We start from the raw sequence: 230,686 nt of genomic DNA, 5'->3' as shown, positions 1-230,686 counted from the left end.
TTTCGAGATCAGCTTGGTGGCCCGTGGCGGACTGGCCCTTCTCCGTGAGCGAATAGCTGAAATAGCCGAGCCCGGCCGCACGGATGCCGTTCCAGTCATCGGGGAAGCCTTTGAAGACCTCGGCCAGCGCGGCCTCATAGGCTCCGGCATTCGAACCGTCGGCGGCAGGCGTCACGCGGTCGCGTGCGTTATTCAGGAGCTTGTCGTAAAGGGCGCGCCCCTTGGGCGTCAGCGCGACGCCCCGTTGTTCGATTTCGCCGAAACGGGCCGTGTGCGAGCCAGGCTTCCATTCGCCGCTTTTGCCAAGGAAGGAGACCGGCTCGTCCAGCGCTTTGAAGGACGTCTGGCGCAACAGGATCGGGCACCGGCGCGTCGGCGGGCCTTCGACCACGGCTTTCGGTGCGATGCTTTCCTCCGGCATCAGCACCTGGACCTTGTCGATGTCGAGCGTGCGCGGCGTCAGGTGGTTGATGTGCGGCCCTTTGAACGAAACGACGTCGGCGACCAGCCGATGCGCGTCATGCAGGCGCTCGTAAAGTTCGGCGCTGACGATCGCCTTGTCATGCCAGCGGAAGGTTTCGAGGACTTCGTTGACGAAACGGCCCGCATCGGCGGCATTGAGGCCGCCGTTCCGCTCGGCCTTTTCCACGAGGGCGATGGCGCCGTCCGTGAAGATCCGGCGCGTGGCGAGCACCTTGGCAGCTTCCTCCCGCAATGCGGCATCGGGGATGAGGTCGAGGCGGAGCAGGGAGGTGAAGACACGGAACGGATTGCGTCTGAGGCTCGCCGCGCCAACGGGCCGGAAAGCTGTCGAATGCACCGGAACGCCGGCGGTGGAAAGATCATAATAGCCGACCGGAGACATGCCCATGACAGCGAAGACCCGCCGCATCATGGCGAGTTCGGCCGCCGTGCCGAGGCGGATCGCGCCGTGCCGTTCCTCGGAAATGCGCTCGAGGGAATCCGTGGCTTCGAGGCGTGCCTTCAATCCCGGATCGGCGGCAAGCGCAGCGGCGTTGACCTTGGCGACCAGCCCTATCAGCGTGCCGTAAGCGGGGACTTCGTCGCGATACATTGCGGACATTGCCGCAGAAAAATCCGAACGGATGACATCGCTCGAAACGAATGCACTCTCGGTCATCACGCCATCCTTCACAGGGTCATTTCGGTGGGAGATCATTTGTAATTTTCATCATATCGCGTTAGATCGTTTCGATGTTGCGACTTTTATGACTATGTTCATGCGAGTATGGAATGAACTTAGGTAGGAGCCTCATACCGGATTTTGCCGTCCTGCAGGCGTTCGAATGTGCCGCGCGGCATGGCAGTTTCACCCGCGCGGCGGCCGAGCTGAACCTGACGCAAAGCGCCATCAGCCGGCAGATCCGGACGCTGGAGGCACAACTTGGGGTCAATCTGTTCGAGCGGGTGCGCAAGCGCGTTGTCCTCTCGGCGAGCGGCCGGGCGCTCCTGCCGGATGTGTCGCGCATGCTCGGCCAGATGGAAGAGGTGGTTTTGCGCGCGATGGCATCTTCGGACGGCACGAGCGTGCTCTCCGTCGCCGCGCTTCCGACTTTCGCCAGCCGGTGGCTGTTGCCGCGCCTGCCGGATTTCGCGCGGCGACATCCGCGCGTCACTTTGAACATCGCGTCCCGTTCCGAGCCCTTCGACATGGCCGCCGATGCGTTCGATGTCGCGATCCATTATGGCCAGCCGATCTGGGCGCATGCGACATGCACCTATCTTTGCGGCGAGATCATCGTGCCGGTCGCGAGCCCCGCTTTGATCGCCTCCCATGCGATCCACGCGCCGCAAGACCTTGCGCATCGCCCGCTGCTGCATCTCGCGACGAGGCCGAAACTTTGGGCCGAATGGTTCGAGATGAATGGCGGCGGGTGGACGCAGGCCTATCACGGCCATCGCTTCGATCAGTTCAACATGATCATCGAAGCGGCGGTGGCGGGTCTCGGCTTTGCCCTGCTGCCTAAATATCTGATCGAACAGGAACTGGCGTCGGCCACGTTGCGAATTGTGCTCGATCAGCCGATGTCGACTGACAACAGCTATTATGTCGTGCTGCCCGAAGGGCGGCAGGAAACCCCGATGGCCCTCGAATTCCAGGACTGGCTCTTGGGTCAGGTACCGACGCAGCCATGACAGGCGGAGGGTTGGCTCGACGTCGCGAATGCGGCGCTTCTTGGCCTCTGGAACGGTGAGTGCGGGGAAAAACCCATTGTCAGTTGCGACGGTCGTGTCCTAATTAATGAGTAAACTCCTAATTTAGGACATGCAGGAGCCACTATGCCCCGCGTTGCACTTGTTCTCTCACCCGGATTTCAGATGATGTGCTTCGCGGCAATCTCGGCGTTCGAGATCGCGAATGTCGCCGCCGGCGAGCGGCACTATGATATTTCCATCCTGTCGGAAGAGGGTGGGCCGGTGAAGAGCACCCTCGGCGCGGCCCTCGAGACCGAACGGTTCGGCGATCCCGGCGATTTCGATACGGTTATCGCTGGCGGGCTGATGAAGCCGGCGCCTGTGTCGGACGGCCTGATCGCCTTTCTTCGCGCAGCCAGCGTTCGGTGTCGGCGCGTCGCGTCGATCTGCACCGGCGCCTTCATGCTTGCCGAGGCCGGACTTTTGGACGGACGGCGGGCGACCACCCATTGGCACTTCGCGCGCGACCTTCAGGCGCGTTTCCCCAAGGTCAAGATGGAGGAGGATCGCATCTTCATCGTCGATGGTCCGATCTGGACGTCGGCCGGCATGACCTCGGGCATCGACCTCGCCCTGGGCATGATCGAGAAGGATTATGGCGCCGACCTCGCCCGTGTCGTGGCGCAGAATCTCGTCGTCTATCACCGCCGCGCGGGCGGGCAGTCGCAGCATTCGAACCTGCTGAAGATGAATCCCAAGTCCGACCGGATCCAGAATGCGCTGACCTTCGCACAGCAGAATCTTCGCGCCGCGCTCGGCGTCGAGCAGTTGGCGCGAGCCGCCAATCTCAGCCCGCGTCAGTTCAGCCGGGCCTTCCGTGCGGAAACCGGCAAGACGCCGGCAAGGGCCATTGAGAATCTGCGCGTGGAAGCCGCGCGGCTGATGCTGGAGCAGAGCCGCCATTCGCTCGACGAGATCGCTGTCGAGAATGGCTTTACCGATCGCGAGCGCATGCGCCGCGCGTTCCTTCGAACGTTCGGGCTCCCGCCGCAGACGATCCGCCGTGCCACGCGCTTCGGGGCCGAAGGTTAGCCGATGGCACGTGTTTAGCCCGCCGGCTCCCAGTGGAGGCGCTTGATGTCGATCGAGACGAGGATCGGCTCGGCGATCTTGTTGTTGTCCGGACCGAGCGGATAAACGCGCCGCCGATGCGGCACCAGAATCCCGTCGTGATCATGGTAATCGTGGACGTAATGAGCACCCTGGCTGCCGCCGAGCACGTCGACGGCGTAATCGTGCCGCCGTAAAATTCCGTCCGGCCCGAAATAGCTCACCTGCTCGCGCGTGTGGCTCGCGATATTTGCAGGAAAAGTCACCTTGAGCCTGCGCCATGTCTCGCCATCTTCCTGCCAGGGCGCAATTTCCTCCGTCGCAAAACCCGGATAGGTGTAGAGAAACGGCAGGGTCACATATGTCCACAACGCGTAGGCGCAGAAATACGCGGCATGGAATCCATCCCAAGGCGTCTCGTTGACGTGCCCCGCAAAAGCTGCCCGCGGATTGTCGCGAACGGCCAATATCGATCCTTCGGTGGTTTCGAGCGATAGTTTCTCGGGCGAAAAACGCATCCGTCGTTTCGCATCCCCAAAATGCCCGAAGGTTGCCCGTTGCGCGCGTAAGTCAGAGTCAAAGGTGCTGGCGGCAAAGAGCCCCGTCTGACCTTTGAGATCCCATAACCCGCCGCCAATCGACAGGTCGATCGAGACGGATGCGTGGCGATTCCAAGCATCGAGACCGCCATGCGCCTTCACGGCGACATCGAGAAGGTCGCTCATGTGCATGTCCCTCCGCCTCTAACCTGGGAAGCTGTCACCAAACATGGGCAAGCCGCTCTTGGACTGCTCCTTGGTCGCTTCATCCTGCAACACGTCCCAATGCTCGGCGAGGATTCCGTTTTCCATCCGCAAGATATCTGCGGCAATCAGATTGGCGGGTGCTCCGGTTCCAGTGAATCGGCCGTGCAACATCACGACATCGCCATCGGCAAAAATCAGCGAATTTTCATAGTGAAGCGTATCCGGGAAGGACTTCACGAGATTGAACAGCCCTTCGCGGCCGGGCGGGATATGGGCGCTGTGCTGAATGTAGTTGGGCGACCAGAATGTCGCGGCCTTCGCATAGTCGCGCTTGTTGAAAAGCGTGTCGAAAGCCTCAAGGACGATCGCTTTGTTCTCGGCAGGGGTCGCCATGCCCATCTCCTCATTTCGGGTCAAATCTACCTCTGGACGCGGCAGACACAGCTATCGTTGACGCGTGCCGCATCAAGCTTGTGTCTCCACTCTATGGGGAGTGGCGGACCCGGCAAATGACGGAAATACCGATGTTTCGGGACGTCATCCCGGACTTTCGCCAAGCGTGTCGTATCGCGAATGACCAGAATTCACAGTGTTTTCGTCATTTGCGACGCTGAAGCCACTCACTATCGATATCGAATATTGATCGAGCCATGGGGAGGGCAGGCGAGCATCAGAGCATCTCGTCACGGCCGGGTGCGAACAACTCGCCTGAACGCCGCTAGATCGCTCGCAACCAGTATGCCTGACCACAACGCATCCCAGATCGGAGGAAAGAAATGGCGCAGACACATTACAGGGCCTATCAGGCGGTTGGGGAAGGTAAGCTTGAGCTGGTCGACCGCGCGGTCGAGGATCCCCGTCCGGGCATGGTGCGCGTCGTGGTCGAAGCGTGCGGCGTCTGCCATACCGACGCGCTGACGGTCGAAGGCGGGTTTCCGGGTCTCAGCTACCCGCGTGTGCCGGGGCACGAAGCCGTCGGCCGTATCGACGCGATCGGCGAGGGCGTTTCCCGTTGGGCGATCGGCCAGCGCGTGGGTGTCGGCTTCCTGACGGGACGTTGCGGGGACTGCGCATCCTGCCGCCGCGGCGATTTCGTCAATTGCTCGAACCAGGCGATTACCGGGCTTCATGTCGACGGCGGCTATGCCGAGATGATGACCGCGAGCGAGCATGCGCTCGTCTCCATTCCCGACACCATGACGTCGGCCGATGCCGCGCCGTTGCTGTGCGCGGGCGTGACGACGTTCAATGCGCTCAGAAAGTCCGTTGCGCGGGCTGGTGATCTCGTCGCGGTCCAGGGGATCGGCGGCCTGGGACATCTCGCCGTGCAGTTCGCGCGGCACATGGGTTTCCGCACGGCTGCGATCGCGCGCGGAGAGGGCAAGAAGGATCTTGCACTCGCGCTTGGCGCCCATCTCTATATCGACAGCGCGGCAAAGGACCCTGCGGAGGCGCTGTTGGAATTGGGAGGCGCCAGCGCCATTGTCGCAACGGCCTCCAGCCCCGCGACCTTCGGGCCGCTGATCCGTGGCCTGAGACCCAAAGGCCAGTTGATCCTGGTCGGCGCGGGCTTCGAGCCCATGTCGGTGAACGTCTCCGACATGCTTTTCGGCGAACGGATCGTCGTCGGGACCAATACGGGCGCGCCGATCGATATCGAGGACGCCCTCAATTTCAGCCTGCTCCAGGATGTTCGGGCGACGATCGAGAAGGTGCCGTTCCAACAGGCGCCAAAGGCCTATGCGAAGATGCTCGCCAATGAAGCGCGCTTCCGGATGGTCCTCGAGATGCAGGGCGCAGCCTGAGCCCAGGACCTGGGAGTCCAAGGCAATCGCGTTGGGACGTATCGACATGTCCGGCACACGACCACAAGGCAAAATCGACGAAAGCTACGACCGATGAGACGGCCACATTGTCATCGCGGCGCGAAGCCCGGGATGACAGTCGCTGATGTGCCAAGAGTCCGAGACAAGGTTCAGGGGATGAGAAATCAACCTTTTCACCGCTTCGCTGTCTGAACCGGCGCCGGTGTCACTTTCAGAAGACGACTGCACAGAATGTCAGAAGTCGCCCGCATTGTGGGCGCAAGTTGGTTGGCCTCAGCCGCTCCGATGCGGTCGCAAAAGTCCCCCTTCGAAGGCCGACTTTTGCGGCTGACATATGCAACAGGAAAAGATGTAGGCTTTCAGGCTACGGGTTGGAGCGTCAAAAAGTCAGCATTTCCGCGACAGCGATGTTCGGAGAGCTGACTCCGGTTGTCGCTCACAGAAGATTCTCGCCTCGATAAAGGGCTTCGCCAGCCTCAGCGCTTTTCGAGAACGAGCAGTGCGACGGCAGAATTAATCGATTGCGTCATACCAGCGAGCCGCCGCTTCAACCCAGACTCAAGCTGATCGAGAAAGGAGCGACCTTCGTCGAGCTCATCGCTTCGGCGGAGCGCCGACGCCAGCGTCGGACCAAACGTTGCGCGAAAGAACCCCGCGCGCCGAGCCGCGAGGGCCGCCGCGTCGCCTGACACCTGATATTCCTGATGCGCGCCGTCTCCGAACTTCTCGATTAAAGCGGCCACCGCGTGCAGTTCGTGTGCCGCGAGCGGAGCAAGCAGCTCGTCCAGGGTGCGAATATGTATGGGCAAGACCATAGCCTCGCGTTCTGCGCCCTCCAACGTCCCGTCGTGCACCATGTCGGCAAGCACGTCATTGGCTGCGTTGTACAACGGCATCAGCGTTGATGCGCCTTTCTGGAACGGAGCCGGTACGACAATGACAAGACGACCGCCCGCGCACAGCTCTCGGCTCCGCAATGTCAGAAACATCTCCCAGTCGGCACGCGCCTGTTCTGCAAACGCCTCGCGTTCGTGAGGTTGCCCGCATCCGGAAAAGAAATGGCCTGTGACAGGCGACGGGGGTCTGCTCAGCCAATGCACCGCATATGAACTCCAACCGAGGTGAACATAGTTTCGCGGCAGAACAGACTCGTAAAATGATCGGCCGACCGCAGACGCAAAGATACCGTCGACGCCGGCATAGCCGCCTTTGTCGTATGCAGCGAGGTCGAACAGCGTGCTGAAGTCGTTTGTGGGCACGTCTGTGTGCGTAACAAGGATAGGCCGTGCAGACCGTGCGCGCAAATGCGGTAGCACCGCCTTGAACACGGCAATTGAATTGCGTCCTTCCGAAGAACCGTAATCTGCGACCACGATGGGGCTGCTGGACCCGTCGAGAGGAATCGCATTTGCGGCTTCGATGAGCAAAGGAAGCGCGAACGCTGCGCCCGACGCCTGCAAGCCCGAGTTGGCATTATAGGCGCCGTGGCCTTCCATGGCCGCGCCCAGGGTCTTACCGCCAGTCACCATGGTTCTTGCCCTAATGTCCTGGTTGTATTTTGTCGGTATCAGGATTTTCGCGACAACCATCCTGTGCTTGATCGCTGAGCTGGCCTAACTTCGACGCTCCTCACATCCTCGCCGCCGCCGCTTTCGCGCCCTCGAGCCGACCCGGCAGAAGTTTCGAGTAGCGCGCCCGGGACATTGCCAACGCGTCCGGTGGCGCGGTTTCCGGCCGACCTGAGTCGAATGGCGGCGCGGGAGCGTATTCAATGTTGAGCTGCAGGGACTGCGCGAACGTCTCGCCGGAAAGCTCCGCCGCGACGACCAGGGCGAAGTCGATGCCTGCTGTGACACCTCCGCCCGTGATCACGTTGCCGTCGCGCACGACCCGTCCCGCGTCCGGGATTGCACCGAACAACGGCAGCATATCGCGCCAAGCCCAGTGGCAGGCGGCACGTTTACCTTTCAAAAGCCCCGTCGCCCCCAGAACTAGCGAGCCGGTGCAGACAGAGGTGAGATAACGCGCGCCCATAGCCAGCCGCTTGAACTCGGCCATGAATGCGAGATCGTTGATCACGTCGGTCGAAGCGAGGCCGCCGGGGACGAACAGCAGGTCGCAGCGCGCGATATCGCACATCCTCTTCGTTCCTGCGAAGGTGAGCCGATCGTCGCTCTCGATTGGTCCGCCGGGCTCAGAGGCGACGATGACATCAACACCCGGAATCCGCGAGAAAATTGTATGCGGCCCGGTGAAGTCGAGTTGCGTAAGGCCGGGATAGAGAACTTCGACGATGAGGATAGGGGACTCTACCACGGTAGCTCTCCTCTCAATCTAACGCCGGCTGCTTTCTAGCCGGCGAACCCATGCGTCTGCAGCTGACCATAGGCTTCGTCGCGAAAATCCCGATTAAAGTTTGCCTTTTGCGACCGACTTTTGCAACGATCTATGTTCCTGACATTAACAGCGGGAATTTGACAAATCCCGACAAAGAACATATAGTGAACATTTTGTTTATCAGGGAATTGCAAATGCATCAGCCAGCGGCCCGACGCGCACGAGGCGCGTGGCAAGTGGATGCCCTACAGGCCGGGTTGAAGACGTTCAAGGACGGGATCGATCGCACGAGGGAGCAAAAAGGGAGCCGTCTATTTCGATTGCAAACCATCGCATATCGGTTGACGGGCCCTACGTGTGAACGATTGGTAAGTACGTGAACAGTTTTTGGGAACGAACTGAAAGGATGAATATATGTTATTATTCAATATATTATGCTATATTTCACGGATTTTTTGAGTGGAATGTGGCGTTTCAAGGGAGCGTAAGGCGGTCCGCAATCGAGCCTCGTTCTTAAGAAATGGCCTCGCGCCGACCGCCGACTTTGGATCGCCCCGTTTTCCAGGCGACTGCCCTGCCTGGGCGCCACCTCCATCCGGTCGCGTCGGCTGTTCATGCCGCGTTCACGTGGAGGGGTTAGCCTATGGGTACGGTCGATTGGGGCGTTAGACCGCAATTGGGTCAATAGCCCCGAATTAGGTCGCTACGACAACGCTCCAAAGTGCCGCGGATTTATTAAGGAGAGTAAATCATGCATCGCACATTGCTAGCCAAAACGTTGTTCACGGCCATTGTGTCGGCTTCCATCCTGACGGTATCGGGTGCCGGCGCCGCGCCGGGATCATCGCTCTTGATGGCCCAAGCGCAGCCTGCGCCGGACGCCGCAGGGCAGAATTTGACCCCCGAACAGCAACAAGAGATGCGCCGCCGCCAGCAGATGCGTCGCCAACAGGGCGGACAGCAGCAGCAGCAACAGCCTGGAATGCAGCGGCAGCCGGGAATGCAGCCGCAACAAGGTAACATGCAACAGCAGCCGGGTATGTACCGGCAGCAGCCAGGCCAGCCAGGCGTTGCCGTGGAGCCGCCTCAGCCGGGCGTCACGGTGCGCGTGCCAGGTGTCTCGGTGCAGATGGGCGCTCCGATGGAGCGACCCATGCCCGCGCCGCGTGTCGAAATGATGCCGGCCGTCCGCCCAGGCATGGCCTGGCTGCCGGGTCGTTGGGTCTGGCGTGGCGGCAACTGGTTCTGGATGCGTGGCCATTTCGTGCGCGGCGATGTGCCGCCGATGCCCGCCCCCCTTGCCGAGGAGCGCCCCATGCCGCCTGGACCGCGCTTTGTCTGGGTGCAGGGGCATTATGACTGGGATCGCGGCCAGTGGGTCTGGCGCCAGGGCATGTGGGCGCGCCGCTAAAATTGGCTTAAGTCCGAGACGCCGGTGAAAGCCTTGACGTTGGGTCACGGCAATATGGCGTTGACTTGTGTACGGTTTGTGTCACGCTTTGGGAGCTGATGCGAATCAGCTTCTCCCCTCTTATGGCCCCTAAGCCCGGTCGCTCCCCCGCGACCGGGCCTTTTTATGTGTGGCGCATGTTGGGGGAAACCGCAGCAGCCGCAATTCGCGCGTCGCCATGTTCCGCGCGTTCGGCGAAGAGTCCGGCTCGCTCAAATGATGCTGTTTCGCCCGTCCGCCCGTGCTTCAGACATTCCGTCCCGCGCACATACCTTCGTAGACGGCTTCTTCCGCCGTGCGCGGGGCGAGGACGTCGCCGATCATCTGAAAGGGAATATTCAAGTCCTTCAAGGTCACCGCGAGGTCCGCACGCGGCTGATGTCCGGTCGAGAGCACCAGCGTGTCGACATCTTCGAATAGGATCGGCTCGTTCGACGTGGTGTGCTGGAAATAGGCGATGCGCTGGTCCGCGCCAAATAGCCGCGCATAGAGCGTGATGGCTATTTGCATTTTGTGCATTGTCGCCGCCAGTGTGTCGCGCACGTACAGCGGGAGCGCCTCGCCGAATGTGGGCGCGTTCACGGCGATGCGCACGCAATGTCCTTCCTGCGCGAGCTTTTGCGCGATGCCGGGGCCGATCCAATCCGATTTCCAATCGGCCACCACCACATTGCCGCGCGCCTTGACCTGCTTCGTCAAAATGTCCCAGGGCGTGAGGATCTGCACGGAGTCATCGGCTTCGAACGTGGGAACGTAAGGGATTGCGCCGGTCGCCAAGATGACGGCATCGGGGCGAAGGGCGTCGAGCAAGTGCCGGTCGACTGGTGTCTTGAGCTTGATCTTGACGCCCGCCGCGTCGCACTCCCGCGCGAGATTGGTGATGATGCCGCCGAACTCGGCGCGCGCGGGCAGAAGCTGCGCGAGAAGTGCCTGTCCACCCAGCTGGGCGGAGGCCTCATAGACGGTGACGTCATGACCGCGTGTTGCGGCGATAGCCGCCGCCTTCATGCCGCCAGGGCCGCCGCCGATCACCATGACGGTCTTTTTCGTCTCCGTTCTGATATGGGTGCCGAATTCAAGTTCGCGCCCGGTTTCGGGATGCTGGATGCAGGAGATCGACAGTCCCTTATGGAAATGGCCGATGCAGGCTTGATTGCAGGCGATGCAGGCACGAATGTCATCGGTGCGTCCGTCTTGCGCCTTGGCGGGCATGTCGGGGTCGCAGATCAATGCGCGCGTCATGCCGCACAGATCCGCTTCGCCCTTCGCGATGAGCATGTCCGCTTCATGCGGCTGATTGATCCGGCCGGTCACGAAAACGGGAACATGCGTATGCTGTTTCAGGCGCGCGGAATAAGGCGCGACATAGGCGGCTTTGTAAGCCATCGGCGCCGTAATATGCACGGCCGCGCCGAGGCTCGCCGATGTGCCGCAGGTCACCGAATAATAATCGACCAATCCGTCCAGCAGCGGAACGGCCTGCAACCAGTCATTCGGCTCGATGCCGACGAGATCGTCATTTTCATCGAGTGAAAGCCGCATCCCGATGATGAAATCCTCGCCGGTAGCGTCGCGCATGGCTTGCAAACATTCCTGCAAGAAGCGCGCGCGGTTTTCGACCGAGCCGCCATAGGCGTCCGTGCGCTTGTTTGTCTTCGGAGAAAGGAATTGGGATGGCAGATAACCGTGGGAGGCGACGAATTCGACGCCGTCGAGACCGGCCTTTTGCATGCGTTTGGCGCCGGCCGCATAGCCGTCGACGATTTGCCGGATCATCGCCGGATCGAGCGCGCGCGGCATCACGTGAAAGCGTTCGTTCGGAACGGCGGAGGGCGCGTAGGCGACGGCCAGCAAGCCGTTGGCGCTCTCGATGATTTCACGGCCGGGATGGAAGAGCTGCGAGACGACCGTCGCTCCATGACGATGACAGGCGTCCGCTAAGCGCCGGTACCCTGGGATGCAGGTATCGCTGGTCGCCATGATCAGATGGGACGTATAGCGCGCGGTGTCGTGAATGCCGGCGACCTGCGTCACGATCAGACCGGTGCCGCCGCGCGCACGCGCCTCCTGATAGGCGATATAGGCATCCGACACGAGGCCATGTTGAGGCAGATACGTGTCGTGGCCCGACGACATGATGCGGTTCTTGATGCGCGTGCCGCGGATCGTCAGCGGTTGAAAGAGGTTTGGAAAAAGCTTCGATTGAATTTCAGGAACCGCCGCCACGTTTGCCTCGCCTTTTCCCTATGCGCGCGAAATGCGCGGGGCGGACAGCGGCAACTTTGCATGGAACGACATCGGCTGGAAGCCGCATGCTCATGCCTGGTCGCCCGACTTGTTCCCGCCCTTATGATTCTCCAATCCTCGAAAAGGCGAACCAGGTCAAGCGCGGGGATCGGGGCAATAACGAGCTACTATTTGGGCGGCAGCGTCCGCACAAAGGCCAAAGCCGCGCTGATGAGTCTTCGGGCGAGCGCTTCGTCGGCAAAGGTTTCGGGGGCGACCCGAACCCAGCCCGACATGGCCCGGCCGCGTGAGATCATCGGGACGATGCGATCGATCGCCAAGGCCCATTGATCGTTGCCTTTGCCGAGCCGGATCAGCACCCCGTCGTCGCGGGCGCCGCACAGGAGATTGCCGTCGAGCAGCCACGCATAGCCGCCGAACATCGTCCGCTCACTAAGCAGCAATTCCGGGGCGAGATGGTCGCGCACCAGTTCCTCGAGTCCCGCGTCCCTTGCCATTCGGTCTGTCCCTATGCGGTAAGTCCGGGTTTGGTCTTAGGGCATGACGCGTTTTGTCGCCAGGCCTTGTGACGGCGATCTCACGGTTTCGGCATTGCGCAGACCGTCGACCGGGTGAGGAAGCGTTTTTCGCGGCCATTGTCGAGCGAGAACATGCCGCCGCGCCCGGGCACGCAGTCGATGATCAGATCGGTATGTTTCCATGCTTCGTATTGCGATGCACTGATGAAGACCGGCGTCTCGCCGATTTCGCCCAGGAGGACGTCGTGATCGCCCACAATGAAATCACCGCGCGGATAGCACATGGGCGAGGAGCCGTCGCAGCAGCCGCCCGATTGATGGAAGAGCACCGGCCCGTGTTCGGCGATGATTTCGTCGAGGAGGGCGACAGCCTCCGGCGTCGCGGTGACCTTTCCCAAGGATATTTTCTCAGCCATGGCAGGTAGTCTCGTGCGCAGGCATTCGGAATGGGGAAGCGGATTTCGAATCCGCAAAACCCTTCTCCCGCACTGAACTCGGGCCTGCCCGAGTTCAGCATCAAGAATGCACAAACCGGGTATACCCGGTTTGTGTTACGAGAGAAGGGTTTTGGTTTGGCAAGCCGATCAGAAGAAGCCGAGCTTCTTCGGCGAATAGCTTACCAGCATATTCTTCGTCTGCTGGTAATGATCGAGCATCATCTTGTGGGTCTCGCGGCCAATGCCCGATTGCTTATAACCGCCGAACGCCGCGTGCGCCGGATAGGCGTGATAGCAATTGGTCCACACGCGTCCCGCCTGGATAGCGCGGCCGAAGCGATAGCAGCGGTTGGCATCGCGGCTCCAGATGCCCGCGCCGAGGCCGTAGAGCGTGTCGTTCGCGATGGCGAGCGCTTCGTCGTCATCCTTGAAGGTCGTCACCGAAACGACCGGGCCGAAGATCTCTTCCTGGAAGATGCGCATCTTGTTGTGGCCCTTGAACACCGTCGGCTTGACGTAATAGCCGCCGGCGAGGTCGCCGGGCAGATGATTGCGCTCGCCGCCAATCAGGAGGTCGGCCCCTTCCTTGCGGCCGATGTCGAAGTAGCTCAGGATTTTCTCGAGCTGTTCGGACGAAGCCTGGGCACCGATCATGGTGGCGGGATCGAGCGGATCACCCTGCACGATGGCCTCAACGCGTTTCAGCGCGCGTTCCATGAACTTGTCGTAGATCTTCTCATGCACCAGCGCGCGGCTCGGGCAGGTGCAGACTTCGCCCTGGTTGAGCGCGAACATGACAAAGCCTTCGATCGCTTTGTCGAAATAGTCGTCGTCTTCCGCGGTGACGTCCTGGAAGAAGATATTGGGGCTCTTGCCGCCGAGCTCCAGCGTCACGGGAATGAGATTCTGCGACGCATATTGCATGATGAGCCGGCCGGTCGTCGTTTCGCCGGTAAAGGCGATTTTGGCGATCCGCGGGCTGGACGCGAGCGGCTTACCGGCCTCAAGGCCAAAGCCCGTGACGATGTTGAGCACGCCTTCGGGCAGAAGGTCGCCGATGAGGCTCGCCCACAGCAGGATGGTCGCGGGGGTCTGTTCGGCCGGCTTGATGATGACGCAATTGCCGGCGGCAAGCGCGGGAGCAAGTTTCCAGCACGCCATCAGCAGCGGGAAGTTCCAGGGAATGATCTGACCGACGACGCCCAGCGGCTCATGGAAATGGTAGGCGATCGTGTCGTGGTCGATCTCGGAGATGCTACCTTCCTGGCTGCGCAGGACGCCGGCAAAATAGCGGAAGTGGTCGATGGCCAGCGGCAGGTCGGCGGCGGTCGTCTCGCGGATCGGCTTGCCGTTGTCCCAGGTTTCGGCAAGCGCCAGAAGATCGAGATTCTCTTCCATCCGGTCGGCGATGCGGTTGAGGATCAGGGCGCGCTCCGCTGGGGAGGTCTTCCCCCAGGCGTCCTTGGCCTTATGGGCGGCATCGAGGGCCGCTTCGACGTCAGCGGCATCGGACCGGGCGATCTCGCCGAGCGGTCGTCCCGTGACGGGGGAGATATTCTCGAAATATTTCCCCGATTTCGGCGCGGCCCATTTGCCGCCGATAAAATTATCGTAGCGCTCCGCGAAGGGGATTTTCGTCGCGCGTGAAAATTCGACTTTGTTCATGCCATTTCCTCCCATGTAACGACGCCGCGAAATGGTGGCGCTGTTGGCAAAGAGGATGGCTTGCATGCCGGAAACCGGCCAGGGGGGCGAGATATCCAGGAGGCCGGAAGTGTCGCAGATGTGCGACACATCGGCCGTCGATATGGTCAGTGAATGCGCTTGACGCCCGAGCGGTTGAGCTTGCGATGCAAGGTGGCACGGGAAATGCCGAGGCGTTGCGCCGCAGCGGAAACATTGCCGCCGGCTTGGGCGAGCGCACGCTGCAGGGCGGCGCGTTCGGCTTGCAGGAGATCTGTGCGGCTGGATTCATCGAACAAATCAGCCGCCGCGATGCCCGCTGCCAGCGTCTCAGGCGAGAGATTGAGCGCCGCACGGGCGGCGCGCGTCGCCCCGACGACCATGTCGTCACTGTTCACCGCGATCAGCGCCGTGGCGGCCCGGTCCGCCTTGGGCGCCATCAGGATGCGCGCTTTCGAGAAGGCGAGACGGAAATTCTCTGCCTCGATGCGGCGCGCCGCGTCTGCCACGGCCGTGGCGATCAGGTTGGCAAAGCCCTCCGTCAGATCGGCTCGGCAGGAGGATACGTCGAGTGCCGCGGCGAGCCGGCCCTGGTGATCGTAGATCGGCGCGGTGGTACACGAGAGGGCCGTGTTGCGTGTGAAGAAATGCTGGTCTCGATGGATCGTCAGCAAACGCTCTTCGACGAGGCAGGTGCCAATGCCGTTGGTGCCTTCTGCGTCCTCGCTCCAGACCGAGCCGGTCCACAGGCCCCAGTTCCGGAACGTCTCGTCGTCGACAGGGGCGCCACGCCGCTCCACCGGAATGCCGCCGCGATCGGCCAGAAGCACACAGCAGCCGACGCCGCCGACCGCCAGATAGAGCCGATCGAGGGTCTCCCGCGCCGCGCCGACCAAGGGTTCGATGGCTTGCCGCGCGGCATTGAGTTCCGCGTCGCTCAGCCGCTTCGGCAAGGTCCGTGCCGCCGGATCGAGATGATGCAGATCGACGGATCTTTGCCAGGAGGCGACGAGGGCAGAGCGCGCCGCGCCATGCGACGTGATCGCGGCTTGCACAAGATCCTGGTGTCGACGAACGGGTGTGTTCATCGCTTCTCCCAAAACGGCTCGGATAATACCGAGATCATTGCTTTTGCCAAAATATAAATAATTGACCGCGGTTCGTACAGACCTCCTTTTGCGGAGCGCTTGTCCTCCGGAGTGCCAGGCCAGCCGCGTGAATGGCTATTCCCCGAGCGATGTGGCAGCATGCGTGGGGTGGGAGGGGTCATTCCTGCGGGAGATGGGCATGGACAGAATGGCGGCGATGGAGGCCTTCGTGCTGGTCGTTGAGACGGGATCCTTCTCGGCTGCGGCACGCCGCCTGAACGTCGGGCAGCCCGCCGTCTCAAAGTCCATCGCGCAGCTCGAGGCCTGGCTTGGGGTGACGCTGCTCGTCCGCTCGACGCGGGGGCTGACAACGACGGAAGCGGGCCTGAGCTTTTATGAACGGGCCCGGCGGTCGATCGAAGAGGCGGACGAGGCGGAGTTGAGCGCGCGCGGCGCCGGCGCGGGGCCGATCGGCAAGCTGCGGGTTTGCGCGGCCGTGACCTTCGCGCGCATCCACGTGATGCCGCATCTTCCCGAATTTCTCGCGCGGCATCCTGGCCTCGACATGGAGGTCGTTCTCGACGATCGGAATATCGATCTCGTTCAGGAGGGTATCGATGTCGCTCTGCGCATGGGGGAGCTTCCGGACTCAGCGCTAACCGCGCGGCGCATCCTGACGGGGCGACGGGTGGTGCTCGGCACCGCCGCCTATTTCGAAAAGTTCGGAACGCCGAATGCTCCGGAGGACCTGATTGCCCATGAGGTCATCATTTACACGCAGGGCGGCGGCGGTGCCCTTTGGACCTTTCGGCGCGATGGGGCGGAGGTCGCGGTGACGGTCCGCGGTCGGTTGCACGTGACCGCAGCCGAAGGGGTCCGCGCCGCTGTCCTGGCGGATGCGGGCCTTGCGATTGGATCCGAGTGGATGTTCGCGCCTGAGATCGCCGCCGGAACGGTCCGAACGGTGCTCGACGATTGGCATCTGCCGAGCATCGATTTGTGGGCCGTCTTTCCCGCCGGGCGTACCGCGACCACGAAGGCTCGTACCTTCGTTGGCTTTGTCGATGAAGTCTTGCATCGGGGGCCGCACCCCTGAACGAACGGGCGCGGCCCCGGGGTCGGTTAAGCGGTCACGGTCGCAGCCTTGTCGAGCGCGGGCAGCACGTCTTCAGGCTCGGGCCGGATCGTATAGTCCGGGTTGACGTCGGCATAGAGGATCGTGCCGTTGGGCGCGATCACGTAACGGGCCGGCATCGGCAGGGTCCAGCTCGAGTCGCCGTTGAAGCTCGTCAGGTCATTTTTCAGGCTCTTGTAGAGATCGACCAGATAGTCCTGAAGCTCGAACCGCAAGCCGAAGGCCGCCGCGACGTCATTGTGCGGGTCCGAGAGAATGGGAAAAGTCAGCCCATTTTGCCGCTGCGACTTCCGGCTGTTCGGCGCCGTCTGCGGCGAGATCGCCACCAGATTGGCGCCGCGCCGCTCAAATTCCGACAGCGCCTCCTGCAGGGCCTTGAGGTCCATATTGCAATAGGGGCACCAGACGCCGCGATAGAAGCTCACGATCAGCGGTCCGTGCTTGAGCAGGTCGACGGAGGATACGTCATTGCCCTCGGAGTCCTTGAGGGTGAAGGCGGGGGCTTTGTCTCCAACCTTGAGGGCGCGCTTGGCGGCGCCCGAGGCTTCGAGGTCGGCCGTTGCGCGGTGCATCGTTTCGACGACGGACCGGGGCACGTTGTAGGGCGGCTTGCCGGCCTCGAAGTCGGCTTTGAACGCATCGAGTTTGGCTTGCAGCGACATTTTCATCTCCTGGGTGGTGTGCGTCGATGAGATGAAAGTGCCGCGCGCGCGCGTTGTCCGGTAGCGGCGGCGCCGGACTAGCATTCATTCCCGCCGGGAATGAGGTCGGCGATAGCGATCCTCACCGGCACGGCGAGGATGATCGTATCGTCCCGATTGACGACAGCACACTTCGCCATCAAACTGCTCAACACTGGTGGACAGAAAACTGACCCTGGCTATCTTCGGGGCCTCACTACGTTCCACGCCGGCATCTCCGGCGTGAACCTTTGAGCCTTCGTCAAGGGTTGATCTGAGGCTCGCGAACAGCAGATAGATAAGGCGGCATTGTCGTGGAACAGCGCCGCCGAGGCGTTGTGGTGCGGCATCGAATGGGGGGCGCATGATGGTGCAGATTCACGTTATCCTGAGCCTGATCGGACTCGTCTCGGGGTTTGTCGTTTTATACGGATGGCTCAGCGATGGGCGGTCGAGCGGATGGACGGGATTGTTTCTCGTGACGACGATTCTGACGAGTGTGACGGGCTTCTTCATCCCCCCATTCGATTTTGACCCTCCTCGCGTCGTTGGTCTTTTGTCGCTTGTTCTTCTCGCATTTGCGTGCGTGGCGCTCTACGTCCTTGGCCTCGCCGGTGTTTGGCGGCGCATTTATGTCTGCACGGCGCTTGCCGCGCTCTACTTGAACGCTTTCGTCGCGGTGGTGCAATCATTCCAGAAAATTGGGTTTCTCCATGACCTGGCGCCGACTCAAACGGAGCCATCTTTCATTGTCGCGCAAGTCGCGCTGCTCGTCGCAGCGATCGTGGCCGGGGTCCTCTGTTTCAAGCGTTTTGGCTCGCGAATGGCGTAGAGCTAAGGGTGTGGCTTCGCATGGATAAAGCTCCCGCCGTTCGGACGTGATCTTTCGTCATCTGCCGGCAGTATTGGATGAATAAGGAATACGGAGCCTCGTGATTTTCGGGGACATGACGAGGTCCCGCCTGCCGCCCAGCACAAGCCATCGGCTTTTGACAAAATCCGGAAAGCACATATCGTAACGAATTCGGCCATTCAGCACCGAGGGTAACGCCGCCATGAGACAATGGTACGCCTTAATACTTGCTGCGAATTTGGGCCTGCTGACGGCCTGCAATCAGGAGCAAAAGCCTGCCGCGCCGACCGCACTCGCCGCCGTCGGCGTTCAATCGGTCGAGACCAAGGGCGTTTCGAATTCCTACAATTTTGTCGGCAGGATCAAGGCGATCAATACGGTGCAGTTGCGGGCCCGTGTTGAAGGCTATCTCGAAAACGTCCTGTTCACGGAAGGGCAAGACGTGAAGAGCGGCGATCTGCTCTATCAAATCGAAAAGACGCAATATCAGGCGAGCGTGGATCAGGCCTCGGCCAATGTCGCTGCGGCGCAGGCCCAGGAGGTGAACGCGCAACTGCAATATGATCGCAGCGTTCAACTCGTCAAAACGCAAGCGGGCCCACAAGCGACGGTCGATACGAACCAGGCTAGTCTCGACAGCGCCAAGGCAAGCGTTCTGCAGAACAAGGCCGCGCTGACGATCGCTCAGGAAAATTTGGGCTATACGGACATCCGAGCGCCGATCGACGGCCGGATCGGGCTGACGGCCTTGACGAAGGGGAACCTCGTCAACGCCGTCAGCGGCGTTTTGGCGACGATCGTGAGCCAGGATCCGATTTACGTTCAATTCCCCGTCAGCGTCAGCCAGCTCGCGAACATAAGGGCCGCACGCCAGCAGGAAAGCGGCTCGCTCATAAAGATCGAAGTCTTGGTTCGTCTCTCGAACGGGCAGGAATATAGCCATCCGGGCGTCTGGAACTATACGGACCCGCAGGTCGACCAGCAGACCGATACTGTGCTGATGCGGGCGACCCTGCCCAACCCCGACCGGCAATTGATCGACGGAACATTCGTGACGGTTGAGGTGAAGGAGCGGGAGCAGCAGCCGCGATTGGTTGTTGCCCAGGCGGCCGTACAGATCGATCAGGCCGGCAGCTACGTCTTGATCGTCAATGGTGAGCACAAGGTCGAAATACGGCGCGTCACGACGGGAGCGACCACCGGCCCGGATGTGGTCGTGAATTCGGGATTGAAGCAAGGAGAGGCCGTGATCGTCGATGGCGTGCAAAAGGTTCGACCCGGCCAAGAGGTCGATGCAACGCCCATCGCCGCGCGCAACGGGGGCTGAGCGATGATCTCAGCCATCTTCGTCGACCGCCCGCGGCTCGCCTTTGTCATCTCGATCGTCATCACATTGGCGGGGTTGATCGCGATCACGTCGATCCCCGTGGCGCAATTTCCCGACATCGTTCCGCCCCAGGTGACGCTGACCGGAACCTACCCGGGTGCCGATGCCGAGACGGTCGAGACAACGGTCGCCCAACCGATCGAGCAGCAGATCAACGGGGTCGACAACGCGCTTTATTATCAATCGACCAGCGGCGCCGACGGCAGCTATACGTTGAACGTCACCTTCGCGCTCGGCACCAACCCTGATATCAATACGGTCAATGTGCAAAATCGCGCGGCCCTGGCGCAACCGCAACTGCCGTCCGAGGTCACGCGGCAAGGCCTGACGATCCGCAAGAAATCCGCGGCCTTGCTGCAAGTCTTGCAGATTTATTCGCCGAATCGGACCTACGATTCCCTTTACCTGAGCAATTATGCGACGATCAACGTGCTCGACACGTTGTCGCGCATCAAAGGCGTCGGTCAGGCGAGCCTGTTCGGTCCGCTCGACTATTCGTTGCGGGTTTGGCTGGACCCCGATCGGCTCACCGCGCTGAGCCTCACGCCCAACGATGTCATTGACGCGATCAACGGGCAGAATGTTCAGGCAGCGCTCGGGCGCGTTGGCGCCGCGCCGGTTTCGAAAGATCAGCAGCTTCAGCTGACCATCAAGACGCAAGGACGCCTCGCCAAGCCGGAGGAATTTGCGAACATTGTGCTGCGCACGAATCCCGGCGGATCGGTTGTGCGGATCAAAGACGTGGCGCGGGTCGAGATCGGCGCAGCGTCATCGGATCGATACACGCGGTTCAACGGCGCACCGACGGCTGCGATCGGCATCTATCAGTCGCCAGGCGCCAATGCGGTCGAGGTCACCAAGGCCGTGAAGCAGGCGATGGATACGCTCGCGAAACGCTTTCCCGACGATCTCACCTACGGTGTCTTCTTCGATACGACCGTGTTCGTGACGGCGACGATCGATGAGGTGATCCGCACGCTCGGCGAGGCGTTTGCGCTTGTGGGCGTCGTGGTGTTTCTGTTCCTGGGTAAACTCAGGACGACACTCATTCCGCTGGTAGCCGTACCCGTCTCGATCATTGGCACCTTTGCCGTGATGTTTATGATCGGCTACACGGCCAATACGGTTTCGCTGCTGGCCCTCGTGCTTGCCATCGGCATCGTTGTGGACGATGCGATCGTCGTGATCGAGAATGTCGAGCGGGTGGTGGAGGAGGAGCCGCATCTCACAATCGCCGAGGCGACAAAGAAGGCGATGGGAGAGATCACCGCGCCGATCATCGCGATCACGCTGGTGCTTTTGTCTGTGTTCGTGCCGGTTGCGTTCATACCAGGTATCAGCGGTCAATTGTTCCGGCAATTCGCTGTTGCGGTTTCGGTGTCGATGCTCATCTCGGCGCTCAATGCTCTGACACTCAGTCCGGCGCTGTGTTCGGTGCTCATCAAGCGCGGGACGATCAGCCGCGGCCCGATGAAACTCGTGATGGGCGTCATCGACCGGACGCGCGACGGCTACGCGTGGATTGTGACTCGCCTGGTACGCGTCGCGATTCTCGGTGTTGTTCTCGTGATCGGTGTGGGCGCGGCCTCGGGCTTTCTCTTCACCAAGACACCCCAGAGCTTTCTGCCTGAGGAAGATCAAGGCGCGTTTTTCGCCGCCATGAAGCTGCCGGAAGGCGCATCGGTCAATCGCACGCAGGCCGTGGTCGAGCAGGTCGAGAATATTATCCGTCCGATACCGGGAGTCGATGGCGTGGTATCGGTGGTTGGCTATGATTTCATTGATGGCCTTGCCACGTCGAACCAGGCCTTTTTTGTCGTCAGCCTAAAGCCCTACGCGCAACGCACTGATCCATCGCAGAGCGCGGCGGCGATCATTCAAAAATTGCGGCCGCAATTGGCAAGCATTCAACAGGCGACCGTCTTTCCCTTCAATCTGCCACCGATCCTCGGTCTTGGCAGCACCGGCGGCTTCCAATACGTGATGGAGGGTCTGCAAGGTCAGCCTCCAAGCGATATTGCCTCGACCATGCGGGGCTTGGTGGTGGCTGCCAACCAACAGTCCGAACTTGCCGGCGTGTTCAGTACGTTCGCGGCGGATACGCCGCAGGTCTATCTCAATATCGATCGCGACAAGGCGCAAGTCCTGGGAGTGAAGATCGCCGATATCTTCAGTGCCTTGCAATCGACGCTTGGCAGCTATTACGTGAACGAGTTCAATACGTTTGGCCGCGTCTGGCAAGTCAACGTGCAGGCCGACACGCCGTTCCGGAAATCGGTCGACCAGATATCGAATATATACGTCCGCAACGCCGCAGGCGCGATGGTGCCCATGCACGCGCTTGCACAGCCGAAACTCGTCCAGGGGCCGCAGCTCTTGATTCGTTACAACGGCTACCGATCCACCATCATCAATGGCGCAGCCAAACCTGGCTCCAGCTCCGGTCAGGCCCTCGGTGCGATGGAACGTATCTCAAGCACGACGCTTCCATCCGGCTATAGTTTTGAATGGACGGGAACGGCATTGCAGGAAAAAGCGGCAAGCGGCGGTACAACGGTCGTTCTTGGGCTTGCGCTCCTGTTCGCCTATCTCTTTCTCGTCGCGCTTTATGAAAGCTGGAATATTCCCATTCCCGTGTTGTTGTCGGTGAGCGTCGGCATTTTGGGCGGCATCGTGGCCGTTGTGCTGACGGGGCGCAGTTTCGACGTCTACTCACAGATCGGACTTGTCGTTCTGATCGCGCTTGCGGCCAAGAACGGCATCCTCATCGTGGAATTCGCGGTCGAGCAAAGACTCCATGGCAAGTCCATTCATGACGCGGCGATCGCCGGCGCACGCCTCCGCTTCCGCCCGGTGATGATGACGAGCTTCGCCTTCATTCTCGGATTGCTGCCGCTCGTCATCGCCGCCGGCGCGGGATCGGCGAGCCGCCGCGACGTCGGTACACCTGTGTTTGGTGGGATGCTGGCGGCGTCGATCATCGGAATCTTCGTTATTCCGATGCTTTACGTTGTCTTTCAGCAAATGCGCGAACGCGTCAAGAAAGGGGTTGGTGGCCCCACGGCCACCCCCTCGACGCCCGATCAACATTCTTCCTAAACAATCGTGGCTGTCACTTGAGAGCGATGGAGCGGTGCAGTTATAAGCTGCACCGCTCGGTCCGAAGGTTCGATCAGGCGAATGCGCTCGTGGACAATTTTTGGATCCAGTCGCGCGCGATGTCGAGATCGGTGTGCGTGAGCTGATGGCTCGCCGGCAAGACCTCGTGCGTAACCGTGGCACCGGCCTCGCGCAGCGTTTCGGCCAGTCCCGCCGCGTTGGACGGCGGCGCAATCGGATCGACCCGGCCCGAGGTGATGAGCACCGGGCGCCCCGCAAGGTTCGCGTGCGGCGGATCGGACAGCGGTGCCATGGCGCGGAACAGAATCGCGCCCGCAAGCGTGTCGGGGCGCAGCAGCATCACGGCTGCCGCGATATTTGCCCCGTTGGAATAGCCCAGCGCGACAGGCCGGTTGAGGCCGTGACGCTGCCGCGCCTCGTCGACGAAATCCGCCAGTTCGTTGGCCCGCCGCCGCACATCCTCTTCGTCGAACACGCCTTCGGCGAGACGACGGAAGAAGCGCGGCATGCCGTGTTCCAGCACCCGTCCACGCGGCGAAAGCAGCGCGGATCCCGGCGACACATTGGCGCCGAGACCCAGCAGGTCGTTCTCGTCCCCGCCGGTGCCGTGCAGCAGGAGAAGAGGCGGCGCGCCGCTCTCTTTTCCAGCCTCGAACCGGTAGACGAAATTGGTTTCCTGGTTCATGACACCGTTTCTCCTAAGGAAGGCAGAACCTTCTCGATTTCCTTGCGATGCGGCTCGAGGAACGCCGGCAACTTCAGCGCCTGTCCCAAGGTTGCCACCGGTTCGTCGACGGCAAAGCCCGGATCGTCGGTCGCGATCTCGAACAGGACGCCGCCAGGTTCACGGAAGTAGATCGAGCGGAAATAGTTGCGGTCCTTTTGTTCCGTCGGATGCATCCGATGGGTATTGATGAGCTTGCGCGCCATTTCGGCCTGTTCGGCGTCATCCGCCGCGCGGAAGGCGATGTGGTGCACCGACCCGCGGCCCTGGCGCCCGCGCAGGAAGCCCTTGGCCTCGTAGATGTCGACGATGCCGCCAAGCGCGTCGCCCGGAGTCTTGAAGCGAATGACCGAGCCTTCGCGCGCAATCTCCTGCAGGCCAAACACGTCGGTCAGGATCGCGCCGGTCTTCGCGGCATCTTCGAGCAGCAACGTCACGCCGTGGAAGCCACGGATCGCGTGCTCGGCCGGTACGTCGCCGTTGCTCCAGCCCGGCTCGTTCTCGGCACCAGCAACGCCCACAAGCGCAAGCGCCATTCCATCCGGATCGGTGAACGACAAGACCTGTTCGCCGAAGCGCTTCTCGATCGCGTCATGGGCAATGCCTTTTTCGACCAACCGCTGGGTCCAATAGCCAAGCGAGCTCAACGGCACGCGGAACGCGGTCTGGTGGGTTTCGCCGACGCCGCGGCGTCCGGCCGGAGCGCCTTCCCAGGGGAAGAAGGTCAGGATCGTGCCGGGTTGGCCGGTCTCGTCGCCGTAATAGAAATGGTAGGTCGCGGGATCATCGAAATTGACCGTCCGCTTGACGAAGCGCAGGCCGAGATCGCGCGTGTAGAAGTTGAAGTTTTTCAGCGAGTTGCCGGCGATTGCCGTCACGTGGTGGATGCTGGACATAGTGTGCCTCCTTGATGTTTCGGCCTTGCCGGGCCGTCTGCGCTGAATATTGGACGACTATGATTCAATAACAATCCATGGTTATGTGCCTTCTCTGTCTACGAATTGGCGACAATAGCGAGTCGGAGCTGAATCGGCATGGACAAGGTCAATAGCCTGCGGGCCTTCGTAAAAGTCGTCGAAACGGGCAGTTTTTCGGAAGCGGCGCGCCAGCTTCGATTGTCGCGCTCCGCCGTCAGCAAATATGTGGCGGAGCTTGAGGAGAGCCTCGGTGTCCGGCTGCTCAACCGCACCACGCGCCATGCGAGCCCGAACGAAAACGGCCAGACGTATTTTGAACGGGCGCTCGCGATTTTGTCGGAGCTCGATGCCGCGGATGCGGCGGTGTCTCAGGCGCAAGCCGTTCCGCGCGGACTTCTGCGCGTGAATGCGCCGATGTCCTTCGGGACTCTCAAGCTCGGCCCGGTGATTGCGAAATTCATGGAACTTTATCCGCAGATTCAGCTCCATCTTGTGCTGGCCGACGAATTGGTCGACCCCGTTCAGGACGGCTTCGACGTCACATTACGGATTGCGGAACTGGAATCCTCCAGCCTGATCGCGCGCAAGATTCTGCCCATCGATCGTGTCATCTGCGCCTCGCCTGATTATCTCGCGCGGCATGGAACGCCCGCCCATCCGCGCGATCTGCGCGAGCATGCCGCTCTCACCTATGGCCTTCTGCTGACCGGCAACCAATGGAAACTCACCGGCGCAGACGGGGATCATTGGATCCATCCCGTCTGGTCGTTGTGCGTGAACAATGCGGAAGTGCTGCGCGATGCGGCGATCGGCGGACGCGGCATCGCGCTCATTCCGACATTCATTGGCGAAGCCGCCCTGAAAAGCGGCGCGCTGCAGACCGTTCTAAACGATTATCATGCACCGCCGCTGACCCTCTACGCCATTTATCCGTCCACGAGGCATCTGTCGGTCAAAGTGCGCCTGTTCATCGACTTTCTGGTCGAACGGTTTGGCGCGCGTGCCCGATAGCCGCGTATTTGCGATTCTATCGGGCGATCCGAGTCATTATCGGAGCATCTTAGGCGTCGGCGACGCGCAATTGTTCAAGGTCGGTGATCAACCCCGGCCCGGCCGGCTCCCATCCCAGCTTTTGCCGCGTCTGTGCGCTCGAGGCGGGCATGTCGTGCCCCGCAAACATGGCGAGCCAGCCGAAAATGGTTTGCGCCTCGTCTGGCGCGATGGACCTGACCGGCAGCTTCAAGCGCTGACCAATGGCTTCGGCAATCTCGCGCATCGGCACGCCTTCTTCCGCGACCGCATGATACTTTGCGTTTGGCTCAGCCTTTTCGATCGCCAGCCTGTAGAGGCGGGCGACGTCGAGAACATGCGCCGCAGGCCAGCGATTGAGTCCGTCGCCGATGTACGCGCACACGCCCTTTTCGCGATACATCTTGATCGCCGGCGTGATGAGCCCCTGCGTGACCGGGTCGTGAACTTGCGGGAGGCGCACCATCGACACATTCACGCCGTTCGCGGCGACTGCAGCGGCGGCCTCCTCCGAGATTGCGCGGGGATGCGTGTCGCTGCCGACGGTCGCATTGTCTTCCTTGGCCGGTTGACCCGGGACAGTGTTGGCGATCGGGGTCCCGGAGGTCACGATCAAGGGCCGATCGGAGCCGGCAAGAGCCGCGCCGAGCGCCTTGATCACGCGGCGATCATCCTCGCAATTCGCGACGAATCGCGAGAAATCGTGGTTGAAGGCGAGGTGAATGACGCCGTCCGCTTGGGCCGCTCCCACCTTGAGGCTGTCCAGGTCTTCGATTGATCCATGATAGACTTCGGCGCCGGTAGCTGCCAGTGCCGCGGCCTTGTCGGTCGAACGGCAGAGGCCGAGAACCTGATGGCCGGCCGCAATCAATTCCTTCACGACGTTCGAGCCGATATTTCCCGTCGCGCCGGTAACAAATACACGCATGGGCAAAGTCTCCTTCATTTCCTGGGAGACAAATGTCGATCTTTACGATATCCTGGTAAAGTAGTGACATTATCATATTATAATTGCTAATACGATGAACGAGCCTTTCAGCCACGACAACCTGCTCGGGACCTATCTGAAGGACCGTCGGGCAAAGCTCGATCCGGCGGCGCTTGGCTTTTCGCAAGAGCGCCGCCGGACCCCTGGCCTGCGCCGCGAAGAGGTGGCGCAGCGGGCCAATATCAGCGCGACGTGGTACACGTGGCTCGAGCAAGGCCGCGGCGGGGCGCCTTCGGCCGATGTGCTCGACCGGATCGCCCGGGCGCTGATGCTGACGGATGTCGAGCGCGAGCATCTTTACCTGCTCGGCCTGGGGCATCCGCCGGAGGCACGCTACAGAAGAGACGAAGGCGTGACACCCCGGCTGCAACGGGTGCTCGACGCGCTCGACCCAAGCCCCGCCCTCATCCGGACCGCCATATGGGATGTCGTCGCCTGGAACCGGGCGGCGACCGTGATGCTGACCGATTACGGCGCGCTGCCGCCGGAGCAGCGCAATGTCCTGCGCTTCATCTTCCTCGATCCGCGTGTCCGCGCCGCGCAATACGATTGGGAGAGCGTGGCGCGCTTCGTGGTCGGTGCGTTCCGGGTCGACGCGGCCCGCGCCGGAGCCGCGGCGGAGGTGGAGCCGCTCGTCGCCGAACTTTGCCGGCTCAGCCCAGAGTTCAAGGCGATGTGGGGCGACAATGACGTGCGCAGCCATGGCGAGGGTGTCAAGCACATCCGGCACCCGGTTCTCGGCCCGCTCGCCTTCGAATATTCGGCCTTCGCCGTCGATGGCCGGCCCGATCTGACGATGGTGGTCCATAATCCAGTGGCGCCGGACGACGCCGATCGAATCAGATCGCTCATGGCCACGCGGGAAACTGCGTCCGCGTAAGTGGAGTGAAACTTTTGGAGCGACGTATGACGACAGTTCCGACGACAAAGCTGCCTGACGGTTCGACCATGCCGGTCTTCGGCCTCGGCACTTGGAACATGGGCGAGGCGGCCTCGGCAGCGGCAGCGGAAGTCGCGGCCTTGCGGGCTGGCCTCGATCTTGGCGTCACGCTCATCGACACCGCCGAAATGTACGGCAGCGGCGGCGCCGAGCGGGTGGTGGGAGAGGCGATCGCGGGGCGCCGCGATCAGGCCTATCTCGTCAGCAAGGTGTTGCCGTCGAATGCGGGCCATCGGCAGACCATCCGCGCCTGTGAGGGCAGTTTGAAGCGGCTCGGGACGGACCGGCTCGATCTCTATCTGCTGCATTGGCGCGGCGGGACGCCTTTGGCCGAGACCATCGCCGCATTCGAGGATCTGCAGCGGGATGGCAAGATTCTGCGCTGGGGCGTCTCCAATTTCGATGTCGACGATCTGCGGGAGATGGAAACACTCAGCGCCGGATGCCAGGCCAATCAAGTGCTCTACAATCTTGCGCGGCGCGGCATCGAATATGATCTCATCGGCATGTGCCAGGAGCGCTCCATGCCCATCATGGCCTATTCGCCGATCGAACAAGGCGCGCTGACGCGCGACAAGGTGCTTGAGGCCATCGCCCGCGACCATGACGCGACGCCGGCGCAGATCGCGCTGGCGTGGGTGCTGGAAAGGCCCGGTGTCATCGCGATCCCAAAGACCAGCCATCCCGCACGTGTGGCGGAGAATCTGGGGGCCTTGGCTGTCCGACTCACTGATGCTGACAAAGCCAAGCTGGACGCAGCCTTCCCGCCGCCACGCCGCAAACGGGGGTTGGAGATGATCTGAACGGCGTGTGCCGCGTGGACGCGACAGCTCAGTCGACGGCGGCCGTTTCGGGCGCCCATCGCGCACAAAAGGCTTCGATATTCGTCGATTGGAAATCCGGTAATCGCGCGAGGATCGTTTCGAACGGCCAATCCCACCACGCGATACGCGCGAGCTGTGCCGCCACATCACGGGGGAATCTTTCGCGGATCTGTCGTGCCGGGACGCCGCCGACGATCGTGTAAGGCTCGACGTCGCGGCTGACCACCGCGCCTGCCGCCAGAATGGCGCCATGCCCCACCGTTACGCCGGGCAGCACGATCACGCCGTGACCGATCCAGACATCGTGGCCGATGATCACGCGATCCTCGCGCCGGTTGTGAAAAAAGCTGTGATCGCGCTGCGCCGTCGCCGAATAATATTCGGGACAATAGGTGAAGCGGTGCAGCGACGGGCGATCGATGGGATGGTTCGGTGCGCCGATGCGGACCTGTGCGGCGATCGCGCAGAACCGCCCGATCTGCGCATCGGCGATCATGCAGCGTGGGCCGAGATAGGAAAAATCGCCGAGCTCCGAATATTCGATCGCCGTGTCGTCGAGAATCTCGCAGCAACGGCCGATCTGCGTGTCGCGAAGCTGAACGCTCGGCGCAATGATTGTTTCGCTGATTTTCGGCCGCGCCTGCCGCGTTTCGCCCATTTGATGATCCTTTCGCACTTCGGTGTTTTCGAGAGAAAAGACGCAATCTATCACTGCGTGTATGACGGCCATATCACGCCGAAGCCTCCGGCAATTCGCCGCCTTGATTAGGAAACGATCATTTCCTATAGTGCGGCATGGCGAAGCCGGCACGACAAACTGCATCTTTATCCCGAAGCCCTGGGCGGCCGCGCGAATTCGATGTTGCGAAGGCGCTCGACAAGGCCACGAAGGTCTTTTCCGAGCGCGGCTTTCACGGCACTTCGATCGCCGACCTCACGCACGCGATGAATCTTGCACAGGGAAGCATTTACAAGGCGTTCGAGGATAAACGTGGATTGTTTCTCGCGGCCTTGCAGCGCTACCGGGCGACGCGGGCCGAGAAGTTGCGCAAAGTCATCGGTGCCGAAGGCTCCGGTCTTGCACAATTGCGGCGGGCGCTCGGCTTTTACGTCCAATCATCGCACGGCGAAGAAGGGCGGCGGGGATGTCTCGTCGTGACGGGAGCGACAGAACTATCGGCTTTCTCCCGCGACATGGCTCGGGATGTTGCGGCGGCATTCGATCGGAACGAAGCGTTGCTTATGGAACTCGTCCGCCGCGGCCAGAAAGACGGGTCAATCGCCGCCCATATCGACGCACGCGCCGCCGCACGCATGATGCTTTGCCTGACGCAGGGCATGCGCGTCGTGGGTAAGACCGGCCGGACTCGCGCTGACATGCAGGCGGTGGTGGATCTCGCTCTCACGGCGATCATGTAATTCTGTTCCTAATTCGGAACTGATCATTTCCAAAAATACGGAGTGTTATCATGTTGAACGTTGGATTTTTGGGTCTCGGCACGATGGGTAAGCCGATGGCCATGAATCTGCTCAAAGCGGGCTATCGATTGCAGGTGTGGAACCGGTCGCAAGATCCGGTCGCCGCGCTCCGCGCTGCGGGTGCGCAGGCCGCGGCGTCCGCGCGGGAGGCCGCGGAAAACGCGGACATCCTGATCTCCATGCTTGCCGACGATGCAGCGACGCGCATCGCGGTCCTTGATGGCGGCGTGCTGGACGCTTTGAAGCCCGGTGCGATCCACATCAATATGGCAACGGTTTCTGTCACCTTCGCCGACGAATGCGAACGCCTGCATCGAGAAAAAGGGATCGGCTATATCGCCGCTCCGGTGCTGGGGCGGGTCAATGTGGCCGAAGCCGGCCAGCTCAACATTCTCGCCGCTGGGGCGCCTGTGGATCTCGCGCGCGTGCAAGCATTGTTCGATGTGCTCGGCCAGAAAACCTGGCGCATCGGCGAGCGGCCAAGCCAGGCCAATGCGGTCAAGCTGGCGGTGAATTTCATGATCGGCAGCGCCATCGGCACGATGGCCGAGGCGGCTACGCTTGCGCGCGGTTTCGGCGTCGCCAAGGCCGATTTCATCGATCTCGTCACATCCACGGCTTTCGCCATGCCGGTCTATAAGGGCTATGGCGGTGCCATGGCGGCGGAACGGTTCGAGCCGGCCGGTTTCAAACTGTCGCTCGGCGCCAAGGACATCAAGCTCGCGCTCGAAGCGGCCGAAACGGTAAACGTTCCGCTGCCGCTCGCCAGCGTGCTGCGCGACAATCACCTCGACGCTCTGGCCCATGGCGAGGGCCATCTCGATTGGGCTGCTGTCTCGCGGGTTGCCGGTCGGCGGGCCGCGCAAGAGTCCTGATTTACTTCGCTATTCAATGCGCCCCTTTTCGGCGAGGAAATCGAGAAGGGCCCTGACGCGCGAGGGCAGCAAGCCGCCTTGGCCGACATGAATGGCGTGAAAAGCTTCGCGATCGCCGGGGTTCAAATCTTCCAGCACTGGCACGAGACGCCCTGCGGCAATGTCGTCGCGAATGGTGAACGCGGCCAGCCGCGCCAGGCCGCAACCGCTGAGGGCGAGGTGGCGCAGAGCCTCGCCATCGCTCGCCTGCATCCGGCCCGTGGCCGGGACAAGGATTGCTTCATCGCCCTGTCGCAGCGGCCAGCCGTCTACGATGCGGGTGTAGCCGAAGCCCAGGCGATTGTGCGTTTCGAGATCGTCGATTGTTTTCGGTTCGCCGAAGCGCGCGAGATAGGCCGGCGCGGCGACGATTGTCAGCGCCGTTTCGCCGAGTTTGCGCGCAACCAGGCTTGAGCTTTTCAACGGTCCGGCGCGGATGGCCACATCCGTCCGTGCGGCGAGCAGATCGACAACCATGTCCGTCTGAACGAGATCGAGCGTGATCCTCGGATAACGCGCCAAAAACTCCGGCAGGATCGGCGCGAGAATATGTGTCGCATAGGACGCGCTGGTGTTGACCCGGATGCGTCCGACCGGCCGCTCGCCCGCTCCTGCGCCGCGCTCGGCATCCTCGATATCGGCCAAAATGCGCGTCGCCCGTTCGTAGAAGGCGCTGCCCTCGGCGGTGAGTTGGAAGGCGCGGGTCGAGCGATTGACGAGCCGCGCGCCGAGCCGGGTCTCCAGTCGCGCGACGAGCTTGCTCACGGCGGATGGCGTCATGTGCGAGCGTCTCGCCGCGGCCGAAAAACCGCCTTGCTCGACCACCCGGACGAAGATTTCCATCTCGCCGGAGCGATTGATCTCGATGCGCGCCATTCGATAGTTCAATTCATATGTGATGTTCTAATCGGCATACTACATCACATAGATGGCGCGGTCTATCTCCTGCCCAGACATCACAACTATGGATTTTGACCATGCCGCTGGCTCTTTATGCCCTGACGGCCGGGGCCTTTGGCATCGGCGTCACTGAATTCGTCATCATGGGATTGCTGCTTGGGGTCAGCGCCGATTTCGGCGTCTCGATCGCCATGGCCGGCCTGCTGATCTCCGGCTATGCACTCGGCGTCGTCATCGGCGCGCCGGTGCTGACCGTGCTCACGGCGCGGTGGCCGCGCAAGACCGTGCTGATCGGGTTGATGGCGGTATTCACCCTGGGCAATGCGACCTGCGCACTGGCGCCGACCTATGGATTGCTGATGGCGGCGCGGGTCCTGACCGCGCTCGCGCATGGCACGTTCTTCGGAGTCGGTTCCGTGGTGGCGACAAGCCTTGTGCCTGAAGACCGCAAGGCCTCGGCGATTGCGATCATGTTCACCGGATTGACGGTCGCCAACATCCTTGGCGTGCCGCTCGGCACCTGGATCGGTTTGTCTTTGGGCTGGCGCGCGACTTTCTGGGCCGTATCGCTTGTCGGACTCGTTGCGCTCGCCATCATCGCAGCATTGGTGCCGAAGGAGGAGGCGCCGTCCGATGCCGGCGATTGGCGCGCGGACATCGCCGCGATCCTGCGTCCATCCGTGCTGCTGGGCCTTTTGACCACCGTGCTCGGCTATGCCGGTGTCTTCGCAGTCTTCACCTATATCGCGCCGATGCTGACACGAATGAGTGGCTTCAGCGAAGCGGCCGTGTCGCCAATCCTGCTCGTCTTCGGCGGCGGCCTTATGATCGGAAATCTGGTCGGCGGCAAGCTGGCCGACCGCAGCCTTCTTCCCACGGTGTTCGGCACATTGGCCACGCTTGCTTTGGTGCTCGCCTTGATGATGCCCGGCATGCGCTTGGCCGCCACGGCGATCGCGCTCACAGGGCTTCTCGGCGCAGCGGGTTTTGCGACAGTCGCTCCGTTGCAAATATGGGTGCTGTCCAAGGCCGAAGGCGCTGGCCAAAGCCTTGCGTCGAGTTTCAACATCGCCGCCTTCAATCTTGGCAATGCCATCGGCGCTTGGGCCGGCGGAATGGCGATAGACCATGGTCCCGGCCTCGCCGCTGTACCGTTGGTGGCCGCTCTCTTTCCGGCTGCGGCCATCGTTGTCGCCTTTATCGCGATGAATGCCGACCGACGCGCGATCGCGCCGCAACCTGCTGACCAATTCAATTCATAATCCGCGAAAGGACATCCGATGGAATATCGTTCTCTTGGCCGCTCCGGCCTCAAAGTGCCAGTCTTGAGCTTCGGTGCGGGCACGTTTGCAGGCTCCGGGCCTTTGTTTGGCGCCTGGGGCAACACCGATGCTGATGAGGCGCGCCGCCTCGTCGATATCTGCCTCGAGGCGGGCGTCAATCTGTTCGATACGGCCGACGTCTATTCGATGGGTGCGTCCGAACAGGTGCTTGGCGCGGCCGTCAAAGGGCGCCGCGACGCGGTCCTCCTGTCGACCAAGACTGGCCTGCCGATGGGGGATGGCGCGAACGATGCCGGCACCTCGCGGCTCCGATTGATCCGGGCGGTTGAGGAGGCGCTGACGCGGCTTGGGACTGATTATATCGACCTTCTTCAGCTGCACGCCTTCGATGCCGGAACGCCGGTTGAGGAGGTCCTCGCGACGCTCGATACGCTCGTGCGGGCCGGCAAGGTCCGCTATGTCGGCGTGTCGAATTTCTCGGGCTGGCAGATCATGAAATCGCTGGCGGTCGCCGAGCGATACGGCTGGCCGCGTTATGTCGCCAATCAGGTCTACTACTCGCTGGTCGGCCGCGATTTTGAGTGGGATTTGATGCCGCTTGGCGCCGATCAAGGGTTGGGCGCGCTTGTCTATAGCCCGTTGGGTTGGGGCCGTCTCACCGGCAAGATCCGGCGCGGTGCGCCCTTGCCGCCGCAAAGCCGGCTGCATGAAACGGCGCAGTTTGGGCCTCCGGTTCATGACGATCTGCTCTATCGCGTTATTAACGTGCTGGAAGACATATCCAAGGAAACCGGCAAGACGGTACCGCAAATCGCGCTGAATTGGCTCACGCAGCGCCCGACCGTCTCGTCGATCATCATCGGCGCGCGCAACGAAGCGCAATTGCGCGACAACCTCGGTGCGGTTGGCTGGGCGCTGTCCTCGGATCAGGTGGCAAGGCTCGACGCGGCAAGCAAAGCCCCTGCGCCGTATCCCCATTATCCCTACCGGATTCTGGAGGGCTTCGCGCGTCTCAATCCGCCGATCGCAGGATAAAGAGGGCAGCTTGCAGCTTCGCGTCATCGCGAGGCTGCATTGCAAGTCAGTGGGCGGCGTGATGATTGTGCTTGTCGGTAGCAAAGGCGATGAGCCCGGCAAGGCCTAAGGCTGCGCCGGTGGCGGCTGTGACGATCCATCCGCCGGCGTGATAGGTCAGCGTCCCCAACACCGAGCCCGTCGCCCCGCCGATGAACACCGTGGTCATGTAGAGGGCGTTGACGCGCGCCCGGACCGCTGGCGGGGTCGAAAAGATGGCGCGCTGGCTGACGATTTGATTGGTCTGAACCGCGGCGTCGATGACCAGCGTCGCGACAATTAGGATGGCGAGCGACAATGCCGCTGTCGCCCAACCCGTACAGAGGAAGGCGAGGGCCAGCGAGCCCATCGCGCCGAAGGTTGCGGCCCGGCCGAAGCCGTGATCGGCCAGCCGTCCCGCAAGCGGCGCGGCGAAAGCCCCGCCGGCCCCCGCCAGCGCGAACAATCCGATTTGGTAATCCGACAGGCCGAAACGTTCCGCCAGCATCAGCGGCGCGGCCGTCCAGAAGAGATTGAAAGCGCAGAACAGCAGCGTTTGATAGGTCGCGCGGCGGCGTAGGACGGGCGTGTGCCGCACCAGTCCGGGCAGCGAGGACAGCACGGCTTTGTAGTGGTTTGTGCCCGCCGGCTGATAGGCGGGCATGATGCGCCAAAGAACGAGGCCGATCACCAACATGAGCGCCGCGGAGGCAAAGAAGACGGCACGCCAATTCAACTCGGCCGCGATGAAAAGGGACGCCGGGCGCGCCAGCATGATGCCGGTCAGCAATCCCGCCATCACCAGGCCGACCGTGCGGCCGCGGCGATGCACCGGCACGAAATGCGTGACGAAGGGAACGAGGATCTGCGCCCCGGCGGAAAAGACCCCCGTGGCGAGCGACGCGAAAAGGAAGAGCCAAACGCCGTGGGCCATGGCTGCGGTCAGGAGGCTGACGACCACGCAGGCGAGCGTCGTCAGCGTCAAAATGCGATTTTCGATGAGATCGGCGAGCGGCACGAGCAGAATCAGGCCGAGCCCATAGCCGATCTGCGTCAGGCTGACGATCAGCCCGGCCAAATTGGGGCCGATGCCGATTTCAGGCGCAATTTTCGCGACCAGGGGCTGGGCATAATAAAGATTGGCGACAATCGCGCCGGTCGCGATCGCCAACGTGCCGATGAGCGTTGAGATCGAGTCCACATTTTGCTGCGGAACAGCACCGGCGGTGCTGCTCTGTTCGGGTTGCGACATTTTGGTCAGCCCTTTAATGATACGATCCGTATCGTTTCTATTGAAACTAGCGAGCTGTCTGATAAAGTCAATGGTGGAGGTAGCGATATGGCAATAGTGGCCGCCGCGCCGCGCCGCACGTCGATCGGCGCACGGCGCAATCCGGAAACCGAGACGGCGATCATTGAAGCCGCAAGACAGCTCCTGGCCGAGCGGGGCTATGCCGGATTTTCCATCGAGGAAGCGGCCCGACGGGCGGGCGCGGGCAAGGCGACCGTCTATCGCTGGTGGCCGACCAAGGCAGACTTGTTCATGACGGTCTACGGCATGGAAAAGGCGCGCTCTATTGTCCTGCCCGACACCGGCATCCTGATCGATGATCTGGTGGCGCATACAGCCGATCTGTGGCGTTTTTGGCATACCCATCCGGCAGGCGGTGCTTTCCGGGCCTTGATCGCCGAGGCGCAATCGAGCGAAGCAGCCGGCCAGCGGCTGCGCAACGAATTTCTTCCCGTTCTCTTCCGGCCGGCCCGTCATCTGTTCGAGCGGGCGGCCGCGCGGGGTGAGTTGCCAGCCAGCCGGATCGACGAGCGTCTGGAACTGTGGGCCGGGTTCAACTGGTATCGCCTGCTAACGTGGCAGACCGAAGTCGACACGGACCTGCTACGCCGCATCGAGGCCATCATCGCAACGCCATGACGCGCGTGTGATCATGGTTCCGGTGCCACGCGCCCGCGACCTCGTGCCTTGTCCGCTTTTTTCCGCGGCTCGTCAGGTGTCACTTGCGCGACCGGCAAAAAATGCTTGAGGGTCCGCGGCAAGAGCGATGACATGATCGTCTCCAGCGAACCGCCGCCGCGCTGAGGCTTTCCGAGTTCTCCGCCGAGCGCGAGATGCGAAAAGCCGTGCGCCATCGACCAGACCGCGGTCAACATGCCTTGCGCGTCCGGTCCGAGGCTCTCCCTCGGCGGCGTCCGTGTGGCAGCCCGGATAGCGTTCTCCAAAATCTGAAAGGATTGTTCGGCGACCTCGACAAATTCGCGGTTCGAATGGTCGTGTTTGTCGACGCGAAACATCAGCTCAAATCGCGCCGGATACTGAATTGCGAATCGCACATAGGCGACGCATTGCTCATAGAGCCGTTGCGCCGGATCGGCTCCGCCGCGTGCATCCGCTTCATTGAGTGCCGTCGCAAAATCGCGAAAGCCGAGGAGCGCAACTTCCGTGAGCAGTCCGAGCGCGTGACCGAAATGATGCGCCGGCGCACCCGGCGATACGCCGGCCCGCCGCGCGGCCTCGCGCAGCGTAAAACCGTCGACGCCGCGTTCCTGAATGATTTCCTCGGCCACCACCAGCAACTGGCGATGCAGATCGCCGTGATGATAGGACCCGGGATTCTTTCGGTTGGACTTGCTGCGCGCGCGCTTCATCTTGACACTGTTCAAATGTGTGTTACGTTGATCTATACAGTGTATAGATAGCGGAGTCTTGTGACCATGCCAAGGCAATATGTTGCCAATGGCGCGCGCGCAGCCATGGCGATTCTGGCGACATTGATCGCGTCTCACGCGCTGCGCTATTACGGCGTGCTTGGTCATGTTTGGCTCGGCATCGACCCGAAGCTTCGCGCCGTCATCGAGCATGCGCCCGTCCAGGCCCTCACCCATATGCTCATCGCGCCGATCGCCTTGCTCGTCGGGCCGTTTCAATTTTATCCGCAATTGCGTGCGCGCTATCCAACACTTCACCGCGTGGCAGGGCGCCTCTATGTTGCCGCCTGTCTGATCGCGGGCGTTGGCGCGCTTGCTACTGCGCCATACGCATCCGGAGGGCCGGTCGCAGGATTTGGTTTTGGCCTTCTTGCCATTTGCTGGATCGCGACGACATGTGCCGCTTGGCGGGCAGCGGTGCGCCGCGACTTCGCACGTCATCGTCTCTTGATGCGTTTCAGCTACGCGATGACGTTTGCGGCGGCTACCTTGCGCTTGCAGATTCCGATCGGGCTGGCCTTGGGCGCCTCAAGCTATTCCGCCATGTCGCCCTGGCTCGCCTATACATCATGGATTCCGAATGTGATCCTCGTCGCGTTGTATTCGACCGCCGAAAAACGCCGACGCCTTGCCATAGCGGCGGAATAAAATTGCACCTTTCGAAATCAGTGTCTCGCGTCATCTGGCTGCTCACCCGATATCAGGGCCAATAAGCTTTGTTCACACGGTGGGTTTCGCCTCATGCATCCATGGCGCAAAAGAAATGCCGATGATCACGCCGTCAGGCGTTTGCATCCTGGCAACGGTCTGTCCCCATGGCTCGGTTTTAGCTCCGTGCAGCAAGGTGTAGCCTTTCGACTGCAGTTCCTCCGCCGCCGAACTCACGCTGTCGAGGTCGGCAACCTCGAATTCGAAACAAGCGTGTGGAACAGGTCGGTCGGCAGGCCAGTCTGGACCGCCGAAGCATGCTTCCGCCGCCTGCCGCAATGGCCAGACGCCAAAATGTTTGCTGCCGCCAATGCTTTCGCTGAAATAGTAATCATCACCTTCGTGCCGTTTGAGCGGAAGTTTGAGCGTATCGATGAAGAGTTTGCGGCTCTCGGGCGGGTCGGCAGTGACGATCGCGACGCTAGCAAGATACAAGATTTCCATCCGGTCTCTCCTATCAATCGTGATGAGCGGAAGACGCCGAGCTGGTCGTGGGCACCGATGAAACCAAGGCGGCCTTCCCGAAGAAACGATCAACGACAGTCTTCGTGCGACATTGGAATGCGATGAACTACCCCTCTCTGCCTCCAACGCGGCCTTTGTATGGTGGACCGTGCGCGCATGCCAAAGTGATCTGTTTTGCCCGTCCGGATGTCAGCAGGCCCTAAGGGATCGCTTGCGCCAAGGCTGGCGCTTCCTCCGCAATGAACTGCCATAATCGATTGGCGATCGGGCCGTGCGACGCTTGACGCCGGCGCGCAGCCACGATCTCGACTCGACCGCCTCGCAAATGGTCGCCCGCAATGCTGATGAGCCGGTGCGAAGCAAGATCTTGTTCGATCAAATAGCGCGGCATATGCCCCCAGCCCATGCCCTGCAGGATGAGCTCGCGTTTCATGAGCTGATCGCTGACCGTCCAGTTCCGCGCGCCCTCAATCAGGTAATAGTCGCGCGCTGGCGAATGACGGGCGCTGTCGCGGATGATGCATTGCGCATAGTCCCGCATGTTTTCGGGTGTGATCGATTGGGAAATCGGAAACCGCAGGAAACCGGGCGCGACCACCGGCAGGAGCGTGATCGGAAACAGGTCCAGGAATTCGTAACGCGGATCGGTCTTGTCGATGTGATGCAGGATCAGATCGGCTTCGCCATCGAGCAGCCGTTCCCACGGCCCGGAGAGCGCCTCGAAATGGAGGTTGAGCCTTGTGCCTGGACAGCCGCCGAAGAAGCGGTGCAGCAGCGCGAGGGTCTGGGGTAAGGGGCACAGATCGCCGATGATCACATCGAGTTCCGTCTCTTCGCCAATAGCCAGTTGCTTGGCGTGATCCTTGAGCGCGCCGAGTTCCCGCAGCAGAGCCTGCGCATGGGCGTGAAAGGAGCGTCCCTCCGCCGTCAGCACGACCCGGTAGCCGCTCCGGTCGAGCAAGGCCAGGCCGAGCTGCGCCTCGAGATTCTTCACGGCGGCCGAAACGGAGGGCTGGGTTCGACCAATCTTCTCCGCGCCGGCTTGAAAGCCGCCCTCGGTGACGATGGCGTCGAAGCAAAGGAGCTGATGGATCGTCATGTCCATCATAGAGAAATCCTATCATGATTATTAAAACTTCCATCTATTTATCAATAATTGATGGAGATATCTAGCGAGGCACCAGCAATCGGGAGCCGAAACATGCGCGCTATCGTGATCACCCAGTACGACCGACCGGAAGTCCTCGCGATCGAGGAACGGCCTGATCCTGTTCCACAGCCCGGCCAGGTCCTCATTGAGGTGAAGGCTTTTGGGCTGAACCATGCCGAAGTCTATTTTCGCAAAGGGGCCTGGGGCGATGTCGCCGAAATTTCCGGAATTGAGTGCGTCGGCCTCGTCCGGTTCGATCCGGAAGGTCAATTCGCTTCAGGCGAGAAAGTGATGGCTCTCGTCGGGGGAATGGGTCGGAGCCTTAGCGGTAGCTATGCCGAGCTCACCTCCGTTCCGCGTAGCAATGTCGTCGCCATCAAGAGCGATCTATCCTGGGAGGACCTCGCCGCCATCCCCGAATCCTATGCGACGGCATGGACGAGCGTGATGGGAATCCTCGAACTTGCCGAAGGTCAGACGATTTTGGTGCGCGGCGCGAGCTCCTCGCTTGGCCAAGCGGCGATCAACATTGCGCGCCATGCCGGAGCGCACGTGATCGCGACGACCCGCAAGGCAGCCCGCATCAAATTATTGGAAGGGGTGGGCGCGCATGAGGTGTTGCTCGACTCGCCGCAGCTTTCCGACAAGGTCCGTCTGCGCCATCCAAAGGGCATCGACGCAGCCCTCGACATTGTCGGCAACACAACAATTTTGGATACGCTCACGGCGTTGCGCCGTGGCGGGCGGGCTTGTCTCGTCGGTTTCCTTGGGGGTGGCGGTGCGCTCACTCTGGAGCCCGTGTTTCAAATGCCGAGTGGCGTGCACATGAGTGTTTTCGCGAGTGCCTTGGTCACCGGCACACCTGTATTTCCGCTGTCGCAAATTCCATTTCAGGCCATCGCGGATCGCGTTGCCGATGGCCGCTACCGCGCCAGACCCGCTCAAGTCTTTCGCTTCGAGGACATTGTCGCCGCGCACCGCCTCCTCGAATCGGGCGAGGCCGGAGGCAAGGTGATCATGACATTCGCATAACGCAAGCATCACTGCGATTGCAAGGCGCTCTGAATTCGGCTTTGTCACTGCGGGATGCGTCGGACCGCGAACGGTCCGACGCATCCCGCGGGGAGAGCGATGTGCCTTATATTTCGCCGACGCTTTCTTCGGCGAGCGTGATGGTGGCCTGGCGCTGTTCCACTTCGACACCGATTGGCGGGCCCTTGAAACGGCGATTCTCAAAGGCGAACCAGATGATGATCGTCAGGACGAGGAAGCCGACCGTGATATAGAGCGCCCAATCGTTGGGAGGCTGCACGCCGATGATGAAAATCAGCACCATCGACAGGATCGAAAGTGCGCAGACGAGCTTGAACAAACCGCCGCCCAGATCCCATGTGCCCTTGCGATCCCATTTCTTTGTGCCATAGGCGAGCATGCCGAGTGTGATCGGAATGGTGAAGGATAGGAACAGGAAGATCACGGTGCAGGACACGACGATCGTATAGGCCGACGTGTTGCCGATATTGACCAGCGACGCGAACCAAACGAACAGGACCGACGAAATTGCGGCGGTCCAGATCGCGGCAACCGGCGAGCGGGTTGTCGAGCTGACTTTCGACAATACCGACGATCCCGGTAGGCCGCCATCGCGCGAGAAGGCGAAGATCATGCGCGATGCCGATGTCACGGTAGCAAGGCCGCAGAGCCATTGCGAGATGAAGATCGCGATATAGAGGATCATCACCACCGCCGGATGGAGCCGCGCGCTCAAAGCCCAGAAGAAAACATTGCCGCCTTGTTTGGCCGCATCGTCAAGATTGGGAATGAGGAACAGAAACGCGATCAACATCGCCCAGCCAAACAGGCTCGACCACAAGACCGAGCCGATCATCGCGCGCGGCACGCTGTCGCTGGCCTTCAAGGTCTCTTCCGACGTGTGGGCGGAGGCATCGTAGCCGGTGATCGTGTAGATCGGCAGAAGCAAACCGAGCAGGAAGGCCCATATCGGACTGGCCGTCGGCCATGTCGGATCGGCCTTCAGTTCGTTATTTCCGTCAAGCGTTGGCTGACCCGTGTAGTTCGCGCTGTGCCAGAGCCGGGAAATGTCCCAGTGCTCGGCGCCGGCCAGGAACGCGACGATCAAAACGATCGTTGCCGCGAAGATCAAATAGCCGGAGAAGTCGGTCAGGAGTGCCGTCAGTCGGATGCCGAAATGATTGACGAGTGCCTGCACGGCCGTGATGACCGCGACAAAAATCGTCTGCTGGGTCACGCTTGTCGCATCCAACCCCAATTGCGCGCCGAAAGCGCCGGCAAAAAAGTTCCATGTGCCGACGTTGATGGCGCCAAGCACGGTGATGAGGCCGATCAAATTGAACCATGCGGTCAGCCACCCGGTGAAGCGGTTGCCGAGAATCGAGCCCCAATGATAAAGGCCGCCGGCGGTGGGATAGGCCGATGAGATCTGCGCCATGGCGATGGCGAAGACACCGGAGATCAGGCAGCCGACCGGCCAGCCGAGACCGATGCCGATGCCGCCGATGCCATCGGTGACCTGGTTGAGCGAATTGATGCCGCCCGACAGAATGCAGATGATGGAGAAGGAAATCGCAAAATTGGAGAAACGGCTCATCCGCCGCTCCAACTCCTGCGCATAGCCCATACTATGCAAGATATTTACGTCTTCCGCGTGATCGGAGTCCGTATAAGACTTGTCGTTCATCTCAATCCCCCGTGTGATCACTCCATGAGTGCCTGCCCACAAGGGAGAAGCTTAAGCCTACGTTTGTGCTTTAACAAAGCAGTTTTCTTGAAACTGTCACAGACCTGCGTGGCACTGCCTGCGGCATGATCGAATTGCCCGACGGTTATGACGTGTTGCTATGCGCGTGTGCAGCAAGTGGATCAATGATGATCAGCTTCGGATCGGGATGACGTCGACGCCGACTTTCAGTTTCTGTCCGCCCGACGAGATGATCATGCCTTCGGACGGCGCCACGTCGGCATAGTCGCGTCCGATCGCGAGAATGATGTGATCCTCCGACGCGGCAATTGCATTGGTCGGGTCAAGGCCGCGCCAGCCGTCCTCCGGGCCGCACCAGACCGAGACCCAGGCGTGAGTTGCGTCGGCGCCTTCCAGCCGCTTTTGGCCGGGCGGCGGTACGGTGCGCAGATAGCCGCTCACATAGGCGGCCGGCAATCCGAGCGAGCGCAGGCCGACGATCATCACATGGGCAAAGTCCTGACAGACGCCGCGCTTCAGGTGGAATGCTTCGGCCGGGGGCGTGGACACGTCGGTAACGCCGGGCTCATAGGTAAAGTCGCGTTTGATCCGCTGCATCAGATCGAGCGCGCCGGCGAGAATGGGGCGACCGGCAGGAAAACTCTCTTCGGCATAGGCTGCAATATCGTCGTCGAGAGGCAGCAGATAAGAGGGAAACAGGAAATGCACCGGCGATGAGGGGTCGAGCGAGTCGCTGGCGCTTGCCATGTCGCGGATCTTTTCGAAGGGCAATGTCGTGTCGGCATCGAGGGGCGGGGCCGGTTCGACCTGCACGCGCGACAGCGTGCTGATGACGAAGGCTTCGTGCGGTTTATCGATTTCCACATGCGTGACGCGATTACCAAAGAAGTCGGTGAAGGCGCGCATCTCGGTTGGAGTCGGATCGATCTCCAGCCAGGCATCGAGCACATCCTGGCCGACCCGGTTGACCGGTGTCATGCGCAGAATGTGCTTTGCCACGGGCACGGGGGTCGCGTATTCGCATTCGGTGGTCTGTTGAATATCATAAATCATGCCATCGACTCATTGGGCGCGACCGGCCGTTCGCGATGAGTGAAATAATTCAGCGAGATTTCGCTCGAAACGCGCAGAAGCGCCTGCTCGATATCATAGACCTGCTTAATGGATACTTTCTCCGCCTCGGTCACGGTCAGGTCGGCAGCGAGCCGCACGATCACCCGTTCCGCCGCGGTCGGCAAGCCATCATGCGCCACATGGGGCAGGCGCGCCAAATGTTTTTCGATATTCGCGACCTGGAATGCGGCCGAACGCGGATTGTTCGTATCGAGCATCAGCAGATCGATCACCGGTGCGCGCGCCGCCACCATCACATAACGCAGCCGATAGGTGATCTGGCTGTCGCCGAGTTCGAGCAATGTGTCGAGGGCTTCGACCGGCGCGTCGGGCGCGGCGAATTGCCGGACGAAGCGACAGGTCGCGATCGCGCGTTCCATCCGCCGGCCGATATCGAGAAAACGCCAGCCGTTGAGACGATTCATATTCTCCTGCGCGAGACCGGCGAACGCGGCGATGATTTGCAATGCCTGATTGATCCGCTCAAAAGCTTCGGCGCCGGATGCTTCGGCAAGTGCCGGATTGTCGAGCAGCGCGACGAGGTTGTTGAGCGAACGCCACGCTTCCGGCGAGAAACGATCGCGGATCACGGACGCGGCGCCCCGGGCTGCGCGTAGCAGCATGGGCAGCGATCCCGTTCCTTCGGCCTTGTGCAGGCACACGCCGGCGATCAGCGCCGGCGATTGGGTTGCCGTTTCGGCTGACATCGAGTCCCAGTCGATCAGGAGATCGACGAGCCGTTTGATCACATCGGCGCCGGAGCCGGTCGATTCGGTCATGCGCGCGAGGAGCGCGCGCAGCAGTCGCAAGACGGCCTCCGCGCGCTCGACATAGCGCCCGAGCCAGAAGAGATTGTCGGCGGTGCGGCTCGGCAGCGCGCCGGGCTGGCGACGGATCTGCACGCCCTCGGGCGAGGGCAAAAGCGTCGTTTCCGGCACTGGCTTATCGGACAGGACCCACACGTCCGCCGATTTGCCGCCGGTTTGCATCGACACGGCGCTTGTGTTCGTGCTGTCCGAGACGCGGCAGAAGCCGCCCGGCATGACCTGCCACCCGGTTTCGGTGCGCGCGACGAAAAGGCGCAAGAGGAAGGGTCGCGGTTCGAGCTGGCCGTTGACCCAGACCGGCAGGGTCGAGAGCTTCACGGCCTCCTGCGCGACGAAATCGATGCCGCGCTTGGCGATCGCTTCGAGCAAAGTCTTGCGCTCCGGCGCGGTGAGGTCGGAGACAAGGCGGGCGCCTTGGCCCAAGATGCCCGGCAAAGCGCGCGCGAAGGCGGGGGCGATGGCGAGATTGTCGAGATTGGCGAGCACATAATCGCGCTCGCGTTTCTGACCGCACCACCAGGTGGCGATGTTGGGCAGGTCGAGATTTTTGCCGAGGAGACGCTGCGAGATCGCCGGCATGAAACTCATCAAACTGCGCGATTCGGCGAGACCCGCGCCCAGCGCATTGGCAAGCAGCACCGAACCGCTGCGTAGCGCTGCGACAAGACCTGGAACGCCGAGCCGGGACTGCGCATTGAGTTCCAAAGGATCGCTAAAATCCGCGTCGAGCCGTCGCCAGATCACTTCGGCCGGCTTCAGCCCGGCGACCGTGCGCACGAACACCTCGTCGCCCCGTACGGTAAGATCCTCGCCTTCAACCAGCAGGAAGCCGAGATAACGGGCGAGATAGGCATGTTCGAAATAGGTTTCGTTCATCTGGCCCGGCGAAAGGACGCAGATGCGCGCCTCGCTGCTCCGGCTGTGCGACGCCAGCGCACCGCGAAAGGCCTGGAAAAACCCCGCGAGTCGTTCGACACGCAAACCACGGTAGATGTCGGGGAGGGCGCGCGACATGGCGAGGCGATTTTCCAGGGCGTAACCCGCTCCCGAAGGCGCTTGCGTGCGGTCGTTCAAGACCCACCAGCGCCCATCCGGCCCGCGGCCGATATCGACCGCATAGAGATGAAGATGCGAGCCGCTCACCGGCGTCACGCCGACCATCGGATGCAGGAATTCCGGGCTGCCGGCAATGACGGCGGCGGGAACCACGCCGTCGTGCACCAGATGCGAGGGGCCATAGGCGTCGCTGAGCAAGGATTCGATCAGCGCGGCGCGCTGAACGAGGCCGCGTTCGAGCGCGTGCCACTCCTGTTCGCCCAGCAGCAGCGGAATATGCGACAAGGGCCAGACACGTTCCGCGCCGGCCGGGTCGTCATAGACACGATAGAAGACGCCTGAATCGCGCAAGTTGCGATCCGCAGCGCCAAAGCGGCGGCCGACTTCGTCTGGCCCCATGGCGGCGAGCGAGGCAAGAAACGCCTGCCAATGCGGTCGGACCGCGCCGTGGGCATCGAGCATTTCGTCGTAAATGCCCGACAATGGCGCATAATTTTGAATCAGTCCGTCGATTCCGTCCGTATCGGCAGGAGGTAGAGAGGTTGCGACACTCTGACTGTTTTGCATTTTTTCGCCGGAGCTAACTCATGACAGGCCGGCAGGCCGGCGCAAATCGAGAGTAGAGGGGAAATCGGCATTTATTTCCAGAGGGGGCGCATGAATTATCCCCGGCGTATGGCCGTAGTCTTGGAAGCGCGCCAGGCGCCGCGCTTCAGCCTCGTAGGAATTGACCGGGAAAGTGTCGTAATTGCGCCCGCCCGGATGCGCCACATGATACACGCAGCCGCCTAGCGACCGATTGTTCCAAGTATCGACAATATCGAAAGTTAATGGCGCATGGGTCGGAATCGTGGGGTGCAGGCCGGACGCCGGCTGCCACGCCTTGAAGCGCACGCCTGCGACATATTCGCCGCGGCGGCCCGTCGAGGTTAATGGGACGCGCCGCCCATTGCACAAAATCACGTGGCGGTTTTCGGTCACGCCGGACGCCCGGATCTGCAGCCGCTCGACCGAAGAATCCACGTAGCGGACGGTGCCGCCGATCGCGCCCGTCTCGCCCAGCACGTTCCAAGGCTCGAGCGCCTGGCGGATTTCGAGCGCGACGCCGGAGCGTTCGACCTCGCCATAGAAGGGGAAGCGGAATTCGCGCTGGGCCTCGAACCAGGTCGGGTCGAACGCATAGCCAGCCTGATTGAGATCGCTGAGCACGTCGAGAAAATCGGTCCAGACGAAATGGGGCAGCATATAGCGGTCATGCAGCGACGTCCCCCAGCGGGTCAGGTGGCCGCTTTGCGGCTCCTTCCAGAACCAGGCAATCAAGGCGCGCACCAGCAATTGCTGCGCGAGCGACATCCTTGCGTGCGGCGGCATCTCAAAGCAGCGGAACTCGACGAGTCCGAGCCGCCCCGTGGGCCCATCGGGCGAATAGAGCTTGTCGATGCACAGTTCGACGCGATGGGTATTCCCCGTAACATCGGTCAGCAGGTTGCGGAACAGGCGGTCGACGAGCCACGGCGGAGGCGAATAGCCCTGGCCCGGCAGCGGCACATGGCTGAGGGCGATTTCGAGTTCGTAGAGCGCGTCGTGCCGCGCCTCGTCAATGCGCGGCGCCTGGCTGGTCGGGCCGATGAACAGGCCCGAAAAGAGGTACGAGAGCGAGGGGTGCCGCTGCCAATAGAGGACGAGGCTCTTGAGCAGGTCAGGCCGGCGCAAAAATGGGCTATCGGGCGGTGTCGAGCCGCCGACCACCACGTGATTGCCGCCGCCGGTTCCAGTGTGGCGGCCGTCGGTCATGAACTTTTCCGCGCCCAACCGCGACAGGCGCGCCTGTTCGTAGAGTTCGTTCGTGGTCGTAACGCAGGCATTCCAATCCTTGGCCGGATGGATATTCACCTCGATGACGCCAGGGTCGGGCGTGACCTTGATCACGTCGACGCGCGGATCGTAAGGCGGCGCATAGCCCTCGATATGCAAGGGGAGGCCGAGATCGTCGGCCGTCGCTTCGATCGCCGCGATCAATTCGAGATAATCGGCGAGGCGGCTGACCGGCGGCATGAACACGCACAGCCGCCCGTCGCGCGGTTCGACCGACAGGGCGGTGCGCACTTCGCCGCTGCCCGAAATGAACTGCTCGACCTGTTCGGCCTGTTCGGCGCCATCCGTCCCGACCCGGCGGAACGCTTGCGCCAGAAACTCGGGATCGGGCAGGGCATCGAAATCGCCGAACGGGTCCGCCGGCACGACATAGGGATAGGACGACGGCGGGACGTAGGGCAGGGAGCTCAGCGGCAGGCGATAGCCCACCGGGGAATCCCCGGGCACGAGGAAGAGCTTGCCCCGGCGGAGCGGCCATTTCTGGCTCATCCACCGGGACTTGCTGACCTGTGCATTCCATCGTTGGACCGGCAACACGTAGCCCGCAGGCTTGTCGAGCCCACGCTCGAAAACGCGGGCAAAGCGAGCGCGCTCTTCGGGATCGTCGAGCTTCGTGTCGAAGGGCGTGACATTGTCGGGCAGATCCGCCTCTTTCAGGATCCATTTTGCCGGATCTTCGTAAGCAGCCTGGACATAGTCCTGGGCCAGACCGAGGCGCTTGGCAATTCCCTCGGTCAGGTCCTGCGCCGCCTCGATCGTATCGACCGGCTTTGAAGCTTCGGTCGCGATCAGTTTTTCGTTGCGCCACAGCGGCTTTCCGTCCTTGCGCCAATAGAGCGCAAAGGTCCAGCGCGGCAGACTTTCGCCCGGATACCACTTGCCTTGGCCGTAATGCAGGAAGCCGCCGGGGGCGAACGTGTCGCGCAAGCGGCGGACGAGATCGTCGGCGCGAATGCGTTTCGTCGGGCCGACCGCGTCCGTGTTCCATTCGGCCGACTGAAAATCATCGATCGAAACGAAAGTGGGCTCGCCGCCCATGGTGAGGCGCACGTCATTCGCTTGCAATTCCGCATCGACCTTCTGGCCAAGCAGGTCGAGCGCCTCCCACGCCTCGTCCGAAAACGGCATCGAGATGCGCGGCTTCTCGTCGATGCGGGTGACCCGCATATCGAAGCTGAATTTGGTCTCGGCATAGTCCGCCATGCCGCTGATCGGCGCCGCCGATTGGAAATGCGGCGTCGCGGCGAGCGGCAGGTGCCCCTCGCCGCACAGCATGCCGGAGGTCGCGTCAAACCCGATCCAGCCGGCGCCCGGCACATAGGCTTCCGCCCAGGCATGCAGGTCGACGATGTCGTGCGGCGCGCCGGCCGGCCCGTCGAGCGCCTTGACGTCCGGCTTGAGCTGGATCGAATAGCCGGAGACGAAGCGGGCGGCGATCCCAAGATTGCGCAGGACCTGCACGAGCAGCCAGGCCGAATCGCGGCATGAGCCGGAGGCCAGGGTGAGGGTCTCCTCCGGCGCCTGCACGCCGGATTCCATGCGGATGACGTAATTCACCACCTCGCGCAGTCGATGGTTGACATCCACCAGCATGTCGACCGTGCGGTGCTCACCTTGCGGCAAAGTGCTCAAAAATGCGGCAAGTTTCGGCCCGACCGGATCGGGAACGAGATAGGCACTCAAGTCCTGTGCCAGCTCGGGGGCATAAGCAAAAGGATATTCGACCGCATAGTCCTCGACGAAGAAGTCGAAGGGATTGATCACCGCAAGATCGGCGGTGAGGTCGACGGTGATCGAGAATTCCGTGGTTTTCTCGGGGAAAACGAAGCGGGCCAGCCAATTGCCGTGCGGGTCCTGCTGCCAGTTCACGAAATGGTTGGCCGGCTCCACCTTGAGCGCATAGCTCGGGATCCGCGTCCGGCAATGCGGGGCTGGCCGCAAGCGGATGATTTGCGGGCTCAGGCTGACTGGCCTGTCGTAAGTGTAGCGCGTGGAATGGTGCAGTGCCGTCAGAATTGCCATGAGCGTGCCATTTGCCCCGATGAATCAATATGTCGCATCCCTTTGTAGGCAACTTTCGTGCCGCCGAACAGGCAAGATCGAACCGGGTATTTGTGACGAATCTATTGTCAGTGTTGCCAAAGTCGCACAGTACGTCGGAGAAAATCCTATAGGATGAACCACTGATCTTTTTGCTCCTTTCATAGCCGATGCCTGTCACGCCCGCCAAATCGCCCCTTTCTTATGCCGACGATCCGGCGGCCGATGCCGCCGCGCTGCTGATTCGTGTGGCTTTGATCGCGCTCGCCATTCTGCTGCCGATCGCTTCGATCCTCTCGCGGCGCAGCATTTTTACGCTGATGCCGCTCGGCGCGGGTTTGGTTCTGCTGGCTGCGTTCATCGCCCCGAGAGGCGAAGATTGGCGGCGGCTGGGGCGGAATCTCGCCTCGATCAATGCCCTGATCGCATTCACTTTTCTGATTTGGGCCGCGCTTTCCTTAGCGTGGACGCCGGCCTATCTCTCGGGTCTCGATCGCATTCTGAAGTCGGGCGGCACGGGCATTCTGGCGCTTTTAGCCATTGCCTTCCTGCCCGAGCGCACGCGGATCGCCAATCTCTATCTCGTCCCCATTGGCTTGACGCTGGCCGCTGCCATTGCGCTGCCGCTGGGGTATTTCCACCGGGATGCCATTACCCAGGACCGGGCCGCGGTGATGCTGGTTCTGCTGCTCTGGCCGGCCCTAGCGGTGCTCGCCTCGCGCGAAAGATGGTGGCTCGCCGGGGTGCTTGCGGTGCTGACGGCCGGTGCGATCTTTACCTTGCAGACTCCGATCACGATGATCGCGTTGGCGGCCGGTGCGCTCACCGTCGCCGTGGCGTTTTCGCATCCGCGCCCAGCCGCGTTGCTGCTCGGCTGCGCCGCTTTTCTGCTGTTCGCGCTCGCGCCCGCCGTTGCCTATTTCGCGCACCCGCTTGCATCGGATCATTATGCGCTTCTCGCCACGCTCGGCGTCTGGGGCGATCTGCTGCATCAGGACTGGCCGCGTCTGATCACCGGCCATGGCATCGAGGCGGCGCAGGCGGGGATCAACGCCGGTTACATCTCGCCTGGCGTGCCCAAAAGCCTGCTGTTCCGCTTCTGGTACGATCTGGGCGCGATCGGCGTGCTGAGCTTCGCGTTCATCGTCATGCAATCGTTCTTCTTCGCCGCACAGGTTCCGTTACGCATCGCGCCCTTCATGCTGGCCGGATTGGTGGCGGGACTGACGATCGCGATTTTCACGGAAAGCGCCTCGCAGATCTGGTGGGTCTCGCTGATCTCCGGCATTGCGATTCTGTCGGCCTGCGTGCTGCGCGGCCATTACAAGACCGAACGCCCGTCGGCCAAGCTCACGAGCGAACCGCCGAAGGCTCCGTCCGCGGCGCGTCCAACTTTGTGACCATACGGACATTGTCGCCGAACTGCGCCGAGAAGAACGCATAATATGAGCCGTGCTTCTCGAGCAATTCGTCATGCGTACCTTGCTCGACGCAGTGACCTTTCTCGATCACGCAGATCCGGTCGGCATTGACGATGGTCTGCAGGCGATGGGCGACCACAAGCGTGGTGCGCCCGATGCGCAAATCGTCCAAAGCCTTCTGGACTTCGCGCTCGGATTCGGAATCGAGCGCGGCGGTCGGTTCATCGAGCAGGATGATGGGCGCGTTCTTCAGAATGGCGCGCGCAATGGCGATGCGCTGACGCTGGCCGCCCGACAATTGCGCGCCTTGTTCGCCGACCGGCGTGTCGTAACCCGAGGCAAAGCCCGTGATGAAATCATGCGCGTGAGCGTGCTTGGCCGCTGCGATGATATCCTCTTCGGACGCGCCGGCCCGGCCGAGCGCGATGTTCTCGCGGATCGTGCCCTGAAACAGAAAAACGTCCTGCGAGACAAAGGCAATCTTCTCGCGCAGGGAATGGATGCCGACATTCTGCACGTCCTCGCCGTCGACGGTGATCATGCCTGCTTGCGGGTCGTAGAAACGCTGGATCAGACTGATGATCGTCGATTTGCCGCCGCCCGAAGGACCGACGAGCGCGGTCGTGGTGCTGGGTTCGGCGGTGAACGACAGGCCGTTGAGGACATTCTCCGTTGCGCGATAGCCGAAGGCTACGTCGTGGAAGGTGATGCGACCTTCGGTCACCTGCAATCGCGGCTTCTGATTGTCGTCGACCTCAACCGGCGCCTTATCCAGAATTTCGTAAATCAGGCGCGCGCCCATCAAGCCATTTTGCATGTCGAGCCGCAATTTGCCGAGACGCTTGCCCGGCTCGTAAGCGAGCATCATGGCGCCAAGAAAGGCGACGAACTGCCCGAGTTCGCCGCCCCGCACTTCCACATCCCAACCGGCATAGACAAGTACAGCCGCGATCACCACGCCGCCCAGAGTCTCGGAGACCGGGCTCGTTACCGCGCTGCCGAGCGCGATACGGTTCATCGCCTTTTCGACGTCGCGCACCGAATTCTGCATGCGCACGCGCATGATGTTTTCGAGATTGAACGACTTCACGATGCGAATGCCGATCACCGTTTCCTGCATGGTCGCGAGAATACGCGCCGTGCCGTCGTAAGAGCGCCGGGCGAAGTGCCGGACGCGACGAATGACCCGGCTCATGAGCAGCGCGCCGATGGGGCCGCCAGAAATCGCGATCATTGTCATGACCGGCTCGTGATAAAACATCACGGCGACATAGCCGATGACCGAGCACAGATCGCGACCAACGGAAGTAACAATCAATTGCATCGTGTCGCGCAGGCCGTTCGACGCGGTCACGAGCCTCGTCATGAAATCGGTCGATTGGCGTGCCTGGAAAAAGCCGACATTCTGGCCGAGCAGATGATTGTAGATTTGCGCCTGCGCGCGAGCAACAATGCGATTGCCAATGCGCGACATGATCAGCATCTGACCGAAGGTCGTAAAGCCGCGCAGGCAATAGAGTATGGCGACAGTGAAGGCGATCTGTCGGATTTCGTGCATGCCGCCCGTGATCTGCGCGACGCGGCCTTCCTGGCCCAGTCTCACATTGTTAATGAACGGGCTCAGCAAACTGACCGCGTAGGCACCCGCCGCCGCGGCGGTCACCATGCACAGAAGCGCCATCACATAGCGCCAGCGGTACGTGCGGCCGAAATCCATATAAATGCGGCGGACCAATTGTAGATTGGACCAGTTCAGCGCGAGGGTGCGGTCTGTTTGCGACATGTGCCGGTTTTAGGTGGGCTGGGGATTAAGAGCAAGTCGGGGTTGGACCTAGGCGTTTGTCGCGCCATCGGCTTTCACGAAGTCGATAAAGGCCCGGAGCGGTGCCGGCATGTGGTCGCGGCTTGGATAATAAAGATAGGGGCCGGAAAAACTCGGCGACCAATCGTCCAGAACCGCGACGAGCTCGCCCGCCGCCAGTGCCGGGGCGAGCGACTCGGCGAAAGTGTGGATCAAGCCCAGCCCCTGCCGGGCCGCGTGCACCTCCAGCCGCATCTCATTGGAGATCAAGGGCCCTTGCGGCACGATCCGGATCACGTCCTGGCCTTGCTCGAATTCCCAGGCGGGCGAGACGCCGCTGGCAAAACGGTGGCGGATGCAATCGTGCCGAAGCAGGTCGTTGGGATGTTCGGGACGGCCTCGTTTCGCGAGATAGGCGGGCGAGGCGGCGGTGCAAAATCGCTGGCGCCGCGGGCCGATCGGGATGCGGACCATGTCGCGCTCGAGGCTTTCGTCATAGCGGATGCCGGCATCGAAGCCGGCGGCGAGGATATCGATAAACGTATCGTTGGCGATGACCTCGAGCGTGATGCCGGGAAAAGCCAGGAGAAAACGGTCGATCATGCCGGGGAGGACGTGCTTGGCGACGACGGTCGGCACGTTCAGCCGCAAAGTGCCTGTCGGTGTGTCACGAAAATCATTGATCGTGTCGAGGGCGGCCGCCACTTCGCCAAGCACCGGCTGCAACCGTTCCAACAGGCGTGCGCCCGCCTCGGTCGGCGTCACCGAGCGGGTGGTTCGGTTGAGCAGGCGCACCCCCAGCCGTTCTTCCAGGCGGCGAATGGTTTCGCTGAGCGAGGAGGCCGAAACATTGCGCAGCGCCGCGGCGCCGCGAAAGCTACGCTGCTGCGCGACCGCGACGAAAGCAGCGAGGTCGCCAAGATCCGGAGTAGCCATTGTGCGAAAATCCAAACAAGCTGTTTCGATTGTACATAGTTATCACATAGTCGCTTCAGGCGCATAGTCACCCCATCGCAATGGGACCGCGCGGCGGTCCTTTCAGGAGAAACGACATGCAAATCCGCCAATTGGGCAAAACCGGCCCGCAATCTTCCGGCCTCGGCCTCGGCTGCATGGGGATGTCGGGCATGTATGGGCCCGCCGACCGGGCCGAAAGCATCGCCACCATCCACGCGGCCCTCGACGTCGGCATCAATCTGCTCGACACCGGCGATTTTTACGGCATGGGCCACAATGAAATGCTGATCGGCGAGGCCCTGAAAGGCCGCAAGCGCGATCAACCGATCCTCAGCGTGAAATTCGGCGCCTTGCGCGATCCGTCCAGCGGCTGGATCGGGTTTGATGGGCGTCCGGCAGCGGTCAAGACCTTCCTCGCCTATACGCTGCAGCGGCTCGGCGTCGATTATATTGACATTTACCGGCCAGCCCGGCTCGATCCCAACGTGCCGATCGAGGACACTGTCGGTGCGATCGCCGACATGGTCAAGGCCGGCTACGTGCGCCACATCGGCTTGTCGGAAGTCGGCGCCGAAACGATCCGCCGCGCGGCAAAAGTGCATCCGATCGTCGATCTGCAGATCGAATATTCGCTGATTTCCCGCGGGATCGAGGATTGCATCCTGCCGGTCTGCCGCGAACTTGGCATCGGCATCACGGGTTACGGCGTCCTGTCGCGCGGCCTCATTTCCGGTCATTGGCAGCAGGGCTCCGCAGGCGCCGGCGATTTCCGCGCCCATAGCCCGCGTTTCCAGGGTGGCAATGTCGAGAAGAATCTTGCGCTGGTGGAGACGCTGCGCCAGGTCGCCGCCGCCAAGGGCGCCAGCGTCGCGCAGATCGCAATCGCCTGGGTTGCGGCGCAAGACAAGAGTATCGTGCCGGTCGTCGGCTCGCGCCGCCGCGATCAGTTGCAGGAGGCGCTGGGCGCCCTCGATGTCACGCTGACGCCCGCCGATCTTGCGGCCATCGAGCAGGCGATTCCGAAGGGCGCCGCTGCCGGCGAGCGCTACCAGACCGCGCAAATGGCGCATCTCGACAGCGAGAAAGCCTGAGGCATTTGGGGCGATTCTGCGCAGTCGGGGCAAGATCCCGGCCCGGACGTTCGATGATCCCGTCATTCGTCAAGGCAGGCTCCGGCCTGCCTTTTTCTTGCCGCAATCTCGGATTCCGCCAATCCTTGCAAGCGTTTAACTCCGCCTTAACCATGATGCTGGCTTAACACGTATCAGGATGGGCGTGTTTGCGCGGAAAAATACGGCAAAGCCCCAGAAATGACCGATTTTGCGGTGAGGTAGGCGTTTCATCGCGCGCTTGAAGGATCATGTTTTATGGATCACGTAACCGACCTCTCGCTTTGGGGCATGTTCTTAGAGGCCTCGATCGTCGTGAAACTCGTGATGATCGGCCTTTTGTTCGCCTCCATCTGGTGCTGGTCGATCATCGTGAACAAGATGCTGTTGTTCTCCCGCACCGAAAAATCCATGGATCGGTTCGAGGAGGTCTTCTGGTCGGGCCAATCGCTGGAAGATCTCTACAAGAACCTCTCCAGCCGACCGACCATCGCCATGGGCACGTTGTTCGTCGCGGCGATGCGCGAGTGGAAGCGCTCGTTCGAATCGGCAAGTTCGGCGTTCATGGGGTTGCACGCCCGTATCGAAAAGGTGCTCGACGTCTCGATCGCGCGCGAGGTCGAAAAGCTCGAGAGCAATCTCCTGGTCCTGGCCTCGGTCGCGTCGGCCGGGCCGTTCGTCGGCCTGTTCGGCACGGTCTGGGGCATCATGACCGCCTTCACATCTATCGCCTCGTCCGGCAATACGTCGCTGAATACGGTGGCGCCGGGCATTGCGGAAGCCTTGTTCGCGACCGCGATCGGCCTCTTCGCCGCCATTCCGGCGCTCGTTTCCTACAACGTCCTGCAGGGCCGCGTCGCGCGGGCGCAAGCACGTATGGAAAGTTTCGCCGACGAATTTTCGTCCATCCTGTCGCGCCAGATCGACCACCACGTCGCCTCGGGCCGCGACCGCGCCGCCTGATCGGGCAGCACGATAGAGAAGGACATTTCGCATGGGTATGGCTGTTGGAGCAGGCAAAAAGAAGGGGCGGCGCACGCGCGGCGTGCCGCGCTATGGCGCCATGGCCGATATCAACATGACGCCGTTCATCGACGTGATGCTGGTGCTGCTGATCATCTTCATGGTGGCGGCGCCGCTGATGGCGACCGGCGTGCCGATCGACGTGCCGAAAACTTCGGCCGGCGCGCTCAATGTCGATCAAAAGCCGATTGCGGTGGCGATCAACGAACGCGGCGAAATCTACCTGCAGGATCAGCCGGTCGCGGAGCAGGATCTGATTGGCAGGCTGCAATCGCTCGCAACGGCCGGTCCGGACGAGCGCATCTATGTGCGCGGATCGAAGGACATCAATTACGGCCGCGTCGCGCAAGTGATGTCGATGATCACGTCCGCCGGCTACAAGAAGGTTGCGCTCGTCACCGAGCAGACGAAGTGAGCGTAGGTTGAGATTTTCGAGCTCAGAGCCAGGGATTTTTGTCTCGGGGGGCGTGCATGCCGCCCTTTTGGTGTTGCTGGTTTTTGGCTTCTTGAATCCGGCAAAAATGGACGGCTCGCCGGAATCGATTTCGGCGGAAGTCATCACGTCCGATCAGTTCGATCAGCTCATGAAGGGCGATAAGAACGAGAAAGAGGTCAAGCCGGATCCGCAACAAAAGGCGGATAAGCAGGCCGATATCACCAACACCAAGCCGACGCCCGCAACGCCCGATGCGACCCGCGACGTGCCGACGCCGCCACCCCCGCTGCCGCGCCAGGACGATCCCGGCCAGGATCAAACAGACGTGCCGCAGCCGCAAACCGTGACGGCGGTGCCGCCCCCGCGCCCGCCGGATCCGACCCCTGCGACACCGGCGCCTCCGACGCCGCCCGTGCCGCCGGAACGCCCGCCCGAGCCCAAGCCCGAACCGCCGAAACCTGAGGCGGAGGTGATGAAGCCTGCGCCGACGCCGCCCCCACCGCAGAAGCCGGTGCCAACACCGCCGACACCTCCGACCCCGCCCAAACAGCCGGTGCAAAAGCAGCCGGACAAGGCGGACCAGCAGCAATTGGCAAAGATGATGAACGTGCCGCAGCCGCAGGAGCCGCCCGCGAAAGCGAAATCAGGCGCTGCGACCGACCAGAAGCAATATGCGTACAACGCGAACAACATCAACAGCGTGCTGTCGAAGGACGCCCCGCAATCGACCGGGTCGACCGCCCATACCGTGAGCCCGGCTTCTTCGGCCGGATCGCCGACGGCGAACGCGCCGAAAATGTCGATCACGATGCTGGGGCAATTCGAAGCGGACTTGATCAGTCAATATAAGCGCTGCTGGACCTATTACGGCGCGACTGATACGAGCTTCACGCCGGAAATTCACGTGGAATTCAACCCCAACGGCGCCTTGATCGGAATGCCGACCCTGATGCATCAGGCTGGCAACTCGACGGATCGCAGCTTGGCGGACAGCGCGGTACGGGCGGTACGCATGTGCAACCCGCTTCGCATTCCGGACAAATACAAGCCTTATTACAACGACTGGAAGAGCTACATCTTGCGCTTCCATGCGGATGAAATGGCGAACTGAGATGGTTGAGGTTGGCGCAAAGCACGGGTGGCGATCAAAACCCGAAAGCGGCCTTGCCGCGAGGACGCGAGTCCTCGCGGGCGTGCTGTTTGCTGGCGTGCCTCTGATCCTTTTCAGCGTTGCGGCTGAGGCGCAATCGTCTCCACATATGTCGAAAGAGATGCGGGCCAGATTTCAAGACACGCTGCTGCGGCAATATCGGCGTTGCTGGTCTGCGGCAATTGTCGGCGGCAGCACCTTCAGGCCGGTGGTTCATGTGCATTTCGCGCCGGATGGGTCGCTTATCGGGGCGCCCGAACTCAAGAATCGTCCAACCGACGAAAAAGATCTTGCGCGCGCAGATGCCGCGTTGCGGGCGGTTCGAGTATGCAATCCCTTGCGTATTCCTGATGAATTCAAACCGTTTTACGAAGATTGGCAGAATTACATTCTTCGATTTAACGAAAACGATATGACGAGTTGAAAGGTCCCCTGGTGAAACACACACTCCCTTTTATAGCTATTGCGGCGCTCGCCGGTTCAACGTCTTTGTGCCTCGCGCAAACCGGCGCTCCGGCCGCGCATATGTCGGGCGAACTTATCGCCGAGCTCGATGAAAGCATTCTTGCGCAATACCAGGCCTGCTGGAATCAGGTCAGCCCGAGCGATTTCAACCCCGACGACAATCCCGTCCATTACAAGCCGAAGCTCAAAATGTCCTATGCGCCGGACGGCTCGTTGCGGGATAAACCCGTTCTGCTGAACGTGCCCACTGATCCGCACGAGAAGAAGATTGCCGCAACGGCCTTGCAGGTCGCCAAATCGCCCGCCTGCAATCCGTTGAAGATTCCGGCGAAATTCGCGCCCTATTACGACGATTGGAAAGTTTCGATTCTGTCCTTTGCGCCCGATGACGTTTCGGATGCGTCGGCCGAGCCAAGCGGCTTTTTCCCAAGCCTCGGCGCCTCGATTGAGAACCTGCTCAATTCCATAAAAAAAGCGCTTTGATAGTGTCATAGGCACTATGAAACGCGCCCCTCCTTTTGACTGTAACGAACGGTTTAAGCTCATGACCTTGCTCATCAAACGCCGCACCTTGATTAAGGGATTGGCCAGCGCTGGCGCCGGCTTGGCTCTCGGGTCCTCGCTGCGCGGCGCGCTGGCGCAGGAGCGCACGCTCGACATTCACGGCGGCGGCAATTTCACGCCTGTCAATATCGCCATTACGAATTTTGCCGGCGATGCGGGCGGGCCGAACGGCATCACCAGCGTGATGACCAACAATTTTAAGCGTTCGGTGTTCATCGCGCCGATCGATTCGAAAAGCTTCCCCGAGCAGATCGCCAATCCCGACCAGGCGCCCAACGCCGACGCGTGGAAGACGGTGAATGCGCAATTCGTCGTGACGGGCAGCACCGGACGCGGCGGGGACGGCCGGCTGAAGTCGCAGTTCCGCCTGTGGGACATTTCCTCGGGCCAGCAGGTTGCCGGTCAGCAATATACGACCGACCCGACCAATGCGCGCCGAGTCGCGCATATTATTTCGGATGCGATCTTCACCCACATCACCGGTGAAAAGGGCTGGTTCGATTCCCGTGTCGTCTTTGTTGACGAAACGGGCCCTAAGGACAAGCGCGTCAAGCGCCTGGCGATCATGGATCAGGACGGCGCCAATGTGAAATATCTGACCACGGGCGACAATCTCGTTGTCACGCCGCGCTTTTCGCCCTCCGCACAGGAGGTCACCTATATGTCGTTCGCCGGCGGCGATCCGCGCGTCTACATCATGAATATCGAGACGGGCCAGCGCGAACCGGTCGGCAATTTCCCGGGCATGACCTTCAGCCCGCGCTTCTCGCCGGACGGGCAAAGCGTGGTGATGTCGCTGGCCGAAGGCGCGAATACCAATCTCTATGCCATGGATCTGCGCACGCGCGCGACGACGCGCCTCACCAACACCCAGGCGATCGATACGTCGCCGTGCTATTCGCCCGACGGGTCGAAAATCACCTTCGAATCGGATCGCGGCGGCCAGCCGCAAATTTATGTGATGGGTTCGAATGGCGGTGGCGCGCAGCGCATTTCGTTCGGCGAGGGCCGCTATTCGACGCCGGTCTGGTCGCCGAAGGGCGATTATATCGCCTTCACCAAACAGCGGGGCGGCTCGTTCGCCATTGGCGTGATGAAGCCGGACGGCTCGGGCGAGCGCATCCTCACGGAAGGCTTCCACAATGAAGGACCGACCTGGGCGCCGAACGGACTTTATCTGATGTTCTTCCGCGATCTGGGCGGCGCGGGCGGCGCCCGCACGTTCCTGATCGACATCATGGGCCGCGGCGAATTCCAGATCCCGACGCCAAGCTATGCTTCCGATCCTTCGTGGGGGCCGCTGCTCGGTTAGGCCTCATTCCCGCCATTAAATCGTCGTTAACCATGCGCGCAAAGTTACTTAGAAGGCACAACACGCAAAAAGCTTTTCGTACGGTTGACGGAACCTTACGTTAACCATCCGGCGATTAGCTCTTTGGTCAAGGGATTTTGCGCGCTTCTGCGCGCCGCGAAGGAGTTTGATGATGAAGCTGTTCTCAGGCGGCCATAGCTTGAAGCTGGCGTTGGCTTTGATTGTGGCCTTGGGCGTGAGTGCCTGCTCCAAGGATCCGAATGCGGATATGGCCAATGGCGCCAATGGTGCTTATGGCGCGGGCGCTGCGGTGCCGGGCAGCGTGAAAGATTTCGAAGTGAATGTCGGCGACCGCGTCTTCTTCGACACCGACCAAACCGAACTCTCGAGCACGGCACAGGCGACGCTCGACAAGCAGGCGTCCTGGCTGACCAAATACGGCCGTTATACGTTCACGGTCGAAGGCCATGCGGACGAGCGCGGTACGCGCGAATACAATTTCGGCCTTGGCCAGCGGCGCGCCGAGAACACCCGGGATTATCTCGTTTCGCGCGGCATCGATGCGTCGCGCATCAAGATCATCTCCTATGGCAAGGAGCGCCCGGTCGCCACCTGCGACGACATTTCCTGCTGGTCGCAGAACCGCCGCGCCGTCACCGTGTTGAACGGCGGCAATTCGTAAGCGTTACGCACGAATGTATTCAACGGCCCCTCTCAGGGGCCGTTTTTTTGTCTTTCGGCTCGCTTCTCGTTGATAAAGATCGCTCAACTTGCCCGCTGAAATCGTGCGTCGGTGAAGATATAGTCCTACCCATGCCCGCGGCCGGGAGCCCGGCACGTTTATTTGCGGCTTGCAAAAGCCGCGGTCAGGCCAAGCCCGACGAAGGATGTGCCGGCGAACCAGCGTTGGAAGCGCAAGAACCGCTTGTTGCGCCGTAAAAAGTCGCCGGCAGCACCCGCGACAAGAGCAAACATGCCGTCGCTCATGATGCCAAGTCCCATGAAGGTGAAGCCGAGAACGAGAATTTGCCAGTGGACTGGGCCGCGCGTCGGATCGACGAATTGCGGCAGGAAGGCGAGAAAGAAAATCGCCGTCTTCGGATTGAAGAGATTGACGACGAATCCGTCGCGGAAAATGCGGCGCAACGGTTCGCGGTGGACGGCTGGCGTTGTTGTGCTCGGGTCTCGTGCCATGAACGTGCGCATGCCGATCCAAATGAGATAGGCCGCACCGAGATATTTCACCACGGCAAACGCGAGCGCCGACGAGACGATCAGCGCCGACAGCCCGACCGCGGCAGCCGTGATGTGGACGATCGTGCCGAGATGGATGCCGAGCACCGAGACCAAGCCAGCCCTTCGTCCCTGTTCGACCGAGCGAGCGACAATGTAAAGGACCGCCGGGCCGGGCGTCAGCAACAGCACGGCGGAAGCCAATATGAAGAGACCCCAAAGGGTTGGGCTTGGCATCGCTTATGCCCTCCGTTTCGCGTGTCCGGAAGCAAAGCACATTGCCAGTATCGTGACAACGAGAAGGATTATAGCAAAGGAGGGCACCAATGACGCTTCCCCGTCATTGCGAGCGAAGCGAAGCAATCCTGTATGTTTGTAGAGCGTCACGCGTTGGTGTGACGTGAGGCGGGTGTGGCGCGGAAGCAATCCAGGCAACACCGTGATGATGGCGAGCGCATGCCCGCCTCCTGTTGTGACCGAACAGTCGATTGGGCGGCGTGTTTGACCGCGCTGGTCCGGATACAGGAGAGGCTTCATGATCGTCTTGTCGAACGCCGCCGGGATTGATGCCGGGCGGGATTTTCTGGATGTTGCGGTTGAACCGTGCGGCCATGTTCGCCGGGTCGCCAACGCACCTGCCGGCATCAAGGCCTTGCTGGCCTGGCTGACGCGCCGACAGGTGCGGCGCGTCGTGCTGGAGGCGATCGGCCCCTATGCGGCGCGCCTCGTGCGGGCCCTTGCCGATACCGGTTTCGAGGTCGGCCTCGTGGATCCGCGCCGCATCCGGGCCTGGCGGACCGCCGAAGGACGTCGGGCCAAAACGGATCGGCTGGACGCCAAGCTCATTGCGCGCTTTGCTCTGCGCATGGAAAATATCATCCGCCCCGTGCCCACGCCCCAGGCCCAGCGCATCAAGGCGCTGTCGACACGCCGTCGGCAGATCGTCGAGATGATTGCGATGGAAAAGACCCGTCTGAAGCAGGCTTTTGACGCGGACATCGCCCAGAACCATCGAGAGACGATCGCTTTCCTGACGAGCCAGCGCGCGGCGCTCGAGGCGGAGTTGACCGCATGCCTGACGGCCGACGATGGCGGCGCCCGCCTAGCCCTACTGCAGACTGCGCCAGGGGTCGGGCCGGCGGTGGCCATCACGCTCCTGGCGGACCTGCCGGAACTCGGAACGCTGGATCGGCGGGCCGTGGCTAGCCTCGCCGGCCTCGCGCCCCAGATCACCCAGAGCGGTCTCGACAAGGGGCAAGCGCACATTGCGGGCGGACGCCCCTGTCTGCGCAATGCGCTCTATATGGCGGCCCTTGCGGCAACCCGATCCAAATCCGGAATGCGCAGTGAGTATGAAGCCATGCGCAACGCCGGAAAACCACCCAAGGTCGCTCTCATCGCCATCGCACGAAAACTCCTGGTCATCCTCAACCATATGATGCGCGAGCGCCGACCCTGGACACCAAATCCCTCACAAAAAACTTGACGCAAAACACAGTCGCCATCTCCTAACCTATGGACCGTGACAGATCCCCTTGACCCATCGCTACCGCAGCTTTGCGCCCGATCGCAGCGGAGCCGATTGCAGCATAACTTACGGGAAAGTGGATGGATTGCTTCGCTTACGCTCGCAATGACGGCATATAGGTCAGCGCTTAGGCCCGTGATGTTAGACGGGTGGATCTATTGCCCTTCTGTCGGCAGTTTGGACGCGTTCCATCCGCCGCCAAGCGCGACGATCAGCGACACGCTCGCGAGATAGCGTTGTTCGCGCGTCGTCAGCGCCGATTCTTCGTCCGACAGGGCCGTGGTTTCCGCCGTCACGACGGTCGTGAAATTTTGCGTTCCGGCCTGATATTCGTTGAGCGCGATCTGCACCGCTTGCCGCGCCGCCGTCACCGCCTCGATCTGGACTTTTTCCTGGGCGGCGAGGATGCGCATGGCGGCGAGTTCGTCTTCCACCTGTTGGAAGGCGGTCAGCACGGTCTGCCGGTAGGTGGCGACGCTCGCTTCATACGTCGCTTTCGCCCCCGCAACTTGCGCCTCGGTCAAACCGCCGTTGAAAATCGTCTGCGCCATGGAGAGGCCGATCGACCAGGCCGGATTGGCCGGGGAGGCCTTGGCCGTCGTGCCGGTCACGCCAAGTGCGCCGGAGAGCGAGATATCCGGATAATAGGCCGCCATCGCGACGCCGATCAAAGCGTTCTCTTCCTTCATCGCCCGCTCTGCCGCGACGATGTCGGGACGGCGTTCGAGCAAGGTGGAGGGCAAGCGTGGCGGCACATTCGGGATATTGTGCGCGAGCGCTCCATGAGGAATCGACAATTCCGCCGGCGGCTTGCCGGTCAGAACAGCGATCGCATGTTCGAACTGTCGGCGCGCCACCTCGGTGTTGATCTCCTGCGCCTGGGCGGACAGCAATTGCGCTTGCGCCGTGATCACGTCCGAGCGCGCCGTGGTGCCGGCCTTGTATTGGTTCTGCGTGATGTCGAGTGAATGCTGATATTGTTTGACCGTATCGGCCAGAAGATCGTGCAGCGAATCCGTCTCGCGCAATTCGAAATAGGCGGTGGCCAGCGAGGACTGCGCCGAGAGGCGCGCATTGGCGAGATCGGCGGCGCTGACTTCGGCGCCGGCTTCCTTGCTCTCGATGGTCCGCCGCACGGAGCCCCATACGTCGAGGTCCCAGGAGGCATTGGCCGTGAGCGACCCGGTGCTCGTGGCGGTGCTTTTGCCGCCGCCCGTGCCGGTGCCGCTGCGCGTGGCCGACCCGTCGAGCGTCAGGTCCGGAAAGAGCGAGGCACGGGCTTGGGCGATCAGCGATTGCGCCTCGCGGTAATTGGCTTCGTCAGCTTTGATTGTCTGGTTGCTGATCGCGACCTGCGGTTCGAGCCGGTTGAGTTCGGCGTCGCCGAAAACGGTCCACCAATCGCCTTTGTCGAGATAATCGTGCGGCTCGCCGAGCTTCCAACCCTTGATTTCCTTGTACTGGGCCGGGACGGGGGCATTCGGTTTGGCGTAATCCGGCCCAACTGGAGCGCAGCTCCCCAAGCTCAGCCCGGCGATAATCAGTCCCGAGCCATAGCTCGCCCATACGCAACGCATTAATGAACTCCCTCCGTGCCGTCGTCGGGCAGCCCCAAATAGCCGCGCCGCCATAGCACACGCAACCACAGACTGAAACGATCCAAATAGAGATAGATGACAGGCGTTGTATAGAGCGTCAGCACCTGGCTGACGATCAATCCGCCGACAATCGAAATTCCGAGCGGATGGCGCAGCTCCGATCCTTCACCCGTACCGAAGGCAAGCGGCAAAGCGCCGAGCATAGCCGCGCACGTGGTCATCAAAATCGGGCGGAAGCGCAGCAGGCAGGCCTGGGTGATCGCGTCGAACGTGTTGAGGCCGGCATGCTTCGCCTGGATCGCGAAGTCGATCATCATGATCGCGTTTTTCTTCACGATGCCAATGAGCAGAATGATACCGATGAAGGCGATGAGCGTGAGCTCGGTGTTGAACATTTTCAGCGCCAGAAGCGCGCCGACCCCGGCCGAGGGGAGGGTGGAGAGAATGGTGATCGGATGAATATAGCTCTCGTAGAGGATGCCGAGCACGATATAGACGGCAACGAGCGCCGCCAGAATGAGCCAGCCGAGCTGGCCCATGAATTGGGCCGAACTGGCCGCGGTTCCGGCAAATGAGCCGCGGATGGTCGACGGCATCTGAATATCGAGAATCGCGTTTTGAATTTCCTGCTGCGCCTCGCTGATGGTATGGCCAGGCGCCAGATTGAACGAAATGGTCGAGGCGACGAACGAGCCTTGATGGTTGACGGCCAGCGGCGTCAGCCCCGGTCCGAAATGCGCGACGGCGGCGAGCGGGATCATCGTCTCTTTGCTCGTCGAAACCGAGGCGCCGGCGGAAGCGGCGGACTTGCCGGCCGCCGCCAAGGAATTGGTTGCAAGATTGCGGGCCGAGTCAGACGCGATGGTCGCGGCCTCGGTTGCCGAGCCGGTCGCGGTGGAACTTTCCTTGCTGTATGTGCCGGCGGTCGCATTCGTGCTTTGCGTGCCGGAGGGGTTGGCACCCGATTTCGAGACCCAGATATCGCGTAGCGTCTGCGGATCCTGCCAGTATTTCGGCGCGACCTCCATCACCACATGATATTGGTTGAGAGCGCTATAGATCACCGACACTTGCCGTTGGCCGAACGCATCATAGAGGGTGTTGTCGATCGCGCTGATCGTCAGGCCGAGGCGATTGACCGTGTCGCGGTCGATCTGCACATCCTGTTCCAAGCCCTTTTGCTGCTGATCGGAATTCACATCCGTCAAGATTTTCGACTTCTGCAGCGCTGCCAGCAAACGCGGACCCCATGTGTAAAGCGTGGTGGTGTCGTCGGATTGGAGCGTATACTGATAAAGCGCATTGCTCTGCCGGCCGCCGACCCGAAGGTCCGCCGCCGGCTGCAGAAAGAGCCGTGCGCCCGCGACTTGCGAGAGCTTCGGCCGAAGCCGCGCGGCGACCTGGTCGCTGGTCAATTTGCGCTCCGACACGGGCTTCAGCGAAATGAACATGAAGCCGGAATTGGTCTGCCGCCCGCCCGTGAATCCCACCACGTGATTGACAGCCTGATCGGCGGCGACGATGTCCTGCATCTGCTTGAGCTTATCGCGCATGAGCTGGAACGAGATGCTCTGGTCGGCCTGAATCGAGCCGATCATCAGGCCATTGTCCTGCACCGGGAAGAGACTGGAAGGAATATGCGTGAAGAGATAGAAGTTGAGGCCGACGGTTGCAGCCAGGACGATGACGACGATTCTCGAATGGATGAGCGCGCCGGCCAATGTCACGCGATAAAAGTTCTGCATCGCCTCAAAGCCGCGCTCGCTCAAACGGTAGAGCCGTCCGTGCCGCATGGCGCTGACATTGGGCAGAAAGCGCGAGCACAGCATGGGCGTCGTGGTGAGCGAAATGCCGAGCGAAATCAGCACTGCCATCGACAATGTCACGGAGAATTCGCGCAGCAGGCGGCCCGGCAAGCCGCCCATCAGCAGCAGCGGCACAAAGACGGCGATGAGCGAGATGCTGATGGAAATCACGGTGAAACCGACTTCCCGTGCGCCCAGCAGAGCCGCTTCCATGCGGCTTTTGCCCTCTTCCATATGCCGCGCGATATTTTCGAGAACGACGATTGCGTCATCGACGACGAAGCCGGTCGAAATGGTCAAGGCCATCAGCGACAAATTGTCGAGGCTGAAGCCGAGAAGATACATGGCCGCGAATGTGCCGATGATCGAGACCGGCACCGCGATGCTGGGAATGCTCGAAGCCTGCACGTTGCGCAGGAAAATGAAGACGACGAGAACGACGAGAGCGACCGATATGACCAGCGTGCGCAACGTATCGGAGAGCGATGTGCGGATCGTCTGGGATCGATCCATCGCAATGGCGACGGAGACGTCACCGGGCAATGCCGATGTCAGATAGGGCAGTTGCGCACGGACATCGTCGATTGCCTTGATAATATTGGCGCCCGGCTGCCGGTAAAGGATGACGAGAACCGCCGGCTGACCGTTGGAAAGCCCGGCATTGCGCAGATCCTCCACCGAATCGAGCACCTCGCCGACATCCGCCAGCTTCACCGGGGCGTTGTTGCGATAGGCGATCACCAGGTCGCGATATTGCTCCGCCTTGCTCGCCTGGTCGTTGGTGTAGATCTGATAATGGTTGACGTCGTCCTCGATCGCGCCTTTGGGGGCATTCGCATTCGCCGACGCGAGTGCGGCGCGGACATCCTCGAGGCCGATGCCGTATTTGAAGAGTACGCTCGGGTTGAGTTCGATGCGTACCGCCGGCAGCGCGCTGCCGTTCACATCGACTTCGCCGATGCCCGGCATTTGCGACAGGCGCTGCTGCAGGATATTGGAGGCCGCGTCATAAAGCTGGCCTTGCGTGCGTGTCGGCGACGTCAAGGCGAGCACCATGATCGGACTGTCGGCCGGGTTGACCTTGTGATAGGTCGGATTGGCGCGCAGGCTCGTCGGCAAATCCGCGCGCGCGGCATTGATCGCCGCCTGCACGTCGCGGGCGGCGCCGTTGATGTCGCGATCGAGGCCGAATTGCAAGGTCACGCGCGTGTTGTTGACCGCGCTTTGCGAGGTCATTTCGGTGACGTCGGCGATCTGGCCGAGATGCTTTTCCAAAGGCGCCGCGACGCTTGCAGCCATCGTATCCGGATTGGCGCCGGGCATGTTCGCCTGAACCGAGATCGTGGGAAAGTCGATCTGCGGCAGCGGCGAGACCGGCAATTTGCCGAAAGCGAAAAGTCCGGCAAGCGCAACGCCGATCGTCAGCAGCGTCGTTGCGACGGGCCGCTTGATGAAAAGCGCGGATATGCCGGACTGAATGCCGCTCATGCGCGTACCGCTCCAGGGGAGCTCGATGCGCCGAGACGCGCACCGATGCGTTCGAACATCAGATAGATGACCGGTGTCGTGAACAGCGTGAGGACCTGGCTGACCGCGAGGCCGCCGACAATTGCGAGGCCGAGCGGATGGCGCAGTTCCGACCCGACACCGGTGCCGAGCATCAACGGCAGGCCGCCGAACATCGCGGCCATGGTGGTCATCAAAATCGGACGCAGGCGTAGGAGGCAGGCCTGATAGATCGCGTCGCGTGGCGCCAATCCGTCAACGCGCTGCGCGTCGAGCGCAAAGTCGATCATCATGATGGCGTTCTTCTTCACGATGCCGATGAGCAGCACGATGCCGATAATGCCGATCACGTCGAGATCGGAGCCCATGGCCATCAGGGCTAGCAGCGCGCCGATGCCTGCCGAAGGCAAAGTGGAGAGAATGGTCAGCGGGTGGATGAAGCTCTCATAGAGCACGCCCAGCACGATATACATCGTCGCGACGGCGGCGAGCAGCAAATAAAGCTCGTTGCTGAGCGACGATTGGAAGGCCGCCGCCGCGCCCTGGAAGCTGGTGATGAAACTGCTTGGCAGCTGAATGTCGTCTTCGGCCGCGCGGATCGCATCGACCGCGCCGCCGAGCGATGCGCTGGGAGCGAGGTTGAACGAGATCGTGGTCGAGGGGAACTGGCTGATATGGGAGATCTGCAGCGGCGATTTACGCACCTCCGTCGTCGTGATGCTTTGCAGCGGGACCTGTCCGGTGGAGGAGGCCGAAGACGGCAGATAGATCGCATCCATCGAGTCGATCGATGTCTTCAAAGTGGGCAAGACGTCGAGAATGACGCGGTACTGGTTGGCTTGCGTGAAGATGGTCGAGATGATGCGCTGGCCGAACGCATCGTAGAGCGCATTGTCGACCGTCGCGGGCGTGATCCCGAAGCGCGCGGCCGTCGGCCGGTCGATGGTCATGAAAGCGGAGAGGCCGCTTTGCTGCAAATCGCTCGCGACGTCGGTGATGTCGGGGATCTTCTGCAGGCGCGCCAGCAATTTGGGCGTCCAATCCTGTAGATCCTGCAAGTTGGCGCTCTGCAACGTGAATTGATATTGGGTGGCGCTCACGCTCGTGTCGATGGTGAGATCCTGCACCGGCTGCATATAGAGCTGAATCCCGGAGACGCTTGCCGCCTCTTGTTCAAGGCGCCGGATGATCTGGCTCGCGCTCAAGGTCCGCTCATTGTGTGGCTTGAGGTTGATGAGAAAACGCCCGGAGTTCAGCGTGATATTGGAGCCGTCGACGCCGATAAAGGACGACAGGCTCACCACATCCGGATCTTTGAGAATGACATCGGCCAGAGCCTGCTGGTGTTCCGACATCGCCGTGAACGATGAAGATTGCGCGGCCTGCGTGATGCCCTGAATGACGCCCGTGTCCTGCACGGGGAAGAAGCCTTTGGGAATATAGGCGTAGAGATAGGCCGTGACGACGAAGGTGGCGAGCGCCAGCAGCAACGTCACGCCTTGAAAATCGAGCACGAGATTCAGCAGGCGGCCATAGATGCCCACGATGAACTGGAAGAAGCGTCCGCCCGCTGCCTTCTCCTCGACTGGCGATTTTGGCGCCGTCGCTTCGCCAACCGGCGGATGATGCGGCTTGAGCAATTTGGCGCAGAGCATCGGCACCAGCGTCAGCGAGACGATGGCGGAGATGACGATGGTGACCGCCAGGGTGATCGCAAATTCGTGGAACAGGCGCCCGACGACATCGCCCATGAACAGCAGCGGAATCAGCACCGCGATGAGCGAGATGGTGAGCGAAATGATGGTAAAGCCGATCTGCTCCGAACCTTTGAGCGCGGCCTCCAGGGGCGAATGGCCCATTTCGAGATAGCGGGCGATATTCTCGATCACGACGATCGCATCGTCGACGACGAAACCGGTCGCAATCGTCAAGGCCATCAGCGAGAGGTTGTCGAGACTGAAACCGACCTCGTACATCAGCGCCAATGTGCCGATGAGCGACAAGGGCACGGAAAGACTCGGAATAATTGTCGCCGGTATATTGCGCAAGAAGAGGAAGATCACGAGCACGACGAGCCCGACCGCCAGTGCCAATTCGAACTCGACGTCCTGCACCGAGGCGCGGATGGTGATCGTGCGGTCGGTCAGCGGCGTGACGGTCAAATCCGCGGGGAGGCTTGCGGTGAGTTGCGGCAGGAGCTTCTTGATGCTGTCGACGGTTTGAATGACATTGGCGCCAGGTTGACGCTGAATATTGACGATGATCGCGCCGGTCCGATTCATCCAGGCGGCAAGCTTGTCGTTCTCCGGCCCGCGTTCGATGGTTGCCACATCGGACAAGCGTATCGGTGCGCCGTTGCGATAGGCGACGATCGATGCCGTATAGGCGCTCGGGTCACGGATCTGGTCGTTGGCGTTGATCGAGAAGGATTGCGACGGCCCGTCGAAATTGCCCTTGGGCGTATTGACGTTCATGTTCGAAATCGTGGTGCGCAGATCGTCGAGATTCAGCCCATAAGCAGCCAGTTTGCGCGGATCGGCATGAATGCGGATCGCCGGACGTTGACCGCCCGAGAGGGAAACGAGGCCGACCCCTGGCACCTGCGACAATTTTTGCACGAGGCGCGTTTCGATCAGGTCCTCGATATCGATGAGCTTCGTCGTTTTCGATGTGACGCCGAGGGTCAGGATCGGCGCGTCGGCCGGATTCACCTTGGCGTAAATGGGCGGCGCCGGCAGATCGGAGGGCAAAACATTGTTGGCTGCGTTGATCGCCGCTTGCACCTCCTGCTCGGCGACATCGATGTCGATATCGAGGCCAAAGCGCAAGGTGATGACCGACGCGCCGGCCGAGCTTTGCGATGCCATCTGATCGAGATTCGGCATCTGGCCGAATTGCCGCTCCAGCGGCGCGGTCACCGAGGATGTCATCACCTCCGGGCTGGCGCCGGGATAGAAGGTCTGGACCTGGATGGTCGGATAGTCGACCTCAGGCAGGGCCGACAGGGGCAGGAAGCGATAGGCGACGATGCCGACCAGCAGGATCGCCGCCATCAACAGGGATGTCGTGACCGGACGCTCGATGAATAGGCGCGATGGGTTCAAGATCCGTCCTCTGTCTCAAAACCCGCGACGCAAGCCCGCGCGGATTTCAACCTGATTATGCCAAAGGTCGCGAGAAGCGACCTTTGGACCGCTCTTCATTTTTCGCTCCCGCCTTGAAAAGGCGAAAAATGAAGAAAGGAACCAACGGTCACTTTTCGTGACAGTTGGTATTATTGTGCGGCAGGGGCTGAATCGGGCGTGCTGCCAGCCTCTTTCTTATCGCGCTTCTTGTGGCCTGATGGGCTCGTGCCGCTCGCGTCCGGTGCGCTCGCGTCGCCGGTGCCGGTCTTGTCATGTTTGCCGTTGCTGCCCGTTTGTTGGCCGGTATTCGTATCGGTTGCGGAAGTTGCCGCGGCGTCGTTGCGCACCAGCACTTTGGCGCCTTCTTTCAAGCGGTCGGCACCGTCGATGACGACATGCTCGCCCGCCTTCAGCCCGGAAAGGATTGCGGTGCGCTCGCCATCGACCGGGCCGGTCTTCACGTTGCGAACGCTGACCGTGCTGTCATCGTTCACGACATAAACGAAGCTGCCCTGTACGCCCTGCTGAATGGCAGCATTGGGCGTGACGATGGCGCCCGTCATCGTATCGACCAGCAATTGCACGTTCACGAATTGCTGCGGAAACAGGATGTCATCCTTGTTGTCGAAAATGGCACGCAATTTGACGGTGCCGGTCGTTGTATCGATCTGGCTGTCGACTGCGGCGAGCTTGCCGGTCGAGAGCTTCGTCACATTGGCGCGGTCATACGCCGTTGCCGTCAGCTCCGCCCCGGCACGCATGCGCGTCATCACCTGCGGCAGGCTGTCCTCGGGAATCGAAAAAACGACGCTGATCGGTTCGATCTCCGTGACGACGACAAGGCCGGTCGTACTCGACGAGGTCACATAATTGCCTTGGTCCACCTGGCGCAGACCGACGCGGCCGGTGACCGGCGAAACGATATGACAATAATTGATATTCAGTTTGGCCGAATCGATCTGAGCCTGATCGGCGGCCATCGCGGCGGCGTCCTGCTGCACGAGGAAGACCTGGTCGGTCACCTGCTGCCGTGCGATCGAATCCTGCCGGTTCAAAGTCTCGTACCGGGTCAGATCCGATTGCGCCTGTTCGTGCAGCGCGGTGTCCTTGGCAAGCTGTGCCTGGGCTTGCGCCAGCGTCGCCTGGTAGGGACGGTCATCGATCTGGGCCAGGAAGTCGCCGGCCTTGACCATCTGGCCCTCGACAAAACCGATCTTTTGCAATTGCCCTGAGATCTGCGTCTGGATCGTCACGGTCGCCAAAGGGGTGACCGCGCCGAGGGCGTTCAAAGTGATCGGCACGTCGCTGGTGACGATTTCGGCGTCGCGAATGGTCTGTGGTTCATTGCCGCCGGCAGATCCTCGGCCGCCGCCTGCGGGCGCTGACGGACTATCGGTCCCACCCTTATAGTGCTGCCACGCGAGATAGCCGCCGAAGGCCAAACCCAGGACAACGAGCCATCTGACAAGCCTGCGCCCGCCGCGGCCGGGCGCCGTTTGAACTCGCACTGGTCCCGACGGATTGGGTGGTGCCGTCTCAGTCATTCTGGGTCCTCACAAAGTCTGTTCGCTTTGACACGCAAAGACGCAGATTTCAATATTTCAGGCGCTCAAGAACCGCGAAACCGCGTTAAACTTTCTTAAGGATCAAGCGTTTACGCCGGTTTCCCCAGGGGGCAACTCGCCCCTGCTGCCCACCCGCGGAACGAGGGGGCGGTAGGAATATGCAGCAACAATTGCGCCTTCTCGAGGCCTGCGGAGCGGACCTCTCCGTCGCCCGGCCCGACGCAGTTTTAGGTCCTGTGTCTCATTCCGGGCGGGGGATAACATATTGGAATTTTTGATCCTTTTGTGAGGCGGGGCCATCTGGGAAGGGGGTCCTCTCGTTTATAATGTGTCCGCTGCGGCCTTCGTTTTGGCCGCAGCCGACCTTCCCCACCATGTCATATTCGCTTTATGAAAAATCGGTCACAATTCGAAAGGTTGTCGCCTTCTTGTGCGGCGCGATATAGAACCTTCTATCCTCTGTCCGGCGTTTTCACTCCGGCCGTTTCTTTGGAGATACTGCATGACGCTCAAGTCCCGTACTGCCGTTGTGACCGGTTCCACCTCCGGCATTGGTCTTGCCATCGCGCGCGCATTTGCTGCAGAAGGCGCAAATATCGTGATCAATGGCCTTGGCGATGCCGACGCGATCGAGACCGAGCGCGCCAAGATCGAAAAGGACTTCGGCGTCCTTTGCTCCTATTCCGCGGCCAATATGCTAAAAGCCGACGAAATTCACGGCATGATCACGGATGCGGAGGCCAAATTCGGCTCGGTCGACGTGCTGGTCAACAATGCCGGCATTCAGTTCGTTTCGCCGATTGAAAGTTTCCCGGCTGACAAGTGGGACCAGATCATCGCGATCAACCTCACCGCCGCGTTCCATGCTATTCAGGCCGCCGTGCCGGGCATGCGCAGCCGCAAGTGGGGCCGGATTATCAATACCGCATCGGCCCATTCGAAAGTCGCCTCGCCGTTCAAATCCGCCTATGTGTCGGCCAAGCACGGGCTTGACGGTCTGACCAAGACCGTGGCGCTCGAAGTCGCCAAGGACGGCGTGACCGCCAATTGCATCTCGCCCGGCTATGTTTGGACGCCGCTGGTGGAAAAGCAGATTCCCGAGACGATGGAAGCGCGCCACATGACCAAGGAGCAGGTCATGAATGATGTGCTGCTCGCCGCCCAGCCGACCAAGCAATTCGTCACCGTCGAGCAGGTCGCTGGCCTGTGCGTGTTTTTGTGCTCGGATGCCGCCGCCAACATCACCGGCGCCAATCTGTCGATCGACGGCGGCTGGACGGCTGAGTGATGGCCAAGGCACCGCAGAACACGCCGAGCGAGCCGGGCGTGAAGCATGTCAACGTTGCTCTGCAAGGGGGAGGCGCCCACGGCGCCTTCACCTGGGGCGTGCTCGATGCGCTGCTCGCCGACGGGCGAATCAAATTCGAAGGGATCAGCGGTACCAGTGCGGGCGCGATGAATGCCGTTTGCTTGGCGGACGGCATGCGCGAGGGCACGCAGGCGGCCCGCGATCAGCTCAAGCGCTTCTGGCGGGCGATCAGCACGGACGGCGCCTTCTCGCGGCGCCAACGGACATATCTCGATGCCTGGATGTCAATGTTCGGCGGGCCGATGACGGGGATCAATTGGTTCGGCAATCTGACCAATTATTTTTCGCCCTATCAGCTCAATCCGTTCGACCTCAATCCGCTGCGCGACGTGGTGGAACGCGAAATCGACTTTGAGGCGGTGCGCAAGACCGATCATCTCAAGCTCTTCATCGCCGCCACCAATGTCTATACCGGCAAGGTGCGCGTTTTTCGGCGCGAAGAATTGACCCTCGACATGGTGATGGCCTCCGCCTGTCTGCCGACTGTCTATAAATCCGTGATGATCGATGGCGAGCCCTATTGGGACGGTGGCTTCGGTGGCAATCCGGTGCTTTATCCGTTCTTTGCCGAGACCGAGACGCTCGATATCATTCTCATTCAGGTCAATCCGGTCGAGCGTCACCAGCTTCCCGAATCGTCACACGACATCATGGAGCGGATGAACGAAATCACGTTCAATGCGCCGCTTCTGCTAGAGCTTCGCGCGATCGACTTCGTCGGCCGCCTGATCGATGAGGGGCGCCTGACCGGCACGCATTACAAGAAAATTCGGATGCATCGGATCGAGGCGCATGACGAATTGAACAAATTCGGTGCCGATACGAAGATGAATGCCGAATATGATTTTCTACGACGGCTGCGCGATATCGGCCGTGCGGCGGGCGAGCGCTTCTTGAGCGATCATTATCAGGATGTCGGCGTCCGCGGGACGTTCAATATTCGGAAAGAATTCGCGTGATGCTTTGAAGATTCTAGAGCAATTTTGCGTTCTTTCAGAATCGCAAAATTGCTCTATTTCCCTGTTTGGTCGCATTTTCGCTGCGCGGACCGCCGGTTCTTGACCGAAAAGTTGCGCAACTTTTCTGGAAAATGCTCTGACCCATTCCGCTCAGGATGCGTTATTTCTGGCGCGCGCGTTTCGGCGAGCTTTATTGCGCCCGATCCTCCAAAGTTTTTTGCACCCAGAGCGCCAGGAGCGTCCACAACGCACCTGAAAGCAAATAGCCACCTGCGGCCGGCAGGCCGAGCTTATCCGTGAGCACCAGCGCAACAACGGGCGCAAATCCGGCGCCAAACATCCAGGCAAGGTCCGCTGTCAAAGCGGAGCCGGTGTAGCGGTAATTGATCGGAAAGGCAGAGGCCACCGCACCCGACGATTGGCCGAAGGAGATACCAAGCAGGACGAAGCCGACGGCCATGTAAACGATCTGGCCGATCTCGCCGCGATCGAGAAACTGCGGTGCATAGCCGCTGTAGAAGCCAATCGCGATGGCGCTGACCACGAGCAGCATGCGCCGCCCGATCCGGTTGGCGATCGGGCCCGAGGCGATGATTGCGATCACACCCAATAACGCCGTGATCATCTCGATCACGAGAAAGCGCACCGGTTCCTGCTTGGTGAAGATGAACACCCATGACAAGGGAAACAACGTCACCATATGGAACAGAGCGAAGCTGGCGAGCGGCGCGAACGCCCCCAGCCAGATGGTGAAGCCTTGCTGGCGGATGGTTTCGCCAATCGGTGAGGGTTGCAGCTCCTGACTGGCGAAAAGCTCCTCGTATTCCGGCGTTGCGACGATGCGCAGGCGCGAGAACAGCGCCACCACATTGATGGCGAAGGCGACGAAGAACGGGTAGCGCCACCCCCAGTCAAGGAAATCCGATAGTCCGAGACTCCCAAGGAAATAGGCGAAAAGTCCACTTGCGACGATCAGTCCGAGAGGCGCGCCAAGCTGCGGAATCATCGCGTAGGATCCGCGCTTTTCGACTGGGGCGCTGAGATTCAGCAATGAGGGCAGGCCATCCCAACTGCCGCCGAGCGCGAGGCCTTGGCCGACGCGCAGGATCGAAAGAAGGATGGCCGACCAATTGCCGATCTGCTCATAACCCGGCAGGAAGGCGATCGCCGCGGTCGAGCCGCCCAGCATGAAGAGCGCGATGGTCAGTTTGGACGTGCGGCCGAATTGGCGATCGATTGCGGTGAAGATGATCGACCCGAACGGGCGTGCGATGAAGGCGAGCGCGAAAATCGCGAAGGAATAGATCGTTCCGTGCAACGCATCGAGATTGGTGAAAATCAGTTTTGGGAACACCAGAACCGAGGCAATAGCATAGACAAAAAAGTCGAAATATTCCGACGTGCGACCAATGATCACACCGATCGCAATTTCTCCCGGTGTAACCGTGTGGCGGTGCGACCGCTTTTGGTGTACGTCTTCGTGCAGGGTCACTGGCGTTGAGGGGGTCATGTTCGGGGCGCGCTCCAGACCGGGTCCAGACAATCAATTAAGACGCCTTTTGCCCTCTTTGTCTACTTTATGTCATTGGACAAAATGTCCAATGTCGCGGGTAGGGAGGCAAAAGTATTCTGGCATGATGGGAACACGATCACTCTCCTTTGTGCGCCGGACGCCTTGGCGTCTCCTGGCTCTCGCTCCGCTGCTGCCTTTGCTCGCGGGCTGCAACACAGTCGTTTTGAAGCCGTCGGGCGATGTCGCGGCGCAACAGCGCGACCTGCTGATCGAGTCGACCGGTTTGATGTTGCTGGTCATCATTCCCGTCATGGTGCTGACCGTCTTCTTTGCTTGGAAGTATCGGGAATCGAATAAGAACGCGCGTTACGAGCCGGATTGGGATCATTCGACCCAGCTCGAACTCGTCGTCTGGGCCGGTCCGCTACTCGTCATCATCTGGCTCGGCGCAATCACGTGGATGGGCACGCATATTCTTGACCCTTATCGCCAGATTGCGCGGATCGCGCCGGACCAGCCGGTCTTCAGTAGCAAGCCGCCGTTGCAGGTCGAGGTCGTGGCGCTCGATTGGAAATGGCTGTTCATCTATCCGCAATATGGCGTCGCCTCGGTCAACGAGCTTGCCGCGCCGGTCGACCGGCCGATCGATTTCAATATCACCTCGTCCTCGGTGATGAATTCCTTCTATATTCCCGCGCTCGCCGGGCAGATCTACGCGATGCCCGGCATGGTCACGCAATTGCACGCGGTGATCAATGCGCCCGGCAATTACGACGGCTTTTCGGCGAATTATTCGGGCGCGGGCTTTTCCGGGATGCAATTCCGCTTCCATGGCCAGAGCGCGAGCGATTTCGATCAATGGACGCAGAAGCTGAAGAGCGCCGGCAATACGCTTGATCGCGATGCCTATAAGCAGCTCGAAAAGCCCAGCGAGAACGTGCCCGTGAGCTATTACGGCTCGGTCGCCCCCGATCTCTATCATGCGATCGTGAATCTTTGCGTCGACACCGGCAAGATGTGCCAGGACGAGATGATGCGAATTGATGCCAAAGGGGGCCTCGGGCTCGAAGGCGTCAACAATCTGGTGCCGCTCACCTACGACAAGTTTGCCCGCCGCGGCAGTGTGTTCGGGCCTGAGCCGTCCTATGTGGCTTCGCTCTGCGAGCGGCCCAAGAATAGTGAGTTGAGTTTCTGGAACCAGGATACGCTGCAGCTCAGGGACATGTCGCCGTTGCGCGGTGCCGGCTTGCCCGCGCCCGGAACTTCGCCCGAGCCCACCTCCTCCTTGTCTCCTCTTTAATTGGTTGTTGCGATGTCTGCTGATCCCGTGGCGGTGAGTCCTATTTTTGGCCGGTTAACTCTGGATGCCATTCCCTATCAGGAGCCCATCCTGGTCGCCACGTTCGCCGGGGTGGCGATCGGCGGCATCGCGGTGCTCGGGGCCATCACCTATTTTCGCCTGTGGGGCTATCTGTGGCGCGAATGGTTCACGACGGTCGATCACAAGCGCATCGGCGTCATGTATGTGATCCTCGGGCTCATCATGCTGCTGCGCGGCTTTGCCGACGCGATCATGATGCGCGCGCAGCAGGCGGTTTCCTTTGGTGACAACCAAGGCTTCTTGCCGGCGCACCATTATGACCAGGTCTTCTCCGCACATGGCGTCATCATGATCTTCTTCGTGGCCATGCCGCTGGTCACCGGCATGATGAACTATGTCGTGCCGCTGCAGATCGGCGCGCGCGACGTTTCGTTCCCGTTCCTCAACAATTTCAGCTTCTGGATGACGGTTGCCGGAGCGGTGCTCGTGATGATGTCGCTCTTCATCGGCGAGTTTGCGCGCACCGGCTGGCTCGCCTATCCGCCTTTATCGGGCCTCGCCTATAGCCCCGACTCCGGCGTCGACTATTACATTTGGTCGTTGCAGGTCGCCGGCGTCGGAACGTTGCTCTCCGGCGTCAATCTGGTCGCGACGATCGTTAAATTGCGCGCCCCCGGCATGACGATGATGCGCATGCCGGTGTTCACCTGGACCGCACTCTGCACCAACATTCTCATCGTCGCCGCGTTTCCGGTTCTGACCGCAGTTCTGACGCTTCTTGCGCTCGACCGCTACGTCGGCACCAATTTCTTCACCAATGATTTTGGCGGCAATCCGATGATGTATGTCAACATCATCTGGATTTGGGGCCATCCCGAGGTCTACATTCTCGTCTTGCCGGTGTTCGGCATTTTCTCGGAAGTCACGTCGACATTTTCGGGCAAAAGGCTGTTCGGCTACACGTCGATGGTCTACGCCACGATGGTGATCACCATCCTGTCCTACATCGTGTGGCTGCATCACTTTTTCACCATGGGCTCGGGCGCCAGCGTCAATTCTTTCTTCGGCATCACCACAATGGTGATTTCGATTCCGACCGGCGCGAAGATCTTCAACTGGCTGTTCACCATGTATCGCGGCCGTATCCGCTTCGAATTGCCGATGATGTGGACCATCGCCTTCATGCTGACCTTCGTCATCGGCGGCATGACAGGCGTGATGCTGGCGGTGCCGCCGGCGGATTTCGTGCTGCACAACAGCCTCTTCCTGATCGCCCATTTCCACAATGTGATTATCGGCGGCGTGCTCTTCGGCCTTTTCGCCGGGATCAATTTCTGGTTTCCCAAGGCCTTCGGCTTCAAGCTCGATCCGTTCTGGGGCAAGTTGTCCTTCTGGTTCTGGGTTGTCGGCTTCTATTTCGCCTTCATGCCGCTCTATGTGCTCGGCCTCATGGGCGTGACAAGGCGTCTGCGCCATTTCGACGACCCGAGCTTGCAGATCTGGTTCGTCGTCGCCGCCTTCGGCGCGGCTTTGATCGCGCTTGGCATCGCCTGCACGCTGATGCAGTTCTTCGTCAGCTTCATGAAGCGCGAGGCGTTGCGCGATACGACGGGCGACCCGTGGAACGGCCGCACACTCGAATGGTCGACATCCTCGCCGCCGCCGGAATACAATTTCGCGTTCACGCCTATCGTCCATGACCTCGATGCCTGGGCCGATATGAAAGCGCACGGCTATGTGCGGCCGCTGTCCGGCTTCAAGCCGATCCATATGCCGAAGAATACCGGAACCGGCGTCATTCTTGCCGGCTTGAGCGGGGCCTTCGGCTTTGCCATGATCTGGTATATCTGGTGGCTTGCGGCGTTGAGCATCATCGGCGTGCTCGTCGTCGCGATCGGCCACACGTTCAATTACAACCGCGACTTCCATATTCCGGTCGAGGAGGTGATCGCGACGGAAAATGCGCGTACGCAAGCGCTTGCGGCGGGAGAGTGACCATGTCTGACGTTGCAATCGCCCCCGCAAAAGCGCCCGCCTTTTACGTCGTCGACGAACACGATCATGCCGAAGGCCACAGCACGATGCTGGGCTTTTGGATCTATATCATGAGCGACTGCCTCATCTTCGCGATCCTGTTTGCGACCTATGGCGTGCTTGGCGGCAATTACGCCGCAGGGCCGTCGCCGAAGACTTTGTTCGATCTGCCGACGGTTGCGCTCAATACCACGATGCTGCTCATGTCCTCGATCACCTATGGCTTCGCCATGCTGACGATGGTGGAAAACAAGGTGCGGGCGACGCAATTCTGGCTCTTGGTCACGGGCCTGTTCGGCCTCGCGTTCCTCACCATCGAATTGCGCGAATTCGCGCATATGATCAGCGAGGGCGCGACGCCGCAGCGCAGCGCGTTTCTGTCCTCCTTTTTCACGCTGGTCGGTACGCACGGCTTTCACGTGACCTGCGGCCTCATTTGGCTGACCACACTGATGGTGCAGGTCGGCAAACATGGCCTGATCGTCGCCAACAGGCGCCGGCTGATGTGCCTCAGCCTGTTCTGGCACTTTCTCGACGTCGTTTGGATCGGCGTTTTCACTTTCGTCTATCTGATGGGGATTTTGCGATGAGCGCCGATGTGCATCACGACGATGGCCATGCGCATGGCACGCTGAAATCCTATCTGATCGGCTTCGGTCTCTCGGTTGTTCTGACCGCGATTCCGTTCTGGCTGGTGATGGCGCATGTCTTCGACAGCAACGCATTGACGACGGTCGCCGTTCTCGCCTGCGCGGTCACGCAGATGATCGTCCATATGATTTTCTTCCTGCATATGAATGGCAAGGCGGAAGGCGGCTGGACGATGATGTCGGCCATGTTCACCATTCTCCTGGTGGTGATCACTCTCAGTGGCTCGATCTGGGTCATGTATAATATGACCCGCAATATGATGCCGGCCTCCGCACAAGAAATACGGCAGATGCCGTGACGCAAATTGGAGACGATGCGCGATCGAAGCAATCTTCGCGCATCGCTTTCTCTGCTCTCTGCGTGATCGCCTTCGTCGTTTTCACGTCTCTCGGCATATGGCAAATTCAGCGCCGGGCGTGGAAGCTCGATTTGATCGCGGCGATCGACAGCCGCATCCACGCAAGTGCGACCGACGCGCCCGGACCTCAAAGCTGGCCGCAACTGAGCGCGGAGCATGACGCTTACAGGCATGTGCGGATCGAAGGCGCTTTTCTCGGCACGCCCCCCGTGCTCGTCCAAGCGGTGACGGAACTCGGGCCGGGATATTGGGTGATGTCACCGCTGCACGCCGCGCGCGGTTTCACCATTCTGATCAACCGCGGCTTTGTGGCGCAGGATGACAAGGACCGCGTTGCGCCGCCGCCCACTGACGCGACCGTGACGGGTCTTTTGCGCATGACGGAGCCGGGAGGCGGTTTCCTGCGCAAGAACGATCCCGATGCCGGCCGGTGGTATTCGCGCGACGTTGCCGCGATCGCTAAAGTGATGAATGTGCCGGATGCGGCGCCCTATTTCGTCGACGCCGATACCGCGCTGAGCGGGCCCGGCCAACCGTTCGGCGGTTTGACCGTGGTCAACCTTCCCAACAATCATCTCGTCTATGTGATCACGTGGTTTGCGCTTGCGGCCATGGCCGCCGCGGCGTGGGTAAAAGTCATGCGGAATAAAGCGTAATATCAGCGCCCCTTGGCTCGGACGCACGTGAAATTCGCGTGTCTCAGCGCACCGGCCGCTTTTCCAATTTGCGGGCCAGCGTGCGCCGATGCATGCCGAGGCGGCGCGCCGTTTCCGAAATATTGAAATCGGTCGCGACCAGGGTCTCGTGAATGCGCTCCCATTCGAGCGTTTTGATCGTGGTGGGCGTGCTGGTCGGCGATACGGATGTGTCGCCATCCGTGCGCGCGAACGCTGCCTCGATTTCCTCGGCGTTGGCGGGCTTGGGCAGATAATGGCATGCCCCCAGCTTGATCGCTTCGACGGCGGTGGCGATGCTGGCAAATCCGGTGAGCACGACGGTTCTGATCGCTGGATCATGCTCATGCAACAGCTTGACGCATGTGAGGCCCGATCCGCTTGCGAGCTTGAGGTCGACCACGGCAAAATTCGGCGCGTGCGCCGACAAGATTTCTTTCGCTTCATCGAGACTGCTGGCAGTCTGAACGTCATAGGCGCGGCGCTCGAAAGATCGGCGGAGCGCAACCGTCAAAGGCTCGTCGTCTTCTATGATCAGAAGCGAGCGCTTGTCTTGCATCTTTGCCTCTTAAATCCGCTGCGAAGCGGCTTTGGCCTCGATCAAAAAAGCAAAACGCGCCGTGGCCAGAACATGGCAAGCGGCGCGTTTCGATCCCAAAAGAAGCTTTAGCGAATTTTGCTTTCTTTCAGAAACGCAAAATTGCTCTACATCCTTGTTTTATCGCATTTTCGCTACGCGGACCTTCGGTTCTTAACCGAAAAGTCGTGCAACTTTTCTGGAAAATGCTCTAATTGTCCAGGAAGCTGCGCAATTTGCGCGACCGGGAGGGGTGCTTCAGCTTGCGCAAGGCTTTTGCCTCGATCTGGCGGATACGCTCGCGCGTCACCGAGAATTGCTGGCCGACTTCTTCCAGCGTGTGGTCGGTGTTCATGCCGATGCCGAAGCGCATGCGCAGCACGCGTTCTTCGCGCGGCGTCAAGCTGGCGAGAACGCGCGTCGTCGTTTCGCGCAGGTTCGACTGAATGGCCGCGTCGATCGGCAGAATCGCATTCTTGTCCTCGATGAAATCGCCGAGGTGCGAATCTTCTTCATCGCCGATCGGCGTCTCGAGGCTCACCGGTTCCTTGGCGATCTTGAGCACCTTGCGCACTTTTTCGAGTGGCATGGCGAGCTTTTCGGCGAGCTCCTCCGGGGTCGGCTCGCGGCCGATTTCATGCAGCATCTGGCGCGAGGTCCGCACGATCTTATTGATCGTCTCGATCATGTGGACCGGAATGCGGATCGTCCGCGCTTGGTCGGCTATCGAGCGGGTGATCGCTTGGCGGATCCACCAGGTGGCATAGGTCGAGAACTTGTAGCCGCGGCGGTATTCAAACTTATCGACCGCCTTCATCAGGCCGATATTGCCTTCCTGGATGAGATCAAGGAACTGCAGGCCGCGATTGGTGTATTTCTTGGCGATCGAGATGACGAGGCGCAGGTTGGCCTCGACCATTTCCTTCTTTGCCTGGCGGGCTTCACGCTCGCCCTTCTGCACCATATGGACGATCTTGCGGAATTCCTGGATTTCCAGGCCCGTTTCGGTCGCGAGGGAGTGGATGTCGGTCCGCAATTCGCGAATGCCGTCCTTGCCGGAGGCGACGAATTCCTTCCAGCCGCGGCCGCCGAGCTTCGAGACGCGCAAGAGCCACTTCGGATCGAGCTCGGAATTCTGATAGTTCTTGAGGAAGTCCTCGCGCGACACGCCGTAGCTCTCGGCGAGGCGCATCAGCTTGGTTTCGAGGCCAACGAGCCGCTTGTTGATGTCGTAGAGCTGCTCGACCAGCGCATCGATGCGGTTCTGGTTGAGCGACAGCGACTTCACGTCGGTGACGATTTCCTTCTTGAGCGCCTTGTACTTGCGCTCCTGACTGGGGGTCAGGGTCTCGTTCTTCAGCTTGTTTTCGACATTCTGGTCTTGCAGACGGCGCAGCTTCTTATAGGTCGAGGCGATGCGGTCGAAGGTTTCGAGCACCTTCGGCTTCAATTCCGCTTCCATGGCCGACAGCGAGACCGAATTTTCCATATCGTCTTCGTCGTCGAAATTCTCGTCCGCCGGGCGCGGTTCGCCGTCTTCGCCAAGGCCGGCGGGCGGGGTGCGCGGCGCGGTCGGGGCGGAGCGGCTTGCGGCCTCCGCTTCGTTGCGGGCCGCGAGCAGGGCTTCGGCGCCGGGCGCCGTCATATCGATCTTGGGCGTATTCTTGCCGTCCGGGCCGGCATAGGTCGCCTCGAGGTCGATAATGTCGCGCAGCAGGATCTTGCCTTCGACAAGTTCGTCGCGCCAGATGATAATGGCCTGGAAGGTCAGGGGATTTTCACACAGGCCGGCGATCATGGCCTCGCGGCCGGCTTCGATCCGCTTGGCGATGGCGATTTCGCCCTCGCGCGAGAGAAGCTCGACCGAGCCCATCTCGCGCAAATACATGCGGACTGGGTCGTCGGTCCGGTCTGCCGGCTCCGAGCTGCGGGTCGCGACGGCGGTCGATCGAGCGGTTTCGACGAGATCGCCACCCTCGGGCTCTTCTTCCTCGCTCTCTTCCTTCTCGCCTTCTTCGGCTTCCTCATTCTCGACCACGTTGATGCCCATTTCGTTGAGCATCGAGAGAATGTCTTCGATCTGTTCGGAATTGACCTCTTCGGTCGACATGACCGAATTCAATTCACCATAGGTGACGAAGCCGCGCTTTTTGGCGAGCTTGATCATCCTTTTGACGGCGGCATCCGAGAGGTCGAGCAACGGGCTATCGGGCGTTGCTTCTACAATCGCTTCGCCTTCGGGCTTTTCGTCGTCTTTTTTCGCCATCTGTGGATAAACTCCGTCACCGCCACGGGTTTTAGCCCGCCAGCACTTACAACTCTCTAAATCCGCGCTGCCCAATTCGGCATTGGCGCGCCCGCAGGGCTTCCCCTGTGATTCGCCTCAACGCATAAATTGGCCGCCATGGTCCTAAGCCCGCGTTAACCACACCGGCCTTGGCCTTCGCAAAACCACACGCCGCGCAAACCTGAGCCCGCACGGACACAATTCTGGATAGTTCCATATGTAACGCAGCCAGAGCCAGTTACAAGGCCGAAGCAGGCGGGGCCTGACCGGAAAATGTGGTGTAAGTGAGGCGAAAACATCCTGTTGGGTGATTCTTCCATCTTGTCACCATGAGTCACAGAACAGAGTTTACGACCTCATGATTTTTTCGTCTGTGGCGCGCTTCTCACGCCGGCGGCGCCGCCGTGCGAGAAGGTGCCGCGCCCGCTCAAAGATTTGCCCGACGGGGCGATCTTTGCGGCAAGCCGGGCTTGCAATGCCGAGCGAAAGAACATATTTAGAACAACTAAAATTTGCGTTCGCGGCCAAAGGATTATTTGGGAGATGCGGGCACGTGCAGGATTATTTATGCCGCGATCCGTTATTGGCGGCAGAAAAGGGGGGCGGCATCCCGCATAGGGGTAACCGCTTTCTTTAGAAAATTTTTTGAGAACAGACTAATAGGCCGATTATCTCATATAAATCAGTTTGTTATGATATTTTTTCCGATGGTGCGCAAACAATTTTCGGGGCGGCGTCCGCTTTGAGCGCCCATTTGAGCGTTTGAGTGGTGCGCTGATCGACGAAATATACGTCTCAGGCGAAGCGCTCTTGCGCCCTTGCGCGGGCTTTTGCCGCTTCCGTCTCGCGATCGCGGGGCGGCTGGTTCGTGTGCAAGGCCTGCAACAGGCGGGTCGCCGCTTGCGTCACTTCCTCGACCGCCACGTCGAATGCGGCCTCATTGGCCTTCGACGGATGGGCGAAGCCGCTCAATTTCCGCACGAATTGCACGGCCGAGGCCCGGATTTCCTCCTCTGTTGCCGGGGGCTCGAAATTGAACAGCGTGCGGATGTTGCGGCACATAATGTCCTCCTTGGCACGAATGGTTGAGCGGCAATTAGGGCCTCGCCCCCGTGCAAAAAGCACGGCATACTGCCCGCAATCATAGGGTTGGAAACCTCACGTGGCCATTCTGAAATCCAGTATCGATCCGCATTCCGCCGAGTTTGCCACCAACCGCACCCAATGGGCAGCTCTGACCGCCGAGCTCAAAGCCCGCCGCGCGGCTGCGGCTGTCGGCGGGCCGGAAAAAGCGCGCGCCCGGCATTTGGCGCGCGGCAAGCTCCTGCCGCGCGATCGGGTGATGCAGCTTCTCGATCCGGCCAGCGCCTTTCTCGAGCTCGGCTCGCTCGCCGCCTTCGGCATGTATGACGACGACATCCACGGCGCCGGCCTGATCTGCGGCATCGGCCGGGTCGAAGGCAGGGAGGTGATGGTGGTCGCCAACGATTCCACCATCAAGGGCGGCACCTATTTTCCGATCACGGTGAAGAAGCATTTGCGCGCCCAGGAAATCGCCCGCGAAAATCGCCTGCCGTGCCTCTATCTTGTCGATTCCGGTGGGGCCAATCTGCCGCATCAGACCGAGGTGTTTCCCGATCGCGAGCATTTCGGCCGGATCTTCTACAATCAGGCCAATCTGTCGGCGGCCGGCATCGCGCAGATCGCCGTGGTGATGGGCTCTTGCACGGCGGGCGGCGCCTATGTCCCGGCGATGTCCGACGAGACGGTCATCGTCAAGAATCAAGGCACGATTTTCCTCGGCGGTCCGCCCTTGGTGAAGGCCGCGACGGGCGAGATCGTTTCGGCCGAGGATCTGGGCGGGGCGGATGTGCACACGCGCATTTCTGGCGTCGCCGATCACTTTGCCGGCAACGACGAGCATGCCTTGGCGATCGCGCGGCGCATCGTCGCCAATCTGAATTCGCGCAAACCCGTGGATCTCGCGCTGATCGAACCGCGCGAGCCGAAATATGATGCCAAGGACTTGGAAGGCATCGTCCCGACCGACCTCAAGAAGCAATATGACATCCGCGAAGTGATCGCGCGCCTGGTGGATGGCAGCGAGTTCGACGAGTTCAAGGCGCGCTACGGCACGACGCTGATCACCGGCTTTGCCCATCTGCACGGCATGCCGGTCGGCATTATCGCCAACAATGGCATTCTGTTTTCGGAAAGCGCGCTCAAGGGCGCGCATTTCATCGAGCTGTGCTGCCAGCGTCGCATCCCGCTGCTGTTCTTGCAAAATATCAGTGGCTTCATGGTCGGGCGGCAATATGAGGCCGGCGGCATCGCGAAGGACGGCGCGAAGCTGGTGACGGCGGTCGCGTCGGCGCGCGTACCGAAAATCACCCTGCTGGTCGGCGGCTCGTTCGGCGCCGGCAATTACGGCATGTGCGGGCGCGCCTATGGTCCGCGTTTCTTATTCACCTGGCCGAACTCGCGCATTTCGGTGATGGGCGGCGAACAGGCGTCAAGCGTGCTGGCAACGGTGCGCCGCGACAATATCGAGGCGGCGGGCAAGAGCTGGAGCGCCGAAGAAGAAGAGGCGTTCAAAGCGCCGATCCGCGCGCAATATGAGGCGGAAGGCTCGCCCTATTATGCCACGGCCCGGCTTTGGGATGATGGGATCATATTGCCCAGCGAGACCCGCCGCGTCCTGGCGCTGGCGTTCTCGGCCTGCCTGAACGCGCCCGTGGAAGAGACGCAGTTCGGGGTCTTCAGAATGTGAATATTGGGACGCTCGCGGTCCATTTAAGAGGCAATTTATGGCTACTTCGCTCCGTTCCGTCCTCATCGCCAATCGCGGCGAAATCGCGTGCCGCATCATGCGCACCGCCAAGAAGCTGGGCATGCACACGATTGCGGTTTATTCCGAGGCCGACGCCCATGCCCAGCATGTCAAACAGGCGGATGAGGCCTATCTGATCGGTCCGGCGCCGGCGCGCGAAAGCTATCTGGTCGCGGACAAGATCATTGCCGTTGCCAAGCAAGCGAAGGCGGATTGCATTCATCCCGGCTATGGGTTCCTCTCCGAGAATGTCGATTTTGCGCAAGCCTGCGCCGACGCCGGCATCGTCTTCGTCGGGCCGCCGCCTTCCGCCATCCGGGCCATGGGCCTCAAGGACGGCGCCAAGGCGCTGATGCAAAAGGCCGGCGTGCCGGTCGTGCCGGGCTATCACGGCGCCGAACAGGACGCACATTTCCTGGCCGCACAAGCCGAGGCGATCAGTTATCCCGTGCTGATCAAAGCTGTTGCCGGCGGCGGCGGCAAAGGCATGCGCCGTGTCGATGCGGCAGCGGATTTCGCGGCCGCGTTGGAAGGCGCGCAGCGCGAGGCGCAATCGGCCTTTGGCAACTCGCACGTGCTGATCGAGAAATACATTCTGGCGCCGCGCCACATCGAGATGCAGGTGTTCGGCGACGCGCATGGCAACGCGATCCATCTGTTCGAGCGCGATTGTTCTTTGCAGCGGCGCCATCAGAAGGTGATCGAGGAAGCGCCGGCGCCGGGCATGACGCCGGAGGTGCGCGCGGCCATGGGCAAGGCCGCGGTCGATGCCGCGCGCGCGGTCGGCTACCAGGGCGCCGGAACCATCGAATTCATTGTCGACGGCAGCAAAGGCTTACGCGCCGACGGCTTCTATTTCATGGAAATGAACACACGGCTTCAGGTCGAGCATCCGGTGACCGAGGCGATCACGGGCCTCGATCTCGTCGCGCTGCAGTTTCGCGTTGCGGCCGGTGAACCCCTGCCGGTCAAGCAAGAGGATATCCGCTGCACGGGCCACGCCTTCGAAGCACGTCTCTATGCGGAAGATCCGGAGAACGGCTTTCTGCCTCAAGCGGGCAAATTGTGGTCGCTGCATTTTCCGACCGCGCCGGGCCTTCGCGTGGACACGGGCGTCGCAATGGGCGACGAGGTGACGCCCTTCTACGATCCGATGATCGCAAAATTGATCACGCATGGGGCGACACGGCAGGAGGCCCTGACCCGCTTGGCGCAGGCCTTGAAGAAGACCACGGTCGCGGGACCCAAATGCAATGTGCGTTTCCTGCGCGCCCTCTGCGAAGCGCCGGCGTTTCGCGACGAGCAATTCGATACCGGCTTTATCGACCGGAATCTCACGGAACTCGGTGCCGTGACACGGGAGATCAATGCGGCATCGGTCGCGCGCGGCGCGGTCTTCGCGATGAAGCAGAAGGTGCATGATCTGCATAAAAAGTCGCCCTTCGGCCACGATCCTTGGAATGTTTCCGACGGTTTCGCGCTCACGGGGCCGCGGCGCTCGTCTCTCGCCGTCCTCGTCGAGGGCAAAAGGGTGGATGCTGTTTTAACCGGCAGCCTGGAGGGGGCGGGACAGAGCGTTACGATCCCCAGTCTGCACTACGACCACGTCACTTATCTTGGATTGCACAAGGCTCAGCCGGACATGATCGCCAGCGATTGCCACGTGATCGGCATTCCCGGCGGCGGCACGGTCTTCGTGCTCGACGACGGGCAGCAAACGACCGTCGTTCCATTCGATCCGCTCGGCGTCGATTACGAGCATGAGGGCGAGGGCGACGGGACCGTGACCTCGCCCATGCACGGGAAACTGGTCGCGCTCTTCGTCAAGCCCGGCGACAAGGTCGAAAAGGGCCAGCGCGTCGCCATCGTCGAGGCGATGAAGATGGAGCATACGCTCGTCGCGCCGTCCGCCGGCGTGGTGTCGGATGTCGCGGCGGCGGAAGGCCAGCAAGTGGCGCAAGATGCGCGGCTCATCACGATCCATACGGAGGAGGCGTCGTAGCTTTCGCATTCATCCGGCCATCTGCGAAAGTTCGCGCGAAGATTGGGCGCGTCCCCTCTCCTGCGAAGCGGGAGAGGGGAATGCACGTCACTCGTTCGTTGTTACTTCGACTCCGAGCGAGCGTAGTGCATCCCAGTAATCAGGGTAGGTCTTGGCGACGCAACCGGCGTCGTCGATCACGAGACCGCCGATCTTCAATCCGGCCAAGGCAAAGCTCATCGCCATGCGATGGTCGGCATGCGGATCGATGACCGCCTTGGTCGTCGTGCCGACCAAGGCAGGATCGGCAGCGACGATCAGGTCGTCGCCTTCCTGATGCGAGAGTCCCGGCTTGATGCGATTGAGGCCTTCATCGAGCGCCGCGATCCGATCGCATTCCTTCACACGCAGATTCGCGATGCCGGTGAAACGCACCGGCGTCGCGTTAAAGGCGGCAAGCACGGCAATGGTTGGAACCGCGTCCTGCATCTGCTCGCCGTCGATGACGCCCGGCAGATGGGGGAATTGTGCGATGATATCCTTCGCCTTGGCATCCGGCTGCGTCATCGGCGCGCTCGTACCGATATCGATGGCGCCGCCGGTCAGGGCCTCGGCGGCCCACAGATAGGTCGCCGCCGACGCGTCCGGCTCGATATGATAGTCGGCCGCGCGATAGCCCGTCGGCTGGACAATCCAGGTCACGGGATCGGTTTGGCTAAATTCCGCGCCAAAAGCACGCATCGCGGCGAGCGTCAGGTCGATATAGCCGCGGGCGCCGATCTCTTGCGTGGTGAGGGCGATCTCGATCGGCCCTGCGCCAAGCGCGCCCATCATCAGAAGCGCCGAAACATATTGGCTCGACAGGCCGCCGTCGACTTCCAGACGACCTGCAGGCAGACGTCCGCGGCCATGCACGGTCACGGGCGGGCATTTGTTGGTGCTGGCAATGTCGATGCCGAAGGCGCGCAGCGCCGCCACCAGCGGCTCGATCGGGCGTTTGCGCATGTGCGCGTCGCCGTCGACGATGACCATGCCGTTGACACTTGCCACGGCCGCGGTGAGAAAGCGCGTCGCGGTGCCGGCATTGCCGAGAAAAAGCGGCTTGGCCGGTGCGCGCAGAACGCCGCTGCCGGTGACTACGAAGGTCGTCTCATCGGGTTCGCTGATTTCCACCCCCATGTCGCGCAACGCCTGCGACATGTAGCGCGTGTCGTCGCTCTTCAGCGCGCCGGTCAGCCGGCTCGTGCCCCTGGCGAGGGCCGCAAGCAGCAGCGCGCGGTTGGTGATGGATTTCGAGCCGGGCGGCAGTACGCGGCCATGAAGAGGGCGGTCGGGAGGCGTGACGGTAGCGGTGAATGTGGCAGACATGATGGACCCGTTCGCAGGTAACGGGTGCTCTCATGGCATGGCCGGGCGCCAAAAGGCAAACGTTTCGCCTGATCGTAACCTAATCGTCCGGGTTCTCATCAGCGGCGGGCTGCTTGCGCTTAATGCTCGACGTGTGGTCCGGGTCAGGAATATCGGCCGGCGGCGCGAAAGCCGACGCGTGCGGCACGGTTTGCGTGCGATAGGCGGGGACCGAGGCGTAGGCTGGCGCAGGCGCAGTCGGCTGCTGGCGTCGGGAGATAAGGTCCGGATTGTCGAGCGGCGGCGATTCCGGCAGCCCGTCCGGCTCGGGCGGCGGCAACACGGTTTGCGGCACCGGTTTGCAGACATGGCGCATCGTGCCGTCGCGCATGATCGCGTGATGCGCGAGATCGACATGGATATGATTGTAATGGAACATATCCGAACCGGGGCCGAGCACCGTCGAGAACGTGTCGCACGCGCCCTGATGCACGTCGTGCAGGAAAGCGCCTTCCTGCGTTTCTTTCTTCCAGTCGTTCTGCACGTTGATTTCGCGGCCGTCGGCCAGGACGAAGCCGGACACATCGATGGCGTTGGCGAACGCGTGTTCCGACAGGCTGGCGCCGCTCATATTGTCGATACCGCGGCAACTATAGGAGCCGAAGGTCTCGATCTCGACCACTTGCTGGCCGAAGCGCGCTTGCGCCGCCGGCTGCACGACATCGCTGATCCAACCGTTCAAGGCCGGGATCATGGGGCAGGCCAAGACGATTCTTTGATTGAGCGTCACGGTATCGTCGGCGAGGGCGGCGATTTTGAACGGATGCACGAGCCCGCAAATACCGGGGCCATTGATTTCCGCCGACGGCTGCACATAGGCGGTGACTTTGACGAGCCCTTGGGAGAGGCAACTTTCTTCGGCTTCGGTGCGCCAGGCGGGACGATGCGCGCGCTCGAACAGGGAGCAGCCTGCAAGCAGGGAAAACACAGCCGTGGCTGCGAGGAAAGGCAATACGCGACGCGCCATTGCGGCAAAATGGCCGCAAAGAGTTAAAGATGGCTAAAACTGGGCCGTGCTTTGCAAAGATTCTTTACGACGTGCCGAGCGCCCGGCGAACGGCCATTTCCATCAGGCTGTTGACGGCGCCGTAAAGCAGGAGGCTCGGGTCGCAATCCGGCTCCCGCAGATGGCCGGCATGGCTGAGCGTCGCAATGCCATGCGCCATGGCCCAGATTTCGTAGGCCAGTCGATGCGCTTCGCCGGTGGGCGCGCCATACTGGCGCAAAACGGCCGAGGTCGCGTGTTCCAGAATGGCGAATGCGGTATTGGATGCATCCTCGGTGTCCGCCGAAGGGGGTGGCAAATCGCTGCCGCTGAAGATCGTGTTGTAGAGTCCCGGCTCTTCTCGGGCGAAGGCGAGATAGGCCGACCCCATCCGACGCAACGCGGTTGCCGGGTCCGGTTGACCCTCGTTCCAGGCGCCCTTGAGCCGTTGGTTGAACATATCGAAGCCGCGCCGGGCCAGTTCGTCCAAAAGGGCGTTGCGGTCGGCGAAATGGCGATAGGGGGCGGCTGTGGTGACGCCGGCCAATTTTGCCGCGTCGGTCAGAGTGAAGCCGCTGGTGCCGCGCTCGGCGATCAGCGCGCGCGCAGCCTCGACCAGGGCGTCTTTCAAACGGCCGTGATGGTAGCCGCGCTTTTCCTGCGGCGATGTCTTGTGCGACCACATGTGGGCTACTTAGAGCTTTTTGCCGTCCGAAGCGAGAGGTGGCGCGCGCCGCGAGCACCTGTTCCATAAATTTGCAAGAATAGGGACTTGCGGTCTTCCACCCTCCGCATCTAACATGCGTTCATGGCACAGGCGCTTATCACCATACGGTCGGCGCGCGTGGAAGATGCACTCGATATTGCCTCTGTCCATGATGCGGCCTGGCGCGACGCATATCGCGGAATCATTCCTGGGCGCGAACTCGAAAAGATGGTCGCCCGGCGTGGTCCGCGGTGGTGGCGTAATGCGATTTTGCGCGGATCGCGCCTGGCGGTTCTGGATTTCGACGAATCGATCGGCGGTTATGTCAGCTATGGCCGCAACCGCCTGCCCGAATTGCCTTACGGCGGTGAAATCTTTGAGCTTTACCTTGCGCCGGAATTCCAGGGGCTCGGGTTTGGCCGGCGGCTATTCGAGATGGCCCATCGCGATCTGGCCGAACACGGCTATGGCGCGATGCTCGTCTGGGCGCTCGCCGAGAATGAGCGCGCCACCAGTTTCTATAAGCACATGGGCGGCAAGCTGGTGCGCCAGGGCGAGGAGCGATTCGGCGATATTACCTGCGCCCGCGTGGCTTTCGGCTTCCGATAGGTTGCAAGCTTCCGCTTTTTCGGTGTAAGTCGCCGCATTGCCAGCGCGAATCTGCAAAATTGCGCTGGGCCGGTAGCTCAATGGTTAGAGCCGGCCGCTCATAACGGTCTGGTTGGGGGTTCGAGTCCCTCCCGGCCCACCAATGGCAGATCATTGATATTGCGGTGTTTTCGCGCTGCGGTGCCGGAAGTTCGAAATTGCGTCCTGGCCGCGGTGGATCGCTCTTTTGGCAAGCGACCGCTCCAGGCAGTGATCCACGCCAAAACCCGGACACCGGGTCCTAGGACAAAGACGATTGGTGCAGGATCTCGCGCACTTTTTTGGCGAGTTCGGCCGCCGTGTAAGGCTTCTTCAACCATGCGCCCGCGCCCAGACCCTGTCGCGCGATCGCCGGCTCGGCATAGCCGGACGTGAACAGGATTTTGAGATCCGGCCTCGCGATGAGCGCCGCCTCCGCCAGTTCATCGCCGCTCAAACCCCCGGGCATCACGACGTCGGTAAAGATCATTGCAATTTTAGGATGAGCGGCAAGCAGCGCGAGCGCGGCCGTGCCGTTATCAGCCTCGATGACCTGGTAGCCCAGGCTCCGCAGCCTTGCGATGGTGACCCGGCGGACACGGGCATCGTCCTCGACCACGAGAATCGTCTCGGATCCCCGAGGCAGGGTGCCGGCATCGACATGGCCCGCTGCCAGCTCTCCGCCAGCTTGAAAGGCCTCCGCCAATGGCAGGAAAATTCTTATGCTCGTGCCGCGGTCCAGTTCGCTGTAAATTTGAATATTCCCGCCCGATTGCTTGACGAAGCCATAGACCATGCTGAGGCCGAGGCCTGTGCCCGCTCCGGTCGCTTTCGTCGTAAAAAACGGCTCGAAGGCGCGCTGCCGGACGTCCTCGGACATGCCTCCACCCGTATCGGTCACGGCAATCAGAACATAGCGACCGGTTCGCACTTCGGGATACATCTGCGCGTAATCCGCGTCGAGGCGCACGTGCGACGTCTCGATCGTCAGATTGCCACCACGCGGCATGGCGTCGCGCGCATTGATGGCCAGATTGAGCAGGGCGTTTTGCAATTGCGCCGCATCGACGACGCACAGATGCTCCGATCCGTTCACCTGGATTGTCAGTTTGATCGACTCGCCCAGGGTGCGGCGCAGAAGCTCCGAAAAATTCGCGATCAACGGCGCCAAATCCGTGGGTTTCGGGTTCAGCGGCTGGCGTCGACCGAAGGCCAGGAGTTGGCCGGTCAATTTCGCGCCGTCCTGGGCGGCGTCCTGTGCCTCTCGCAAGAGTTCGCGCTGGTTTGACGTCGAAAGACTCATCTCCAGCATTTCGAGATTGCCGGTGATCACCGTCAGCAGGTTGTTGAAGTCATGCGCCAGGCCACCGGTCAGTTGTCCGATCGCCTCCATTTTCTGTGCCTGCCGCAGCTCATCTTCCATTCTTTGGCGGCTCGTCAGGTCGCGGATGAATCCCGTGAAAATGCGCTGGCCATTGGACTGCGCTTCGCCGACCGCTAATTCCATCGGGAAGGTTGCTCCGTCCTTGGTGAGCCCTTTCACCACACGGCCATAGCCGATAATCCGCGCCTCGCCGGTGCTGAGATAGCGCCCGATGTAATTGTCGTGCTCCGCCCGATAAGGTTCGGGCATTAGCATTTTGACGTTGCGCCCGACGACTTCGTCGGCATCGTAGCCGAAGAGTTGCGCTGCCGCCGCGCTGAACGACGTGACGGTGCCCTGCTCGTCAATGACGATCATCGCCTCAGGAACCGTATCCAGGATCGAGCGAAGATGCGCTTCGCGCGCGGCGAGTTCGTCCTGCGCGTTCTTCAAGCCGGTAATGTCGCTGTTGTTCTGAAGCACGGAATGAATAACATTGTTTTCGGATTTTCGGGCGACCCACAAACTCGAAACGATGACGACTGATCCGTCCTTCTTCCGATGCTTGATTTCGCCTTGCCAACTGCCGTGGTCGCGAAGCTGCGCAACAATTTCGCCTCGAGGCAGAGGATATTTCGTCTTCAGGAGGTCATGAACGATCTTTCCATGTGCCTCCTTTCGGCTCCAGCCGTAGAGGTGCTCGCAGCCTGCCGTCCAATATAAAATCCTGCCGTCCACGTCATGAATGATGACATTGGCTAAATCCAGGATTTTCGCGAGAGCGGTCAGTTCGGCGGTGACAGCCGATGTCGGCATTCGTCCCTCATTTCAAAATCAATTGGGCCAAACCGCCCGGCGGGACTGTGAGGCTCTGGGCTCCATCTCGTCAGCATCGTGCCCGGCGATTTCCCGCAAAGCGGCGAGTTTGCGAAGCGTGACATTGTGACGAGTTCCAGCGTCGATCAGGCCACGACGCATCAATCCTGTCATCATCCGCGACACCGTTTCCATCGTCAAGCCGAGATAGTCCGCCATATCCTGGCGGCTCATCGGCAGCTCGATCTCAATGCCGGACGTGCTTTTGCGATGAATAGCAAGAAGGAAGCTGACGACCCGTTCTTCTGCTGTCTTTCGTCCGAGCAGCAGCATTTGATCCTGAGCCGCGGACATCTCATCGCACAGGATCGCGAAGAGCTGGGGCCGCAAAGCGGGCGATTCGTTAATCGTTTCGAAGAAGCGGTTTCTGGCGAAGCGCCGGACCTTGACCTCGGTCACCGCCTCGGCCGTGAAGAGATAGCGATCCTGGAAGGAGACGCCAAGCACCTCGCCGGGGTGAATGAAACCCATAATGGCGCGCCGGCCGTCGGCCATGATCCGGTAAACGCGCACCACGCCTTCCAGCACGTCGAAGATTGACCCAACCGTGTCGCCTTGCCAGAAGAGCGCCTCGCCAGCAGCGAAAGTTTCCGTCGGTTGGCCCTTGAAAAGGTCCTTGAGGGTCGGGTTCTGTGCGGGGGGAGGAGCAAAAGGCGCGGCGGGTTTACGAACTGCCGAAATCGCGGTTTGGCTGTACATGGGATCGCCCTCTGATTGGCTGATGGAGAGCATTTGATCCGGCCCATGTCATGGCCGTATCATCGGCTTGTGACATTGGGTGCTGATTTGTTACAATGCGTAACAGCCCCGCCCGCGCTTGAAGTCCATGATGAGTTCTCAGGAAGACGCCGTCCACATTCTGGTCGTTGACGACGACCCACGCATTCGTCAGATGCTGACCCGCTATTTCGAGCAAGAAGGATACCGGGTCAGTATCGCGGGAGACGGCGTGGCGATGCGTGCGCAGTTGAATGACACTGTCGACGTGATTCTGCTTGATGTCGTCATGCCGGGCGAGGACGGCGTGACGCTCGCGCGCGAGATCCGGGCCAACTCGGATGTCGGGATCATCATGTTGACGGGCCGTGACGATGTGCTCGATCGCGTCGTCGGATTGGAAGTCGGCGCGGACGATTACATCGCCAAGCCTTTTCACTTGCGCGAGGTGATGGCGCGGGTCAAGAGCGTGGTGCGCCGGCGAAGCCGGCGGCCAGATCCGCCCACACGCGTTCCGGCAGTCGGCCCCGACGATGAGGTCATTCGCTTCGACGGCTGGCGGCTCGACACCGGGCGCCGGCAGCTCGTGTCGCCCCACGGCGATGATGTCGTGCTCACCACCGGCGAGTTCGATCTCTTGGCGGCGCTTATCAAACATCCGGGGCGCGTCTTCGGCCGTGAGACGTTGATGGATTTGACCCGTGGACGCGAGTGGGATGCCTTCGACCGGACGATCGATGCGCAGGTGGCCAGGCTCAGAAAGAAAATCGAAATCGATCCGAAAAAACCGGCTCTGGTCAAATCAGTCCGTGGCGTCGGCTATGTCTTTACCGGGAAAATCGATCGATAGTTTCGGCGCCCTCGATTGCGCTGGCACAAAGCGCCTTTTCGATTTCGGTTTCGCTTGCCAGAGCGGGGATGAAGAGCCCATGATCGCGACAAGCAATGTTTTCGCCTCTGAGGCGACTTGTCCAGGTTTCTGCATTCATCGCCCAAAATCGAATCCCCAAGCAAGCCGATCGGCTACATTTGGAGCGCAGGAAATTCATCAGCGCGGCCCCCACGCCCATCCTGTCCGCGGCGCTACCGATCACAAAGAACGGCACATCAAGCACACGGCCTTCGGTTGGGTCATGTCGAACGGCGTAGATGCAGAGGCCTTTGACATAGGCTTTTGCATTGAGCGCGACGACGATCCGCTCTCTTTCGTCGGCGTCACAAGGAATGTTGGACAATCCGCAGGCCTGACAGAATTGTCGCCACTCGAGCTGCTGCAAGCTCGGCGCAACGGCCTTGGCTAAAGGATAAGCCCTGTCGACCGTTCGCGGGCTGATGCATTCGATCGCGTAGCTCTCATACATTTTAGTCGTCCAGCAGAATAATCGCCCATCAGTTCTCGGCGCGCTCAAAAAGAGAATTTTCGCGGCCGTCGGTCGCGGTGCGCAAAGTCCTTTATCGGTTCCAATGCTTCTGCCCGAGCCCGGCGACCGACAAGCATTGCCAGCATTGGCAAGCTCATCGAAATCATAAGATAAGAGGTAATGAATAATGTGGACGCCATGACCAGGTCTCCCCTTCATCTTATGTCATCTTCGTGCCGAGGGCGGTCTCACGCGTTGCGATAGATCATCCGCGTCCTAATTTTCCTTTTCCAGAAATGAATCAAATTCTGACGCACGGCTTGGCGGAGGTCTCAGCGAAGACTGGATCTCCTTATGCGACAATAAAGCGTCGGTGCCGGAGGCAAGAAAAGTGCCGAATGGTCGGCACTTCTGCTTTTTCGTCGCGCGGCAGATCCTCGTTCAGGGCGTGGGTAGGGACGTTATGTCCGTCGTCTGCTCACGCAGAACGCGTAGCTCGTACCAGAGCGCGTTGAGGATGCCGACGGTGGCGGCAAGACCGAGTCCGAGAATCCAAGAAAAATACCACATCGTTGATTTCCTTTTTCAGTACGCGGAATGGCCGGCGTCGCGGACATCCTGTTCGCTCACGCGGCCCCACAACACCCGATAGACCCAAGCCGTGTAGACAAGAACGATCGGCAGGAAGAGTGCTGTCGCCAGCAGCATGTTCCGCAACGTTGCGCGGCTCGATGAAGCGTCGAACACCGCGAGCGAATGACCCGGGGTTGTGCTCGACGGCAGGATGATCGGGAACATAGCAAGTCCGACCGTCGCGATGATACAGGCGATAGCGAGTTGCGAGGCGAGGAAGGTCAATCCGGCCTTGCGCGCCCGGAAGCCCAAGGCGGCGAGGAGTGGCGACGTCACGCCGAGCAAGGGAACGAGCCACAAAAGCGGCGTCTGGTTGAAGTTGTGGAGCGAGCTCGCGGCGTTCTGGACGACGGTCTTGCCGATTGGATTCGAAGGACCGTCCCAGATGATGGCGCTCGTCACTTGGTAGCCGCCAAGCCAGCCGAGAGATACGAAGATGCCGCCGAGCGCAAACAGCAGCGCCGCGGCTATAGCGGCCTTGGGGCCGATCGCGGCCGCGCGCTCGGCAACCGCGCCCTCGGCCTTGAAGGCGAGCCATGCCGCACCATGCATGACCAGCATCGCCACCGACACCAGGCCGCAGAAAATGGCGAGCGGGTTGAGCAGGCCGAACAGATTTCCTTCATAGATCGGGCGCAGGTCGCTGGTGAAATGGAACGGTACGCCTTGCAGGACATTGCCGACTGCCACGCCAAAAATCAGCGCCGGCACTGCGCTGCCGATGAACAGCGCCCAATCCCAGTTGTCGCGCCAGCGCTTGCTCTCGCGCTTGGAGCGGTATTTGAACGCGACCGGCCTTAAGATCAGCGCGAACAAGACCAGGAACATCGCAAGGTAGAAGCCGGAAAAACTCAGCGCATAGAGCGCCGGCCACGCGGCGAAGATCGCGCCGCCGCCGAGAATGAACCAGACCTGGTTGCCCTCCCAAACCGGCCCCACCGTATTGATAGCGACACGGCGCTCACCGTCGGTCTTGGCCACAAAGGGCAGCAGCGCACCAACGCCCATGTCGAAACCGTCGGTCACGGCAAAACCGATCAGGAGCACGCCGAGCAGCACCCACCAGATCAGCCGCAGCGTGGCATAGTCGAAAAGAAAGTCGATCATGTTCCTGTTTCCTTGATCCGAATGTTCACTCGGCGGGAGCGAGCGAGACGCTTTGTTGGGGCTTGACGTATTCGCTTTCAGGCCCGTGCCCGATCGCGGCCAGCATGAGCTTGATTTCGATGACGGCGAGCGTGCCATAGACCAATGTGAAACCGAGGATCGTCGTGATGAGATCTCCGACGCCGAGTTCGGAGGTTGCAAGGAAGGTCGGCAACACGCCCTCGATGATCCAGGGCTGGCGGCCGAATTCCGCAACGAACCAGCCGAACTCGATGGCGATCCAAGGCAAGGGCAGGGCGAGCAGAGCCAGGCGGAAGAGCCAGCGCGGCGCGGGGGTCTCGCGCATCGTGTGCCAAAGCGAGATCAGGAACACCGCAAGAAGCACAAAGCCGCATAGAACCATCACGCGGAAGGTGAGGAAGATCGCCGGCACAGTAGGCACCGTGTCCCATGCCGCCTGCTTGATCTGCTCGTCGGTCGCCTGGCGCGGATCGGCGATGTAACGCTTCAGCAGGAGCGCGTAGCCGAGATCAGCGCGGGCACCGTCAAAGCGCGTCCGCGCTTCGGTATTGGTCCGATCGGCCTTCAACGTTTCGAGGGCGTCATAAGCGACGAGGCCGGCACGGATGCGGTTCTCGGCTTTGCTAACCAGTTCGAAGACGCCGGGAATTTGCCGATCCAGCGAACGCGTAGCGATCAGTCCCATGACCCACGGGATGCGAACCGCGAAATGCGTGGTCTTGTCTTGCATGTCCGGCATGCCGATGGCGGTGAAGGATGCGGGCGCCGATTCGGTTTCCCACATTGCCTCCATGGCTGCGAGCTTCATTTTCTGGTTGTCGGTGATCTCGTATCCGCTCTCGTCGCCGAGCACGATGACGGAAAGCGTGGACGCGACGCCGAACGCGGCGGCAATCACGAAGGAGCGCTTGGCAAGCTCGACATAGCGGCCGCGCAGCATATAGAAGGCGGAAACACCGAGCACGAAAGTCGCGCCGCAGACATAGCCGGCCGAGACGGTGTGGACGAACTTTGCCTGCGCGACCGGGTTGAGCAGCACGGCGACGAAATCAGTCACCTCCATGCGCATCGTATCGGGATTGAACGCGGAACCGACCGGGTTCTGCATCCAGCCATTGGCGATCAGGATCCACAACGCCGAGAAATTGGTGCCGAGCGCCATCAGCCACGTGGTGGCGAGATGCGCGCGCGGCGACAACCGATCCCAACCGAAGAAGAACAGGCCGACGAACGTCGCCTCCAGGAAGAAGGCCATCAGCCCTTCGATCGCCAGCGGCGCGCCGAACACGTCACCGACATAATGGGAGTAATAGGCCCAGTTCATGCCAAACTGGAATTCCATGGTGATGCCGGTGGCGACACCGAGGGCAAAGTTGATGCCGAACAGGAGCCCCCAGAACTTGGTCATGTCGCGCCAGATGGGGCGTTTGGTCATCACGTAAACCGTTTCCATCATCGCAATGAGGATAGACAGACCGAGCGTGAGCGGCACGAACAGAAAATGGTACATCGCGGTCAGCGCGAATTGCAGCCGCGACAGTTCAACAAGCAATGGATCGGGCATAGACAGCTCCCTTTGGCTATCGGCGGTATAGGCTCCCGCATGTGCGAACTCTTTGATCCAGGTCAAAACGCAACGATCCCGGCCATGGCAGAACGCGGTCATGGACGAGATCGCCCTCAAACCTCACGCCGCTGCGCGGGCGGCTCGCACATTGGTTCACGCGCGGGCGGCCGGTGCGCAAGGCATGCGGGCGACGCTGACATGGCATTTGGTGCGCACCGCGTTCCGGCTGTCGTTCGCGGCTTCACTTGCGGTACTGGCGGGCCAGATGATCGAAACCGGCGTCTTTTCGATCCCGGCCGCCACGGTTTGCGTTGTTGCCCTTTTCTTATCCGCAGTCGCGGGTCTCTTGGGCGAGCGCAGGCAAGCGATCGAGGAAGCCGGTGTCGCGGAAGCCGTCCACGCTGAGGCGCTGCGCAGCCTGGAGGCGATGCCTGCCCGCACGGCCCAGGCGTTGCCGGCTGGCGCGCTGATCGCCGGCCTGCAACGGCATCCTGACGCGATCGCGGCACTCGTTGTCGGTCATCGGGTTGCGGCCTTGATGCTGGGTATCGGCCCTCTGCTCATCGCGGCGACCGTTGTCGCCGTTTCATGGCAGGCTGCACTTGCACTGCTGCTTGCCACGCCAATCATGATTGTGTTTTTCGCATTGGTCGGCGGTACGATTCACACGCGCGCCGCCGACCAGCAGAAAGCATTCGGCCAACTAGCTGCCCAGTTTGAGGATCGCATCCGCACATTGCCGACGATTCTTTCAGCCCATGGGTTCCACCGCGAGCGGGAGAAGCTTGTGGTGCGTATGGCGGCCTATGCCACCAGCACGATGGCCGTGCTCAAAGTGGCATTCCTGAATGCGGGCATCATCGACTTCTTTGCTTCATTATCCATCGCCGTGCTCGCCGTGTTTCTCGGGTTGGGCCATCTCAAACTGGTTCACATTTCCGGCTTTTCCGACATGCACCTATGGCAAAGCCTGTTCGTCCTGATGCTCGCGCCGGAGTTCTTCTCTCCCTTTCGACGCTATGCCGAACAATATCATGTCCAAGCAGAGGGCCGTGCCGCTGCGGCGGCGATGGACGATTTTCTGATGGGGCGGGGCGCGCCGGATTCGATTGGGCCTTCGTTGGATCATATGGGCGCCGACCTTCGCTTGCCGTCGAAGGGATTGGTCGCGATCGTGGGAGAAAGTGGATCGGGGAAATCGACGCTCTTGCGGCGATTGGCGGGCATCGAACCGTTATGCGAGTCAGGTGTGCCGGAACCGGGACCGAGCCCTGAAACCGGCGTCGATTGGATTTCTACCGAGATCTACGTTCCAGCCGGCACACTTGCACATGCACTCGCCTGGAACCGGCTTCGACCCTGCCCAACGAAACTCATGCTGGCTGCCAGTCGCGTCGGGCTGTTGGATGACATCCTGTTGCCCGGTGGGCTCGAGGCCCTCGTCAAGGCTGGCGGGGAAAATCTGTCCGGCGGACAGCGTCTGCGGATCGGTATTGCCCGCGCGCTGCTCTCCGATCGCCCCGTCTTCGCCGACGAGCCGACCGCCAAGCTCGACCCGTTCAATGCGGCTCGCGTGCGCATGGCCTTGTCCGATTGTGCGCGCCAGCGGCTGGTCGTGGTGGCCACGCATGATCCTGCGCTGCGCGCATTGGCCGGATCTGTCTTGGATCTCGATGAGCAGATCGTCAGCCCGCTGGAGCTCGTCCTATGAGCCTATTCACTTTCGGCAATCCCGATCGAAACGCCGAAATAGCCGATAAATCGGTCTCATGGTGGCGGCTCACTGCACTGCTTGCCGTCGCGGCGCTATTCGCAGGCATTCTGCTCACTGGTGTTTCGATTTGGTTTCTCGGCGCAGTGGCGCTGGCCGGTGCGGGCGGCGCCGCCTACACGTTCAATTTCCATATTCCCGCAGCGCTGGTGCGACTGTTCGCCTTGACCCGGACCGCTGCGAAATACGGTGAGCGCCTCGCAGGCCACAAGGCGGCCTTGCTCGATCAGGTATCGCGCCGTGCCGCGCTGTTTTCCGCAATGGCGGCCGCGCCGAAGGTGCGCAGTGCGAGTTGGCAACTCGGCGATCAGGATCGCCTCGCCGACTTCATCGACGATGTCGAGGATGTAGACTATGCCAAACTGCGGATCGATCTTCCAGTGATGGCATTTGCCTGCGGCCTCGCCGTGCTCGTCGCGGCGACGCTTGTCGTCGCGCCGCTTGCACTGGTCACAATCCTTCCGGCCTTGCTGATTGAGGTCGCCTGCGCGCGTCGATCTTTCCCGCGCGCGACGAATTCTTGGCATGCGGTGCGGCAGATACGGCGCATTGCCGCGGGTCGGCTCGGAGCCGGTCTCGCCGCTGCCGTTCCGCTGCGCGCGGAACACGCCTGGGCGGCCGCGCTGAAGGCCTCGTTCGCAGGCTTTTCGGAAGCTGGCGACGAGATCCTTCGGCTCCGGCGTCAGGGGGCCAATTTTGATTTCGTTGTCAGCTTCATCGGACCCGTGGCGGCCTTCAGCGTTTTAGCCGCGGCCTGGCTGGATGGCCATCGCATGCAGGCTTTGCTTCCAACCGCTTTTGTTGCTTTCGCATGGTTGGCTTTGGGGGAGGCGGGGCAAGGCGCCTCACGCATTCTCCTCGCACGCATCAAGCAAGACGCCGCCAGCAAGGCGTTGCACGCATGGACGGGCGGGCCACACACCACCGTTGCGATTGGCCGTCCTACACCGTCGCGTCTGCGCAAACTGGAAATCGTCAAGCTGCAACGCTGCGCGCCGGACGGCCGCCCGCTCTTTGGCAAAGTGGATCTCGTGCTGCAAGCTGGACAGCCGATTGTCCTGAGCGGTCCGAGCGGCTGCGGCAAGACGTCCTTCTTGAAACAAGTCGCCGGATGGCTGGCTGCGGACGGAAGCGGAGAGGTGCTCGGCGACGGCGCCGCGCTGCCGCCATCTGCGCGTCAACGGCTTGTACACCTGAGCCTGCACGACGCGGCCATTCTGTCCGACACCGTCCGCGAGAACCTGTTCGCGCCGGCGGCGAGCGATGCTGAATGCTGGGAAGCGCTCGATGCGGTCGAGCTGAGCGGGCGGGTCCGCGCGGCGGGCGGGCTTGACGGATGGATTACCCAGAGCTCTCTATCGTTGGGCGAGGCGCAGCGGCTGAACCTCGCGCGCGCTTTTCTGAGCCCGCTTCCGGTGATTCTGCTCGACGAACCCGGTGAACACATGGATGCTGAACAGGCATGCCGCGTCGTCGAGCGGCTATTAATCCACCTGCAGGATCGCATTCTGCTGGCGTCAAGCCATGGGATTTCCCATGCATGGCGCGGGGCGCGGGCGTTCCGATTCGAGAGTTGAGCCATCTTTTTTCTTCGCTATCGCCCCTTCGCGGAGGGTTTGCATCCGGCGCGGACTGATGTTTGAGTCCCGCTGATGCCTTGCCGTGGAAAAATGTCATGAACGAAAAACCGGATCTTGGCGCACTTTTCGGTGCGCCCGCGGAAACACGCACCTTTCTTGGACTGCCAGCCTGCTCCGATCTCGACACGCTCGCCGCGCCGATCGCGGTGATCGGCGCCCCTTGCGCGACGCCTTATGCGTCTGTCGGCGCCTATTGCCGTCATGCGCCGGATGCGCTGCGGCGTGTCACCGCTTCGCTGGCCGCCAATATCGATCGCCATGACTTCGACAGTGGAGGGGCCGTCTTTCCGGCTGCGCATCTGATGGCCGCGGATTGCGGCAACCTTCCTTTCGACGAGGCCGATCCGGCCGGCAACCGCGATGTCATCCGCGCCGCCGTGGCAACGGTCCTTGCCCGCAATGCGGTACCGGTCCTGCTTGGCGGCGATGATTCCATTCCGATCCCGATGATCGATGCGCTCGCGCATGCGGGAGATCATCGGAAATACACGATCTTGCAGATTGATGCGCATATCGACTGGCGCGAGATCCATATGGGCGAGCGGCTGGGCCTTTCCTCGACGATGCGCCGCGCATCCGAGATGCCCCACATCGAGCGCATCGTCCAGGTCGGGGCGCGAGGGATTGGATCGGCAGCGACCGCCGATTATGAGGACGCCTTGGCATGGGGTGTCAAATTCGTGCCGGCTTACGACCTCCATAAGAGGGGGATCGAGGCTGCACTCGACCTCATCCCGGACGGAAGCCAGATTGTCCTCTGCGTCGATGCGGACGCACTCGATCCCGCTTTGATCCCGGGCGTGATTGGGCGAGCGCCGGGCGGGCTGACCTATTATCAGGTCGTCGATCTCATCAAGGGAGCGGCTGGGCGGGGACGGATCGCCGCCGCCGACTTCGTGGAGTTCATGCCGGAACGGGATATCGACGACATCGGCGCTTTGACTCTCGCCCGGCTCATTACGACCACGCTCGGTGTCCTCGCCCGTCAGGCTGACCGACGATAGGGGACGGGCGCCAACGGTTGATCGTGCGCTCACGAACGCGCGCAGACGCGCGTTTTTGTCAATGCTTGAGTTCCGAAAACATATGGCGCGCAGGCTGGCATGCCAGTTTTGCGGGCGATAGAGTGTGCAGATCGTGCCCTTAAGCGGCTTGAACAATTGCAGAAACCAGAAAAGAGCCCATGAGCGCATCCAGCCTGAGCACTTCGTCGGCCGTTGACGACTCCGGTGGTGCGGATGCGCGGGAAAGGCGCCAGCGTCGTTTCGGCATCTTGCTCGTGTGCGGCACGATGGTCGGCTTTTCATGCATGGACACCTCGGCAAAATGGTTGAACCATGTGATCCCGACTGTCGAAGTGATCTGGGCGCGCTATGCGGTCGCGCTGGTCTTGTCGCTCATCGTCGCCAATCCTGTGCGCTCGCCGGCATTATTGGTCAGCCGCCGTCCAGGCCTGCAGCTTCTGCGGTCGTTGCTGATGTTGTTGTCGACGGCGCTGAATTTCTTTGCCTTGCGCTATTTGCAATTGACCGAAACGACGGCGATCAATTTCTCGCTGCCGCTTCTCGTGGCGCTTCTCGCGGGGCCCATCCTCGGCGAGAAGGTTGGGCGACACCAGATCACCGCCATTGCCATTGGTTTCGCCGGTGTTCTCGTGGTCGTGCGGCCGGGGATCGGGGCCATGCATCCCGCCGCCATTCTCTCGATCCTGGGTGTTTTCGCTTACGCCGGTTATGTCATGATGACGCGTCTTTGCGCCCGCTATGACCCCGCGCACACGACGATGATCTATTCCACCTTTGCCGGCGTCGTGCTGACCTCGCCGTTGCTCTACTGGTTTTGGCAAACGCCGCCCGATGCGACCACGATCGCCCTCATGCTGTTCATGGGGTTCGGCGCCATTGTTGCGCATCTTCTCTTGATCTGGGCGCACGAACGCGCGCCAGCCTCGGTGCTGGCGCCGTTCTTCTACACGCAGATTGTTTGGATGGGCCTGTTGGGTTACCTGGTTTTCGGCGACCTGCCCGATGGCATGTCGCTCTTAGGAGCGGCGATCGTCATAGCTTCCGGCCTCTACCTTTGGTCTCGGGAGCGTGCGTCTGCGTCGTGAGGCACTGGCGGCGCACAATTGCCACACAAAATACCGCCTGTGCGGGAAAGTCGGATCGCACTTTAGGGAATGCAAGCCTCGCTCGTCGGCTGCGGCCGGTGCCATCGCGTGACTAGAGCCGAGCAACGCTGCCGGATCGCTATCTCTCAGATAAAAGCTGCTGCACACCGAGAGAGTCCACCAGCCTGTGCTGGCGCGACTAATCGGTTCGCTCCTATTCGCACTGCAAAAATTCCAGGCGCCGCTTCGCTGCCGGTTCGTGATGCTTTGGCCATGCCGCCACAAAGTCGCCCGATTCCTCTGGACTTATTTAATAGGCGTAAAAGCTCATATTGGGTGAGGTTTTTCAGAGATCTGTCTTTAGACTCAGAAGTTTTTCATTCTCGACAGATTGCACGGGGAGCGACAGGGCAGCTGACACAACGTTGGGGAGAATGGTATGCTTTTGACATCCAACACGAAGACCGACGCGCCAGACTCGCCCTCCGGACGTCGGACATGGCCCATTCGCCTCGCTTCGTGCAATTCGTCCCGGCCAAGAAATAGCTTGCCTTACGTTTGCGGCGCTTCGGCTCTGAATGCGGCCATCTGTGAAGGGCATCGCGGCACGCTTTTCCGCAGCGCTTGATATGTCGCCAAAGTCACTCGAGACATTTTCAGGAACGGATATGATGGCCGGCGAGTCACAGGCACTAGCATTAGCTGCAGAATTGTTGACGCAAGATTGGCGTGCGCGGCTTTTCCCTTACGCGGCCTGCATCCAAATGGCGGTCACGCTGATCGAAGCGATATTGAACGCAGAACTCAACCACCATATGGAATATGAGGCCAGGGCGAGAAGAAAGAACACCAGAAACGGCCACTGGAAGCGGAGCATATGGAGCGACGTCGGCGAGAAAGTCGTTATTCGCATGCCGCGAGATCGCGCAGGCCGATTTGAACCGTTGCTGCTGCCTCTCAATCGGCAGCATTTTTATGGCTTCACCGACCGTATCCTGACGACATATGCCCATGGCCGCCATGTTGCCGAGTTCGACGAAATCATCTCTGACTTGTACGATTTTCAATTGCCTCGGGATTTGGCGCCGCGCGTCATCGATGCGGTTCTGAGTGTCATCCGCGATTGGCAGAATCGACCTTTGGCGCCGCTCTATTCCATCATGTTGTTCGGCATATTCCCGACGACGACGCGGGAGCGGGAATTGACAAGAACGCGGCCGGTCCATTTCGGCTTGGGCTTTCAGCCTGACGGATCAAGCGATCTGCTCGGGCTCTGGGTCAATGATCCTTCGGACGACGATTTATGGACGCAAGTGACGACAGATCTCACCGCGCGCGGAGCGGCGCAGATCTCCCTTGTCGTGACCGATGAGGTGCAAGATGTGCTGCCGCGTCCACACCTCGCGTTTGATGTGTCGGGATACCGGCAGTGCGAGGTCCGCCAAGTTTGCCGTTTCAGTGATCTGAAGCGGAAGCGCAAACCAACCGAGCCGTTGATGTATCGCCAATATAATCCAGTGTAAAAATAGATATTCGGCGCTCTCGGCTTCGTCCCACCGTCCTGGATCTTGCCGCGAGGCAATGAAATGCTCCGCCTGCTGCGTCCGCCGCCATTTTTCTGATATATTTTGTTCTTCCTTTATGGAGGCTGTTTTTGCCAAGCGGCAAGGGCCGTGGGGCCATGTCGCACGACGGTCTTCCGCTATGGAAACATGTGCGATACATTCTCCCGCTACGTAATCACAATGTCACACAAAGTTCACGGAGCGCTTCTAGCTTCCGCGCATCTTTGGTCTCCGGGCACGGTTGGATGCAATCTTCCTCATTCGACTTAGGCGTCGTCGGCGCGGGCATCTGCGGTCTTGCGCATGCCTTGGCGGCCGCGCGCAAGGGGAAGCGTGTCGTGGTCATCGACCGTGATGCGCAGGCGAACGGGGCCTCGATCCGCAACTTTGGCTTTATCACGGTCACCGGACAGCAAAGCGGCGCGTGTTGGCAGCGCGCCATGCGGTCGCGCGACATATGGCTCGAAGTCGCTTCGGCGGCACATATTCCGGTGTTGCAGCGCGGCCTCCTGACCATCGCGCGCCGGCACGAGGCGCTTGACGTGCTGGAGGCATTTGCCGCGACCGACATGGGGGCCGATTGCCGGCTTTTGCAGGCCCATCAGATCGCAGCCTATGGCGATGGATTGCTGACCGAACACTTCGCGGGCGCCCTCTATAGCCCGCACGAAATCCGGGTCGAGTCGCGCGAAGCGATTCCCCAACTTGCGGCCTATCTTGCCGAGCACCATGGCGTGACATTCTTGCGCGAAACGGCGGTCCACAGTGCCTCCCCGCCAAAGCTCGAGACGAGCCGCGGAACCATCCACGCCGATGCGATCGTCGTGTGTCCGGGCGACGATTTCCGCACCCTGCACCCCGACCGGATCGCCGCTTACGGCTTGCAGCGTTGCCTCCTGCACATGTTGCGGGTCAAGCCGCCGCAAGTCGATGAAAACATGCCGGCCGTCATGTCCGATCTCGGCCTCATCCGTTATCTCGGCTATGCGGAGCTTCCGGCGGCAAAGGCGCTTCGGCAGAAACTGTTGGCCGAACAGGGCGAACATATCCGGCAGGGCGTTCATCTCATCGTCGTGCGCAGCGCCGATGGATCTTTCGTGGTGGGAGATTCCCATCATTATGCGCCGACGCCACCGCCTTTCGCGCCGAGCTTTGTCGACGATCTCATTCTCGACGAATATGCCCGCGTCTTTCATGGGCCGGCGCCGCAAGTTCTCGAGCGCTGGACGGGCACCTATGCATCGGCCGATGACCGTCTGATGCTGATAGATCGGCCGGCGGAAGATTTAAGAATTGTCATCATCACCAGCGGCACTGGCGCAAGCACATCCTTTGCCATAGCGGAAGAAGTCATCGCGGAGCTTTTCGATTAGGATGTGCTCTCATCCGCCGTCATGGCGCATTTTCGCGGATCGTTGATTGCTAACCGGAAAGTCGAGCGGCTTTTTTGGAAGATGCTCTAAGAGGGGAATCTCATGACGAATCTCAAGGCCGTCATTTTCGATTGGGCAGGGACGCTGGTCGATTATGGGTCGCTGGCGCCGATGGGGGCCTTTGTTGAAACCTTCGCCGAGTTTGGAGTCAGCATCAGCATCGAGGAGGCGCGCGGCCCGATGGGCATGGCCAAGCGTCCACATATCGCTGCGATCATGGCGTTGCCGCGTGTAAGCGAAGCGTGGCGCGCAAAGCACGGCGCATCGCCGACGGAACAAGACATCGATGCGATCTATCAGGTCTTCGTGCCGAAAAATATTGCCGTTGCCGCACGCTTCGCCACATTGATTCCCGGCGCCGCAAAGGTCGTGCAGACGATCCGCGACGGTGGTCTCAAAATCGGCTCGACCACCGGCTATACGCGCGAAATCATGGCGGAGATCCTGCCTGTGGCAGCGGCGCAAGGCCTCAAGGTGGATTGCCTTGCCTGCACCGGCGATACGGCGCAGGGCCGGCCCTCGCCATTGATGCTCTATAAAAATCTGCTCGATCTCGAGATTTGGCCGGCCTCCGCTGTCGTGAAGGTCGATGACACCGAGGTCGGGATCCGTGAAGGCCTGAACGGCGGTGCCTGGTCGGTTGGCGTCTCCTTGAGCGGCAACGCGTTTGGCTTGTCGCTACAGGAGGCCGAACGTCTTGCACCGGAAGAATTTTCGCGCCGGAAGACTGCGGCCGAACAAAAGCTTTTGTCGGCGGGCGCCCACTACGTGATTGGCACCATCGCTGAACTGCTTCCGGTCCTGGCCCATATCGACGGGCGTGTCGCGCGCGGCGAAAAACCGTGAGTGGGCAAGCGTTCGATGTGAGTGAAGGCGACGTCAACCTGTCGCCTTTGCGGGCAGATTGGCGTCAGCAACTGGATGATGAGACACGCCGCATACTCGATGCGGACGCGGCGGCGTTTCTGCACCAGTCGCTGTCCACGCCGTGCCTCGATGTCATCGAGTCGGCGCAAGGCGCGACACTCGTCGATACGCAGGGGCGGCGGATCCTCGATTTTCATGGCAATAGTGTGCATCAGCTCGGCCATGGCCATCCCGAAATCGTCGCCGCTATCAAGGCGCAACTCGACATATTGCCCTTCTGCCCGCGCCGCTACACCAACAGGACCGCCATCGCGCTGGCGCAGAAGCTCGGTGCTCTGGCGCAGGGCGATTTGTCCAAGGTGCTCTTTGCACCGAGCGGCGCCGCGGCAATCAGCATGGCGCTGAAACTTGCCCGCGTCGCAACGGGCCGGCACAAGACGCTGTCCATGTGGGACGCGTTTCACGGCGCCAATCTCGATACGATTTCGGTCGGCGGCGAAGCTTTGTTCCGCCGCGATCTCGGCCCCATGATGCCGGGCACCGAACACCTGCCGCCGCTGCATCTGGCAGCACGGTTTTTCGGCGCCGACCGGCCGTTCGAGCGCTTTGCCGATTACATCGACTACGTGCTCGGCGTGCAGGGGGACGTGGCGGCGCTTCTCGCCGAACCGATGCGCTGGACGACCGTGGAGCCACCGCCGACCGGTTTCTGGGCGAGCGTCCGCGCGTCCTGTACGCGGCACGGCACATTGCTGATTTTCGACGAAATCCCCGCCTGTCTGGCGCGGACGGGAACCATGTTTGCAACCGAGCAGACCGGAGCCGTGCCGGATATTCTGGTGATCGGCAAAGGATTGGGCGGCGGCATCATGCCGATGGCGGCAATCATCGCCGACAAGGCGCTTGATTGTGCGCCGCACACCGCCCTAGGTCATTATACCCATGAAAAGAGCCCTGTCGGCTGCGCAGCTGCATTGGCGACCATCGAGGTCATCGAGCGCGAAAATCTCGTTGCGCGGGCGGGCGAGTTGGGCTTACGTGGAATGTCGCTGCTCAACGTTCTGAAGGCGCGGCACACATGCGTTGCCGACGTGCGCAATCTCGGATGTTATTTCGGCGTCGAAATCTGCAGCGCGAAAGGCGAGAGCGCCAATGCGCTGGCCGACAGGGTTCTTTATGCCGCATTGGCACGGGGGCTCAGCTTCAAGGTCGGAGGCGGGAATGTGGTAACTCTGTGCCCGCCGCTTACGATTGCGCACGATGAGTTCGACCAGGCTTTTACGATTTTTGATGCAGCGCTGACCGATGCGACGGCCTGACCTTAGGGCTGAGGCCGCCCTCCAATAATTGTCACATCATGTTCATACCGGTTTTCTAACGAGGTGTGCCACAAACATAATGAGGGTCGAGGAAATGAAAAAGCTCTTTGCCGCACTCATCCTTTCAACCGCCGCTTTCGTGTCGCCCGCCTTCGCGGATTCCGGTGTCGTCACCATCTATTCGGCTGATGGTCTGCACGACGGCAAGGGCAGCTGGTTCGAAACCCAGTTCGATGCCTTCACCAAAGCGACCGGCATCAAAGTCCAGTATATCGAGGCAGGCTCGGGCGGCGTTGTCGAGCGGGTTGCCAAGGAGAAGTCCAATCCGCAGGCCGATGTGCTTGTCACGTTGCCGCCCTTCATTCAGCGCGCCGAAGCAGATGGCTTGTTGCAATCTTTCAAGCCGGAGGCGGCATCGGTCATCGACGGCGGCAACGAGCATTATCAGCCGCTCGTGAACAACTATATGAACTTCATCTATAACGCCTCCGTGCTGAAGGACGCGCCGAAGAATTATGCGGATCTGCTCGACGCCAGCTTCAAGGGCAAGATTCAGTATTCGACTCCCGGCCAGGCCGGCGACGGCACTGCCGTGATGCTGCAAATTATTCACGCCTTCGGCGGCAAGGATGCCGGTTTCGACTTTTTGAAGAAGCTGCAGGAGAACAACGTCGGCCCGTCCGCGTCCACCGGCAAATTGACGGCGCTCGTCAATAAGTCCGAACTCTATGTGGCCAATGGCGATCTGCAGATGAACCTGTCGCAGATGGCGGACAATCCCAACATCCGCGTCTTCTGGCCGGCCGGCCCCAATGGCGAGCGCTCAACCTTCGCGTTGCCCTACTATGTTGGCCTTGTTGCTGGTGCGCCTGACAGCGAGAACGGCAAGAAACTGATCGAGTTCCTGCTCAGCAAGGAAGCGCAGACGACGGTTTCGTCGGTTGCGGTCGGCGAACCGGTGCGCAAGGACGTTACGCCGACCGACGCCAATTACACGAAACTGCATGACGCACTGAAAGGCGTGACGATCTGGTCGCCGAATTGGGCGCAGGTGCTCAAGGATCTGCCCGATGATGTCGCACGGTGGCGCCAAGTCACCGGAAGCTAAGATGTCCGTCACTTCGGCCGCCTCTTTGGGCATGGCGCGTGCCGCTTCGGCTGAGATGCAGCAGAATGCGGGGTCGAGCGTATCGTTCGATCAAGTGTGTGTTGCCTACAAGGGCGTCGTGGTGCTAAAGCCGCTGACCCTGAATGTGGCCGCGGGCGAAATTCTCGCCCTCATCGGCCCTTCTGGGTCGGGCAAGACGACCGCATTGCGTGCGGTCGCGGGTTTTGTGCGCCCCGTCAGCGGGCGCATCATGATCGGCGCGACAGACGTGACCGATCTACCCCCTTACGAGCGGGGGCTTGGCATGGTCGTCCAGAACTATGCACTTTTTCCGCATATGCGGGTCGAGGACAATGTCGCCTTTGGGCTGCGGGCGCGCGGTGCCGACAAGGCTCTGATTGCCGACCGCGTCACCGAAGCGTTGCGCGTCGTCGGCATGTCGGCTTATGTCGGCCGCTATCCGCGCGAATTGTCGGGTGGCCAGCAGCAGCGCATTGCCATCGCCCGCGCGCTGGCGGTGCGGCCAAAAGTGTTGCTGCTCGACGAACCGCTCTCTGCACTCGACGCGCAGATCCGACGTTCGATGGTGGAGGAAATCGCCAGTCTTCACCGCAACATGCCCGATCTTACTATCCTCTATGTGACGCATGATCAGAGCGAGGCGCTCACCCTTGCCGACAAGATCGCGATCATGAAAGATGGGATGCTGTCGGCGCATGGGGCAACGAATGAGCTCTATCGCCATCCGCCCAATCGATTTGCGGCGGAATTCCTTGGTCGCGCGAATCTGCTGCCGGTCACGCCATCGGACCCGGGCACGACCGGGGGCTATGCCAGTGTCACCCTCGGCTCGTCGCGGCTCCTCGCACCCGCCAAAGCCGATCTGCCGCGCAACAAGTGCCTGCTGTGCGTGCGCCCGCAAAACGTCACCTTGACGCCGGAGAGCGCTAGCACCAATCGTTTGTCCGGCAATTTGACCGACATTCATTGGCAGGGTGAGCTCACCCATCTGGTGCTCGAGATCGCCGGCACAGCGTTTCGTGTCGTGACCACCCGCGCGCCGGCCAATCTGCAGATCGGCAGGCCGGTCGATCTGTTCTTCGCCCATGACGATTCAAGCCTGATCGCGGAAGACGAGCATGGCTAATGCGTCGGTTTCCGCAGCGCGGCCGAGGGCCTTCAATCCCGGTGCTCTCTGGATCATTCCGCCGGCGCTGCTGCTGACGCTGTTCTTCCTCTATCCGCTGGCGCTCATCATCCACACGGCTGTCACCGATGATGCTGGCGCCTTGGCCTTGAGCCAAATCTGGCAGGTGCTGCAGTCGCGTTATTTTCTGAACGCGCTGCTCAATACGGTCGAAATCGCAGTCGCAGCGACGGTTTGCTGCGTCCTTCTGGCTTTTGTGATCGCCCTCATTCTGGCCTTCGTGCCCTTCCCCGGTGCAAGTTTTGTCGCGCATGTGATCGACACGTTCATTGCGTTGCCGACCTTTTTGGTGACGCTGGCCTTTACCTTTCTCTACGGATCGGCCGGTCTGCTGAACGTGTCTCTCATGCACGGCTTCCATCTCGCGCTGCCGCCGGTCAATTTCCTTTATTCCGCTTGGGGCGTGATCTTGGCCGAGGTCACCGTTTACACTCCCTTTGTCTTGCGCCCGCTGCTTGCCTCCTTCTCGCTGATCGACCGCAGCCAGATCGAAGTCGCCAGCATCCTCGGCGCCCGCCCCGCCCGGATCATTCGTCAGATCATCCTGCCCGCGGCGATGCCGGCGATCATGGCGGGCGGCAGTCTGTGCTTGCTGCTGGCGGTGAACGAATTCGGCATCGTTCTGTTCATCGGGGCCAAAGGCGTCATCACGCTGCCGCTTCTCATTTACGACAAGGCGATCCAGGAATCCGAATATACGGTCGCCTGTATCATCGCCGTGATCAACGTGGCTCTGTCGCTGGGGCTTTTCGGCCTCTACCGGGCAACAGCCTGGCGGTTGGGAGGCTGAATGCTGATCTGGTCGCCCTTTGCGCGTCGCGCGGTCTGGACCTTCGCCGCAGTCCTATTGGGGCTGCTTTTCCTCGCGCCGCTCGCTGTCATTCTCGCCGCCAGTTTCGCGCAGCAATGGAATGACATTCTGCCGTCCGGTTTCACGCTTGAGCATTACGCCGGCATGATATCCGGTGCAGCCGGCGATGCGGTCTGGGCGAGCCTGGTTACCGGCTTGATTGCGAGTTTCGTGGCGCTCGTCAGCGGGACTTGGGCGGCGCTGGCTCTGCGCCTGTACAGCGCCCCGTTGCAACAGCTCATCGGCCTGTTGTTTTTCATTCCCAGCGCCGTGCCGTCGGTCTCCGTGGGCTTGGGCTTGCTGGTCGCCTTCAGCCAGAAGCCGCTTCTGCTCAATGGCACGACGGCAATCGTGTTGATCGCGCATTTCGTTCTGATATCGGCCTTCACCTTCGGCAACGTTTCCGCCGGCCTGTCGCGGCTCTCGCCCGATTATGAGCAGGTCGCATCGGCCCTCGGTGCGCGGCCGGCCTATTGCCTGTGGCATGTCACGCTGCCGCTGATCGCCCCTTATCTCGTGGCCGCTTTTGGTCTTAGCGTGGCCTTGTCGATGGGCGAGCTCGGCGCGACGGTGATGGTCTATCCGCCCGGTTGGGTCACCCTGCCGGTCGCGATCTTCGGCTTGACCGATCGCGGCGACATTTTCTCCGGCGCCGCGCTCACCATGTTCCTCATTCTGACGACATTGGCTTTGCTGGTCGGCTTGGGCCGTTTGCCGCTGAAAGTGGCGGCGCAAAGGTAGGCCGCCAGGGCCTTCCTAGATCTGATAAATCGTCGAGGCTTCCTGCTGCCGCAACGTGGCATGGATTTCCACTTGCCGCAGCAAGCGGTCGAGGTCTTCGCGGTCGATGTCGAAGGCTTCGCCGAGATCGTCCAATGCGGCGTCAATGTCCTGCGGCAGAAAGTTGACCGGCTGCGGCGCCCGCGGCTTCGGGACATGCGGGTAGGAATGGCCGGAAAATCGATGAAACAACCAGCCGAGCAGGACCAGAACGATCGAGTTGAAGGCGACGGGCACGAGCGCGAATAAAAATCCGGCACCGAGCACTTGAGGACCGCCGATGATGGCGGTGAGCGCTGCTGCGCCGCCCGGCGGATGCAGACAGCGCGTGAGCGACATGGCGGCGATGGCGAGTGCGACGCCGCAGCCGATCGCCCACATCGGGTCATGTACGAATTGGGCGACCAGAATGCCGGCGAGGGCCGAGATCGTGTTGCCGCCGATGATGGACCAGGGCTGCGCCAAGGGGCTCGCGGGCACGGCAAACAGCAGGACCGACGAAGCGCCGATCGGCGCGACGATGAGCGGCAAATGCGGATCGCGGCCGGCAAGCAGGCTGCACGAGAGCCCGGTGAGACCGATGCCGAGCAGCGCGCCGACGCAGGCGATGGCCCGGTCGCGTAATCTCGTTCCGGGCAGGATGGGCTTGAAGAGTTTCAGGGGCAATTGACGACGTTCCAGGCGAATGCGGGCCGCAGGTCAATCGCACAATCGTTGTCTTTTGTGATCCGCCATAATGAGCAGGACTGATGCGCAGGATGCGGCCCAGCGAACTCCGGGTGACGCTCACGCCCACGCGTCCGCGTGCGGAGTAGAGCAGGGGTGTCGCCTTGGATCACGATTATCCTCAGATTGGATGGAGAGCATTGACGGGTCAGTATATCGCGGGGCGATATATATCAAGATTGTTTTTGTGCTACAGGCTCTATCGGTGACCGTCGGGGAGTAGGATGTCAGAAGCGGCAAGACCATTGAGCGATATCGATTACCGTACCCTCGCCGAATTTCGTTATGCCTTGCGTAAATTTCTGGCGTTCAGCGAGGCGGCGGCAAAATCCGTCGGTCTGACGGCGCAACAACATCAGGCGCTTCTGGCCTTGCGCGGCTTTGCAAAACCAGGTGCCTGCTCGATTGGGGATCTCGCCGAACGCCTCATGATCCGCCATCACAGCACTGTGGAATTGGTGGACCGGCTGGAGAAGCTTTGGCTTGTGGAACGCCATGCGGATGCGGCAGATGGGCGCAAGATTCTGGTCCATATCACCCCGGCCGGCGAGGCGCGGCTGCAGGAATTGTCCGCGATCCACTTGGAGGAACTGCGGGCCGTCGGGCCGTCCCTTGCGGCCATGCTGCAGACGCTTGTGTGATCGAAAAGCGCCCACGCAAATATCCTTCAAATTGGGCGGGAAGCGCTCTATCACATAGTCTGCCGGGCGAGCTTATTTGAAGGCCTGTTTCCTGAAGCGCTCTTCGTTGGGGGTGCGGTGCTGCCAGTGCCGCCGCTCGAGTTCGGGGACAATGTGGTCTTCGGCCGGATAGCCGACGCAGAGATAGCCGATCAATGTCCATGAGGACGGGACGCCAAAGGTCTCGGTGATGGCGGCGGGGTCGACGATCGAGATCCAGCCCATGCCGATGCCGCGTGCCCGGGCCGCAAGCCAGAACGTGTGAATAGAACACACGGTCGAGTACCGCAGCATCTCGGGCATGGTTTGGCGGCCAAGACCATTCCCCTGCGGGCAGGATTCTTCGCAAAACACCGCAAATTGTACGGGTGCAGCGTCAATGCCTTCGAGTTTCAGGCGGGCGTAAAGCGCCGCCTGGTCGCCATCGTAGATTTTCGCGGCGGCGTTATTGGCTTCCGTGAAGGCGGCCTTGACCTTGGCCCGCAGATCCGGCTGCGAAACATTGATCCATCGCCAGGGCTGGCTGTTGCCGACCGAGGGGGCAAGATCGGCGAGCGCCAGGCAATCGGCAATCACCTCAGGCGGAATCGGGTCTGTCCGGAAGTGGCGCACGTCGCGCCGCCAGGCAATCAGGTCCGAGAAGATGGTGCGAAAATCATCCCCGAAAATCGGGCTTTCGCCACTTGATTGACCTGTCATCTCATATTCTTCTCATTTTTCGGCCTGTTGAGCCGCTCCCCATCGAGCCCTGGTACAGCAAACCCAGGGGCGGCGCCAGTATACTTAAATTTGCGTTCGCGCCGTTGCGCGATTGCCCTATAAATGGTTCACCGCCATCCCGGTTCCAAATCCAGACGCTCTATGGCCTATCTCAACTCTCCCCTTTCGGTGCGCTCGCTCCTGGTTTGCGGCGGTGCACGCTCCGGCAAGAGCGCCTATGCCCAACATCTTGCCGAAACGTCGGGTCTCAAGCCGATTTATATCGCGACAGCGCGGATTTGGGACGACGAAATGGGACAGCGTGTCGCGCAGCATCGCGCCGACCGGGATGCGCGGTGGACGACGGTGGAAGAGCCGCTGGCCTTGACACGGACGATCCGGACACAGGCAGATCCGGATCGAATTTTGTTGGTCGACTGCCTCACTTTGTGGCTCACCAATGTCATGCTGGAGGGTGGGCCCGTACCGGAGGCTTGCGAAACCCTTGCCAGCACTTGCGCCGAACTCGCCGGCCCCGTCATTTTCGTATCCAATGAAGTTGGCCACGGCATTGTGCCCGACAATGCCCTGGCGCGTGACTTTCGTGACGCGCAGGGGCGATTGAATCAGGCCATGGCGCAGGCTTGCGAGGGGGTCATCTGGGTCGCCGCCGGGATACCGCAGGTCGTAAAACCGGCTCCACCGCCCGCCATCCGATTTAGGGTTTAGGAATCGGCCGATTTCGGCTACAGCACCCCGTCGCCGTTCACAGCATTAGGGATCCTTATGAGCGCCTCCGGCCTTACCTTCGCCACCCTCCGTTCGCTTCTCGCCAAAATTCCAAACGCTGATGCGACCGCCGCGGGAATCGTGCGCGAGCGCGATCAGAATCTGACCAAGCCGCCAGGTTCGCTGGGGCGCTTGGAGCAGATTGCCGAATGGCTGGCGGCCTGGCAGGGGAAGGCGCGCCCGACCGTCGACCATCCGCAGACCCTTGTCTTTGCCGGCAATCACGGCGTGACGGCCAAGGGCGTGTCACCCTATCCCGCTTCGGTGACCGGAGCCATGGTCGCGAATTTCGCTGGCGGCGGCGCGGCGATCAACCAGATCTGCAAGACCAATGGCATCGCGCTCAATGTCATCGACCTTTCGGCGCAGCCAACCCAGGATTTTACCGAAGTCGCGGCCATGAGCGAAGCTGAATGCTGCGACGCCTTTGCCACCGGCATGAATGCCTTGGCCAAGGAAAGCGACCTGTTGACCCTCGGTGAAATGGGCATCGGCAACACGACGGCCGCAGCGGCGATTTACTATGCTCTGTTCGGCGGCACCGCAGCCGATTGGGTCGGGCGCGGGACCGGCGTCGATGAGGCCGGTTTGCAACGCAAGATCGCCGCGGTCGAGGCTGCGGTGACATTGCATCACGCCGCGCGACAGGATCCGTTGGCGGTGCTCGCCGCATTGGGCGGTCGGGAGATTGCGGCGATGGCCGGCGCGATTCTGGCGGCGCGCTTGGCCCGTGTGCCGGTGATCCTGGACGGCTATGTCGTCTGCGCCGCTGCGGCCGTGCTGCATGCGCTCGATGCGAGCGCGCTCGATCATTGCATCGCAGGTCACGTGTCGGCCGAGGGGGGGCATCGCAAAGTTCTCGCGATCTTCGGCAAGAAGCCGCTGCTCGATCTCGACATGCGGCTAGGCGAGGGGTCCGGCGGTGCTCTGGCTGTCGGCATCGTCAAAGTGGCGGCCGCTTGCCACACGGGCATGGCCACTTTCGCCGAAGCCGGCGTGGCCAATAAGGAGTAATACGTAAAGGTCCGACGCGCATGGATGCCGACCGCCCTTTTTCGCCTGGTACTCTGTTGCGCGATCTGCTGGCTTGCCTGCGCTTCTATTCGCGGCTCGCGATCCCGCAAATGCGTTTCGAAGCCGCGGCCCATGCGCTGCCCGACTTTTCCCGCTGCATCCGGATGTTGCCGTTCGCGGGCATCCTGATCGCGCTTCCCGCAGCCGTCGTTTTTGTCATCGCGGGTTGGCTCGCCTTACCCCCTTTTGTCGCGGCCGCCTTCAGCGTCGCGGCTATGGCTCTTGCCACCGGGTGCTTTCACGAGGACGGCCTTGCAGACATTGCCGACGGTTTCGGGGGCGGGCGAACGCGCGAGCGCAAGCTCGAAATCATGAAGGACAGCCGCATCGGCACGTTCGGCGGCGTGGCGCTGGCATTGGCGCTCATTCTGCGCATAGCGCTTTTGGCGGCGGTGTTGGAGCGCTTTGGCCTTGGCGCGGCATTTGCCGCCATCTTGGCCGTTGCGGGCGTGTCTCGTGTCGTCGGCTTGTTGCCGCTTACCTTGTTGCCGCCCGCACGCGCGGACGGTGTGGCGCGCGCAGTTCAAGCGCCGAGTCGGCGTCTCGTCGTGGCGACGCTGGCACTTTCCGTCATTTTGTCCGCGGTGCTCATGATGCCGTTGGGCATCGGTTTTCTGCGTTTATGTGTTGCATGTTTCGCGGCGGTCGTCAGCGGCTTCTACATGGTGCGCCTCGCCCGCAGACATCTTGACGGTCAGACGGGCGATGTTGCGGGCGCAACCCAACAGGTCGCCGAGATCGCCTTCCTCACCGCCCTGATTGCTTTGCCGCACGCAGCATAGGCGTTCGGGAAGGTCCGCTATTCCATGACGGCGCTGTGATCCATGACGGGCGCCACTTTGGGTTTGCGCAGCAGGACCAGCAAGGGCATCGCGACGATCGACATGATCATCAGCAATTTGAAATCGTCGATATAGGCAATGGTGCTTGCCTGTTGATTGATCAGCCCATCCAGGATCGATTGACCGCCGGATGTCGTCGGGTTGATCTGATGCCGGATCGCCGGATTGGCGAGGGCCGCATTATAGGGCGTGATCGAGGCAGCAAGTTCGGCGTGGTTGATTTGAACATTGCGCGAAATGAGTGCGGTCACGACCGAAATGCCGACGCTCGACCCGATGTTTCGCGAGAGATTGTAGAGGCCGGTCCCTTCGCCGCGCATATGCGCCGGCAATGTTGCGAAGGCGATCGTCGTCAGCGGCACGAAGAGGAAGCCAAGTCCGGCGCCCTGGACAAAGCCGACCGATACGATCGTCCATTGCGATACGTCGGGCGTCCATCCGGTCATGTCATACATGGCCCAGGCGGTCAGGCCGAGGCCGATCAACAAGAGCCAGCGCGTGTCGACCTTGCCGATCAATTTGCCGACCAGAAACATGCAGGCCATGGTGCCCATGCCGCGCGGACCGAGCACGATGCCCGCCGTCACCACGGGATAATTCATCAGCGTCTGCAAATAGGGCGTCATCAGCGCCAGCGACGCGAGATAGGTCACACCGACAATGAAAATGAAGAACATGCTGACGGCGAAATTCTGATCGAGAAAGATCCGGGGATTCACGAACGAGCGCTCGGCCGTGAACGTATGCACCAGGAAGATGTAGAAGGCCGCAAGGCAGATCAGCAGCTCGATCTGAATTTCGCCGGAGGACAGCCAATCGAGCTGCTCGCCGCGATCGAGAAACAATTGTAGCGCGCCGATGGCAATGCTCAACGCGCCGAAGCCCAGCCAATCGAGTTGGGCCAGCGGATCCTTCTTCGTTTCGCTCACAAAGGCGATGAGGCCGCCGAACGCCACGGCGCCGATCGGCACATTGATGTAGAAGACCCAGCGCCACGAAATATTATCGGTGAGCCAGCCGCCGATGATCGGGCCGAGGACCGGACCCACCATCACGGAGACGCCGAACAGCGCCATGGCGCCGCCGCGTTCCTCCACCGTGTAGATGTCGAGCAGAAAGCTTTGCGACAGAGGCACGAGCGACGCGCCGGCCATGCCCTGCAGGAAGCGGAACAGCACGACTTGCGGGAGGCTTTGCGCCGCGCCGCAGAGAATCGAGGCCGCCACGAAACCGGCGATGGCGAAGAGCAGCATCTTCTTGCGCCCAAAACGGCTCGCGAGAAAGCCGGAGGGCGGCGTCATGATGGCCGCGGCGACAATGTAGGAGGTCAGCACCCAGTTGATCTGGTCGCTGTTGCCCGACAGGTCGCCCTGCATGTGCGGCAGAGCCACATTGGCGATCGTCGTGTCCAGCGCTTGCATGATCACGGCCAGAATGACGCAGAGCGTGATCATGCCGCGGTTTTGCACCGTGGCCGGGTTGAGCGCGGCCGCGGTCACTCCTGTGACTTTCCTTTGCCGAGGAGATCGGTCACGAATTGCGGCAGGCCACGCGCATGGTGGGTGTCGATGTCAGCCACGACGCTCATGCCGACGCGCAATTGCGGCTTGCCGGAAAGGTCGCCGAGGTCGATGCGCATGGGAATGCGCTGCACCACTTTCACCCAATTGCCCGTGGTATTTTGGGCCGGCAGCAGTGAAAAGCTCGAGCCGGACGCCGGGCTGATGCTGTCGACGCTGCCCTTCCACTCGACGCCCGGATAGGTATCGACCGTCACCGTCACCGACTGGCCGGGCACCACATGGGTCAATTCGGTTTCCTTCGGACTTGCCATGACCCACAGATGATCGCTCGAAACGAGGCTGAAGCCAGGCTGTGCCGCAGGCAAATAGGAGCCGATCTGCAGGTGGCTGACATTGGTCACGATCCCGTTGAAGGGCGCGCGCACCACCGTGTCTCTCAGGTCGCGCTTCGCGTCGTCGACGGCGGCTTGCGCTTGGAGATAGAAGGGATTTTGCTCGACCGGTTGATTGGCATCGTTGCCGAGCTGTGCCAGCATGGATTGGGCTTGTGCCTTCGCCACGGCGATCCGCTGCTTCGTGCTTTCCACATTGTGCACGGCATCGTCATATGCGGCTTTCGAGGCGGCATTCGTCGCGATCAGATCCTGTTGCCGTTTCAGGACGGTTTGGAAATAGGGCAGGTCCGCTTCGGCTTGCTGGATGCCGACCAGTGCCTGGGCATAGCTCGCCTGGAGCGTCAGGATCTGATTGCGGACCGTACCGAGCTGCGCTTGCGCACCGTCAACAGCCGTTTGAAAGGAGTCCGGCCGCAACCGAAACAGAACCTGGCCCTTCGTGACCTGTTGATTATCCTGCACTTCGATCGCGACCACCGTTCCGGAGACGTCGGTCGAAACTCCGAGTGTGTCGGCTTGTACGTAAGCATTGTCGATCGAAATGACCTGGCCGCCGTTCACGTAAGAATAGCCGCCCACCACGAGTGCGACAGGCAGGAGAAGGAATAGCAGCGGCCGCGCCAGTTTTCGCTTCGGGCGCTGTGGCGCCGCCGCGCGAACGGGTCTCGCAGGCGTCGCCGTCGTTTCCGGCGTGGGGTTGGTTTGCGGCTGCTCGGCCGTGGTGCGGCGCGCATCTGCCACGACGGCAAGATTGGTGACGTTCGACGAGGCAATATCGTCTTCGGCGTCGCCAGCGTTCCGCAACGCCATTGTACCTTCACTCATGATTTGCCTCTTCACTGTCCACCGGCTGGCCGCAAGCTGCACTCAAATTGGATTTCATCTGGGTCAAGGTCGCGATCATGTCGTTCCGGGCCTTTTCGGAAATGCCCGCGAATGCTTCGCCGCGTGTCACTTCACCGATCTGCCACATCACATCGAAAAACGGATGCGCCTCGGGCTTGAGAAAGAGCTGCCAGACCCGGCGGTCGGTCGGGTGGCGGCGGCGTTCGATCAGGCCGCGTTCCTCGATCTTGTCGAGCAGCCGCACCAGAGTGATCGCCTCGATATCCAGAATTTCCGCCAGGCCGCCCTGATGGATGCCTTCATTAACGGCCAGCGTGGCGAGCACCTGCCACTGTGAACGGGTGAGCCCCAGATGCCGGGCGCGCTGCTCGAACCGTTTCCGCAACAGGCGCGAAACGTCGTGCAAAAGAAAGCCAATTGGAGGGGTCGAAGCCATTGTGGAAAATCGCACGAATGATAAGCATGCTTATTATCACCTTGCTTATAACAAGGAGGTATGCTCTATTCAAGGAGAATATTGCGTTATGGACCGATTTAGCGCGCTGGCATGCGCCTCGCGCATAACTTTGAGCAAGTCCTCGATGATTCGAGCATATGTGATTGGCTTGGGCGTACTTGTCGCTGCAGCGGGAAGTGCCGCAGCCGCGCCGAAGGTTTCGTGCGCCGGCGCCGCCATGATGGGGGGCGCCCAATTGTTATGCAGCAATACCGACCCGGGACAGGCGGTACAAACCTGCACCTTTAGCTGGTCTCTCGTGACCGTCGACGGCACCAACAGCGTTGTTCAAGGCTCCTTCCGCTTGCCCGCCGGTGCGGCCAATGTCACCGTTTACCAGGCGGGCGGTTTCAACGCCGCACTCACCGAGCCTGTGGTTCTGTGCCAGGGGCGCAAGGTACCGGCAAAAGTGAAATGAGCGGCGCGGCTGAGCAATTCGTCCACGCCGGCGGGATATGGTGCTTCCGGCCCTAGCCCTTGATTTTTCCGATACGCGTGTTCTCCGAAATGGTGTTGCATCCTCCAACGCCGTTGAGCATCCTCTTGCCCTCGGGCTGCGTGTCGCCTCACCGATCGGACGTGGATGCCCGCTGTGCCGAAATGTCGCTGGAGTTGGCAAATGGAGAGAAGGATGTTTGACCACGAGTTGCTGATCGGTTCGTCCTTCGTCGCCGGGACCGCGACCGCAGAGAAGGTTCTCAACCCGAAGACCGGCGATGTTTTGATCGATCTGCCCGAAGCCTCGAGCGCGCAAATTGACGCTGCGGTCAATGCGGCGGCCGATGCCTTTAACACCTGGTCGCGCACGACGCCCGCGGAACGCGCCGGCATGCTGTTGAAACTTGCCGATGCCATCGAGCGGGACGGTGAGGATTTTGCGACCCTCGAAGCGCTCAATTGCGGCAAGCCGCGCATTCGTGTTCTGCAGGACGAGATCCCCGCCATCGTAGATTGCTTTCGGTTCTTTGCGGGCGCCGCGCGCACCATGCATGGCGCCGTGTCGGGCGAATATATCGCTAATCATACGTCGATGATCCGGCGCGATCCGATCGGCGTGGTCGCCTCGATCGCACCCTGGAACTATCCGCTGATGATGGCGGCTTGGAAGCTTGCGCCGGCCCTCGCCGGCGGCAATACGGTTGTGATCAAACCGTCCGAGCAGACGCCGCTCACGCTGCTGAAACTTGCCAGGCTTATCGCGGGCATTTTCCCGACCGGTGTCGTCAATGTCGTCACGGGGCGCGGCGAGACCGTGGGCAATGCGCTCATTCATCACCCGAAAGTGGCGATGATTTCGCTGACGGGCGACGTCGCCACCGGCAAGAAAGTGCTGCAGGCCGCATCCCAAACCGTGAAGCGCACGCATCTTGAGCTCGGCGGCAAAGCGCCGGTCATCGTGTTCGACGATGCCGATTTGTCCAGCGTTGTCGACGGCATTAAGGTTTTTGGCTATTATAACGCTGGCCAGGATTGTACCGCCGCGTGCCGCATATACGCGGGTAAAAAGATCTACGACAACCTCGTCGCCGATCTCGCTGCAGCCGTCAGAACCTTGAAGTTCAATCAGCCCAACGACGACGACAATGATCTTGGCCCCTTGATTTCAGCGCGGCAGCGGTCGCGTGTAGCCTCTTTCGTTGAGCGGGCGGCCGAGCAGAAACACATCAAGATCGCCGCGGGTGGCCGCGAAGGCTCCGGCAGCGGCTTCTTCTACGAGCCGACTGTCGTGGCCGACGCTCTGCAAAGCGACGAGATCGTTCGGCGCGAGGTCTTCGGCCCGGTCGTGTCGGTCACCCGTTTCGACGACGTCGACGAGGCGGTCCGCTGGGCCAATGATTCCGATTACGGCCTCGCGTCGTCGGTCTGGACCAAGGACATCTCGCGCGGCATGGCGATTGCGGCGCGGCTGCAATATGGCTGCACCTGGATCAATACGCATTTCATGCTGGTGAGCGAGATGCCGCATGGCGGCGTGAAATCCTCCGGCTATGGCAAGGATCTCTCGATGTATGCGCTTGAGGATTACACTGTCGTGCGGCATGTGATGGTCAAAATCGGTTGAACGCCACGTTTGATTGCGACGAGGGAGACGACGATGGCCGAGCAGGAGCAGAGAGAGACGGTTTTCACGCTGGAGGCAACGCAGCTCAAATTCGGCCGCGGCGCGGTGGACGAACTCGGCTGGGAGCTCAATCGTCTCGGACTCAAAAGGGTTTTGTTGGTCGCCGATCCCCGCTTGCGTCAATTTGGCGTGACCGATCGTGTCACGCAAATCATGTCCCGAAACGGCGTCGATATCGTGATCTTCGAAGCGATTGCCGTCGAGCCTACGATAGAGTCTTTAACTGCTGCGGCCGCTTTCGTTGCCGAGCACGATGTGGATGGCTTCGTTGCTCTCGGTGGTGGTTCGACGATCGATACGGCGAAGGTCGCCAATCTCATCCGCAGCCATGGCGGCGCCATTGGCGACTACGTCAACCCGCCCATCGGCGGCGGCAAAAAGCCGCCGTCACCTTTGCGCCCCTTGATTGCCATTCCCACCACATCCGGCTCGGGGTCGGAGGCCACGACGGTTGCCGTTCTCGACATTCCCGAACTCAAGGTCAAAACCGGTATTTCGCACCGCTATATGCGGCCGACGCTTGCCATTGTCGATCCGGAACTCGCGCGGACCACGCCCGGTGCGGTGACGGCATCTTGCGGCCTCGACGTGGTGTGTCACGCGGTCGAATCCTTTATCTCGCGCCCGTTCGACGCGAGGCCCAAACCGGCGACTCCAGACGACCGTCCGCCGTACCAAGGCAGCAATCCGATCGCCGACATCTGGTCTCTCAAAGCGATCGAATTTGGCGGACGGTTTCTCGAACGTGCGGTGCGGGATGGGGCCGATCTTGAAGCGCGTGGCACCATGATGCTGGGTGCGACGATGGCTGGCATCGGTTTTGGCACCGCCGGCGTTCACATCCCGCATGCCTGCGCTTATCCGTTGGCGGGGCTGAAACATCTGTACCGGGCAAAAGGTTATGAGACCACGCACAATTTTGTGCCGCATGGCTTTTCGGTTATCGTGACCTCGCCTGCGTGCTTCCGTTTCACCTATGACGCCGCGCCGGAAAAACATATCCACGCGGCGGAGCTCTTGACCGGCGGCCCCATCACCAAACCTGGGCCAGAATCCCTGCCAAACGCCCTGATCGACCTGATGAAAGCCGTCGGCGCACCATCGGGAATCGCCGAACTCGGCTATGGCGAAGACGACATTCCCGCTCTGGTGCAAGGCGCGCTGAAACAGCAACGGCTATTGGTCGGCACGCCAAAGCCGGTCGATGCGGCGCAGATCGAAATGATCATGCGTCAATCGATGGCCAATTGGTGATTCCAGGCTCAGGATGGACAAACCGGGCGAAAGTGTCAGAGGATGCTACCGAGCCTATCATGACTTGTGATGGCAATTTTCGTGGGACAGCGCAGCTTCATGACAAGACTCAGCATTGGCCGAATTGAAGAGGCCGTTCGCAAAATCGACAGCGTTTTTCAGCACACGCCTCAGTATTGTTGCCCCAATTTGAGCAAAGCTTTGGGATGCCGCATCATATTGAAGGTCGAGACATTGAATCCTGTACGGTGTTTCAAAGGGCGCGGAACAGACGTGGTGTTGGCCAATCTGGAAAAGACCAGTGGTCAGAAAACTGTGGTGTGTGCGAGTGCCGGAAATCTTGGCCAAGCACTCGCGTATTGCGGAAACAACAGAGGCTTCGAAGTTACCGTAGCCGCATCATCCGCTGCCAATCCCTTAAAAGTCGAACGTATGAAAGCACTGGGCGCAAACGTTATTCTGGTCGATGGGCAAATCGAAGAAGCACTTGAAGCCGCGATTGCACATTCCCGAAGAACCGGCGCATTTCTCGTCGAAGATAGTAAGAATATTGATACCTGCGAAGGAGCGGGGACAATTGGTCTGGAACTCGCCAAACTACCGTTTTCGTTGGATTCTATTTTGATTTCACTTGGTGCTGGAGCGATGGCGACCGGTATTGGTTTTGCGTTGAAAGCTTATCGCCCGGACACCAAGGTCTTGTCAGTTCAGCCGCAAAATGCGCCTGCATTAACTCGGTCATATCGCGCAGGTGAAGTTGTCGAATCCGGACCGCCCAACACAATCGCCGATGGCGTCGCTGGGAGGTACACCATTCCCGATGTTTTGGCAGATATGCTGGAAATCGTGGACGATGCCCTGTTGGTCGAGGAAGACAGTATCGTTGAGGGTATGAAATTACTTTATAAGCACTCAGGCTTGATCGTTGAGCCTGCCGCCGCTTTGGGTGTGGCCAGTATTCTTGAGAGCCCAGACCGCTTTCGCGGGCAAACCGTCGCGACGGTTTTGTGCGGAAGCAATGTTGCACCTCAAGATTTCGAGCATTGGGTAAGACTGTGAAGCCATGGTTGCGGCGACCGCGATCTTCCGGCTCGGTAAATGCGTTCTGATCCTAGATACGACCGCGGATGCCATCAATCGTGCGCGCTTAGCGCCGGGCCGGCGCGCGATACACGGGTTGGCCGCCAATCCAGACGGACCCAATGCCAAGCTCGTCGTCGAGCACGACCATGTCGGCTCGCGTGTGCAGGCCCAAACGTCCATGACGATGATCCATACCGACGGCCATTGCCGGATAAAGCGACGCCATTCGCAGAGCTTCTTCCAACGTGATGCCAATGCGGTTCCGCATGAAACGCACAGCCGAAATCATGTCGAGATCCGCTCCGGCCAGCGTGCCGTCTTCCAATGTCAACCGACCGTCATGGCGCTTGATGACGCGGCCGTTGAGCTTGAATTCGCGCATATCGGTGCCGATCGTCGCCATCGCGTCGGTCACGAGGAAGATTCGCGCCGGGCCAGGTTTGGCGCGTAGGGCTATGCCAATGTTGATCGGATCGACATGAATGCCGTCGGCAATCAGGCCGGCCCATAGGCTCGGCAGCGCGATGGACGCGCCGACCAGTCCCGGCGCGCGATTTTCGATCTGGCTCATGGCATTGAACAGATGAGTCGCCATCGATGCCCCGGCCTTGGCCGCTTGAACGACATCAGCATAATTCGCATTGGAATGACCGAGGCTGACGATGAGGCCCGCACCGGCAAGATGCTTGATCTGATGGGGAGCGACCGATTCCGTTGCGACCGTCGTCAGCAGGACGGGCATCTGATCGCGTGCCGCGATCAGGCGAATGAGATCGTCTTCCTCCATCGGGCGGATCAGATGCGGGTCGTGCGCGCCTTTGCGACGGATCGAGAGATGCGGGCCTTCGAGATGCAGGCCGAGAAAGCCCGGTATTTGACGGCGCGCCGCTTCGGCGCCGGCGGCAATCGCTTCGGCTGTGATCGTGGGTGTATCGGTGATGAGGGTCGCCAGCAGGGCCGTGGTGCCGAAGGAAGCATGCGCCGCGCAGATCGTACGGATGGCATCGGCGTCGCGATGATCGTTGAGCATCACGCCGCCACCGCCGTTGACCTGCAAGTCGACGAAGCCTGGGGCGATGAAACCGGTATCGATTTCCGTTACCTCAAGCCCTGACGGTATCGCGTTTTGCTGCACAATCGCGTCGACGTCGCCATTCGCCATCAACACGGCGGCATTCGTGTGCCACGTTTCGCCGTCGAAAATGCGCGGCGCAAGGAGAGCCGATTGGGGCGTCATATGGTCTCCGTCACTTTGCGCAGATTCCGTGGTTCGTCCGGATTGAGGCCGCGGCGGCGCGCGAAGGCCTCGACGAAGGCATAGAAGGACGCGATCAGCACCAACGCATCCGTGAGTGGATGCCCGGTCGCGGCGAATGGCAGATGAGCGGCTTTGCTGGCGCGATCTGAGGTGACGAAGGTCGCCGCGCCTTTGCCGGCAAGCACATCGGCCGCATCGACGATCGAAACCTCCGCTCGGTCGCGAGCCGCAAGGGCCAGCACCGGAAAGCCTGGTCCGACCAGCGCCATTGGCCCATGCATGACTTCGGCGCCGCTATAGGCTTCGGCATGAAGCGAACACGTCTCTTTGAATTTCAAAGCGACTTCATTGGCAATCGCGAGCGTGGGGCCGCGCCCAAGCACGAAGACGGAAGGCGCCCGGTCGAGCGCATCGCCAAAGATGTTCCAATCGCAGGCGACGGCGCGCTCCAGGTGCTGCGGCAATTCGCGCGCCGCAGTCAGCAGCGCTTTGTCGCCGGCCCAATGCGCGAGAATGCCAAGACCCGCGACTGCCGAATTCACGAAGGTCTTCGTTGCGGCGACGCTTTTCTCGGCGCCGGCGGCGATGTCGATCGGATGACCGACCGCTTTCGTAAGGGGCGAGCCGGCGGTGTTGGTGAGCGCGATCCCGGTTGCGCCGCCGCGACACGCCGTATGGGTCATCGCGACGATATCGGGGCTTTTGCCCGACTGCGAAATGGCGATGCAGGCTGCGTTGGCGAGTTTGAGACGAACCTCATAGATGGAGGCAATCGAAGGGCCGAGCGACGCCACCGGAACGCCTATCGTGAGTTCTATCGCATATTTCAGAAACGAGGCGGCATGGTCCGATGAGCCGCGCGCCACCGTAACTATAACGTTTGGGTCGATTGTTCGGAGCGTGCTGCCGGCGCGCTCGATCTCGACCGACGAGCGATCGAACAATCGCGCGACGGCCTGCGGAATTTCCAGCACCTCGCGGCGCATGTGAGTCTCGTTGGTCAATGTTCCTCTCCTTCGCTGGATTCGCCCAGCTGCATTTCTGCAACGAAATCGTAGATGTCGCTGCGGTAGACCGATCGGGTGAATTCAACCGTCTTGCCGTGTCCTAGGTAAGAGATCCGCTCGATATCGAGCCCGGCGGACCCCGGTGGAACGCGCAGCAATTCGGCATCTTGCGCATCGACGATGGCCGCCGAAATGCGCTGGACGGCACGTACGGGATGATTGCCCCGTGCCGCCAGGGCCGCGTAAAGCGATGCAACGATCTCTTCGGGATTCGGCAGCAGCGAAGCTGCGATCGAGACGCGTTCGACGGCGAGCGCCGTGTCATTGGCGAAACGCAGGCGGTGGACCCGCGTGACACGCTCGCTTGCCGTCAGGCCGAGCACCATCATTTCCTGCGGCGACGGCAGGTGGATGCCGCGTTCGAGCCACAGGGAATGAGTCCGCTTGCCGCGCCTTGCCATATCATCGGTGAAAGAGGTCAGCCGCGAGAGAGGCTGCACCCGAGGTTCGGCATGAGCGGCGACAAAGGTGCCGGAGCCATGGCGTTGGACGAGAACGCCCTGTTCGACGAGGCTCCGCAGCGCCTTGCGAACGGTCACGCGGGAAATCTTCGCTCGCGCGGCGATTTCACGCTCGGACGGCAATGCATCTCCAGGGGGCAACGATCCTTTTCTTATTGCGTCGAGGATCGACGCGCGCAGCTGCAAATAGAGCGGCGCGCTTTTGCTCTTGGGTCCGGCGATGGTTTTGAGCATGAGATCAATAGGGTCCGGCATGGCTTACATCTCGGTCGGCGAACAAACGGACAGCCATGGAGATTGCGCCTCCCAACGCATCCTGTAAGGGCGGGCTTATGAGCGCTTGGTGATGTGCGGACAGCCGTGGTCCGATCTGGGCGGCAAGGCCGCCCAGCAGGCAGCGCGGCGCATCCTGTTTCAATTTGAGCGCATCGAGCGAAGCTTCGACGGCCGCCGCGGCCCGATCGGCAATTTTGATGGCCACTGCATCGCCATGGTCCGCGTAATCGAAGACCATGGGCGCGTAGGTCGCGAAATCACCAGGCGTTGCCGATGTGGTGAATTCCACGATCTGGCCCGGATCGCCGCGGTGGGCGGCCAAGACCGCTTCGGTCAGGGGAGAGCCAGGGACGATTCCGTCAAAGGCCAGAAGCGTCTCCTCGAGGAGATCGCGGCCGATCCGCGCGCCGCTGCCTTGATCGCCGATCAGAAAACCCCAGCCCCCGAGTTCGCGGATCTCGTTCGCTTCCCGCGCGAGATAGGCGCTACCCGTTCCCAGAATGGCGATGGCGCCATCGCCCATCCCGACCGCGCCTTCCAGCGCAATCATGGTGTCCGACTGAATGAGGCAATGGGTGAAGGGCAGGGCCGCGCGCAATTGCACGCCATAGGTTCCGACATTGGCTCCCGCGAGGCCGAGCAGGGCCGGCGTATCCGGGATTGAGGCGATGTCTTGGCCGGCCGACGCGAACGCGTCGCGAACTGCCGCCATGATGCTGTCGCGCGCGCCGTTCAGATCCGTCCGGATATTGGCGGGACCGACTTTCGCCCGGCCGACGATTCGTCCCTCAGCGGTCGCAAGCGCTGCTCGGCAGCTCGTTCCCCCGCCGTCGACGCCTAAGACCATCATCGTTGCTTTCTCCCGACGATTATCAATGCCATTGTTGCGCCAATCATCAAGCACAATCTAATTATCCAACAAAAAAAGATAGCCAAGTCGGCGCTTTTTGCCGAAAGCAAGCGATTTTCACCTAAAATATACATAATTTAGAGACGGAAATGAAAATAAATTTCATGCTGGTCGGAAATTGGTATTATATTGGTATTATCAGATCGTCAGACTAACAGACGTCAGGCAACGGAAACCGGTCCTGATGTTGAAAAAGACCAAACCTTAGTATCAAGCTGAATTTCACCTCTTCGCTGGCGCCGGTGCATAACGCGGGCGGCCGATACGATGTCTCCGATCGTCGTGGCATTGACACGGGTTTGATCGCTCAGGGTCAAGAAACGCGATGGGGCGAAAAAGCTGCTGTCGGGTGCATCGCATTGCTCGATTTCGCGCCTGCTATGCCAATGTTTTGTCCGGCTTTTCAGCATGTTCGCGGACGATATCAGAATCGACGACCCGCATGCAGGGCGTGCGTTGCGGGCAGCTTTAAATCTACTGTATGGTTCTCAAAGAGGGTTTCAGCGGGAGAGCGGAGATGATGAAGCGGATAATTATAGGCGGATTGGCCATTTTGCTGGCGTGCAGTCCTGCCCTTGCCCAGAAAACGGTTCTCACCATCGGTATGGGGACCGCAGACGCGAGCACGCTCGATCCGCATTCTGCGACGTCGACGGCCGACAAAGGGGTCCTCAACTATATCTTCAACGGCCTCGTGCGCATCAAGCCTGGCCAGATCAGCCCTGAATTCATCGAACCCGATCTCGCCGAAAGCTGGAGCGCGAATCCTGCCGGAACGGAATGGACCTTCAAGATCCGGCACGGCGTGCAATGTCATCACGACTATGGCGAATTCACCGCGGAAGATGCCGTCTTTTCGATCAAGCGGGCATCCGACAAGAAAACGTCGTCCTTCGCGAATGATTTCAACCAGCTTTCCAATGTCGAAGCTGTCGACCCCTATACGGTGAAAGTCACGCTGCAGCACCCTGTCGCCGGTTTTCTCGGCTATCTCGCGAATCTGCACGGCGGCAATATGGTCTGCAAAAAGGCCGTCGAGGCGCTGGGGGACAAATTCTCCAAAAATCCGATCGGAACGGGGCCATTCGAGTTCGTCGAATATCAGCCGCAACAATACGTGAAGCTGGCGGCGAACAAGAAATATTTCCGCGGTGCGCCTCAGATCGAGCAGATCATGTACCGCTACATTCCCGATGATGCGAGCCGCGATCTCGCATTCGAATCGGGCGAGCTTGATCTCGTTTACGGCAAGCAGGATCAGTCCTGGATCGATCGCATCTCGAAGGTCCCCGGCATCAAAGTTCTAGCGATGGAGCCGGGCGAATTGTCGACGCTCTTCATCAATACGACGATCAAGCCTTTCGACGATCTTCGTGTTCGGCAGGCCATCGCCTATTCCATCAACCGCAAGCAAATCGTTGCGCTCAAGGGCGCGGGATCGTCGCGCGAGGCCGTCTCGGTTGTGCCTTCTGGCTATCTCGGCACCGATCAGCAGGCGGAGCTCTATCCATATGATCCGGAAAAGGCGAAGGCGCTCTTGAAAGAAGCCGGCTTCCCGAACGGATTGACCATCCAGACGATCCACACCACGTTCGGAGGCATGTTGTCCGTCATCCAGGCCGTACAAGCACAACTGAAGAAAACCGGCATCAACCTGGACATTCAGCTCGTCGACCACGCGACATATCACGCGCAAATTCGCAAGGATTTGTCTCAGCTCGTTCACTATCAGGCAGCCCGCTTTCCCGTCGCGGACGTTTACTTGACGCAATTCTACGATTCGGCGTCGATCGTCGGCACGCCGACCGCCATCACCAACTTCAGCCATTGCAATGTCGCGGACACGGAAATTCGCGCAGCGCGTATCGAGACCGACCCTGCCAAACAGAAGGAATTGTGGAAAGAGGCGCAGGACAAGCTGATCAAGAACGTTTGCGGCATTCCCGTCTTCGAACAGCTGCAGATCTGGGCTTGGCATGACGATCTTGATTTGGGGTACGATCTGAAAGGATCGCTCAATCTCTCGCCGCCGATAACGGAAAAGACCCATTTCACGAAATAGGCCACGGCGATGACCATGCTTGCCGCTATCATTGCGTCGCGTCGCGCTCAGGCGGCGCCGCATGCGGCGCAGGCGCTGTGCAGAATTCGATCGCCCGATGACAGCGATCGCCAGTCCGACTGCGAGGTGAACCGATGACGAATTTCATCTTGCGGCGGCTGGCATTCGCGGTCGTGACGCTCTTTGCCGTCCTCACTCTGGTGTTCGTGCTGGTGCGCATCGTTCCGGGCGATCCGGCGCTTGTCTTTCTCGGCGACCAGGCCGGGCGCGAGGCCGTCGAAGCCTTTCATCATAAATTCGGGCTCGATCAGCCGATATGGCGCCAATATATTGACTTTCTGGTCGGCGCTTTGCAGGGCAACTGGGGCGAAAGCATGAAGACCGGAGCGCCGGTGCTTTCGGAAGTCATGAAGGTTTTGCCTTGGACGCTCGAACTCACCGCTGCCTCCTTGTTGATCGGTCTGGCCATTGGGGTGCCCTTGGGTGTGTGGTCGGCCTTGCATCGCAATCGTCTGATCGACTACATCATTCGCATTGCGTCGCTGCTCGGCCTGTCGTTTCCGCCGTTCGTCTCGGCGATCATTCTCATTCTCGTCTTTGCCATCTGGCTGCAATGGCTTCCGGTGATCAGCGCATCGTCCGGCAGTTTCACCGCATGGTTTAGGTCGCTGGCTCTGCCTGCCGTCAATCTGGGGCTGATTACGGCTGCCTATATCACGCGCGTCACGCGCTCCGCGATGTTGGAGGTGCTCTCGGAAGATTATGTGCGTACCGCCAAGGCGAAGGGGCTTGAATGGAGCGTCGTCGTGTGGCGTCACGCATTCCGCAACGGCCTCATGCCGGTGATCACGATCACCGGGCTCTATATGGGGATGCTCATCGGCAATTCCGTGATCAACGAAACGGTGTTCAACCGGCCGGGCCTCGGCAAATTGATTATCGGCGCTCTGATGCAGCGCGATTATCCGATGCTGCAAGGCATGATGGTCGTCTACACATTGCTGGTCGTGATCGTCAATTTGATCACCGATCTGGCCTATGGACTTGCCGATCCGCGGGTGAAGTTGCAATGACATATGTGGCATCAGAGAGGACGGTATTCGGGAGCCGCGCGCTTGCGGGCATCGTCGCCGCTTTCAATACGAACAAGGCGTCGTGGGTCGGCCTTGTCGGATTCCTTGCCGTGGTTTTGGTGGTTGTGATCGCGCCGCTTTTCGGTCTGCAAGATCCCACCGAGCAGGATGTCTTCGCCAAGCTCGGGCCGCCGAGCGCGGAGCACTGGTTTGGAACGGATTATTTCGGGCGCGATATTTTTTCGCGGCTCATCTACGGCGGTCAGATATCTTTGTTCATCGGCTTTACATCGACGCTTATCGCCATGGTGGCCGGATCGCTCATCGGTATGGTTGCGGGCTGGTACGGTGGGCGATTCGATGTCGTGATCATGCAAGCGATGGACGTCTTGCTGGCTTTTCCGTCCCTCATACTCGGATTGTTGATCGTTGCGATGCTCGGACCTTCGATCGCCAATATCATATGGGCGATCGCGCTGACCTCGATCCCGTCCTTTGCCCGGATCGCGCGCAGCCCGACGATCGCGCTGAAAGAGCGCGAATTCGTCGATGCTTGCCGTGCCCTCGGCTTTTCCGACATGCGCATCGTGCTTGGGCATATTTTGCCCAATATCGTGCCGGAAATTTTGGTGATTGCATCGCTTTGGCTCGGCAACGCCATTCGCACCGAAGCGTCGCTCGCCTTCGTCGGCTTAAGTATCAAAGTGCCGACGCCGACCTGGGGCGGTATGATCGAAGAGGGCTTCCAGCAGATCCTCGACTCGGTTTGGATCGTATTGGCGCCGAGCCTCGCGATTCTGATCGTGACCTTTGCGTTGAACCTGCTCGGCGACGGCCTGCGTGATGCCGTCGACCCGAAACTGCGGGGTGAAGGATGACGAATAGCCCCGTCTTGCGCGTTCAAGATCTGAACGTGGCGTTCCGCGTCGACAATCAATGGCGCGATGCAGTGAAGAGCTTGTCGTTTGACATTGCGGCAGGCGAAATTCTGGCGATCGTCGGCGAATCCGGCTCCGGCAAAAGCGTGACCGCGCTCGCCACGATGCGGCTGCTGCCGCAGGCCAACAGCCGCGCATCGGGAAGCATTTTTTTGGGCGACTCCGACCTTCTCGCGTTGTCCGAAGAGGAGATGCGGAAGCTGCGCGGCAATGCGGTCGCCATGATTTTTCAGGAGCCGATGACGAGCCTCAATCCGGTCTTGACCGTCGGCTTTCAGCTGGCAGAAGTGCTGATCGCGCATCGCGGCATGGATCGGCGCGCGGCGGAGGCGGAGGCTCTACGCCTGTTGGAGCGTGTGCGGATCCCCGCCGCGGCAAGCCGTTTGGCGGATTACCCGCACCGTTTGTCCGGCGGCATGCGGCAGCGCGTGATGATCGCGATGGCCCTTGCCTGCAAGCCGCGCTTGCTGATCGCCGATGAGCCAACCACCGCCCTCGACGTCACGATTCAGGCCGAAATCATTGAGCTGATTAAAAGCTTGCAGTCTGAAGAGGGGATGTCGGTCGTCTTCATCACCCATGATATGGGGGTCGTTGCGGAAATAGCGGACCGCGTCGTTGTGATGTTGCGGGGCCGCAAGGTCGAAGAGGGGCCAACGGCGGAAATCTTCGCCTCGCCCAAGGAAGCTTATACACGCGCCTTGCTCGCCGCCGTGCCGCAACTCGGCTCAATGAAAGGCGAGCCGGATCCACAACGGTTCGCAATCGTGGATCCGGTGAGCGGCGCAGTGCAGCCGGCGGCGAGACGCGAGTCGACAGCGAAAATGGCGGAACGCCCCATTCTGGAAGTCGGAAATCTCGTGACGCGTTTTGACATGCGCGCTGGGCTTTTCAGTCGCGTCAGGTCGCGTGTTCATGCGGTCGAAAATGTGTCTTTTGCGCTGCATGTGGGAGAGACGTTGGCCGTTGTCGGAGAGAGCGGTTGCGGCAAATCCACTTTGGGCCGCTCGATTCTTCGGCTCGTCGAGCCTATCGGCGGTTCGATCGTCTTCGATGGGCAGGAGGTGCGAGGGCTCGGCAGATCCGGGTTGCGGGCGATGCGCCGCAAGATGCAGATGATCTTCCAAGATCCGTTCGCGAGTCTCAATCCCCGCAAAACGGTGGGCGCCGCAATTGCGGAACCAATCATCGTGCACGGCCTTGCCGATCGCCAGAACGCGCCGCGACGAGTCGCCGATCTCCTCGAAAAGGTGGGGCTCAAGCCGGATATGGCCAGCCGCTACCCGCATGAATTTTCCGGCGGCCAGCGTCAGCGTGTCTGCATCGCCCGGGCCTTGGCGCTGTCGCCCAAGCTGATCGTGGCCGACGAATCCGTTTCGGCGCTGGATGTCTCGATCAAGGCACAGGTCGTGAATTTGATGATGGATCTGCAAGCCGAACTCGGCCTGGCATATCTTTTCATTTCGCATGACATCGCAATCGTCGAGCGCGTCGCACATCGGATCGCCGTGATGTATCTCGGCGAAATTGTCGAAATGGGTCCGCGTGCTGCGATTATCGAGAATCCGCAACACGCCTATACGCAAAGATTGCTGCAAGCGGCGCCTATTCCCGATCCATCCCGGCGCAATCTGCGGCGTGCTGCCACGACCACGGAATTGCCGACGCCGGTGCGCAGCCTGGAATATGTGGTGCCGGAGCGTGTGTGGCGCGAAGTATCGCCGGGGCATGTGGTCATGATGTCCGGATAACTGCGCGACGCGAGTGGTATGAGGCGAAAGATCTAGCGTGGAATCACTGATGAAAGAAACGCCCTATTGGTGGGAAGCCGCGCCGCAGGAGGCGCAAGCGACCATTGAGCTTCCCGCGCAGGCGGACGTCGCCATTATCGGCGCGGGCTATACCGGCCTTTCCGCCGCGCTTACTTTGGCACGAGCCGGACGTCAGGTGCTGGTTCTAGAATCCGAAGCGCCGGGTTGGGGCGCATCGACGCGTTCGGGCGGAATGATCGGGCATGGGCATCGGCTCTCGTATTCCGGGCTGATCGCAAAATACGGCAGCGCCAAAGCACAAAGCCTCATTCGGGAGGGGATGGCGTCGCTCGATTTCGTGAAGACCCTGATCGATGCCGAGGGGCTCGACGCCGATTTGCAAAGAACCGGGCGCGTGCGCGGCGCGTGGACGGACGCGGATTATCTGACCATGGGCCGCGAGGCGGAGGCATTGAAGCGCGACTTCGGTCTGGACGTTGATGTGCTCTCGCAATCGGATGTCCGCCGCGAAGTGACAACGCAGTTCTACAAGGGAGGTCTCATTTTCCATAGCCACGGCGCGGTACATCCGGCCAAATTCCATCGTGCGCTTCTGCACAAGGCGCACGAGGCCGGTGCACAGGTGGCGGCTTTCACGCGGGTCAATTCCCTCGCGCCGGACGGGCAGGCTTTTCAAATTGCGACGTCAAGAGGAACATTGCGGGCGCGGGATGTGTTGATCGCGACCAACGGTTATACATTCGGCCTTTCCAGTGCGCTTGCCCGACGCCTCATTCCTTTTCCGAGCTTTATCATTGCGACGCAAGAGATCGGCACCGAGCTTGTCCAGCAGCTCATTCCCAATGGCCGCATGATCGTCGAGACGCGCGAAAAGCATCTCTATTATCGTCCTTCACCGGATGGCAAACGCATTGTTCTGGGCGGTCGCGCGGCCTTGCACCCGATCCCGCTGCGAAACGCCGCGCAAAGATTGCGCCGAGAACTTGTCACGTTGTTTCCCGCTTTGGCGAACGTCGCTATCAGCCATTGCTGGACAGGCCGAATTGCCATGACGAAGTCTGATCTGCCGGCCATTGGCCGGCACGAGGGCATTCACTATGTCTTCGGCTGCAACGGGTCGGGTGTCGCTCTCATGCCCTATCTCGGTCATCGTGCGGCGCTCAAAATCCTTGGCAAGCCCGAGGGTGCGACGGCCTTTGACGACGTCCCGGCGCCGTCGCTGCCGTTCTACAATGGAAGGCCATGGTTCCTGCCTTTGTTCACTTTGGCATACCGTGCGAAGGACTGGTGGCGCGGCGACTGAGTGTGCCACATGGACATTTTTCGCCCGGGTCCTATCTCAGGGAGGTTCCCCTCGTAGCGCGGGAGGGAACCGGGGCAGAAATGTTTGCAGCCGCTGCGCACCGATCTGGGCGGGCGAGGCGCTCCAGTGTAAAATACATCCTATAATGTATCTTTCTAATTCACGAAAAAGAACGCACCATCAAGGTCCAGGATCAAATATCTAAAAGACGCACATGGAAACATGGCACATGATGGGCGAGGGAGAGGCAAGATGCTGGTGGGCGTTCCGAAAGAGATCAAGAACAACGAGTATCGCGTGGGGCTCACGCCGTCTTCTACACACGAGTTGGTGCAGCACGGCCATCGGGTCATCCTTGAAAAGGGCGCGGGTGACGGGTCTGGCCTGAACGATGAAGAATATGCGCGCGCAGGTGCCGAGTTGGTGTCGACGCCCGAGGAGATTTTTCATCGTGCGGAGATGATCGTGAAGGTCAAGGAGCCGCAGCCGAACGAAAGAAAGCTGTTGCGCGACAATCAGATTCTCTACACCTACCTGCATCTTGCGCCGGATCCCGCCCAAACCGACGATCTGATCGCCAGCGGCGCGGTATGTATCGCCTATGAGACGGTCACGTCCGCATCGGGCGGCCTTCCGCTCCTGACGCCAATGTCTGAGATCGCGGGCCGGTTGGCGCCGCAAGTGGGGGCGCATGCGCTGGAAAAATCATCCGGCGGACGAGGCATCTTGCTAGGCGGTGTGCCGGGCGTGCCGAGCGGCGAGGTTCTCGTGATCGGCGCGGGCGTCGCCGGGACGCAGGCGGCCACCATCTCGCTGGGGATGGGCGCCAATGTCACCGTCGTGGATCGCGATCTCGAGACGCTCCGCCGGCTTTCGGCGCGGTTCGGCGAGCGCGTCCATCTCATCCATTCGACGCGCTCGGCCATTGCAGAATTGGTCCAGCGCGCCGATCTGGTGATCGGAACCGTGCTGATCCCCGGTGCTTCGGCGCCGAAACTGATCACGCGAGACATGCTGAAGACGATGAAGCCCGGCAGCGTCATCGTTGACGTCGCGATCGATCAAGGTGGGTGTTGCGAGACGTCGCACGCCACGACCCATTCCGATCCGACCTATGTGGTGGATGACGTCATTCATTACTGCGTCGCCAATATGCCTGGCGCCGTGGCGCGCACGTCGACACTTGCCTTGAACAACGCGACGCTGCCCTTTGCGTTGGCGCTCGCCGACAAAGGATGGCGGCAAGCAGTCATCGATGACATTCATTTGCGCCATGGGGTGAATGTTTGCGCGGGACAAGTTGTCTGCAAGCCCGTCGCGGACGCGCAGAATCGCGCCTATTCAAGCGTGGAGGCGCTGCTCTGACTCGTGCTTTGATCGGCTCTTCCCGCGTGCAAAAGATGCGAAATCCTTCATTCTGCATTGAGGCGGAGGCTTTTGAGGCCGACAGCGATTCGCCGCGTGTCGTCGCTGATGCCGAGTTCGGCCGGCGACACCGCATCGGGCAGAATGAATTTGAGCGTCACGACGCGATCCGGTCCAATGAGGTCAGCGGGGAGGTCCAAGCCGACCGTGCTGTCGGATCCGTCGACCGACAGCCAATCTTTCATATGCCGGCCGTTGACCGAAATTTGCGCATGCTGTGGATGCGTCGCTGGCGCGAAGGCGTTCAAGACGAGCTCTAGCCGAACGGCGCCAGTCCCCGGAGCAAGAAATGACAGATCTGCTTCGTGGCTGCTTGTCCAGCGTCCCCAAGCTTCATCCGCATCCCAGCCGAAGCCGAACAATTGGTCGCTCAAGGGAGTGGATTGGCCGATGGAAACCCACGTGCCGATCGGAAGTTCAATCAAGCCAGCCGACAGATCTTGCCCAAAACCTTGCGCGTCGCCTGCCTTGACGCACAGAATGACGCCATCGAGCACGCGGCACGCGTGTTCGTTGTGCGGTATTGCGTAAGCATGCGCTGCTCTCTGGAAGACATAGGCGGTGTCGTTTGCAAGCCCGCTTTGCTGCAGATCTGCCGGCATCGTTTGGCAAAAATAGTCGATCTGAGACGGGCTGGTGCGTCCCGCATAAAAGCTGTTGAGGCTCATGCGGTGTTCGCCGGCGAGCTTGCCGAAGATCCAATAGCCGAATTCGCCGCCCGGTGTTTCGTGAGCCCATTCGCACTGCCAAGCGGGCATCACCACAAGATGCCGATATCGGTGCGCAATGTCCTGCCATACCGGGCCGTTCGTGAAGACATCCATCTGGGTGCCCGAGAAGACGCCGATGGGAGTGCTCGACCACGTGTGGCGGACTTCCTTCCGCAGGCCGCGCAGGTCGACAATTTGAACCGCGAATGCACAAACGCATGCCAGCGCGACGTACCGGCCAAAAACGATAAAAGCCGCGCTCACGATTCCGGCGAGGGCGAGATAAAAGGCGGGCCAAAAGAGACGTCCAGATGCGCGGAAGGCACTGAGCACCTGCACAATTGGCGGCGGCGCGTGCAAATCGTAAATCACATGGGAACCAACCGTTGCCTTGAGCGTAAGAGCGAGCAACGTGCAGGCCACAAAAACCAGCCAGCCGGGCCACGCATCTCGCTGAAAGAGATGAGCCAAGACCATTCGTGGCTGGCGGATGAGGACGGCAAAGCCCAAGAGCAGAACGCCCAATCCAAAATAATTATAGCCTTCAACTTGAAACCTGCTGACGTATGACTGCTGTCGCAAGAGGAGCGCAGGAAAGAACATCGGGTCGATAGGCGCCAAGAGATTCATGGAAACAAGGCCATAGCCAATGCCGGCGTAGGCACCGGGATCATTCGGGCGCAAGAAGCCGAAGAGGAGCCAAGACAAAAGCATGGCGGTTACGGCGCAGATCATGCCAGTCAACGCAACGAACAGGCGCGGCCCGAGCAACCTCTGCGTATCCTCCGACGCGGTGAGGGTCGATCTGAGATAGCCCGCGCCGATGAGCGATAACGACAGGACCGCAATATAAGGGTTGATCCCCCCTGCGACGGCGGCGATCGCGACGCTTGCCGAAATGTGGCGCCACGACAGGCGGGCTGAGCATGTGAGATAGAACTCCAGTGCGGCAAGGACGAACCAGTGGCTTGCAAGCGCAAAGTCCTGTGCCGCGCGCAACAAGAGGACGGGTGCTGCCAGGAACAGCAACCCGCCTGCCGTTCCGGCCACCCAATCTCCGCCGCACAGCCGGCGGCAAATCCGGCTGCCAAAATAAAATGACAGCGTCGCGCACAGCGTCCACCACAGCGTGAGATATTGAAAGGGCTCCGGCAGCCAATGCCGGAACGGCCACAACAATGTCGCGACAAGGGGAATTGAATCGAGATAGGCGATCGGCTCACCCTTCGGATAGCCGAGCGCCGACGACCAGCCCAGAGGCCAAGTCAGGCGAGGTTCATGGCGAAAGAACAGCCAACCCATGTAGCTTTGGGCGGGGTCCTCCGGCAGGATCGAAATGTTGGTGGGATCGAGCGGACGCAGGCCGTAAACATAAACGCTATATGAGACGCCGACCGCGAGGAAAAATATCGCGCCGCCCACGAGCCAGAAGTATCGGACCACGGCTTTCTTCCGGCGGCCGGCCGGCGGTTCGCCTGCGGCCATGAAACCGGCCTGCCCATCATCCCATCGAACCATTCGGAGCGCCCCAACATCGATCTCAGTCGCCTAACCTAGTTACCGGACAAAGGCCATGTCCAGGCGCGGTTATTTAATTTGCATGTTGACATAAAGATATCTTTATGTATCGTATATCTCCATATCGCATTTGAAGTGTTGAGCGTCGAATATGTCCGCGATCGATGAACTCTTCGGGCCGGTCGCCGCCGAGCGGGACGGATCCGAGATTTTGGCCGCTCTCCACGCTGCCGCGCGGGAACGTATCCTCATCCTCGACGGTGCGATGGGCACCCAGATCCAAGGCCTCGGTTTCGGGGAAGATCATTTCCGTGGCAGCCGCTTCATCGGCTGCGCTTGCCACCAGCAAGGCAATAACGACCTCCTCATCCTCTCGCAGCCGGCCGCCGTCGAGGAAATCCATTATCGCTACGCCATGGCCGGCGCGGATATTATCGAGACAAATACATTCTCCTCGACGCGCATCGCCCAGGCCGATTACGCCATGGGCGACGTGGTCTACGACTTGAACCGGGATGGCGCGCGGCTCGCGCGGAGGGCTGTGCGGCGTGCCGAGCAGCAGGACGGGAAGCGCCGCTTCGTCGCCGGCGCGCTCGGTCCGACCAACCGCACCGCGTCGATCTCCCCGGATGTCAACAATCCTGGCTACCGCGCCGTGACCTTCGATGATTTGCGCCTCGCCTATCGCGAGCAATTGCGCGGGCTGATCGACGGCGGCTGCGATATCGTCCTCATCGAGACGATTTTCGATACGCTCAACGCCAAGGCGGCCATCTTTGCCAGCGAGGAGATTTTCGCCGAAAAGGGCATTCATTTGCCGGTGATGATCTCAGGCACGATCACCGATCTTTCCGGCCGGACGCTATCGGGCCAAACGCCGACCGCGTTCTGGCATTCGGTGCGGCACGCGAAACCCTTCACCGTCGGTTTCAACTGCGCGCTCGGCGCTGCCGCCATGCGCCCGCATCTGGCGGAGCTCGCCGGCGTTGCCGATAGCCTCATCTGCGCCTATCCGAATGCCGGCTTGCCGAATGCTTTCGGCCAGTACGATGAGACTCCGGAGTTCATGGCCGCTCAGGTCGAGGAGTTCGCGCGCGAAGGGCTGGTGAATGTCGTCGGCGGCTGCTGCGGTTCGACGCCGGAGCACGTTGCGGCTATTCGCGAGGCTGTTACGAAATACGAGCCGCGCGTGGCGCCCGAACGCTCGCCGCTCATGCGATTGTCCGGTCTCGAACCGTTCACGCTCACCAAGGACATTCCCTTCGTCAATGTGGGCGAACGCACGAATGTCACCGGCTCGGCGAAGTTCCGTAAATTGATCACCGCCGGCGATTTTGCCGCTGCGCTGGACGTCGCGCGCGACCAAGTCGCAAACGGCGCGCAGATCATCGACGTCAACATGGACGAGGGGTTGATCGATTCCAAAAAAGCGATCGAGGAATATCTCAATCTCATCGCCTCGGAGCCCGACATCGCCCGTGTTCCCGTGATGATCGACAGCTCCAAATGGGAGGTGATCGAGGCGGGGTTGAAATGCGTCCAGGGCAAGCCGATCGTCAATTCGATCTCGATGAAGGAGGGCGAAGACTCGTTCCTGCATCACGCGCGGCTTTGCCGGATGTATGGCGCGGCGGTGGTCGTCATGGCGTTCGACGAACTTGGCCAGGCGGATACGAAAGCCCGCAAGGTCGAGATCTGCACGCGCGCCTATAAGCTCCTGACCGAGCGGGTCGGCTTTGCGCCCGAAGACATCATTTTCGATCCCAACGTATTTGCCATCGCGACGGGCATCGAGGAGCACGACACCTATGGTGTCGATTTCATCGAGGCGACTGGGGATATCATCGCCACGCTGCCGCATGTGCATATTTCGGGCGGGGTTTCCAACCTGTCCTTTTCGTTCCGGGGCAACGAGCCGGTGCGTGAAGCGATGCATGCGGTGTTCCTCTATCATGCGATCCAGCGCGGCATGGATATGGGCATCGTCAATGCCGGCCAGCTCGCGGTCTACGAATCGATCGATCCCGATCTGCGGGAGGCCTGCGAAGACGTGGTGCTGAACCGCGCGCCCAAGGGCGGCGGGACGGCCACCGAGCGGATGCTGGAGATTGCCGAGCGCTACAGGGGGCAGGGCGCCAAAGAGGCACGCGAGAAGGACACCGCTTGGCGCGAGTGGCCGGTCGACAAGCGGCTGGAACATGCTTTGGTCAACGGCAACACGGAATTCATCGATCGGGACACGGAAGAGGCGCGGCAAAAGGCGAAGCGGCCGCTCGACGTCATCGAAGGCCCCTTGATGGCGGGTATGAATGTGGTTGGCGACCTGTTCGGCTCCGGCAAAATGTTCCTGCCGCAAGTGGTGAAGTCCGCACGGGTCATGAAACAGGCGGTGGCCGTGCTGCTGCCCTATATGGAAGCCGAAAAAGCGGCCAATGGCGGTGGCGAACGCGAGAGCGCCGGCAAAATCGTAATGGCCACCGTGAAGGGAGACGTCCACGACATCGGCAAGAATATCGTCGGCGTTGTTCTGGCCTGCAACAATTATGAGATCATCGACCTTGGCGTGATGGTGCCGGCGACGAAGATCCTGGAGACGGCGCGGGCCGTGAAGGCCGACATTATCGGTCTCTCGGGGCTGATCACGCCCTCGCTCGATGAAATGGTGCATGTCGCTTCGGAAATGGAGCGCGAGGGATTCGATATTCCGCTTCTCATCGGGGGAGCGACCACGAGCCGCGTGCACACGGCAGTGAAAATCCATCCGCGCTACCACCGGGGGCAAGCCTTCTATGTCACCGATGCGAGCCGGGCCGTCGGGGTCGTATCAAGCCTGCTCTCGGCCGAGGCCAAGCCCGGCTATGTCGAGACGATCCGGGCCGAGTACCGTAAAGTGACCGAAGCGCACGAGCGCGCCGAGCGGGAGAAGCAGCGCCTGCCGCTCGCCAAAGCCCGCGCCAATGGGCTCAAGATCGACTGGGCGAATTATACGCCGCCGAAACCGTCTTTCCTCGGCACAAAGGTATTCGAGACGTGGGACCTCGCCGAGCTGGCCCGCTATATCGATTGGACGCCGTTCTTCCAGACATGGGAACTCAAGGGCCGCTATCCGGCGATCTTGGCGGACGAGAGGCAAGGACCGGCCGCGCGGCAATTGTTCGACGATGCGCAGGCGATGCTCAAGAAAATCATCGAGGAGAAGTGGTTCGCGCCAAGGGCCGTCATCGGCTTCTGGCCGGCCAATGCCGTAGGGGACGATATCAAACTCTTCACCGATGCAAGCCGGGCAAAGGAGCTGGCCACTTTCTTCACGCTGCGGCAGCAACTCTCCAAACGTGACGGCAAGCCGAATGTCGCGCTTGCGGATTTCGTGGCGCCGCGGGAGAGCGGCAAGCTCGATTATGTCGGCGGCTTCGTGGTGACAGCCGGCATCGAGGAAGTCGCCATTGCCGAGCGCTTCGAGCGGGCTAACGACGACTACTCGTCCATCCTGGTCAAGGCGCTGGCGGACCGTTTCGCCGAGGCTTTTGCCGAGTGCCTGCATGAGCGGGTGCGCAAGGCGTTCTGGGGTTATGCGCCGAGCGAATCGTTCACGCCCGACGACCTTATCGGCGAGCCTTACGAGGGCGTTCGCCCGGCGCCCGGCTATCCGGCGCAACCCGATCACACCGAGAAGGTCACGCTCTTCCGCCTGCTCGACGCGCAAACCAAGGCGGGCGTCACTTTGACCGAGAGCATGGCCATGTGGCCCGGCTCGTCCGTCTCGGGTCTCTATCTTTCGCATCCGGACAGCTATTATTTTGGCGTCGCGAAGGTCGAGCGCGATCAGGTCGAAGACTATGCCGCGCGCAAGGATATGGACATCCGCGAGGTGGAGCGCTGGCTCGGCCCGATCCTCAACTACGTGCCTGCTCCCGCCGCCAAGGCGGCCGAATAGGGGCCTGTCGCATTTATACACAGCCGATGTCGCATTCCGGCTCATCCGCACTTCGGGAAGGTGCATTATTCGACCAGTTCGAGGTGCCCTTCGGAAATTGTCCGCAGGGATAATTGGGAAGCCGGTGTGACGCCGGCGCTGCCCCCGCAACGGTAACAGAGCCTTTGTCTCGATAAGAAACCACTGGGAGAACAAGCCTGGGAAGGTGTTGAGACAGTTCAAAAGGACGGCTCCGAAGCCCGGAAACCAGCCTTGGGTATGAAACTTGACTGATCGCGGTGGGCGGTCAGGAGGCAGGGCGTTTTGGGCTGGGGCTTGAGGCTCCGCCGGCGTTAAAACTTCCTCCATCACCACCAGTTCAGTCCTTGAGCAAAAGGACAGAACATGGATACGCGTAACGACATGCTGAAACTCCTTCGCAATCGCCGCGAAGGCTTTAGCCTCCCCCAGGCTTTCTATACCGATCCCGCCTTCTTCCAGCTCGACCTCGATCTGATCTGGTATCGCGACTGGCTGTTTGTCGGGCACGATTGCGAAGTTGCGAAGCCGGGCAGTTTCTTCACGGTGCAAGTCGGCGCCTATCCGATCGTCGTGCTGCGCGACCGTGAGGGCAAGCTTCGCGCGTTCCACAATTCCTGCCGCCATCGCGGCAGCCGGGTTTGCAACGCCCAGAAAGGCACGTCGGCGCGACTCGTCTGCCCCTATCATCAATGGACCTATGACCTCGACGGCAAGTTGCTGTTTGCCCGGCAAATGGCGGAAGGCTTCGACAAAGCCGAATTCGGATTGAAGCCGGTCGCCTGCGAAAGCGTCGCGGGCTACATCTTCATTTGCCTAGCGAAGGAGCCGGCAGAATTTGCGCCGGTCCGTCAGATGATGGAGCCTTATTTTGCGCCGCATCGGCTCGGCGAAGCCAAGGTCGCCTTCGAAAGCACGATCATCGAAAAGGGCAATTGGAAGCTCGTGTGGGAAAACAACCGCGAATGCTACCATTGCGTGGGCAACCATCCTGAACTGTGCAAGACGTTTCCCGAAGCGCCAACCGTTACCGGCGTGCAAGGCGCGGAAGATGATCCTGAGATCGTCGCCCATTGGAACAAATGCGAGGCGGCCGGGCTGCCGTCGCGTTTCCAGATCGACCAGTCCGGTCAATTTCGCGCGACGCGCGTGCCGCTTCTGCGGGATGCCGCGAGTTACACGATGAACGGCAAGCCCGCGGTACAGCGCGGTTTGTCGCACGCGGTCACGGAAGGGCGGATCGGTTCACTGCTGCTCTACCATTATCCGACGACCTGGAACCATATTCTTGGCGATCACGCCGTCACCTTCCGCGTCCTCCCGATCAGCGCGACCGAAACCGCGGTGACGACCAAATGGCTGGTGCATAAGGATGCGGTCGAGGGCGTCGACTATGACCTCGCCAATCTCACCCATGTCTGGACCGAGACGAACGATCAGGACCGCCGAATCGTCGAGGAAAATGCCTTTGGCATTGCGTCGCCCGCTTACGAGCCTGGACCTTACTCACAGATGCATGAAGGCGGCGTGCTGCAGTTCGTCGACTGGTATACGCGGTTTATCGAACCGCGCCTGAGCGAAGGCGGCAAACCCGCGCTGCGCAGCGTTGCCTAGAGGATATGAGTCATGAATGCGCTCACCGAATTTCGTCTGAACCGGCATCTCGACGAGATGGTGCCGTGGAACGACCGGCAGCAGCTCCTGGAGATCATCGATATTGTCGACGAGGCGCCGGAGGTGAAAACCTTCACCTTCCGCGCCGACGGGCAAACGTGGTTTCGCTATAAGCCCGGCCAATTCGTTACGCTCGAATTGCCGCTGCCGGACGGACCGCTGATGCGGACCTATACATTGTCCTCCTCGCCGTCGCGGCCGTTTTCGATCGCCGTTACGGTGAAGGCGCAAGGAGGCAGCGTCGGCACGCGCTGGATGTTCAACCACCTCACCGTCGGCGCGCGCATCCGCGCCTTCGGTCCGGCGGGCGATTTTTCCCTGCACAGCCATCCGGCGGCGAAATATTTCTTCATCTCGGCGGGGTCCGGCATCACGCCCATGATGTCGATGCTGCGCTGGCTGAACGATTGTGCTCCGGCGACCGATGTCGCCTGCCTCAATTGCGCGCGCCGGCCGGAGGATCTCATCTTTCGTGAGGAACTCGAGCTTCTGGGCCAGCGGATGCCAAGATTGGCGCTTACTTTGATGGTCAAGGGACGATCGATGCGCGAAAACTGGTTCGGCCATGTCGGCCGCCTTGATGCCGCGCGCCTGCCTCTGCTGGCGCCGGATTTTCGTGACCGGGAGATATTCTGCTGCGGTCCGGACGCGTTCATGCGGTCGGTGCGTGAGATGCTGGGGGCGGCCGGTTTCGACATGGCGCGCTATCACGAGGAAAGTTTCGCGATGCCGGTTGCTCCGGTACGCGAAACGGCGCCTGCTGCGGCTCCTGCGGTTCCATCTGCGGATGCGATGCAGATTCGCTTCGCCCTGTCCGATGTCGAAGGTTTCGGCGCGCCCGACGAGAGCCTGCTTACCATCGCCCGCGCGGCAGGCGTGCGGATTCCCGCTGCCTGCGAATCCGGCTTGTGCGGTACGTGCAAGGTGAAGAAAGTATCGGGCGACGTCGAGATGAATCACAATGGCGGCATTCTCGACGAGGAGATCGAAGAAGGATTTATCCTTGCCTGCTGCTCGCAGCCGAGGAGCGCCGTCGAGATCGAGGCGTGATGCACCGGGTGTTGCCCAAAACGCGCGCTCTGCGCCGTTGCGGCGTCTGATGGGGCTGAGAGACGTGACCGCCGGTCAGAAATGATCGGCGCATCATTTGAATCAAATTGCGAACATATATATAGCTGATATTATTGTATAAATTTGTATTTGCCAAAATCCGGGATCGCGGATGAGGTTGCGGAGACGACTCCTTAACTCTACGCTGGCTCCATCTCGCCGCTGCGAGTCTCCACGCCATGTCGGACTGTCCCTGGTTTTGCCGCAGAGATTCATCACGCCTAGCCCATGTCTCCATCGGATCTCCATATTCTGCTCATTGACGACAATCCGGTCCGGGCCGCGATGATCCGCGAGGGCTTGCTGGACGCTGGCCATGCGCGTGTGACCGTGATCGTCGAAATGCGGCATTTGCTGCGGCAGGTTGTCGACGTCGAGCCCGATGTGATTTTGATCGATCTTGAAAACCCCAATCGCGATGTCTTGGAAGAAATGTTTCACGTCTCGCGCAACGTGCGGCGGCCGGTGGCCATGTTTGTCGATCAATCCGACAAGGCCTCGATGGAAGCGGCGATCGACGCGGGCGTCTCGGCCTATGTGGTCGATGGCCTGCGCAAGGAGCGGCTGAAACCGATTCTCGACATGGCGATCAGCCGTTTCAATGCGTTCCATCGGTTGAGGGAGGAACTCGACCGCACCAAGCAGGCCCTCGAAGACCGGAAAGTCATCGACAAGGCCAAAGGCATTTTGATGAAGAGCCGGCATATTTCCGAGGAGGAAGCCTACACGTTGCTGCGCAAGACGGCGATGAACGAGAGCCGCCGGGTCGCCGATGTGGCGCGCGGCCTGTTGATCGCAGCAAAACTCTTGGGGTGAGGAGCTTGATTTTGGCACATTCGGGCAAGGCAAGACATCTGACCCTCGGCTTCATGCCGCTGACCGACAGCGCGACCTTGATTGCCGCCAAGGAAAAGGGCTTCGCGGCGGACGAGGGCCTCGATCTGACTTTGATGCGCGAGACCTCGTGGGCCAATATTCGCGACCGCGTGATGTTGGGGCATTTCGATGCCGCGCATATGCTCGGTCCGATGCCGGTCGCCTCGACGCTCGGCGTCGGCCACGTGGACGTGCCGATGATCGCGCCCTTTTCCCTCAGCCTGGGGGGCAATGCGATTACGCTGTCGCTGCAGGTTTTTGCGGCGATGGAGCGGGAAGGCGCGACCCTTCGGTCCGAGCCCGCCGAAATGGGGAAGGCGCTGGTGCAAGTGATCACTCGCCGGCGGGCGGATGGGCTTGCGCCGTTGACGCTCGCCGTCGTCTATCCCTATTCAGGGCACAATTACGAGCTGCGATACTGGCTGTCGGCCTCGGGCATTCACCCCGATAATGACGTCCGCCTTATCGTGCTGCCGCCTTCCTTCATGGGCGATGCCATGGCGAAGGGACAGATCGACGGCTTTTGCGCCGGCGAGCCGTGGAATTCGCTGTGTGTCGACGCGGGCACGGGCGTCTTGGCCGTCACCAAATCGGCACTCTGGCGGCAAGGGCCGGAAAAGGTCTTGGGTTTCGGCGTGGATTTTCCCAAGCGCGAGCCGGAACGTTTTGCCGCATTGCTGCGCGCTTTGTCCCGCGCTGCCCAATGGGCGGGCAATCCGGCCAATCATGGCGAACTCGCGGAACTTCTGGCGCGGCCCGGCTACGTTGCCGCTCCTGCCAACATTCTGATCCGAGCACTGAGCGGCAAGATCCTTAGGCAAAAAGGCGCGACAGCGGAGGTGCTACCGGATTTTCTCGTCCTGCACGCGCATGCCACCAACTTCCCGTGGCAAAGCCATGCCTTATGGTTCTATTCGCAAATGGTGCGCTGGGGGCAGGTGACATATTCGGCGGATATGGCGGCGAAAATCGGCCAAGTTTACCGCCCGGATCTCTACCGCGCCGTTTTGTCAGAGACCGGTATCGATCTGCCGCGCGCCAGTGCCAAGGTGGAGGGGGCGCTGAAAAACCCCACCGGCGTCGCCTCGCGCCGCGGCACGATGGTGCTCGGCCCCGACGGCTTTTTCGATGGCCGCCTTTTCGACCCCGACCGGCTCGAAGCCTATATTGCGGGCTTTGGCGATTAAAGATTGTGCAAAGCAACGCCATTTGAACAACATTGATGCTGCGTCGCACAATATTTGTTCTTGTGCCCGGCATGCCTCCAGCTTACTCTTTGATTTAGAGGGAAGATCCTCATTCGCGTAACAGGCCAATGACGGCCGCACACGCTTTTCTCGAAATCCGGGCCTGAAGGTCCGCACGTCCGCTGCTGGGCGTTGAATCTGCCGCCGCCGGCTGTTTGTCCACGCGTTTTGCATGGCCGAACGACGGCGGTTTGTTTTTTCTCGTCTTGGAGCATGGCAATGATCAGTAGGGACTTTTTCAAGGCCGGGCACTGGCCGACCTTGTTTGCATCTTTCTTCTATTTCGACATGAGCTTCATGGTCTGGATCCTTTTGGGTCCGCTCGCCGTGCAAATCTCGGGCGATCTGAAGCTCGACGCTGCGCAAAAGGGCTTCATGGTGGCGCTTCCAGTTTTGCTCGGTGCATTCTTGCGCGTCGTGAACGGGGTGCTCGTCGAGGCGATGGGCCCGAAGCGCACCGGCATCTTGAGCCAATGCATCGTGATTGGCGGTCTTCTCGTCTTTTGGCTGCTGAGCCCGCAGAATTACGGCGCGCTGCTGGCGCTTGGCCTGGTGCTGGGCTTCGCCGGCGCCTCCTTCGCGGTGGCGCTGCCGCTGGCCTCGCGTTGGTATCCGCCGCAATATCAAGGCACGGCGCTTGGCATTGCCGGCGCCGGCAATTCTGGCACTGTCTTCGCCGCCCTGTTCGCACCCGCCCTTGCCGCCATCTACGGCTGGCATAATGTCATCGGCCTTGCCGCCTTGCCGCTCGCCGTCGCGCTGATCGCCTTTGTCCTGATGGCGAAGGACAGCCCCAACAAGCCGCCGCGCAAATCCTTCAAGCAATATCTCGACGTGCTGCGCCAGAGCGACGCTTGGTGGTTCATGCTCTATTATTCCGTGACCTTCGGCGGCTTCTCCGGTCTCGCCTCGTCGCTCGGCATCTATTTCAATACGCAATATGGCCTGTCGCCGGTCACCGCGGGCTATTGCACGGCCTTGTGCGTGTTGGCCGGCTCGTTGGCGCGCCCGCTGGGCGGCGCCATGTCCGACCGGTTCGGCGGCATTCGGGTGCTGAGCCTACTTTATGCGGTTGCTGCCACGGCTTGCGTGCTCGTCAGTTTCGGCTTTGGTCAGCTTTGGCTCGGTCTCGGCATTCTGTTTATCGGCATGTTGGCGCTTGGCATGGGTAACGGCGCCGTCTTCCAGCTTGTGCCGCAGCGTTTTGGCGCCGAGATCGGCATTCTGACCGGACTTGTCGGCATGACCGGCGGCATTGGCGGGTTCTATCTCGCCTCCAGCCTCGGACTGTCGAAGCAATTCACCGGCTCCTATCAGATCGGCTTTCTGATTTTCGCCGCCCTCGCGGCTCTCGCCCTCCTAGCCCTGCATGGCGTGAAGAACCGTTGGCGCAGCACCTGGACGGTGGCCGACGGCAGCGCCCCGGCGCGTATCTGAGGAGGCCGCCATGAAAGAGAGATTGCTCATCGTCGGCCATGGCATGGCGAGCGTGCGGCTGTGCGAAGATCTGATGACCTTCGCGCCCGACCGCTTCGACGTCACGATCGTCGGGGCCGAGCCGCGGCTCGCCTATAATCGCGTGCTGCTCTCGGCCTTGCTTGCGGGCGAGGTCGCGGAATCCGATCTCACGCTGCGCCCGTCCGACTGGTACGCGCAGCATGGCGTCCGCGTGATCAGCGGACAGCGCGTGACGGGCCTCGATCTCGGCGGCCGGACGGCAGCTCTCGAAAACGGAACGTCGGTCGCGTTCGACCGTGTCGTCCTGGCGACGGGCTCGGTTGCTGCCCGCCTGCCGATTCCCGGGATGGATCTTCCCGGGGTCATGACATTCCGCGATTTCGCCGACATGCCCGGCTTGAGCGATGCGGCGGCGAGAGGCGCGCGCGTGGCGGTTGTCGGCGGCGGTCTATTGGGCATCGAAGCGGCCTGCAGCCTCGCGAAGGGCGGCGCCAAGGTTACGCTGGTTCACGTGATGGACCGGCTGATGGAGCGCCAGCTCGATCCGCGCAGTGCCGCCTTCCTGAAGCGGGCGGTGGAGCGCAAAGGTGTGCAGGTTCTGCTCAATGCGCAGACGGTTGCGGTGGGCGGCAGCACGAAGGCAGAGTCGCTGCGTTTTGCCGATGGTAGCGAATTGCATGTCGATCTCGTCGTGGTCGCGATCGGCGTTCGCCCCAATGTCGCCTTGGCGCAGACAGCAGACCTGCCCGTCAAGCGTGGCATTCTGATCGATGACCAGATGACGACGGTGGTTCCGTTTGTGCATGCGCTTGGGGAATGCGCCGAACACCGCGGCACCGTCTACGGCCTCGTGGAACCCGCGTATGACCAGGCGCGCGTTCTGGCGCGCCTTTGGGCGGGCAATGCCGACGCGCGATACGAAGGAACAATTCTTGCGACGAACTTGAAGGTCTCCGGCATACCGGTCTTTTCGGCGGGCGATTTCCTTGGACAGGAGACCACCCAGGATATCGTCTTTGAAGATCGCGGCGCCGGACAATGCCGCAAGCTGGTCGTCAAGGACAACCGGCTCGTGGGCGCCGCTTTGGTCGGCGAAGCGAGCGATGCGCTTTGGTATCGCGACCTGATCCGGCGCGGCGAAGACATTTCAGCCTTGCGGCACAATATTTTGTTTGGCCGCACCTTATGTGAGCAGGGCGCACCCTAATGAACGATTTCTCCGCGAGTCAGAAGCACTATCTCGAAGGTTTTGCCTCGGGACTCGCCGCGCTGCATCAGTTTGGCGGACCTGCTGGTGCCGATGCGCCTTCAGGCCCCGATGCCGTCCATTTCGCCGCCCAGCAAAGGACCGTCGATGCGGGCGGAAAACTCGTCGACCAGGAAAAATGGAAACAGGCAGAACATCCTTTTGATGCTTACACGCGCCTGAAGGGGCAGGCGCAGGCCGATCAATTTCCGAAGCCGGACGACAATTTCCGCTGGCGTTATTACGGGCTGTTTTATGTCGCGCCGGCGCAATCGAGCTACATGCTGCGCTTGCGCATTCCCAACGGCATTCTTACCCATTGGCAATTAGCCGGCCTCGCAAAACTGACGACGCAATATGGCGGCGGATATGCGCATGTTACCACCCGCGCCAATATTCAGATCAGGGAGATCAAGGCGGCGGATGCCGTGAAGGTTGTCGAGGCCGTGCAGGATTTGGGGCTCTGTTCGCGCGGTTCTGGCGCCGACAATATCCGCAACGTCACCGGTTCCGCGACAGCGGGAATCGATCCGCAAGAGATTTACGACACCCGCCCGCTCGCGCGCGAGTGGCACTATCACATCCTTAATGACCGCTCGCTCTACGGCCTGCCGCGCAAATTCAACGTGGCGTTCGACGGCGGCGGCTGCATTGCGACGTTGGAAGAGACCAATGATATCGGTTTCCAGGCCGTGCATGTGCGCGACGCAGCAGGAGAGGAGCCGAAGATTTGGTTCCGGCTCGTGCTCGGCGGCATCACCGGGCATCGCGATATTGCCCGTCCCACAGGCGTTTTTTGCAAGGAAGAGGAATGCTGCGGCGTCGCCGATGCGATCGTGCGCGTCTTCATCGATACGGGCGATCGCACCAACCGCAACAAGGCTAGGCTCAAATATGTGCTGGACAAGATGGGGTTCGACGCGTTTCTCGAACTCGTCGAAGAGAAGCTCGGCCGCAAGCTGACGCGTTTCGAAGAAGCGCAAGTCGAGCCGCGCGCGCTCCCTGATCGCTCCGCACATATCGGCATCCATCAGCAGAAGCAAACCGACCTCAACTGGCTTGGCGTGGCGCTCCCGGTCGGCAGGCTCGACGCCGCGCAGATCATCGGTTTGAGCGAGATTGCCCGCGACATGGGCGATGGCGATATTCGCCTCACCGTGTGGCAGAATCTGCTCATTTCGGGGGTTCCCGATGGTCTCGTTGCGAAGGCGCAAGCCGCCGTTGAGGCGCTGGGGCTCGATTGGCGGGCAACGACGATTCGGTCGGGGCTTGTTGCCTGCACCGGTGCGACCGGTTGCAAATTCGCCGCGAGCCACACCAAGGAAGATGCGCTGAAAATTGCCGATTACGTGGACGGACGCATTGCGATGGACTCGCCTGTGAACATCCATCTGACCGGGTGCCACAATTCTTGCGCGCAACATTACATCGGCGACATCGGGTTGATTGGCGCCAAGGTCACGATCAACGACGATGGCGACCAGGTCGAGGGCTACAACATCTTTGTTGGCGGCGGTTATGGCGAGAGCGCAAAAATCGGCCGCGAATTGTGGCCAGGCGTGAAAAGCGAGGATTGCCCGGCAAAGGTCTTGAGCTTGCTGCAGGCCTATCTGCAGCACCGCGCCGATCCATCGGAATCCTTTCAAGCCTTTGCCAATCGGCACGAGCCCGACGACCTCAAGGCTCTGGCGATGAGCGTGTAGGAGGCATTATGAACCAGCCACTCCAACTTCGCTCGCTCATCCCGACAAATGCGCCGTTTTCGGACGAACAAAGAGCCTGGCTCAACGGCTTTTTTCAGGCCCTTCTCGCGCCGCAGCCGGGCGCTGCGCAAGGCGCTCTTCCCCCCGCGGCGGGCGCGGAACCGGCGGCAGGCCCGGCGCTTGCCGATAACGATCAGGCGCCCTGGCACGACCCCGGCATGCCGATGGACGAGCGTCTCGCCATGGCGGAAGGCAAGCCCGTCGCGTTGCGGTTGATGGCGGCCATGGCGCAGCAGGATTGCGGCCAATGCGGCTACAATTGCGCCGACTATGCCAATGCCTTGTTTTTGAAAAAAGAGGAGCGGCTGACCTTGTGTGCGCCGGGCGGCAAGGAGACGGCCCGGATGCTCAAGCAGATTGCCGTCGAGATCGATGCTGCGCAACCCACTGCGCCTGCAGCGGATAAAGGCGAGGAAGCCGCTGCGCCGGAGGACGTGCCGACGATACAGGCCGCGCCGGCGGGTACTTCGCGCGACAATCCGGCCTGGGCCACGCTGCTCTCCCGGCGGCGGTTGAACCGAACGGGTTCGGAAAAGACGACGTGGCATGTCGAATTCGATTTGAGCGAAAGCGGGCTCGCCTATGAGCCAGGCGATAGTTTCGGCGTCTATCCCAAGAACCCCGCAGGCCTTGCCGATCAGATCATCGCCATGCTGGGCGCGCGCCCGGAAGGCATCATCGGCGAGAAGACGTTGCGTGATACGCTGATCGAGGATGTCACGCTGAGCGCTGCACCGGATTCGCTGTTTCAACTCTTTTCCTATCTCTGTGCCGGCGAGCAGCGGCGCAAGGCGCGGGCCTTTGCCAATGGCGAAGATCCTGACGGGGTCTTGCCGACGATGGACGTTCTCGCGGCGCTTCACCATTTTCCTGGCGTGCGCCCGGGTGCCGAGGCCTTCGTCGAGGCATTGGAGCCGCTGCAGCCCAGGCTTTACTCGATCTCCTCCTCCGCACGGGCGACGCCGGGCCGCATTTCGATCACCGTGGATGAGGTGCGCTACAAAATCGGCAAACGCGAGCGTCTCGGCATTGCATCCACTTACGTCGGCGGCCGAATGCCCGCGGGAGAGAAGCTTCGCGTCTATGTGCAGAAGGCACACGGCTTCGCGCTGCCTAGAGATCCTTCCGTACCGATCATCATGGTCGGCCCCGGCACGGGCGTCGCGCCATTCCGCTCGTTTTTGCAGGAGCGTGCTGCAGCCAAGGCGCCGGGGCGGAATTGGCTGTTTTTTGGTCATCAGCGCCGTGCGTGCGATTTCTTTTACGAGGACGAGCTCGACAAATTGCGCCACGACGGGGTGCTTACCCGGCTGTCGCTCGCTTGGTCACGGGATGACCAAGGCAAATTCTATGTGCAGGATCGGATGCGCGAGGTCGGGCCGGAATTGTGGCGCTGGCTCGCCGAAGGCGCGCATTTCTATGTCTGCGGCGATGCCAAGCGCATGGCGCGCGATGTCGAGCGTGCGCTCGTCGATGTGATCGCGCAATGGGGCGCGCGCAGCACCGAAGAAGCAGCGGCCTTCGTCAAAGGTTTGAAAAAGGACGGGCGGTACCAGGCGGACGTTTACTGATGACAGCCGCACAGGTGAAAACCACTTGCCCCTATTGCGGGGTTGGATGCGGCGTGATTGCGGCGCGCGGAGCTGACGGCGCGGTGAGCGTGAAGGGCGATCCCGATCATCCGGCGAACTACGGCAAACTCTGCGTGAAAGGCTCTGCGCTCGCCGAGACATTGTCCGATGAGCGGCGTCTCCTCTATCCTACCATTCATGGCGTTCGCACCACATGGAACCGGGCGCTGGACGCGGTCGCGACGGGATTTCGCGAGGCGCTCGCATCGCACGGCCCTGACTCGATTGCCGTCTATCTTTCCGGTCAGTTGCTGACCGAAGATTATTATGTCGCCAACAAGCTGATGAAAGGCTTTCTTGGCTCGGCCAATGTTGACACCAATTCGCGCCTCTGTATGGCCTCCTCCGTCGCGGGGCATCGGCGCGCGTTCGGGGCCGACGTGGTGCCCAATTGTTATGAGGATCTCGACGAGGCGGATGTCATCGTGTTGGCCGGCTCCAATGCGGCCTGGTGCCATCCGATTCTGTTTCAGCGCATGGATGCGGCGCGCGCCAAACGCGGCACGAAAGTCATCACGATCGATCCGCGCCGCACCGCGACGGCGGATAGCGCCGATCTGCATCTCGGCATAGCAGCCGGCATGGATGCGGTGCTTTTTGCCTGGCTGTTGCAAGAGATCGCGGCGCGCGGCAAGGTCGATGCGGCGTTCGTGGCGCAACACACGGTCGGTTCCGACAGCGCCCTCGACAATGCGCGCCAGATCGCGCCGAGTCTTGCCGAAACCGCCGCCAGATGCGGACTTGCGCCGAAGGACGTTCAGCAATTCTGCGATTGGTGGATCGATCACCCGAAGGTCGTGACCTGCTACAGCCAGGGCATCAATCAATCCGCCATGGGCACCGACAAGGTCAACGCCATTCTCAATGTCCATCTCGCGACAGGACGTATCGGCAAACCCGGCTCGGGACCTTTGTCGCTGACCGGCCAGCCGAATGCCATGGGCGGACGCGAAGTCGGAGGCCTTGCCAATCAGCTCGCCGCGCATATGGGATTCTCGGAAACGGATGTCGATCGTGTCCGCCGCTTCTGGAACGCGCCGCAGATGGCGACGCGCGAAGGGCGCAAGGCGGTCAATCTTTTCGAGGCGGTCGAACGCGGTGAAATCCGCGCGCTGTGGATTCTATGCACCAATCCTGCGGTCAGCCTGCCGCGGGCCGATGCGATGCGCGCCGCGCTCAAGCGGCTGGATTTCCTCGCCGTGTCGGAAGCAAGCGCCGATGTCGACGGATTGCTTGACGCGGCGCATGTGGTGTTGCCCGCGGCTGCATGGGGTGAAAAGGACGGTACGGTGACGAATTCCGAGCGCCGGATTTCGCGCCAACGGCCGTTCCGCGCGCCGCCCGGCGAAGCAAAGCCGGATTGGTGGCAGATCGCGCAGGTCGCGCGGCGGCTCGGGCACGCCGAGGCTTTCGCCTATGAAAAGCCTGCCGATATTTTCCGCGAACACGCGGCGTTGTCGGCGTTTGAAAATGCGCAGCAGCGGCCGTTCAATATCGGTGCCTTGGCGCAGGTGCGCGATGAGGATTACGCGACGCTCGCGCCTGTGCAATGGCCGGTTCCAGACGAGTCCGCGCAAGGTGAGCCGCGCCTCTTCGCCGAGGGCGGCTTTGCCCATGCCGATGGCAAAGCGCGCTTTGTCGCGCTCGCGCAGCCGTATCTCGCCGCCAGGACTTCGGAGGCCTATCCGTTTTTGCTCAACACCGGCCGCGTGCGTGACCAATGGCACACAATGACGCGGACGGGGTTGAGCACCACGCTGGCAGGCCATATCCCGGCGCCCTTTCTCGATCTCCATCCCGAAGATGCGGCCAAGCTGGAGGTCGCGGACGGCGAGTTCGTGCATGTCGAGAGCGCCCACGGCCAGGCCGAAATCCGGGTGTCGGTGACGGATGCGCAGCCGCGCGGCACGGCTTTCGCGCCGATCCATTGGACCGATGCCACCGCCGGCCGTGCGCGCATCGGCTCTCTGGTGCATGGTTTCGTCGATCCGATTTCGGGACAGCCCGAATCCAAGGCGGTTCCTGTCGCGATCCGGCGTGTGACGATTGCTGCCGAAGGCTTCATCGTCGCGCGCGAGCACCTGCGATTGCCTGGCTGGCTCAGCCATGCGCGCATGTCCGTGCCTGGTGGCGAGGCGATCACCTTCGCGAGTTCCGAGACACCCGCTGTGCTGCATACCTATCTATCGAACTGGCTGAAGCTCGGCGCCAGCCCGCTGATGCAGCACAACGAAGTCGTCGATCTGCATCGCGCCGCGTCGGTGGTGGACGGGCATCTGCAAGTGCTGCTGTCGGTCGGGCCTAAGCGCGACGAAGCCGTGCTGAACTGGGCCATTTCGCTTCTCGCCCGCGGGCAGCTATCGCCGGAGATCCGCAGATATATTCTCGCGGAGCGGGCGCCGGACGCCGGAAAGTCCATGGGCCGGCGCATCTGCGCCTGTTTCGGTGTTCACCAGGAAGAAATCGAAGAATCAGCGCGCAAAGGGTGCTCCGATGTCGAGAAGATCGGCGTCGCCCTGAAGGCCGGTACGAATTGCGGCTCTTGCCGGCCCGAAATTAAGAAGATCCTGATGGAACTGCGCGCTTAGTCCGTCTTCCTGGGTGGGATGTCAGCCGCCGGCTTCGCTGACTGCAGCCACATAGGCGGCCTCACTGATCTCGATCACGGTTGGCCGATTGCGCGCTGCGGCGGCTTTCAGCTTCGCGGGCAAGTCGCGCGGATCTTCGAGCTTTTCCGCCTCGCAGCCGAAGCCGCGCGCGATCGCTAAAAAATCTGGCGTGTAAATATCGACGCCGATCGGCTCGATGCCGCGCGCTTCCATATAGGTCTTGATCTCGCCATAGCCGTTGTTGTTCCACAACAGCACAATCAACGGCAATTCGGCCTCGCGGGCCGAGCCGAGTTCGGGCAGCGTGAACTGGATGCCGCCGTCGCCGACAAGGCAGACTGTCGGACGGCCGCTGCCGATCAGCGCGCCGGCAGCAGCGGGCAAAGCATAGCCGAGCGTACCGTATCCCGTGGCCGAGCAGAACCACGAACGCGGTTTGTTGGCGGCAAAGTCGCAGCAGCCGGCATAGACGGGCTGGGTGGAATCGCCCGTCATCACCACATCGGGCAGCGTGTCGCGCACGACCTCCATGAGATGCACGCCGGCGCGCAAAACAGGGTTCAGCATCTGCCGGATACCCGCGCGCGCGCTCTTGGCCTGGCGAGCGCCATCGCCCTTAGGGCGCGGCGAGACGGCGGCGACCAGCGCCGCAAGCGCGAGCGCCGTATCCGAGATCAGCGCGAGATCCGCGGGACGGCCGCGCATGGCCTGTTCGGGATCGATATCGATGCGGATCAGCTTGCCGGTGATGCGCACGCCGCCGGTGTCGTAAAAATCGAATTCGGTGGGGCCGAATTCCGTGCCGGCCGCGATGACGAGATCAGCGGCCTTGATGAGCGCGGCGGTGGGCTCCAAGGACGGATTGCATTGGACGCCAAGCGGATGGCCGGCCGGCAGCACGCCGCGGCCGTTGACGGTCATGAGGACCGGCGCGTCGAGCGCTTCGGCGAGAGCGTGCAAAGGTGCGCTGGCGTCGGCCGCGCCGCCGCCCGCGAGGATGACGGGACGTCTGGCGGCCGCGCACATGGCTGCGGCCGCAGCAATCGCTTGTTGTTGCGGTGCCGGGCGCATTGGCGCCGGACGCCTCTTGGTGGGCGGCAGGGCCGAGGCATCTTGCGTCAGCAGGTCGATCGGCAGCTCGATGTGCACCGGGCGCGGCCGCGCGGAGGCGAACACGGCGAAGGCGCGGGCGACCACCTGCGGCAATTCCTCGGCGCGCAGCACGGTGTGGCTGAAGGCGGTGAACTGGCGGCCAAGCTGGCGCTGATCGGGCAATTCGTGCAGGTACCCGTCGCCCGAGCCCATGCGGCCGGGCGGATTGACGCTGGTGATGACCAGCATGGGCACCGAGTCGCCGTAAGCCTGCGCCATGGCGGTGGCGATATTGGTAAGGCCGGGGCCGGAAATGATGAAGCACACGCCCGGCTTGCCGGTGGCGCGGGCATAGCCGTCGGCCATGAAGCCGGCGCCCTGCTCGTGGCGCGGCGTGATGTGGCGAATGCCGCTGCCAGGCAAGCCGCGATACATTTCCACCGTGTGGACGCCGGGAATGCCGAACACCGTATCGACGCCATAGGCTGCCAAAAGTTCGACCAGATAGGTTCCAACCGTCTTCATCTTCACGCATGTCCTTTCGCGGCGGGAGCTGCAGGTTCGACGCAGCCGTCGAGCTGCGCCAGGATGGTTTCAAAGGGAGGATGCTTCTCGAAGCCGATGAGCACGAGCAGGTTTTCGGTGCCGAGGCCTTCGGGTGCATGCGCCATGGGCTCGAAGGAAAGGCGCGTTCCAACCAGATGCACGGCGAAGCGGCGGCCATCATGCGCACGCAAAAAACCTTTGGCGCGATAGATCGCCGTGGGCAGACCAGCGAGCACCTTTTGCAGGCAGTTGAGGTCGATGGGACCGTCGTGTCGCCAAGTTGCGCTCGTTGCTTGTTCATGTACCGGTTCGGCCGCAAATCGCGACGCGATCCCGCGCTGTGAAATTTGACCGGCGAAGAGAATATCGAAAGGCACACACGCGCGTGCGGTTTCGACGATGCGCGTGTCCGGAAAAGTCCAATGCGCGCGCCACGCATCCAGCGCCGTGCGATCGACGAGCTCAGTCTTGTTCAGGACCAGGAGATCGGCGGAGCCGATCTGTGCTTCGGCGAGGCCGGGCGCTGCGGCAATCGCGTCGTCGAAGCCGGCAGCGTCGACCATCACCACGATCGCATCCGCACGCAGGCGCGCGGCAAAGCGTGCATAGCGCACCGTATCCATGATGCGGGCGGGATCGGCGACGCCGCTCGCCTCGATGACTACATGGTCGATGTCGGGGCGGCTTGCCAAAAGCTCTTCGAGTTGTTCGACGAGGCCCTGGTTGAGGCCGCAGCAGACGCAGCCGTTGGAAAGGCTGTAGAGGCTGCCCTCGGTCGCGGTGATCAGCGCGGCGTCGATGTTGACGGCGCCGAAGTCATTGACCAGCACGGCGACCTTGAGCCCATGGTCGCCGCTCAGAATGTGGTTGACGAGCGTCGTCTTGCCCGCGCCGAGAAAACCGCCGATCACGGTGACCGGTATGGGCGCGGCGCCTTGCATCACCATAGTTGCGGCGCTTCCCCGTGCCAGACGGCCTCGGATTTGTCGTTGAGCCGGTCATGCACGAGCTGGCCCTGCACGAAAGTCAGGTCCACCTTGGTGGCGTGGATGTTGCCTTGCGGCTCGATCTCGAACAGGTTCCGGTCAAGCACGATGATGTCGGCCGACTTGCCGATTTCGAGCGTGCCCGCTTCGTGGTCGATGCCCATCGACCAGGCGCCGTTCTTGGTCATCACATCGATCGCTTGGGGGAGCGCGATCGGCTCGCCGAAGCGGTCCTCGCTTTCGCCCCACGGATTGGCGCGCGTGACCATCGTTTCCAAAGCGATCCAGGGATCGAGCGGGCTCACCGGCCAGTCGGTGCCGATGACGGCGACGCCGCCGGCTTCCAAGACGCCCTTGATGTTGTAGGCGCGCGACAGGCGTTCCGCGCCATAGCCCGAGCGGGCGCCAGAGACGAATTTCGACGGATACCACGACACCGGCGAGAATTCGGCGGTGACGCCCAAATCGCGGAAGCGCTTGAGATTGCCGCCGTGCAGGATGGTGCTATGCGCACATTGATGGCGCACGCAGAGACCGCCCGGCCGGCGGCGCGCTCCCTCGACCGCGTCGAGGAACGTGTCGGACGCCGCATCGCCCGTGCAATGGGCAATGACGCGAATGCCTTGCCGGTCCATGTCCCAGATCATGTCGGCAAGATGTTCGGGCGTCAGGTTGAGCTTGCCGCTCCACGTGCTGTTTCCGTCCCACGGCGTCATCAGATAGGAGGAGCGCGGCTCGACCGTGCCGTCGAAGTGGAATTTCACCGCATTGGCGTTGAGCCGCGCGGAACGATAATAATGGCGCTCGCCCGCGAGCAGCTCCCAGCGCCGACGCACTGGGAAGATGTCGTCCTGCCAGCTTATCGCCGCCTCGACGCGCAGCGTCAGCTCACCCGCATGATCGAGCGATTGCAGGGCGTTCAGCCGGTTTTCACAAACGTGAACATACTTTGTCGATACGACGCCGCGCGCCGATTGGTAGCGCACCCCGTCGCGATAGGCGGCGCGCAGCACCGGCACCGGGGTGGGCGGCATGGCCGCATGGATCAGGGCATAGGCGCCGTCGATCAGAAGGCCCGTCGGCTCGCCGCTCGCCGGACTGCGCTCCAGATAGCCATTGGCCGGGTCGGGCGTTGTGGCTGTGATGCCGGCGCGCCGAAGTGCTTCGCTGTTGACCATCATGGTGCCCCACATACGGTCGAGCAGTGCGACCGGGCGGTCGGGCATCACCTGGTCCAGCCAATCCTTGCCGGGCACCAGGCCGGCCTGACGGAAGGTATAGCGGACGAAATACTGGCCATAGATCCATTCGCGGTTCGGATGCTTGGCGGCATAGGCGAGGATCGCATCGCGCACCTGGTCGGGCGTCGGGTCGACGATGCCGATATCCAAATCGTCGGCATAGCGTGGCGCCAATGCGAGATCCGGGTGGGTGTGCATGTCGTAGAGGCCCGGCATGGCGAAGCGTCCGCCGAGATCCGTCACTTTGGTCTGGGCCCCAATCAGGTGCTCCACATCCGAGCGGTCGCCCCGCGCGACGATGCGGCCGCGCGCCACGGCCAGCGCCCGGCACCACGGTAGGCCCGGGTCGCCGGTATAGATGGAGCCATTGATAAGCACGAGGTCCGCATAGGCGCTATGGCCTGAGTGGCTCGGGCGGTGGTCGTAGAGAACGCGCATGATCGGAACCGGTCAGAAGAAAAAGCGCAAGTGTCGGCCTCAATAGCCGGCGCTCGGAATCCACCATTCGCGGCCGCGCACCGTGGTGACATATTCGGGCCAACGCAGGCCGATCGGGGCTTCGTAATCGGCGAGCGGCGGTATCCAGGTCTTGCCGCCGACGCCGCCGCCGGTCCGCTCCTCGAATTCTCTGCGGGCGGCCGCGCGCACTTCGGCGTTCTGCATCAGCTCGAGCATCGCGTGCGCGATGGTTTTCGCCGCACAGATCACCATCGGATCGATGGTTTCGGGAATGCCGCCCAGCGCGTTCATAACCCAGTCGGGATAGGCAAAGCCGGGCGGCCCCGAGAGCATGGGCCGGGCGATGTAGAGGCGCGCGGTGGGGGCGTGCCAGCACATGTCCGTATAATCGTCCGAGGTGTAGTTGATTTGCGACGGCGGCAGGTCCCGGCGCAGGATGTGTTCGGCCTCCTGCGGCGAGATCAGCTTTTCGCAATCCGGCAGGAAGGGCTCGGCCATCGGCTTAAGCCCGAGATTGGACTGGATCTCTCGCGCGATCTCCTTGGCACGTTCCCCCCACTTCGGCGCGCCGACCGCCGCCAGCTTGCCGAATACGAGCTGCGCCATGACATGGTTGGCGAGCCCCGGGCGCGACTTCGACACCCAGATCTTTTCCACGCGGCAATGCGTAAGCTTGGCCGCGGCTTCGGCGTTGCGGTCGAGAATGAGCGTCGCCTGCTCGGCCATCTCCACCGTCGGCACGCGGATGATGTATTGGATCTCGGCGAGCCGCGCGGGCAGGTTGTCGGCGGTCGCCTGTCCCGCCGTCAGAATGGCCTCGCTGATCGACCAACCGCCCATATGCGGCAACATGGAATCGCGCAGCGCCTTGGAAGCGTTGTACATATAGAACAACGCGTCGTTGGCGCCCGGCGCGCGCACGGCGCTGTGCGCCTGCGGGATCGGCAGGCCATCGGCGCGCTTCAGCCAACTTTCCGGCTCGTCGCAGACGAAGCGATAGACCATCGCAAAGGCCGCGCCGCAATGGGTGTTCCAGTTCACCGTGTTGCACAACGGCAGCATGTAGCAGGGGTGGAAGCTGATCATGGCGTCGAGGCCGTCGTAATAGCCCTTGGCCGCATGGATCGGCTTGGAACCGCGCACCTTCTCGGCCGGCTCGCCGAAGAATTTCAGCGTGCCGGGAATGTTATGCGCCTGCATGGCAGCCTTCGTGGCGAGCAGGCCGCCGAACGCGCTCATGCCGAGCGCGGAATGCGGGTCGGTATGCCCGCCGGCATGTTCGTTGAGCCCGGCGCGCGGTTCCTTGACCGTGCTCGCCGCCTGGCAATTGCCGGGGACCGCATCATATTCGGCATAGGACGCGATGACCGGACCGCCTGCGCCATTCGTCCAGGACGCGGCGAAGGCTGTCGGCATGCCGCCGGAGCCCTCTTCCACAGTGAAGCCCTCTGCGCGCAGCCGCGCGACATACCAGGCCGCAGACTCGTATTCGCGCCAGGCCGTCTCGCCCTTGTGCCAGATTTCGCTGGTCCATTCGGAGAGTGCGGCGGCGTTCTTGTCGACCCAGCCCGTTGCAGTGTCCTCGGCGATGTCCTTCGTCATATTGGTCTGCCATGTCCTGGGTTGGGGGAAATGCGCCTGCGCCGCGCTGCAGAAAAGCAGTGAATCACTTGCTCAAAAAGTGATATGTTTTACCGCTTCGCGCAAATTTCATTCACCGAAGCGGTTGAAAAGGATAGGGAGGAGGCAGAGATTGCGGGTCCCATCGACACAGGCATTGCGGGCGCTCGACAGCTTCGCGCGACACGGCAGCGTTTGGCGGGCCGCGGACGAATTGCACCTTACGCGCAGCGCCGTCAGCCACCAATTGCGGCTTCTGGAGCGCGATCTCGGCTTCGATCTGTTGGAGCGTGTCGGCAAGGGCGTGGCCTTGACCGCACGCGGCCGGCGCTACGCGCATGACGTGCACAAGGCGCTGACCATGCTCGGCGAAGCCAGCACGCAATACAGTGGTGGCGGCATTGGCGGCTCCTTTCGGATCAGTTGCACGCCGGGCTTCGCCTCGCTGTGGCTATGCACCCACATCGCCGATTTCCAGGAGATGTATCGCGACGTTTCGCTGTCCATCCTGACGCCAAGGCGGCTGGAGGACGTCAGCAATCCGGACGCGGATGCCTTCATCGCCTTCGGCGACGGCAATTGGCCGAACCGCTCGGTGGAATTGTTGTGCGACGTGCAGTTCACGCCTTTGTGCAGCCCCACCCTTCTCAACAAGATCGGCGGCCTGTCCAGGCCCGCCGACGTCCTGCGGACCAACCTCTTGCATCTCAACGATTTCGAGGATTGGTTGCGCTGGCTGTCGCTGTCCAAGGTGGAGACCGTCGACCCGGCCGGCGGCATCATTTTCTCTGACATGAACCTCGTTTTTTCGGCGGCGATCGCCGGGCAGGGCATCGCCATGGGCGACGAGCTCACGGGCGGCAAGGCGCTGCGCGAGGGGCGACTGGTGCGCCCCTTCGACATCGCCATCCGCGCGTCGCGATCCTACTATCTGGTTGTAGACACGGCGAAATCCGACCATCCGGTGCTCCCCGCCTTCCGCGACTGGCTAAGGTCCAGCCTGGCGGACGCGGCGGCCGAGGCGCGCGGCGCCTATGGATAGGCGGCAATAATAGGTGAATAAGATTTGCCGATATGGCGAAAATAATTCGGTTGCCGTGATTTCTTCTCGCGCTTACGTTTTTTGCGGAGAGGTGAGGGCGAGGGCATGCAGCAAGCCGGACGAGCGGCGGAGGTCAAGGCAGTCGGGATCGGGAAGAGCTTCGGTTCGTTCCAGGCACTGAAAAATCTGTCGCTCGACATTGGCCGCGGCGAGTTCCTGACCCTGCTCGGGCCGTCCGGCTCCGGCAAGACCACCTTCCTGATGATTTTGGCGGGCTTCGAGGCGCCGAGCGAAGGGCGCCTGTTCAGCGACGGCGTCGACATCACCGATCGGCCGGCGGAGCAGCGTGCGGCCGGCATGGTCTTCCAAGGCTATGCTTTGTTCCCCCATATGAGCGTCGCTGCCAACATCGCCTTTCCGCTCAAGGTGCGCCGTAAATCCGAGCAGGAAATCAAGCGCCGTGTCGCCGAGATGGTCGAGCGCGTCGGCCTGAAAGGTCATGAGCACAAGGTGCCGTCGAAGCTGTCGGGCGGCCAGCAGCAGCGCGTGGCGCTGGCGCGGGCGCTCGCCTTCGAGCCGGGCGTGCTCTTGCTCGACGAACCCTTCTCGGCGCTCGACAAGAGCCTGCGTGGCCAGATGCAGGCGGAAATGAAGCGTCTGCACGAAGAGACGGGAACCACCTTTGTCTTCGTCACCCACGACCAAAGCGAAGCGCTGGCGCTGTCCTCGCGTGTCGCCATCTTCAATCATGGTGAGCTGTTGCAGGTCGGGACGCCGCAGGACGTCTACGAGCGGCCCGGCAACCGCTTCGTGGCCGAGTTCCTAGGCGAGATCAACATGCTGCCGCTGCGCGACATCCGTGCCGAACAGGGCGGCGTCCGCGGCCTATGCGAAGGTCGCGAGATCGCGCTGCGCGGCGGGCAGGACAGCGTCGCCAACGAGGCGCTGCTGGCGATCCGCCCCGAGCATATGTCGATCGCACGCGCGCCAGAGCCGCAGGAGAACGGCATCGCCGCTACGGCGACCGCCTCCACCTATCTTGGCTCTGCGACACGGCTGGAACTGACCACACGCGGCGGCGCCAAGATCACGCTTTCGGTTCCGACCGAGATGGCCCGGCACGCGCTGGGCGATGGCAATGCCGTCTGGCTCACCTGGCCGGCAGACCGGGGCTTTTTGCTACCCGCCAGCGGATAGCCGGAGCAGCGACTGGCATCGAACGAGACCGCATCGCGACAATAAAAAGGGGAGAATGCCATGAATGACGCTTTTCAAAAGGACTGCCTCGAAATCCTTGCGCAGAGGGTGAAGCGAGGCGAGATCACGCGGCGGCGCTTCGCGCAGCTTGCAGGCATGCTGCTTGCCGGCGCGCCGCTGGCGCTGCGGTCGACGGGGGCCGCGGCGGAGGCGAAGCAACTTGTCTTCGTCAATTGGGGCGGCGATGCTGTCACCGCCTATGACAAGGCGTACGGCCAGCCCTTCCAGAAGGAAACCGGCATCTCGGTCAAGCAGGACGGCTCCGGTCCGACCGAGGGCGCCATCATCGCCCAGTTCAAGAGCGGCGCACCGAGCTGGGACATCGTTGACGCCGATCCGTTCTCGGCCATCTCGCTCGGCAAACAGGGCATGATGGAGCCGATCGACTATCACGTCGTCGACAAGAACAAGACGCGCAAGGGCTTCGGCTGGGACTACGCTGCTTCCACCTACTTCTTCTCTTACGTCATCGCTTACGACTCGGAGAAATACGGCAAAGAAGCGCCCAAAGGCATGGCCGACTTCTTCGACGTCAAGAAGTTCCCCGGCAAGCGCTCGCTCTACAAATGGGGCGCCGCCATGTGGGAAGCGGCGCTGCTTGGCGACGGCGTTGCGCCGGAAAAGCTCTATCCGCTCGATCTCAAGCGCGCCCACGACAAGATCTCGGCCTTCAAGGAAAACGTTGTGGCCTATTGGGGCGGCGGTTCGGAAAGCCAGTCGCTGCTGCTGAACGGCGAGGCGTCCATGGCGATCATCTGGTCCACCCGCGCCTCGCTGATCGAGCAGGATTCAGGCGGCCGCATCAAGTTCATCTGGGACCAGGGCCTGATGTCGCCCGGCGCCATGGCGGTCATCAAGGGCAATCCGGGCGGCCGCGACAACGCGATGAAGTTCATTGCCAGTGCGCAGGACCCGCAGCGGCAGCTCGTCATGTTCGACATGCTCGGACAAGGGCCGGCCAATCCCGCCACCGACGCGCTTATCCCCGCGGACAAGAAGCGCCTCAACCCGGTCGATCCCGCGAATTTCAGCAAGCAGATCCCGCTCGACATGGATTGGTACGCTGCGAACTACGGGCCGGCGCTCGACGCCTATACCAAGATCATCTCCGCCTGAGCGTAAGGCGCATGAGGAGCCACTTCATCCATCCCGGCGCGGCGCTGCTCCTGGCGCCGCTGCTCGCCTTCCTCGGGCTTGCCTACGGCATTCCTTTCCTCGGCGTGGTGAAATGGAGCTTCACCTTGCCCGAGCTGGGTCTCGGGCAATATGGCACGCTGCTCACGGATCCGCTGGTGCAATCGGTGTTCGTGCGCACCTTCCGCATCTGCGCGCTGGTGACGCTCGCGTCGGTCACGGCCGCTTATGTTATCGCCTATGTCTGGGTGCGCGGCACAACCGGCCAGCGGCTGGCGGCGGAATATTGCATCCTCGTGCCCTTCTGGATCTCGGTGCTGACGCGTGCCTTCGGCTGGGTGGCGCTGCTCTCCAACCAGGGCCTCATCAACACCTGGCTGCGTGCCATCGGCATCCTTGACGAGCCGTTGATGCTGGTGCGCAACGAATTCGGTGTGATCGTCGGCATGGCGCATTTCCTCATCCCGTTTGCGGTGTTTCCCATCGCCTCGGCCATGCGCAACCTCGACGAGCGCGTGCTGCTGGCAGCACGCGGCATGGGCGGCGGGCGCGCGCGCATCTTCTGGTCGGTGTTCGTGCCCATGACCATGCCCGGCATCATCGGGGCTGCGCTGATCGTCTTCGTCTTCGCGCTCGGCTTCTTCGTCACCCCCTCCATCCTGGGTGGCGGCCGCAGCGTCATGGTGGCGGAACTCGTCTATCTGCGCATCTTCCAGAGTCCGGACTGGGGTCTGGGCGCGGCCATCAGCATCACGCTGGTGGTGATCGTCGGTCTGCTTTCGACGGCGCTGTACCGCTACCTGCGCCCCGCACAGATGGTGGGCTGAAGATGCGCGGTTATCGTCCAGGCCCTGTCGCCCTGTTCGTCGCCCTGCTGGTCGCGGTCTTCCTGCTGATGCCGCTGCTGGCGGTGGTGCCGGTATCGTTCACGCCCTCGCGCATGCTGTCGATGCCGACCGGCGCGCTGTCCCTCAGGCACTATCGCACGCTCATCGAGGACCCGCGCTGGCTGGACAGTATCTTGTTCAGCCTGCGTGTCGGGATCTTCTCGAGCACGCTGGCGACGCTGTTCGCGCTCGCCTTCAGCCTCGGCATCTGGATGTTCCGGCCGCGTTTCGCCGCCGTGTTGGTCGGCTTCGTGCTTCTGCCCATGATCGTGCCGCCGGTCGTGTCGGCGATCACGCTCTATTTCCTCCTGACCACGCTGTCTGGCCTCGGCAGCGCCGTCGGCTACGACACCTGGCCCGGCGTGGTGCTCGCCCATACGGTGGTGATCGTGCCGTTCGCGGTGGTGCTGATCCTGGTGTCACTTGCCCAAGTGGACCGGCGGATCGACCTTGCCGCGCGCGGCCTCGGCGCCTCGACCTGGGAGCGGGCGACGAAAATCATCATTCCCAATATCAAGTTCGGCATTGCGACGGCTTGGCTGCTGTCCTTCGTGCTCTCTTGGGAGGAGATCGGGATCACGCTGTTCATCACCAGCGTCAATGCCATCACCCTGCCGCGCTTGATGTGGATGGGCCTGCGCGACAATATCGATCCGGCGATTGCCGCGATCTCGGTGATCCTGATCCTCATCACCGTGACGGTGTTGACCGTCCGCATCGTCTACCGCTGGGCGCGTGGGCTCGCCTGATCTCGGAGCTAATGGCAGGATGGCGGATGTGAATGGACAAGCCGAGCTTATTGCCGCGTTGCGCAAGGCCGTAGGGGGCGCGCTCGTGTGGGGCCGCGACGAGCTTGGCGTGCGCGACCCGGGCTTCGATGACCGCAATTTCGGCGCGGCGGCATTGGTGCGCCCCACCGATACCGAAGGCGTCGCGGCGCTGGTTCGCTTCTGCGCCACAATGGGTTTCTCGCTCGTACCGCAGGGCGGCCGCACCGGGCTTGCTGGCGGTGCCGCAACGACGTCAGGCCAAATCATCTGCGACCTTGGCGCCATGAATCGCATCGAGGAGATTGATCCTCTCGCCCGCGTCGCCATCGTCCAGGCCGGAACCCCACTTGCTGCCCTTCAGGACGCTGCGGCTGTTCACGGGCTCGATCCCGGCATCGACCTTGCGGCGCGCGGAAGCTGCACCATCGGCGGCATGGTCTCCACCAACGCCGGCGGCATCATGGCGTTCCGGAACGGCACCATGCGTCACCGCCTGCTCGGCCTCGAAGCGGTGCTGCCCGATGGCCGCGTGTTTCGCGACCTGACCCGCGTGCTCAAGACCAGCGCCGGTTACGATCTCAAGCATCTGTTCGTCGGGGCGGAGGGCACGCTCGGCATCGTCACCCGTGTCGCGCTCAGGCTCGACCCGATGGGCGGGGCTTCGGCCACGGCGCTGGTCGGCATTGCCGACGCCGCGAGCGCTCAGCGCATTGTGCGCCATTTCTTCAGCCGGAGCGGCGCGAACCTGCGTGCGGCGGAGATCATGTGGCATGGGTTTGCCGCCGCCATGAGCCGCTGGCTCGGGTTCAAACCGGGCATGCTGCCGCTTGATGCGCCCTGCCTGCTCATAATCGAACTCGGCGCCGAGACGCCCGAACTCGCCATCGACGCGCTGGAGCAGGGCCTTTCCAATATCTGGGAGGAGGCAGGCATCATCGACGGCCTTGTCGCCGCTTCGCTGGAGCAGGCAAAGACCATCTGGCGCCTGCGCGAGGAAACCGAGCAGATCGAGCGCATGCACCGGCATCCGCCGTCCTTCGACGTCTCGGTGCCGGCTGGGGCGATCGGCGCTTATGTCGCCCGCATCACCGCAGGGCTCAAGGCGATCGACGCAGGCTATGCGCCTTACGTGTTCGGCCATCTGGCCGACGGCAATCTGCACATTTCGATCAACACGGACAGCCCTTCGCGCGAGCGCTACGTCGCGATCGAGGATGTGCTCTATACCGGCCTCAGCGAGATCGGCGGTTCGTTCTCGGCCGAGCACGGGGTGGGCATCCACAAGCGCGACGCCTATGAGCGCCATGCCGATCCGGTCAAGCAGGAGCTCGCTCGCGCTGTCAAGGCATTGCTCGACCCTGGGAACCTGCTGAACCCGGGCAAGATCATCCCCCCGCGCGACGTGTGATGGGCCTGAAGCAAGCCGCCGCGTAAGAGCTGCGGCCTGCTTCAGGCCCATTCAATTCCTAAACATCTATGGTCTTACGACGCCCAGCTGAGATCGCGGAGTTCGTTGCTCTTGAGGATCAATTCAATTCGGTTTCTTGCCTTGAGTTTGCGCATCATGTTCCGGAGATGGATCTTGACCGTCGCTTCGCTCAGTTGCAGCTTGTAGGCGATGATCTTGTTCGGATTGCCCTGGCAGGTGAGTTTCAGGACCTCGAGCTGGCGCTGCGTAAAGTATGCGGACTTGGCGGGTTTTGCTTCCGCTGGTTGGGGCGAGGCCAATTTGGCGCCGTCGGTCGGGATGAAGCTACCCCCGGCATGAACCAGTTTGATCGCCCCCATGGCGACATCGAGGTCGGTATTCATCGTGACGTAGCCTTTTGCTCCGTGCGCCATCGCGGAGGTCTTCAGGGCCGGGTCTTCCATATCGGACATGATGATGACACGTGCGTCGCTGGCCAAGTGCGAAATACGGTTGATGTATGTCTCGGTGGCCATGCGACCCGACGCGCAAAGCAGCACAATTCCATCCAAATATGCCTCGTCGTCGAGCCAATCCTGGGGACTGTGATACGTCCGGACATCAAATTCCGGGGCCAGGGACCGCAAGCACTGAGCAAAGCACGTGCCGAAAATCTTGCTTTCGGAAATGACGGCGATTGTTGTCTTCATGGGTTCCGTCCACCGTGATCCGGCGAGTGCGGGGAACGGGACGGTTTGTCCCATCCCGCTGCGCAGGGAAAGCGAGGTCACGTGTGACGAGGAGGGGGTACGGGCTTGAAAAGACATGGTGAGCCGCGCCTGTAGTTAATAATCTTCCTGATATGAAATTGATAAAGTGTGCAGCGTCTGAGGTCGTTAGCTGGCCGTCCCAAGTTGTAGCGGCTCGTACAAAAGTACGCGGCGGGTGGCTTACGCTCAGATGGGACCTGTCGTTTTCCCGTTTCTTGCCTGTGCACCGGGCCTCAGCGCGGCTATAACCTTGACCTCATCTAGCACCCATCTTGTAAGTGTCGGCAGGCCCTAGTGTCCGTGGTATTTTTACACTAACGTCTGATTCCGGCTGCTTCGTGGGGGCGGTTGAGCTGGCTCGAATGACTTGATGTAATGCAGGAAGATTCCCTTAAAGCTCGGATCGTCTCCGATCAGGTGAGAGACGTAGAGGCCGGCCTTTTTGTTTCGATGCCAACGAGCACCCTGCTGTCGGGCATGCTGTTTTTTGTCGATGGGGTGTCGGGGAGGGGCGTCGACGCTGTCATTTGGTTCTTAGCCATAAGCATCATCAATTTTGCCCGCATCATCGTCGCGTTGCGAGGCTCAATATTGTCTACGGCCGGTACGGATGGGCTGAGTGCAGAGCATCGACGCCTTCGCTCCTATAAAGTCTTGGCTGCTCTTGCTGGCTTGGCCTGGGCCTATATTGCGGTGCTGACCGACGGCTTCACGTCCCAGCAGACGACATTGCATCTGATCATTCTCGTGGGAGTCTCAGCAGGCGCGGCAATCTACAGCAGCTCGTGTGCGGCATTGTCAATCAACTTTTTCACCGTGCCGATTTCCGTCGCCATCGTGTGTTTGCTATGGAACGGAGGGATGGAAAACGACGTCCTTGCCATTGCCTGCGTGCTCTTCTTGGGTGGAGTGACGCGTGGCGCGATGATCGTGGAAAAACATTTCCGCGAAATCTGTTCGCTGAGATACCTGGCCGTCGAAGCGGCATCCGAGATGGAACGTAGGTCGCTCGAGGACCCGTTGACTGGGCTGCTCAATAGGCGGGGACTGGAGCGGACCATCTCCCGGTTGAAAAGCCGCGATCTGCCGCTCATTACTATGCTCATTGATCTGGACGGCTTTAAATCGATCAATGATACCTACGGGCATGCAGCAGGCGACAATCTGCTTGTGATGCTGACCCACCGCCTGCAGGCCATAGCACCATCCGGTGCAACAATATCTCGAATCGGTGGGGATGAGTTCATACTCATATTCCATCAAACGGGAGAGCATCAGGATGTGAGCGCGTTTGCCTCCAGCTTGATCTTCGAGATTTGCCGGCCCTACCCGTCGATCGCATCGGTGCGCATCGGCGCATGCGTCGGAATTTACCAATCCGGTAAACCAAACCTCACCGAGATGCTTCTGCGGGCGGATACGGCACTCTACAAGGCCAAAAGTCTTGGTCGAAATGAGTTCTACTTCTTCGACGCAGCGCTCGATCACAGCCTGGAGCGCCGCCAATGTATCGAGCGCGACGTCAAGATGGCGATCGAAAATGGAAACCTGAAAAACTGGTTCCAACCCATCGTCAAACTTCCGGTCCGGGAAGTTGTCGGGTTCGAAGCACTGTTGCGCTGGTCGCACCCGGTGCATGGCAATATTTCGCCTTTGGAAGCAATCTCCGCGGCGCGCGAAACGGGTCAGCTTCCCTCTTTGACCGAAGCAATTTTCCGCAACTGCTGTGCTATGGTGGAGGCGTTGCTGCAAGCGGGCCACGGGCGCACACGCGTCGCGATGAACATATCGCCGAAGGAGCTGGAGACGGGCAGCATTGACGATATGATCCTGAGCGGATTGGAATCGCGCAGCCTCCCGGCATCGATGTTCGAGATCGAAATTACCGAAGAAGCGCCGATCGATGTGGAAAGGGTCCACGAAAAGCTTGAACGTCTCATTCGAGCGGGCGTTTCGATTTCCCTCGATGACTTCGGCATCGGCTTCTCCACGCTTGCCTCGCTCAAGGACGGACGCTTCAGCAAGGTCAAAATTGACAAGCATTTTATCCTCGGCCTCTCCCACTCTCCCAAAGATCAGATGCTCGTGAAAACTGTGATTGATCTTGGCCGCTCGCTGACGATCGAAGTGGGAGTCGAGGGCGTCGAATCGCAAGAGGATCTCGATACATTGCAAAGCCTCGGCTGTTCGCAAGCGCAGGGCTTCCTGTTTGCCAGGCCGTTGCCCCTGCCGGAGGCCGTGGCAATCTTGTCCAAAGGCGGCGGTGACCTGCCTCTTTCCCTTCCCTTCTCGTTTACGCATGTCAGTGATCCACCACAGGGAAACAAGATATGAGCAATGGCGAACAAGCGGCCGGCACGCAAAATGGCCAGTCGGCTTTGGACGGTGAGATCGGCATTCTCGCGCGCCGGAAAATCGAGGCGGCCGTCATTGCACCCATCTATCAGGAAATGTGCGACCGGCTTGGTGAAGACCAGGCTCAGGCGATTCTCGACAGCGCCATTCGCAAAGCCGCGATCGACACCGGAGCGGCATTTGCCGCCAAGACGCCAGGGGGAACCAACCTGCGCACTTTTCAGGAACTCCAGGCGCTGTGGACGCGGGACGATGCGCTTGTCATCGAGGTCACCAAGGCCACGGACACCGAGTTCAACTACAACGTTCATCGCTGCCGCTATGCCGAGACCTATCGGGAAATGGGACTTGGCAAGATCGGACATCTGCTTTCGTGCAATCGCGATGGTGTTTTCTGCACCGGCTATGATCCGCGGATTACGCTCGAGCGCACGCAAACGATCATGGGCGGTGCGAGCCACTGCAACTTCCGTTACACGTTGCAAGTTCAACCAAGGAATGATCCTGGAACAGGATCAGGAACGTAAACAACTGACACAACGGCCGATTTTGAATCCGTCCGCCGAAGGGGTTTTGCCTCGAGGGCGCGGGCAGGGCACAGCCTCCAACCTCAGTCTGTGAAGGGCGACACAATCAGAATGCCATATCTCAAGCAGCGGGCAAGGCGCGTCGTCGCTTCCCCGCCGCCGCGGGATGTTAACTAATTATTAAGATTCCCCGTTGCGCTCCCCAACTTCACAACGCTATGGTTCTGCGTCGGCTGGGCTTTTGATGCCGGCGCGGGCCAAAAGGTTCGCACCGGACAATTCCATCTTTATAAATCGCTCGCCCCGGCACAGTTGCGTATGCGTCCGGAGGTTTAGAATGATTGACCGCAATACCCATGTAGCGGCCGTTCTCCCATGGATATCACATGATGGGCAAACCCCATCGTCCCGGGTCTCGCCCAGGAAACTGGCACTGATCGGCATGTCGGCGCTTTCATTGTTCGCTGCTCCGAGCCAAATGGCCGTCGCAGGCACCGGAAATCCCGATCTTCCGATTTCAAGACGGATCGAACATTCGTCTCGCGAGCATTTCAAGCGACACGTGAGCGCCTCCGCCCCCGTGCTTGCCGTCAAGATGGCCGGCGACGGATATCTCGGCCACGCACCCTATATCTGCACCCCGAGCGGATTTGGGCAGACCTCTCGTTGCTTTCCTCGCTAGCGCGGACCGGCCGTTTCGATCTTCTGACCTATCCGTGATCGAAATCGGCGAGCCCGCATCGGCGAGCGACGATTAGTTGCTTGCGAGCCGCTCCTTAATCCGCGGGATGTGCCCGGCGACCCGGTCGCCAAGTTGCAGCTTGAGGTAGGCGTCGTCGTGTTTCACGCGCGCATGTTTGAAAATGTACCAGGCACCGGCGGGCTCCCGCCGCTGGTAAATGACGCCATTCTTCTCGCGATGACTGAAGCACGTCAGCGCCGGCGCGTTCCCTTGCGCCGAATGCCATTCCGCATCGAAGCAGAGCCTGCCGCCGGATGCGGTGAACCAGACGCCTTCGCCGTATGAGGCGGAACTGCCCTTACCGGACCAGGCGTTAAACGTATTGTCCTTGGCCGCGAAGTAGCCGCCGCCATGATCCCATATCCACGTCCGGTTTCTGTAAAGCTGCGTCAATTCGGAGCCGGTCAGCGGTTTTCCCGCCAAAGCCTTGGCAGTTTCCGATTGCGCCGCCATCGCTGTCGGCACGATGGCGGCGACAGCGGTGGCGATTGTCAATGTTAATACCATTGCGCGAGGAAAAGACATGGACGCATTCCTTGTTCGTTTATCAGCGGTCAATTCGCGTTTTGTTGAACAACGCGCCAGTTGGGAAGACCGAAGCCATCCGGCCATGGGTGAACCTCGCGGTCGTCGAAATAGACGATGGCGGTGAGGCCCGGAAATTGCGGGTGGGGCTGGCCAACCTCTTCTGCCCAGACATGATTATAGGCAGCGTCGCCTTCGTAACCAAGCTCGGCGACCACGATCGGCTTTCCATAGCCCTTCACCAGATTGTAGCCCGGGGTGAGCAGTTCGTTGAAGTTCCGATCCCGGCCGACCTTATGATGGTCGAAAGACTGATAGCCGAAGACCGAGAGCCCGATGACATCGACGACATCGTTGCCGGGATAGTAGTTCTGCAGGTCGTCGTTCCCCTTCGGCGACCACATGAACTTAGCGTCCGTAATATACTTGCGGCATTCGCCGACGAAGTGGCGGTAGGCACGGATGTATTGCGGCCCGCTCCAGTGTGACCACGTGAATTGGTTCTCGTTTTCGTCCATCTCCTGGGCCCAGCGAATGGTCACCGGACTCTTGAGATTCGACATCGCTCCGCAAATGGCGGCAGCATTGGCATCGTAGCTACCGTTGACGATGCCTTCATAGAGGTTTTGCGGCGAGACGCGCCAATCTTTGGACCACGACCATGGCTCGACGCTGATCATGAGCGAGCGCCCGCGCGAGCGCGCATAATCGTCGGCAGCCGTCAGGGTCGAAAGATCGACGTCTTCCCACGGAAGAAAGACGTGCTCGATCTTCGATTCGCGCGCGGCATTGAAATCGCCGTGCGGATCATAGGCCCCGACGGGAAGCGAGGACGAGGAGAGAACCGGCCACTTGTCCGAGGGCATCAGAGGGGCGGCTTGCGGGCCGGCGATGCTTTGCGTGCTGTTAGCCAATACGAGACCAGACAGCATGATCGCCGCGAGGGAGGCGGCCGTTGCTTTCCGTATCTTGCTCATTGCTTTTTTCCTTATTGTTGCGTGCTGATCTTGTGGACCTGCGGTGCCGGATCAGTATGGGGTACAGCTTGCTCCTGTCCGGCCGCTCCTTTGAGGGCGCTCAGGTTCGCGGAGACGAGGTCTGCATCGACAAGCTTCTTGAATTCGTCGCCGTCGGCGGGAACGGCGTGTTTAAACACGTACCATTGCCCATCCGGCTCCCGCTTCTGGTAGATCGTTTCGCCGACGATTTTGTGCAGGAAACAGGTCTTGCGCGGGTATACACCGGTCGCCGTATGCCAGTCGGCCTTCAAGCACATGTCGCCTGCGTCGGTCACGGTCCACCGGCCCATGGCCCAGACGGCATCCTTGCCTGCGCCCGACCAGGCGGCAAAGTCGCGGTTCGCATCTTGCAGGCGGCCGGCGCCATTGTTCCATTTCCACGATTTGCCGCGGTAGAGGGCATAAAGCTCCATCGCGCTCATGGCGCGGGCGCCATTGGGCAGTTGGATCTGGCTCGAGGGCGCCGCCCCGCTCTGTGCGGGGATGAACATAAGTCCTGCGAGCGCGGCAAAGCCAAGCCACTGCAGGCGCGGGACGAAGCCTCGACGTGCGATGCGGATCACTGAATTCATGGTCGTTTGCGCCCGAATGGCGCCCTCCTTAATTTGCGTTGCCATCCGACGGGACCCATCTTGGATGAAACACGATTGTGCGTAGGGATTGGCCGCCCATGCCGGCCCCTGCAACCGAATAGCGCTCCTGGAACAGCCGGAAATTGCCCGCGCCCCAGCTCAGCGATTCAAGGCTGTCCTTGCCATGTTCCGTGGCCGCCAACGCGGGCAGTATGATCAGTGAAAAGAGACCGGCAACCATCGCGGGACGATAGGCGCGGCTTTTCACGCGCACGGTGTTCTCGCGGCCGTGCTTCACGACAATCACCAGCAGAAGGATCGTGTATAAGACCGCGTTCAGAACCGCGAAGAGATAGAAGCCCCTGGAATTGCCCGCATCCCCGATCACGAGGACCGGCAGCACGGACGCCAAGGACAGGAAGATGTAAGGGGCGAGAACCCGCATCGGCAAGGGATCGACGTCAGACGTTCCCTTCGGCGTCACGCGGAAATCGACGAACGAGCCCGTCATAAAATCGCGCACGGCCGCCAACGTTCCGGCCAGCGCCCACGGCCAGCGGGCGAACAGGAACAAGGTCGTCTCCCAGCCCAGGACCTTGGCGTCAAAGGGGCGAAACGTGCCGCCGGCGCGCCAGCGATAGGCCATCAGGATCAGGATGATCGAGAGCGGGGCGAAATGCGCGAGGAAGTCCAGATAGGTCACGGCGACAAAATTCTCGCCGCGCACCAGCGCGATGATCGGCATGGCGAACATCAGCGCCATGAAGCAGGAAAACAGCGGGTACCAGAGCTGCGAGAAGATGAACTGAAACTTCAGGCGCGGCGGCAGCATCGGCACGAGCTTGGGCGAATATTGCAGGAGCAACATGACGAGGCTGCGCGACCACTGGAATTCCTGCGTGACGAGATCGCTGAACGTGCGCGGACCGTCGCCATGGGCGATGGCGTCGAGCGCATGCACGCCGCGCCAGCCGTGGGCGTTCATCATCAAGGTCGTGGAATGGTCTTCGGCCAATTCCGGACCGAGCCCGCCGATGTCCTTGAGGGCCTTGGTGCGCACGGCATAGTGCGAGCCGATGCACAGCGGTGCGAGGCCGCCGTTGTAACCGGCTTGCAGCGATCCGTGCATGCTTGCTTCCGCATAGAGGCGCCCACGCGCCGACCAGCTTTCATGCGCATTGCGGTCGCAGATGCTCGGCGCCGAAACATAGCCGATTGCCGGGTCGGCAAACGGGCGCAGCATCTGGAACAGATAGCCTGGCTCCGGCACATGGTCGGCGTCGAGCTGCACGACGAAATCGTAGCGGTCGTAGCCATAATGATCGTAGAAGAAGGCCAGGTTGCCTTCCTTGCAGCGCGTGCGCCGCGGCCATGTGGTCCTGTGATAGTCGGCGCGGCCGCGGCGGGTCGATACATACACGCCGTGCTGGCGGCACCAGTCGAGCGTCTCGAAGGAGGGGTCTTCGTCGGCCAGCCAGGTGTCGTGCGGCACGTCCTGGGCAAGCATCGCTTCGAGCGTCTCGGCCACGATCGCGAAAGGTTCCGACGGCGCCTTGGTCACGACCATGGCGACCCGGCTGCCCGCTGGCAACCGCAGCGGCCCGTTCGGCTTTTTCGCGCGATAGAAAATCACCAGAAAGTAGGCCGGCAGCGATGTCACCCAGGCGAGCACGACGGTCACCATCATCGTGCCGAATACACTGAAATGATGCGCGGGTTGCAGCCACCAAACCCAAAAGTTCACGAAGGCGACGAGCCAGATCACAGCGCCAGCGAGATATTCGATCCGCTGGCGGCGCGTGAAGATCGACACCAGGAGAGGCTCCTGGATCGGTGCAGAAGCATTCCCCATCGCCTTGTGCGACGCTTGCGTCATGGCCGCGCCTCCAGCCCGAAGAAGGGCGCAGCGGTCCGGATGATCGTGTCGAGGTCGGAATATTTGGGGGCAAAGCCGAGAACCGATCGCGCGAGCGTCGGGTCGGCATAAAGTGCCGGCGGGTCGCCGGCGCGGCGCGGGTTCAGCTTGACCGGTGCGTCACGTCCGACAACGCGGCTGATCGTGCCGAGGATTTCATGGATCGAGGAGCCATGGCCCGTGCCGACATTGACGGCGAGGTTTTCGCCGCCCCGTGCAAGGTGGGTGTAGGCGAGGAGATGCGCCTGCGCGAGGTCCGAGACATGGATGTAGTCGCGCACGCAAGTGCCGTCGGCGGTGTCGTAATCGTTGCCGAAGACCTCAAGATACGGGATCGTGCCCGCGGCGGCCATCAACGCCCGCGGAATGAGATGCGTTTCGGGTTCGTGCCATTCGCCGAGCTCGCCTTCAGGGTCGGCGCCGCAGGCATTGAAATAGCGCAGCGCCACATAATGCAGCCCATAGGCGCTCGCATAATCGCGCAGCATGTGCTCGGCGATCAGCTTCGTCTGGCCGTAGGGGTTGATCGGCCGCTGCTCGGTCGCTTCGCCGATGGGCAGTTGCGCCGGGACGCCGTAGGTGGCGCAGCTCGAGGAAAAGATGAGCTTGTCGACGCCGCCTTGCAGGCACGCATCCAGAAGCGATTGCGTGCCCGTGACATTGTTGCGGTAATATTTGGCCGGATTCTGCGCCGACTCACCGACATAGGCCGATGCGGCGAAATGAATGACGGCCGCAGGCTTATACTCTGCGATGGTCTGGATCAGACGGTCGGTGTCGAGGATGTCGCCGTGGACGATCGGTCCCCAGCGCACGGAATTGCGGTTGCCGGTCGACAGGTTGTCATAGACCACGGGTTCGAGGCCGCTGGCGCTCAGCAGCTTTGCTGTATGGCTGCCGATGAACCCGGCGCCGCCGGTAACAAGAATGCGTTGCGCAGGCATTATGCGACCTCAGCGAGATTGGTGCTCTCGAGCAGGCTGCCGAAATAGCGGATCGTCCGCTTCAGGCCCGACGACAGCGGAACATGCGGTTCCCAGCCAAGTTCACGCTTGGCGAGCGAAATATCGGGGCGGCGAAGTTGCGGGTCGTCCTTGGGCAACGGCCGATGCACGATTTTGGAGGTCGAGCCGGTCAGTTCGATCACTTTGTCGGCCAATTCGCGAACGGTGAACTCGCCCGGATTGCCGAGATTGACGGGACCGAGGAAAGACTTCGGCGACGCCATGAGCCGAACGAAGCCGTCGATCAGATCGTCGACGAAGCAGAAGGAGCGGGTTTGGGAGCCATCGCCGTAGATGGTGATGTCTTCGCCGCGCAGCGCCTGAACGACGAAATTCGAGACCACGCGACCGTCATCGGGACGCATGTGCGGGCCGTAGGTGTTGAAGATGCGTGCGATCTTCACTTCCACGCCGTGGACTTTGTGGAAGTCGTAGAAGAGCGCTTCGGCGCAACGCTTGCCTTCGTCATAGCACGAGCGGGGACCGAACGAATTGACGTTGCCCCAGTAGCTCTCGACCTGCGGATGCACCTGCGGGTCGCCGTAGACTTCGGAAGTCGAGGCCTGGAAGATGCGCGCGCGATGCCGCACGGCCAGCTCAAGCAGGTTGAGCGCGCCCAAAACGCTCGTCTTGGTCGTGTGGATCGGATCGGCCTGGTAGTGTGGCGGCGAGGCCGGGCAGGCAAGATTGTAGATTTCGTCGACGTCGAGGTCGATCGGACGGATCACATCGTGTTCGATGAAGCTGAAACGCTCGTTGCGGATCAAATGCTGAACGTTGCGCATCAGTCCGGTGGAAAGATTGTCGAGGCAAATGACCCGATGCCCCTGGCCGAGAAGGACTTCGCAAAGATGTGACCCAAGGAAACCGGCCCCGCCCGCCACCAAGATCTTTTTCAAACCAATATTTGCGGAAAGGAAACTTCCGTCGTTGGAATAAAGCATAAGACCTCCTATTGAAGAAAGAGGCCATGTCTTTCTTCATTCTGATATTTCCGGTGGTTTCGAAGACTCGACTTCGCCGTCGCGCGGGTAATTACTTAGAGAGTCAATAATTTCCCCCATTGACCGGAACATTAATAATCCCGGGGGCACTCTTTGTCGTTATCACAGAGTCCGCATATTTCTCACGGCGTACATTCTTTAGCGTATGTGAAACGGCAGGTCGGTTTTGTGGGGGCTCATGACCCACCTGTCGCAGGATTTTCCGGCCCGGGTGCTTGCAACCTGAGACATTGGGCAGGGCCGGATCCTCGAAAACCCCTTCATGAGCGGCCTGCTCACTTGACGGTGCATGAGTATAATCGCGAATATTTTCAATAGGTTATTTGTTTACTCAAAGCGGCTCGTGCCACATGCTGCGATATGGCACTGATTCGCCCCGTCTGCGCCGTCTCGGGGGCGACGGTGGAGAAACCTTTTGAGGACCACTTCACAGAAGTTCACTTGACGGTGCCGCAACGGGCCGCACAGGTGTGGATCGGGACGAAATGGACCGCGCCGTCGAGCGGGTATTCCGAACGAACGCCAGGCCGGACCGACGATCGTCCAAGGCGTAATCCTAATGCTGGAGCATCGCCCGAAAGCACAGCTTGAACTTGGCGGGAAATCATTTCGAATAACATCCTAAGAGCCGCTTTTCCGCCGACGGAAAGACCGACGATGCAAATGCCGACCATAGATTTCTGGATTTCAATCGGCAGTACGTATTCCTATCTCTCGGTGATGCGGGTGGAGGGTGTCGCGAAGGCAAGGGGCGTCCGCATTCGCTGGCGCCCGTTTTCCGTGCGCTCAATCATGATCGAACAGAACAATATCCCGTTCCGCGGCAAGCCGGTGAAGATGGCCTATATGTGGCGCGACATTGAACGCCGGTCCGCGGGCTATGGGATCCCGGCCCAGCTTCCCGCGCCTTATCCGCTCACAGAATTTGACCTCGCCAACAAAATCGCAATTGTTGGCGAAACACGCGGTTGGTGCGGCGCCTATGCTCAGGCGACATACCGGCGCTGGTTTCAAGAAGGGCTGGAGGCGGGATCCGAGCCCAACCTTTCCGAAAGTTTGCGCGAGATCGGGCAGCGGCCGGAAGTTGTCATCGATGAGGCGCAGAGCATCGAAATCGAGGTTCTTTACCGACAAGCGACCGAAGAGGCGAAGGCCCTCGGCGTTTTCGGATCGCCTAGTTTCGCGGTCGGTCATGAGGTCTTCTGGGGCGACGATCGATTGGACGACGCCATTCAATGGGCTCTGCACGGGCGGTTGATATATTAGGGGCTTACAAGAGGGCTTGGAGCCCGCCGAAGACGCCCAAGAGAGACGTCATCGCCGACAGGCCGACGAGCAGTCGAAGATACCACCCGCGCGGCCGCATCTTTTCCGGCAGCGCCGTCATGGCCAATGCCACCAGACAGCCGATCACGAATGGCATGAGCAATGCGTTCAAGACCTGCGCCGCGATATTGAGCCAGACCAAATCGGGGATCAGCCACACCAGTCCCGCGGCGCCGATCACGCTGGCCGCGTAAACGCCATAGAACCATCCCGCCTCGAAGGGCCGATACTCCAGGGACCGGCGATACCCGGTCATCTCGCCGACGCCCCAGGCCAAGGCCAGTGAGGACACGACCGCCGCCACCAGCGAGGCGCCCAGCACACCCAAGCCGAAAACCAGGCGGCCCACCTGTCCGCCCAGAATCGGAATCAGAGCAACGCTGATCTCGCCGACGCTGGAAAGACTCTTCGCGCCATCGCCGGCGGCAAAAACCGCCGCGACGGCCAACAGGACTGCGCCGGTCAGGCACTGGGTCAGGATGGCGCCAATGCCGGTATCCCACCGCGCATGGGTGAGGTCGCTCGGCTGAAGCGCCTTATCGACCGTCGCCGACTGCTGGTAGAAGATCATCCATGGATTGAAGGTCGCGCCAATGATGGCCGCAACCGAATACATGAAGTGCGGATTGCCCATCGGCCATGCGACGGCATCTTTCGTGAGGGCCTCAAGCGTCGGATGGGCCGTCCAGGCGACGACAAAGAAGGCCAGTTCGAACAGGCCGATGACGAGCGCCGCCCGTTCCACCCGCCGGTAAGAGCCGGTCCAGACAATGACCAGCAGCGCAAGGCCGGCCATCGGCAGGCTCATGCTGCGAGGCACGCCGTAAAGGTCGCCGATGCCGGCGACGCCGGTGAATTCGGTGACCAGGGAGCCGATCGTCGCGGTCGCCAATCCCATCGTGGACAACCACGCCAGGCCGGCCCCGAACTTTTGACGGATCAGCTCCCCATGGCCGCGGCCGGTGTAGATGCCGAGGCGTACCGTCAGCTCCTGGACCATGTAGAGCATGGGGACGAGAAACAGCAGCAGCGGCAGCAGCCGGTAACCCCATTCCGCGCCGCCCTGCGCCGCCGTCACCACATTGCCGGCATCCGTATTGGCGAGCATGACCAGAAGGCCTGGCCCCCAAGCTGCGATAGACCGAAGGACGGGGAGGGCTTTGACTGCGGACGATTGGGCGTCCCTGTCCACCGGCGGTTCTCCTGGGCAAGAGTTTTAGAGCTCTGCGGGGCCGGACCTCAAAAGACGTTGAGCGTTTCGCTCATGATTCGTTGCGGTTCGGACTCCGGGCCAGACATTACAATGCGGTCAGGGGACATGCCATCTCTCTCCAGGGCAATCGCATCGCCATCAGCCCCGTGCGGGATTTTCACAGGTTGTTGCCCGGGACCGAAGCGGCGGAAAATTTGACAAATTTGGAAAAAGAACATATAGAGAACATGCGGCATATTAGGGAACGAACACTGCGTGAGTCAGAGGATGGATGGGTGCCAGATGGAGGCGGCACTGCAAGGTTGGAGACGTTCAAGGGCAGGATCAATCGCGGCGGGAGCAAATCTGGGCGCCACGCCGGTCCTTGCCAAAGCATGCGAAACCCACCCATCCACGTCAATTTCAAAACCATCAAATATCTTCTGGCGGCGGGACCTGTGCGAGGTCGATTGGTAAGCATATGAACCGTTTTTGGGAACGAACTGATAGAGAGAATATATATTATTAATCAATGTGTTAAATCGATATTTAGGTTGAAATAGAGCGATTCAAAGCGGCTTAGGGCGGTCGCCAATCGGGCTTCGCCCATAACAATTCTCAAGGATTGCTTTGTTTCAACCTGCCCTCGACGACCCGGCGCCAACGGGTCCAGCTTGATGTTGGACCCAAGGTACAATAGTCCACGCGGTCAAGCGTCCACAAATGACATGCAGAGTGACGCCGCGCGGAGGTGAAAAATGACGACGTCCTGCTTCGAAATCCTCGATGACCGCTTCCGGCGCCTGTTCGTCGGCTCGGCGCAAGTGGACCAGCTTTTCGCCGGCTGCCGCTGGGCCGAGGGGCCTGCGTATTTTCCCGCGGCGCGCTCGCTGATCTGGTCCGACATCCCGAATGACCGGATGTTGCGCCTGGACGAATGCAGCGGCGCCGTCTCGGTGTTTCGCCATCCGGCGGGCTATTCCAACGGCAACACGGTGGATCGGTCGGGCCGTCTCGTGACCTGCGAACATGGCGGACGCCGCGTCTCGCGGACGGAGTTTGACGGCAGTGTCATCACCCTGGTGGACCGGTATGACGGTAAGCGTCTCAACAGCCCCAACGATGTGATCGTGAAGTCGGACGGCAGCATCTGGTTCACCGACCCGACCTATGGCATCGACACCGATTATGAGGGCCATCGGGCCGAGAGCGAGCAGGGGGCCAACCGCGTTTATTGTCTTGAGACCGATGGCCGCGTGCGCATCGTCGCGGATGATTTCGTGCAGCCCAATGGTCTTGCGTTTTCGCCGGACGAGAAAGTTCTCTACATCGTGGATACCGGAAGAAGCCATAAGCCGGACGGCCCTGCCCATATCCGCCGCTTTGCCGTGGACGAGCATGGCAAGCTCACCGACGAAGGTGTCTTCGCCGATTGCACCGCAGGCATGTTCGACGGATTGCGCGTCGATACGGAAGGACGCATCTGGACCAGCGCCGGCGACGGCGTGCATTGCTACGCGCCGGACGGCAATCTCATCGGCAAGATCCGTGTGCCGGAAGTGGTCGCCAATGTTTGTTTCGGCGGCGCGAAACGCAACTATCTCTATATCTGCGGCACGACCTCGCTTTACGGCGTCCGGCTGCCGGTCAACGGCGCCAAGACATTCTGAAATGGGCCGCGCGCGTGTTGCATGCACGCGTCCCTGTCGGTGCCGAAATGCTTACGCGCCAAAGGCCAATTGCACTTTCATCGCTTGGCTGCGATCATTCGCGAGGTCGAAGCCTTGCACCGCGTCATCCAATGCAACCGTATGCGAGATGAGCGGCTTCACGTCGATCAGCTTCTTGCGTATCAATTCAATGCCGAAGGCAAATTCGGGATGGAAACGGAACGAGCCTTTCAACGACAGTTCCTTCGCCGTGATCGCCATCATCGGCAGGCTCATGTCGCCGCCGAGACCAAGCTGAACGATCGTGCCGCGTGGACGCAGCGCATTGATGCCGGCACTCAATGCGGCGGCTGCGCCGGAACATTCGTAGAGCACGTCGAATGTACCCTTGTTCGCAAAATAAGGCGCAAGGCCATCCGGATTCGACCGCGTGTTGATGGTCCGGTCCGCGCCGATCTTCGCGGCGAGGTCGAGGGTGAAATCGGTGAGGTCGACCGCGACGATTTCCGCGGCGCCGGCCCGTCTTGCTGCCAGAATGCTCAGCAATCCGATGGGGCCGCAGCCGGTGATCAAAACACGCTTGCCGAGCATCTCGCCGGCCTGCCGCGTGGCATGGAGAACGACCGCCAATGGTTCGCCCACCGCCGCTTCGGCCGCGCTGAGCCCCTCTGCCGGCACGCATTGCAGCGCATCGGCGACCAGCACTTCGCGGAAGGCCCCTTGAATATGCGGGAAGGGCATGGCGCTGCCGTAGAAGCGCATGTTCAGGCACTGATTGTGCAGCCCCTCGCGGCAATAGCGACACGTATAGCATGGCCGCGATGGCGACACCGCGACGAGCTGCCCTTCGCGCAGGCCTTCAACTCCTGCGCCGATCCGTTCGATATAGCCGGACACTTCGTGGCCGAGAATCATCGGCTCGCGCAGGCGCACGGTGCCGAAGCCGCCGTGGTTGTAATAATGCAGGTCGCTGCCGCAAATGCCGCCAACCGCAAGGCGAACGGCGACTTGGCCGGCCCCAAGAGACTCAACGGCGCGATCCTCGATCCGAAGATCTTTTGGCGCATGGATGACGAGCGTCTTCACGATTGGTCTCCTTTACATAACGGGGGTCGGCAAGGCTCGGCCCGCGAAATGGGCGGCCAAATTGTCGCGGACAAGTTGGCCCATCGCCTTGCGCGTCTCGACCGTTCCCGATGCGTGATGCGGTTGCACCAGCACGTTGTCGAGTTCCAGGAAGCCGGGATTGAGATTCGGCTCGCCCTCGAAGACGTCCAGCGCCGCAAAGCCCAGGGCGCCGGTCCGCAGTGCGTCGAGCAACGCGTGCTCGTCGATATTCGAGGCGCGCGAGATGTTGATGAGCATGCCATCCGGCCCGAGCGCTTCGATCACGCGCTTGTCGACGATATGGCGGGTCTCGGCCGAAGCCGCGAGGGTCACGAACAGAAAGTCGGATTGCGCCGCGAGCGCGACCGGGTCGGCGATGAATTCCCATTTGCCGGCGAAGTCCTTCGGCGCGACGTCCGAATAGGCGACGGCCATGTCGAAGCCTTCGAGGCGTTTGGCGACTTCATACCCGATCCGCCCGAGCCCCAAAACCCCCGCGCGTTTGCCCCACACGCGGCGCTTCAGCGGATAAAGGCCTTTGGCCGCCCAGCTTCCGTCTTTCACCCAACGTTCTGCGCCGATCATGCCGCGCGACAGGCAGAGCATCATCGCAACGCCAAGATCGGCCACGTCCTTGGTCAGCACGTCCGGCGTATTGGTGACGCGGATGCCGCGTTCCCGGCATGCAGCAAGATCGACCGCATCATAGCCGACGCCATAAACCGAAATGATTTCGAGCGCCGGACATGCTTCGATCATCGCTCGCCCCGCGCCAAGTTCGCCGCGCGTCGCAATGCCCCGGATCCCAGGGCCCACCTGATTCAGAAACGCCTGTTTGTCGCCTGCTTCGAAATAGCGATGGACGTCAAAGGCCGCGTCGAGCGGTTCCTGGTCCCATGCCGGATAGGGCCCGATCTGCAGGATTTGCGGTTTCGCCGACATCTTTAGCGTTCTCCCTTGACTCAAACCGAAATGTTACCGATAACATAACGACATTAGGGCATTTGTCGAGACAAAAAACGAGGAAACGGATGAGCATTTCCCTTTTTGACCTTTCCGGCCGGCGCGCGCTGGTGACGGGTTCGTCGCAGGGCATAGGTTTTGCCCTGGCAAGGGGGCTCGCCGACGCTGGCGCACATGCCATCCTCAACGGCCGCGATGCCGAAAAACTGGCGCGCGCCGCGGCGACGATCGACGGCGCATCGCAAGTTGCCTTCGATGCAACCGATCATGCGCAGGTGCGCGCGGCGATCGATCATCTTGAAGAGACGAGCGGCCCGATCGACATTCTGGTCAACAATGCCGGCATGCAATACCGCTCGCCGCTCGAGGATTTTCCCGCCGACGCCTTCGAGCGTCTCCTGCAAACCAATATCGCCAGCGTCTTCCATGTCGGCCAGGCGGTCGCCCGCCACATGATCAAACGCGGCCGCGGTAAGATCATCAATATCGCCAGCGTGCAGACGTCCTTGGCGCGCCCCAGCATCGCCCCCTATACTGCGACAAAAGGGGCAGTTGGAAACTTGACCAAGGGCATGGCGACAGACTGGGCGAAATACGGGCTGCAATGCAATGCCATTGCGCCGGGCTATTTCGATACGCCGCTCAATGCGGCGCTGGTGGCAGATCCCGCATTCTCGGCTTGGCTCGAACGGCGCACGCCGGCGGGGCGTTGGGGACGTGTCGAGGAATTGGTCGGCGCCTGCGTGTTTCTTGCCTCTGATGCATCTTCGTTCGTCAACGGTCAGGTGATTTATGTCGACGGTGGAATCACAGCCTCGCTCTGAGATACCGCGCCGCATGGTGCTCATGGGTGTCGCGGGCTCGGGCAAATCGAGCATCGGTGAGGCATTGGCCGCTCGCCTCGGAATCATTTACCTCGACGGCGACGGCCTTCACCCGGCCGCGAACATCGAAAAGATGAGTCACGGCATTCCCTTGACCGATGACGACCGTTGGCCCTGGCTTGAGCAAGTGGGTCTTCGTTTGCGCGATGCCGAACGGCCGACAGCGATCGGATGTTCAGCTTTGAAACGCAGCTATCGCGATTTCATTTCGAAGACAGCGCAAGCGCCGGTTCTATTCATCTATCTGGCCGGTTCGAAACAGCTGATCGCCTCGCGCATGCACGAGCGCCGCGGGCACTTCATGCCGGAGTCGCTGCTCGACAGCCAGTTTGCGACACTCGAAGAGCCGGCGGTGGACGAGCACGCGATCCGTGTCGACATCGCAGCGACAGTCGAAGATATCGTGACGTCGATCATCGCTGCAATGAGCGAACGGGTTGGAAAGGACAGGGAACAATGAGCTTGCGCGTAGCTCTGATTGGTGCGGGCGCCATGGGCGGTGCGATTGGCGAGAGAATCGTCGCCACCGGTCACCGGTTGACCGTTTTCGATCTCGATCAAGCGAAGGTCGATGTGCTCGTAGCCAAGGGCGCGCAAGCGGCTCCAAGCGCGGCGGATGCTGCGGCACAGTCGGATTTCGTCATTCTCAGCCTGAACGCGGCAAAGATCGTCAGGCTTGCGGTCTTTGGCGAGAAAGGCGTGGCGGCCGGCGCCGCCCGCGGTACGCTCATTATCGACATGTCCTCGATCGATCCGACATCGACACGCGCACTGGCCGAGGAAGCAAGCGCGGCGGGGCTGCGTTGGGTCGATAGTCCGCTCTCCGGCGGTGCGCCAAAGGCTCTGACCGGCGAGCTCACTCTGATGGCGGGTGGCGACGCCAACGATGTTGCCGATGCCTATCAGGTGCTCAAATATCTTTGTGCCAATTATACACATATGGGTCCTTCCGGCGCCGGGCAGACCACGAAGCTGATCAATCAGGTCCTGTGCGGCTTGACGTTTCTTGCTGTGGCCGAAGCCACACAGCTTGCGCTCGATGCCGGCGTCGATGCCGCGAAGATTCCACAGGCGCTGAAAGGCGGCCGCGCCGACAGTGCGATCTTGCAGGAATATATGCCGCGTTTCGTCACCCGCGATTACCGCCGCACCGGCCGTATCGACAATATGGTCAAGGATCTTGCCGGTGCGCAGGACCTTGCGCGGCAGACGAATACCGCAATGCCGCTCACCGCCATTTGTGCCGAGGTACACCGCATGCTGACTGCCGCGGGACTTGGCGGCGAGGACCAGGCGGCGCTCATGGAATTTTTCAAAGGACCAAAAAAGGAGATCGTCGAGTGATCACGCGCTATGCATTGTTCGAAGGCAAGGTGAAGGACGGGCAGGCGGAAGCCTTTCGCGCCGACGTGCTGAAAACCATTCTGCCGAAATGGAAAGCCTTTCCAGGCGCGTTGAGCGTGCGTGTGTCGTTCGCCGAGTCGCGCGACGAGGGCGCGCCGGAATATCCGATGATCCTGGCGGTCAATTATCCGGATATAGAAACGGTGGAAGCTGCGCTTGCCAGCCCGATCCGCGCGCAGGCGCGCGCTGCGACCGAGGAAGTTCTCTCGAAATATTTCGAAGGACGGATTCATCATCATGTCACGCAAGCGGAAGAGTACGACCTGGCCTGACGCGGGCTTGCCCGTCAGACATTTGCGGGTGCGGCTTCGTGGCTCAGGGCGTTGCAAATTCCAGCGATATTGATAACGATCACGACATGTCGTTCACGAACAAGCGCCCCACAATGTCTGACGTCGCCCGCAAGGCGAATGTGTCGACGATGACCGTGTCGCGCGCCTTCCGCAGCGACACATCGATCAACGAGGAAACGCGCGGGCGGATTCTCGCGGCGGCGGCGGAGCTCGGTTACATTCTCGATCAGAGCGCGGTTCACTTTTCTTCCGGCCGCTCCGGCTTCGTCGCCGTTACCATTCCTTCCATCAACAATGCCAATTTCGCCGACATGATTCGCGGCATGACGGAGGGCCTACGCGGCAGCGCTTTAGAGATTCTGCTCGGCTACACGGATTACGACGTGATGGAAGAGGAGCGTCTCGTCGGGCAGCTTCTTGGCCGGCGCCCCGAGGCTATCATCGTAACCGGTGGGACCCACACAGACCATTGCCGCAGGATGTTGGAGCGGTCGGGGATCCCGGTGATCGAGACATGGGATCTGCCGCGCAAGCCGATCGGACATGTCGTCGGCTTCTCCAACGCCGACGCAGCCCGGCTCATGGTGGATCATTTCGTGTCGCGCGGCTATAAACGGATGGGCTTCATCGGTGGCGATACGTCACGCGACACGCGCGGCCTGGACCGCCGCCGCGGCTTCGTGTCGGCACTGGAATCCCATGGGCTGGACGCGACGCGCCTGATCGCCTCTGGCATCCCGCCCATTTCGATGCGGGAAGGGGCGGCTGCCTTGGTTGAGCTGATGGAACGCTGGCCCGATACGGAAGCCGTGATGTGCGTCTCCGATCTCTCGGCGTTCGGTGCGCTGATGGAATGCAAGCGGCGCGACATCGCCGTACCGGACAAGATTGCGATCGGCGGATTCGGTGCCTACGATTTGGCCGACCAGTCCGTGCCGTCCATCACGACGATCGACGTTGGCTCCCATGAGATCGGCGCCAAGGCGGCGGAACTTGTTCTCTCGCTGCTCGCCGGACACTCTGTCGACGCAAAGCGGACGACCATCCGCACCAGGCCGGAGATCATCATAGGCGGAACGACCTAACTCGCCACATTCCGGCAGAAGGGAACGTCTCTGTGCGTGTTCTATGCGGCGCGGACAAGCTATGCCAAAGTGATGCGATACGAGCCTCTGCCCAATGGCTTGGGCTCGTATCGACATGAGATCTGCTTATTTACCCCAGATCTTCTTGTATTGATCGCGATAGCCATTGCCGGGATCGAAGCGATTGTCGGGACCGCCGTCGAAGGCGATATTGTCCGGCGTCACCACATGGAGCGGCGATACGTAGCCCGACCATTTCTGCTTGGCGAAGGCGCGGTTGAGTTCGTCGACGAGTTGCCAGCCCTGCAAGTTGAGCGGCTCAGCGACGGTCACTTTCTGGAATTGCGCGGCGCGGATGCGCTGATAGGCGGATTCCGAACCGTCGCCTGCCGCGACGTTAACAGGTGCGTCGGTGCCGGATTTGCCAGCGGCCGCAAGCGCCGGTCCCATGAAATCGAAATAGATGTCGTTGATGGCCAAGGAATGCGTCCACGCATCGCCGTATTTCTGCAGCAGCGAGGTGGTGAGCTGCGGCATGCGCTGCGAGGTTTCGGCGATCGGCGTGTCGACATATTCGAGCACCTTGCCGCCGAGATCTTCGATCTCCTTCTTCATCCGATCCGCTTTCGCGATGGCGATCGCATAGGTCGAATCGGTGAAGATCACGACGCCGGGCTTGCCTTTCGCGTCAACAAAAGCCCAATCGGCCGCCGCCTTGGACACGTCCATGGGATTGGTGCTGACATTGGCGATGATGCCGAGATCGTCGATCGGCCCGACCGTGGGAGCCGCATGCCAGGCAGCCATCGGAATGCCGGCGGCCTTGGCCTCTTCCATCGCCGGCTTCTGCTCGACGGCGTCGAAGCCGTCGATGATGATGCCGTCGGGCTTCAGCGCAAGGGCCTGGCCGAAGGCCGCCGTGCGGCCGCCGATCGATCCCGCGCCGTCGAGCACTTTCACCGTCCAGCCCAGAACCTTAGCCGCTTCCTGCACGCCATTGGCGACGCCGAGAATGCCGCCGTTCTTCATGTCGGCGCCAAGCACGACGATCGTTTTGCCGGTTGCGCCTTTGGGGCCCGTCGTCGGGCCATCCCACTTGTCGGTCCGGCCGGCGAATTTATCGACGATCGCTTTAGCATCGCCCATTGCGTCGGCGAAGGCCGGGCCGGCCATGGCCACGATGGCCGCAGCCGATACGAATTTCAGAACGTGTCTACGGATAATCATTGCTTCCCTCTCTCTTAAGCCTGTCCTGGTTGCGTGGTGTTAAGCGTTTTTAGCTTTCTCGGCGCGTGGCGGCTGCTTGACGATTGCGCCGCGGCGGCGCTGGGCGTAGCCGGCAATGCCGATGGCGACCAGCAGCGTCACGCCGTTGAAGAGCGGCTCGACGAAGAACGAGCCACCGAATTGCTGGATGCCGGAAATACCCACGGCCAGGATCAACACGCCGATCATGGTGCCCCAGACATTGACACGGCCGGGCTTGATCGTCGTCGAGCCGAGAAAGGCACCGACAAGGGCCGGCAGCAGATATTCGAGGCCGACGCTGGCCTGGCCGATACGCAACTTGGAGGCGAGGAGCACGCCAGCTAATGCCGCGAGCAGGCCGGACGAGACGAATGCCCCCATGACGAATTTCTGCACGGGAATGCCGTTGAGGGCCGCGGCTTTCGGATTGGCGCCGATCGCATAGAGATAGCGGCCGATCGGCGTGTATTCGAACACGAGCCACATGGCGACCGCGAGGGCGAGAACGTAGAAACCGGTAATCGGCAATCCGAACAGCATCGTGCCGTTGAGGGCGTAAAAGCCTTGCGGCAACATGCCGATAACTTGCCGTCCGCCCGTGTGCCAGAGCGCCAAGGCGTAAAGGATCGTGCCTGTGCCGAGCGTCGCGATGAACGAGTCGATGCGCGCGACTTCGACCAGCAGGCCGTTCAAAAATCCGGTAATGCCGCCGAGTACGAGCACGATCAGCACGGCAAGCGGCCATGGCAGGCCGAACATGGTCTGCAGGCTGATCGCCAGAATGTGCCAGAGCACGATGCCGTAACCGACGGTTAGATCGATGCGGCCGGACGCCATCGGAATCATCGCCGCCAGCGACAGCAATGCGATGATCGCCTTGTCGGAGATGATCGACCGTGCGTTAAGCAGGGTCGGAAATGTCGCCGGCAGCATGATCGAGAACAGGATGATCAGGAAAAGCGTCAGAATCGCCAATCCATAGACCGGAAGATAACGGATGACCTTCTGGCCGAAGCTTAAGTTCGCCAGTTCGCTCCGGGTCGGTTCGAGCGATGTGGACTTGATCGAGCTCATCTTTGATCCTCTTTGTCAGGCGACTTGGCTGGCCGACGCTGCATGAATGAGTGCCGCCGTCGTGAGCGCATCTCCGCGCAACTCATCGACGATCTCGCCTTGCGAGAACACCAGCGCGCGATGGCAAATATGGGCAACTTCCTCGAAATCAGTCGACACGACGATCACGGTCAGGCCGGCTTCCATCGCCTGCGCGATCAGGCTGTAGATGTCGGCCTTCGCGCCGACGTCCACGCCGGCGGTCGGATCCTCCATGATCAGCAATTTGCGGCCGGTCGAAAGCCAGCGGCCCACAACCACTTTCTGTTGGTTGCCTCCCGAAAGCGCCTCGATCGCAATGTGCGGATCATTGGGGCGCAGCCCGAGTTTTGCGCCGAGCTCTACGGTTCGATCGCTTTCGGCGGAGGGAGTAAGGAAAGAGGCAAGCCGCCGGCCGCTTGCGCCCGGGTTGAGATACATGTTCTCGCGCACGGACAACGACAGCGCGACCGATTCCTCGGTGCGATCGCGGGCGACAAGGCCGACGCCGCTCGCCATCGCCGCCTGGACCGATGAGAGATCGAGCGGCTGACCATCGTAGCGCACGCTGCCGTCGTAGGGCTCGGCCCCGAAAAGCGCCCGTCCCACGGCTTCCTGCCCGGCACCGCGCAAACCGATCAGGCCGAGAAGCTCGCCGGACCGCGCTTCGAAATTGACGTTCGCCGCGCCGCTGCAAGTCAGATTTTCCACCACAAGGCGGGTCGGGCCAGGGTGCAACGGCGCTTTGGTGAACATCTCGTCCGCGGGACGACCGACGATGAGTTCGACCAATTCGCGCGGCGTCGTCTCGGAGACGGGTTTGGCCGCAATCAGCCGGCCATCGCGCATCACCGCGACACGGTCCGCGATGCGGAACACTTCGTCGAGCCGGTGCGAGACATAGATCATGCCGACGCCATTCGCGCGCAGCGGCCGCAGCGCAGCAAACAGGCGATCGACTTCATCCGCCGGCAGACTTGCGGTCGGCTCGTCGAGAACCAGCACATCGGCTTCGGTGGCCAGCGCACGGGCAATCGCAACAAGCGATTTTTCGGTACGGCTGAGGTTCTGGACTCGGGTGAGCGGGTCGAATTCGCAGCCTACCAACTGCATGGCGCGCAACGCGCGTTTTTCTGTGTCCTTCCAGTCGATCAGTCCGGCCTTGCGGGAATAGCCTTGCGCCATGCCGACATTTTCGGCGACGCTCATCCATTCGATGAGGCCGAGGTCCTGGTGGATGAAGGCGACTTTCTGGGGATGGTTGGGTTGCGGCGGCCGGTGATGATAGGGTGTTCCACGAAACAATATGTCGCCGCCATCAGGCCGGTGAATGCCAGCTAACGTCTTGATGAGCGTGGATTTTCCAGCGCCGTTCTCGCCCAGCAAGGCCAGGATTTCGCCTTCCTTGAGATCGAGCGAGACGCCCTTCAATGCGACCGTGCCACCGAAGCGCTTGGTTATGTTGCGAAACTCAAGCAACGTTGGCCGCATACTTGATATCCTCCCCATGCGAGCTTGATGTTTGCCGCGATTGTGATTAATGTTATCGATAACATTTGTACTCGTCAAGGCCAAATCACACCAGATTGCCCCAAATGAGCGGCAAACGGGGCTGAAGGCAAGTCTTTAGGGAGTGGCAAGAGATGTATGGCGATATCGAAGGTGCGTTTTTCGAGGTGTTGGACGAGCGGTTCGAGAGCTGCTTCGTCGGCCATGTGGCGATCGAGCGCTTGTGGACGGGGGCACGCTGGCTCGAAGGGCCGGCGTGGTTCGCCGCCGGCCGCTATCTCGTGTTCTCGGACATCCCCAACAACCGCATCCTGCGTTACGACGACACCGACGGCTCGGTCTCCGACTTCCGCAATCCGTCCAACAACGCCAACGGCAATACGGTCGATCTCGAAGGCCGCCTGGTGACGTGCGAGCATCTCACGCGGCGCATCACGCGCACGGAGCATGACGGCAGCATTCGGGTGATCGCCGACCGATTCGAAGGCAAGCGGTTCAACTCACCGAACGATATTGTCGTGCGCTCGGATGGAACGATCTGGTTTACCGATCCGCCCTATGGCATCGCAACCGATTATGAAGGGGATCGTGCCGAACAGGAAATCGACGGCTGTCATGTCTATTGCGCCGACCCGAAGACCGGCAGCGTCGTCCGCGTGATCGATTCAATGTCGAAGCCGAACGGCTTGGCCTTTTCGCCCGACGAGCGCGTGCTCTACGTCGGCGATACCGGCGTGACCCATGACAAGAACGGCCCGCGGCACATTCGCAAATTCGCCGTCGCCGGCACGACATTGACGCCGCAGGGAATCTTCGCCACCTGCACGGCCGGCCTTTTCGACGGATTCCGCGTCGATCTGAATGGCCGGATCTGGGCGGGTGCGGGAGATGGCGTCCATTGTTTTGATACGGACGGCGAGTTGATCGGCAAAATCAGATTGCCGGAGACGGTCGCGAACCTGACCTTCGGCGGCCCGAAGCGCAACCGGCTCTTCATCACCGCCCGGCAATCCCTCTATTCGGCCTATGTCGTTGCGAACGGCGCCGCGCGCGGATAGCGCGTTTGGGATGCTGCCGCGAATTTTCGTGGCAGCATAACGCCGGCCTTTGAAGATGCCGATCCCGAAAACGGAACCGGCATATGAGTGGCCATCGGCCCTAAGCAGAGACTCTGCGATAGGACCGCGTATTTTGGCTGGCGATCTTATGCACGACCGATCACGCCCAGTAGAGCACGCGGAATCTGTCGCCTGTGCCTGGCGCGAAAGTCGTGCCCTGAACGAGCATAATCGCGATGACTTCGTCCGAGCCCAAATTATTGGAGGCCAGGTGTGCGTTCAACACCGCGACGTCGGCCGGAACGATCATTTCACGGATGCTGCGGTTGCGCGATCCGGTGGGAAGAGATTTGACTTGCGCATTCATGACTGACTCCTTTCTTACTCTGCGGCGACGGGAATGTCGTTGACCGACAGGCCCATGCGGCTTGCGATACCGATGCCGTAATCGGGATGCACGCGGTGGAAGTGATGGACCTGCCGGCGAACGATCTCGGTGGGCACGCCCTGCATAGCTGCGGCGATATTGTCCATCAGCACTTCGCGTTGAGCGTGACTCATGAGCAGGAACAGCGCGCGCGGCTGACCGTAATCGTCATTGCCCGCGCGATGATCGTACCGGTCGGCGTCGCCAGAAATTTTCAACGGCGGTTCGGCAAAATTCTTGTCCTGCTTTGGGCCCGAGAAGGAATTGGGCTCATACCAGGCTTCGCCGCGCTGCGGAATCTGCGCCAGCATCTGACCGTCGGCGTGATAATGATGAACCGGGCAACGTGGTGCGTTCACCGGCAATGCTTCGTAATGGGTGCCGACGCGATAACGGTGCGCATCCGCGTAGGAGAAGATGCGCGCCTGCAACATCTTATCGGGCGAGAACCCGATGCCGGGCACGATATTGGACGGCGAGAAAGAGGCCTGTTCCACTTCCGCGAAATAGTGTTTCGGGTTGCGGTTCAATTCCAGAATGCCGACTTCGATCAGCGGATAGTCGGCATGGGGCCAGATTTTGGTGAGATCGAACGGATTGTAGTTGAGCTTGTCGGCATCCGTCTCCGGCATGATCTGGACGCAGAAGCGCCAGCGCGGAAATTCTCCGCGTGCGACCGCGTCATAGAGATCGCGCTGTGCACTTTCGCGGTCTTGCGCAATCACTGCGTTGCCTTCGGCATTCGTCCAGGTCTTGATGCCCTGCAGGGATTTGAAGTGGAACTTCACCCAGAACCGTTCATTCGCGGCATTGATGAACGAATAAGTGTGCGAACCATAGCCATTAAGGAAGCGATAGCCTTGCGGCAGGCCGCGATCCGAGAACAGGATCGTCACCTGGTGCAAGCTTTCCGGCGACAGCGACCAGAAGTCCCACATGGCCGTCGCCGAACGCAAGTTGCTTTCGGGATGCCGTTTTTGCGTTCGGATGAAGTCGGGAAATTTGAGCGGATCGCGGATGAAGAAGACGGGCGTGTTGTTGCCGACAAGGTCCCAATTGCCTTCCTCGGTGTAGACCTTCAGCGAAAAGCCGCGCACGTCGCGCTCGGCGTCCGCTGCGCCGCGTTCGCCCGCGACGGTCGAGAAGCGCAGGAAACATTCGGTCGCCTGACCGACTTTCGCGAAGACTTTCGCCTTGGAATAGCGGGTGATGTCGTGGGTGATGGTGAGCGTGCCGAAGGCGCCGGAGCCTTTGGCATGCACGACGCGCTCGGGGATGCGCTCGCGGTTCTGATGGGCGAGCTTCTCGATCAGTTGATAATCCTGCAGCAGCAGCGGGCCGCGCGAACCGGCCGAGAGGGAGTTCTGATTGTCGGCAATCGGCGCGCCGGCCGAGGTCGTCATGGTGGCGGGCTTGGTCACGGGAGTCTCCTGTCGTTGGGACTCTCGTGTCGCAGGATTTGACGATAATTTCTAATACCGTTATATGAGATTTGTCATAGGAAAATATTATCATGGTCACGTTGCGGCAATTGCGCTATTTCGCCGCCCTGGCACGGCACGGTCATTTTGGCCGCGCAGCGGAGGAATGCCACGTCAGCCAGCCGGCATTATCGGTGCAGATTCAGGAGTTTGAGGCCACGCTGCAAGCGTCGCTGATCGAGCGTAAACGCCATTCCATCGCCTTGACTCCGGTCGGCGCGGAAGTGTTGCGGCGCGCCAATGCCATTCTCGCCGACGTGACCGATTTGGAGGATTTCGCGCGCCACAGGGCGGGCATCCTGTCCGGCAGCTTGAGCCTCGGCGTCATTCCTTCCATCGCGCCCTATCTGTTGCCGCACGCCTTGCCGCTTTTGCACGGGCGCTTTCCTGACCTCCGCCTGACCATCCGAGAGCGTCAGACGAAGGAACTCGTGGCCGATCTCAAGGACGGCAATCTCGACGTTGTATTGATCGCGCTGCCGCTCGAGGAGTCGTGGGCCCAAACCATCAAGGTCTTTGCCGAAGCGCTTTTCCTTATCGCGCCGGCGGGGTCTGGGGCGCAGCAGCCGGAAACCGACACGTTGCTGCTGCTGGAGGAGGGGCACTGCATCCACGACCAGGCGCTGCATTATTGCCGGCGCAATCGCATCCCCGCGCAGCAGCAATATGGAGCGGCATCGCTCTCCACGATCGTGCAGATGGTGGCCAACGGCTATGGCAAAACATTGCTGCCGCAAATCGCTTTGCCTGTCGAAGTGCGCGACAATATGCAGGTTGCCATCAGCCGCCTGCCAGATCCCGAACCGGTCCGTACCGTCGGGCTTGCATGGCGGCGCACGTCGCCGCGCAAAACCGATTTTGTCGAGCTTGGCCGGGTCCTGACCCAATGCGCGCCCTGCGATGCGATTGCGGCACAATGATTTTTCCTGTTTGACCGCTTCCGTTCGTTCAAGCTGCTGGTTAGAGGCACAAAAAGAAACGAAGCGTGCGGCCCCGCAAAACGGGACAGCTGCGCCAAAGGAAACCCGCATACCTTCCGCCCACTTGGAATGGCGCCGTCAGGCCATCTTACTCAGGATCTTGCGCATGTCGTCGGCGTCGAAGGCTCTTTGCGTCTGGGTCTTGACGTTTCCAAGTTCGGCGGCCGACAGGCTGAGCGCGGTCGCCGCCAAGTCGTCCTCGGCCTCGACGATGCTGATCACGTCATATTTGCCGAGCGTCCACAATAGCGTATGGACCTTGGCCCCGCTCTTGGCAGCCATCGCCTTGAAGGCGTCCGCACGTTTGACCGTATCTCTTACTGTCCGTACCCCTTGATCCGTAAGATTTATGAGGACGACGTAATATGCCATTTCGACCTCCCTGCTATCAGGAGTCGCGCGGGCACGTCGGGCAGAGGGAGCCCGCACGCCTCAACTCTTTGCACAATACCATAAGGTGCTAAGCAAGAGACATGATTCCTCATCATTATATCTAATAAATTCGGGTGATGGCGTCATCGAAACGATGGATCCCGAGCACGAACTCACTCTCGGTCATAAACTGACGAAGCCCAAAGGAGAGGAGCGCAGCGACCATCGCATCGTTCAAGCTTCGCACGGGAGGCTCAGGACGGACGTTCTCCGTTCGGCAACGGCAGGCAGCCCGCACCAAGGGAAAGCGGCATGCCTTCAGCGGACAGTATCGTAGGCTATCTCGACTTGTCCTTGGCGAACAGCACGTTGAGCCGCTCGCGCATGACGTGTCCGACGGCCGGTGGGCTGTAGGTTCGGGTGACGTATTCGCGGCCGGCTTCTCCCTTCCTCTTTGCCTCGGAGGGGTTGGCAACCACATTCCGCATCGCCGTTATGGCCGATTCCAGATCCGGTTCCGCCCAGACTTGCCCCTCTGACCACGGGTACTCGTGCGGCTCCAGCGAGCGCAAACGATACGATATAGGATACCCGGTATCGGCCGTCAGAAAGTCCGCGGAACCGGAATATCCGGTTCCGATCACGATCCGGCCAAGCATGATCGCCTCGGCCATGCCGAGTCCGAATCCCTCGGCTCGATGCAAAGACACATAAGCGTCGGACGCGCGAATCAACCCCAACATCTCGTCACGGGGCATGTTGTCGTCGAACATGAGGATACGACGATCTTGCTCCATCGCGTCCGTCATAACCGTCCTGATCTCAGGATAATGATTCGTCGCTCCGCTCGATTTGATCACCAAGCCTACGTTCTCGTCTCCGCCAGGAAATGCACGCTGAAAGGCTCGCACAACTCCAAGCGGATTCTTTCTGAACGGAGAAGAATAGTAATCGAAGCTGAACATGAAATAAAAGCGTCCCTCATCCATCCCGAAGTGTGCGCGTCCAGGAAGATTTCTTCCCGTATCTTCCATCGCGGGCGGCATGACGATGATGGGACCGTCGAAAATGTGCGCGAACGCATCGGCGATAAACTGGTTCGGAGCCCAGATTTCGTGAATGTTCGCCAAATACGGCCGCCATGCATTCGGCGCTTTGGGCAACTCCCAATAAGGACAGAGAATGTTGTAGGAGCGCGATAGGAGCTGCGGATCCAGCGATGCAAACACTTTCGGGAGCTGATCGCAGGCGACTTGAATGACGTTGATCTCGTAGGAACGGTTGACGTCGTAGCGATCCGGCATATAAGGCCCCATCAATCGAGTCTCGATCCCGACGTTGAAAGGATAGATCGCAAACGGCAATTTCGCTGCTTCGGCCGCTCGCAGATTTGCGCGAAAGGCTTGGCCCAACCCCAGCGCTCCCTCTGCATAGCCGATGAAGAGCACACCTTCATGTAATGCCTGCGCTTCACTGGTGCGGGCAAACGTCATTCGGCGCACACGCTGATGCGAGGGCCCCAGTATCTTTTCTCTCAGCCATTCAGTCCGCGTTTGGAGGAATGGGCCAATCAATTGTCGGAATGAAGCGTTTACTGCCCCCTTCCATCCGGACTGATCGAGCTGATCTGCAAAGAAAGTTGCGAGATGTGCGGAGCGGCGAATGGTCCGGGTCAAGATGCCGCGCCAACGGATCGCGCCTCCGACTTTCGAAGCATGTTTTAGCACGACAACGGAAAGCGATTCCGATTTATCCGCTTCGTCCACATTGCTTGCGCGGGCAAGAGCTTTTGCTTGCGCAGCCGGCGCGCGGCGCCGCCCCTCGTTTTCTGCGGCAAGGGCGCGCCTGATTGCAAGACTAGACTCGCGCCAGGAAAACTTTGTGCGGATGGAGCGAACGCCGGATTCTGAAAGCCACCGATAGCGATCCGCGTCCATATCGTTCGCCTCGAACAGCAATGCAGTCAGGTGTTCCGCCGATGGCTCCCACCAGGACCCGACATCATGGAACCCTTTGTCGGAATAGTCGGCCGGCGCTTCGACGCCTTTCAGCAACAACGCATCCGGAATCGCGAAATCAGCCGTACCGCCAAAGTTGCCGAAAATGGCCGGCGTACCGCAAGCCATGGATTCGGCGACACTCAAGCCGAAACCTTCGGAACGCGATGAACAAATCAAGAAATCGGCGCTGCGATAGATGGCGGCGAGAAGCTGCTCGTCGACGTAGTCCAAGGTCTCGTACACCGCAATGCCATCCGGCAGATACTCGGCAATCCGGAAATGTTTCGAGATGCGCATAGTATCGGGGGCCGGCATAGCTTCCCGAACACCTGTTCCCATCAGAATCAGCTTGGCGTTGGGACACGCCCGATGGAATGGCCGCCATGCCTTGAGCATGACGTCCAAGCCCTTGCGATGCTGATTAGTCGAGAACCATAGGAATGTCTTGCCGTCCGCCATGAGTTCCGAATGTCCCCATGGATGGAAGACGTCGCTGTCGACGCCGAGCGGCGCGTAATGGACACGCTTGAACCCCGCCTGTTTCAGCACGTCCGTTACCCATCGCGAAGGAGCGAGCACCATCTTGTAGCGCTCCTTGAATGCGAGCCAGGACGCCGGCAATTGGGTCGTTTCCCAAACCGTATAGAGATAATCGAATGGTCGTCCTCCCGGATGTGAGAAGATGAGCTCTGGCGCATTCGGGTGGACAAGACCGAACTTCTTCAGATGCGGATGGAGGTTCTTGTTGATGATGTTCCAAGAATTCGCCTCGTTCGATTTATGATCTCGGTGCAGCACATACGTTCCAAGAAATTTCTTGGCGAACAGGCGTTTGTTCTTGTCGAGGTAGTTGAGCTTCTGCAGGTTCGGTCTCGACGAAAAGGTCGAACCCGTCCAATGTTCGATCTGGGAATTTGGGAGATAGGCACACGTGTATCCGGCCTCCCGCAAGCGGAAACCGAAGTCAGCATCCTCGTGATAGAAGCCATAATCGTTGTCGAGAAAACCGATCTTCTCGATGGCCGACATTCGGATGCCCGCAAACGTTAACTCGCAAAAGTCCGCCTCGAGGCGATATGAGTTGCCGTTTGGAGGGGCGAAATCATGGGCGAAGGTCAGAGTTTCGAGATCCCAGTAGGCCCGATAGGCAAGCTTTTTAACGGAAGCCGCCACATTGATGAGCATTTGCGCCGGCGCGACGATGCCGAGGTTCGGGTCCCGCAACAATTCGGCGAGCAGCTCACGTACCACATCAGTGGTGAACGTGATGTCGTTGTTCGCAACAAAAACGAAATCGCACCCGCGTTCCGCCGCGATTTCGGCGCCGATGTTGCATGCTTCAGTATAAGTATGGGGGCGTCCAAGCTGCCGCAGGGCGACGCCCGCCTCGCGACACACTTCCTCTGTCTTATCGGTGCTTCCCTGATCCAGGACCACAACCAGTTCGCTCGGAATCCGCAATGTCGGCAGCATCCGCGCGAGGAGTTTGTCCCCGTTGATCGAGGGGATAACGAGCAAGCTTTTCTTAATAGCGGCTTCGATCACCATAATTGCCTCAGAGGATGTCAAGAAACGCGCAGAGAGACGGTGGCGTCGACCGCGTATGTAATTCCAAGGGGCTGTCGAAGTGAGTTTGGCGCGTCGGACTTGGTGCTTGGCGTCCTTTGCTAACCGGATCGTGCGTCTTGAAGTCTATCGGGAGCGGATCGTGGCGACTGTCCCGGGGCAGATCATCGATAAGTGCCGTCATCTGGATGGTGCAGAATAGAACCGGCTCGAGACGACCCTGACTCATGGAAGTTGAACCGATATCCAGATAATGCACGACATCCGCCCCCACCCATGATCGCGGAGACGTCCGGTGGCCGTCATCATCTTGCGCGATTCACCCACAATTTACGCACAGAATAATACATGCTACGTGAAGGTAAAGTCGTAACTCTTCAATAATTGCGGAGATCGAATTGGCCAGAACCCTACGCCGCCAGCAGCGCGCAACAGATCCATCGGTTCCGCGCCGTATGTGTCTCATATCGTTCCAAAATCGATATCGGCTAATATGATGCGCGGCTGAGAACTGCCTTGCTCTATAGGTGCTATCGCGTCGGTTCCCGCGAAAAGCGGTATCATAAAAAACTTTTTATGTCGGAGGATGAATTTGGACGCGCCGCTTGACCTCGACGCCTGGTTCGCAAGCCAGCAATCACCCGCAACGCCGTTTTCGGGGCAGCTCGATCCGGCGTTCCAAGCGGCCCTGGCCGCGCATTTCGCGACGGTCACCGAAGCCCAATGTGTCTTCTATCACACTGTTGAGCTGCCGGGTGGGCGCACCATTTCCGGCGAATGGGACTTCCGTGAGTATGAGGACACATATCTGGGCGGGTTCGCTTTTACCGGGAAGCGCGTGATCGAATACGGGCCGGCGACGGGCTGGATCTCGGCACATATCGCGGCGCGGGCACAAATGCTGACGGTCTTCGACCTGCCGATCGGCGTCGGGCACGATCCGGTGCCGGATCTCATGAGTGAACCACCCGAGGCCTTTGCGCGAAGTGCCGCGACTCATACCGACCGGCAGCGCAATAGTTGGTGGTTGGTCCGAAATGCATTCGGGTTCCAGGCCAACGCAGTCTATGGCGATATCTTCGATCCGCCAGCCGATCTTGGGCGTTACGATGTCGCTATGTTCGGCTGCATCCTTCTCCACCTGATGCACCCCTATCGCGCGCTGCAGCGCGCTGCCGAGATCACCGACGAGGCGATCATTGTCGCCGACCTCGCGCTCGCTCCCCGCGTGGGCGAGTTTGACGCGAACCGCTCCTCACTCCTTTTCTCGCCCTCGCCGCCACCCAATGGCGTGGTTCATTGGTGGTACCTGACGCCCCTTGCTGTGAGCAATATGCTGACAAGCCTAGGATTTCCGCAGATTACGGTCACCACTCATCGGCCGCCGCGGATGCCGAACGCACCGTTGCTCTACACGGTGGTGGCGCGGCGAGCTTAGGCCCGCATGTGAAACTGCCCGGGGGGCGGCACCGACTGCAGCCGCATTGTTCTTAAGAGCCGACGCCGATGCCAGAAAGGAACCACATCTGATGCCCGCCTTCATCGACGCCCCGGTCACCGACATCGATACTTGGTCGTTCCGCGTCTCTGGCTGGGTCGCTGCTGCCGTTGAAGGCTCGCCTGTGCATCTTGAGATCAATGATCGACAGATCTCACCGCTGCTTTTCAAGAACCAGTCTTTGGCGGCAGCGCTGCCCTCCTTCGGTTTTGTGCGACACATCGTCGCCGATGTGAATCTGCTCGATATTGACAGGCTCGACGGCGACCAGCTTGGGCATCAATCCGTTAGCATTAAGCTTGGCGTTGGCGCGGATGTCGCGTCTCGCGATCTGCCGATCACCGAGACGTTGCTGCGCGGTTTGAGTGAGCAATTGGAGCTGCGGGCACAAACGAAACAGTGGTGCATGTCCCGACTGCGCTGCCCCGTTTGCAAAGAGCCGAATGCGCTTCAATTCGGCGATGCAATCGTGTTTTGCTCCAGCTGCGCTGCGCGATTCCCTCAATCCGTAGGGACGATCGACATGCTGCCGCCGGAACTGCGCCAAAAGGCCAAGCTGACGCCGGCGACGCATGTGTCATCTAATCCCTACGAAGAGCTGGCGCTCGACCTCATCCGTCGCATCACGGATGCGGGGGGGTGGGTGCTCGATTGCGGCGCCGGCTCGCGGCCGAGCCGGATGCCGCGGGTCGTGAATCTTGAAATCGAGCGCTATTTCTCTACCGATGTTCTCGCGCTCGGCGAGAACTTGCCTTTTCAAGACGGCGTCTTTGACGGTGTCGTTTCGCTCGCGACGCTCGAACACGTGCGCGATCCCTTTACTTGCGCGCGCGAACTCGTTCGCGTGGTCAAGCCTGGGGGTGAGGTCGTATGCTCGGTGCCGTTCCTGCAGCCTGTACATGGCTATCCGGATCATTATTACAACATGACCCGAAATGGTTTGATCAATCTGTTTGAGGATGTCGCCGCGATCGTCGACTGCTCGACGCCACCGAACGGACATCCCATTTTCGCGGTGCAATGGATCTTACACGAGTACCTCGATGGCTTGCCGATAGCACAAAGGGACCGCTTCGGGCGCATGACGATCGCCGAAGTCGCGCAGCTTGATCCGTTCCGCATGTTGGGTGATGGCATCGCGGCCGATTTGAGCGAACCCGCCAAGGCCGGAATTGCGTGCCTGAATACCGTGAGGCTGCGTCGACACGAGAAGGCTGCTCCGCCTTAGCGCTAAATTTAATTTCAGCCGCGCCGAAATCGGTATAACTTTGAACGAAATACTCTTGGTCTCAGAAACCCATGCCCGACATCGTTAACTTCTATCGCCAGCCGAAGCCCGCGCCGCGCTACGTGGGGCAGTTTGTGCCCGAATTCCAGCAAGCGCTTGCCCATCGCTATGCGGGGGTCCCCGCCGCCGACTGCAGTTTTACGCATACCATCCAACTGAATGATGGCGTGCAGATTCACGGCGAGCGCGACCTGCGCGGCATGGAAGAGGCTTGGCTTGGTCATTATCCGCTTCAGGGTAAACGCGTCCTGGAATTAGCACCGGGCTCGGGCTGGATCTCCGCTTACGCTGCCAGCCGGGCGTGTGAGCTGGTGTGCCTGGATGCACCCATCGGGCCGGATGATACGCTGGAACGAGTCCGCCGCAGCTGGTGGTTCGTTCGGAAGGCGCTTGGACATGAGGCGCAAGCGATCTATGCCAATCTCGACGATCCGCCGAACGACCTCGGTACGTTCGATGTCGCCCTGCTCGGGGATGCGCTCAGCCGGCTGGAGAGCCCTTATCGGGCGCTGCAGCGGATCGCGCAGTGCGTCACTGACGCCATCATCGTGGTTGTCGAATGCGAGCCGGGGGATCCGTTACCCGGCGAAGCTGGCCATCCGGCGGTCGTGACTTTCGCGCCGCGGCCCGGCAGCGGCGGCTCGCGGCTGTGGCATCATAGCCCTGCTGCGCTTGCGCGCATGCTGGCGACATGCGGCTTCACGGATCAGGTTTGGGACACGTTTACACCGCCGGATCTGCCGCCGCATGCGACCCTCGTCGCACGGAAGCCGCAGACGCGCCAGTCGGCTGGCGCTACGATCGATGCCGCGACGCAAGTGCAGCCTCTGTCCTCTGCACCGGCCGAGGCCGCAGACCTCGGTGCGGCTGAGACATTGCCCGTGCCGCCGCCACGACTCCGGCACCTCGTTGCCGGCACCGAGGATCTTGACGTCTTTCTCAGGCTCGGTCGCGCCGGTTTTCTCGATATTCGGGCGACGCTCGCCCGCGCGGGAGTGAGTGACGTCAGCATCGGTCGCCTGCTCGATTTCGGCTGCGGCGTCGGGCGTGTGTTGCGCTACTGGATCACGTGCCCCGGCATCGAAGTGTACGGCACCGATCTGAATGGCGATGCAATTGCCTGGGATCGCGAGAACCTTCCTTTCGCCCATGTCGCAATCAACGGGCTCGAACCACGGCTGCCCTATCCGGATGCGCATTTCGGCTTCGTCTATGCGCTCTCGGTCTTCACCCATCTGCCCGAGGCGATGCAGCGCCCGTGGCTTGCCGAACTTACGCGCATCGTGCGCCCCGGCGGTCATATCTATTTCACCACGCATGGTGTCGGTTATCGCCATACCCTGAGTCCGGCCCAGCAATCTCTGTTCGATCGCGGCGCGTTTATCTCGGGAGGCGACGATCCAGGATCGAATTTCTACGGCGCCTTCCACCCCTTCGCTTATGTGTCGCTTTCGATGCTGATGCCCTGCGGTCTGACGCCGGTCGAGTTTCGGCCGGAAGGCTCCGCGGGCACGCCGGTGCAGGACAGTTGGCTGGTGCGTAAAACCTGAGCGGATGCAATGTAATACCAACGGTCACGAAGAGTGACCGTTGGTTCTTTTCTTCATTTTTCGCCTTTTCAAGGCGGGAGCGAAAAATGAAGAGCGGTCCAAAGGTCGCTGCTCGCGACCTTTGGCATTATGTCGCCAGGGCGGACCGATTACTCAAGGCAAGATCGGCTCGCAGTTCGCGCTTTTACGGCTCAGATTGCGATTGTAGTAGGGGTCCCGTGCCATGACGCCGCTCCAGCGCTTCGTGAAGCGGAGCCGGTCGAGACCGTCGGCAACAAGGCGCGGCAACGATCGCGATTCGAAATGCCGCAATTGCGCGAAGGGCGTGAACACCGTGCGGAGTCCCATCTCCGCCGTCCTTAGGCAGAAGTCGACATCGTTGTAGTCAAGCGGATAGGAAGGGTCGAAGCCGCCCACGGCTTCAAACGTCGAGCGCCGCACGGCCAGCATGGCTCCGGTCACTGCAGAATAGTTCCGGACAATCTGCATGAACGCATTGTAGCTCGGCTCCCGCGCAGGTTTACCGACGAACAGATGTGCCGCTCCATCCATGACGCCGAGGACGATGCCGCAATGCTGGACGGTGTCGTCGGGATAAAGCAATTGTCCGCCGACCACACCGACGCCCGGAAGCTCCAGCATTTCGAGCAGCGCGCGGAGCCAGCCATTGTCGATCGCTTCCATATCGTCGTTCAGCAGAACGACGCGCTCCATCTCGCAACCCGAGATCGCAAAATTTGCCTTTTCCGAAAAGTTGAAACACGGCCCGGGATCGTACGGCACGATTTGTACCCGTCGATCGAGCATACCGAGCGGGCGTGCCAGCGCGAGCTGCGCGCGATCCGTCACGACGCGAATTTCGAAGTCCACATCCGGCTCGTGCGCCAAAATCGAACGCACGAAATGTTCGGCATAGGTGACGGACCCGCCGTCCCGGCGCTTGCATCCCGTGAGGATATTGAGCGCGACCCGTCCGGGCCGCAACTTCGGGCGAACGCGATATGTCCCCGGCACGAGCCCGCTTTCGACCTTGGCCTCAAGCCCCAGACTCTGAAGATGGTCTGCAACCGCACGATGCCCTGCGGCGACTTCGAAGCCTTTGGCACCAATCGTTGCAGCAGCGGAATTCGGCGAGATGCGCCAATGATAGAGAATGCGGTCCACGTGGCGGATGGGCGCGCCGGCGCGGGACGCGCGCAGGACAAAGTCATGGTCCTGCGCGCCGTCATAGGCCGTACGATAGCCCCCGAGTTCCAGGAACAGCGACTTGCGCACGCACAAACAGTGCAGCACATACATGCAGCTCAAGATGTGTTCCGGTGACCAGTCGGGCTTGTGATAGGGGTCACAGCGCCGTCCGGAAGCATCGAGCTTGTCCTCATCGGAATAGAGGACACAGGGTGTCTCGTCGTCCTGTAGCACATGGTGGTAGGTCGCGAGCAGTTCGGGCACGACGCGGTCGTCATGGTCAATAAAGATCAGATGCTTGCCTGTGGCGATCGCTGCGGCGGCGTTCGTCGCAGCAGATATGCCCCGATTTTTGCTAAAGATCTTCAGCTTAATCCGCGCGTCCCGGCGCCGGAGCGCGCGCAGCGCCGCGAGTGTATCCGCCCGGGTTGAACCATCGTCGCAGATGCACCACTCCCAAGCGGGATCAGACTGGTGTAGCAGATCGTCGTACAGCTCCTCCAGCCAGGCGGGCTGAGTATTGAATGTGGGCGTGACAATTGAAAAGTGCGGGCGCATCGCTGCCATCGCGATCTCGGCGAGCCGCTCCAATCCTGGCGTGTCCGGCGAATGCTGCGTCTCTTTCTCGACATGGCCGAGCGAGAAGCATTCGTCATGCCGCGCCGTTGCGAGCCCGGCGAAGGCCTGCAGCGGATTGGCCGCGTGCTCTGCGCCGTAGGCGCAAAAACGCACAAGCGCGTCGCGCAATTGTGTGCCAACGGTCTTTGGCGCGAGCGCCGCTTGCAATCTTTCCGCTGCGGCCAGGAACGTCGGATTCGGCCGGGCCGGACCTCCCTGTTGGTGGTCCGACGGTCCGAATAACAGTGCGATCAGTTTCGCCGCGAGATCCTCGACGTCGGGCTCGAACCAAATCGCATGCTTGCCATACGGGCCCATCTCTGAGCCAACCTCGGCCAGCGCGCCGTTGATCAAGTAGGGATAGTCTTCGCCCAGCAAATCCGTGGCGCCGCCATACGCCGAGCACAGCGCCGGCACGCCAAGCAGGATGCTCTCCGCGATATTGAGGCCAAAGCCCTCGCTCCGGTGCGGCGAGACATAGACGTCGGCCGCCGCCTTCAGCCGGCACAGATCGGTGAAGTTGAGTATGCTGTTGATCGTCAGCACGCATCCCCCGGCCTGAACGCCGGGCTGGCGGAGCGAGATGTCCCGCGAGTGCGACTTCAGAACGAAAAGACATTGGCCGGGGCGCGAGGCCTGCACACGCTCAACCAAAGCATGAAAGCGATCAACGCCTTTTCGCGCCGTGTACGAGGATGCATCCATCACGAACAGAACCACGCGTTGCCCGGCCTGTTTCGCGGCCTCCACCTGTGCAATCCAGGGATTGGGCGCTGTCGTGGCGGCGGCTTCCCGCAACGCTGCCGCATCGACGACGTAGGGGACCGTTTCGATCGGCAGGTCCGTCGTCAATTCGAAGGATGACGCACAGAAGCGGCTCGGCGTCACGATGAGATCGAAGGCAGAGAGACCACTGCGCCACTCCGGACGGGGGGCGGCCAGCTCCCAGACCGGCGCGAGCACATTGGCGCGGTGATGAAAGATGCCGAACCCGTATTTCCGCGCGAAGGTCAAAACCTGATCGGCGTTCAGGCAGAAAAAGTTGATCGAATAGGCGAGATCTTCGGCCGCCGCGAGATCGCTGAACAGGTGAGGGTGCAAGAGCGCCGACGTGTCATAGACGTTCAACGGCACATCGACGGCGCGCAAAGCTTCGGCATAGCCGCGTGCGGCATTTCCAAGGCCGTTCATGGCGCTGACCGGGCCGAAAAAGTTGACCCCGCTTTTCCAAGCCAGCACGTCGGCGAACTGCACCGCGCGATCGCCGAACGGATTCGTGCCTGGAGCGATCCGATCTTCGTAGAAACCGATTTTGCGCCAATGCTCTTCCGCGTCCACGGAGGGGGCGAGATCGCTGTTCGTCGCCAAATAACGCCGTGCGTCGAAGGTGCCCATGACGGCTGGCTTCTCCACCAAGGGCCACAATGCCTCGGTGACGCGTCGCTTTGCACTCGTACCCTCGTGCGTGATCACATGCTCCAGCACGGCGCAGGCGCACGCCATCGTGATCTTCGTGCTCCGCGGCCGTTCGTTCGCTAACGACGCTTCGAGCGCCGTCCAGGGTTCCTCAACGTCTTTTTTGGGGAGGCGCTCGAACAGAGCCGGATTGGGCACGCGCCCTTGACGCAACCCGGCGATAAGGTAGTGCTCGAGCCCGGATTTCACGTGCCCACGCCGCACCAATTCGTGGACGGAGTCGTAGGCAGAGAGGTAGAAAGCTTCATCGAACCACCAGACTCCGCGCTCCAGCCCGGCCTGGCCGGACAGAAGCCATGCGGCCTCTTCCGCCGCGTTTCCGAAGCCTGGCAAGTTGTCGCGGCTTTCGGCTGCGCCGAACAGCACGAAATGTTGAAACCCCGAACGAAATTCCCCACGTTCGATCGCGGCCGCAACATCTGGGTAACGCGCGCGATAAGCCGCCTCATGGAATGCGCCGCAGGGAGAGAGGGCAGCGACGGCGGCTTTTTGCATGTAGAAAACGAAGAGATCATAATCGGAGCACGTGGCAAGCCCCGCGTAGCTTTTGCCATAGGATTGCCGGAACACCCAGGGGCTGAACCAGCGGTTCGGTACGAAGCGCGCTGCTGTAGGAAGTGCCGCGAAACGGGCAAAGACCTCGCCTGGCTCGATCGCGACACTATCGCTGCGCGCTAGCCAACGCTGGACATAGTCGACATCGAAATAGATCGAAGGCGAGCGCCCTTCTGCTGCCCCGCACTGGATGAAATGGCGCGTGAAGTGGAATGTTGGATCTGCCCCGGATGCCGCCTGGAGATCCTCATAGAAATGCGCATAGCTCAGCGGATCAAACACGAGGTCGAGCAATTCGGTGAACGCGCCACCGACCGGTACGCCGCCATCCGCGGCGAGATCTGGTTTGAAAGGCCTCGGGCCCCAATGCATCCTCACGAGCGATGCTCGTTATACTCGCCCAGCAATTGGGCCAGCGGCTGCCTGTCGGTGGCGCCGCGTCGCAGAAACGGCGCAAGGATCGTCGTCCAGGCGTCGTGGAACGGAGCTGGATCGGGACGGCCCCGATTCATGAAGGTTGAACCGGCATCCAGGTCGTGCACGACACGCTCCCCATTCAAAATCGCACACGTGCGTTAGCCCACACGATCTCGCGCGATCTTCCCACAAATTATGCACAGAATAGTATATGTCGCGCGAAGGTAAAGTCGATGTTCTGTAATAATTGTGGAGATCGGGTTGGCCACAACCTGGCCGCGAGCGAACGGAGCGCTGAGCTAGGGCGCGGACATTTCGCTCAGCTCAAAAGGCCGCTCTCTGGCATCTGCAAGAGGGCGTTGGTCCGTCAGCCAGCGGAATAGGAGATCAAAAATCAGCGACCTTACCCCATGCCGACCGGGCGAAGCGGTCGGGGTGGTATGCACTCGGATCGACGATTGGCGCCTTGCCGGTGACGAGATCGGCGATCAGATGACCGGCGCCGGGGCCGATTCCGAATCCGTGGCCGCTGAAACCGGCGGCGAGCACGAAACCGGGGAGACCGGTGACCTCGCCGATGGCCGGCACGCCGTCTGGTGTCGAGTCGATAAAGCCCGCCCAAGCCGCACTGATGCGGGTTGCCTTTAACGCAGGCAAAAGCTGGCAGGCGCGTGCATAGGTTAAGCGGATGGTCGCCATGTCAGGTTTCGGATCGAGAATGCGGTTACCCTCCATCGGGGTGGGACGGTCAAGCTGCCAACGCTCGAGCGTCTCGTGGCCGGCGTACCAGCCCTGCAAACCACCCGGGGAGAGGGCGCGCCAACGGCGCGCAAACATCGGCAGGAATTGCTGGGAAAAGCGTAGCAGTTGCGGCGTTGGATCGACTTGGCCGCGTCCGCTGATCGCGAGCGTGAAACCGCCATCGCCGCGCCGCGTGGCGGAGACCTGCGCCGTATGGAGCGCATCGGGCAGATCGTTCGACGTGGCCGGGGTTACCGATAGAATCGAGGAGCGGATCGAGGCCTGCGGGAAACGGATCCCGAGTTGGCGGCAGAAGGAGGATGCCCATGCCCCGCCGGCCATCACGACCGTGGGCGTTCGGATCGCGCCGCGCTCGGTCACAACCGCACTAACCCGCCCCGCCGAAAGCTCCAGCCCGCGCGCCGCGCAATTCTGATGAACCGTGCCGCCAAGCGCCATGATGGCGCGGGCGACGGCGGGCGCGGCGCGCGAGGGATCCGCCGTGCCGTCGGTCGGCGAAAAGACGCCGCCTTTCCAGCTACGCCCCGTCGCGCGGCCCCGCTCACCTGCTTCGCGGCTGTCGAGCATATGGGTCGTAACGCCGGCCGTCCGCGCAAACTGTCCCCAGCGCGCCCATCCTTCGAGCTCGCGCTCGTCGTTGCTGAGATAGGTCAGGCCGCAGCGCCTGAAGCCGGTGTCCTCGCCGCTGTCGATGGCAAAACGCTCCCACAGGTCGAGACTTTTTGTCGAAATCGGCAATTCCCGCGCGTCGCGGTTCTGTTGTCGGCACCACCCCCAGTTGCGGCTCGATTGCTCCGCGCCGATCGAGCCCTTCTCGACGAGGGCGACTCTCAGGCCGCGCTGGGCGAGGTAATAAGCCGCAAACACGCCGACGATCCCTCCGCCGATGACCACAGTGTCGGCAGAGTCCGGAAGATCGGAGGTGCTTTCAACGGACTGCAGCGGCGCAGGCATGGTTTTCTTCTCCGCATAGAGATGGACGGCGCGATAAGCCATTTTCACGCCAATCGCCCGCCGAAGGTTCTGCAGATCGGCGATAAACAGTACAATCTGTCGCACGAAACGCTGCGGGCAGACGAATATGCTTGCTCCTAGCCCCAGTCTTGCTTGGACTTCGACGAATGCCATGATAGGATTCATGTTTGGGGCGGCATTTTGTGCCGCCGGCGCCGCGAATATTGTCTCCGACCGAAAGGACGCGATGAAACTCGACCGGATCGACGTTAAGATCCTTCATGAGTTGCAAAAGAACGGCCGCATCACCAATGTCGAGCTGGCGGAACTCGTCAGTCTTTCGCCGAGCCCGTGCCTCATGCGCGTCAAGAAACTTCAGCAGGAAGGCTACATCGAAGGTTATTCCGCACAAGTCAATTTGAGCAAACTCGGCCAAACCCTGACGGTGTTCACCGAAATTACGCTGAAAAACCACCGGCAGATCGATTTTGCCCGTTTTCTCGCGGCGGCGAACCGGATCGATCAGATCATCGAATGTCATTTGGTCTCCGGTGGCTACGATTATCTGCTCAAATTCGTCACGGCGGGCATCGGCGAATATCAGACCATCATGGAGCGCATGATCGACATGGAGATCGGCATCGACAAATATTTCAGCTTCGTCGTGCTGAAGTCTCCGATCGTCAAAGCGCATTTGCCGCTGCCAAGTCTTTTCCCGATGTCATGATCTGCATCCGCGGATAAGGCTTTATCGATTCGCGGACGCGGTGCTCTGCGGCAAGGATTCCAGCCAACCCGGATCGAGTTTGGGAACCGACGAGAACAGCAATTGCGAATAAGGATGCGTCGGCCCGCGCCGCTGCGCCGGAATGATCGTGTCGACCTTTTCTCCGGCATACATCACCGCGATTTCGTCGCAGATGGATTCGACGACGGAGAGATCGTGGCTGATGAAGAGGTACGAGAGCCCCAACTCGCGTTGCAGCTCTTTAAGGAGGTCGAGGACGGAGGCCGCGACGACCGTATCGAGCGCTGACGTGATCTCGTCGCACAGAATGAGATTCGGCTCGGCGGCAAGCGCGCGCGCAAAGTTGACGCGCTGTTTCTGTCCCCCCGAAAGCTCAGAGGGACGCCGATGGCGCAAGGCTTTTGGCAATTTGACCATGTCGAGGAGCGCATCGACGCGCTGGTGCCGTTGGGCGCGCGACATGCCGTGATAGAAGGCAAGGGGACGGCCCAGAATGTCCTCGACCGGCTTGACCGGATTGAGCGCGGTGTCGGCATGCTGGAAGACGATCTGCATCTCGCGAAGCTGATCGCGCGAGCGGGCGCGCGCATCGGCAGCAAGCTCGCGACCGTTGAAGGCGATGCTGCCGGATGTCGCCGGCAGGATGCCGGCGATCGTGCGCGCCAGCGACGATTTTCCGCACCCTGACTCGCCGATGATGCCCAGACTGCGCCCGCGTTCCAACGTGAGGCTGACGGAACGTACCGCCGGAATCACCGGCATCCCGTCGGCGCCGGTGCCGCCGTAGCCGGAGATCAGGTTTTGTATTCTCAACAGCGTCTTGCCGTCAGCTTCCTGCTGGTGATCCAGCAAGCGTGGCTTTGGCTCGAAGGCGGCCAAGAGCTCTTTCGTGTAGGGATGGTTGGCGTTTTCGATGAGCTCGCCGGTCTTGCCGACTTCCTGCACTTCACCGCCGCGCAGCACGACGATCCGGTCGGCGATCTGTGCGACCACCGCGAGATCGTGCGATACGTAGATGCCGGCGATGTCGCCCTTGCGCATGACCGATTTGAACGCGCGCAGCACTTCAATCTGCGTTGTCACATCCAGTGCCGTTGTCGGTTCGTCGAAGATGACGAGTTCGGGATCGCCGATCAGCGCCATCGCCGCCGCTACGCGCTGCAATTGGCCGCCCGAAACCTGATGGGGATAGCGATCGCCAATGGTTTCCGGCTCGGGCAGCGACAGGGCGCGAAACAGATCGATTGCACGGGCTTTGGCTTTCACCGCCGGCATCAGCGAATGGATCCGCGCGACTTCGAGCACCTGATCCATGATCTTCATTGCCGGATCGAAGGCGGCCGCGGCGCTTTGCGGCACATAAGCAATCTTCGAGCCGCGGAGGTCGGCGCGTTCGCGTTCCGACAGTTGGATCATGTCCCTCCCTGCGATGGTCACGCTGCCGCCGATCATCGCGCAGCCGGGGCGGGCGTATCCCATCATCGTCAGCGCAATCGTGGTCTTGCCCGACCCCGACTCGCCGATGAGGGCGACAATTTCCCCTTTCGCGACATCGAAACTGACGCCTTTGATGATTTCCACTTTGCGGCCGGAATCGGTCGTCGCCTCGACTCTGAGTTCGCGAATTTCAATGAGGTTCGCCATCATTCGCTCCGGTCACGGATTTTGCGGGGCAGATTGTCGATCAGCAGATTGACGCTGATGGTCAGGCTTGCAATCGCAATCGATGGAAAAATCACAGCCGGTGCGCCAAAGGCAAGGCCGCCGATGTTTTCGTGCACCAGCGCGCCCCAATCCGCGTTCGGAGGCTGTACGCCAAGGCCGAGGAACGAAAGGCCCGACAACAAGAGGACGATGAAAACGAACCGCAGGCCAAAATCAGCGAGCACGGGCCCCAGAATGTTGGGCAGAATCTCCGACACGACGAGATAGAGCACGCCCTCGCCGCGGATCCGCGCCACGGTCATGAAGTCCATCGCATTGACATTGACGGCAAGCGAGCGGGCGAAGCGAAAGGAACCGGGTGTGTAGATGATCGCAAGCGTCACGATCAATGCGGGAATGGACGAACCGACAGCCGCCACCATCATGAGGCCGAACAGCTTGCTCGGGATCGAATTCATCGCGTCGAGAAATCGGCTGAGCAGTCGGTCGGTCCAGCCGCCGGAGACTGCTGCGACCATGCCAAGCACGCCGCCGCTCGCACAGGCGATCATGACAGCGGCAAGAGAGATGCCAACGGTAAAACGTGCGCCCATGATGATGCGGGAAAGCACATCGCGGCCGAGATAATCGCTGCCCAGCCAGAACGCCTTGCTCATCGGGCCGAAATAGTCGAAATCGGCGATTTTCCCGATCGGGTAAGGGGTCAAGAGCGGTGCGAAGATCGCGACAAGCGTCCAAATCAGGATGATGGTGAAGCTGAAGATACCGGTCGCGCTGAAGCTATAGCGCGGGCGAGCCACTCTTTGCGCTGTCTCGTTGATGGCGGTCATCTCAACCTCGGATTGGCAAGAATGGCGACGATATCGGCGAACGTTGTCAGGATCAGGAAGCCGAGGCAGAAAATCATGGCGCAGCTTTGGACGAGTGGCAGGTCGCGGGTCGCAACCGCATCCACCATCAGCTTGGCGATTCCCGGATAGTTGAAGATCGTTTCGACAATGATGACGCCGCCGAGGAGGTAGGAGAGCGACAGCGCCATGGCGTTCACGATCGGGCCAAGCGCATTCGGCAGCGCATGGCGCAAGACGAGACGCGGACGGGAGGCGCCCTTGAGCAACGCCATTTCGACATAGGGCGTGTTCAACGTTTCGATCACCGCGGCGCGGGTCATGCGCACCATTTGCGCTGCGACGACGAAGGTCAGCGTGATCACCGGCATCGCAAAGACGCGCAAGAGTTCACCAAACGAATGAATCTCATTCGCGAAAGCAAGCGCGGGCAGCCATTTGAGGTAGACCGAAAAGATCAGGACGGCCGAGGTCGCCACCATGAATTCCGGCACGGAGATCAGTCCGATCGTGAAGAACGTAACGACGCGGTCATAGAGCGACCCGCGAAACATCGCCGCGGTGATGCCGAACAGAAGCGCGAGCGGAACCGAGAACAGTGTCGTGACCCCGGCAAGCTTCATCGAATTGACGAAACGGCCGCCGATAAGCTGGGCGACCGGCATGTTGTTGGCGTAGGAGGTTCCCAGATCGCCGTAAAAGAGACCGCCGATCCAGCGCAAATATCGAATGATCGCCGGATCGTTGAGATGCATGGCCTTGCGCAGGCCTGCTACGGCCTCAGGCGTAGCTGCCTGACCGAGGAGAATAGCTGCTGTGTCGCCGGGGAGCATGCTGGTTGCGAAGAACACAGCAAAGGAGACGATCAAGAGGGTGACAAGCGTCGTCGCCAGACGACTTGTCACGAGGGAAAGAACCTGTCCGTTCACGTCAATGCTCCATCCGCCGTACCTTTCGGATCGCCAACCGGTGCCGGGAGCTTAAGCTCCCGGCTCAGACTCAAGTTAGGCTTCGAGCCAGACATATTCGGCGAAAGCATAGCCCATCATGCCACCGAGCGGGTTGGGTTCAAGGCCCTTCACCTTGCCGGACAGCGCATCGACGTTGGCCATATAGGCCGGAATGATGGTGCCGGCGTTTTCGGAAACCATGACTTGCATTTCGTCATAGATTTCCTTGCGCTTCGCCTGGTCGAGCAGGCCGCGGGCTTCGTGCAGCATCTTATCGAATTTCTGATCCTTGTACTGGCTTTCGTTCCACGGTGCTTCAGTACCGTAGAGCAGCGAGAACAGAATATCCGGCGTCGGGCGCGGATTGATGTTGCCGAAATGGATCGGGGCGACGAGCCAATATTTGTCCCAATAGCCGTCGGACGGCACACGCTGGACGTCGAACTTCATGCCGATGTCGGCACCGGCCTGCTGGATGACAACGGCCATTTCGATGGAATCATCGGCCGCCTCGGACGCGACGATCGGGATCGACTGGCCTAGAACGCCCGCCTTTTCGAAAAGGTGCTTGGCCTTGTCCGGATCGAAGGCCTTGGCTTTCAGATTGGCGTTGTAATAGGGATTGGCCGGAGAGATCGGCTGGTCGTTGCCGATGTCCGCCATCCCGCGCAGCACTGATTTCTGGATCTGCTCGCGATTGACGAGGTACTTCATACCCTCGATGAAACCGGCCTTGTCGCCGGGCGACAGGTCGAGACGGATATTGAGGTTCGTGTATCCGCCCGACGACGTGCGGCTGAGCTGGAAGCCGTTCTGCGCTTCCACAAGGCGCATCGAGCGCGGATTGATCGAGTTGGCCAGATGAATGTCGCCGGCCAGCAGCGCGTTCACGCGGGCGGTTTCATCGCTGATCGCGAAGAATTCGAAGCTGTCGACATTCGCGCCGGACGATTTGAAATAATTCTTGTTCTTCAATCCGACCGAACGCACGCCCGGTTCGAAATGTTCGACCGTGAAAGCGCCGGTGCCGTTGCCCTTCGAGAAGTCCGTTGTGCCTTCGGCAACGATCATGAAGTGATGCATGCCGAGAATGGTCGGCAGGTCGGCGTTGGGCTGGTCGAGCGTGATTTCGACGGTATTCTTGTCGATCGCCTTCACGGAAGCGATCTGTTTGGCGATCTTGGCGACCTTGGAGCCGACACTCGGGTCGAGATGGCGGTTGAGCGAATAGACGACGTCGGCGGAGCTGAGGGTCTTGCCGTCGTGGAAAGTGACGTCCTTCTTGAGCTTGACCGTCCAGACTTTGGCGTCCTTGGTGTCGAAGCTGTCGGCAAGCTCCATTTGCGCCGTGCCGGATTTATCAAGGAACGTGAGGCGGTTGTAGAATGCGCAGATGCGAACGTAATCGGTCGAGAGCGATGCCTTTGCCGGATCGAGCGTGTCGGCCGTGGAGGCGGACGTGCCGGCAGCCTTCAGAGCGCCGCCTTTGACCGGGGTTGCCGCGAGTGCCGCGCCCGAGCGGCCGAGAATGGCCGAGCTTGCCGCCAAGGTCACGCCGCCTGCGAGCATCATCTGCAGCAGTTCGCGGCGGGTAGCACCGCGGCGGATGGCATTTTCAATCATCGCGTCGTCGGTTGGCGTCCAATTCGTCGTCGTATTTTTCATGTTGGTTCTCCCCTTTTTAGCTGATGGTATGCGGTGATGCGAAGGCGCGGTTAAGGACTCTCCGAGTTGATTAGCTCATGGCCGAGCGCACATCCGGATCGGCTAAGGTTTGGTCGAGGACGCTGCGTGTGCGTTCGACGATGGAATCGATTTCAGCGTCGGTGCAGCACAGCGGCGGGGCGTAACCGAGCACGCCATTCGCGAAGGCGCGGATCACCAATCCGCTTTCCCAAGCTCGGTCGAAAATGCGGCGCGCCGGCTGTGCCGCAGCGGGAAGTGGGGTCTTCTTGGCTTTGTCGACGACGAGTTCGATTGCCGCGAGCATGCCGCGGCCGCGCACGTCACCGACAAGCGGATGATCCTTCAGGCTTTCAAGGCCGGCCATCAAGCGCGCGCCGGCCCTGCGTCCGTTCGCGAGCAGGCCGTTTTCATAGAGTTTCAGCACTTCGAGGCCCACCGCGGCGCTCACCGGATGCGCGGAATAGGTGTAGCCATGGCCCACAGCCGTCTCACCGGCGCTGTCGGCGATCGTCTGGTAAACATGGTCGGCCATGAACGCAGCGCCCATCGGCACATAGCCGGAGGTCAGCCCCTTGGCGGTGGTCATGAAATCCGGAACGACCTCGTCCTCGGTGCAGGCGAACAATGGGCCGGTTCGCCCGAAGCCGGTAATCACCTCGTCCGCGACAAAGAGAATCTCCATCTCGCGGCAAGCTTCGCGCATGGCCTTCATCCAGCCCTTCGGCGGCACCAGAATGCCGCCGGATCCCTGCACGGGCTCCGCATAAAAGGCCGCGACGCGCTCGGCGCCGCCGATGTCTTCGACCTTCTGGCGCAGGGCTGCGACGGACGCGTCGATGATCGCTTGCGGATCCGTCCCGACAGGATTGCGATAGGCATAGTGCGATGGAATCTTGTGCTGCCAATCGAGCGGCACGCTGAAACCGGCATGGAACGCGGGCAGGGCGGTCAAGCCGGCGCCCACGGTCGAGGAGCCGTGATAGCCGGCTTCGATCGAAATGAACTGATCGCGTTGCGGTTGGCCCTTGGCGTTCCAATAGTAGCGGATGAAGCGAATCGTGCTGTCGACCGCATCCGAACCGCCGAGGGTGAAGAAGATGTGCTTCAAGTCGCCAGGCGCCCGGTCGGCGAGTTCGGAGGCGAGGCGGATGGCGGGTTCGGACCCGAGACCAAAATAAGCTGTGGCATAGGGCAGCTTCAGCAATTGGTTTGTCGCCGCTTCAACAATGCTTTTGTGGCCATAGCCGGCGTTGACACACCACAGACCGGCGAAGCCATCGATCAGGTGACGCCCCGTGGCATCGACGACGGTGGCGCCGAAAGCCGAGTCAAGAACGCGCACACCGAGCCTTTCGTGGCCGCGATAGGAAGCGACCGGATGCACGAGATGCGCGCGGTCGAGTTCGATCAGCGAGTTGGTGAGCATAAGGTGTCTCCGGTTCAGCCAAGGGCCTGGTTGGTGAGCGCAAAAATGCGCGCTGCACCATTTTCCGTGGAACTCTCTTCGGGCCGCCACATCACAATGCCGCCGCCCACATCCGCGAGGCCGCCGGCTTCGAGCCAGGGCGAAAGATCTGAAGCCGCATCCGTATCGATGCGAACAAACGCCCCTGGGCGCGTTGCCAGGAAGAAGGCGATGAGCGATTTGGCTTCGTCCAGATTGCCGGCGACGACGGGCCCGATGACCTCGCCGCGCCCGAAGGACCGAAGCGCTGCAAAGCCGGTCAGTTCGCCGTTTTGCCGCGAGACCGCGAAACGCGCATGACGGGACAGATAGGCGATCAGATCCGTCCGGTCGGCGCCGAATGCCACGCGATCCAGTTTAGCGATCTGAGCAATGTCGGCCGGTTCCGCGTCGTGAATGTCGGTTGGAGCGGCGAGCGGCTGCACCACACCTTGATGTTGGACGATCCTACCCGTTTCCTGGAAGCCGAACTTTTCATAGAGCGGCAGACCATCACTCGTCGCGACGAGGCGCAGCGGCATGTCGCCTGCCATCGTCACCGCTATATCCATCAATTTGCGCCCCAGGCCGCGCCCGCGCATCTTCTCGTCAACGATGACCATATTGATGGTAGCGCAATCCGATTTGTACGGTGTCACCAGCACAGTGCCGACGACATGGCCACCGGCCTCGACCGCAACCACACCTTTGCTCAATGCCAGCGCCATCTGCCAATCTTCCAGGCGATGCGGCCATTTCGCTTGCTGCGAGAGCCGAAGCGCGCCGTCGAGATGCGAGGGCTCGAAGGCCGTAAGCTCAATCTGATCTGTCTCCATCGACGGGTCCCTGTTTCTGCGTGGGACTCTGCCGTGTGCGCCGCCGACAAAGTGTCTGAAGGTGCCCGTCTGCGCGGTACATTTCTCCTTAGACCGAGCCTCGAACGGCATCTTATGCCGTGGCCGGAGGGCGGAATGTGCAGGTGAAAGCTGGAACGGCCGGACTTTCTGGCAGCGGTCGCAACTCTATGCCGAACGGCCTGTCCAATACGGAACTTTATGCTTCCTCGTCCCGCGATTCAGTCGAACCGAGTGCACAATGCGCGTCTATGATGACGTCGACTCTGGTGCCCGGCACATTTGGAAGGAGAAAGAATGAGCCATTTTCGTCCGAAATACGTCACCTTTGACTGCCACGGCACGCTGATCAATTTCCAAATGGCGGAAGCTGCCCGGGATCTTTACGGCGACAGGCTCTCCGAGCCCGCGATGCAACAATTCATCAAGAATTTTGCCGCCTACCGTCTCGATGAGATTTTGGGGGATTGGAAGCCGTATGCGGAGGTCGTGCACAACTCCCTCGAACGGACCTGCAAACAAAACGGTGTCGCGTTCAAGGAGGCGGATGCAGAGATGGTCTACGCGCGCGTCCCGACCTGGGGACCGCATGCGGATGTTCCAGCGGGGCTCGCTAAGGTCGCGAAGGAAATTCCGCTCGTCATTCTGTCGAATGCCATGAATTCGCAGATTATGTCGAACGTCCAAAAACTGGGCGCGCCGTTTCATGCCGTCTACACGGCCGAGCAGGCCAATGCGTATAAGCCGCGATTCAAGGCGTTCGAATATATGTTCGATATGCTAGGCTGCGGTCCGGAAGATATTCTGCACTGCTCGTCCTCGTTCCGGTATGATCTCATGTCGGCGCACGATCTCGGCATCAAGAACAAGGTTTGGGTCAATCGCGGACACGAGCCGGCCAATCCCTATTATGGCTATGTTGAAATTGCGGACATTTCCGGACTGCCGGGTGTGGTCGGCCTTTGAGGCAAAGCGCTGCGAGCGAGGGCGGTTTCCATGAAGTTTGTGTCCTACTGGCACGATACCGCGCCCGTCTTCGAAGGCGCTTCAAAGGGCAGCGTCGAAGGTCATTACGACGTAGCGATCGTGGGGGCCGGCTTCACCGGCCTGGCCGCGGCGCGCCAGCTTGCGAAAGCGGGTGCGCGCGTCGTTGTGTTGGAAGCCGAACGCGTGGGTTTCGGCGCATCGGGGCGCAATGGCGGCCATCTGAACAACGGCCTCGCGCATAGCTATATGGGCGCGAAGGCAGAACTTGGCCAGGAGCGAGCGATCGCCCTTTACAAAGCATTGGATCATTCGATCGATGTCATCGAGGGGTTGGTGGCGGAAGAGGGGATCGACTGTAACTTTCGCCGCGCAGGCAAATTGAAACTTGCATCCAAGCCGCAGCATTTTGATGCTATCGCGCGCAATTTCGAGGCCGTCCATCGTGAAGTTGATCCGGACACGGCGCTGCTGTCTGCTGCCGACCTCAAGACGGAGGTCGGCTCGCCCTTTCATGGGGCGATGTTGTCGAAGAAGAGCGCCATGATGCATATGGGCCGCTATGTCGCGGGGCTCGCTCAGGCCACCGTTCGGCATGGCGCCGTCATCTTCGAGGGCACCGCAGTCACCGGACACACACATGTGGCAGGGACCCATACGCTCACGACCGCGCGTGGTTCTCTCACAGCCGCAAATGTCATTCTGGCGACGGGCGCTTATACGACGAAAAATTTCTCCTTTTTTCGCCGGCGCATCATTCCCGTCGGCAGTTTTCTTATTGCGACGCGGCCGCTCACGAATGACGAAGCGCAAGCGGTCATGCCCGGCAATCGCACCTGCGTCAATTCGATGAATATCGGCAATTATTGGCGGCTGTCGCCCGACAATCGTTTGCTCTTCGGTGGTCGCGCGCGCTTTTCCGCGACTTCGGATCAACGTTCGGACGCCAAGAGCGGTGCAATCTTGCGCGACAGCATGCTCCGCCTCTTTCCGCAATTGAATGGAGTTGAGATCGACTATTGCTGGGGTGGCCTGGTCGATATGACGAAGGACCGCTATCCGCGCGCGGGCTATCAGGATGGGCTGTGGTATGCGATGGGCTATTCCGGCCATGGCGCGCAATTGTCGACGCATCTTGGCATGACGATCGCCGATGCGATCCTCGGCCGACCGGATCTCAACCCGGTGAAAGGTCTCGATTGGCCAGCGGTTCCAGGTCATTTTGGGTGGCCATGGTTCCTGCCGTTGGTTGGCCTCTATTATACGATTCTCGACCGCGTGAGGTAGCTGCGGCTCAGCGAGAAGCAAGCGGCGCGCTGCAAATTATCGCGTCGCTTTCCCTTGGCAGCCGTCGTGATGGTCATGACAGGCCGGCCATGTGGAAGGATTTCATCTCCAGATATTCCTCGATGCCGACCTGTGCGCCTTCGCGGCCAAGGCCCGATTGCTTGACGCCGCCGAACGGTGCGACTTCGGTCGAGATGGCGCCCGTGTTCAAGCCCACCATTCCGAATTCCAGCGCTTCGCCGACTCGCCAGGAGCGTTTGAGATTTTCAGTATAGAAATAGGCCGCAAGTCCGAACGGCGTGCTGTTGGCAATCGCGATGGCCTCTTCCTCCGTCTCGAAACGGAAGAGCGGAGCGACGGGGCCGAAGGTTTCCTCTTGCGCGAGCTGCATGTCGGGCGTGGCGTCTTTGAGTACCATCGGCGCGATATATTGCGCGCCTTCGGGCAGCGCATGGCGCTTCGTGGTGATGCTGGCGCCTTTCGCGAGCGCGTCGTTCACATGCCGATGGATTTTGTCGATCGCGGCCGGATTGATCATCGGACCGATGGCGACACCCTTCTGCGTGCCCGGACCGACCTGCATGGCGTTGACGCGGGCAGTCAGTTTTTCGCAAAACGCGTCATAGACGCCGGCCTGGACGAGGATGCGATTGGCGCAGACGCAGGTCTGACCGCCATTGCGGAATTTGGAGACAATCGCGCCTTCGATGGCAAGATCAAGGTCGGCGTCGTCGAAGACGATGAACGGTGCATTGCCGCCGAGTTCGAGCGACAGTCGCTTCACGCTGTCGGCGGCACCGCGCATCAGCAGCGAACCGACACGCGTCGAGCCAGTGAACGAAATCTTGCGCACGGTTTCGTTCGCCATGATTTCGCTTCCGATTTCCGTCGGCAATCCGGTAACGATATTGACGACGCCGGCCGGGATCCCGGCGCGTTCCGCCAACACGCCAAGAGCAAGCGCCGAATAGGGCGTCAGATCGGATGGCTTGATGACGACGGTGCAGCCCGCTGCGAGCGCGGGCGCGACCTTGCGGGTGATCATCGCGTTCGGGAAATTCCAGGGCGTGATGATGCCGCAGACGCCGACAGGCTGCTTCAGAATGACGATGCGGCGATCCGGCGTCGGCGAGGGAATTGTCGAGCCGTTGATACGGCGCGCCTCTTCGGCGAACCATTTTACGAAGGAGGCGCCATAGCGGATTTCGCCGCGCGACTCATCCAGCGGCTTGCCTTGCTCCATGGTGAGGAGCAAGGCGAGATCGTCGAGATGGTCGATCATCAGCCTGTGCCAGGTTTCGAGCAGCGCCGCACGTTCGGCATGGGTCTTCTTCTTCCACGATACGAACGCTTTTGACGCGGCGTCGATGGCCGCGCGCGTATCCTTCGCGCCCATATCCGGGATGGAGCCAATCTCGCTGCCTGAGGCCGGGTCATGGACTGCAAGCGTTTTGCCGGACACGGCGGGAACCCAAGCACCGCCGATCAGCGCGCTCTGCCGAAAAAGATCTTTGTCCTGCAACTGGTGTGTCATCGGTCGTTCTCGTTTCGATTCAGGAAATGGCGGCCAGCACCGCTGACGTGATGTCTGCCGTGCTCGTCTTGCCCGGGATTGTGCCGATGCCGCGTGCGGTGGTTGCCGAGATCGCCTCCATCACGTGCCGGGCAGCGCTCGTCTCACCCAGATGTTCGAGCATCATTGCGCCCGACCAAATGGCGGCGATCGGATTGGCGATGCCGAGATGCGCGATGTCGGGGGCCGAACCGTGCACCGGTTCGAACATCGACGGCGCGCTGCGGTCGGGATTGATATTGGCCGATGCGGCAAAGCCGAGCCCGCCTTGGATCGCGGCGCCGAGGTCGGTCAGAATATCGCCGAACAGGTTGGAGGCGACGACGACGTCAAGGCTTTCGGGCGCCATCACCATCCGTGCCGCCATCGCATCGATGTGATAGCTCGTCACCTCGACGTCAGGGTACTCTGCTGCGAGCTTTCTGGTGATCTCGTCCCAGAACACCATGGAATATTTCTGCGCGTTCGATTTCGTGACGGACGCAAGTGTCTTGCGCCGCAGCCGTGCCTGTTCGAAGCCGAAACGCAGGATGCGCTCGACGCCCACGCGGGTAAAGATCGAGGTTTCGACCGCGACTTCGTCGGCTGTGCCCTGATGGATGCGACCGCCGGCGCCCGAATATTCGCCTTCCGTATTCTCGCGGATGCAAAGAATGTCGAAATCCCGCGCCTTCAGCGGTCCTTCCACGCCGGGCAACAGACGGTGCGGCCTGATATTGGCGTATTGGACAAAGGCTTTGCGAATTGGCAACAGCAGCCCATGCAGCGACACGGAATCCGGCACTTCCGCCGGCCAGCCGACGGCGCCAAGAAAGATCGCGTCGAAGGAGCTGAGCGTTTCAATGCCATCCGCCGGCATCATCGCGCCGGTCTGCTTGTAATGGGCGCAGGACCAGGGAAATTCCGTTCCCTCGAGGCGGAAGCCCGCGCTTGCGGCCGCCGCATTCAAAACGGTCCAGGCGGCGTTGATAACGTCGCGGCCGATGCCGTCGCCGGGGATCAATGCGATACGGTAGGTCTTCATGTGCATCCGCCGTCAAAGGTTGATGAGAACGCTCTTGGTCTTGCGGTTGGCAAGATAGGCTTCGCGGCCGAGATCCTTGCCGATGCCTGATTGTTTGTAGCCGCCCGTCGGGAGAATATGGTCGCGCGAACGGCTGTAGCGATTGACCCAGATGGTGCCGGCTTGCAGCGCGCGCGTCATGCGGATGGCGCGCGACAAATCGCGGGTGAAAAGTCCGGCGGCGAGACCGTAAGTCGGGTGGTCGGCGAGGGACAGAGCCTCTTCCTCCGTGCGGAACGTCTGCACACTTAGGACGGGGCCGAAAATCTCGTCGGTGATCGCCGGCGACGCGTTATCGACGTCGGTGATCAATGTCGGCGTGTAGAAATATCCATCGCCCTCCATCGGCGCGCCGCCGTAAACGCAGGTGCCGCCAGCGGCCACAGCCGCTTTGACGATTGTATCGATGCGATCGCGTTGGCGCTCCGAAATGATCGGTGAATAGCGGCTTGCTTCATCCCATGTCGGACCCGCTTTCACCTTTTTCATCTCGGTCACGATGGCATTGCACAGGTCCTGCGCCACGCCCTCTTCGACGATCAAGCGCGAGCCGGCCACGCAAGCTTGGCCTGCATTGGCAAGGATGCTGCGCGCGATGGCGGCCGCGGCCTTGTTCAAATCGGCATCGGCGAAGACGAGCTGCGGGCTTTTGCCGCCGAGTTCGAGCGTCATCGGCTTGATCCCGGTCGCCGCGATATTGGCCATGATCGCAGAGCCGGCACCGGTGGAGCCGGTGAAGCTCACCTTGGCGATGTCGGGATGTCCCGTGATGGCATTGCCCGTTACCGGGCCGTCACCGAGAACGATATTGATGAGACCGGCTGGCACGCCAGCTTTCAGCGCCAGTTCTGCCATGAAGAGTGTCGAAAAGGGGGTCATTTCGGAAGGTTTCAGCACCACCGCATTGCCCGCAGCAAGCGCCGGCCCGAGCTTCCAGCCGGCCATCGAGAGTGGGACGTTCCAGGGCGTGATCGCGCCGACGACGCCATAGGGCTCGCTCATCGTCATGCCCAGATTGCCGTCATCGGTCGGCACCAAATCGCTGCCTTCCTTGTCGGCGAATTCGGCAAAGAAGCGGATCTGTTCGGCGGTGATGGCGACATCGCCCGCGACCAGTTCGCCGACGGGCCGCGTTGAGGCGATGGCTTCGAGCTTGGCAAGGGTGACGGCCTCCTGTTCGATGAGGTCCGCCCAGCGATGCATCACATTGATCCGCTCGCGCGGCCGCACGCCGCCCCAATTGCTGGTTTTCAACGCCGCCTTTGCCGTTGCCACGGCTTCATCGACGAGATCGGCCGATGCCTGCGGGCAGTCCGCATAGGATTTGCCGTCAGATGGTCGGCGCATGCCGATGACGCCTTTTGCCGGCACCCGCCGGTCGCCGATCAGATGATGAATCGGCAGCGCAAGCGTATCGGGATTGAAGCTGAGGTTCATGGTCTCTTCCATTGCAATCAAATGCCGGAGCAACGAGCACCGAGCGCCTCGATCATCGCCTGGCAGGCAAGAAGTTCGTCTATGAGAATGAATTCGTTCGGCTTGTGAGCGCGGGAAATGTCGCCGGGTCCGCAGATGATAGACGGAACGCCGGCCGCCTGGAAAAGACCGGCTTCGGTGCCGTAGCTCACAGCTGCGAGCGTCTTTTTTTCAGTGAGGTCTTCCAGCAACGTGACGAGCGGGGCATCGGCAGCAAGTGAAAGCGCGGGATAGGCGCTCATCTCGCTCCATTCAACGCCAAAGCCTTGGGCCGCAAGCTGTTCGGCGGCCACCTTTACCGGTGCCAGAAGGCTGCGCGGATCGACGCCGGAGATCGCGCGCGCCTCGAGTTCTGCCGCGCATCGATCAGGAATGATATTGACCGCCTGTCCGCCGGTGATGACGCCCACTTGCAACGACGAATAGGCTGGCTCGAACGCCTTGTCGAAAGGCCCTTGCGTGAGGGCTTGGGCTGCGGTGGAGGCCGCTGTAAGCACCTGCGTCATCGCATGGATGGCATTGAGCCCGAGATCGGGCCGTGACGAGTGACCTGTCCGCCCCGTGAGTACAACGCGCGCCGCGGCTTTGCCCTTATGGGCGCGGACCGCCTGCAGATTGCTTGGCTCGCCGATGATCGCACCGAGCGGCGGAGCGCAGAGAGTCGGCAGATGCACGAGAAGATGTGGGACGCCGCGGCAGCCGGCTTCCTCGTCATAGGAAAAAGCAAAGTGAATGGGCTTTCTCAGGTCAATGGCCATCAAAGCCGGCACGGCGGCAAGTGCCGCCGCCAGAAAGCCTTTCATGTCGCTGGTTCCGCGCCCCAGGAGGCGTCCGTCAGCTTCCGATAGTTGAAAAGGATCCGATGCCCATTCCGCTTCGCCCGCCGGCACCACGTCCATATGGCCGGAAACGATATAGCCCGCCTCATCCTTGGGACCGATGGTGGCGAAGAGATTGACGCGATCTCCTTCGGGGCCCGGGAGGCGTGTCGATGCGATCCCGTAGTCATTGAGATAGTCCGCGATCCACCCTGCAATGTCGCCGTTCGGCGTGCCGACGACGGATGGGAAGGAAATGAGGTGGCGCAGGATATCGACGACGCTCATGGTTCCCTTTCCTACTGACGCTGCATTCGCGACAGCATGAGTGTTGAGCGATGGGATTGCATGCCGAATGACAACTCAATTCAGACGAAAATTGTGTAGATTGACCCCGAAAAAGCCGATTGTGTCAGGACGGCCTGCTTAGAATGAGGCACTGACGTGATCAATTGGCCGCTGCGTTTCTTTCTATCTTTAAAAGGCGAGCGCAGCGGGATGAGCAGGAGATTGAAGCATGGCAGTGCCTGAGTCCCTCGTCGTGGACTCCTACGAAATGCAGCTCGCCGATATCCGTTCGGTCGCGCTTGATCAATTGCATGCGCTTTCTATTGCCGTCGGTTGGCCTCACCGGGAGGACGACTGGCGCTTCTTGTTGAATATGGGACACGGCTTTGCCGCGCTCGATGAGATCGGGCGCGTATTTGGGTCGGCTATGTGGTTTCCTTATGGGCGCAACTTTGCCACCATCGGCATGGTCATCACCTCGCCGCGGCTGCAGACCAATGGCACGGGCCGTTGGTTGATGGAAAAAATGTTCGAGACCTGCGGATCGTACGATTTCCGGCTAAGCGCCACACGCGCCTCGCGCCGGCTCTATACGTCGCTCAAATTCGACCACGAGAAAACAGTGTACCAGTGCCAGGGCGAGGCGTATGTGCGGAGCGAGCTTCCCCCTCTGCCGGATGGAATAAGCGCCCGGCAGCTTGGAAGCGCAGACATGGCCGCTGTCACGTCGCTGGACGCGCGGGCCTTCGGCGTGGGGCGCGCCGAGCTCATGGCGAGGCTGTTCGACCATTCGGTGGGATATGGGCTCTTTCGCGGTGACGAACTCGTCGCTTTTTCATTATGCCGGCCCTTCGGGCGCGGCCACGTGATCGGTCCAGTGGTGGCCCATTCCGAAGAAGAAGCGATCGCTGTCATATCCCCGCATGTCGCCGCGCATACGGGACACTTTCTGCGCCTCGATACGCATTTCGGCCAAGGCGCGCTCGCCGCGTTTTTGACGGCGAACGGACTGCTTGTTTATGACACCGTGCTCACGATGTCGCGGGGGCGGCGGCTTGGAGATTTCGAAGCGGCATCGGGCGGTGCGATGACTTTTGCCCTTGCCGCACAGACGTTTTGTTAATACCAACGGTCACGAAGAGTGACCGTTGGTTCGTTTCTTCATTTTTCGCCTCTTCAAGCCGACAGCGAAAAATGAAGAGTAGTCCAAAGGTCGCTACTCGCGACCTTTGGTATAAATCATGTTGGACTGAGCTGCATGTCGGCGCGATCGACCAATCCATGTGGCGTTTCCCCCGCAAGATGACGGCGAACATTCGCAATGGTGGTCATCGCGGCCGAATGCGGCTGGGTGACCGCGGCGATATGCGGCGTGATCACGATGCGGGGATGCCGCCACAACGGATGGTCCCCAGGCAGCGGCTCGGGATCGACGACATCGAGAAATGCTCCGGACAAATGGCCGCTGTCGAGCGCGCCGATCAGAGCGGATGCGTCAAGCTGACGTCCGCGCCCCGCATGAACGAGCGAAGCGCCTCGCGGCAGCATCGCAAAAAGATCGCTGTCGAGGATGCCTTCGGTTTGGGAGTTGAGCGGCAGTAGGC

188 protein-coding genes, 1 tRNA gene, 1 pseudogene and 1 riboswitch (2 of these 191 running past the window's edge) are annotated in these 230,686 nt (G+C 61.0%); of the genes and pseudogenes, 100 read left to right on the top strand and 90 right to left on the bottom strand.

Annotation, left to right across the window (positions count from 1 at the left end; translation table 11 throughout):
* Positions 1 to 1,141, bottom strand: the 5' portion of a protein-coding gene (hglS, locus tag V9T28_RS17715; protein WP_116402548.1) for a 2-oxoadipate dioxygenase/decarboxylase HglS. Its footprint begins 257 nt before the window's first position; only the first 1,141 of its 1,398 coding nucleotides appear in the window; it begins with the start codon at positions 1,139 to 1,141; the stop codon falls past the left edge of the window.
* 113 nt (positions 1,142 to 1,254) lie between these two features.
* On the opposite strand from hglS, the gene V9T28_RS17710 reads away from it, so the two are divergent.
* Positions 1,255 to 2,157, top strand: coding sequence for a LysR family transcriptional regulator (locus tag V9T28_RS17710; RefSeq protein WP_116402496.1), 903 nt, complete (start codon positions 1,255 to 1,257; stop codon positions 2,155 to 2,157).
* Between the two features lie 144 nt (positions 2,158 to 2,301).
* The gene (locus V9T28_RS17705; protein WP_116402497.1) at positions 2,302 to 3,249 is read left to right on the top strand and encodes a GlxA family transcriptional regulator; all 948 of its coding nucleotides are present in this window, start codon (positions 2,302 to 2,304) and stop codon (positions 3,247 to 3,249) included.
* A gap of 14 nt (positions 3,250 to 3,263) precedes the next feature.
* Here V9T28_RS17705 and V9T28_RS17700 read toward each other — a convergent pair whose 3' ends face one another.
* Together V9T28_RS17700 and V9T28_RS17695 are read right to left on the bottom strand one after the other, a co-directional pair.
* On the bottom strand, positions 3,264 to 3,992 hold the full coding sequence (locus V9T28_RS17700; RefSeq protein ID WP_116402549.1) for a hypothetical protein: 729 nt from the start codon (positions 3,990 to 3,992) through the stop codon (positions 3,264 to 3,266).
* 18 nt (positions 3,993 to 4,010) lie between these two features.
* Entirely contained in the window at positions 4,011 to 4,406 is a 396-nt protein-coding gene (locus V9T28_RS17695; protein ID WP_199500269.1) for a nuclear transport factor 2 family protein, read from the bottom strand.
* A 383-nt stretch (positions 4,407 to 4,789) separates the two neighbouring features.
* Here V9T28_RS17695 and V9T28_RS17690 point away from each other — a divergent pair, with 383 nt between their 5' ends.
* Positions 4,790 to 5,818 (top strand): alcohol dehydrogenase, encoded by a 1,029-nt coding sequence (locus V9T28_RS17690; protein ID WP_116402499.1) that lies wholly within the window; start codon positions 4,790 to 4,792, stop codon positions 5,816 to 5,818.
* Positions 5,819 to 6,315: 497 nt separating this feature from the next.
* Here V9T28_RS17690 and V9T28_RS17685 read toward each other — a convergent pair whose 3' ends face one another.
* Together V9T28_RS17685 and V9T28_RS17680 are read right to left on the bottom strand one after the other, a co-directional pair.
* On the bottom strand, positions 6,316 to 7,428 hold the full coding sequence (locus V9T28_RS17685; protein WP_116402500.1) for an SAM-dependent methyltransferase: 1,113 nt from the start codon (positions 7,426 to 7,428) through the stop codon (positions 6,316 to 6,318).
* Between the two features lie 40 nt (positions 7,429 to 7,468).
* Positions 7,469 to 8,155: a DJ-1/PfpI family protein gene (locus tag V9T28_RS17680; RefSeq protein ID WP_116402501.1), complete on the bottom strand. Its 687-nt coding sequence runs from the start codon at positions 8,153 to 8,155 to the stop codon at positions 7,469 to 7,471.
* A gap of 772 nt (positions 8,156 to 8,927) precedes the next feature.
* Here V9T28_RS17680 and V9T28_RS17675 point away from each other — a divergent pair.
* Positions 8,928 to 9,587 carry a YXWGXW repeat-containing protein gene (locus tag V9T28_RS17675; RefSeq protein ID WP_116402503.1) on the top strand — a complete coding sequence of 220 codons (660 nt, stop codon included), beginning with the start codon at positions 8,928 to 8,930 and terminating at the stop codon, positions 9,585 to 9,587.
* A 285-nt stretch (positions 9,588 to 9,872) separates the two neighbouring features.
* Here V9T28_RS17675 and V9T28_RS17670 read toward each other — a convergent pair whose 3' ends face one another.
* The 5 genes from V9T28_RS17670 to V9T28_RS17650 all read right to left on the bottom strand — a co-directional run bounded on the left by V9T28_RS17670 (position 9,873) and on the right by V9T28_RS17650 (position 15,599).
* The gene (locus V9T28_RS17670; protein ID WP_245424222.1) at positions 9,873 to 11,852 is read right to left on the bottom strand and encodes an oxidoreductase; all 1,980 of its coding nucleotides are present in this window, start codon (positions 11,850 to 11,852) and stop codon (positions 9,873 to 9,875) included.
* A gap of 188 nt (positions 11,853 to 12,040) precedes the next feature.
* The gene (locus V9T28_RS17665; protein WP_116402504.1) at positions 12,041 to 12,370 is read right to left on the bottom strand and encodes a TfoX/Sxy family protein; all 330 of its coding nucleotides are present in this window, start codon (positions 12,368 to 12,370) and stop codon (positions 12,041 to 12,043) included.
* An 80-nt stretch (positions 12,371 to 12,450) separates the two neighbouring features.
* A complete protein-coding gene (locus V9T28_RS17660) occupies positions 12,451 to 12,807 on the bottom strand; it encodes a DUF779 domain-containing protein (protein ID WP_116402505.1) in 357 nt (118 codons plus the stop codon).
* A gap of 168 nt (positions 12,808 to 12,975) precedes the next feature.
* Complete coding sequence (gene adh, locus V9T28_RS17655) at positions 12,976 to 14,493, bottom strand: aldehyde dehydrogenase (RefSeq protein ID WP_116402506.1); 1,518 nt, start codon at positions 14,491 to 14,493, stop codon at positions 12,976 to 12,978.
* A 146-nt stretch (positions 14,494 to 14,639) separates the two neighbouring features.
* Positions 14,640 to 15,599: a helix-turn-helix domain-containing protein gene (locus V9T28_RS17650; protein WP_116402507.1), complete on the bottom strand. Its 960-nt coding sequence runs from the start codon at positions 15,597 to 15,599 to the stop codon at positions 14,640 to 14,642.
* A gap of 199 nt (positions 15,600 to 15,798) precedes the next feature.
* Here V9T28_RS17650 and V9T28_RS17645 point away from each other — a divergent pair, with 199 nt between their 5' ends.
* Positions 15,799 to 16,695, top strand: a complete 897-nt coding sequence (locus tag V9T28_RS17645) for a LysR family transcriptional regulator (protein ID WP_116402508.1) — start codon at positions 15,799 to 15,801, stop codon at positions 16,693 to 16,695.
* A gap of 26 nt (positions 16,696 to 16,721) precedes the next feature.
* Here V9T28_RS17645 and V9T28_RS17640 read toward each other — a convergent pair whose 3' ends face one another.
* On the bottom strand, positions 16,722 to 17,396 hold the full coding sequence (locus V9T28_RS17640) for a peroxiredoxin-like family protein (RefSeq protein ID WP_116402551.1): 675 nt from the start codon (positions 17,394 to 17,396) through the stop codon (positions 16,722 to 16,724).
* Positions 17,397 to 17,781: 385 nt separating this feature from the next.
* Here V9T28_RS17640 and V9T28_RS17635 point away from each other — a divergent pair, with 385 nt between their 5' ends.
* The 3 genes from V9T28_RS17635 (at position 17,782) to V9T28_RS17625 (ending at position 22,753) form a co-directional block, all read left to right on the top strand.
* Positions 17,782 to 18,246 (top strand): hypothetical protein, encoded by a 465-nt coding sequence (locus tag V9T28_RS17635; protein ID WP_245424223.1) that lies wholly within the window; start codon positions 17,782 to 17,784, stop codon positions 18,244 to 18,246.
* A gap of 223 nt (positions 18,247 to 18,469) precedes the next feature.
* Positions 18,470 to 19,594, top strand: a complete 1,125-nt coding sequence (locus tag V9T28_RS17630; RefSeq protein WP_116402510.1) for an efflux RND transporter periplasmic adaptor subunit — start codon at positions 18,470 to 18,472, stop codon at positions 19,592 to 19,594.
* A 3-nt stretch (positions 19,595 to 19,597) separates the two neighbouring features.
* A complete protein-coding gene (locus tag V9T28_RS17625; protein WP_116402511.1) occupies positions 19,598 to 22,753 on the top strand; it encodes an efflux RND transporter permease subunit in 3,156 nt (1,051 codons plus the stop codon).
* Positions 22,754 to 22,826: 73 nt separating this feature from the next.
* Here the strand turns inward: V9T28_RS17625 and V9T28_RS17620 are convergent, their stop codons facing one another.
* Both V9T28_RS17620 and V9T28_RS17615 read right to left on the bottom strand, forming a co-directional pair.
* On the bottom strand, positions 22,827 to 23,459 hold the full coding sequence (locus V9T28_RS17620; protein ID WP_116402512.1) for an alpha/beta hydrolase: 633 nt from the start codon (positions 23,457 to 23,459) through the stop codon (positions 22,827 to 22,829).
* The gene (locus V9T28_RS17615) at positions 23,456 to 24,394 is read right to left on the bottom strand and encodes a ring-cleaving dioxygenase (protein WP_116402513.1); all 939 of its coding nucleotides are present in this window, start codon (positions 24,392 to 24,394) and stop codon (positions 23,456 to 23,458) included. The genes V9T28_RS17620 and V9T28_RS17615 overlap by 4 nt, the downstream gene beginning before the upstream one ends.
* A 138-nt stretch (positions 24,395 to 24,532) precedes the next feature.
* Here V9T28_RS17615 and V9T28_RS17610 point away from each other — a divergent pair, with 138 nt between their 5' ends.
* Positions 24,533 to 25,426, top strand: coding sequence for a LysR family transcriptional regulator (locus tag V9T28_RS17610; protein ID WP_116402514.1), 894 nt, complete (start codon positions 24,533 to 24,535; stop codon positions 25,424 to 25,426).
* Between the two features lie 49 nt (positions 25,427 to 25,475).
* Here V9T28_RS17610 and V9T28_RS17605 read toward each other — a convergent pair whose 3' ends face one another.
* The gene (locus tag V9T28_RS17605; protein ID WP_116402515.1) at positions 25,476 to 26,372 is read right to left on the bottom strand and encodes an SDR family oxidoreductase; all 897 of its coding nucleotides are present in this window, start codon (positions 26,370 to 26,372) and stop codon (positions 25,476 to 25,478) included.
* A 94-nt stretch (positions 26,373 to 26,466) separates the two neighbouring features.
* Between V9T28_RS17605 and V9T28_RS17600 the strand changes: the two genes are divergently transcribed.
* Together V9T28_RS17600 and V9T28_RS17595 are read left to right on the top strand one after the other, a co-directional pair.
* On the top strand, positions 26,467 to 27,312 hold the full coding sequence (locus tag V9T28_RS17600; protein ID WP_116402516.1) for a helix-turn-helix transcriptional regulator: 846 nt from the start codon (positions 26,467 to 26,469) through the stop codon (positions 27,310 to 27,312).
* Between the two features lie 26 nt (positions 27,313 to 27,338).
* On the top strand, positions 27,339 to 28,175 hold the full coding sequence (locus V9T28_RS17595) for an aldo/keto reductase (RefSeq protein WP_116402517.1): 837 nt from the start codon (positions 27,339 to 27,341) through the stop codon (positions 28,173 to 28,175).
* 28 nt (positions 28,176 to 28,203) lie between these two features.
* On the opposite strand, the gene V9T28_RS17590 is transcribed toward V9T28_RS17595, so the two are convergent.
* Positions 28,204 to 28,854, bottom strand: coding sequence for a DapH/DapD/GlmU-related protein (locus tag V9T28_RS17590; protein ID WP_116402552.1), 651 nt, complete (start codon positions 28,852 to 28,854; stop codon positions 28,204 to 28,206).
* A gap of 137 nt (positions 28,855 to 28,991) precedes the next feature.
* On the opposite strand from V9T28_RS17590, the gene V9T28_RS17585 reads away from it, so the two are divergent.
* Both V9T28_RS17585 and V9T28_RS17580 read left to right on the top strand, forming a co-directional pair.
* Positions 28,992 to 29,615: a TetR/AcrR family transcriptional regulator gene (locus V9T28_RS17585; RefSeq protein ID WP_116402518.1), complete on the top strand. Its 624-nt coding sequence runs from the start codon at positions 28,992 to 28,994 to the stop codon at positions 29,613 to 29,615.
* 53 nt (positions 29,616 to 29,668) lie between these two features.
* Positions 29,669 to 30,550, top strand: a complete 882-nt coding sequence (locus tag V9T28_RS17580) for an NAD(P)-dependent oxidoreductase (protein ID WP_116402553.1) — start codon at positions 29,669 to 29,671, stop codon at positions 30,548 to 30,550.
* A gap of 9 nt (positions 30,551 to 30,559) precedes the next feature.
* Here the strand turns inward: V9T28_RS17580 and V9T28_RS17575 are convergent, their stop codons facing one another.
* Complete coding sequence (locus V9T28_RS17575; protein ID WP_116402519.1) at positions 30,560 to 31,465, bottom strand: LysR family transcriptional regulator; 906 nt, start codon at positions 31,463 to 31,465, stop codon at positions 30,560 to 30,562.
* Between the two features lie 101 nt (positions 31,466 to 31,566).
* Here V9T28_RS17575 and V9T28_RS17570 point away from each other — a divergent pair, with 101 nt between their 5' ends.
* A complete protein-coding gene (locus V9T28_RS17570) occupies positions 31,567 to 32,751 on the top strand; it encodes an MFS transporter (RefSeq protein WP_116402520.1) in 1,185 nt (394 codons plus the stop codon).
* Between the two features lie 18 nt (positions 32,752 to 32,769).
* Positions 32,770 to 33,807, top strand: a complete 1,038-nt coding sequence (locus V9T28_RS17565; RefSeq protein WP_116402521.1) for an aldo/keto reductase — start codon at positions 32,770 to 32,772, stop codon at positions 33,805 to 33,807.
* 46 nt (positions 33,808 to 33,853) lie between these two features.
* On the opposite strand, the gene V9T28_RS17560 is transcribed toward V9T28_RS17565, so the two are convergent.
* Entirely contained in the window at positions 33,854 to 35,077 is a 1,224-nt protein-coding gene (locus tag V9T28_RS17560; RefSeq protein WP_116402522.1) for an MFS transporter, read from the bottom strand.
* Between the two features lie 87 nt (positions 35,078 to 35,164).
* On the opposite strand from V9T28_RS17560, the gene V9T28_RS17555 reads away from it, so the two are divergent.
* Positions 35,165 to 35,755, top strand: coding sequence for a TetR/AcrR family transcriptional regulator (locus tag V9T28_RS17555; RefSeq protein WP_116402523.1), 591 nt, complete (start codon positions 35,165 to 35,167; stop codon positions 35,753 to 35,755).
* Positions 35,756 to 35,766: 11 nt separating this feature from the next.
* On the opposite strand, the gene V9T28_RS17550 is transcribed toward V9T28_RS17555, so the two are convergent.
* Positions 35,767 to 36,486: a TetR/AcrR family transcriptional regulator gene (locus tag V9T28_RS17550; RefSeq protein ID WP_210210429.1), complete on the bottom strand. Its 720-nt coding sequence runs from the start codon at positions 36,484 to 36,486 to the stop codon at positions 35,767 to 35,769.
* A 66-nt stretch (positions 36,487 to 36,552) separates the two neighbouring features.
* On the opposite strand from V9T28_RS17550, the gene V9T28_RS17545 reads away from it, so the two are divergent.
* Complete coding sequence (locus V9T28_RS17545; protein WP_116402524.1) at positions 36,553 to 37,194, top strand: DUF2306 domain-containing protein; 642 nt, start codon at positions 36,553 to 36,555, stop codon at positions 37,192 to 37,194.
* 72 nt (positions 37,195 to 37,266) lie between these two features.
* Here the strand turns inward: V9T28_RS17545 and V9T28_RS17540 are convergent, their stop codons facing one another.
* Both V9T28_RS17540 and V9T28_RS17535 read right to left on the bottom strand, forming a co-directional pair.
* Positions 37,267 to 37,698 (bottom strand): VOC family protein, encoded by a 432-nt coding sequence (locus V9T28_RS17540; RefSeq protein ID WP_116402525.1) that lies wholly within the window; start codon positions 37,696 to 37,698, stop codon positions 37,267 to 37,269.
* Positions 37,699 to 37,918: 220 nt separating this feature from the next.
* Positions 37,919 to 38,827 carry a LysR family transcriptional regulator gene (locus V9T28_RS17535; protein ID WP_116402526.1) on the bottom strand — a complete coding sequence of 303 codons (909 nt, stop codon included), beginning with the start codon at positions 38,825 to 38,827 and terminating at the stop codon, positions 37,919 to 37,921.
* A gap of 93 nt (positions 38,828 to 38,920) precedes the next feature.
* Between V9T28_RS17535 and V9T28_RS17530 the strand changes: the two genes are divergently transcribed.
* Positions 38,921 to 39,901: a zinc-binding dehydrogenase gene (locus V9T28_RS17530; RefSeq protein ID WP_116402527.1), complete on the top strand. Its 981-nt coding sequence runs from the start codon at positions 38,921 to 38,923 to the stop codon at positions 39,899 to 39,901.
* Between the two features lie 106 nt (positions 39,902 to 40,007).
* Here V9T28_RS17530 and V9T28_RS17525 read toward each other — a convergent pair whose 3' ends face one another.
* The 4 genes from V9T28_RS17525 to V9T28_RS17510 all read right to left on the bottom strand — a co-directional run bounded on the left by V9T28_RS17525 (position 40,008) and on the right by V9T28_RS17510 (position 48,502).
* Positions 40,008 to 41,588, bottom strand: a complete 1,581-nt coding sequence (locus V9T28_RS17525) for an amino acid permease (RefSeq protein ID WP_116402528.1) — start codon at positions 41,586 to 41,588, stop codon at positions 40,008 to 40,010.
* 192 nt (positions 41,589 to 41,780) lie between these two features.
* Positions 41,781 to 42,662 (bottom strand): transglutaminase family protein, encoded by an 882-nt coding sequence (locus V9T28_RS17520; protein ID WP_116402529.1) that lies wholly within the window; start codon positions 42,660 to 42,662, stop codon positions 41,781 to 41,783.
* Positions 42,659 to 45,172, bottom strand: coding sequence for a circularly permuted type 2 ATP-grasp protein (locus V9T28_RS17515; RefSeq protein ID WP_116402530.1), 2,514 nt, complete (start codon positions 45,170 to 45,172; stop codon positions 42,659 to 42,661). The genes V9T28_RS17520 and V9T28_RS17515 overlap by 4 nt, the downstream gene beginning before the upstream one ends.
* Positions 45,173 to 45,190: 18 nt before the next feature.
* Positions 45,191 to 48,502, bottom strand: coding sequence for a transglutaminase family protein (locus V9T28_RS17510; protein ID WP_116402531.1), 3,312 nt, complete (start codon positions 48,500 to 48,502; stop codon positions 45,191 to 45,193).
* A gap of 188 nt (positions 48,503 to 48,690) precedes the next feature.
* Between V9T28_RS17510 and V9T28_RS17505 the strand changes: the two genes are divergently transcribed.
* Positions 48,691 to 49,920: a hypothetical protein gene (locus V9T28_RS17505; protein WP_116402532.1), complete on the top strand. Its 1,230-nt coding sequence runs from the start codon at positions 48,691 to 48,693 to the stop codon at positions 49,918 to 49,920.
* Here V9T28_RS17505 and V9T28_RS17500 read toward each other — a convergent pair.
* A complete protein-coding gene (locus tag V9T28_RS17500; RefSeq protein WP_116402533.1) occupies positions 49,871 to 51,724 on the bottom strand; it encodes an ABC transporter ATP-binding protein in 1,854 nt (617 codons plus the stop codon). The genes V9T28_RS17505 and V9T28_RS17500 overlap by 50 nt on opposite strands.
* A 48-nt stretch (positions 51,725 to 51,772) precedes the next feature.
* Positions 51,773 to 52,678, bottom strand: a complete 906-nt coding sequence (locus tag V9T28_RS17495) for a LysR family transcriptional regulator (RefSeq protein WP_116402534.1) — start codon at positions 52,676 to 52,678, stop codon at positions 51,773 to 51,775.
* Positions 52,679 to 52,794: 116 nt separating this feature from the next.
* Here V9T28_RS17495 and V9T28_RS17490 point away from each other — a divergent pair, with 116 nt between their 5' ends.
* From V9T28_RS17490 to pal, 8 genes are all read left to right on the top strand, one after another.
* Positions 52,795 to 53,790 (top strand): aldo/keto reductase, encoded by a 996-nt coding sequence (locus V9T28_RS17490; RefSeq protein WP_116402535.1) that lies wholly within the window; start codon positions 52,795 to 52,797, stop codon positions 53,788 to 53,790.
* A 276-nt stretch (positions 53,791 to 54,066) separates the two neighbouring features.
* The gene (gene tolQ / locus V9T28_RS17485) at positions 54,067 to 54,771 is read left to right on the top strand and encodes a protein TolQ (protein WP_116402536.1); all 705 of its coding nucleotides are present in this window, start codon (positions 54,067 to 54,069) and stop codon (positions 54,769 to 54,771) included.
* A gap of 31 nt (positions 54,772 to 54,802) precedes the next feature.
* Positions 54,803 to 55,246, top strand: coding sequence for an ExbD/TolR family protein (locus tag V9T28_RS17480; RefSeq protein WP_116402537.1), 444 nt, complete (start codon positions 54,803 to 54,805; stop codon positions 55,244 to 55,246).
* Between the two features lie 7 nt (positions 55,247 to 55,253).
* The gene (locus tag V9T28_RS17475; protein ID WP_158554890.1) at positions 55,254 to 56,378 is read left to right on the top strand and encodes a cell envelope biogenesis protein TolA; all 1,125 of its coding nucleotides are present in this window, start codon (positions 55,254 to 55,256) and stop codon (positions 56,376 to 56,378) included.
* Between the two features lies 1 nt (position 56,379).
* Positions 56,380 to 56,841, top strand: coding sequence for a hypothetical protein (locus tag V9T28_RS17470; protein ID WP_116402538.1), 462 nt, complete (start codon positions 56,380 to 56,382; stop codon positions 56,839 to 56,841).
* Positions 56,842 to 56,852: 11 nt separating this feature from the next.
* Complete coding sequence (locus tag V9T28_RS17465; RefSeq protein ID WP_147306516.1) at positions 56,853 to 57,365, top strand: hypothetical protein; 513 nt, start codon at positions 56,853 to 56,855, stop codon at positions 57,363 to 57,365.
* A gap of 61 nt (positions 57,366 to 57,426) precedes the next feature.
* Complete coding sequence (gene tolB, locus V9T28_RS17460; protein ID WP_116402540.1) at positions 57,427 to 58,758, top strand: Tol-Pal system beta propeller repeat protein TolB; 1,332 nt, start codon at positions 57,427 to 57,429, stop codon at positions 58,756 to 58,758.
* Positions 58,759 to 58,930: 172 nt separating this feature from the next.
* Positions 58,931 to 59,440 (top strand): peptidoglycan-associated lipoprotein Pal, encoded by a 510-nt coding sequence (gene pal, locus V9T28_RS17455; RefSeq protein WP_116402555.1) that lies wholly within the window; start codon positions 58,931 to 58,933, stop codon positions 59,438 to 59,440.
* A gap of 158 nt (positions 59,441 to 59,598) precedes the next feature.
* Here the strand turns inward: pal and V9T28_RS17450 are convergent, their stop codons facing one another.
* The gene (locus V9T28_RS17450; RefSeq protein ID WP_116402541.1) at positions 59,599 to 60,228 is read right to left on the bottom strand and encodes a LysE family translocator; all 630 of its coding nucleotides are present in this window, start codon (positions 60,226 to 60,228) and stop codon (positions 59,599 to 59,601) included.
* A gap of 298 nt (positions 60,229 to 60,526) precedes the next feature.
* Here V9T28_RS17450 and V9T28_RS17445 point away from each other — a divergent pair, with 298 nt between their 5' ends.
* On the top strand, positions 60,527 to 61,477 hold the full coding sequence (locus V9T28_RS17445) for an IS110 family transposase (protein ID WP_116401927.1): 951 nt from the start codon (positions 60,527 to 60,529) through the stop codon (positions 61,475 to 61,477).
* A 197-nt stretch (positions 61,478 to 61,674) separates the two neighbouring features.
* Here the strand turns inward: V9T28_RS17445 and V9T28_RS17440 are convergent, their stop codons facing one another.
* From V9T28_RS17440 to V9T28_RS17425, 4 genes are all read right to left on the bottom strand, one after another.
* On the bottom strand, positions 61,675 to 63,096 hold the full coding sequence (locus V9T28_RS17440; protein WP_116400294.1) for an efflux transporter outer membrane subunit: 1,422 nt from the start codon (positions 63,094 to 63,096) through the stop codon (positions 61,675 to 61,677).
* Positions 63,096 to 66,410 carry an efflux RND transporter permease subunit gene (locus V9T28_RS17435; RefSeq protein WP_116400293.1) on the bottom strand — a complete coding sequence of 1,105 codons (3,315 nt, stop codon included), beginning with the start codon at positions 66,408 to 66,410 and terminating at the stop codon, positions 63,096 to 63,098. Before V9T28_RS17435 ends, V9T28_RS17440 begins: the two co-directional genes overlap by 1 nt.
* A complete protein-coding gene (locus tag V9T28_RS17430; RefSeq protein ID WP_116400292.1) occupies positions 66,407 to 69,532 on the bottom strand; it encodes a multidrug efflux RND transporter permease subunit in 3,126 nt (1,041 codons plus the stop codon). The genes V9T28_RS17435 and V9T28_RS17430 overlap by 4 nt, the downstream gene beginning before the upstream one ends.
* A gap of 170 nt (positions 69,533 to 69,702) precedes the next feature.
* Positions 69,703 to 71,097 (bottom strand): MdtA/MuxA family multidrug efflux RND transporter periplasmic adaptor subunit, encoded by a 1,395-nt coding sequence (locus V9T28_RS17425; protein ID WP_116400291.1) that lies wholly within the window; start codon positions 71,095 to 71,097, stop codon positions 69,703 to 69,705.
* Between the two features lie 523 nt (positions 71,098 to 71,620).
* On the opposite strand from V9T28_RS17425, the gene V9T28_RS17420 reads away from it, so the two are divergent.
* Together V9T28_RS17420 and V9T28_RS17415 are read left to right on the top strand one after the other, a co-directional pair.
* Complete coding sequence (locus V9T28_RS17420) at positions 71,621 to 72,406, top strand: 3-hydroxybutyrate dehydrogenase (protein WP_116400290.1); 786 nt, start codon at positions 71,621 to 71,623, stop codon at positions 72,404 to 72,406.
* Positions 72,406 to 73,446: a patatin-like phospholipase family protein gene (locus V9T28_RS17415; protein ID WP_116400289.1), complete on the top strand. Its 1,041-nt coding sequence runs from the start codon at positions 72,406 to 72,408 to the stop codon at positions 73,444 to 73,446. The genes V9T28_RS17420 and V9T28_RS17415 overlap by 1 nt, the downstream gene beginning before the upstream one ends.
* A gap of 190 nt (positions 73,447 to 73,636) precedes the next feature.
* Here the strand turns inward: V9T28_RS17415 and V9T28_RS17410 are convergent, their stop codons facing one another.
* On the bottom strand, positions 73,637 to 74,956 hold the full coding sequence (locus tag V9T28_RS17410) for an MFS transporter (protein WP_116400288.1): 1,320 nt from the start codon (positions 74,954 to 74,956) through the stop codon (positions 73,637 to 73,639).
* 127 nt (positions 74,957 to 75,083) lie between these two features.
* Between V9T28_RS17410 and cyoA the strand changes: the two genes are divergently transcribed.
* The 5 genes from cyoA to V9T28_RS17385 are packed head-to-tail and all read left to right on the top strand — an operon-like array spanning position 75,084 to position 79,979.
* Positions 75,084 to 76,259, top strand: coding sequence for a ubiquinol oxidase subunit II (gene cyoA, locus V9T28_RS17405; protein WP_116400287.1), 1,176 nt, complete (start codon positions 75,084 to 75,086; stop codon positions 76,257 to 76,259).
* A gap of 12 nt (positions 76,260 to 76,271) precedes the next feature.
* Positions 76,272 to 78,275: a cytochrome o ubiquinol oxidase subunit I gene (gene cyoB, locus V9T28_RS17400; RefSeq protein ID WP_116400339.1), complete on the top strand. Its 2,004-nt coding sequence runs from the start codon at positions 76,272 to 76,274 to the stop codon at positions 78,273 to 78,275.
* A gap of 2 nt (positions 78,276 to 78,277) precedes the next feature.
* A complete protein-coding gene (gene cyoC / locus V9T28_RS17395; RefSeq protein ID WP_116400286.1) occupies positions 78,278 to 78,904 on the top strand; it encodes a cytochrome o ubiquinol oxidase subunit III in 627 nt (208 codons plus the stop codon).
* Positions 78,901 to 79,263: a cytochrome o ubiquinol oxidase subunit IV gene (gene cyoD / locus V9T28_RS17390; RefSeq protein WP_116400285.1), complete on the top strand. Its 363-nt coding sequence runs from the start codon at positions 78,901 to 78,903 to the stop codon at positions 79,261 to 79,263. Before cyoC ends, cyoD begins: the two co-directional genes overlap by 4 nt.
* Positions 79,260 to 79,979 carry an SURF1 family protein gene (locus tag V9T28_RS17385; RefSeq protein WP_245424046.1) on the top strand — a complete coding sequence of 240 codons (720 nt, stop codon included), beginning with the start codon at positions 79,260 to 79,262 and terminating at the stop codon, positions 79,977 to 79,979. The genes cyoD and V9T28_RS17385 overlap by 4 nt, the downstream gene beginning before the upstream one ends.
* Before the next feature lie 43 nt (positions 79,980 to 80,022).
* On the opposite strand, the gene V9T28_RS17380 is transcribed toward V9T28_RS17385, so the two are convergent.
* The 3 genes from V9T28_RS17380 to V9T28_RS17370 all read right to left on the bottom strand — a co-directional run bounded on the left by V9T28_RS17380 (position 80,023) and on the right by V9T28_RS17370 (position 83,923).
* On the bottom strand, positions 80,023 to 80,556 hold the full coding sequence (locus V9T28_RS17380; RefSeq protein WP_116400284.1) for a response regulator transcription factor: 534 nt from the start codon (positions 80,554 to 80,556) through the stop codon (positions 80,023 to 80,025).
* Between the two features lie 229 nt (positions 80,557 to 80,785).
* Entirely contained in the window at positions 80,786 to 82,840 is a 2,055-nt protein-coding gene (gene rpoD, locus V9T28_RS17375) for an RNA polymerase sigma factor RpoD (protein ID WP_116400283.1), read from the bottom strand.
* Positions 82,841 to 83,656: 816 nt separating this feature from the next.
* Positions 83,657 to 83,923: a DUF2277 domain-containing protein gene (locus tag V9T28_RS17370; RefSeq protein WP_116400282.1), complete on the bottom strand. Its 267-nt coding sequence runs from the start codon at positions 83,921 to 83,923 to the stop codon at positions 83,657 to 83,659.
* A 100-nt stretch (positions 83,924 to 84,023) separates the two neighbouring features.
* Between V9T28_RS17370 and V9T28_RS17365 the strand changes: the two genes are divergently transcribed.
* Both V9T28_RS17365 and V9T28_RS17360 read left to right on the top strand, forming a co-directional pair.
* Positions 84,024 to 85,631: a carboxyl transferase domain-containing protein gene (locus tag V9T28_RS17365; protein ID WP_116400281.1), complete on the top strand. Its 1,608-nt coding sequence runs from the start codon at positions 84,024 to 84,026 to the stop codon at positions 85,629 to 85,631.
* A 37-nt stretch (positions 85,632 to 85,668) separates the two neighbouring features.
* Complete coding sequence (locus tag V9T28_RS17360; protein ID WP_116400280.1) at positions 85,669 to 87,693, top strand: acetyl-CoA carboxylase biotin carboxylase subunit; 2,025 nt, start codon at positions 85,669 to 85,671, stop codon at positions 87,691 to 87,693.
* 87 nt (positions 87,694 to 87,780) lie between these two features.
* Here V9T28_RS17360 and aroA read toward each other — a convergent pair whose 3' ends face one another.
* The 3 genes from aroA to V9T28_RS17345 form a co-directional block, all read right to left on the bottom strand.
* Positions 87,781 to 89,040: a 3-phosphoshikimate 1-carboxyvinyltransferase gene (gene aroA / locus V9T28_RS17355; RefSeq protein WP_116400279.1), complete on the bottom strand. Its 1,260-nt coding sequence runs from the start codon at positions 89,038 to 89,040 to the stop codon at positions 87,781 to 87,783.
* 79 nt (positions 89,041 to 89,119) lie between these two features.
* Complete coding sequence (locus tag V9T28_RS17350) at positions 89,120 to 90,031, bottom strand: extensin-like domain-containing protein (protein ID WP_158554763.1); 912 nt, start codon at positions 90,029 to 90,031, stop codon at positions 89,120 to 89,122.
* 79 nt (positions 90,032 to 90,110) lie between these two features.
* Positions 90,111 to 90,749: a TetR/AcrR family transcriptional regulator gene (locus V9T28_RS17345; protein WP_116400277.1), complete on the bottom strand. Its 639-nt coding sequence runs from the start codon at positions 90,747 to 90,749 to the stop codon at positions 90,111 to 90,113.
* Between the two features lie 123 nt (positions 90,750 to 90,872).
* Between V9T28_RS17345 and V9T28_RS17340 the strand changes: the two genes are divergently transcribed.
* Together V9T28_RS17340 and V9T28_RS17335 are read left to right on the top strand one after the other, a co-directional pair.
* Complete coding sequence (locus V9T28_RS17340; protein ID WP_116400276.1) at positions 90,873 to 91,379, top strand: GNAT family N-acetyltransferase; 507 nt, start codon at positions 90,873 to 90,875, stop codon at positions 91,377 to 91,379.
* A gap of 66 nt (positions 91,380 to 91,445) precedes the next feature.
* Positions 91,446 to 91,521 (top strand) — tRNA-Ile (locus tag V9T28_RS17335).
* A gap of 138 nt (positions 91,522 to 91,659) precedes the next feature.
* Here V9T28_RS17335 and V9T28_RS17330 read toward each other — a convergent pair.
* Positions 91,660 to 93,576, bottom strand: a complete 1,917-nt coding sequence (locus tag V9T28_RS17330) for a hybrid sensor histidine kinase/response regulator (RefSeq protein ID WP_116400275.1) — start codon at positions 93,574 to 93,576, stop codon at positions 91,660 to 91,662.
* Positions 93,577 to 93,594: 18 nt separating this feature from the next.
* Entirely contained in the window at positions 93,595 to 94,368 is a 774-nt protein-coding gene (locus V9T28_RS17325; RefSeq protein ID WP_116400274.1) for a helix-turn-helix domain-containing protein, read from the bottom strand.
* A 94-nt stretch (positions 94,369 to 94,462) separates the two neighbouring features.
* Between V9T28_RS17325 and V9T28_RS17320 the strand changes: the two genes are divergently transcribed.
* On the top strand, positions 94,463 to 95,203 hold the full coding sequence (locus tag V9T28_RS17320) for a response regulator (RefSeq protein ID WP_116400273.1): 741 nt from the start codon (positions 94,463 to 94,465) through the stop codon (positions 95,201 to 95,203).
* Here the strand turns inward: V9T28_RS17320 and V9T28_RS17315 are convergent.
* From V9T28_RS17315 to V9T28_RS17300, 4 genes are all read right to left on the bottom strand, one after another.
* On the bottom strand, positions 95,181 to 95,714 hold the full coding sequence (locus V9T28_RS17315; RefSeq protein ID WP_116400272.1) for a hypothetical protein: 534 nt from the start codon (positions 95,712 to 95,714) through the stop codon (positions 95,181 to 95,183). The genes V9T28_RS17320 and V9T28_RS17315 overlap by 23 nt on opposite strands.
* 441 nt (positions 95,715 to 96,155) lie before the next feature.
* Complete coding sequence (gene cydX / locus V9T28_RS17310; protein WP_116400271.1) at positions 96,156 to 96,284, bottom strand: cytochrome bd-I oxidase subunit CydX; 129 nt, start codon at positions 96,282 to 96,284, stop codon at positions 96,156 to 96,158.
* 15 nt (positions 96,285 to 96,299) lie between these two features.
* Positions 96,300 to 97,454 carry a cytochrome d ubiquinol oxidase subunit II gene (cydB, locus tag V9T28_RS17305; protein ID WP_116400270.1) on the bottom strand — a complete coding sequence of 385 codons (1,155 nt, stop codon included), beginning with the start codon at positions 97,452 to 97,454 and terminating at the stop codon, positions 96,300 to 96,302.
* Positions 97,455 to 97,479: 25 nt separating this feature from the next.
* Positions 97,480 to 99,039 carry a cytochrome ubiquinol oxidase subunit I gene (locus tag V9T28_RS17300; protein WP_116400337.1) on the bottom strand — a complete coding sequence of 520 codons (1,560 nt, stop codon included), beginning with the start codon at positions 99,037 to 99,039 and terminating at the stop codon, positions 97,480 to 97,482.
* A gap of 100 nt (positions 99,040 to 99,139) precedes the next feature.
* On the opposite strand from V9T28_RS17300, the gene V9T28_RS17295 reads away from it, so the two are divergent.
* The 12 genes from V9T28_RS17295 (at position 99,140) to V9T28_RS17240 (ending at position 113,653) form a co-directional block, all read left to right on the top strand.
* The gene (locus V9T28_RS17295) at positions 99,140 to 100,753 is read left to right on the top strand and encodes an ATP-binding cassette domain-containing protein (protein WP_116400269.1); all 1,614 of its coding nucleotides are present in this window, start codon (positions 99,140 to 99,142) and stop codon (positions 100,751 to 100,753) included.
* Entirely contained in the window at positions 100,750 to 102,390 is a 1,641-nt protein-coding gene (locus V9T28_RS17290) for an ATP-binding cassette domain-containing protein (RefSeq protein WP_116400268.1), read from the top strand. Before V9T28_RS17295 ends, V9T28_RS17290 begins: the two co-directional genes overlap by 4 nt.
* A gap of 98 nt (positions 102,391 to 102,488) precedes the next feature.
* Positions 102,489 to 103,457: an arginase family protein gene (locus V9T28_RS17285; protein ID WP_116400267.1), complete on the top strand. Its 969-nt coding sequence runs from the start codon at positions 102,489 to 102,491 to the stop codon at positions 103,455 to 103,457.
* 179 nt (positions 103,458 to 103,636) lie between these two features.
* The gene (locus tag V9T28_RS17280; protein ID WP_116400266.1) at positions 103,637 to 104,563 is read left to right on the top strand and encodes a DMT family transporter; all 927 of its coding nucleotides are present in this window, start codon (positions 103,637 to 103,639) and stop codon (positions 104,561 to 104,563) included.
* A 590-nt stretch (positions 104,564 to 105,153) separates the two neighbouring features.
* Positions 105,154 to 106,086, top strand: a complete 933-nt coding sequence (locus tag V9T28_RS17275; protein ID WP_158554762.1) for a transposase — start codon at positions 105,154 to 105,156, stop codon at positions 106,084 to 106,086.
* Between the two features lie 287 nt (positions 106,087 to 106,373).
* Positions 106,374 to 107,501 (top strand): TIGR03364 family FAD-dependent oxidoreductase, encoded by a 1,128-nt coding sequence (locus tag V9T28_RS17270; RefSeq protein ID WP_116400264.1) that lies wholly within the window; start codon positions 106,374 to 106,376, stop codon positions 107,499 to 107,501.
* A 102-nt stretch (positions 107,502 to 107,603) separates the two neighbouring features.
* On the top strand, positions 107,604 to 108,407 hold the full coding sequence (phnX, locus tag V9T28_RS17265) for a phosphonoacetaldehyde hydrolase (RefSeq protein ID WP_116400263.1): 804 nt from the start codon (positions 107,604 to 107,606) through the stop codon (positions 108,405 to 108,407).
* Entirely contained in the window at positions 108,404 to 109,747 is a 1,344-nt protein-coding gene (gene pbfA, locus V9T28_RS17260; protein WP_116400262.1) for a (R)-1-hydroxy-2-aminoethylphosphonate ammonia-lyase, read from the top strand. Before phnX ends, pbfA begins: the two co-directional genes overlap by 4 nt.
* A gap of 94 nt (positions 109,748 to 109,841) precedes the next feature.
* Positions 109,842 to 110,855 (top strand): 2-aminoethylphosphonate ABC transporter substrate-binding protein, encoded by a 1,014-nt coding sequence (locus V9T28_RS17255; protein WP_199500069.1) that lies wholly within the window; start codon positions 109,842 to 109,844, stop codon positions 110,853 to 110,855.
* 1 nt (position 110,856) lies between these two features.
* The gene (locus V9T28_RS17250; protein WP_245424045.1) at positions 110,857 to 112,002 is read left to right on the top strand and encodes an ABC transporter ATP-binding protein; all 1,146 of its coding nucleotides are present in this window, start codon (positions 110,857 to 110,859) and stop codon (positions 112,000 to 112,002) included.
* Positions 111,995 to 112,852, top strand: coding sequence for a 2-aminoethylphosphonate ABC transporter permease subunit (locus tag V9T28_RS17245; protein WP_116400259.1), 858 nt, complete (start codon positions 111,995 to 111,997; stop codon positions 112,850 to 112,852). The genes V9T28_RS17250 and V9T28_RS17245 overlap by 8 nt, the downstream gene beginning before the upstream one ends.
* A complete protein-coding gene (locus tag V9T28_RS17240) occupies positions 112,853 to 113,653 on the top strand; it encodes an ABC transporter permease subunit (RefSeq protein ID WP_116400258.1) in 801 nt (266 codons plus the stop codon).
* 48 nt (positions 113,654 to 113,701) lie between these two features.
* Here the strand turns inward: V9T28_RS17240 and V9T28_RS17235 are convergent.
* Positions 113,702 to 114,358, bottom strand: a pseudogene (locus tag V9T28_RS17235) (HPP family protein); the annotation flags it as partial.
* Positions 114,359 to 114,642: 284 nt separating this feature from the next.
* On the opposite strand from V9T28_RS17235, the gene V9T28_RS17230 reads away from it, so the two are divergent.
* Complete coding sequence (locus tag V9T28_RS17230; protein ID WP_116400256.1) at positions 114,643 to 115,059, top strand: MarR family winged helix-turn-helix transcriptional regulator; 417 nt, start codon at positions 114,643 to 114,645, stop codon at positions 115,057 to 115,059.
* Positions 115,060 to 115,131: 72 nt separating this feature from the next.
* On the opposite strand, the gene bluB is transcribed toward V9T28_RS17230, so the two are convergent.
* Positions 115,132 to 115,797 (bottom strand): 5,6-dimethylbenzimidazole synthase, encoded by a 666-nt coding sequence (gene bluB, locus V9T28_RS17225; protein WP_116400255.1) that lies wholly within the window; start codon positions 115,795 to 115,797, stop codon positions 115,132 to 115,134.
* Between the two features lie 162 nt (positions 115,798 to 115,959).
* Here bluB and cobU point away from each other — a divergent pair, with 162 nt between their 5' ends.
* The 3 genes from cobU to cobS are packed head-to-tail and all read left to right on the top strand — an operon-like array spanning position 115,960 to position 118,442.
* Positions 115,960 to 116,526: a bifunctional adenosylcobinamide kinase/adenosylcobinamide-phosphate guanylyltransferase gene (gene cobU / locus V9T28_RS17220; protein ID WP_199500067.1), complete on the top strand. Its 567-nt coding sequence runs from the start codon at positions 115,960 to 115,962 to the stop codon at positions 116,524 to 116,526.
* A gap of 57 nt (positions 116,527 to 116,583) precedes the next feature.
* The gene (cobT, locus tag V9T28_RS17215; RefSeq protein ID WP_116400254.1) at positions 116,584 to 117,600 is read left to right on the top strand and encodes a nicotinate-nucleotide--dimethylbenzimidazole phosphoribosyltransferase; all 1,017 of its coding nucleotides are present in this window, start codon (positions 116,584 to 116,586) and stop codon (positions 117,598 to 117,600) included.
* Positions 117,601 to 117,620: 20 nt separating this feature from the next.
* Positions 117,621 to 118,442 carry an adenosylcobinamide-GDP ribazoletransferase gene (gene cobS / locus V9T28_RS17210; RefSeq protein WP_116400253.1) on the top strand — a complete coding sequence of 274 codons (822 nt, stop codon included), beginning with the start codon at positions 117,621 to 117,623 and terminating at the stop codon, positions 118,440 to 118,442.
* A gap of 17 nt (positions 118,443 to 118,459) precedes the next feature.
* Here the strand turns inward: cobS and V9T28_RS17205 are convergent, their stop codons facing one another.
* The 3 genes from V9T28_RS17205 to V9T28_RS17195 are packed head-to-tail and all read right to left on the bottom strand — an operon-like array spanning position 118,460 to position 121,702.
* Positions 118,460 to 120,001: a DHA2 family efflux MFS transporter permease subunit gene (locus V9T28_RS17205; RefSeq protein WP_445242132.1), complete on the bottom strand. Its 1,542-nt coding sequence runs from the start codon at positions 119,999 to 120,001 to the stop codon at positions 118,460 to 118,462.
* A complete protein-coding gene (locus V9T28_RS17200) occupies positions 119,998 to 121,245 on the bottom strand; it encodes an HlyD family secretion protein (RefSeq protein ID WP_116400252.1) in 1,248 nt (415 codons plus the stop codon). The genes V9T28_RS17205 and V9T28_RS17200 overlap by 4 nt, the downstream gene beginning before the upstream one ends.
* Complete coding sequence (locus V9T28_RS17195) at positions 121,238 to 121,702, bottom strand: MarR family winged helix-turn-helix transcriptional regulator (RefSeq protein ID WP_116400251.1); 465 nt, start codon at positions 121,700 to 121,702, stop codon at positions 121,238 to 121,240. Before V9T28_RS17195 ends, V9T28_RS17200 begins: the two co-directional genes overlap by 8 nt.
* A gap of 145 nt (positions 121,703 to 121,847) precedes the next feature.
* Here V9T28_RS17195 and V9T28_RS17190 point away from each other — a divergent pair, with 145 nt between their 5' ends.
* The 4 genes from V9T28_RS17190 to V9T28_RS17175 all read left to right on the top strand — a co-directional run bounded on the left by V9T28_RS17190 (position 121,848) and on the right by V9T28_RS17175 (position 126,197).
* Positions 121,848 to 122,180, top strand: a complete 333-nt coding sequence (locus V9T28_RS17190) for a hypothetical protein (protein ID WP_147306418.1) — start codon at positions 121,848 to 121,850, stop codon at positions 122,178 to 122,180.
* A gap of 213 nt (positions 122,181 to 122,393) precedes the next feature.
* Positions 122,394 to 123,824 (top strand): gamma-aminobutyraldehyde dehydrogenase, encoded by a 1,431-nt coding sequence (locus V9T28_RS17185; RefSeq protein WP_116400249.1) that lies wholly within the window; start codon positions 122,394 to 122,396, stop codon positions 123,822 to 123,824.
* 33 nt (positions 123,825 to 123,857) lie between these two features.
* Positions 123,858 to 125,138, top strand: a complete 1,281-nt coding sequence (locus tag V9T28_RS17180; protein WP_116400248.1) for a hydroxyacid-oxoacid transhydrogenase — start codon at positions 123,858 to 123,860, stop codon at positions 125,136 to 125,138.
* Positions 125,139 to 125,207: 69 nt separating this feature from the next.
* Positions 125,208 to 126,197, top strand: coding sequence for a threonine ammonia-lyase (locus V9T28_RS17175; RefSeq protein WP_245424044.1), 990 nt, complete (start codon positions 125,208 to 125,210; stop codon positions 126,195 to 126,197).
* 88 nt (positions 126,198 to 126,285) lie between these two features.
* Here V9T28_RS17175 and nagA read toward each other — a convergent pair whose 3' ends face one another.
* From nagA to V9T28_RS17155, 4 genes are read right to left on the bottom strand one after another with little or no spacing between them, the layout of a single operon-like run.
* Positions 126,286 to 127,458, bottom strand: coding sequence for an N-acetylglucosamine-6-phosphate deacetylase (gene nagA, locus V9T28_RS17170; protein WP_116400247.1), 1,173 nt, complete (start codon positions 127,456 to 127,458; stop codon positions 126,286 to 126,288).
* Positions 127,455 to 128,465 carry an SIS domain-containing protein gene (locus tag V9T28_RS17165; RefSeq protein ID WP_116400246.1) on the bottom strand — a complete coding sequence of 337 codons (1,011 nt, stop codon included), beginning with the start codon at positions 128,463 to 128,465 and terminating at the stop codon, positions 127,455 to 127,457. The genes nagA and V9T28_RS17165 overlap by 4 nt, the downstream gene beginning before the upstream one ends.
* Before the next feature lie 14 nt (positions 128,466 to 128,479).
* Positions 128,480 to 129,262, bottom strand: a complete 783-nt coding sequence (locus V9T28_RS17160) for a GntR family transcriptional regulator (protein ID WP_116400245.1) — start codon at positions 129,260 to 129,262, stop codon at positions 128,480 to 128,482.
* Positions 129,246 to 130,133 carry an N-acetylglucosamine kinase gene (locus tag V9T28_RS17155; protein WP_116400244.1) on the bottom strand — a complete coding sequence of 296 codons (888 nt, stop codon included), beginning with the start codon at positions 130,131 to 130,133 and terminating at the stop codon, positions 129,246 to 129,248. The genes V9T28_RS17160 and V9T28_RS17155 overlap by 17 nt, the downstream gene beginning before the upstream one ends.
* Positions 130,134 to 130,713: 580 nt before the next feature.
* Between V9T28_RS17155 and V9T28_RS17150 the strand changes: the two genes are divergently transcribed.
* The 6 genes from V9T28_RS17150 to ald all read left to right on the top strand — a co-directional run bounded on the left by V9T28_RS17150 (position 130,714) and on the right by ald (position 138,706).
* Positions 130,714 to 132,255 carry an ABC transporter substrate-binding protein gene (locus tag V9T28_RS17150; RefSeq protein WP_116400333.1) on the top strand — a complete coding sequence of 514 codons (1,542 nt, stop codon included), beginning with the start codon at positions 130,714 to 130,716 and terminating at the stop codon, positions 132,253 to 132,255.
* A 134-nt stretch (positions 132,256 to 132,389) separates the two neighbouring features.
* The gene (locus V9T28_RS17145; RefSeq protein ID WP_116400243.1) at positions 132,390 to 133,328 is read left to right on the top strand and encodes an ABC transporter permease; all 939 of its coding nucleotides are present in this window, start codon (positions 132,390 to 132,392) and stop codon (positions 133,326 to 133,328) included.
* A complete protein-coding gene (locus V9T28_RS17140) occupies positions 133,325 to 134,206 on the top strand; it encodes an ABC transporter permease (protein ID WP_116400242.1) in 882 nt (293 codons plus the stop codon). The genes V9T28_RS17145 and V9T28_RS17140 overlap by 4 nt, the downstream gene beginning before the upstream one ends.
* The gene (locus tag V9T28_RS17135) at positions 134,203 to 136,017 is read left to right on the top strand and encodes an ABC transporter ATP-binding protein (RefSeq protein ID WP_116400241.1); all 1,815 of its coding nucleotides are present in this window, start codon (positions 134,203 to 134,205) and stop codon (positions 136,015 to 136,017) included. Before V9T28_RS17140 ends, V9T28_RS17135 begins: the two co-directional genes overlap by 4 nt.
* Positions 136,018 to 136,066: 49 nt before the next feature.
* Complete coding sequence (locus V9T28_RS17130; protein WP_116400240.1) at positions 136,067 to 137,341, top strand: NAD(P)/FAD-dependent oxidoreductase; 1,275 nt, start codon at positions 136,067 to 136,069, stop codon at positions 137,339 to 137,341.
* A gap of 252 nt (positions 137,342 to 137,593) precedes the next feature.
* Complete coding sequence (gene ald / locus V9T28_RS17125; RefSeq protein ID WP_116400239.1) at positions 137,594 to 138,706, top strand: alanine dehydrogenase; 1,113 nt, start codon at positions 137,594 to 137,596, stop codon at positions 138,704 to 138,706.
* Between the two features lie 47 nt (positions 138,707 to 138,753).
* On the opposite strand, the gene V9T28_RS17120 is transcribed toward ald, so the two are convergent.
* Positions 138,754 to 140,994 (bottom strand): DUF6311 domain-containing protein, encoded by a 2,241-nt coding sequence (locus tag V9T28_RS17120; protein ID WP_116400238.1) that lies wholly within the window; start codon positions 140,992 to 140,994, stop codon positions 138,754 to 138,756.
* A gap of 151 nt (positions 140,995 to 141,145) precedes the next feature.
* Between V9T28_RS17120 and metH the strand changes: the two genes are divergently transcribed.
* The 10 genes from metH (at position 141,146) to V9T28_RS17070 (ending at position 158,539) form a co-directional block, all read left to right on the top strand.
* Positions 141,146 to 144,928, top strand: a complete 3,783-nt coding sequence (gene metH, locus V9T28_RS17115) for a methionine synthase (protein WP_116400237.1) — start codon at positions 141,146 to 141,148, stop codon at positions 144,926 to 144,928.
* Positions 144,929 to 144,992: 64 nt separating this feature from the next.
* A riboswitch (cobalamin riboswitch) is annotated at positions 144,993 to 145,197 on the top strand.
* 115 nt (positions 145,198 to 145,312) lie between these two features.
* On the top strand, positions 145,313 to 146,560 hold the full coding sequence (locus V9T28_RS17110) for an aromatic ring-hydroxylating oxygenase subunit alpha (RefSeq protein ID WP_116400236.1): 1,248 nt from the start codon (positions 145,313 to 145,315) through the stop codon (positions 146,558 to 146,560).
* Between the two features lie 12 nt (positions 146,561 to 146,572).
* Entirely contained in the window at positions 146,573 to 147,670 is a 1,098-nt protein-coding gene (locus V9T28_RS17105) for a hybrid-cluster NAD(P)-dependent oxidoreductase (RefSeq protein ID WP_116400235.1), read from the top strand.
* Between the two features lie 288 nt (positions 147,671 to 147,958).
* Positions 147,959 to 148,546: an ANTAR domain-containing response regulator gene (locus tag V9T28_RS17100; RefSeq protein ID WP_116400234.1), complete on the top strand. Its 588-nt coding sequence runs from the start codon at positions 147,959 to 147,961 to the stop codon at positions 148,544 to 148,546.
* A gap of 11 nt (positions 148,547 to 148,557) precedes the next feature.
* Positions 148,558 to 149,793, top strand: coding sequence for a CmpA/NrtA family ABC transporter substrate-binding protein (locus V9T28_RS17095; RefSeq protein ID WP_245424042.1), 1,236 nt, complete (start codon positions 148,558 to 148,560; stop codon positions 149,791 to 149,793).
* Between the two features lie 279 nt (positions 149,794 to 150,072).
* Positions 150,073 to 151,290, top strand: a complete 1,218-nt coding sequence (locus V9T28_RS17090; protein WP_116400233.1) for a nitrate/nitrite transporter — start codon at positions 150,073 to 150,075, stop codon at positions 151,288 to 151,290.
* Between the two features lie 10 nt (positions 151,291 to 151,300).
* Positions 151,301 to 152,518 (top strand): NAD(P)/FAD-dependent oxidoreductase, encoded by a 1,218-nt coding sequence (locus V9T28_RS17085; protein WP_116400232.1) that lies wholly within the window; start codon positions 151,301 to 151,303, stop codon positions 152,516 to 152,518.
* Positions 152,518 to 154,260: a NirA family protein gene (locus tag V9T28_RS17080; RefSeq protein ID WP_116400231.1), complete on the top strand. Its 1,743-nt coding sequence runs from the start codon at positions 152,518 to 152,520 to the stop codon at positions 154,258 to 154,260. The genes V9T28_RS17085 and V9T28_RS17080 overlap by 1 nt, the downstream gene beginning before the upstream one ends.
* A gap of 8 nt (positions 154,261 to 154,268) precedes the next feature.
* The gene (locus tag V9T28_RS17075; protein WP_116400230.1) at positions 154,269 to 155,891 is read left to right on the top strand and encodes a sulfite reductase subunit alpha; all 1,623 of its coding nucleotides are present in this window, start codon (positions 154,269 to 154,271) and stop codon (positions 155,889 to 155,891) included.
* On the top strand, positions 155,891 to 158,539 hold the full coding sequence (locus V9T28_RS17070; protein WP_116400229.1) for a nitrate reductase: 2,649 nt from the start codon (positions 155,891 to 155,893) through the stop codon (positions 158,537 to 158,539). Before V9T28_RS17075 ends, V9T28_RS17070 begins: the two co-directional genes overlap by 1 nt.
* A 21-nt stretch (positions 158,540 to 158,560) precedes the next feature.
* Here V9T28_RS17070 and V9T28_RS17065 read toward each other — a convergent pair whose 3' ends face one another.
* From V9T28_RS17065 to V9T28_RS17050, 4 genes are read right to left on the bottom strand one after another with little or no spacing between them, the layout of a single operon-like run.
* Positions 158,561 to 160,177, bottom strand: coding sequence for a 5-guanidino-2-oxopentanoate decarboxylase (locus V9T28_RS17065; RefSeq protein ID WP_116400228.1), 1,617 nt, complete (start codon positions 160,175 to 160,177; stop codon positions 158,561 to 158,563).
* A gap of 2 nt (positions 160,178 to 160,179) precedes the next feature.
* Positions 160,180 to 161,145, bottom strand: a complete 966-nt coding sequence (locus V9T28_RS17060) for a CobW family GTP-binding protein (protein WP_116400227.1) — start codon at positions 161,143 to 161,145, stop codon at positions 160,180 to 160,182.
* Positions 161,139 to 162,863, bottom strand: coding sequence for an amidohydrolase (locus tag V9T28_RS17055; protein ID WP_116400226.1), 1,725 nt, complete (start codon positions 162,861 to 162,863; stop codon positions 161,139 to 161,141). Before V9T28_RS17055 ends, V9T28_RS17060 begins: the two co-directional genes overlap by 7 nt.
* A gap of 39 nt (positions 162,864 to 162,902) precedes the next feature.
* Positions 162,903 to 164,486 carry an amidohydrolase gene (locus tag V9T28_RS17050; protein ID WP_116400225.1) on the bottom strand — a complete coding sequence of 528 codons (1,584 nt, stop codon included), beginning with the start codon at positions 164,484 to 164,486 and terminating at the stop codon, positions 162,903 to 162,905.
* 151 nt (positions 164,487 to 164,637) lie between these two features.
* Between V9T28_RS17050 and V9T28_RS17045 the strand changes: the two genes are divergently transcribed.
* From V9T28_RS17045 to V9T28_RS17020, 6 genes are all read left to right on the top strand, one after another.
* A complete protein-coding gene (locus V9T28_RS17045) occupies positions 164,638 to 165,546 on the top strand; it encodes a LysR substrate-binding domain-containing protein (RefSeq protein ID WP_116400224.1) in 909 nt (302 codons plus the stop codon).
* A 105-nt stretch (positions 165,547 to 165,651) separates the two neighbouring features.
* Positions 165,652 to 166,743: an ABC transporter ATP-binding protein gene (locus V9T28_RS17040; protein WP_116400223.1), complete on the top strand. Its 1,092-nt coding sequence runs from the start codon at positions 165,652 to 165,654 to the stop codon at positions 166,741 to 166,743.
* A gap of 60 nt (positions 166,744 to 166,803) precedes the next feature.
* Positions 166,804 to 167,919 (top strand): ABC transporter substrate-binding protein, encoded by a 1,116-nt coding sequence (locus tag V9T28_RS17035; protein WP_116400222.1) that lies wholly within the window; start codon positions 166,804 to 166,806, stop codon positions 167,917 to 167,919.
* Between the two features lie 11 nt (positions 167,920 to 167,930).
* Positions 167,931 to 168,764 carry an ABC transporter permease gene (locus tag V9T28_RS17030; RefSeq protein WP_116400221.1) on the top strand — a complete coding sequence of 278 codons (834 nt, stop codon included), beginning with the start codon at positions 167,931 to 167,933 and terminating at the stop codon, positions 168,762 to 168,764.
* Positions 168,765 to 168,766: 2 nt separating this feature from the next.
* Positions 168,767 to 169,573, top strand: a complete 807-nt coding sequence (locus tag V9T28_RS17025) for an ABC transporter permease (RefSeq protein ID WP_116400220.1) — start codon at positions 168,767 to 168,769, stop codon at positions 169,571 to 169,573.
* Positions 169,574 to 169,601: 28 nt separating this feature from the next.
* On the top strand, positions 169,602 to 171,002 hold the full coding sequence (locus V9T28_RS17020) for an FAD-binding oxidoreductase (protein ID WP_158554761.1): 1,401 nt from the start codon (positions 169,602 to 169,604) through the stop codon (positions 171,000 to 171,002).
* Between the two features lie 74 nt (positions 171,003 to 171,076).
* Here V9T28_RS17020 and V9T28_RS17015 read toward each other — a convergent pair whose 3' ends face one another.
* Positions 171,077 to 171,712, bottom strand: a complete 636-nt coding sequence (locus V9T28_RS17015; protein ID WP_158554760.1) for a response regulator transcription factor — start codon at positions 171,710 to 171,712, stop codon at positions 171,077 to 171,079.
* A gap of 435 nt (positions 171,713 to 172,147) precedes the next feature.
* Between V9T28_RS17015 and V9T28_RS17010 the strand changes: the two genes are divergently transcribed.
* Together V9T28_RS17010 and V9T28_RS17005 are read left to right on the top strand one after the other, a co-directional pair.
* Complete coding sequence (locus V9T28_RS17010; protein ID WP_116400217.1) at positions 172,148 to 174,106, top strand: putative bifunctional diguanylate cyclase/phosphodiesterase; 1,959 nt, start codon at positions 172,148 to 172,150, stop codon at positions 174,104 to 174,106.
* Entirely contained in the window at positions 174,103 to 174,654 is a 552-nt protein-coding gene (locus tag V9T28_RS17005; protein WP_116400216.1) for an L-2-amino-thiazoline-4-carboxylic acid hydrolase, read from the top strand. Before V9T28_RS17010 ends, V9T28_RS17005 begins: the two co-directional genes overlap by 4 nt.
* Positions 174,655 to 175,408: 754 nt before the next feature.
* On the opposite strand, the gene V9T28_RS17000 is transcribed toward V9T28_RS17005, so the two are convergent.
* The 6 genes from V9T28_RS17000 to V9T28_RS16975 are packed head-to-tail and all read right to left on the bottom strand — an operon-like array spanning position 175,409 to position 181,375.
* Entirely contained in the window at positions 175,409 to 175,921 is a 513-nt protein-coding gene (locus V9T28_RS17000) for a DUF995 domain-containing protein (RefSeq protein WP_245424041.1), read from the bottom strand.
* Positions 175,922 to 175,950: 29 nt separating this feature from the next.
* Positions 175,951 to 176,898 (bottom strand): glycoside hydrolase family 26 protein, encoded by a 948-nt coding sequence (locus V9T28_RS16995; RefSeq protein ID WP_116400214.1) that lies wholly within the window; start codon positions 176,896 to 176,898, stop codon positions 175,951 to 175,953.
* An 11-nt stretch (positions 176,899 to 176,909) separates the two neighbouring features.
* On the bottom strand, positions 176,910 to 177,512 hold the full coding sequence (locus V9T28_RS16990) for a DUF995 domain-containing protein (RefSeq protein WP_210210409.1): 603 nt from the start codon (positions 177,510 to 177,512) through the stop codon (positions 176,910 to 176,912).
* 28 nt (positions 177,513 to 177,540) lie between these two features.
* Positions 177,541 to 179,388 carry a glycosyltransferase family 2 protein gene (locus tag V9T28_RS16985; protein WP_116400212.1) on the bottom strand — a complete coding sequence of 616 codons (1,848 nt, stop codon included), beginning with the start codon at positions 179,386 to 179,388 and terminating at the stop codon, positions 177,541 to 177,543.
* On the bottom strand, positions 179,385 to 180,371 hold the full coding sequence (galE, locus tag V9T28_RS16980) for a UDP-glucose 4-epimerase GalE (protein WP_116400211.1): 987 nt from the start codon (positions 180,369 to 180,371) through the stop codon (positions 179,385 to 179,387). The genes V9T28_RS16985 and galE overlap by 4 nt, the downstream gene beginning before the upstream one ends.
* Positions 180,371 to 181,375, bottom strand: coding sequence for a UDP-glucuronic acid decarboxylase family protein (locus V9T28_RS16975; RefSeq protein WP_116400210.1), 1,005 nt, complete (start codon positions 181,373 to 181,375; stop codon positions 180,371 to 180,373). Before V9T28_RS16975 ends, galE begins: the two co-directional genes overlap by 1 nt.
* Before the next feature lie 723 nt (positions 181,376 to 182,098).
* On the opposite strand from V9T28_RS16975, the gene V9T28_RS16970 reads away from it, so the two are divergent.
* Entirely contained in the window at positions 182,099 to 182,701 is a 603-nt protein-coding gene (locus tag V9T28_RS16970; RefSeq protein ID WP_116400330.1) for a 2-hydroxychromene-2-carboxylate isomerase, read from the top strand.
* Between the two features lie 4 nt (positions 182,702 to 182,705).
* Here the strand turns inward: V9T28_RS16970 and V9T28_RS16965 are convergent, their stop codons facing one another.
* Positions 182,706 to 183,869, bottom strand: a complete 1,164-nt coding sequence (locus V9T28_RS16965) for an NRAMP family divalent metal transporter (protein WP_116400209.1) — start codon at positions 183,867 to 183,869, stop codon at positions 182,706 to 182,708.
* Positions 183,870 to 184,000: 131 nt separating this feature from the next.
* Complete coding sequence (locus V9T28_RS16960) at positions 184,001 to 184,210, bottom strand: hypothetical protein (RefSeq protein ID WP_116400208.1); 210 nt, start codon at positions 184,208 to 184,210, stop codon at positions 184,001 to 184,003.
* A gap of 501 nt (positions 184,211 to 184,711) precedes the next feature.
* Between V9T28_RS16960 and V9T28_RS16955 the strand changes: the two genes are divergently transcribed.
* Positions 184,712 to 185,623, top strand: a complete 912-nt coding sequence (locus V9T28_RS16955; RefSeq protein ID WP_116400207.1) for an SMP-30/gluconolactonase/LRE family protein — start codon at positions 184,712 to 184,714, stop codon at positions 185,621 to 185,623.
* Between the two features lie 51 nt (positions 185,624 to 185,674).
* On the opposite strand, the gene V9T28_RS16950 is transcribed toward V9T28_RS16955, so the two are convergent.
* The gene (locus tag V9T28_RS16950; protein ID WP_116400206.1) at positions 185,675 to 186,709 is read right to left on the bottom strand and encodes an L-idonate 5-dehydrogenase; all 1,035 of its coding nucleotides are present in this window, start codon (positions 186,707 to 186,709) and stop codon (positions 185,675 to 185,677) included.
* A gap of 12 nt (positions 186,710 to 186,721) precedes the next feature.
* Complete coding sequence (locus V9T28_RS16945) at positions 186,722 to 187,672, bottom strand: 2-hydroxyacid dehydrogenase (RefSeq protein ID WP_116400205.1); 951 nt, start codon at positions 187,670 to 187,672, stop codon at positions 186,722 to 186,724.
* An 89-nt stretch (positions 187,673 to 187,761) separates the two neighbouring features.
* Between V9T28_RS16945 and V9T28_RS16940 the strand changes: the two genes are divergently transcribed.
* From V9T28_RS16940 to V9T28_RS16920, 5 genes are all read left to right on the top strand, one after another.
* Entirely contained in the window at positions 187,762 to 188,517 is a 756-nt protein-coding gene (locus V9T28_RS16940) for an SDR family oxidoreductase (protein ID WP_116400204.1), read from the top strand.
* Positions 188,518 to 188,530: 13 nt separating this feature from the next.
* Entirely contained in the window at positions 188,531 to 189,037 is a 507-nt protein-coding gene (locus V9T28_RS16935; protein WP_199500065.1) for a gluconokinase, read from the top strand.
* Complete coding sequence (locus tag V9T28_RS16930; RefSeq protein ID WP_116400202.1) at positions 189,034 to 189,921, top strand: NAD(P)-dependent oxidoreductase; 888 nt, start codon at positions 189,034 to 189,036, stop codon at positions 189,919 to 189,921. The genes V9T28_RS16935 and V9T28_RS16930 overlap by 4 nt, the downstream gene beginning before the upstream one ends.
* The gene (locus V9T28_RS16925; protein ID WP_116400201.1) at positions 189,918 to 190,253 is read left to right on the top strand and encodes a hypothetical protein; all 336 of its coding nucleotides are present in this window, start codon (positions 189,918 to 189,920) and stop codon (positions 190,251 to 190,253) included. Before V9T28_RS16930 ends, V9T28_RS16925 begins: the two co-directional genes overlap by 4 nt.
* 113 nt (positions 190,254 to 190,366) lie before the next feature.
* Positions 190,367 to 191,359, top strand: coding sequence for a LacI family DNA-binding transcriptional regulator (locus tag V9T28_RS16920; RefSeq protein WP_116400329.1), 993 nt, complete (start codon positions 190,367 to 190,369; stop codon positions 191,357 to 191,359).
* Positions 191,360 to 191,485: 126 nt separating this feature from the next.
* Here V9T28_RS16920 and V9T28_RS16915 read toward each other — a convergent pair whose 3' ends face one another.
* The 3 genes from V9T28_RS16915 to V9T28_RS16905 form a co-directional block, all read right to left on the bottom strand.
* Positions 191,486 to 192,532: an ABC transporter substrate-binding protein gene (locus V9T28_RS16915; protein ID WP_245424054.1), complete on the bottom strand. Its 1,047-nt coding sequence runs from the start codon at positions 192,530 to 192,532 to the stop codon at positions 191,486 to 191,488.
* A gap of 93 nt (positions 192,533 to 192,625) precedes the next feature.
* Positions 192,626 to 193,681, bottom strand: a complete 1,056-nt coding sequence (locus tag V9T28_RS16910; RefSeq protein WP_116400199.1) for an ABC transporter permease — start codon at positions 193,679 to 193,681, stop codon at positions 192,626 to 192,628.
* Between the two features lie 15 nt (positions 193,682 to 193,696).
* Entirely contained in the window at positions 193,697 to 195,190 is a 1,494-nt protein-coding gene (locus V9T28_RS16905) for a sugar ABC transporter ATP-binding protein (RefSeq protein ID WP_116400198.1), read from the bottom strand.
* Positions 195,191 to 195,342: 152 nt separating this feature from the next.
* Between V9T28_RS16905 and V9T28_RS16900 the strand changes: the two genes are divergently transcribed.
* Entirely contained in the window at positions 195,343 to 196,266 is a 924-nt protein-coding gene (locus tag V9T28_RS16900; protein WP_116400197.1) for an SMP-30/gluconolactonase/LRE family protein, read from the top strand.
* 160 nt (positions 196,267 to 196,426) lie between these two features.
* Here V9T28_RS16900 and V9T28_RS16895 read toward each other — a convergent pair whose 3' ends face one another.
* Both V9T28_RS16895 and V9T28_RS16890 read right to left on the bottom strand, forming a co-directional pair.
* Positions 196,427 to 196,633, bottom strand: coding sequence for a hypothetical protein (locus V9T28_RS16895; RefSeq protein ID WP_116400196.1), 207 nt, complete (start codon positions 196,631 to 196,633; stop codon positions 196,427 to 196,429).
* Between the two features lie 14 nt (positions 196,634 to 196,647).
* Positions 196,648 to 198,096 (bottom strand): catalase, encoded by a 1,449-nt coding sequence (locus V9T28_RS16890; protein ID WP_116400328.1) that lies wholly within the window; start codon positions 198,094 to 198,096, stop codon positions 196,648 to 196,650.
* Between the two features lie 110 nt (positions 198,097 to 198,206).
* On the opposite strand from V9T28_RS16890, the gene V9T28_RS16885 reads away from it, so the two are divergent.
* Positions 198,207 to 199,094: a hydrogen peroxide-inducible genes activator gene (locus V9T28_RS16885; RefSeq protein WP_116400195.1), complete on the top strand. Its 888-nt coding sequence runs from the start codon at positions 198,207 to 198,209 to the stop codon at positions 199,092 to 199,094.
* Between the two features lie 138 nt (positions 199,095 to 199,232).
* Here V9T28_RS16885 and V9T28_RS16880 read toward each other — a convergent pair whose 3' ends face one another.
* Together V9T28_RS16880 and V9T28_RS16875 are read right to left on the bottom strand one after the other, a co-directional pair.
* Entirely contained in the window at positions 199,233 to 199,526 is a 294-nt protein-coding gene (locus V9T28_RS16880; RefSeq protein ID WP_116400194.1) for a GYD domain-containing protein, read from the bottom strand.
* Positions 199,527 to 199,864: 338 nt separating this feature from the next.
* Entirely contained in the window at positions 199,865 to 203,074 is a 3,210-nt protein-coding gene (locus tag V9T28_RS16875) for a glycosyltransferase (RefSeq protein ID WP_116400193.1), read from the bottom strand.
* A 610-nt stretch (positions 203,075 to 203,684) separates the two neighbouring features.
* Between V9T28_RS16875 and V9T28_RS16870 the strand changes: the two genes are divergently transcribed.
* The 3 genes from V9T28_RS16870 (at position 203,685) to V9T28_RS16860 (ending at position 207,428) form a co-directional block, all read left to right on the top strand.
* Positions 203,685 to 204,530, top strand: a complete 846-nt coding sequence (locus V9T28_RS16870; protein ID WP_147306417.1) for a hypothetical protein — start codon at positions 203,685 to 203,687, stop codon at positions 204,528 to 204,530.
* Positions 204,531 to 204,771: 241 nt separating this feature from the next.
* Positions 204,772 to 205,818, top strand: a complete 1,047-nt coding sequence (locus V9T28_RS16865) for a class I SAM-dependent methyltransferase (RefSeq protein ID WP_158554759.1) — start codon at positions 204,772 to 204,774, stop codon at positions 205,816 to 205,818.
* A gap of 71 nt (positions 205,819 to 205,889) precedes the next feature.
* Complete coding sequence (locus V9T28_RS16860) at positions 205,890 to 207,428, top strand: methyltransferase domain-containing protein (RefSeq protein WP_116400190.1); 1,539 nt, start codon at positions 205,890 to 205,892, stop codon at positions 207,426 to 207,428.
* Between the two features lie 153 nt (positions 207,429 to 207,581).
* Here V9T28_RS16860 and V9T28_RS16855 read toward each other — a convergent pair whose 3' ends face one another.
* The 3 genes from V9T28_RS16855 to V9T28_RS16845 all read right to left on the bottom strand — a co-directional run bounded on the left by V9T28_RS16855 (position 207,582) and on the right by V9T28_RS16845 (position 213,398).
* Positions 207,582 to 211,637, bottom strand: a complete 4,056-nt coding sequence (locus tag V9T28_RS16855; protein WP_116400189.1) for a glycosyltransferase — start codon at positions 211,635 to 211,637, stop codon at positions 207,582 to 207,584.
* Positions 211,638 to 211,639: 2 nt separating this feature from the next.
* Positions 211,640 to 211,807, bottom strand: a complete 168-nt coding sequence (locus tag V9T28_RS16850; RefSeq protein ID WP_158554758.1) for a hypothetical protein — start codon at positions 211,805 to 211,807, stop codon at positions 211,640 to 211,642.
* A gap of 262 nt (positions 211,808 to 212,069) precedes the next feature.
* Positions 212,070 to 213,398: an NAD(P)/FAD-dependent oxidoreductase gene (locus tag V9T28_RS16845; RefSeq protein ID WP_116400327.1), complete on the bottom strand. Its 1,329-nt coding sequence runs from the start codon at positions 213,396 to 213,398 to the stop codon at positions 212,070 to 212,072.
* Between the two features lie 247 nt (positions 213,399 to 213,645).
* On the opposite strand from V9T28_RS16845, the gene V9T28_RS16840 reads away from it, so the two are divergent.
* Positions 213,646 to 214,125 (top strand): Lrp/AsnC family transcriptional regulator, encoded by a 480-nt coding sequence (locus V9T28_RS16840; protein ID WP_116400326.1) that lies wholly within the window; start codon positions 213,646 to 213,648, stop codon positions 214,123 to 214,125.
* A gap of 21 nt (positions 214,126 to 214,146) precedes the next feature.
* On the opposite strand, the gene V9T28_RS16835 is transcribed toward V9T28_RS16840, so the two are convergent.
* From V9T28_RS16835 to V9T28_RS16810, 6 genes are all read right to left on the bottom strand, one after another.
* Positions 214,147 to 215,790, bottom strand: coding sequence for an ABC transporter ATP-binding protein (locus tag V9T28_RS16835; protein WP_116400188.1), 1,644 nt, complete (start codon positions 215,788 to 215,790; stop codon positions 214,147 to 214,149).
* Complete coding sequence (locus V9T28_RS16830; protein ID WP_116400187.1) at positions 215,790 to 216,641, bottom strand: ABC transporter permease; 852 nt, start codon at positions 216,639 to 216,641, stop codon at positions 215,790 to 215,792. The genes V9T28_RS16835 and V9T28_RS16830 overlap by 1 nt, the downstream gene beginning before the upstream one ends.
* Positions 216,638 to 217,588 carry an ABC transporter permease gene (locus V9T28_RS16825; protein ID WP_116400186.1) on the bottom strand — a complete coding sequence of 317 codons (951 nt, stop codon included), beginning with the start codon at positions 217,586 to 217,588 and terminating at the stop codon, positions 216,638 to 216,640. Before V9T28_RS16825 ends, V9T28_RS16830 begins: the two co-directional genes overlap by 4 nt.
* A gap of 75 nt (positions 217,589 to 217,663) precedes the next feature.
* On the bottom strand, positions 217,664 to 219,274 hold the full coding sequence (locus tag V9T28_RS16820; protein ID WP_116400185.1) for an ABC transporter substrate-binding protein: 1,611 nt from the start codon (positions 219,272 to 219,274) through the stop codon (positions 217,664 to 217,666).
* A 70-nt stretch (positions 219,275 to 219,344) separates the two neighbouring features.
* Positions 219,345 to 220,721: an aspartate aminotransferase family protein gene (locus V9T28_RS16815; RefSeq protein WP_116400184.1), complete on the bottom strand. Its 1,377-nt coding sequence runs from the start codon at positions 220,719 to 220,721 to the stop codon at positions 219,345 to 219,347.
* A 14-nt stretch (positions 220,722 to 220,735) separates the two neighbouring features.
* Positions 220,736 to 221,575, bottom strand: a complete 840-nt coding sequence (locus tag V9T28_RS16810) for a GNAT family N-acetyltransferase (RefSeq protein WP_116400183.1) — start codon at positions 221,573 to 221,575, stop codon at positions 220,736 to 220,738.
* Positions 221,576 to 221,890: 315 nt separating this feature from the next.
* On the opposite strand from V9T28_RS16810, the gene V9T28_RS16805 reads away from it, so the two are divergent.
* Both V9T28_RS16805 and V9T28_RS16800 read left to right on the top strand, forming a co-directional pair.
* Positions 221,891 to 222,559: a haloacid dehalogenase type II gene (locus tag V9T28_RS16805; RefSeq protein WP_116400182.1), complete on the top strand. Its 669-nt coding sequence runs from the start codon at positions 221,891 to 221,893 to the stop codon at positions 222,557 to 222,559.
* A gap of 30 nt (positions 222,560 to 222,589) precedes the next feature.
* Positions 222,590 to 223,864: an NAD(P)/FAD-dependent oxidoreductase gene (locus V9T28_RS16800; protein WP_116400181.1), complete on the top strand. Its 1,275-nt coding sequence runs from the start codon at positions 222,590 to 222,592 to the stop codon at positions 223,862 to 223,864.
* 73 nt (positions 223,865 to 223,937) lie between these two features.
* Here V9T28_RS16800 and V9T28_RS16795 read toward each other — a convergent pair whose 3' ends face one another.
* The 4 genes from V9T28_RS16795 to argE are packed head-to-tail and all read right to left on the bottom strand — an operon-like array spanning position 223,938 to position 229,082.
* Complete coding sequence (locus tag V9T28_RS16795) at positions 223,938 to 225,398, bottom strand: NAD-dependent succinate-semialdehyde dehydrogenase (protein ID WP_116400180.1); 1,461 nt, start codon at positions 225,396 to 225,398, stop codon at positions 223,938 to 223,940.
* A gap of 19 nt (positions 225,399 to 225,417) precedes the next feature.
* On the bottom strand, positions 225,418 to 226,461 hold the full coding sequence (locus V9T28_RS16790) for a tartrate dehydrogenase (RefSeq protein ID WP_116400179.1): 1,044 nt from the start codon (positions 226,459 to 226,461) through the stop codon (positions 225,418 to 225,420).
* Between the two features lie 12 nt (positions 226,462 to 226,473).
* Positions 226,474 to 227,937, bottom strand: coding sequence for an aldehyde dehydrogenase family protein (locus V9T28_RS16785; protein ID WP_116400178.1), 1,464 nt, complete (start codon positions 227,935 to 227,937; stop codon positions 226,474 to 226,476).
* Positions 227,938 to 227,954: 17 nt separating this feature from the next.
* A complete protein-coding gene (gene argE, locus V9T28_RS16780) occupies positions 227,955 to 229,082 on the bottom strand; it encodes an acetylornithine deacetylase (protein ID WP_116400177.1) in 1,128 nt (375 codons plus the stop codon).
* Positions 229,083 to 229,311: 229 nt separating this feature from the next.
* Between argE and V9T28_RS16775 the strand changes: the two genes are divergently transcribed.
* The gene (locus V9T28_RS16775) at positions 229,312 to 230,205 is read left to right on the top strand and encodes a GNAT family N-acetyltransferase (RefSeq protein ID WP_116400176.1); all 894 of its coding nucleotides are present in this window, start codon (positions 229,312 to 229,314) and stop codon (positions 230,203 to 230,205) included.
* Positions 230,206 to 230,321: 116 nt separating this feature from the next.
* On the opposite strand, the gene V9T28_RS16770 is transcribed toward V9T28_RS16775, so the two are convergent.
* Positions 230,322 to 230,686, bottom strand: the 3' portion of a protein-coding gene (locus V9T28_RS16770) for a 2-hydroxyacid dehydrogenase (protein ID WP_116400175.1). 574 nt of this gene lie beyond the right edge of the window; only the last 365 of its 939 coding nucleotides appear in the window; its start codon lies off the right edge, out of view; the stop codon is at positions 230,322 to 230,324.

It is taken from the genome of Methylovirgula sp. 4M-Z18, assembly GCF_037890675.1.
Classification (GTDB): domain Bacteria; phylum Pseudomonadota; class Alphaproteobacteria; order Rhizobiales; family Beijerinckiaceae; genus 4M-Z18.
The sequence above is the reverse complement of the archived record's forward strand: the minus strand, read 5'-3'. Positions and strand labels throughout refer to the sequence as shown.

Bases quoted from the DNA above. Each gene is read 5' to 3' on its own strand.
- V9T28_RS17675 (WP_116402503.1), top strand. From the start codon at position 8,928: ATGCATCGCACATTGCTAGCCAAAACGTTGTTCACGGCCATTGTGTCG.
- V9T28_RS17070 (WP_116400229.1), top strand. From the start codon at position 155,891: ATGACAGCCGCACAGGTGAAAACCACTTGCCCCTATTGCGGGGTTGGA.
- V9T28_RS17075 (WP_116400230.1), top strand. From the start codon at position 154,269: ATGAACCAGCCACTCCAACTTCGCTCGCTCATCCCGACAAATGCGCCG.
- nagA (WP_116400247.1), bottom strand. From the start codon at position 127,458: ATGACGCCCCAATCGGCTCTCCTTGCGCCGCGCATTTTCGACGGCGAA.
- V9T28_RS16790 (WP_116400179.1), bottom strand. From the start codon at position 226,461: ATGAAGACCTACCGTATCGCATTGATCCCCGGCGACGGCATCGGCCGC.
- V9T28_RS16955 (WP_116400207.1), top strand. From the start codon at position 184,712: ATGACGACGTCCTGCTTCGAAATCCTCGATGACCGCTTCCGGCGCCTG.
- V9T28_RS17085 (WP_116400232.1), top strand. From the start codon at position 151,301: ATGAAAGAGAGATTGCTCATCGTCGGCCATGGCATGGCGAGCGTGCGG.
- V9T28_RS16930 (WP_116400202.1), top strand. From the start codon at position 189,034: ATGAGCTTGCGCGTAGCTCTGATTGGTGCGGGCGCCATGGGCGGTGCG.
- V9T28_RS17410 (WP_116400288.1), bottom strand. From the start codon at position 74,956: ATGACCCCCTCAACGCCAGTGACCCTGCACGAAGACGTACACCAAAAG.
- V9T28_RS17290 (WP_116400268.1), top strand. From the start codon at position 100,750: ATGAGCCTATTCACTTTCGGCAATCCCGATCGAAACGCCGAAATAGCC.
- V9T28_RS17300 (WP_116400337.1), bottom strand. From the start codon at position 99,039: ATGCCCGATCCATTGCTTGTTGAACTGTCGCGGCTGCAATTCGCGCTG.
- V9T28_RS17435 (WP_116400293.1), bottom strand. From the start codon at position 66,410: ATGAGCGGCATTCAGTCCGGCATATCCGCGCTTTTCATCAAGCGGCCC.
- V9T28_RS17690 (WP_116402499.1), top strand. From the start codon at position 4,790: ATGGCGCAGACACATTACAGGGCCTATCAGGCGGTTGGGGAAGGTAAG.
- V9T28_RS17090 (WP_116400233.1), top strand. From the start codon at position 150,073: ATGATCAGTAGGGACTTTTTCAAGGCCGGGCACTGGCCGACCTTGTTT.
- V9T28_RS16840 (WP_116400326.1), top strand. From the start codon at position 213,646: ATGAAACTCGACCGGATCGACGTTAAGATCCTTCATGAGTTGCAAAAG.
- V9T28_RS16965 (WP_116400209.1), bottom strand. From the start codon at position 183,869: ATGCTCGCCAATACGGATGCCGGCAATGTGGTGACGGCGGCGCAGGGC.
- V9T28_RS16800 (WP_116400181.1), top strand. From the start codon at position 222,590: ATGAAGTTTGTGTCCTACTGGCACGATACCGCGCCCGTCTTCGAAGGC.
- V9T28_RS17050 (WP_116400225.1), bottom strand. From the start codon at position 164,486: ATGACGAAGGACATCGCCGAGGACACTGCAACGGGCTGGGTCGACAAG.
- tolQ (WP_116402536.1), top strand. From the start codon at position 54,067: ATGGATCACGTAACCGACCTCTCGCTTTGGGGCATGTTCTTAGAGGCC.
- V9T28_RS17060 (WP_116400227.1), bottom strand. From the start codon at position 161,145: ATGGTGATGCAAGGCGCCGCGCCCATACCGGTCACCGTGATCGGCGGT.
- V9T28_RS17155 (WP_116400244.1), bottom strand. From the start codon at position 130,133: ATGATGGTCTTAGGCGTCGACGGCGGGGGAACGAGCTGCCGAGCAGCG.
- V9T28_RS16915 (WP_245424054.1), bottom strand. From the start codon at position 192,532: ATGGCCGGCCCGGCCTTCGCCGACGCAATGGGCGATGCTAAAGCGATC.
- V9T28_RS16935 (WP_199500065.1), top strand. From the start codon at position 188,531: ATGGTGCTCATGGGTGTCGCGGGCTCGGGCAAATCGAGCATCGGTGAG.
- V9T28_RS17530 (WP_116402527.1), top strand. From the start codon at position 38,921: ATGCGCGCTATCGTGATCACCCAGTACGACCGACCGGAAGTCCTCGCG.
- V9T28_RS17665 (WP_116402504.1), bottom strand. From the start codon at position 12,370: ATGGCAAGGGACGCGGGACTCGAGGAACTGGTGCGCGACCATCTCGCC.
- V9T28_RS17200 (WP_116400252.1), bottom strand. From the start codon at position 121,245: ATGAGTGAAGGTACAATGGCGTTGCGGAACGCTGGCGACGCCGAAGAC.
- V9T28_RS17515 (WP_116402530.1), bottom strand. From the start codon at position 45,172: ATGCAAAACAGTCAGAGTGTCGCAACCTCTCTACCTCCTGCCGATACG.
- V9T28_RS17425 (WP_116400291.1), bottom strand. From the start codon at position 71,097: ATGACTGAGACGGCACCACCCAATCCGTCGGGACCAGTGCGAGTTCAA.
- V9T28_RS16985 (WP_116400212.1), bottom strand. From the start codon at position 179,388: ATGACGCAAGCGTCGCACAAGGCGATGGGGAATGCTTCTGCACCGATC.
- V9T28_RS17595 (WP_116402517.1), top strand. From the start codon at position 27,339: ATGACGACAGTTCCGACGACAAAGCTGCCTGACGGTTCGACCATGCCG.
- V9T28_RS17185 (WP_116400249.1), top strand. From the start codon at position 122,394: ATGTTTGACCACGAGTTGCTGATCGGTTCGTCCTTCGTCGCCGGGACC.
- galE (WP_116400211.1), bottom strand. From the start codon at position 180,371: ATGCCTGCGCAACGCATTCTTGTTACCGGCGGCGCCGGGTTCATCGGC.
- V9T28_RS17610 (WP_116402514.1), top strand. From the start codon at position 24,533: ATGGACAAGGTCAATAGCCTGCGGGCCTTCGTAAAAGTCGTCGAAACG.
- V9T28_RS17660 (WP_116402505.1), bottom strand. From the start codon at position 12,807: ATGGCTGAGAAAATATCCTTGGGAAAGGTCACCGCGACGCCGGAGGCT.
- cyoD (WP_116400285.1), top strand. From the start codon at position 78,901: ATGAGCGCCGATGTGCATCACGACGATGGCCATGCGCATGGCACGCTG.
- V9T28_RS17615 (WP_116402513.1), bottom strand. From the start codon at position 24,394: ATGTCCAGCATCCACCACGTGACGGCAATCGCCGGCAACTCGCTGAAA.
- V9T28_RS17030 (WP_116400221.1), top strand. From the start codon at position 167,931: ATGAGGAGCCACTTCATCCATCCCGGCGCGGCGCTGCTCCTGGCGCCG.
- aroA (WP_116400279.1), bottom strand. From the start codon at position 89,040: ATGTCTGCCACATTCACCGCTACCGTCACGCCTCCCGACCGCCCTCTT.
- V9T28_RS17160 (WP_116400245.1), bottom strand. From the start codon at position 129,262: ATGCCGGACCCTATTGATCTCATGCTCAAAACCATCGCCGGACCCAAG.
- V9T28_RS17555 (WP_116402523.1), top strand. From the start codon at position 35,165: ATGGCAATAGTGGCCGCCGCGCCGCGCCGCACGTCGATCGGCGCACGG.
- V9T28_RS17575 (WP_116402519.1), bottom strand. From the start codon at position 31,465: ATGGCGCGCATCGAGATCAATCGCTCCGGCGAGATGGAAATCTTCGTC.
- V9T28_RS16970 (WP_116400330.1), top strand. From the start codon at position 182,099: ATGCCGACCATAGATTTCTGGATTTCAATCGGCAGTACGTATTCCTAT.
- V9T28_RS17490 (WP_116402535.1), top strand. From the start codon at position 52,795: ATGCAAATCCGCCAATTGGGCAAAACCGGCCCGCAATCTTCCGGCCTC.
- V9T28_RS17240 (WP_116400258.1), top strand. From the start codon at position 112,853: ATGCTGATCTGGTCGCCCTTTGCGCGTCGCGCGGTCTGGACCTTCGCC.
- V9T28_RS17130 (WP_116400240.1), top strand. From the start codon at position 136,067: ATGAAAGAAACGCCCTATTGGTGGGAAGCCGCGCCGCAGGAGGCGCAA.
- V9T28_RS17120 (WP_116400238.1), bottom strand. From the start codon at position 140,994: ATGGTTCGATGGGATGATGGGCAGGCCGGTTTCATGGCCGCAGGCGAA.
- V9T28_RS16880 (WP_116400194.1), bottom strand. From the start codon at position 199,526: ATGGCATATTACGTCGTCCTCATAAATCTTACGGATCAAGGGGTACGG.
- V9T28_RS17520 (WP_116402529.1), bottom strand. From the start codon at position 42,662: ATGATTTATGATATTCAACAGACCACCGAATGCGAATACGCGACCCCC.
- V9T28_RS17525 (WP_116402528.1), bottom strand. From the start codon at position 41,588: ATGAACGACAAGTCTTATACGGACTCCGATCACGCGGAAGACGTAAAT.
- metH (WP_116400237.1), top strand. From the start codon at position 141,146: ATGTCCGCGATCGATGAACTCTTCGGGCCGGTCGCCGCCGAGCGGGAC.
- V9T28_RS17190 (WP_147306418.1), top strand. From the start codon at position 121,848: ATGATTCGAGCATATGTGATTGGCTTGGGCGTACTTGTCGCTGCAGCG.
- V9T28_RS17625 (WP_116402511.1), top strand. From the start codon at position 19,598: ATGATCTCAGCCATCTTCGTCGACCGCCCGCGGCTCGCCTTTGTCATC.
- V9T28_RS17645 (WP_116402508.1), top strand. From the start codon at position 15,799: ATGGACAGAATGGCGGCGATGGAGGCCTTCGTGCTGGTCGTTGAGACG.
- V9T28_RS17005 (WP_116400216.1), top strand. From the start codon at position 174,103: ATGAGCAATGGCGAACAAGCGGCCGGCACGCAAAATGGCCAGTCGGCT.
- V9T28_RS17065 (WP_116400228.1), bottom strand. From the start codon at position 160,177: ATGAAGACGGTTGGAACCTATCTGGTCGAACTTTTGGCAGCCTATGGC.
- V9T28_RS17315 (WP_116400272.1), bottom strand. From the start codon at position 95,714: ATGTATGAGAGCTACGCGATCGAATGCATCAGCCCGCGAACGGTCGAC.
- V9T28_RS17585 (WP_116402518.1), top strand. From the start codon at position 28,992: ATGGCGAAGCCGGCACGACAAACTGCATCTTTATCCCGAAGCCCTGGG.
- rpoD (WP_116400283.1), bottom strand. From the start codon at position 82,840: ATGGCGAAAAAAGACGACGAAAAGCCCGAAGGCGAAGCGATTGTAGAA.
- V9T28_RS16860 (WP_116400190.1), top strand. From the start codon at position 205,890: ATGCCCGACATCGTTAACTTCTATCGCCAGCCGAAGCCCGCGCCGCGC.
- V9T28_RS17495 (WP_116402534.1), bottom strand. From the start codon at position 52,678: ATGGCTACTCCGGATCTTGGCGACCTCGCTGCTTTCGTCGCGGTCGCG.
- V9T28_RS17540 (WP_116402525.1), bottom strand. From the start codon at position 37,698: ATGGAAATCTTGTATCTTGCTAGCGTCGCGATCGTCACTGCCGACCCG.
- V9T28_RS17630 (WP_116402510.1), top strand. From the start codon at position 18,470: ATGAGACAATGGTACGCCTTAATACTTGCTGCGAATTTGGGCCTGCTG.
- V9T28_RS17510 (WP_116402531.1), bottom strand. From the start codon at position 48,502: ATGGCAATTCTGACGGCACTGCACCATTCCACGCGCTACACTTACGAC.
- V9T28_RS17105 (WP_116400235.1), top strand. From the start codon at position 146,573: ATGAATGCGCTCACCGAATTTCGTCTGAACCGGCATCTCGACGAGATG.
- V9T28_RS17420 (WP_116400290.1), top strand. From the start codon at position 71,621: ATGACGCTCAAGTCCCGTACTGCCGTTGTGACCGGTTCCACCTCCGGC.
- V9T28_RS17635 (WP_245424223.1), top strand. From the start codon at position 17,782: ATGGTGCAGATTCACGTTATCCTGAGCCTGATCGGACTCGTCTCGGGG.
- V9T28_RS17535 (WP_116402526.1), bottom strand. From the start codon at position 38,827: ATGATGGACATGACGATCCATCAGCTCCTTTGCTTCGACGCCATCGTC.
- V9T28_RS17710 (WP_116402496.1), top strand. From the start codon at position 1,255: ATGAACTTAGGTAGGAGCCTCATACCGGATTTTGCCGTCCTGCAGGCG.
- V9T28_RS17360 (WP_116400280.1), top strand. From the start codon at position 85,669: ATGGCTACTTCGCTCCGTTCCGTCCTCATCGCCAATCGCGGCGAAATC.
- cobS (WP_116400253.1), top strand. From the start codon at position 117,621: ATGGATGCCGACCGCCCTTTTTCGCCTGGTACTCTGTTGCGCGATCTG.
- pal (WP_116402555.1), top strand. From the start codon at position 58,931: ATGAAGCTGTTCTCAGGCGGCCATAGCTTGAAGCTGGCGTTGGCTTTG.
- V9T28_RS17450 (WP_116402541.1), bottom strand. From the start codon at position 60,228: ATGCCAAGCCCAACCCTTTGGGGTCTCTTCATATTGGCTTCCGCCGTG.
- V9T28_RS17640 (WP_116402551.1), bottom strand. From the start codon at position 17,396: ATGTCGCTGCAAGCCAAACTCGATGCGTTCAAAGCCGACTTCGAGGCC.
- V9T28_RS16990 (WP_210210409.1), bottom strand. From the start codon at position 177,512: ATGAATTCAGTGATCCGCATCGCACGTCGAGGCTTCGTCCCGCGCCTG.
- V9T28_RS16905 (WP_116400198.1), bottom strand. From the start codon at position 195,190: ATGCGGCCAACGTTGCTTGAGTTTCGCAACATAACCAAGCGCTTCGGT.
- V9T28_RS17035 (WP_116400222.1), top strand. From the start codon at position 166,804: ATGAATGACGCTTTTCAAAAGGACTGCCTCGAAATCCTTGCGCAGAGG.
- V9T28_RS17295 (WP_116400269.1), top strand. From the start codon at position 99,140: ATGGACGAGATCGCCCTCAAACCTCACGCCGCTGCGCGGGCGGCTCGC.
- V9T28_RS17380 (WP_116400284.1), bottom strand. From the start codon at position 80,556: ATGCAAGACAAGCGCTCGCTTCTGATCATAGAAGACGACGAGCCTTTG.
- V9T28_RS16810 (WP_116400183.1), bottom strand. From the start codon at position 221,575: ATGGAGACAGATCAGATTGAGCTTACGGCCTTCGAGCCCTCGCATCTC.
- V9T28_RS17195 (WP_116400251.1), bottom strand. From the start codon at position 121,702: ATGGCTTCGACCCCTCCAATTGGCTTTCTTTTGCACGACGTTTCGCGC.
- V9T28_RS17135 (WP_116400241.1), top strand. From the start codon at position 134,203: ATGACGAATAGCCCCGTCTTGCGCGTTCAAGATCTGAACGTGGCGTTC.
- V9T28_RS16805 (WP_116400182.1), top strand. From the start codon at position 221,891: ATGAGCCATTTTCGTCCGAAATACGTCACCTTTGACTGCCACGGCACG.
- bluB (WP_116400255.1), bottom strand. From the start codon at position 115,797: ATGACAGGTCAATCAAGTGGCGAAAGCCCGATTTTCGGGGATGATTTT.
- V9T28_RS17180 (WP_116400248.1), top strand. From the start codon at position 123,858: ATGGCCGAGCAGGAGCAGAGAGAGACGGTTTTCACGCTGGAGGCAACG.
- V9T28_RS16885 (WP_116400195.1), top strand. From the start codon at position 198,207: ATGGTCACGTTGCGGCAATTGCGCTATTTCGCCGCCCTGGCACGGCAC.
- phnX (WP_116400263.1), top strand. From the start codon at position 107,604: ATGACGAATCTCAAGGCCGTCATTTTCGATTGGGCAGGGACGCTGGTC.
- V9T28_RS17285 (WP_116400267.1), top strand. From the start codon at position 102,489: ATGAACGAAAAACCGGATCTTGGCGCACTTTTCGGTGCGCCCGCGGAA.
- V9T28_RS17340 (WP_116400276.1), top strand. From the start codon at position 90,873: ATGGCACAGGCGCTTATCACCATACGGTCGGCGCGCGTGGAAGATGCA.
- cobT (WP_116400254.1), top strand. From the start codon at position 116,584: ATGAGCGCCTCCGGCCTTACCTTCGCCACCCTCCGTTCGCTTCTCGCC.
- V9T28_RS16900 (WP_116400197.1), top strand. From the start codon at position 195,343: ATGTATGGCGATATCGAAGGTGCGTTTTTCGAGGTGTTGGACGAGCGG.
- V9T28_RS17440 (WP_116400294.1), bottom strand. From the start codon at position 63,096: ATGCGTTGCGTATGGGCGAGCTATGGCTCGGGACTGATTATCGCCGGG.
- adh (WP_116402506.1), bottom strand. From the start codon at position 14,493: ATGAACAAAGTCGAATTTTCACGCGCGACGAAAATCCCCTTCGCGGAG.
- V9T28_RS16835 (WP_116400188.1), bottom strand. From the start codon at position 215,790: ATGGCGAACCTCATTGAAATTCGCGAACTCAGAGTCGAGGCGACGACC.
- V9T28_RS17565 (WP_116402521.1), top strand. From the start codon at position 32,770: ATGGAATATCGTTCTCTTGGCCGCTCCGGCCTCAAAGTGCCAGTCTTG.
- V9T28_RS17280 (WP_116400266.1), top strand. From the start codon at position 103,637: ATGAGCGCATCCAGCCTGAGCACTTCGTCGGCCGTTGACGACTCCGGT.
- V9T28_RS17705 (WP_116402497.1), top strand. From the start codon at position 2,302: ATGCCCCGCGTTGCACTTGTTCTCTCACCCGGATTTCAGATGATGTGC.
- V9T28_RS17000 (WP_245424041.1), bottom strand. From the start codon at position 175,921: ATGTCTTTTCCTCGCGCAATGGTATTAACATTGACAATCGCCACCGCT.
- V9T28_RS17370 (WP_116400282.1), bottom strand. From the start codon at position 83,923: ATGTGCCGCAACATCCGCACGCTGTTCAATTTCGAGCCCCCGGCAACA.
- V9T28_RS17415 (WP_116400289.1), top strand. From the start codon at position 72,406: ATGGCCAAGGCACCGCAGAACACGCCGAGCGAGCCGGGCGTGAAGCAT.
- V9T28_RS17480 (WP_116402537.1), top strand. From the start codon at position 54,803: ATGGGTATGGCTGTTGGAGCAGGCAAAAAGAAGGGGCGGCGCACGCGC.
- V9T28_RS17175 (WP_245424044.1), top strand. From the start codon at position 125,208: ATGGCAATTTTCGTGGGACAGCGCAGCTTCATGACAAGACTCAGCATT.
- V9T28_RS17140 (WP_116400242.1), top strand. From the start codon at position 133,325: ATGACATATGTGGCATCAGAGAGGACGGTATTCGGGAGCCGCGCGCTT.
- cobU (WP_199500067.1), top strand. From the start codon at position 115,960: ATGGCCTATCTCAACTCTCCCCTTTCGGTGCGCTCGCTCCTGGTTTGC.
- V9T28_RS16890 (WP_116400328.1), bottom strand. From the start codon at position 198,096: ATGACGACCTCGGCCGGCGCGCCGATTGCCGACAATCAGAACTCCCTC.
- V9T28_RS17445 (WP_116401927.1), top strand. From the start codon at position 60,527: ATGATCGTCTTGTCGAACGCCGCCGGGATTGATGCCGGGCGGGATTTT.
- V9T28_RS17080 (WP_116400231.1), top strand. From the start codon at position 152,518: ATGAACGATTTCTCCGCGAGTCAGAAGCACTATCTCGAAGGTTTTGCC.
- V9T28_RS17605 (WP_116402515.1), bottom strand. From the start codon at position 26,372: ATGCGTGTATTTGTTACCGGCGCGACGGGAAATATCGGCTCGAACGTC.
- V9T28_RS16920 (WP_116400329.1), top strand. From the start codon at position 190,367: ATGTCTGACGTCGCCCGCAAGGCGAATGTGTCGACGATGACCGTGTCG.
- V9T28_RS16995 (WP_116400214.1), bottom strand. From the start codon at position 176,898: ATGAGCAAGATACGGAAAGCAACGGCCGCCTCCCTCGCGGCGATCATG.
- V9T28_RS17330 (WP_116400275.1), bottom strand. From the start codon at position 93,576: ATGCCGACATCGGCTGTCACCGCCGAACTGACCGCTCTCGCGAAAATC.
- V9T28_RS16830 (WP_116400187.1), bottom strand. From the start codon at position 216,641: ATGACCGCCATCAACGAGACAGCGCAAAGAGTGGCTCGCCCGCGCTAT.
- V9T28_RS17505 (WP_116402532.1), top strand. From the start codon at position 48,691: ATGCCTGTCACGCCCGCCAAATCGCCCCTTTCTTATGCCGACGATCCG.
- cyoB (WP_116400339.1), top strand. From the start codon at position 76,272: ATGTCTGCTGATCCCGTGGCGGTGAGTCCTATTTTTGGCCGGTTAACT.
- V9T28_RS17255 (WP_199500069.1), top strand. From the start codon at position 109,842: ATGAAAAAGCTCTTTGCCGCACTCATCCTTTCAACCGCCGCTTTCGTG.
- ald (WP_116400239.1), top strand. From the start codon at position 137,594: ATGCTGGTGGGCGTTCCGAAAGAGATCAAGAACAACGAGTATCGCGTG.
- V9T28_RS16855 (WP_116400189.1), bottom strand. From the start codon at position 211,637: ATGCATTGGGGCCCGAGGCCTTTCAAACCAGATCTCGCCGCGGATGGC.
- V9T28_RS17100 (WP_116400234.1), top strand. From the start codon at position 147,959: ATGTCTCCATCGGATCTCCATATTCTGCTCATTGACGACAATCCGGTC.
- V9T28_RS16895 (WP_116400196.1), bottom strand. From the start codon at position 196,633: ATGAATGCGCAAGTCAAATCTCTTCCCACCGGATCGCGCAACCGCAGC.
- V9T28_RS16815 (WP_116400184.1), bottom strand. From the start codon at position 220,721: ATGCTCACCAACTCGCTGATCGAACTCGACCGCGCGCATCTCGTGCAT.
- V9T28_RS16940 (WP_116400204.1), top strand. From the start codon at position 187,762: ATGAGCATTTCCCTTTTTGACCTTTCCGGCCGGCGCGCGCTGGTGACG.
- cydB (WP_116400270.1), bottom strand. From the start codon at position 97,454: ATGATCGACTTTCTTTTCGACTATGCCACGCTGCGGCTGATCTGGTGG.
- tolB (WP_116402540.1), top strand. From the start codon at position 57,427: ATGACCTTGCTCATCAAACGCCGCACCTTGATTAAGGGATTGGCCAGC.
- V9T28_RS17700 (WP_116402549.1), bottom strand. From the start codon at position 3,992: ATGAGCGACCTTCTCGATGTCGCCGTGAAGGCGCATGGCGGTCTCGAT.
- V9T28_RS17620 (WP_116402512.1), bottom strand. From the start codon at position 23,459: ATGAACCAGGAAACCAATTTCGTCTACCGGTTCGAGGCTGGAAAAGAG.
- cyoC (WP_116400286.1), top strand. From the start codon at position 78,278: ATGTCTGACGTTGCAATCGCCCCCGCAAAAGCGCCCGCCTTTTACGTC.
- V9T28_RS17055 (WP_116400226.1), bottom strand. From the start codon at position 162,863: ATGCGCGTTCTCTACGACCACCGCCCGAGCCACTCAGGCCATAGCGCC.
- V9T28_RS16820 (WP_116400185.1), bottom strand. From the start codon at position 219,274: ATGAAAAATACGACGACGAATTGGACGCCAACCGACGACGCGATGATT.
- V9T28_RS17695 (WP_199500269.1), bottom strand. From the start codon at position 4,406: ATGGCGACCCCTGCCGAGAACAAAGCGATCGTCCTTGAGGCTTTCGAC.
- V9T28_RS17165 (WP_116400246.1), bottom strand. From the start codon at position 128,465: ATGCGCCGCGAGGTGCTGGAAATTCCGCAGGCCGTCGCGCGATTGTTC.
- V9T28_RS16945 (WP_116400205.1), bottom strand. From the start codon at position 187,672: ATGTCGGCGAAACCGCAAATCCTGCAGATCGGGCCCTATCCGGCATGG.
- V9T28_RS17015 (WP_158554760.1), bottom strand. From the start codon at position 171,712: ATGAAGACAACAATCGCCGTCATTTCCGAAAGCAAGATTTTCGGCACG.
- V9T28_RS16795 (WP_116400180.1), bottom strand. From the start codon at position 225,398: ATGACACACCAGTTGCAGGACAAAGATCTTTTTCGGCAGAGCGCGCTG.
- V9T28_RS17010 (WP_116400217.1), top strand. From the start codon at position 172,148: ATGCAGGAAGATTCCCTTAAAGCTCGGATCGTCTCCGATCAGGTGAGA.
- V9T28_RS16960 (WP_116400208.1), bottom strand. From the start codon at position 184,210: ATGCCGCATGTTCTCTATATGTTCTTTTTCCAAATTTGTCAAATTTTC.
- V9T28_RS17270 (WP_116400264.1), top strand. From the start codon at position 106,374: ATGCAATCTTCCTCATTCGACTTAGGCGTCGTCGGCGCGGGCATCTGC.
- V9T28_RS16910 (WP_116400199.1), bottom strand. From the start codon at position 193,681: ATGAGCTCGATCAAGTCCACATCGCTCGAACCGACCCGGAGCGAACTG.
- V9T28_RS16775 (WP_116400176.1), top strand. From the start codon at position 229,312: ATGGCAGTGCCTGAGTCCCTCGTCGTGGACTCCTACGAAATGCAGCTC.
- V9T28_RS17145 (WP_116400243.1), top strand. From the start codon at position 132,390: ATGACGAATTTCATCTTGCGGCGGCTGGCATTCGCGGTCGTGACGCTC.
- V9T28_RS17545 (WP_116402524.1), top strand. From the start codon at position 36,553: ATGCCAAGGCAATATGTTGCCAATGGCGCGCGCGCAGCCATGGCGATT.
- V9T28_RS16845 (WP_116400327.1), bottom strand. From the start codon at position 213,398: ATGCCTGCGCCGCTGCAGTCCGTTGAAAGCACCTCCGATCTTCCGGAC.
- V9T28_RS17590 (WP_116402552.1), bottom strand. From the start codon at position 28,854: ATGGGCGAAACGCGGCAGGCGCGGCCGAAAATCAGCGAAACAATCATT.
- V9T28_RS17320 (WP_116400273.1), top strand. From the start codon at position 94,463: ATGATGAGTTCTCAGGAAGACGCCGTCCACATTCTGGTCGTTGACGAC.
- V9T28_RS17500 (WP_116402533.1), bottom strand. From the start codon at position 51,724: ATGTCGCAAACAGACCGCACCCTCGCGCTGAACTGGTCCAATCTACAA.
- V9T28_RS17470 (WP_116402538.1), top strand. From the start codon at position 56,380: ATGGTTGAGGTTGGCGCAAAGCACGGGTGGCGATCAAAACCCGAAAGC.
- cydX (WP_116400271.1), bottom strand. From the start codon at position 96,284: ATGTGGTATTTTTCTTGGATTCTCGGACTCGGTCTTGCCGCCACCGTC.
- argE (WP_116400177.1), bottom strand. From the start codon at position 229,082: ATGAGCGTCGTCGATATCCTGCGCCACCTCATTTCCTTCCCATCCGTC.
- V9T28_RS16875 (WP_116400193.1), bottom strand. From the start codon at position 203,074: ATGGTGATCGAAGCCGCTATTAAGAAAAGCTTGCTCGTTATCCCCTCG.
- V9T28_RS17040 (WP_116400223.1), top strand. From the start codon at position 165,652: ATGCAGCAAGCCGGACGAGCGGCGGAGGTCAAGGCAGTCGGGATCGGG.
- V9T28_RS17345 (WP_116400277.1), bottom strand. From the start codon at position 90,749: ATGTGGTCGCACAAGACATCGCCGCAGGAAAAGCGCGGCTACCATCAC.
- V9T28_RS17110 (WP_116400236.1), top strand. From the start codon at position 145,313: ATGGATACGCGTAACGACATGCTGAAACTCCTTCGCAATCGCCGCGAA.
- V9T28_RS17025 (WP_116400220.1), top strand. From the start codon at position 168,767: ATGCGCGGTTATCGTCCAGGCCCTGTCGCCCTGTTCGTCGCCCTGCTG.
- cyoA (WP_116400287.1), top strand. From the start codon at position 75,084: ATGGGAACACGATCACTCTCCTTTGTGCGCCGGACGCCTTGGCGTCTC.
- V9T28_RS16975 (WP_116400210.1), bottom strand. From the start codon at position 181,375: ATGCTTTATTCCAACGACGGAAGTTTCCTTTCCGCAAATATTGGTTTG.
- V9T28_RS17570 (WP_116402520.1), top strand. From the start codon at position 31,567: ATGCCGCTGGCTCTTTATGCCCTGACGGCCGGGGCCTTTGGCATCGGC.
- V9T28_RS17250 (WP_245424045.1), top strand. From the start codon at position 110,857: ATGTCCGTCACTTCGGCCGCCTCTTTGGGCATGGCGCGTGCCGCTTCG.
- V9T28_RS17150 (WP_116400333.1), top strand. From the start codon at position 130,714: ATGAAGCGGATAATTATAGGCGGATTGGCCATTTTGCTGGCGTGCAGT.
- V9T28_RS17550 (WP_210210429.1), bottom strand. From the start codon at position 36,486: ATGAAGCGCGCGCGCAGCAAGTCCAACCGAAAGAATCCCGGGTCCTAT.
- V9T28_RS17245 (WP_116400259.1), top strand. From the start codon at position 111,995: ATGGCTAATGCGTCGGTTTCCGCAGCGCGGCCGAGGGCCTTCAATCCC.
- V9T28_RS17600 (WP_116402516.1), top strand. From the start codon at position 26,467: ATGAACGAGCCTTTCAGCCACGACAACCTGCTCGGGACCTATCTGAAG.
- V9T28_RS17325 (WP_116400274.1), bottom strand. From the start codon at position 94,368: ATGCTCTCCATCAGCCAATCAGAGGGCGATCCCATGTACAGCCAAACC.
- V9T28_RS16785 (WP_116400178.1), bottom strand. From the start codon at position 227,937: ATGAACCTCAGCTTCAATCCCGATACGCTTGCGCTGCCGATTCATCAT.
- V9T28_RS17560 (WP_116402522.1), bottom strand. From the start codon at position 35,077: ATGTCGCAACCCGAACAGAGCAGCACCGCCGGTGCTGTTCCGCAGCAA.
- V9T28_RS17230 (WP_116400256.1), top strand. From the start codon at position 114,643: ATGTCAGAAGCGGCAAGACCATTGAGCGATATCGATTACCGTACCCTC.
- V9T28_RS17685 (WP_116402500.1), bottom strand. From the start codon at position 7,428: ATGGTTGTCGCGAAAATCCTGATACCGACAAAATACAACCAGGACATT.
- V9T28_RS17650 (WP_116402507.1), bottom strand. From the start codon at position 15,599: ATGAACACACCCGTTCGTCGACACCAGGATCTTGTGCAAGCCGCGATC.